This window comes from Lewinella cohaerens DSM 23179, assembly GCF_000379805.1.
GTDB lineage: Bacteria > Bacteroidota > Bacteroidia > Chitinophagales > Saprospiraceae > Lewinella > Lewinella cohaerens.
The window spans coordinates 1-230,686 of record NZ_KB903619.1; the positions used below are offsets into that span (position 1 = coordinate 1).

Below are 230,686 nucleotides of genomic sequence, written 5' to 3' on the forward strand. Positions count from 1 at the left end.
CTATCACAGAACTACTGTAACCTGGGTGCTTCTTACTCAGACGAGCCACGCATTGATGTATGTGAAGGCACTTACTCCTTCCGTCGCGAATGGAACATCATCGACTGGTGTTCACCAGCAGACAATGTGATCTGGGATCAGTTTGTGAAAGTTGGTGACTTCACCGGCCCAGTACTGACAGGTGTAGCAAACGAAATTACCATCTCTACCTCTCCATTGAGCTGTGTAGCGAATGTAGCGATCCCGACGCCGAGTATCACGGATGGCAATGGCTGTTCAGAAGTACAAACGACGATCTACACGATCCTAGCGAACGGAGAGACCTTCTTCGCCGGAGGTAATATCGCCGACAACGACATCGTACAGTTACCAATCGGAACGCACACGATGATTTTGTGTGCCGAAGATGACTGTGGCAATGAGACCTGTGAAGAATACACGGTCATCATTCGCGATGAGATCGAACCTACAGCAAGCTGTGATGATGATCTCAATGTATCGATCGGTGGTGGAGATGTCCTCAACGGCATTGAAGGTATCGCACGGATATTTGCGACCGCTGTTGACGAAGGTTCTTCAGACAACTGTGGCGCAGTAACCCTGGAAGTACGCCGTAACTACTGGCGCAACGAGACCTGTGACCCTAGCGCTAACCGCTGGAGCCCATGGGGTGAGTACATCGACTTCTACTGCTGTGATATCGCCAATGAAATTACAATTGAACTACGGGTAACGGACGAGTCTGGCAATGAGAACATCTGCTGGATGGTGATTACCCCTGAAGATAAACTGAACCCTTACTGCTACGCACCAGCTGATGTAGACCTGACGTGTAACGATCTTCCCCTGGCTTTCCCTGGAGATATCGAAACGGCTTATGACGAAGACTTTGAAGCTACCTCNATNATGATGAGCTCGATCTTCGGCGGAGCNACNGGNACNGANAACTGTGCGGTGGATACCATCGTAGAGCGTACACCAAACATNCAGGTGAACGATTGTGGCTGGGGANNNATNACCCGNCGCTTTGAAGCTTGGCAGTTACGNCCAGAAGGCGATGCTAACGGAAATGGCGCTATTGATATTAACGAAGTATTCCGTTCAACGAACAGCTGTAGCCAGCTGATCACGATCACGGAAGTCCACGACTTTGTTATCGACTTCCCTGAAGATGCTGATGCTGACTGTACTGACCCTGATGTACCCACGATTATTACGACCACCGATGGTTGTGATGTACTGAGTATCAACATCGGCGAGCCGGTGATCTACTCTGCTACTGGTGATGAGTGCTACAAGTACTCGATCACCTACGATGTAATCAACTGGTGTTTATGGGATGGTGAATACACCGGCTACGTTCTTCCTCGTATGACGGAAGATGACGGTGAGGCCCTGCCTATCGATCGTGCTGTTGAAGGCAACGAGCGTCCGGTAGTAAGCTACAGTGATGACAGCTTCTGTATCGATCGTCGTCACACTGACCGCGATGGAGACTCTAGCCTTGACAACTGTGCACAACCAGTACTACCTAACTACGGTCGCTACATTTACACGCAGTTTGTGAAAGTGTACGACTCAACCGCCCCTGTAGTAAGTGTTGGTGAGTACGGTGGCCCAACTGAAAATTGTCCAAATTTAGCACCAGGTCAATATGGAGATGATGATGGTGACTGTGAAGAAGTCGTAAGAATTCCATTCAGTGTAAGTGATGAGTGTGAACTATTCGACGGAGACGGTAACCTGGTGATTAGTATCGTATCTGCAGAACTTGACGCCTTTGCAGTAGACGCAAACGGCGACGGTGACATCAAGTCGAACGAGTTTGTAGCCGACGAAGATGCCCTTGCATACATTGATGACAATGAAGACGGCACCTACCTGTTCACGGGTAGCTTCCCGATAATCACGAGCGCCATGGGAGATAACATCTACCATGCCGTACGCATCTTGTTCGAAGACGGCTGTGGTAACCAGACCAGCGAGACCATCGTCTTCGATGTGATCGATTGTAAAGGACCAGCGCCTGTATGTATCAATGGACTGACGGTAACCCTGATGCCTGTAGATGAAGGTGTTGATGCAGATGGAGACGGCGACGAAGATCGTTGCGCAATGGCTATTTGGGCCAGTGACTTTGAAGGATCACCCATCAGTGATTGTACGGGTCAAGGACCAGAACTGTTCAACGGCTTACCTCGTGTTACGAAGTACGCTATTTACCGTGCTGCTGACGTAGAAGCTGACCCTGACTTTGCACCAAGCCCCGATGATACTGGATTGGTATTGACGCAGGATGATGACGAAAATACCGTAGTTTATGTATACGCCTTTGATGAAGAAGGTAACTACGATTACTGTGAAACCTACATTTTGGTAGCACTTAATGACAATTGTGGTATTATCGACGACGGAGGTATGGTAAACGGTGTCATTATGACGGAAGACGCGGAAACGGTAGAAGGGGTAGAAGTGAATATCAATGGAGATATGAACTTTATGATAATGACGAATANAGATGGAACATATAGTTTCGAAGGATTACCATTGGGTGGTGATTACACAATAACACCTTACTTGAATGCTAACCCGCTGAACGGTGTGACCACCTTTGACATCGTGAAGATTTCTAAGCATATTCTGAACGTGGACCCGCTGGATGGCCCCTACAAGCGTATTGCAGCGGATGCTAACCGTAGTGGAACGATTACGACGCTGGATTTAATCCAGATCCGCAAGTTGATCCTCAACGTGATCACTGAGTTCCCTAACAATACGAGCTGGCGCTTTGTCGCTGCGGACTATGACTTCCCCGAAAGCACGAACCCATGGTCAGAAACCTTCCCAGAGTTGATCAATGAGAACAACCTGGCAGGTGATATCCTGGATGCAGACTTTGTGGGTGTGAAGATCGGTGATGTGAACGGCAGCGCTCAAGCCAATGCAATGGCAGCAGACGATCGTACACTCAATGGTATCTTTAACCTTGAGGTAGAAAACATCGACATGAGAGCGGGCAATACTTACACGGTGGCTTTTGCTAGTGATCAAATTGCNGGTACAGAAGGTTATCAAGGAACTTTACAGTTGAATGGTGCAGAACTGATCGATATAGAATACGGTATTGCAACAGCTGAAAATTTTGGTCTACGTTATATTGCGGAGGGTCAGATCACTACTTCATGGAATGGTAAAGCTCGTGCTGAAGATATCCTCTTTAGCCTAGTGATCCGCCCAAGTACGGATGCTCAGATAAGTGATGTAATCAGTATCAATAGCCGCTATACGGCTGCAGAAGCATACGGAAATGGTATGACCATGGATATGGGGATTAATTTCCATAGCGGAGTAGTGCCATCGAGCTTTTTTGAGCTTTACCAGAACACGCCTAACCCATTTGCAGCAGCAACCCTGATCGGGTTTAACCTGCCAACGGACGCGGCGGTGATGGTCACGATCAATGATGCTAGCGGTCGAGTGCTCAGGGTAATCAAAGGTGATTACGCAGCAGGCTACAATACGATCAATGTAACGAAGCAGATGATCAAAGGCGCTACCGGTGTACTGAGCTACACGGTAGAAGCTGGCGAGCATCGCGCGACGAAGCAGATGATTGTGATAAAGTAGTTTGATGGTTTGATTGTTGGATCGTTAGATCATAAAGATAAAAAGCGGCAGTTCCTGGAAATGGGGACTGCCGTTTTTTGTTTGTATCGCCAGAGGTTTTGAGCTACATATGGAAGTACCGACGTAGATATAATCTACGCCGAACGGGTTTTTTTGAACCATGTAAGGGATTATAAGGACATATAAGAAGATGGTAAACCAAAAGATTGGTTAACTGGTCTTTATGTCTAAGGTGGGCTTTGGACTCAGAGTAGATACACGGACTGATTAGGTATTCGGACAAGGGGTAGTAGCGGTATGCGCACCATGGGAATACTCGCTTTGGAGGAAAGCAAAGGTGCGCATAAGAGTGGATGACCCGGTGGCCAGCCCGAAAGGTGATTGATTGCCATTAAGGATCAAAACAAGAGGGCTGGGCATGGCCCCAAATGAATCAGGTAAGGAACCTTAACCGACTGGCGGTTTTTAGATAAGCCAAGACCGCAAGGAGTCCCCAAAAGAGCGCAGCGACTTTGTCGTAGTGGAGGAAGTTATTAAAAAGCCCGTGGACAAAGTAGGTGAGGAGGCTAAAGAGTATACCGAAGCTCAGCGTATTTTGCCAGCTTGAAGGAGGAGAGGCATAGCTGATGTCGATCACTGTCCAGAGAACGGCGAAAATAAGCGTGACCCAAAGTAAAAGTGCAGGCAAGCCGGCTTCAGCGAGCAATTGGAAATATTCGGAATGTGCGCCGCCGCCCATCCCCGCCCGATGCTTGCCGGGGCTAGTAACACTGAGGCGAGTCATTTCTTCCGGGCGCTGATAATCGAGGTAGGCGAATTGGAAAGTACCAGTACCAAAGCCAGTAATGGGTCGATCAAGGAACATGCGCCAAGCACAACTGTAGCGATTGATGCGCTCTAAATTAGAGACGTCGGTAGTAAGGTTGGTGACGGAAGAAAGGTGCTCCAGTTGGTCATCTGTCCTGCCTGTGTTTTTGTTGTTGGACAGGTGTGAAATAAGACTTGGGGCAGTGAGGAGTATACCGACAAGTGAGACCGCAAAGGTGAAAAGTATGGCTTTGAAACTTGGCTTAAATAGTTTGATAATGGCAAAAATAACGATGCTCAGGAGGCTACTTAGCCAGGCAGCACGGGAAAAGGATAGGTAGACACCTGTAGCAAACAAGCTACTGAGGGCGAACCATAGCCAATGGTAAGGGAAGCCGCGTGTTTTGTGGTAGAAGGAAATGATAAAAAGACTAAAAATGGGGCCAAGTAGCAAGAGTAGACAACTACTGTACTGGCCATGGTCAAAATAGAAGGGGCGAGCAGTAAGGACGGATGCGTCGATTCGGAAATCGTATTGCGCGTGTACCGTCCAGGCAAAAAGAAGGATAAGCAAGAAACTGGCGGCGTACTGTTGGAGAAAGCGGGATAAGAATTGTGGCCGCCGATCAAATAGGATGGGTAAACCGTGATAAAAAACCCACCAGTGGAGAAAGGTGATCAAAAAATATTTGGAACTCACTAAGGGGAGTGTGGTAAAGATTGTACTAACAAACAGGCATAGTAGCATTAATACGCTTACGAATGTAAGCGGTTGACGATAAAAAGAGCGACCCCACCAGCCTTGGGTGAAGAACCACAGGCCGAGTAAGACACTAATAATAACAACAAGTGGCTCGCTGGGAATATTGATTTGGTGCTGGTGAAAATCAATGGGCAGGGAGAAGGGCAAGGACAAAAACAAAGCCAGATAAGCATAGCGAATAACCCGATAGAGCAGGGGGGCTAAAGGAGTTGTTTTGAAAAGATATGGAAGGTTGCTAGAGGTTAAAGGCAGCGTAGAGGAGTGATTGCAGTACTGAAGAAAAGGAGCGTCGGATGCCCGATCTCCGTAGCCATAGACTTCGGAGGTGGGGTGTTGTGATAAAACGGAAGATATTCGCTTAGCCTTTTCTTTGCCGTAGCAATTTTTGCCTTTGATTTTACCTGTGTAGTAGCCGTTTTGGGTAGCGAAACTTGTGGCAATGAGTTCGAATTGATGTGTGTCACACCAGGCTTTTAGCCAAATAGGAGAGGATGCTGTGAGGATAATAATCCGGTGACCTTGCTGCTGGTGCCACTGGAGTTGCTGCCATGCACCAGCGTAAATCATGGAAGGCAGCTTTTGCTGGCAGAATTGCTTCCCTTCTTGCGCTAGGTCTTGTTCCTTTTTTCCTGCATAGAAATAGGAGAATATTTTTTCTTTGAACTGGTCATTTGGATAGCGCCCAAGTAGGTACATGACCAAGTAGGGGAAATGAAGTAAGAAGCCCCAGTACAGCCTCCAGGAGCCATGTGTGTGGCGGATAAATGCCAAAAAGGAATCTCGATCGCTAATGGTGCCATCAAAATCAAAAACAGCTATGGCTGGTTGGGTCGCCTGACTCATAAAGAGAGACGTTGGAAGATAAACTCGGGAATATGGCGGATGATGAGCATGATTAGCCTCCAAGTTGAAAGGGTGTAAACAACCGATTTTTGTTGTTTATAAGCCTTGTAGATCGTATTTGCTACTATTTGAGGGGTAGCCGTAAGGAAACCGGGTGTGGGTAGGTCGCCGATCATTTTGGTACGAACAAAGCCAGGTATAATGGTGATTACCTTAACACCCTGTGGCCGCAGGTGTTGCCGAAGGCCACTGAGGTAAGCGGTAAACCCAGCCTTGGCAGCACCATAATGGTAGTTGCTGGCTCGCCCTCGTTCTCCGGCAACAGAAGAAATGCCAATGATGGTACCTGTCTTTCTTTGTGTCATATCGGCCGCAACAATATCTAGTATTGGGACGAGGCCAGCATAATTGGCATTGATAATCTGGGTGGCTTCTGCCTGGTTAGTGCGTGCTTTTTCTGGGTCACCGAGATAGCCTATGGCAGTGAGGACGACATCTGGCTTTTGAGGCAACTGCTCATAAAAAGCAGAATGATCCGCTTGATTCTCGGCATCGAAAGGGAGTGTATTCACTTGGATGTTGAAACGGATACGCAGGTCAGCAGCGAGGTGTTGCTGTTCTTCGTCGATGGTTCGAGTTGCCAGTAAGAGGTCGAAACCTTCGGCGGCAAAACGGTAGGCACAGGCTTTGCCGATGTCTGAATTGGAACCAAGAAGTAATAAAGTGGGCATATAGTTACAGGTCAAATAAACGCTCTGATTGCAAAGATCGGAATATCTGAGGAGAATGGAGAACTGCCGCTGGATACATCTTTCGGAAAGCAGCGGCCGGAAGCCTTGCATCTTTGGTGAGGTAGATGCGGCCGCTGTGTTGGATCACAATCTCGTCGAGGAGGTGAAACAAGTCGAGTACTTTGGGGCTGTATTTGAAATCAATCGCCAACGAATAGCCCGACATAGGAAAGTCGGTAGCGGCATAAGGGGCGTGCTCGCCCATTCTTTTGAGCACGACTAAGTAAGGGCAAAGGCGCGACGCTTTTACGGCCTCCAGTACAGCTGTGATACCTGCTAGGGAAGAAGAGAGCGGCAGTACGAATTGGTACTGCAGAAGCCCCTTTTTTCCATAAAGGTTGTTCCAATGCTTAATAGCGTCTAAAGGGAAGAAAAAGGAAGCGTAATGCTTGACGTGCTGGATAGACTTACGATTGCTCCAGCGGTAGTAGCCATTGTTTAAGCGCAACACAATAGGTTGAAGGAACCACGATGGAACAATACCAGGAATACTAAGCTTAGCAGGAGGGTGGATTTGTAGTGGATTGGGGGTGGCTTGTGACTCCAAATCTTCGCGGGTACACGATTTGCCGGTATGAAGTACTCCACGTCCAAGCTTATTACCCGAAGCGAGACCATCAATCCACGCCACTAAATAGGGCTGAGTGTGCTGCTGTTCGAAAAGCTCGAAAAGGTGGGAGAGGGAAGTGGCCGGGTAAGATTGTTGTTGATAATAAGAAGTCTCTATTCGGGACAACTGAAGTGTTGCTTCTAAAACAATACCGGTTGTACCCATTCCTCCGATGGTGTTTTTAAACAGTGTTTTGTTTTCTGTTCTGGAGCAAAGCAATACCTGTCCATCAGCAGTGAGTAACGAGAAGGATTGTACATAGTTGCCAAAAGCACCAGCGTGGTGATGATTCTTGCCGTGTACGTTGGCGGCTATAGCGCCACCTATGGTGATTAGCCTCGTACCAGGAATGACGGGAAGAAAAAGCCCTTTAGGGACGAGTACCGACAAGAGATCTTCTAGTAATACGCCAGCCTGGAGGCGGACGACCCCTGCTACTTCGTCGAGCTGTAAAAGTTTATTAAGCTTTAGAGTAGAACATACATTTTTCTGTAGCGCACTATCACCGTAGCAGCGGCCATTTCCACGAGGGATTACCGGTTGACCGCTAAGCTGGTTTAGCGTTGAATTCGTTGCTGAATAGGAATCAGCAAGATGGAGTCTGGCGTCGATAGATGGGGATTTCCCCCAGTTGTATAATTTCATTCAGATGTTAAAAGTAATTACTCAGATACAATTTTCTTTTAATTACCATTTTGATATTTTTATTAAACTCACATTTATAAAATGGCAAAAATTATACCTGCATTTGATGCGGATTTTAATTGAACAAAAACAATTGCAGCAAACAGAGTAGGGTAGCAGCTACCTCTTGGAGGCAAATGTTCTTCTGGAAAAGAGCTTGGGTAAACAGAATGCTACTGCACCTGTAATTCATTGTAAAACCGCTTCTCTGTAATGGCTGCGTAATTATATGCCTGTGACTGAAATTGCTTGAAGGAAGCATAAACCCGGGCAGAGAAGGGGTCTTCTTCCGTAAGCGTTTGCAAGACTTCTTCTGTGAGCGTCCTGAAACGTTCGATAACCTCTTTGGGAAATTGTCGGAGTTCTACACCTTTTTCTACCAAGCTACTTAGCGCCTCTGCGTTACGCTTCTCCATTTCCATCCAGCACCACAGGTGAGTATGATATGCAGCAGAGCGAATGATGGCCTGTAAATCAGCGGGCAGCTCGTCAAATTTTTCCTGGTTTGCGAAAAACTCGAGTGCTGTACCAGGTTCGTGCCAACCGGGCGTATAGTAATATTTAGCAATCTCATGAAAGCCCATCTGGGTATCGTGATAAGGCCCCAGCCACTCTGTAGCATCAATGACACCTCGTTCAAGGTTGGAATAAAGCTCACTTCCGGGCATCAGTACCTGAGCGCCGCCAGCGGCATCAAATACTCGGCCACCAAGCCCAGGGATACGCATCTTTAGTCCTTGGATATCCTGAAGGCTGTTGATCTCGCGGTTGAACCAACCTCCCATTTGTACACCTGTATTTCCACCCAAAAAGGGTACAACGCCAAACTGTGCGTAAAGCTCTTGCCACAGCTCCATACCACCGCCATTCATAATCCAGGCAGTGTGTTGTGCTGCGTTCATTCCAAAGGGAACGGAAGCAAAAAACTGTGCTGCCGGTGCAATACCTGCCCAATAATAGCCAGCTCCACAGCCCATTTCGGCTCCGCCAGAGCGTACGGTCTCAAATGCCTTCAAGGGCGGAGCGAGTTCACCACCACCATAAACAGTAATCTTCATCCGCCCAGCGGACATCGTTTCTATAAGGCCTGACAACATCTCACAAGCATCTCCCAAAACAGGGAAATTGGGCGGCCAAGTGGTGGTCATCTTCCATTCATACCTTTTTTGATCAGCCAAGGTGGGGGAGCCACCGCCCTTTTGAGCATTCATGTCTCCGGTAAGAGCACGAATGGCGAATGGCAAGGAAATGGTGCCCAGTGCCAGGGCTTTGAATATCTTTCTTCGGTTAGACATAGCTTGATTTTGAACCATATAAGGGCATAGAAGATAATATAAGGCTTTTTCTTTATGACATTGTTTCTTGCGCTATCTTCATAGAGGCTCCACATCGTGATTTCTGAACCGGAAAATAAAACTTCACTGCCTTAAGTGGTTCAAATACCTTCCCCAATGATAATAAAATGTTGGATAAAAACCCTAGTTTAGCACAAACGAAAACCCAGTATGTCAGAAACGATTTACGATGTAATTATAGTGGGCTCAGGGGCTGGAGGTGGTATGGCTACCAAAATGTTGTCGGAGGCAGGATTGAAGGTCGCGCTAGTGGAAGCTGGCCCTTACTTTGACCCCAAAGACCCTACGACAATGACCCAGATGAAATGGCCGTGGGAATCTCCCCGCAGAGGGGCCAGTACCAATCGGGCTTTTGGTGATTTTGATATGTCCTGGGGCGATTGGGAAGTGGAAGGTGAGCCTTATACCCAGCAAGAGGGCACCGACTTCATGTGGTGGCGCTCCCGTATGCTGGGCGGCCGTACTAATCACTGGGGGAGGATATCATTACGCTTCGGGCCAGATGATTTTCAACGAAAAGATATTGATGGACTGGGCGACAATTGGCCCATCACTTATGAGGAAATCAAGCCTTATTATGATCGGCTGGATAAGATGGTCGGCGTTTTTGGCTCTAAAGAAAATCGGCGCAACGACCCTGACGGTTTCTTTTTGCCAGCGCCTAAACCACGCTTGCACGAGCTTTATTACATCAAAGGTGCAAGAAAAGCAGGTGTGGATGTGATCCCTGCTCGGTTATCTATCTTGACCAAGAAGTTGAACAATGACCGAGGTGTATGTTTCTATTGCAGCCAGTGTAACCGCTCCTGTAATGTTTATGCCGACTTTTCGTCTAGCTCTGTGTTTATCATTCCTGCATTAAACGGTACTGGCCAGGTAGATTTGTTTGTGAATAGTATGGTGCGTTCTGTGACCACAGATACAGAAGGAAAAGCCACTGGCGTATCTTATATTAATAAAATCGACAGGAAAGAATACCAGTTGAAAGGCCGCTCCGTCGTTTTGGGCGCCTCGGCGTGTAGTTCTGCCCGTATTTTGCTGAACTCCAAGAGTCCACAACATCCCAACGGCCTCGGGAATAGTAGTGATGTTGTAGGGCGATACTTACATGATTCTACAGGTGGAGGAAGGACTGGTTTTATCCCTGCGCTGATGGATAGAAGAACAGATTATAATGAAGATGGGGTAGGAGGGATGCATGTCTATTCTCCCTGGTGGCTCGACAATAAGAAGTTAGATTTTCCCCGTGGTTATCACATTGAAGTTTGGGGGGGACTCGGGATGCCTGCCTACGGATTCGGTTTTGATGCCACCGCTTTCAATAAACACATCGGTTTGGAAGTGGGTGGTTATGGCGATAAACTGAGAGACGACGTGAAGCGGTTTTATGGTGCTGCTATCGGTTTTGGCGGCAGAGGAGAGTCTATCGCACGAAAAGAGAACCGTTGCGAGCTAGACCCTACTGTTGTAGACGAATACGGAATTCCTGTACTGAGGTTTGATTACCAATGGTCAGATTATGAACGTTATCAGGCGCGCCACATGCAGGATACTTTCGAGGAATTGATTCATGCAATGGGTGGACACCCCGTTGGTGACAAACCTACCAAGGAGCAAGATTGGGGCTTACTGAAGCCTGGGCAAATTATCCACGAAGTGGGCACTACCAGAATGGGTAATGACCCTAAGACATCTGTGACCAATAAATATTGCCAGTTACATGATGCAGACAATGTGTTTGTTGTAGATGCTGGACCTTTTGTGAGTCAGGCGGATAAAAACTGTACCTGGACCATTATGGCATTAGCCATGCGAACCTCGGAATATATTATAGAGCAGTACAAAAAGCGGAATATCTAAAGAACAGCACGAAAAAAAGACTATGAAAAGAAGAGAAACACTAAGGACCTTATTGGTCGGAACAATAGGAGGTGCCGCTTTAATTACAGCAAGTGGCTGTGATCCAGATACCTCTGATGCTGCTAGCATGGAATCTGGGAACAATGCCAACGGCTTATACGGTCGTACGCCAGCGGAAATAGAGCATGATGAAGAGGTAAATGCAGAGATTTATTTGAATGAACATGAGCTGGCTTCTATCGCCGTTTTGTGTGATATCATTTTGCCTGCTACCACCACGGCTGGGTCAGCAACCGATGCCAAGGTGCCTGACTTTATAGATTTTATCGTCAAAGATCTTCCTGTCCTACAATTGCCAATAAGGGGCGGATTGATGTGGCTCAACTATGAAGCCAATCGACGATTTGGCAAGGATTTTATTACTTGTTTGCCGGAGGAAGAGGTGCAAATCATTGAGGATATCGCTTACCCCGATCCGGAAGAACTTCGACCGGACATGGCTTATGGGATCACTTTTTTCAACCTTATGCGGAATCTTACTTTAACCGGGTACTATACCACAAAAATGGGCTTGGATGATCTCGGATACACAGGTAACTTTGCTAATGTATGGGATGGTGTACCTGCAGAAGTACTCGCCGATCACGACGTAGATTATGATGAAGAATGGCTGGCGAAATGTGTTGACCAAAATGAGCGCATGACCATCGCGGAGTGGGATGAAGATGGTAATTTGTTGACTTAAATTTTATCACATAGTCACATAGTTTTTTTTATCACATAGGCATATAGACTAGGTTTTTTGATTCGAACCAATTGTGTTATTTTTGTGTTTTCATGGACCATTTAAGGCACCTAAGAAAAAAACTTAAGTTCCTCAAGTGCCTTATGTGGTTCAAATTTCTCCCTAACCATATACCTTGTACCCCGTACAAAGTACCAAGTACCCCACAAAATTGGAAGCATATCTAGTAGCGGGCGTTCGTACCGCTTTTGGCAAGTTTACAGGAACCCTTTCTCCGATTCGTACCGATGATTTAGGCGCAATTCCTATCCGTGAATTGGTCAAGCGTTTTCCGCAAATTCCTCTAGCCTTGTATGATGATGTAATCCTTGGTTGTGCCAACCAGGCAGGAGAAGACAACCGAAATGTTGCCAGAATGTGCCTCTTGCTGGCGGGTTTGCCTTTTGATGTTCCAGGAGAGACGGTGAATAGGCTTTGTTCTTCTGGCTTATCTGCAATTTCACACGCGAATAGAGCCATCAAAGCAGGGGAGGGGGACCTCTTTATCGCCGGTGGTGTGGAACACATGACTCGTGGCCCGTGGGTGATTTCCAAAACCTCCAAGCCTTTTGGCCGTGATGCCCAAATGCACGATAGTAGCTTTGGCTGGCGGTTTGTCAATCTTAAGATGCAGGAGCTTTACGGCACCGACGGCATGGGCGTAACTGCTGAGAACTTGGCGGAGATGTACAATATCAGCCGAGAAGACCAGGATTTATTTGCTTACAATTCCCAACAGAAAGCTGCTATAGCGCAAGCTTCTGGGCGTTTAGCAGAAGAAATTGTGCCGGTAAATATTCCTCGCCGCAAGCAAGATGACCTCGTATTTGATCAGGATGAATTCATCCGTGCTGGTACGACGACCGAAATATTAGGAAAATTACGCCCAGCTTTCCGCAAAACGGGTGGTACGGTTACCGCTGGAAATGCTTCTGGTTTGAACGACGGTGCTGCAGCAGTATTGGTAGCTTCCGCTAAAGCCGTGAAGGAGTATGACTTAGAACCATTGGCTAAAATTATTACTTCTGCTGTAGTTGGTGTAGAACCTAGAATCATGGGTATTGGCCCTGTAAAGGCGAGTCAAAAAGCCCTCCAACGAGCTGGTTTAACGCTAGCAGATATGGATATCATCGAGCTTAATGAGGCTTTTGCTGCTCAAAGCCTGGCCTGCATTCGTGAACTTGGCTTACAGGATGATGACCCACGTATCAACCCCAATGGCGGTGCTATCGCTATTGGTCACCCACTAGGCGTTTCTGGTACAAGGATTGCACATACTGCTGCGTTGGAACTCCACAAGAGAAATGGAAAGTACGCCCTGGTGACCATGTGCATTGGGGTGGGGCAGGGGTACGCGATGATTTTGGAGAGGGCGTAATATGAGGTGTTGAACCACCAAAGGGCACCAAGTTTTTAAGAAGATACCAACAAGGTAAATTCACCCAATGTACAGGTGGTTACCTAAGCACCGATAGGTCAATAAAGTGTTCAAAACATTAAGATGAAGTATTACCTGACTTTACTAATCACTTTTGCCTTCTGGAGTCTACATGCGCAATGCCCCTCTGGCGATGTCATTCTCATCAACCAGGCTGAGGTAGATGCCTTTGTGGCCACTTATCCTGAATGCACCGAAATCAACGGGTATTTGCAAATTGGAAGTTATGAAGAAAGTACGGACATTGCCGACATTTCCGGCCTAAGCAGCCTAACGAGTATTGCCGAAGGCCTTGACATTCTTTTCAATAATGGTCTAGTAGATTTAAACGGCCTACAGCACCTGACAACGATTGGCGGCCGCCTCTTTATTGCTTTCAACCCCATTTTGACCAACCTGGACAGCTTAGCGAATCTGCTTTCTCTTGGGGGAGGACTCAGTATTGAATCAAACAATACCTTGGCCGACATTAGTAGTCTGAATAATTTGACTTTTATTCTCGGACCACTTAGTATTGCCTCTAATGATGCGCTCACAAGTCTGGAAGGATTGGACAATGTAATCCATGTGGACGGCTTACTGAGCATTATGGATAATGATGGTTTGATAAGTATTTCCAACCTAGGAAATCTCACCTCGATCAATGGAACGCTAACGATTAGGTTCAATGCGGTACTGGCGAGCCTGAATGGCCTGGAGAATATTGATGCGACCAGTATTTCCGGACAAGGACTAGTTATCAGGTCTAATCCCCAACTTTCCGTTTGCGACATCCAAAGTGTCTGTAACTACATTGGGGTGGAAATGAACCCAGCTGATATTTCGGGCAACGCCGACGGTTGTGCTACCCGTACGGAAGTAGAGATGGCCTGCCCGGCTATGTGTCCGGAAGGAGATGTTGTGCTTCCTACTCAAGCGGAAGTAGATGCTTTCGTAGCTACTTATCCCAACTGTACAACGATCAACGGTGACCTACAGATTGGCCCTAATTCTGGATCATCGGACGTTACCGACCTCAGCGGATTATCGGTCATCACTGCTGTACATGGAGACTTGCATATTTTCTTGACATTAGGCCTGGCGAATTTAGAAGGTTTAGCGGGCATCCAATTCGTAAGTGGTTGGATACGGATTGAAGGTAACGCTGTCTTAGCAAATGTAGATGCTTTATCCGGCATTAACACGCTGGCTGGAGACTTGAGGATTGGCTACAATGAGTCCTTAACAAATTTGGACGGGCTGTCCAACCTTACTACTGTCGGGGGGAATCTGTTTATTACCAGTAATGCCGCCCTCACGAATTTGGATGGACTAACAAATATCACGGTGGTTGGTGACAATCTGGGGATCAACTCGAACGCAGCCTTAACCAATGTGCACGGACTATCCGCTGTAGATTCGGTAGCTGGTAATCTGGATATTTCGACCAACGCTATGCTTACGGATATCAGTGGCATTGCTGGCGTAACGTATATCGGTGAAGATTTGAAGATTACGGAGAATGATCTCTTAACGGAAATTACGGGTCCGTTTGCTATTGATTTCGTACCAAGAGACTTACTAGTTTTTTCCAATCCATTACTAACGAGCTTAAGTGGATTATCATCTATTACTGGAGTGGGAGAGAACCTGCGCATTAATAACAACTCCTCTTTACCTGCTTTGAGTGGTCTGGAAGGCATCAGTTCAGTGGGCCAAAGTCTAAATATTAACTCCAACGACAATTTAACCGATTTAACAGGCCTGTCCGGTATCACTTCTGTAGGTTCAAACCTCTATATCGGGTTAAATAATGCCTTAACCGATTTAAGTGGTCTGGAGAATATTACCACGGTAGGTCTAAACCTGAAGCTCTTCAACAACGAGGTCCTGACCAACCTAAATGGGCTATCGGGCATCACAACGTTGGGCGGAGAATTAAGCCTGTTTAGCAACGAAACGCTCACGGACATAAGCGGGCTGGAAAATATTGCCGCCAATACCATTACTTCCTTGGAGATTGTCTTCAATGATGAGCTTTCGGACTGCGCCGTTCAAAGTATCTGTGATTACTTGGCGGTAGCGGAAAATGAGGCTTCCTTTCTTAGTAATGCCCCTGGTTGCCAGATCCGTGCCCAAGTAGAAACAGCTTGTATTGTGCCGACTACTGAAATCTCTGCAACAGACATTGAACTATTCCCTAACCCCACCACAGGCCCCCTACAACTGCGCAATATCAATACTGAACGAGTAGAGGTATTCAATGCGCAGGGGAAGCAGGTTGCCAGCTACCGTACATCTGGGCAGGAATTGGACTTGAGCGGACTACCTGCCGGCGTGTATTACTTACAGCTTATTGAGGCAGATGGTGCGTATGTAGCGCGGGTAGTGAAGCAGTAAAAGAATAGGACACCAGGTGGCGGTAGCATTGATCCACCTGGTGTTACCAATACCTGCTAGGTTTTTATAACCTTTTTGCGAATTTTTCCTTCCGGGTGCATTAATTCGATTACGTAAGCGCCGCTTGGCAGTTCACTAACATTGATCTTGGTTTGTTTACTCTCGATTAGGCCGGAGTATACTTTGCGGCCATCGCTGCTATAGATGCTGTAGTTCGTAGCTTCTAAACCACTTGGTGTCTCAAGGAGTAGTAAGTCGCTTACAGGATTGGGGAATAGCATAATTTCGGTGTCAATCTGTTCCTCTACATCTACTATGGTAATATTGACACAGGCTGAAGTTTCCACGCAGCTACCTTGGGTGACGATGACTGCATATTCTCCACTGCTAGTCGGTGTAAATAGGGGAGTGGTCGCTCCTTCAATGGGGGCGCCACTAGTGCAATCAATCCATTGGAAGGTAGAATAGAGGCCATCGGTTTGCGCTTGGAGCGTATTCTCCAGAACTAGAACATCGATATTGACGGTACAGAAGGTAGTACAACTTGAGGTCGCTGTACACTCACCTTGGCTAATGATTACGGCATATTCGCCACTTTCTAGCGGGCTGAAGGCTGGGCTGGTTTCACCTGTAATTGTAGCTCCGGTGCTACAGTCTATCCACTGAAAAGTAGAGAATTCTGAATCGGCTAAAGATGTTAGGTTAGTACCTGTAACAACTAGGCTAGTATCTACAGCACAATAAGTGAAGCAAGGAGAAGTTTCCGTACATTCACCACGACGGATAATTACACCATACTCCCCACTCATAGGAGGGGTGAAAGTCGGAGAGGTTGCTCCCGCAATCCAGGATCCATTTGTGCAAGTGTACCATTGAAAGGTAGTGTTCATGGTATCAGCTACCGATTGTAGGCTACCGGCTTCGTTTATGATGACGGTTTCATCAATACCTTCTACGCACATGAGCCGGCATAGCGAAGTCACAGAGCAGTTCCCATCGGTTACAACAACTGCGTAGGAGCCATCTGCGGTAGGTTCATAGATGGATTCGGTAGCGCCTTCAATTGGGGTTTGATCATTGCAGTTGATCCATTGAAAGGTAGCAGTGGGGGAGTCTTCATCCGCAATTAGCAAATCTCCGAACCGGTCTACCCAATTATTGACGGGGCAGATGCTGATACATTCTGAAGTGTCTATACAAGCTCCATTCTGGACAATTACAGCGTAGTCACCGCCGAATTCTGGAGAATAAATAGCACTCTGCTCACCTTCTATAAAGGAGCCGTCGCTACAATCGATCCATTGATAGGTGGAGCTTGCTGCTACTTCTAAAGAGTGCAGACTTTGATCCTCGATTTCGACCTCGGTATTGACGCCACATGGGCCCAGTTTCACGACCCAAAAGTCATAGTCGCCGTGCTGACCCGTTACATCTCCGTTGTCCGACGCCGTGCGCCCGGCAATAATATATCCGTCATCAGGGGTCTGTTTGACAGAAAAGGAACGATCATCCTCGGTACCACCATACTCTTTTTGCCAATCAAGCTCCCCATCTGGATAGAGCTTCATGGTCAAAAAACGCTTATCACCGGCCGGTCCTATACAACCCGTGATGATGTAGCCACCATCAGTAGTCTCCCGAATACCACCAGCAATATCATACGAATATCCGCCGTAGTTATTTTCCCAATTGATGGTTCCATCCGCGTTTAGCTTAACAACCCATAAGTCGGTGCCGAGTGGATTTCCCTCCACGTCACCATCCGAGGATCTTGCTAAACCAGCTACCACGTAGCCACCATCGCTGGTTTGCCGTACGGAGTAACCCTCATCGAAATCTGTACCTCCTAAGGCTCTTTCNCATTCCAGTACTCCTTGATCTGATAGCTTTACCACCCAAGAGTCAAAGGAAAAGCTGGCGCCCCCATGAAAGCCACTTACGTCACCATCACTAGATCGGGTTCTGCCTGCTACGATACAACCTCCATCGGTGGTTTTGTCCAAAGAAAACGCTAGGTCATCGCGAGATCCACCAAAGTGATTCTCCCAGACAATATCGCCCGTAGGGGATAGTCGTATAACCCAGTAATCAACACCACCATAATTACCACTAACATCGCCATTGTTGGATTGCGAACCACCAGCCACGTAGTAGCCGCCATCGGCCGTCTGCTCAATGGCATAACCAAACTCACTGCCACTGCCTCCTAAGGTTTTTTCCCACTCAATACTTCCGCTTGAGCTCAACTTCAGCACCCAATAATCACTGAAGCCCTCAAGTTCGCTCACTTGCCCATCCTCCGAACCAGTATCGCCCATTACGACATAGCCACCGTCCATGGTTGGTAATACATCGCGGGCTGTTTCATGCTGACTTCCTCCGTATGTGGATTCCCAATCCAACTCACCATTAGCTGTTAGTTTAACCACCCAAAAGTCTCGCCAGTTAAAGTTATCGGAGATATCGCCATCTTCAGAGCGGGAACTACCAACGACGATATAACCGCCATCGGGACACAGCTCTACATCGTAGGCTATTTCTTCGGCGCTGCCGCCGAGGGCTATTTGCCATTCGATATTGGGCTGGGCATGGAGCGTGAATAGTATTGGAAGCATACTAAAAAGTAGGGTAGAGGAACGGAAGTAGAACATGCTGATTGTTTTGATACGCGAAGTTAATTGCATAAGGGAGATAAAGGTGAGCTATCAGTGGAAAAATAGCTGGATTGACTATTGATTTAAGCGCGAGAGTAGGGGGGAGAGGAGCACAAAAAAAATGGGCAAAGTGTAGCAGTACACTTCGCCCATTTTTATTAAAACTTTTTGTTTTAATGCTTTCCCCAAAGTTCTACACGTCCACGGCGATTGGCGCGGTTCTTGGTGTCATACCAGAATACAACTTTAGTAATAACTCTTCGGTTTCCGGGTAGATCCAAGTTTCGAGTAACCTGACCGGCACGTAAGTCTCCGCCGCTAAATTGGAATGATTCAGTAGTGCCATTGGCAAAATGAACTACACAGCGGTGGACGTTTATTGGAGCAATTTCTGCTTTCAAGCGAATGGAAGTAAATCGGCCTTCACGGGCAGTCACGAGAATCTCGTCACGATCTAATCCATAATTAACGCGTCGTTGGCCGAGTTTTTCCCAGCGAGGAGGATTCTCCAGGATTAAGCCGCTGGACACGCTATGGGCGTTAATTGTAGTGTTGAAGAAGAAGACTGTACAAATGATCAGTAAGCTGTTAGAGAAATAGGATTTCATGTTCTGTTTTTTGATGAAAAATCTGTGGTTAGATCAATCGTTAAGGTAACACGTTTAAAGGCAAAGCGTTAAAAAAGTGCTAAAATAATTGCCTATAATTTATATTATGTTAACTAAAGCTTGAAAAACGCCCTATTTTACTACTTCTAGCACTTTCTGCCAGAAATGAGCAGCACACTGCTCCCAGGAAAACTTTTGACTGTGCTGCTGATTTTTCAAGCTCCTGTCCTCGTTGTTGTAGAAAATTTCTTCCATACACCCTACAAGTGACGCAGCGTCATCAGTATCGAAAAAAAATGCAGCTCCCTCCCCTATTTCCTTTAGGCTGGAATTTTTTGCAGTGATGACATCTGTACCACAAGCTAGTGCCTCTACGATCGGCAAACCAAAACCCTCGTAACGTGAGGGATAAATAAGCGCTGTAGCGTGCGTGTACAAAATCGGCAAATCTGAGAAAGCAACAAAGCCCAATAATTTGATCTTATCCCTGTACGGATGCTCAGACAGCGCTTGTTGAAAACCAGCAGATTTCCAGCCCATTTGCCCTGCTATTACGAGTTCTACCTCTTGATTATTGTCGAAACAAAAAGTTTCAAATGAACTAAGGAGCAGCTCTAGGTTTTTCCTGGGCTCTATGGTGCCCACGTAAATAAAATAAGGCTTAGTAATCCCCAGTTCATTGATACGATTGGTGTTTTTTGTTGGCTTAAAAGCGGAATGTTTCCCTAAATAAAGGTGCTGAATTTTCTTTTCTGTAAAAGGAAAAAATTGAATTACATCCTGACTCGTATGCTGGGAATTGGTAAACACCCAGTCTGTTTTACGCAGAATACTTTTAAGAAAAATTTTCTGCAACAATTGGCTGTGCCACCGATGGTATTGCGGAAAGATTAAAGGCGTGAGATCGTGGATCATCGTAAGTCTTTTTATCCTGTGAGGTAGGTTAAAAGGACCAAAATGGGCAGGTTCAAAAACGGCAGCCACTCCCCTATTTCTTAGCAAAAATGGGATGATAAAGAACAAGCGAAACGAGGCAAAACCAATGGGTAACCTAATATTCGGTACAATAATTTGTTTTACATCAAGACTCGGGTCGCGCTTTTCACGGATCAGTAGCAGTTGGTCACCTCTACCTTGGTCTACCAGTGCTTGTATTAATTCTCGCGTAAATACGTGCACTCCAGCTTGCTGATTATCAAGAGGATCAGCAAGGATAGCTATAATTGGTTGTTGAGTAGAGGTACTTGTTTTCAAGGTGTTGTTGTTCAGAAATGATAATCAAAACGCTCAATGTCAACGTGATATAAGTCGTAAACCGTGTCTTTCAGTGAAATTTCATGTAAACTAAGCATCACCTGCGATAATTTTTTCGTAATAAAGGAGGGTTTTAAAAGCTGATTTTAGGAGCGAAAAAGTATTCGCCTTTTTCCATGCAGCTTCTACTAATTGTGCATGTAGCAGATCATCGGTAATCAGTTGGTACATCGCTGCTATAAGTTGTTCCTGATCATGGCTATTCACCGCTATGCCTCCATCACCAGCCACTTCCGGCATTGAGCTATTGTCTCCATAAATAACAGGTACTCCAGACTGCATAGCCTCNAATATTGGCAAACCAAAACCTTCATAGTGGGAAACGTAACACAGCCCCCGAGCGTGCGCATAAAACAGCGGCAAATCATCGTCATCAACGAAGCCTGTGAAATAAATGTCTTGTTGTCGGTAGATGTCTTCTTGTTCAAAGAGTTCATCCGTTAGCCAACCTTTTTTACCACAAATGTAGAGGTGTGTAGTACACTCAGGATAACGGCTTTTCATGGTTGCAAAAGACTGAATAAGATGAGCTATATTTTTTCGAGGTTCCACTGTCGATAAGCTCAGCAGATAATCTCCATGAGCAGGGAGCTTATATTTGCTTCTCAGCAGGCTGAAGTCTTTTTCTCTTTCCGTACGATTAAATCGGCCGCTTACGCCTTCATAGATGGTTGTTGTTTGCTTTTTCGTACCAGGGTAATGAGCTGCCAGGTCATGAGCGGTAGCCTGGGATATAGCGATATAATGGGCATTTTCAGCAACGGCCTGTTGCATTCCTTGCTCGGCCAAGCGAATATTTTCTTTGGTATGAAACTCAGGTAGAATACAGTGGGTTAGGTCGTGTACGGTTACGACCTTAGCGATATTGAAGTTTTTAACTTTATAGAAGTGTTGGGGTAAGGGAATGTGCAATAAATCGTATTCACTGATGCGTCGATGGAAGTCAGCATCTTTACGAAGCATTGAAGCAGAAACAGCCTTGGTTCGAAATCCTGCCAATAACCTGCGGAATGGTCCTTTGCGATATGCTTCACTAAGCGGTTTGTAAATTGATCTTGGTAATATTTGTTTGATACCGGACTTTATCCCTAGCAATACCTTTTCGTAATTGCGTAAGGTCTCTATCTGAGCTACTTTTTCTGCGAAAGGAGCAAACAAATTATCTAACTTCAACGCTGCAAGCGATTTTATTTCGCCTTCAAACAATAGGTCGATTTTCCAGTCAGTTTGCACCTCTTGAAATACATACAAATGATGCAACAAGTCGAGTAAATAGCGCTTAACACCATCGTTATCCTGTGTGAAAACCTTACTTATTTCAATCAGCACTTTTTTGAGTGGGCGCTCAGTAGCGGGTGGCAGTTGATAATCGGTGTAGCCCGATTCCAGCATCGCATTGCGGTGCAAATCCCAAAATAAGCGGTGAATCTCCGCAGGCATCTCTTCTTGCCAACTTCCTTTTCTTCCTTTGCGGAAATTTTTGACTGCAAAATTATCAACGCTGCTCTTTCCTTGTCCTGATCCGTAGGCTGGTTGTCCAAATTTTAAATCCTGAAAACTAGGTAGTTTGTCCCTCTCTGGTGTAGATAACTCTATTACATCTCGAAGGCGTTCTGTCTCTTTTACAGGATCGACAATCAAGTCTTCGTATTTGATGACGACATCAGCTTTAGGTAGCCAAGCCTGCACATTGCCCGACCACCCCCCGAAGTTACTATTGCCGAGTGCCAAGGTGGCCTCCAAGAGATTGTTGTAAAAATCAGTCCCGGGTTCTACCAGGTCTTTACGATGATGCGCCAATGAAACGAGTGCATCACGCCCATCACGTACGATGTATACCACTTTGAGATCTTGCATCTCTAGTGGCAATTCCTCTGGTAAAAGATGGGTTTTTATCACCGGAAAATTCTGCCAATTATCCTCCAGCTCACGTAAAGCTTCGCGATGAAAGGTGCTGGACTCTAAACCATAGAGCTCAAAAAGCAAGTTGCGAAAATAGGTATTACCCGACCTTGGAAAAGAGACTAAAGCAATCATGCCACAAGATAATTTTTAAAACAGTAATTTTACCTTATGAATTTCTTTTTCAATAGTGATGGGCGAATTACGCATAAGGTGAAATTGGTTTCCGTACATATTCCCAAGACGGCAGGTACCTCTTTTCGGAATACCTTGAAGGAAGTCTACGGAGCAGATCAAGTCATACGCCTGGATATTAATTTGGAAGACGAGGTCATCCGCGTCAATGAGCAGTTATGGAATGAAAAGAAGCTTTCGAAGGAGGTTGAAGTAGTGCACGGCCATTTTTCGCCCCATTTATTTGAAAAATATTTTCGTACCTCCCCTGCCCTATTCATAACTTGGCTCCGTGACCCTGTAGAACGGGTTATCTCCAATTATTACTACTTGGAAAAACGTTTAAAGGAAGAGTTGCAAGAGGAAAAAAAAGGCTTGAATATCTTGAGTAAGATGCAACGCAGCCTCTCTGAGTACGTTACCGATCCCCTCAATCAAAACCGGATAGCAAAGTTTCTACAAGGCAGGTCGCTTGATGATTTTGCTTTTGTTGGTATTCAGGAATACTATGCAGATGACCTACAGCAGCTGGGGCGTATCCTCTCCTGGAGAGAGGTACCTTACTACCATCATAATGCAACGGGGAAAAGCCGAACAGTCGGTGATGCGCTCCGTGAGGAAATTATTCGCTGCAATCAGGAAGATGTAGCTTTGTACGAACATGCTTTGTCTTTACGAGAAAAACGCTGCTGATCTATGGTAGAGCCCTACCCTACTTTCGCTGATGTCCATACTTTTTTGCTCTTTGTGGGTTACCCTCGAAGCGGTCACTCACTGGTGGGCGCATTACTCAACGCTCATCCGCAAGCGATCGTTGCACACGAATTAGATGCGGTAGCAAGGATCAACGCTCAAGTCGAACGCGACCAACTTTTTAAAGATATTGTAGATAGAGATGCCGAATTTAAAGACGCGGGTAGTCAATGGATGGGATATTCTTATGAGGTAGCACCTACCCTACCAGGACAGCAAAATAAACTTACTCATATTGGTGATAAACGTGGTGGTACTACCTCCAAGCATCTCTCGGAAAGTTGGCAAGCCTTGGAAGCTATTACTAATTGGGGAATACAACTAAAAATCCTTCACGTAGTAAGAAATCCCTATGATTGTATTTCTACGGCAATTAAAAAAAGGGAAGCAAAACAAGGGCGGGTTTTTCAGTCGCGTGATGTTATTCGAAAGATGGATCATTTTATCGAAAAAGCTACGGTCATTGACCAATTGATCAAGTCGGAAAAATACGACATCTATACTTTGAGATTGGAGAACCTTATTACCAATACAGAAAATGAACTAAACCAGCTTTTACACTTCGTAGCATTACCGATAAATGACGAGTATCTAGCTAATTGTAAGCAATTGGTTTGGGACACGCCCAGTCAACCCCGTTTTGCAAGCCCCCACTGGTCTGCCGCACACAAAACCTACCTACGACAAAAAATGGGTGCTTTTTCTTTTTTTCAAGACTACTCCTTCTAACTATGACCTCACAAAAAAGACGTGTATTATTCCACCGTTCTTGGACCAAATACAATGGTGGCACCAGTGGAGGGCAACTGAAGGTAAGGGATGCTTACGAACACCTTTTGTCTTCTGAAAACTATGCTCCTGCGCTTTACTATGGAGAAGAAACGGTTTGGTTTGATAATCCTGGAAATTTCTGGCTTCGTTATCGAAATGAAGGGCTTGCTGACTGGGAAATTGACGAAAAAGATATTCTTTTTTTTGCTGGTAAGGATTGGAAGGTTCTTGATGAAAAAACGGCAAAAAATCCACCCGTTCCCATCGTAAATATCGCTCAACCCCGGCATACTCGGCCGGAAGACCCTCGCTACGATTATTTGCAATATCCCGCCATCCGGATAGCTAAAAGCTCTGTAGGAAAACAAATATTGGAAGATTTTGGTGTCAACGGCCCCGTATTTTTAATTCCGGACGCTATTGATTTTAAATTACTGCCCGATCCAAATCCTCAGCCTGAATATGATTTACTCATTGTAGGCTTGAAAAACGCTCCCCTCGCCGAGCAGTTGTACAAACGCTTGCAAAACCGCAACCGCTGGCGACGTAATAAATGGAAAATAAAAGTACAGCTTCCTCCCAAGTTACCTACCCGACAAGACTTTCTAAAGCTGGTGAACAGTGCTAAAGCGGTTGTTTTCTTGCCCTTGGATGCAGAACGTGGTGCGGAGGGCTTTTACCTACCTGCATTAGAGGCAATGGTGATGGAGAAGCTGGTGGTTTGTCCCTACGCAGTGGGCAATATCGACTTTTGTTTACCTAATAAAACCTGTTTACAACCTGCCTATGAACCAGATGCTTTATTCCAGGCAGCACTTACTGCTTTAAAGCTGAACGAAGGAGCCCGACAAGGTTTTATCCAAGCTGGTAAGGAAATCAGCAAACGACACGACCTCCCCCAGGAACGCGAGGCGATATTAGGGCTATTGGATCGTGTGGATGAGATTTGGGCGGACGACACCTTGTTCTCCTCTAAAAAACAATAACATGGTCATCAACCATCGGCACCGTTTTTGTTACTTCGCTATTCCCCGTACGGGTTCACAAGCTACTACGAAACTATTAGTAGAGGAATTTGGTAGCGAAGTTATCTTGAAGATGCACATGAGCTATGACGAGTTTCAGCAGCAGGCTACCGAGGAGGAAAAGGCTTATTTTACTTTTTGCGCAGTACGCAATCCACTTGATTCACTGGTAAGTAGCTACTTTAAGAAAAAGAACGATCATAATGGTCGGTTTTCCAGAGGGACATTCTTGCGTACGGGGAAATCAATAGCTGAGCGTGCTATGAATGAGTATCGATTTATTACTGAAAACGATGCTACATTTGCAGAATATTTCCAGCACTTTTATACTGAACCTTATCATATTCCTCGACACGAAAGCACGGTAAGTCAAGTAGACTTTGTGATGCATTTTGAACGGCTTCAGATTGATATTAATTTGGTTCTGGAAGAACTGAACCTCTCTCCTAGCCTACTTCCTACTCACAATACTACCCAAGAGCGTTCCTCTGTTTTTTTAGAATATTACACACCAGCAATCATACCTCAGGCAGTGGCCGTCACCAAGGATATCATGAAGGCTTGGGGCTATGATTTTCCAATATCATGGCGAGCGTATCTTTAAGCACTAATAAGCAAAAATATCATCGAGGGTATAGTGCCCTGCAAAAGCACTGCTTACTTTAGCCAGGTGGTTTTTGATATCTCGAATTAATTCCAAACTGTAGAGTGGATTTTTGTTTTTGCTACGCAAAGCATGTTCGTGATTTTCCGCAGCAGGAATGATGTTCTTCAGGGATTTTCCCTGAGAGGCAATCAGGTCTTCGTAATAAAGGAATTGGCTGTTTTCCAAGGAGTCGTAACAGTTGTACATTTCTACTAAAAGGGCTACCTGCCGTTCTATCAGGTCTGGCAAGCGTTCAAGAGAATGATATAGTTCAGGGTTCAGCGTCTTCAATACCCTGAGGTTTCCCTGCGCTACGGGAGCCTGGATGGTATTCCAGGAAGCGATGGTCGCTACTGGATGCCGCAAGAGAACAAAGACGGGAAAATGGTTGCTCAGCTCGGGAAGTAAAAACGTAAAATGCCCATTCTGCTTAATTACTAGTTTAAAATCAGGGCTAAACGACTTTTCAAAATGGAGGGTTCCTTTGCGGACAACGCTACTCCGTTCAGAAGTGCTGTCATCGGCAAAGGGATTGAGAGGAATGCTTCCTCCTTTTATCTTTGAGAGTGCAGTCCCGGTTTCCAAAATGCTGGTGCGCATACGGACGAAAAAACGTTGTGTTTCTTCCAGTGCAGTCACTGGATCAGGGAACATTTTCAAGTTCATTGGCTCGTGCAGTGCTGCGGTATTTGGTAATTCGTTCAACAAACTACAGGCTAGTGTTGTACCCGATCGTGGAGGGCCAGTCAGTATAATATCATTGTTCATAATCAGCCTGCATTTTTTGTGCCAAATCCTTCACAGATGATCGATCATAAAAAGCCCAGTAAGCACCCTCGGAATGGAGTAATCGCTCTGCTAGTCGGGATAAATCCGTTGCTTTATACAACTTGTTGGCATTGCGACTTTCGAGTGCTGGAAAAGAGAAATCACTATCATGATCGACGATTCGTCCGAGCGTTTTAGCAGGTGAAGCAATGAGTTCTTCATAGCGGACAATATGTCTTTCCGCTAACTGTTGGTATTGTTCAAAGTACCAGGAGAGTATAAATAACTGGCGGGTCAGCAAATCTTCCGAATGCTCATTGAGTTGAGCATGAAAGCTTGGATTTAGACGGGCTGATTTAGCAACTTTTCCTCGGGACACCGGTACATTAACGGAGTGCCAAGATGCTAATATGGCCAGCGGATTACGAATAACGGTATAGGTCAAGTAATGGTTCTGCAAAGCAGGTAGAATCAGTGTAAACTCCGCACAATGTTTCATCAGCAAGGTGAAATCAGGGGATAAGGATTTATTAAAGACCACCTTGCTTCTGGTCACAAGCCTTGAACGATCTTCAGGGTTGTCCTCTGCGAAAGCATTGTCTACGATCTTTCCATTACGGGTTCTGGCTAGTGCTGATTGCTCAAAATAAAGGCTGCGGCGAAATTGGCGAAAATGATCAGCAATAGCTGCCTGTGCTTTTTGGGGCGAAGGAAAAAACTGGCGATCAATGGGCTCATTTAACGCAACCATATTGGGCAGTTCGCACAAAAGCCGGCAGATAAGAGTAGTGCCGGAACGCGGAACGCCCGTAAGGATAATGTTGCTGCCTTGCTTGGCATTACGGGCGAAGGAAATAGCTTTTAGAAAGTTCACACGCAATTACTTGGTACTTGGCAAAGGTACAAACAATAGTAGTCGTCTAAAACGAATATAAAAAAGGCTCTATATTGCAACTCATAAAGATAATCTCCATGTCCTTGTTTCTTTTTTCTGCTGATAATAACCAAACGGCTAATAGCCAGGTCACCCGATTAGACTTCTTTAAAATATTGGGGGCATTACTGGGGCTTTGTACGTTTGTCTATCTTTTTAGGATTGAAGAGAACCTTGAACTCTTTACTATACTTTCTTTGGCGATAGCTGGATTTCTCTTGCACCAACTTGTACCACTAAAGGTTCGTTTATGGATTCCTCTGGGCGCTTTTTTTGGAGGCATATTCCTACTATTCAGCCCTTGGCAAGCGGGGATCATCTCCTCCTTAAGTTTGGTGCTGTTTTTAATTGTTGACTGGTCGATAAGTACTCGTACTAAGACCATTCTCTTGCTGATAATGGCTATGCTTTTGGCTGCTTGTCGCCTTAAATGGTTACCCCTCCTTCAAGATGATATTGTTCTTTCAGTGGTAGGGGCACTTTTTATGTTTCGGTCTATTCTTTACGTTCACGAAGAGCGGTTTCTTAAGCAGCGCCCTACCCTACTGCTTCGATTGAACTATTTCTTTCTGTTGCCGAATTTGATTTTTCTCATTTTTCCTGTTGTTGATTACAAAACCTTTGTTCAAAATTATTATACCAAACCAGCCTACGAGAACTACCGTAAAGGCGTAATTTGGATGATGAATGGTGTGCTTCATTTCTTTTTATACCGTATCATATACTATTATCTCGTACCTAACCCAATCGAAATAGAAGGGATCTTCGGTTGGTTACAGTTCTTAGTTGCTTCCTATGCACTAATTGTCAGGCTAGCAGGCATATTCCACTTTTCAGTAGGTGTCATTTGTCTATTTGGTTTTGACTTGCCTCCTCCTTTTCGTCATTACTTCTTCGCTGATAGCTTTAGTGATCTTTGGCGTAGGATCAATATCTACTGGCGGGACTTTGTGATGAAGGTATTTTACTACCCTATCTATTTCAAAGTCAAACATTTGGGGACGATGAAGGCCATTGGTATCAGTGTATTGCTAACTTTTGTTGTCAACTGGTTTTTGCATGCTTACCAATGGTTATGGGTTCAGGGGACGGTCTTATTTACCTTGCAGGACATTAGTTTTTGGGGTGTTTTCGGTATTGCTGTCGCTGCAAATTCACTCTATCTGGCTCGCTATCGCCGCAAGCGGGTATCGAATCAAAGCTTCTCTTGGCCAACAGCAATAAAGCACGTATTGCGTGTAATGGGTATCTTCAGCTTCATGGCTTTTCTTTGGTCATGGTGGACAGCTCCTTCTCCTGCACAGTGGTGGGGTTTCATGCAAGTGTGGAACACGGCGACAGTCATTGACCTTGGCTATTTAGTCTTATTGCTTACTGGTATTTTGGGATTGGGCTTAATGATTTACTACTGGGATTGGAAAAGTAAACAGTCTGCGATCCACTGGCGCTACAATTTAGAGGGGCAGCTATGGGGAGCAACGATCATGGCTTTTGCTTTAGCATTCCTTACTTGGACGCCATTAAAAAAACAGCTGGAGCAAAAACTGGCAGTTGATTTAGGCCCCATCCTTAGCACCCAACTCAATGCGATGGATCTGGATGCTCGATTTCAAGGATACTACGAAACTATGCTCGACCAGCAACAACTATTGGATACCCCACTTGATCAGGTGAATAAAGAAATCACGCGTACCTGGAAGCGTTTACATGAACTAAATGCATTCCATCGGCATGAAACCGTATTAGCAAAAACACTACTCCCTAATCTCAACTTGACCTATAAGGATTTACCCTTTGAGACCAATAGCTTTGGACTACGTGATTATCCTACCGATACTTTGGTCCCAGAAGGCACCTTGCGAGTAGCCTTACTGGGCGGGTCCATTGAGATGGGAAGTGGGGTATTACTTCAAGAGACTTTCGAGAACCAATTAACGACTTTGCTCAACAAAGAGCAACTCTTTGCGCCATTTGATAGTGTGGATATTCTTAACTTTGGAGTAGCAGCTACTCACCTTCCTCAGCATCTGGCTCGAACAGTGAAAATTGTTCCGCAATTTCATCCTGATGTGATTATCTATACTGCTCACCCTGATGAGTTACGGCGGATAATGGGAAATATTTATCAAATGTATGCTGCTTCTGTAGAGTGGGAGTATCCCTACTGGAAGAGGCTGTCTCAAGAATTGAACTTATCACGGAATATAGATCAGGCTACTTTTATCCGCAAACTTAAACCCCAGATGCCAGAACTCATCCGTTGGGGCTATAAGACCTTGAAAGACGAGATAGAGCAACAAGGTGCCACCCCCGTATGGCTTTTCTTACCCACGTTTGACGGTCGACAAACGCCAGTGCAAGACGATAAACTAGTTCACCTGGCAGAAGAGTTAGGGTTTGAAGTGATCGATCTTCGTAATTATTACAAGGGATATGAAACCGAAGAATTGGTCTTGGCGAGCTGGGATGCACATCCCAATAAATTGGCTCATGAGTTGATAGCAAAACAGCTCTTCAGAGAGCTGCAACAAGATCCGAATTTGCGGCAACGAATAATCGACCAAGCTCGAACCAAAAGCAACTAGCCATCTAATGAAGCGGTTTATTCTCAAATTGGTACTGTTTTGCCTCCTGGTCATTACGCCCTACTTTTACTTGCAATACACCTTGATGAAAGCGCACGACCCCTTCTATTGGAAAGCAACTGGAAAAGCGGATCACTTGGTACTGGGAGGTTCCCGCGCTTTGAAAGGAGTTTTCCCTCATGTTATTAGTAAAGAATTACAACTAGAGGGCGAAATGCTGAATTTTGCCTTCACCGGTGTGCTTTCTCCTTATGGTGATAAATACTTCAGCGCGATAAAGAGAAAGCTGAAGCCAGCTACTGAGAATGGCATCTTTATTCTATCAGTAAGCCCTGGTAGCATCATGGATTTCTCCGATGCGATAGATGCGCGGGAGAATAATTTTCGATTCTATAAATTGTGGGGAATGAACCAGCACCCAAATATTGAATACGTGCTTCGGCACCCTAGGTCAGGAAGCGCATTGCTGGTAGAATGGTTGTCTGAAGAAAGGGAAGCAAAAAATAATGTGAACCGGGTTTTTCAGAACGGAGCAAATGGAACCTATCTACCAGAAGATTTTAAACCCAAGTCACGAGCAGTGGTAATGCACTACGACATGGAGAAATCTCCGGTAAGGGAAGCGAGCCTAGCCGCTTTGATCCGTTTTTTAAGTGAACGGGGACACGTATTCTTAGTTCGAGTACCCGTTAGCCATCAAATACGAGAAGAGGAAAATTTAATTTATCCTTTTTTTGATGAAGCAATGAGTAGATTGTGTCATCAAAAAAAGGATATTTGGTACTTCGATTATACTGATAGCATACAACAGAACACTTACCGATTTTCTGATGGGTATCACCACCTAGAGGGCAACAGTTCTGATAAATTCAGCCGGGCACTGGCAAAGGATATTAAAAAAGCATTACAAAATGACTAAGAATAATTATTTTACGGGGATGGTTCTTATTGTGTTTTTATATGTTTTAAGTGCCTGCCAGCCGGAAAATCGCCCTTCTCCAGAACGTGCGAAGGATGCTCGTCCAAGTATCTTGTTTATTGTTGCCGATGATCTTGGTAAAGATGTTCTCCGTGCTTATAATCCTGCTGCCGCTGCTACACCACACCTTGATTTTTGGGCAAATCATGGGCGGAAATTCAACAATTTTTACGTTACCAGTCCTGTTTGTTCCCCCAGTCGTGCCAGTATGCTTACTGGCTATGCTTCGGACATGAATGATGTTGATAAAATACTTAAACCATCATTGGCCGGACAACAACCAGAACTGGCAAGCAATTTACCTACGATTGCTTCGACCCTCAAAACTAGTGGTTATGTCACTGCACTCATCGGAAAGTGGCACCTGGGCTATCGCCCGGAAAACCATCCACGCCAGCGAGGATTCGATCTCTTCAAAGGTTTTCTTGCCGGCCATATTGATTATATCAGTCATGTTGATAGCCAAGGTGAATTCGGACTCATGGATGGTGAGGAAGCATGGATACCTGAAGAGAGGAAGCATTTGACACAACTACTGACTGATGAGGCGATAACATTCATCCAGCAATCAGATAGAGCGGAACCTTATTTTTTAATGCTTTCTTACGCTACTCCCCATCGCCCCTACCTGCTTCCTGGCGAGGAAGCTATATTTCCTGGCAAATCAGAACGTGATAAGGATCAAGCGGAGCGCTATACAGCAATGGTGCAATTACTTGACGAGGAAATTGGCCGTTTACAAGCGGTGCTTGAAGCAAGGAACGAAAACACCTTAGTGGTTTTTATTTCGGATAATGGCGCAGCAATAAATGCACCAACGAAGGAGGAACGTTTTAAAGGCAAGTCCACCTTGTTTGAAGGCGGTATTAATGTTCCGGCTTTTCTTTACTGGCCAGGGAAAATTGCGGCCACCTCGTCCAGCGAGTTCTTCTCTGCGCTTGACCTCTACCCTACTTTTTCCGAAATTGCTGGTGCGCAGATGGATTCCTCTTTTGTTTATAAGAATTTCACGCTAACAGATAGTTGCAGTGGTCATGAAGCATTGATATGGTCGTTTCACGGCGTTCAAGCCGTTAGAAAAGGGTCGTGGAAGGCTATTTTTATTCCCAATAATGACTCCAAAATAACCCAACGGCACTTCAACTTTACTTCCTTTAGTAAACACGAGGAATTAGCAGCTTCGTTTGATGGGTACTATCCGCTATTGTTCAATCTGGCAGCCGACCCTGGAGAGTCCAACGATGTAGCCTTGGAGGAAAAGACAAAACTACAGGAACTACGGGAGATTTATCAAAACTCAAAGTAGATGAATTTGACATCCTCAGGTATTCTTAAAAACCAAATGGCCAAACCCATCAATAAATAGATCGCCCACCTCCCAACGGACGATTTAAGGTTTAACAGTTCCAGCGGTTCCACTCGCCGCCGAGCGTATTCAAACAATACACTGCATACCAAGACGATCCAGAGCAATTGAAAGTCCAGGGCTTTCAGGCCTGGGTTAAGGGAAGGGCTGGAAGTCTTGAAAATTTCGCCGAGAAGTACCCAGGCATCCTGTACAGATGATGATCTGAAGAAGATGTTTGCTAAGGTAAAAGCGTTAAAAAACAGGATAAAACCCAATGCTTTTTGAAAAATTTGCCCAAAGTGCTGACCTATTTTAATAGAAATTCCGCCCAGTTGTCGTTCTGCAATCATATAAAGACCGTGCAGACTTCCCCAAATAATGTAAGTCCAGTTGGCACCGTGCCATAGCCCCACTAGAAAGAATATGTAAAAGGGGCCTATTGCCAGGTTGGCCAGCTGTTTTTCATTTAAAGCCAGTGGGCGATATACATAATCTCTGATCCAGGTAGTAAGTGTAATGTGCCAACCCTGCCAAAAACGGCGAAAAGAAGAACTCAGCAAAATCAATGGATCGAAATTCTTGGATAGCTTAATACCAAGAATACGTGCAGTGCCAACGGCCATGTCCTGATAGGCTGTAAAGTCATAGTAGATTTGGAAAAAGAAAAGATAGCCTCCTATCAATACTACCCAGCCCTGGTACTCTCCAGGAGTACTAAAAACAGCCGCTACAAACAGTCCAATACGATCTGCGACGACCAGCTTCTTGAATAGCCCCCATAAAAAAAGGCGCAAGCCTTCCGTGATGCGTTGGATATCGAAAGAATAGTCGAAATGCAACTGTGGCAAAAGGTCAACCGCTCTCTCAATTGGGCCTGCAACCAACTGCGGAAAGAAGGCTACGTAAATCGCAAATTTCCCCAGATGCCGTACCGGTTTGGTGTGTTTTCTGTAAACATCGATGGTGTAGCCCAGGGTCTGAAAGGTATAGAAAGAAATTCCGATAGGTAACAGAAAGTCAAGTAAATAGGGGTCGAAATCTGGGTGTTGCCATCGCATAACCCAGGCAAATTGCTCCGCAAAGAAATTATAGTACTTGAAGGTAATGAGTAGGCCGAGATTAATGGCAATACTTACACCCAGCCAGATCTTCCGCCGAAATAAATCGACGGTTTGGTGAATCTTATGAGAGACTAGATAGTCCGTGAGGGTCGATACCCAAAGCAAAACAATGTACCAGGGGTTCCAGAACAAATAGAAACCGTAGCTACTCAACAGTACCCAAATCCACCGCCGGTCTTTAGGCAGCAAGAAGTAAATGCCTACGACTATCGGAAATAGTACCAGAAAGTCAAAAGACTGAAATAGCATAATTTAAAAATCATAATGGGTGACAGCAGCCAATTTGGCTGCTTTTTTTTCGGGGGTAAGTGTGCGGAGGCAATTCTCAATGTAAAACTGAAGTGCTTTTCTTATTTCTTGAGAATTATAGATTATTTCTCCTTCATCCATCACGATTACTCGTGTAGCTATTTTCAGTACCTTACGAACATTATTGGAAACAAAGAGCACCCCTTTACCGCCATCTTTTACATAATCTTTTAGATGGTCAAAACATTTGGCTTTAAAAACCGAATCCCCAACAGCCAGTGCTTCGTCAATGATAAAAACATCAGGTCTGGTAGCTACTGCGATAGCGTAAGCTAGGCGGGCAGCCATTCCAGAGGAGTAATTGCCGAATGGTCGATCCAGTCGATCTCCTAATTCACAAAAGTCTTCAATAAAAGACATCTGATTATCTATCTCCTCCTTGCTCATACCATACAAAGATCCCTTCAGGTAGATATTTTCTCGACCAGTATATAAAGGTTCCATGCCTGACTTGAGGGCAAAAATACTGGTTGTTTTTTGGCCCGGCCTAGCAAGAATCTCCCCAGAGTTGAGGTTGTAAATTCCCGAAATAATCCTCATAAGCGTCGTCTTACCTGATCCATTAGCACCCACGACACCTAATATCTCTCCCTCCCGGAGATCGAATGAAGCATCTTTGATTGCCCAGAATTCCTTTTCACGTAACTGCATATAATTACGGTGGTTGCTCAGGAGCATATCACGGATTCCGTAATACATGTTATAGCGAATATCCTTGGTGAACTTTTTATTCACATTACGGACAGACAGCAGTAGTGGTTGGTTGGTGAAATCTTTCATACGTTGATCAATCTTTCTACCAGTTGCTGTTCATGCTTGGTGAATGTGCGGAAGCCCAACAAAAACACGATTATACTTAATGTGCTGAATACCAAGTATAGGTTGAGGTTTGTAAAACCTCCATTAGTGAGTAAATCTCTACTGAAACCGATAAGGTAGGTAAGTGGGTTGAGGGCTACGATATCGCCCAGGAATTTTACCTCAACCTTAGGTGCGTAAATTATGGGAGTAAGGAACATCAGGAAATTCATCACTTTGTCGGCAATTTGAGCAAAGTCTACCGCAACTACTCGCATCAGTGCTACAAACAAGCCCAAACCTACCCCTAAGCAAAGTAATGGTAGCAAAGTTAATGGGAAAAGAATACTCCAGCTATGGAAAGAAACACCAAAGAACACTAGCACTACGAGGTTCAATACCAAAGGAATTACAAAATGAATGAGGTGAATAATGATTTTTTCAACGAGTAATACCTCATGAGGAAAATCTGTCGTCACCATCAATTGTTTTCCATTGATTAAAACATTACTACTCACTTGATAGGATTGCAGGAAAAAGCTCCAAATAGAAGTGCTAAGCAATACATAAGCAGGATAAGGGATGGAAGTTTCTCCCGGGTTCATGATCCCTGCCCCTTGAAGCAGCACCCAGGTTACTACGGCGAGCAGAGGAGTAATCAGCATCCACCACAACCCAATAAAGGAACGTTTGTAATCTCTGGTAATACTGGTCTTCACCATCTGGCGAATTAAGAAGCGAAAGGTATATACCTTTTTTACTCGTCCCAACATTTGCTGCCAGGTGGATAGATGTTTCCACGAATTAATAGGAACCAATTTCTCGGGAGTCTCTGAATGCATTTCTAATTTTGCTGGCTTCACAAAAGTAGCTGAATTATGTGATCTTATCCTATCTTTGTGATTGTTGAATTAATCTATCCTTTACCATGAATGCTATTAGTGAAAAAATCAGTACGTATATTCAGGAAACCTTCATTGGCAATACGGAAGAGCATCTTGATGCAGACGCTCCTCTCTTGAGTAGTGGAATAATAGATTCTATTTCTGCCCTTGAGCTAGTCGATTTTCTTGAACAAAGCTTTGGCCTTGAGTTTTTACCCCACGAAGTAGATCAAGAGAACCTGAATACCGTCAACCTGATAGAGGCTTTTGTTTTAGCAAAAAAAGCAGGTTGATCTTCTCTTCGATTAAACACTAAATCAGCATGAGTAAACATTTCGACGTTATTATCATTGGCGGCGGTCCGGCAGGGTCTACTGCAGCTACTTTTTTAGCTCGTAAAGGGTATCAGGTTTTAGTTTTGGAAAAAGAAAAATTTCCTCGTGAGCATGTAGGAGAATCTCTTCTTCCGTTTTGCCATCATGTATTGAAGGACCTTGGTGTTCTGCCCGAAATGGAACGCCGCTTCAGTCGTAAACCTGGGGTAACATTTGCTGATCATGAAGGGAAAAGTGCTTCTCATTGGTGTTTTCGGCACGAAATAAAAGACGAAAGCTACCTTTCTTTTCATGTTCAGCGCGCAGAATTCGATGACCTTCTCTTGCGGAATAGCGAGGAGAATGGCGCTATGGTTCGGGAGGAGATGAAAGTAACTTATGTGAATCTTGAAAACCCGCAACGTGCTGTTGTTCAGGCGGAAAGCAACGCTGGAGAGCAGCATACTTACGAGGCTAAGATGGTGATAGATGCCAGTGGGNAACAAACCCTTTTAGCGCGGCAGATGGGAACCAGAAAGCCATTTACTTCAATTCAGCCTCGTGCCGCTTATTCAAAACACTGGCGCCACGCACAACTTACTCCTGATTTACAGGCTGGGCATATTAAAATTATCCACCTGGGAGGTAAAGAAAAAGCCGGTTGGATTTGGATGATTCCCTTGGCTGAAGATCGCCTCAGCGTTGGTGTCGCCATTAATATGGAATACGCTAATCAGCAGCGGCGACTTCTTGCTTCGCAAACGGAAGATTGGCAAGAGGAACTCTATCTTCAGGAACTCATGAACGCACCCGCTGCGCGAGCAATTATCGAAAAAGCTTCTCCTTGGGGTAAAGTAAATGCCAATGGTGATTTTTCTTACTATGCTTCTACCAAATGGGGGTCGAACTTCGCGATCATCGGTGATGCATCGGCTTTTTTAGACCCTATCTTCTCTAGCGGCATCTACTTGGCGATCAAAGGTGCACAGTTGGTCTGTGAAGGTGTCGATCAGATGCTCACCAAGCAGGATAGCTCAATAATGGTAAAAAGTTACGAAGATATCGCAGGAGCTTACCAACTTGTAGAAAAACTGGTGGCTACCTATTACGACCCTAGTTATATTCGTTGGGATTTGACTGGCCAGGTCGATCTTCCAATGTACGAACAGACAGAATCTGCTTTTTCTCTTGTACATCTGGTTTTGGCTGGGGATTTCTTTTCCAATTATAAGCGCTACCTTGAGGCATTGGAAATGTTTAAGAACCCTAATCGTCTCCAACAATTTCAACACCTTGCCCACAGCAATTCCGTTGAGCAACTAAATGTTATTTGTACCGATTTCTGATAAAAAATGATTACTACCATGTATAGATTAATTTTCTTTGTACTATTATTGAGCGCTTGCTCCAATAACAATCTTTCCGACCAAAATACGGAGAAGACTGACGCCGCAGAAAAAACAGAGACAAGAGAATTAAGGAAGCCTGATTCCATGAACCAAGCTGCCGAGATTGTTATCGCAAATATTTCTAACGCAGTTACACTTACTCCTGAGCAAANAGCTCAAATAAATTCACTGGTTGCTGAATATGATCTAGCCTCTTTCAATACAGATAGAGGGATACGAGCAAAAATACGCCAAAGAGTTATGGACGAGGTGCTTACGCCCGATCAGGTAAGTACATGGAAAGCATTTATGCAAAAAAATAGAAGCTCCGTAACCATCGAATAACCTAATTCTGCCTTTTTATAATGCAGGCCTTAGCTCATCTTTTGCATCAGTGTTTTGCTAATTATCCCGATAGGAAGGCACTTTCGAGGACTGATCAGCAGTGGACTTATTCGGAGCTAGAAGAATATGCCAATAAGACAGCAACAGCATACAGAAGTGCGGAACTTGATTATGGAGCTTGCCTAGGACTCCTTTTGCCCAAGTCTATGCCCTTGGTGGGCTTTGTCGCTGCTGCAATCACTAGCGAAATAACGTATGTGCCTCTAGCTCCAGACAATCCACCTGAACGGATTGCTTATATTGTCAAGGATGCAGGGTGTGATGCTATTATTACCACTCCTTCTTTTGTAAGTGTTTTGCAAAAGCAGCTGCCGCATTATCATTTTGAGGCTTTCATGGGAAAGTTTATAATTGGTAAACCTAGTATTAAACCAAAACGAGCTTACCCCCAGAATTTAGCTTACATCCTTTACACTTCAGGCTCTACTGGCCAACCCAAGGGAGTCTTGATTTCACATGACAATGCATCTTGCTTTATAGATTGGGCTGCAAATCAGTTTTCCGTAACTGCCGAAGATAAGATTGCATCCCTTGCCCCTTTTCATTTTGATCTTTCGGTATTCGACCTTTTTGTGAGCTTGAAAACAGGTGCACAACTTTGTCTGTTTACAGCTGCTGATGCGAAAAACCCCAGATTATTAGCACAACAATTGGATGTACAAGCTATCAGTGTGCTATATACTACACCTAGCCTGTTGCAGCTACTCAACCGTTATGGCAAACTGAACTCCTACACTTATAAAACACTTCGACTGGTGCTCTTTGCCGGAGAGGTCTTTCCGGTGGCTCCTTTAAGAGCCTTGAAAAAACATTGGAGACATACTACGTTTTACAACCTCTATGGGCCTACGGAAACCAATGTAGTGACTTGGCACCAGATTCCTGTAGCCGTAAAAGAGGATCGTGTTGATCCTTACCCTATTGGTAAATTATGCCCCTATGCGCAAGCTAAACTACGTAATGGAGACCAGTATTTGCAATGCACCCCAGGGCAGGAAGGCGAATTGATGGTGTTTGGCGCTTCCGTTAGTTCGGGTTATGTAGCTCAGAACAAAGGGTCACGTAGCCATCTAGTGTCTATTGATAATAACTGTTGGTATCCAACCGGAGATTGGGTACGCATCAATGACCAACAGGAAATTGTTTATCAAGGGCGGACGGATAGAATGGTAAAAAGGCGAGGTTATCGTATTGAATTGGCCGAAATCGAGAACAAAGCGTTGCTCCACGAGGAAATTCTGGCAGCAACTGCCGTGACTGTAACAGAAAATGATACAACCAAAATTTATCTTTGGTTGGTGACCACCACAGGCCAGCCCCTACCCTATGCCGCCTTGAAAGATTACCTTGCTGAACATCTCCCCTTGTATATGTCACCTGATCGATTTCTATTCACAGCAGAGATACCGCTTACAAGCAGTCAGAAGGTTGATTTTCAGTTATTAAAAAAATGGGCAGAAGATGATATATGAGTATAGTGAAAATACAAATAACTTTCGAAAAGAAATCATTGCTTTCGCCCAGGAATACATCAATCCAGAGGCTGCCCTCAGAGATCAAGAAGCCCGCTTTGATCAATCTCTCTGGAAAAAGTGTGCTGAAATAGGACTGACGAGCTTGTCATTACCTGCTGATTTCGGCGGTAGAGGACTTAGTGCTTACGATACTGTTTTAGCCTTGGAAGCTTTGGGCTATGGTAGTGAAGACCCTGGTCTGAATTTTGCCCTAGCAGCTCAGTTATTAGCTGTAGCTACTCCTATAGCGGAATTTGCCAGCCCTACCCAACAAGAAAACTGGCTACCCAAGCTGATCAGCGGAGACGCCATTGGAGGTAACGCAATGACGGAAGAAAGCGCCGGTTCTGATGTTTTTTTCATGAAGACGACGGCCAAATTAGACAAAGAAGCCTACCTCTTGAATGGTACTAAAACATTTTGCACCAACGGTCAGGCTGCCAATCTGGTACTAACTTATGCACTCACTGCACCTGAAAAGGGCTTTTTTGGCGGAATCTCAGCATTCGTCATCGACACAGATGAGCAAAAAACAACATGGTCTGAGCCTAGTCAAAAGTTGGGCCTGCGAAGTTGTCCACTTGCCAGTATTAATTTTTCTGAGACATCAGTTCCCGCCAATCAACTTATTGGTAAAGAAGGAGCTGGTGCTCATATTTTTAATCATTCCATGCGCTGGGAACGCACCTGCTTAGGAGCTATTCACCTGGGAGCGATGGATCGATTACTGGAGCAAGCTGTTCAATTTGCTAACCAACGTTTTTCTGGTAAAGGAAACCTGAGTAGCCACCAAGCAGTAACTCATCCCCTGACCAATCTAAAGGTTGAACTGGAAGGTGCTCGCTTACTTACGTATCACGCTGCTCGAATGTTGGATGCCGGTGAACACAAGAGTCATTACGCTGCTATGGCAAAATTGAGCGTAAGCGAATGCTACCGTAAACTTTGCTTGCAACTTATGCAACTTTTCGCTGGCCAAGCTTATCGTACTCCTCATCCGGTGGAACTTCAACTCAGGGCAGCCCTTGGTGCCACAATTTATTCAGGTACTTCAGAGATTCAACGTGAACTTATTGCTCGTCAGATTGGCTTCCGCCCTCGTGATGCCAAGTAAGCTGTTGATAAAACTTTAGATAGTTGTCTGTTGTAGCAGTAAGCGTGTGTATTATTGAAGATGAGCATTGCCAATCTCCCTTTTTCGCAGCCGCCAACGCCTTCTCTAAATCAACAACCCCAAGTTGAGGTAAATGCAAATGCTGCCCGCTCACCACTTCGGGTAAGGCTCCCCTACCCGAGCTGATAATCGGCATGTCCAAAGCCACGGCTTCTGCTGCCACAAAGCAAAATCCCTCACTATAGGAAGGAATAACGACAGCATGGCTGGATTTTACAGTCGTAAAAAGCTCCTCCGTAGTGAGTTCGTGGAAAACAACAACGCTCTCAGGAGGGCAGTGTGTTGCGATCAGCTTTTTAATGATAGCTAATAAAGAAGGGGGATAGGTAGGAAGTACCAAACGCAATACCAGTTGCTTAGAGGAATGCTTGCGAGCAAAAGCTCCCCAAGCAGGAATGAGTAAATCTAAACCTTTTGATACTCCCAGCCGGCCATAATAAATGATTGAAAAATAGGGTGTTTTATTTGCCTCAATCGCTTGAAAACGGTCATAATCAATACCGTTGTAGATGCGGTGAATTTTTCCGGGAGCAATCCCCGCAACAATCAAGCTGGACTTGGTCGCTTCGGATACGGCAATGTAATGATCAAAAGACAAGCGACTGATCATTTTTTCGAATAAAAAGTACAGCCAACGTTGCCAAATTGCTAGGAAAGGCAGCTGGAACCATAGCTCGCCCCAGTGTTCATGATAAGTAATAACGCTGGGCTTACGCCAAAATTTGGCCACCAGCCAAGCAGGAAAAGCTGCGTTGTAGGTAGTGGTATGAATAATATCTGCTCGTTTGGCTGCCCGAAACAAGACAGGTAGGCTAAGCAAAGTGAACAAAAACCGATTGTGACATTTTACGCGTCGTACCTGAACACCTTCTATAATTTCGGTGGCGGGCAAATCAGCCCGAAATAAGGTAGTGACGACTTCAACTTCGTGGCCTTCTTGCACCAGCATAGACGTTACCTGGTGGAACAGCTTTTCCGCACCGCCGAGATAAGGGCTGAAATGTTCTAGTACGAAGAGGAATTTCATTTTTTTTTTAGAGGGGCTGATTATTTTATATTTTCATTTTCCCATGCTTGGATTTGCTCGCTCAAACTATTCAACTTCTCAGGGTATTGCTTGCTTAAATTAATCTGCTCAGTTGGATCTGTTTCCAGATTGTATAAGTAATGTTCCTTTTTATTGATTTCTGTAAATTTCCATGAACCTTCCAGAATCGTCGTGGAGGGGCTAGAAATAGCTGTTTTCCAAAAAAGAGGCTCTTTTCTTGCGCTGGGTGCTCCAAGCCAGACGGAAGATCTATCTATTCCTGAAATCTGCCCTTCGTCAAAGTTGATACCTGCTAATTTACATAGTGTAGGAAGATAGTCTACCCCTGAAAAAACAGACGTACTGTCTAGGCGCCCAATAGGAATTCTTTCAGGCCACCGGACAATAAATGGAATTCGTATTCCCCCTTCCAATGTACCTTTTTTACCACCCCGAAGGGTACCAGATGAGCCTAAGGAGGAGTACCTTTCCTCCTTGTCCTGGGAGTCTAGATCGATCTCAGCGGGCCCTTGGTCGCTAGCAAAGATAATAATCGTATTTTCTTGAAGTCCTGCGTCATCTAGTGCTTTCATAATTCTTCCAACTTGATAATCGAGGGCGTAAACCTCAGCCAGGTAGCGTCGCATCAAGCTGTCTATTGAGAGCCCTGCTGCTTTTACCTTTTGTATTTTCTCACGCCTGAAACTGGAAGAAAAGTAATTTTCATCTACTGCTACACTATCAAAAAGAGATGAAAATGCAGGTATATCTGTTATTGGAAAATGGGTGGCGCGTGTCCAGATGTTTAAATAAAAAGGCTGATCATCTACAGCACTATTAATAAAAGTGATGGCTTCACTAAATATCTCTACATCTTTTCCTTCTGGTCCTTGCCTTTTTCCTCGTTCTTTTCCAATCACTTTTATTCCGTAGGGAGGATCTGACAACAACCCCTTTTTGCCCATGTGCCATTTCCCAAAATGCCCAGTAAGATATCCTTTCGCACTGAGCAAATCAGTAATGGTTGTTTCGTCATCAAACCCGCTTTCGTCAGCATTATTTTGATGGGTAACCGGGTATTTTCCAGTCATAAAAGCCTGTCGGCTAGGTGCACATACGATCCCTGCCGAATAAGCTCTCGTCAACATTATCCCTTCGTCGGCTAATTGATCTAAATGGGGTGTTTTAGCGTAAGGATGACCATAACAAGCAAGATCACCAAACCCAAGATCATCGGCAAGAATAAAAATGATATTGGGCGAATCAGATGATTTTTTGACGGGACTAGAATTGGAACACCCCATATTCCCAAGCGAAAAAGCTCCCACAAAAAATAGGTAGTAGATCTGTTTCATATTAACTTTTCTCCTTTTCTAAAAACTCCTGTAGCGCCAAAGCCCGTGTGAGTTGAGTAAGCTGACGCCGTTGTCGTACCTGAATATGATATAACCGATATTGGAAATAAAAAAGTAAACTAACAGCAAGAAACAGGATAGCATTTGTATTGCTTTTGAATCCCAGAACCTGGGCAAAGGCATTCGATATCGCGTCAGGAAAAATGGCAAGTGCAGAGACTCCAAGCCAAAGTAAAATACCACTTACGGTTTCCCGTAAGTCGATTCGGCCACGGTAATAACGAAGCAAATGACTCATAAGAAATGATAAGGCCAAAGCGGGTACCAACCATTGAAAGATGCGTATTTCCATAAGATTATCTATTTAAAGATCAGTTTCCATAAGAAGTGGAAGGCAGTCATGACACCCACTTGAAAATCCTGGCCTTTGCTCATTGAATATTCCGTGTAACGCACGAAAATCGGGCATTCTGAAATTTTCAAATCGGCCTGTTCTGCCTGAATAATCATTTCACTGCAGTAGCTAAAGTCGTCCTGATAGAGATCGATAGCTTCAATAGCGCGACGATTTAATAAACGGAAACCTGATTGGGTATCGGAGTAGTGATGTTTACAAAAAGTATTGGTTAATATATTAGCCATCGCATTGAAGATGCGGCGTATCCGTGGGATCCTATTTTCAGCATGCATAAAACGACTACCTATGACGAGGTCTGCTTCTGTTTCTTTCATGCAAGCCTGTAATACTAATAAATCCGTAGCTACGTGCTGTCCGTCAGCATCAAGAAAAGCTACCTGTTGCCAGTTGTTTTCTCTAGCAAGGCTTATCCCTGTCATGCAAGACGCACCTGCTCCTCGGTTTAACAGATGACGAATAACCATTACACCTTTTTCACGAACATATTCGATAGTGTTATCACTACTCCCATCATCCACAACGACAATACGGCAAGGAAGGGTTGATTGAATCTCATCGATAACCCCCCCGATGACTTTCGCTTCGTTATAAGCAGGTAAAATGACCGTAAGGAGCAACTCATCTGACATTTTACCATTTATTTGATTCGGAATAAAGCGACTTGCCCAGGTAGAACAATTTGACCTTGCAGTCCTGGCTGGGCTACAGCTGTTTGGCCATTAGGCAACCGGATAGGGTTACTTCCTGCCGGGGCTGCGACATAATTATCCGTTATTACTAGTTCTACCTCAGGGCTAGTGAGTAGTATCTGGAGAAGATTCCGACATTTGGCTTGCAAACTAAGTTCTGGTGTTTGATCTAGCGAAGGTGTATTGAGGTCATAAAGGACGTATTCAAAATCATTTTCTTTGAGGATACGAATGAAATCATTAGGATTGCTAATGAGGCTAGTTATCTGATCAAACTTTTGTAACTGATTATCTTCTAAAACCCGAGTGTCGTTGTTGTCAATATGGAATTGTAAATAGGTGTTTACTCGGTAAATTCTTGATGATCGCCCTTGGTTCACTTGCTTCGCGATCTGTGAATAGGTCGAATTAAAGAGGTTCAATGTTTTAACCTGGTCAAGATCTCCACTACACAAGTATTGAACCATTGGCCAATTGTACATTTGTGCTGCTGCTTGCCGGGGCTGGGTACTGGTCATTAGCAAGCCTGTATTAAAAACTAGCTGAAGAATAATGGTGCTTCCAATCACGGTACCAAATACCGCTGATCTTTCTGGCGTATTTTTTTTGGAAGATCGTTCTAAAACGTAAATAAACCAGGAAGGAAGGATTACAATCGGTAATAGCGCATACCAGCTAATGCTATTGGCTAGCAGAAACCATAAAAACAAGAAGGGTAGCAAAATAATCCCAGTCTCTTTCATGGCCACTGGCCAATCTTTGACTTGTTTTTTCAAGGCTAAAACAAGTAGAAAAACCAAGCCTAACAATAAGGGGATAAATAGATAAGCAGGTAATGTAGAGAGCTCCGTAAACGCGCCCGTCATTTTACTCCCAAGCTCGATGAAAGGTTGTGGTAGTTTTTGCCAGAACCCCATCATTCCACTATTGTTTCCAGCAGGTACCTGTTGAATGTACTGGTTGAGGAAATTATTTGCTGCGGTAATGTGCCCTTCAGAGGTGCCTGCCTCCGTTAATGACCAGTACGAAGCTGCAAGATAGATGGCTCCACCTATTGTTAACAGTATTCCACGAAATAGCCAGCGTTTGGCATTAAAAAGAAAAAGTATCGGAAACAATGCCAACCAGAAAAAACTGACTTCCTGATGCCTCAACCCTGGTACATTAAGATTAAAGGAAAGGTCAAAAGGAATGGTCAAATAACGCAAAATACCCTTTTCGTAACCTAGATAGCGCTGGAGTTCTTCTCTTTTGGCATTGCCAATCATGCCCTTGTCTTCTTCTGCCTCTGTCAACCCGGTCGATATTTCGTCCGATTTTGGTGAAGTCTGATCATTTGTGAGTAATCTGGTTTCTTTAAGTGTCCCGGTCTCAAAAGGAGACGTATTTACCTTTTGGGATAAATATCTTCCACTTACTTCAATCGCTATCCGGTCGGGTTTCCCGTAGAGGAAGCTTGAAAGTTCAAACTTATAATTACGCTCGGCAAAGTGCTTTCCCGCCCAGGGCGAGAAAACCAATAAAAAAGTCACTCCTAATAACAGTACGCCTTGTAATAATTGCCGTACCGAAAGCGGATTAGCATAAAGTCGAAAGATCATCAATCCAACACCTATTAAGCTCATCGCTATGCCCAATACCTGAGCTTCTCCCGTACTCAAGGGTAGATTTCCCCAGGTGTAGAAACCACTGAGGAAGATAAAACCAGAGAAAAACAATAGCCAGCCCCAAAACATCGCCATTTTCCCTAAACGATAGAACAGCAAAGCCAAGATTCCTCCCAAAAGAAAGACTGATGTATATTTTATGGAGAATGCGAACCCTAGCAGACCACCTAAAAGAAGGAAGGGATAGTACGCTTTGTCTTGAAATAATGATTTCACATTTAGGTTCTCCGGTAAACTGGAAAAATTAATCTGTAAGACAAGATAGATGGCCGCCAAGCTAATTAACAACAAGCCTAGGTCTATTTTCTCATCCACCATCACCATGAAGCTAAACATAGGCAACGAAAGGACCAAGACGATACTCAGCAAAGCATACGGTGCCTTTAGCCATTTTCGTAATAGCTGATAACCCAAGGCCAGTGCTGGCAGGTAGATGAAATGTGACAAAAGAATGTTCATAGAAAGGCTACCGAATAATAATTCCCCCCAACTCATCACCACTGACCACCCGAATGCCTGATAAGCACCTGGTAGCGAATTCTTTTGCGCAACTAATTGAGCCAAGTTAGCATAGAGAGCAGCTCCATCAAAACCAGAAGCAAAGGCTTTCACGCTCCCCACCCAATAAGCTGATACGTAAAACAAGCCTAATATTACAACAGGGAGTTGCCACCAATGTAATATGCGCCAGCGGTGTTTTGTCCACAACCACTCTTTTAAGGTAGTTAAAGCCAATTGCCTTTTTAGTACCACGGCTCCTATAATAACAGCCCATAACAAAATACCGTACAACATGTGAACTAGTCCAAGGAAAGCACTGAATACGCCTAAGAGCATTATGCCAATGGCCATACTGAACAAAGAATGTTGCTGAAAATTTTGCAACTTTTCAGTAACTATACTACCTAAAGCTATCATGCTTATTCCCAAAAAAAGAAGTAATAACAGGTACCACAAACTATTGGCGAAAAAATAAAAGCCCGCCAAACCTTTATTCAGGTTAGTGAAGTCAATAGCTTCCCAAAAGCTGAATACAGCGACTAAGCCTAATACCAAGGTGGCTAAAATCAAATATCCACCACGAAAAGAAAAGTACCATTTTTTTTTCTGTCTTAAACGGCGCCAGCTGTAGGCACCTGATAATAAAGCCACCAAGCCTATAACTGATAACAATCCAAGGTAAGGATGGTCACTTAGCGTAGCTAACTGGGAAGGATGAAAACCGATGTAGGTGATAAAAACCCATAATAGCCAGAGGAATAATGTAATTCCTGTAGACCATTTGACTAATTGTGTAGACATGAATAGTTAGGTAGTGTTATTCCGAGCAAGATAGCCAAAAATGCTCCTCCTCCTTAGTTTTTAGCTTAAATGGTAACTAAAAACCTGTTAGAGAAGGAATAATTCTCTATTATTGTACAAACGGATAATCACCTGATATCTTTTTCGATATTCTCTTACCTATCTTCAATAGATTTTGATTCTCTTTCAAAGAAAAAAGGCTCAAACGGTCGCTAGTTAATCATGGATATTATTTCCATACATATTCCCAAAACTGGAGGAACGACTTTATATGCTATTCTAAAGCAAGTTTATGGTGATAAACTTAGTAAGTCTTATCGGCGAAGGGACCTTATTGCTGAAACTAGTTTAGCTGGCGTATTTGCACCATATACCTCTGATAGGGTGACTGTTCTTCACGGACACTTTCATTATCTAGAAATAAAACACTTGCACCAAACAACAGGTACTAAATTAATAACTTGGTTACGCGATCCGGTAAAACGAATTTTATCCAACTACCACTTTTTTAAAGCATTGTTTGATCACCCTGAGAGGAACCCACTGGATTATGAACGAAACAAGCACCGAAGCCATCAAACACTAATGGAATACGCTGCGCTTCCAGAATGCCAAAATAGAATGGACCTTTTTCTTAACGGAGCTGTACTTCAAGATTTTTTCTTCATTGGTATTCAGGATAACTTTGAAAGTGACTTGAAACTACTAGCCAATAAATTAGACTGGCCGAATGTTTCAATTCCATTCAAAAACGTTACCTCCAGGCCTTCGGGATTACCAAACAAAGAAGAATTAGAACAATTAATATCCTGGAATATAAAAGACGTAGCGCTTTATGTGCAGGTCATGAAAGAGAGAGAACTCCCCTACCCCGTTATTTATGATGATTTTCTTTGAATACATAAGCGGCGGCTATTTACGTTCTATCTGCAAATCCCCAACACATGCATTTTTGGTTTGGCCGTTTTGACTCCTCGTTTCCTTCTATTTTCTTCGGAATATTATTCATTTGTCTAAGCTTTCCCCTGCTCGCGCAATTCCCCCAGGATACCTCACGGAGCGATTATGCCTTGCTTTGGGAAATCAGTGGAAATGAGCTTGAAGCACCTTCTTATGTGTTTGGTTCGATGCATGTGCGGTATAAATCCGTCTTTGAATTTCCTGATTCCTTATTGATTTGCCTGCAAGCTTGTGATGCTGTTGCCAATGAAGTCCATTTGGATTCTGCGATGCTGCGTATTTTGGAGTTATATGCTGGCAATGAAGAGGTGGTTGCCGATTCGGCTTATATCCAATTCATTCAGGAAAAGATTCTCTTGCCAGATACCAATAAAGTAAGCTCAGCATCTGATTCTACCACGCTGGACTTCCGTAGGCTACTCAAAGGGTTGAGTGATGGAGAAGACCTTCGTAATAGTGGCTTTATGCCTACCATGCTGGATGCTTACCTTATGGAGGTTGGCCGAAGGTTTGGGAAAACACACTATGGCCTGGAAGAAATCGATAATCACCTTTATGAAAATGAAGAATCTACGCTCTCTGGGAAGCAAATGAACTTTTCCTGGTTTGGCCGTAACCCGGATGAGTTACTGCGACTGTATTACGCTGGCGATTTAGGTCCCATTGCGACATTTATTGAGAGAGACCCCAGAGAGTTTAATCAATTGGCGCTTATTGCTCGTAATTACATCATGGTGGAGCGAATGCAAGAAATTATGCCCAATGAACGCCTCTTTAGCATTGTCGGTGCCGCTCATTTACCTGGAGAAGAAGGTGTTATTGAGCTATTGAAAAAGGCTGGCTATACATTGCGGCGAGTTACCCCCACATTTACTGGCCTTGCTGACAGCACTTTGATTCCTGAAATAGAGCGTCCTTGGCCCGTTAAAAATGACGCCAATGGTTTATTCTCTTTTGGGATGCCTATTGACTTTCTTTTTCAAAGTAACGAAGGTGCTAATACCTCTTACATTTCTTTCGACATTGGTAGAGGTGCTTCTTACTTGATTTTAACCTCGAATTTACTCCCGCTGGATTATGATGACTTTGATGATGCCTTTTTTGTACAAGATGGTTATGAGATAGAAGAGAAGACACCTATCAACCACAATGGTTTAGAAGGGTTTCGCTATGACATGATTAAGCCGAATGATGAATTGGAATTTTACCGGGGTTATACTTTCAACTATGATCAAACACTCTACTACCTTCAGGTAGGCACCTATCAACAAGAGACACTGGAGACGTTGACAGATATAGATACCTTTTTGAGTAAGTTTCAACTCTTAAAAAAGAGTAATAATAAATGGGTGACCGTAAAGGATACTTTGGGAGGTTTTCAGCTCCGGCTTCCAGGTCATTATGCTTACTCTTCTTCAGAGGTAAATGAAAGGTACCCCTACGAAAAAGAGAACGATTATCCACTGCACTTATACCGTGCAGGCTTTGAAGAACCAGCCGCGTCCGTTTGGTGTCAATATTATGATTACTTGCCTGGGCAGCAGCAAGAGAATGAGGCTACCCAGTTTCAAGAAGGGCTGGAATACCTTGAAGGATTATATGGAATAGATATCCAGGTGACCAGTCGGGATTCATTGCAAGGGGTTCCACGCTGGAAACTTGAGGGAGAGTTCGCCGACAAGGGGTTACTATTTTCTGGCCAATTGATAACCCGTGCCAACCGCATTTACTTACTGAGTCAGGTAGATTTAGCGAAAAGTAAAACGACCAAGAAATTTCAATCCTCATTTAAGTTACTTCCGCTGGTGGGCGTGCCATCGAATTCGGTTGAACTTGTAAAAGATGTCTTATCTGTTTCTTTACCCACGGAAGCTACAGCCAAAGTTGTCGACTTACGGAGCGATGATACACAAATGGCAAAAATTCAATACCAAGTAGGAGGAGTGGATCCCGGAACCAGCGCTACTTATCTTGTAGATGTGTTCCTTTACCCCTCATCGATCAGTATAAAAGACAGTATAAGCTTTATTGAGCAAGGCATTGCTCCTTTGATTCACGCCAATGATGAATTTACCAAGGACACCGAAACTTATTTAGCATCTGGACATATCGCTTATGAAAAACACTATAGCACTGGCCATGCACAACTCCAAAAGAGAATTCAACACTACCATCATGGGCGCTATTGGGTAAGGAAGCAAATGGTAGCTCCGCAGGCAGAATTGAACGGAGAAAATGCTTCTCTCTTCTTTCAAGATGACAACTGGCAACGTTCGTTTTCCTCCTTTAATTTGTTTTCTCCTCGGACAGAAGTCCTTTGCGAAGCCTTGCAAACGCAAGATAGTATACGTTTAAAAGAAGTATTAAAAGTCCTTGACGCTGAGTTGGCATTGGATCAGGATGACTTGCCGCTTTTGAGAAATGTTTTTTTAGACAATAGCTGGGAGCAATCTGAGCTGGCGCAGCAAATAACGGACAAGCTTATCCCTGCGTTTTTAAGCGAAGGAGAATATGGCCAACAGGTTCTTCAACAGATTTGCCAGGATGACCGACTTGGTGAGACACTACGTTTGGCCATTGTCTCGGCATTGGCTACTGCTGATCAACCAGAGGGGTACCAACTGTTGTTCCGGCTTTTGGAGCAGAAGGGGCAACCCTCTCCTACCCTGGCGGAGACTGCCTTGGCTCCTTTTGATCAAAACCCAGCGCTAGTAAAGACTTATTGGCCCAGTTTTGTCAAGTTGCTTACCAATGAACAAGAGCCACTTTTGTTGTGGGAACTTGCACGGCAAGTGCTTGTGCAGGATTCAGTAGACAAAGCCCTAGTGCTGGGTAACCAGCAATTATTTATCAACCGTGGGTTTCAGCGACTAGCCTCCTGGACAGCTGCTCAGGGAGATGAAGTTCCGAAAGCGGTATTTGGCCTTTACCGTATGCTCCCTTTCAAGGATGAGGTGCTTAATATGGCTATCTCCTATTATGAGCGTTCAGCAGTTGATTGGGCTAGCTTGGAAGCTGCTGCTTATCTATTTGAAAACGGGGAAGTAACTTCTAAAAGAAAATGGAAAAAAATGCTCAAAGACGAGCGTTTAAAGGTTCCTTTTCTGAGATTGTTGAACGAATTCGACTTGTTACAAGATATTAGCGGCAAATACTATGAAGAGGAAACCATTGCCCGTTATCTGTTTATGGAAAAAGTATCTCCTACTGGAGAAGTGTCGAGACTGGAATTACTAGATATTGTCGAGACCTTATTTAGAGGAGAACCGCGCAGGGCTTATGTTTTTTCCTTCGATATTGATGGTGACGAAAACCACTTGGCGGTTGTTGGTTTCTTCGCTCGTGACCCTAAGGATCGAGCATTTCTGGATGATGGATTGGTCAACTACACCCTTTATACGATAAGCCCTCGCCGGCGTGCCAAGAAAGCAGAGCAACTGATCAAGGAACTCGAAGATATTTCAATAGCAAACGGTGTGTACGAGGAAGATGATCCAACGCACACACCGTTTAAGTAGAAAGCTCAATGTACCAGGTACTTAGAGATTTTGAGGCCTAAAGAACAGCACGAAAAAAAAATCGCGTTTTCTTTTCTGCGCAATACTAATGCTATTTGAACAAGTTGTCGTAGCCTTCTGAAGCGCCATCGGTTCGTTCTTGCCCTTGGGCAGTGCGCTTTGGAGCAGAGCCAAGGTCAAGCGTATTCGTACGCTCTCCTTCTCCTAGCAACATCAAGGTACTTTGCTGTTCCCATTGCTCAAGCATCCGGAGGCCGTCTTCTTCAAAAACACCGTTTTGCAAGTCAACAGAATCCATAAAGTTGGCCGACATTTCCATGAAGCGCTCCATTTCCCCTACTTTGCTGGCTACGTCTTCTGCTACAGCTTCCATTGCCATGTCAAACATTGCACGCTTATCAGGGTCACCAGAAATAACGCTCATCGCAGACTGCATAGCAGAATGAGAAGCACGAATAGCCTTGCGCTCCTGTTCCTTGAGTTTAACCTGATCTTTAGTGTCTTCCAGCAGGATTTCAGAGTTGTCATGCATCTTATTTAAAATGCGAGACATCACTTCCATTCGCGAGTGTAGCGCTTGATATTTTGCGTTACTTTCTTTCAGGCGAGCTGCTTTACGAGAAGCAAGTACCATTTGCTGGTCCATGTTTTTCGCCTTAGCGGCACTGGCCAGTTTCATTTGCTTATTGATTTCGGCTTCGTTGCCCTCAATAAGGCCCAGCATGTGGCGCATCTGGCCGCGAAGCTTCCCTATTTGAGTGCGCATTTTTCCAAGGTTGCTTTCCAGATCTTCAATGTAGGATTTTAAAATCCCAATAGGATCAATGTTGACAAAAATCCCTGTAAGCCCGCGCATGAAGCTTTTGTAAGCATAGCCAATTAATCCTCTCATTTTAGGATCAAGCACCATATAGGCGACAACACCTACAACGGCAAGGGTACCTGCCAAATAAAGCGTATTCGCAAATATTGCTCCCCAATTAACTGTGGTCAGTAGATAACCTGCGCCAGCTACCAGTGCAGCAAGAAAAAATAAACCGGTAATCCCTTCTGGTCGTTTCCAGAAAGATTTTTCTTTACCCATGTTAGGCATTTCCGTAGACATATTCGTTGATTTTAAGCTAGTGGGTAGTTAATTAAGTATTGCGCAGAAAATAAAACGCGATTTTTTATTTTCGTGCTGTTCTTAAAGGAAACGATCAATATCGGTGACGTCTTGATCAATCTGGTTGTGTAGCGCTTTTAGTGTTGCTTCAAAACGCTGATGAACATCGTTGATACTATCTTGTGCCGATTCTATGGTTGCATCAGCTTCCGAGATGGTTTTCTCAGCGGCTGCTTTGAGTTTTTGTAACTCTTGAATCTTTGCTTCGTACTCCGTTAAACGTTTACGTAGGATTTCTACTTCTTTACGTTTACCGTCAATTTTGGCTTTGATCTGCTTCTTTAGTGCTGCATCAAAGCTTACTTTCTCTTTGTCCAGTACGTTCTTATAATGAGCAGCTGTTTTTAGTAGTTTCTCCTTTGTTAGCCCCATGGTAGAAGCTGTTGCAAAAGCAGATTTAAAAGCTACCTCTTCCTCTATATCCAAGGCCTGCAAGCGTTCCAGGGATTGCTTGAATTCCAAATAATCAAAGCCTGGCAGGTTCTCCCGCTCTAAAGCACCTACCAGCGATTCCATGCTGCGTTCATCAAGGCCGTGGTGGGCACCAAAAAAGTCTTTCATCTAAACTATGTTTTATACAAATACAACTTCACAATAATAATTGTTACTATCGAAGAAACCTAAACCAAGGCGAAAAGATGCTAAAATTAGACCAGTAAAGGTTGTTTTTCGACAGGTATTAATATCTAGCCTCTTATTTCCAAGTGACTAAACCCATTGCTCTGTTTCTGTAATTGAATCTGAACACCAATCCGTTCCTTCAATGCTTTTACGTGAGAGATGATACCAATCGTTTTTCCACTTGATTGTAAATTCTCCAAAGTGCTAATGGCCAAGTCGAGACTGTGCTCGTCAAGGGTACCAAAACCTTCATCAATAAACAAGGATTGAATCTGTGCGTGCCGCCCTGCCAGGTCCGATAAGCCCAAAGCCAGCGCAAGACTTATCAGGAAGGATTCTCCTCCGCTGAGGGTGAACATACTACGGTGGTTATCCGCCTGGAAAGTATCAATAATCTCCAGTTCTAATTCGGCCTGTGGTTTCTTGCTGATGAGGTAGCGACCATTGAGTCGCTCCAAATGCTGATTGGCTAAAACAACCAGACGCTGAAGGGTTAGCCCTTGTGCAAAACTGCGAAACTTCTTGCCGTCTTTCTGCCCTATCACTTCATTGAGCTGTGCCCAACGGTTGAAATTCTGCCTTTGGGTTTCAATTTTTTCTAAGAGTTCCTTGAATTGAGCTTCTCTGGCCAATTGCTGGCGGTGTTGCTGCTCCATTTGGCCCAAGGCAACCAAAGCTTGTTCTTGCTGTTCTTTGGCCGCACTTAGCTGTTGGCGATTCTCTTCTTGGTTGTTTAACTCCTCTTCTTTTGGGCGGAACTTTTGTTCTTCAGTGGTGGCTTCTTTCAGCGCTCTATTACTTTCCGCGATTTTTTGCTGAAGCGCTTGCTGGCGATTTTGCAAAGCTTGTTCCTCCTTCGCGAGTAGCAAGTCTTTTTGAGCAGCGGCTATATCTGCATAACCTAACTTTTTACTAGCTAGTAGCAGTTGGTCGCTTAGCTGCTTAATCGCTAATTCTCCTTCGCTGATTTGGATTTGGGTATCCTTAATGGACTGTCGGGTGGCAACATTAATTTCCTTTTGTTCTTGTGTTTGCTGTTGCAGTTTTTCCCAGCTGTTTTCGGCGTTGCTCAGTTTTTCTTCCAATTCTTTGCGAGCCTCCTCTACACTTTGTCCATCCAGTAACTTTGTTCTCCCTTTCTGTAATTTTGCGCTTTGGCTTTCCAAAAGAGATAGAGCTTCTCTGCTTTTAATCAAGCTTTTAAGATGCTTGTCCAGTGCTGTTTGTGCTCCTTCTTTCTGAGATAAGGCTACCGATAGTTCATTCACCAATTGTTGGCTTCGTTCCGTATGCGTTCGGTAACCTTCTGCTAATGTGGTCAATTGGTCAAAAGTATCTCTTGCAGTCGAAAGGTCAAAGGTGAAACCCAGCGGCGTAAGGTAGGCTTGAAGCTCCTGTTGGGCATTTGTGAATTTTTCTTGTTCTTGCTTCAGATCATTTTCTGCCCGCTGCAACTGCACCTCAATTGTTTCGAGCTTTGCTTTATTATTCAGATAGTTGCGTTCTGTCACCTGAAGCTCTTCTGTGGTCGTTCTTAGTTTTTTGCCTAAATCCTCTAAAGCAGCTTGTACCTTCCGCCACTGGCTAAGCTGCTGTTCGATTGTTTCGATTTGTGAAGAAAGTGCTTGCCCCCGAGCAGTAAACACACCATCTTGACCAGGATGCACCAAGCCCGCTATCTGTTCTTCGTACTTCAAAAGTTTGTTGCGTTGCTCGTTGATGCGACCACTGAGCGGCTTCAAATCGTCGCCATAAAGCAAATCTATCTCTTGGCTGAGCTCTGTTTCTTCTTGTAAGACCTTCCTTTCCTTTTCTTTTAGTTGCTGATATTGGTTTTCTATCTTGGTTAGATCGTCTTTTGCCTGGTCTACAAACGGTTTTACCGGATGCTCATGGAAAGGATGATCAGTTGACAAACACAGTGGGCAAGGGTCACCAGCTTTTAAGGTCTCCCGGTCCTTCTCGTAATTCGCAATCAATTGCTGTTGCTGGTAAATATTTCGGCGGAAGTCTAGCGCTTCCTGAACCTGTTCTCGCTCTTCCACCAGATTCAAAAGAAGCTTGTTGTTAGACTGTTGTCTGGCACTCAATCCAGAAAGTCGTTCTTCGTACTGCTCTTGCTCCTTCAACAGCTCCTGATAAGCTTCATCAAGCGTTTTTAATTGCAAGAGCAATTGTTTCTTTTCTTGCAGTTCAATGATGGCATTATTAAACCGCTGGGTGCTGTCTTGTTCTTCGGGATTAAAGTTTTGAGGGAGTAATTCATCAAAAGCTCGTTGTTCCTGGAGTTGCCTTTTTTCTAATGATACGTAGGCTTTCTCTAGTTCTTCCGTCAGTGCTACTTGCTCTTTTTGTTGGCCAAGAAGTTGCAGTTGCTGCTTTTGGTATTTATCCAACTCAAGGTACACTGCCCGTAAACTTTCTCTTTCGCGTTCAATGAGCGGTAGCCGAGCAGGAAGGGAGTTGTACCTTTCATGTTTTTCCAGCCATGTCTGTACTTTTTCCTTTTCCTGACCAAGGCCCAGTTGCTTTTCAGTGCAGGTTTTTAGCGCAGCTTTGAGGGTTTCTTCTTCCTGAATACCATGCTGTAATGCAGACTTCGAAGCACTGATCTGTCTATGGAGACCTTTGATCTGCTCTTCCAGGATTTCTGCCTGTCGGAAAATAAGTTCTTTCTTCTTTGCGGATGACTTTAGCAAGCTATGCTGCTGCTTGGCTGCTTTTACTTGCTCCGCTAGTCTTTTTATATTATTGGTTTGTGCTTCTTCTTTTTCTTGAAGGCTGATGACTTGCTTAGATAAGCCTTCGTTTTTTTCTTGGCGGAAAGTTAGTTCCTGAAAAGCTTCTCGCTGGGGCTGTAGTTTTAAAGATTGTGCTAGCCGCAATGCTTCGGGAGCAAAGGCATCTTTTTCTTGCTGAAGCTGCGCCTGTTCAGCTTCAATGGCTTGAATTTTTCCAGAAGCTTCCTGCCATCGCTCAAATTGCTGTACAACGGCCTGGATTTTCTCTAATTTTTTGCTTTGTTCTTCTACCTGTTTTCTTGCATCAGCTAACATTTCATTGGTGATGGCCTCGCCTTCCAGTAAGCCCAATTGAGCCTGTTGCTCTTGCAAGTTCTTCAGTTGCTGCTCCTCCAGGCGATAGCGCTCAAATGCAGCCGTTGAAATTTGAGAATAAATCGCTGTGCCGGTGATTCGCTCCAGCAAGTCGCTCTGCTCTTTATCACTGGCCTTCAGGAAAGCCGCAAAATCTCCTTGCGATAGTAGAACGGAGCGGGTAAAGCGCTCGAAATCAAGTTTTGTAATTTCTTTTATCGCTTCATCGATTTCCCTGATTTTCTCGGCGATGGGCAGGAAGTTCTGCTTTTCTGCTGACCATTTTGCCAACTCTCTTTCTGGTGCCAGCAGGTTGCCGTCTACCTTGTTGCGAGCCCGGTGCATGCCCCATCTAGCGAGGTATCGTTCGTCGTCAGCAATAAACTCTACTTCCGCTAAGCATTCGGTGGTGCCGTAGCTGAGTACTTCCTTGTGGGCATCTTTATCACGGGCTACTTTCCCGTAAAGGGCCAATGTTATGGCATCCAGGATAGTCGTCTTCCCTGCCCCGGTATTTCCCGTAATGGCAAAAATATCGGCATGCGCCAGTGGCGGCTGCTCAAAATCGATGGTCGTTTGCAGCCGGAGGGAGTTCAGGTTTTTGATATGTATACGTAGTATCCTCATGCTTCTTGTTCCGCCATCCAGTTTTGTAACTCCCGAAAAGTTGTCACTAATTCTTCCAGCTTTTCTTCGGGGAGCTCGCCTTGGCTAAGGCATTTTTGTCGAAAGACTTCTTCTACGTCTAGGTCCTCTAAGTCGGGGACTTCTGCGAGGGTATGCGCCAACTCACGGTAAGGCCGGTTAATTCTGATTTTTACCAACTCCAGTGGCATCTCCTGGCAATAGTCCCGCAGAATTTGGTCGAGTTGAGGAACGTAATCTTCGGTGTCGATAATTACCTCTACCCAGGAAGGTAAGGGGCGGTCCATTTTTGCGGCAAACCGATCCAGCTTTTGCTGAACGTCTTCTAAATCGCCTTGGATGGTTTTTAAACGACGGAAATTTTCTACAGATTTCGCTTCAATCTGTGTCAATGCTTTGCCGGAGAAGTGGAGGATAAATACTTGCTTATCATCTTTGGTTTCGCTAAAACTTAAAGGCACAAGAGAACCCGAATAACGAACGTGATCGACGTCCTCTACCTTTTGTGCCCGGTGAATATGGCCCAAGGCGACGTAATCAAAAGCAGCTGGAAACTGCCCAGCTTCCATGTTTTCTCGATTACCAACGTAGATATTGTCTTGTTTGTCGGAAGCTACCGACCCTTTCGCGTAAAGATGCCCCATCGCGATGACTGGTAACCCTTTGTCAGCATAAGGTTGGGCCAATTCTGCCAGGCTTTGGTAATGCTGCTGGAGACCTTCTTGAAGTCGAGCTTGGCGGCTTTGTTGCTCCTCTCCTACTTTGGTGATGCGGAGGTCCCGGTCTCTCAAAAAGGGAACCGCCGCTACAATTAATTCTTCCTCCCCTTTGTCGTTTTTTAAAACCAGCAACTCTTCTTCAATATTATCCGTAGCGGCACCAATAACGTGAATATTGAAGCTTTCCAAAAGTTCTCGTGGAGCATTGAGCATTGCCGGAGAGTCATGATTGCCCCCAGTAATTACAATGTGCCGACAGGTAGAATTTAGTAAACGGCGAAGAAAGCGGTAATAAAGCTGCCTCGCCTGGTTGGGAGGGTTGCCAATGTCAAAAATATCACCAGCTACCAAGAGCACCTCAATCTTTTCTTTCTCAATGACAGAATGTAGCCAATCGAGGGCCATCCGAAACTCTTCGTGACGGTCCATTTGCAGGAGTCGCTGCCCAAGATGCCAATCAGAGGTATGCAGAATTTTCATCCTGCCAAGATAGGAAAAGATTATCCATTAGGACAGCGGCCACAACGCTTTCCTTTTTTGTGTTTTTTACAACATTTCTTTTTGAGCTTCTTACCCTGTACGGTGGCAATCGGACAAGGGAATCGTACTTCTGAGGGAAGTGTACCTTCCTGGTTGCTTTTTTTAATAGCCATGACCTAAGAATTACGGTTGAGAGGTATAAAAGTCCGTGTTCGACTTGTTGATCAGACAGTGCAAACGATAATAGTTAGCCGTTATGAGTGCCATCTTTTTAGTTGGACAGTCTTTGGCAACGTAAACAAGTTCTCCCGTCCTACTATCCGATGGAGGGGTGACCCAAAGTGCCGATAACCACTTATTTTCTGCTTGTTGCAAGGCAATTGGACTCGCACTGGAAATATACTCCTGGAGTTCACCCTTTTGCAAGCCCATCCCTAGTACTAAAGGATCTGACTGTTCCTGTGAACTAAGATCATCCAGGCAGATGGTGGCAAGCTGTTTACTAAGATTATTCATCGTCTGTAATTAGAATTGCAAATATAGTAAACGATTTATTATTTTGATTTAGTCTAAATAAGATTTGACATTAAAAACACAAAACCAACTGGCCAGTTTGCTACAATCAGGTTTCGCGGGCTTCAGTCCGCACTTTGAATGCAGTAAAAATCCATGCGGACTGAAGCCCGCGAAACCTAATTTTAAGACTAAGGGTTCGGCGAAGTCTACAACTTCATAAAACGTTGCACATTCCACTGTTCACCATTTGTAAACCGCAGCGAATACTGACCACTAGAAAGTGTTTTGATATCAATCTTGTTCACCCCAGTAGACAAATGAACTGATTTAACCAATTGCCCATTTGTATTAAAAATGTTTGCGGTACCAGTAGTAGCCACTGGCCATTCTAGTTGGAGGTAATCGTGTGCCGGGTTTGGATATAGCGCTACATTCCAATCCAGTTGCTGGTTCCGTACATTCAAAGGCATATCGCTGGTTGTAATATCATCTACACAAATATAGGCAGGCGTATTCATGCCAAATTCCTGGCTATTGTCGGAAGAAGTCAACCCTAAGATCAAGTGATCCACATTTCCCAAAGGAGTTAGGTCTATCTGCGTCCAGTCGGTTACGATATAATCTTCACTGTTGTCTGCAAAGCGATAGTCAGCAAGGTAAAATTCAATGACTTCGTCTTTGATTTCGCCCCCAAGCTCCCCTTGGATGGTGAGAAGGAAAAAGTCTGGATCATCGCCCGTTTCTCCACCGAAGCGTTTGGCAGGGTTACCGCCATTTAGCATGCTCAAGTAGGCGTAAGTGTTGTTGTTGACGTAAATACTGTTTACGGGCGCGCCTGCTGCATCACCAGTTAATTGTATACGCTCTGGAAAAAACGCGTAAGTAAGCGCATAAGTAGTGCTGCCATTTGCGCCCTCCCCTGCTGCCGAGGAATACTGGTTGGTGTATCCGGGAGTAGAGGTGTCGGTAGTTGCAGAAATGGCCCAACCTCCCCAGTAGTCGTAAACTTCATCATAGAAATTACCCAAGCTTACACTTCCGCTTGTGAAAGTGCCATCAGGAGCTTGGTTGTTGAATTCTCCCTGACTTAACCCCATGTCTTCGAAATCAGTGGTCGTTTGAGCAGACAGTACGCCGGCAAAAAGCAGCACGAAAAATAGTAGATTGTTTTTCATAAAATGGTTTTGTTGTTATGTTTTAAGCAAAAAATCTGTTTGGATACCCACCCGCAGATGCCTACCCGGCATGGCTCTTCTTTCTATGACCCGATACGTCGTATTCCAAAGGTTGTTGACTTCCAGAAAGCAGCGAAAGCCGGTCTCTTTTTCAAGCTTTTGCCAAATGAGATGAAAATCGCCTAATTGATAAGCCGCCAAGTCTGCATTCACACCTTCTGTTTCACTTACGTAGCGATGGGTATACCGGAAAAGGAAATGGCCGACTTCCCAACTCAGCTGTAGGTTGGCCAAATGAATGGGGGTATACCATAGCTGCGTTCCTTTCTCAATCGCTGGATTAACAACAGCTTCTTCGTAAGTAGATTTGGTGTAATTGTACCTGGCATCAACATCTAACCTGCCTCTGCCTGTCGGGAATGAAAGTATTCCGGTAAACTCAAGTCCACGGCTCCAAACGCGGGTCACATTGCCGGCAGACCAGAAAACATTGCCGTCCTGTTGTGCCCATTGTATCCAGTTATCTACCATGCGATTGTAGACGGTAGCCCCAAAAAAGTATCTGCCCTCATCATCGTATTTATTGATTTCTAGTTCCTGGGCCCAGGATAGCTCCGTCTTTAGGTCAGGGTTGCCGCCGGGAATCCAGTAAAGATCATTTAGGGTGGGAACCCGAAAATCACGGCTAACGGCTCCACTCACGCGCCAGTACTGTGGAAATTCTTTGCTCATCTCCACACGCAATGCCCAAAGCGGGTCATGGTCATCTATTTGATGAATCCGCGCCAGGAGTGTATGCTTAAAGGTGGGCGTAAAATGGTAGGTAAATCGTTGGTACAGCCCTTTTTGTTCTTGCAATCGTATTTGGCGATATTCTTTAGCTTCGGCACTTGCGCGAATATACTGAAGGCCGCTTTCCAAGTCCAAATTACCGATAGTCTGGTAGCGTTTGCTTTGCCAAGTCAGTTGATTAAAAGTACTCGGCGCATCTATCCCAGCAATTGGATCTTGATAATAAATATCTTCCTTGTTATAGGCCAGTTGGTTTTCCCAAACAGCTTTGCGCCCTCTCGCTTGCCAAATTAGCTGCTGTCGCCAGAATTGATCCTCCTGGGTCGCCAAACTTAGGTTTTCTACTGTTGTTGGAGGTAGGTTTCGGTTGGTAGTTTGTTGCCATGCGTGAGCTGTGAGTCTGTGCTTAGGATGAAAATCCCAAAATACCGATTGCTGCCAGGCTTGCTGCTGAAACTCTGCGTGACTCAATCGTTGTTCGGGGAGGTCGTCGCGTAAGCGAAATGGGAAGTCGTTGGTGGCTTTGTCAAACTGCGCACTTAGCTTAAAGCGTAATTTCTCGGTACCACCACTAAGTCGATGAGCACTATGAAACAGCCCAAAACTGCCCGTCGTGAAATGGTGAGCCATCCGAAAAGCAGTATCTGGTCGATCTGTTTTAAAAGAAATGCTTCCAGCTACGGCACCGCTGCCCATTGCGGCACTCTGCCCTCCTCCATCAACCTGAGCTTGATCGATATGGATGGTTGGGATAAGCGAAAGATCCACCAGACCTAGCATAGGACTTTGCAGCGCGATGCCGTTCCAGGTGATGGCTGTTTGCCCAGCCGCTCCTCCACGTAGAGAAGCCGTAGCCAGGCTGCCAAGCCCATAAGTTTTGATAAACAACATCCCGCTTTCTTCCAATGCATCCACCAAGCTTTGGCCTACATATTTTTGAATATAAGGCGTTGGTGTACTAACTGGCCCTGTCGTATTCTCCGACTTCACCGTAACCAATGGAAGCTCGGCATGACGCACACTATCTCTTTCCTCTTCCTGCGCAGAAAGCACAAATGGGATAAACAACACCAATATAATTACAAAACGAATCAAATTAATTACATTTCCCTTTCAGATAGGATACAAGGAAAATGCACACTGGGTAGTTACCCACGCAATAGCCGGGGCACACCAGTAAAGGTTAGCATTTCCTCCTTCTTTTCCTCCGAAAGATTTGAAGAATTATGATGCATTACTGGCAGGTCTTCTGGCTCACTTCTCTGTATTGTTGCCTTCCCGCGTTTAGCAGTGGCACAAAAAACAATACATTCAACGAAGCTTACAGCAGCGGGGACTGCTCCGGATTCTCACCGGATTCCCTTTTAAAGTTGATGTTAATTACTAACATCAACTACCGTAAAGCGGGACAAAGATAGGAAAGATATTGGGTGTTTTGGAAGCAAACTTCAAGCACCCATTGAATATCTTAGTTGGCGCATTCGCCCGGACAAACATAGGTTACAGTTTTCCCATTAACCATTACCGCGTATTTAACAGTAGTATCTAAGTTCCACTCCGTTGATTTACTGAAGGCTGGGGAATCATCCAGAACCTGAGAGAAAGCAACTTCATATTCAGTAGGTGTTGAAGACTGATTACTCAACTGAACCTCCAACTCTTTCTTCTCATTTTGAAGGACTATTATTCTCCTATTCAATGTTTTAATATTAGCACTGCACGTTGCATTTTCTGAAGACTGATTTCTTAACTGAACTTCTAGCTCCCTCTTCTCATTTTGAAGGACTGTTATATTCGTATTCAATGTTTTAATATCAGCGGCGCATTCAGAAGCTTGAGCTGTCAATTCTTGGGCTTCTGCTTCGCACAAGTTGGCTCTATCTCTCATTTTGTTTCGCGCTTCTTTGACCGTAGTCAATTCCTCTTCCAGGTTTTTATTACGACGCCTCTCTTGATCGCGTTCATTACGATACCTTTGTGCTTCTTCAGCAAGTTCACCATTTCCTTGTAGAATGATAAGTCGTTGACTATCGATTACTGCAATTTCTAGTTTAATAAGTTCTCGTTCTCGTTCAAGTTCTAAGATTTCTTCGGTTAGGTTTTCTTTTGCAATTCTAGATTCGGTTTTAGAATCATTGTATTTTCCCGTAATGAGGTTGACTTCTTCTTGAGAAGCATCATATTTACCCGTAATAAGGTCAATTTCTTTTTGAAGCTCTGTGTTGTAATGGTCAATTTCTTCACACTCCGTAATGATACGATCACTGGTAAAGGAGTTGGCCAGAATGACAAGTGGCAATAACAAGTACAAAAGATTGATAGCGATACGCTTACTTTTGCGGCGTTTATTGTCGATTTCTTTGAAAAAGGAAAGAAAATTCATGGCTTAGCGTTTTAGGGTTTTCTTGGAGAAATTCAGGAATACTTGGTTGAATAAGCTGCCCTTAATGATGAGTGAAAGGGCAAATAGTGCCAATATTCCAATACCGATGTACAGGGCGATAGTCGTCGCCAACATCCCTACTACCTTGATATCTTCCTTTAGAAAATCATAATGGCGCAAAAGAACAATAGCGGAAAAAATAACCGCAACGAGAAAAAGGAGACCTACCGCAGTCCTAAATACCTTGTTTTCTCGGACGGCGTTTTTATTAAACTCCAATTGATTATCAAGCACTTCGTCCAATACACTGTTGGCCTCATCGCCTATGGCCAGATGACTGGCTGCCAAGCTGTTGTCGCCTTTGCTTAGATCGTCTAAAAAGGCAATAAGCGCCATATTGATGCGATTCGTCTCTACCCGAGAATTCTCTTGGGTTATGGTAGCTCTTGTAGCTTGACGTTTAATTTCATCATAATGTGCTTGAAGTGCTTCCAGGTTAGGAGCAAACTCGGGGAGTTGTTGCCGCAATTGTTTAATCACCTCATCTGTTTTGCCGCTGATGATTAATTGCGTATAGTAGGAACGAAAGTTCAGCGAATTGACAGCTGGACTTTGTGCATTGTTTGAAGGCATTGAATTTTGGATTAGAATAGGTGCAAAAAAGGTTTCAACAGAAAATCAAAAATAGCTAACTAATAAATGAGTAATTACTCCCTAGTAGAGTAATTACTCATTTTATGGTCTCTCAAGTTAAGTTATTTTTAATTAAGCTGTCGAAAGGCTACCCTTGGAAGCACCTACCACTCCAAATCTTCGCAGATAAACCTACTGCTCAAACGCAAACTGTATAATGTTCGCTCCCATCCGTAATGCGGACTGGCGAAGCTCTTCAGGGTCTTTGTGTACAGCGGGATCTTCCCATCCGTCACCTAGGTCACATTCGGCGGTGTAGAAGCAAACCAAACGGTCTTCGAAGATCAGCCCGAAGCCACGGGCTGCACCACCGTCGTGCTCATGCACTTTAGGCAAGCCGTTGTTGAAATCAAATCGCTGATGATAGATGGCGTGTTCAAAAGGCAGTTCTATGAAATCTAACTCAGGGAACACTTTCTTCATCGCAGTGCGTACGAAAGGGTCCATGCCGTAGTTGTCATCAATATGCAGGAAACCTCCGGCGAGTAGGTAGTTACGCAGATTGTCTGCTTCAGTATCGGAAAAGACGACGTTTCCGTGCCCCGTCATGTGAATCCAGGGGTAGTTGAACAACTCGGCACTGCCTACTTCGACGACCGCATATTCACTTTCGTTGAAATTGGTATTGAGTAGCGTATTGCAAAACGAAGCCAGATTAGGCAGAGCAGTCGGGTTGGCATACCAATCTCCCCCGCCTCTGTATTTTAGTAAGCCCAATTTCATTGGGGCCGTTGCAGGTGGCACCGGGGCCCAAGACCAACTACTGCCCGCAAGCAGTACAATCATTACAAAAAGTAGAGGCTGTGTAATCTTCACGATTTTTTCTTTAGTTTGAAATTCTTTGAGCACAAAAAAATGTCAGAGAAGTTGATTTAATAAAGCAATGCTTTGAGTGGCCACCAAGGCGGCGGTTTCCGTACGTAGGCGGGTTGGCCCCAAAGTGATTGGTTGGCTGCCGTTTGCTTGTGCCAACAACACTTCCTCTTCCGTAAAATCGCCTTCCGGACCAATCAGGATAAGAACGTTGGTCGGTGCCTGGTAGTTGTCAATGAGCGGGCTTTTTACATCCTCATTACACCAACCGATATAAGTAGCCTGATCTTCCTGGAATTGAGCTACAACGTCTGCAAAAGGGGTAAACTCCTTCAGTTCCGGCAGCCATGCTTGCAGACTCTGCTTCATGGCCGATACCAATACTTTCTCATAGCGATCAATTCTGATCCTGGGGCGTTCCGTGCGACTGCATTTTAGGGGAATGATAGTATCCACACCAATTTCTGTAGCCTTTTCCAGAAACCATTCAAAGCGGTCATTGCTTTTGGTGGGAGAAACGGCCATTGTTAAATGGTAGTTTGCTCGCTGGGTTTCTTGTCGTGTTTGCGTAAGCTGAACGGTGCAGGAGCGTTTTGATGTTTCGGTGATGAGGCCTTTGTACCAGCCCCCTTTTCCGTCAACAATATCCAACTCATCGCCGACCCGCTTGCGCAAAACTTGCACGGCGTGGCGAGCCTCCTCAGCGGGGAGGTCGATGAATTCCTGGTCAATCTGTGGTATAAAAAACAATTGCATAGACCGCAAAACTAAAGAATTAATCAAAATCGAATACCTTTGCCAACTTTCTGGGCAACATTTCTTTCTTGAGCAATGTTGTACTTCCCGATTGTAACTAACAAAAATGGGTTTTCAACGTAAACCTACCCGCTAACATATGGATATTTTGATCATGGCTGGCCAACTGATGTTGAGCCTTTCTATTTTGATTGTTTTGCACGAAGGAGGCCACTTCTTTCCCGCCCGATTATTTGGCACCCGTGTAGAGAAATTCTACCTCTTTTTCGATCCAGGCTTTGCTTTGTTTAAAAAGAAAATTGGTGAAACCGAATACGGTATTGGCTGGTTACCGCTGGGCGGCTACGTCAAGATCAGTGGTATGATCGACGAGAGTTTTGATAAAGAGCAAATGGCGGGCGAGCCTCAGGAATGGGAATTTCGTTCCAAGCCAGCGTGGCAACGTTTGATCATTATGTTGGGGGGGGTAACCGTCAACTTTATCCTTGGACTCCTCATTTTTGGTTGTGTACTCTGGTATTATGGCCAGGAATACCTGCCTAATGAACGAATCGAATATGGTATTGCCGTTGATTCTCTAGGCCGTGAAATTGGCTTACAGGATGGCGATCATGTACTTTCTATCAATGGCCAGGATTTTGAGAAATTCAATAGCCGTACCCTCTTACGGGAGATTGTGATCAATAATGCTCAGGCTATGCAAGTACGCCGTAATGGCGAGGTTGTCAATATTGAGATTGATGAGCGGTTTGTAGGTGAACTGTCTAGCTACGAAAATAAAGGAGCATTGCTTTTTGTACCTCGTGTACCTTTCATAGCTGCTGATTTTTCGAAAGAATCTCCTGCTAAGGTGGCTGGGATTCTAGAGAAGGACAGTATCATTTCTTTGAATGGTACTCCTACCCCATTCTTTTCCGATTTTGTCAATGAGATCAAGCCTTTTGTTGCGCAAGAGGTTACGGTTGGCGTCATTCGGGATGGTAAGCCAAAAGATATTAAAGTCACTACTACGGACGATGGTAAAATTGGTGTGAGGCCAGCTGCTCCTAACTACTTTTTCGGCACAGAGCGCCAAGAGTATACTTTTGCTGAGGCCATGCCGGCAGGTGCAGCACTCGGGATGGCGACCTTGAATGACCAATTGAAAGCCTTCGGGCAAATGTTCCGCGGGCGCATCAAGGCTTCCGAAAGCCTGGGTGGATTTGCTTCCATTGGTTCAATGTTTGGTGCTGTTTGGGATTGGGAGCGATTCTGGACCATGACGGCTGTGTTGTCATTGATTCTTGCCTTTATGAATTTATTACCTATTCCGGCACTCGATGGTGGACACGTGATGTTCTTGCTTTACGAGGCGGCATCTGGTCGTAAGCCCAGCGATAAATTCATGGAATACGCCACTATTGTAGGCTTCGTGATCGTGATTGGTTTGGTGATCTTCGCGAATGGGTTGGATATCAAGCGTATCTTCTTTGGTGGGTAGGTTTTTTTTGAACCTCCAAAGGCTTTTTTGAACCATATGAGGGATTATAAGGTCATTTAAGATTTTGAACCACCAAAGGCACTTAAGATTTTTTAAAAGCCCCGAGGAACGTCGTTCCTCGGGGCTTTTGACTTGAAATTAGTGCGGAAGGCAGGGCCTGAAGCTCGGCGGACGGAGGAGCAGGACAAGGGATGGGCCGCCGCTCCGGAGCGGCAGACAGCCCGGTGCCGATCCCGACTGCATCAGTCGGGAGAAGGCATGGCCCCAAAAGCTAACATGCACAGAAAACCTTTACCTCATTGGCAATTTCAGGAAAGAAGGCTGTGAATTCTTGTGTCAAAGCGGTTTCTTCTTCCTCAATGGTTAGGAGTATATTCTGCAGGAACTCGGGGCGCGAAACACGTTTTTGGATGCGGCTGAAGGTGTAAGCTATGCCGTCGAGGGTGCCATATCTGACCAGCCAATCATCGGCAATCATTCTAGGGACGATGGAGTGCAGGCGCTCTGGCATTATTGAGAGGTGTTTTTCGAGCGTACGGTAAGCACCTTGGCTGAACTCTTTAAGGCTCCCTGGCCCGAAACTTGTCCAATGATTGGCGAGCACATAATCGTAAAGGACATCAATGACGACCCCCGCATATTTGCCATGCCGATGATGGATGCGCTTGGTGCCTTGCCGGACGAGCGGGTGAGCATCCGTGAACGTATCGATCAAGCGATGCAACTTTATGCCTTGCTGAACAGCCTCCGAAAACTGAGGCAATTCCCTGTTTTTGACAAAGTCCCCGAGGAAATTACCGATCATGAGTTCCTCCTGTTCACAGGAAAGAAGGAGATGTGCTAGAAAGTTCATGAAGGAAAGGTAAGGAATAATAAGCCAAACAACAGAATTACTTGTATCTTCGCGCCCGATAAAAAAGAAACGATCGAATGGGACTTCAGTGTGGTATTGTGGGCTTGCCCAATGTAGGTAAATCTACCCTCTTCAACGCCTTGACCTCCGCGAAAGCGCTGGCGGCCAACTATCCTTTTGCAACCAAGGAACCCAATGTGGGGGTAATTACCGTACCCGACCCGCGTTTGGATAAATTGGCAGAATTTGTCAATCCGCAGCGGATTCTTCCTACCAACGTTGATATCGTTGATATTGCCGGCCTGATTAAAGGAGCCAGTAAGGGAGAGGGTTTGGGTAATCAATTCTTGGGGAATATCCGGGAAGTGGATGCTATTCTTCATGTTGTCCGCTGCTTTGATGATGACAACATTGTACACGTCGATGGCAATGTAGATCCGGTTCGTGATAAAGAAATCATCGATACCGAGTTGATTTTTAAAGATTTGGAAACCGTTGAGAAGCGTGTAGATAAATTGCGTAAAGCTGCCAAAAGTGGCGAAAAAGAAGCCAAGCGCATTGTTGAGATCGGGAAAATCATTCAGGAGCACCTCGAAAATGGTAAGCCTGCCCGTAGCGTGTCTTTGCCAGAAGATGGTTATGCACTGCTCAAAGAGATGATGTTGCTGACTGCCAAGCCTATTCTCTATGTTTGTAATGTAGATATGGATTCGGTGGAAAGTGGCAATGAATACACCGAGCGTTTCAAAGCAGCAGTCGCTGATGAAAAGGCCGAAGTACTCTTGATTTCAGCGGCCATTGAGGCAGATATTGCTGAATTGGACACGAAAGAAGAGCGCGACGAATTCATCGCAGAAATGGGCCTTCCGGAGCCTGGTGTAAACCGTGTTATCCGTAGTGCTTATTCTTTACTGAAGCTTATCACCTACTTTACTGCGGGTGAAAAGGAAGTACGTGCCTGGACGATCATTGAAGGCACTAAAGCTCCTGGCGCTGCCGGAGTGATTCATACCGACTTTGAAAAAGGCTTTATTCGTGCCGAAGTTATTGGTTACGACGATTATGTCGAGTACGGTTCAGAACAAGCCGTGAAAGAAGCCGGTAAGCTGAGTGTAGAAGGCAAAGAATATGTAGTTAATGACGGTGACGTCATGCACTTCCGTTTCAACGTATAATGTTCTATTACTACGTCATCTACAAGCCTTATGGAGTGCTTTCGCAATTTACGCGAGAGGCTCCTCACCACCGTACGCTGGCCGACCTGCACGATTTCCCTAAAGATGTATATCCGGTAGGTCGCCTTGATCAGGACAGTGAAGGTTTNCTCCTTCTTACGAATGACAAACGCTTGAACAGCAAGCTACTGGATCCACGATGGGCGCATGAACGCAACTACTGGGTACAGGTAGAGGGTGTGCCTGCAGAAGAGGCGTTTACGCGACTGAATAACGGTGTGAATATCCGTATTAAGAAGCGTGATTACCGCACGCGTCCTGCCAAATCCAAAATGTTAATCCCCTCCCCTACGCTACCGGATCGCGACCCACCGATTCGGGTTCGCAAAAGTGTGCCTGATAGTTGGATAGAATTACGTCTCACAGAAGGCAAAAACCGTCAGGTTCGCAGAATGTGTGCCACCGTAGGTTTTCCTGTTTTACGATTGGTACGCGCCTCGATTGAAGATTTGACGCTAGGCGACATGAAGCCCGGTGATGTACGAGAATGGCAAGCACCTGAATTGCTTCGAGCTTTAAAGTTACGGGGATGATTATTTGTATTGATGTGCATTACCGCGAAGATTTCGCGCAGGTAGCGGGTGTGTTGTTCAAGGACTGGACTGACAAGGCGGCCCATAAAACGTATACTATCCAAACGCCCCTGGCTGGGGAATACGAGCCGGGAAAGTTTTTCAAGCGCGAGCTTCCTGCACTGCTGGCCCTTCTCGAAAAGGTGAGCGAATCCCTCGATTTTATTCTTGTAGACAGTTATGTTTATTTAGGTAAAGATAAACCTGGTCTAGGCGTCTACCTCTATGATGCCTTGGAGGTAAAAGTGCCTGTCATAGGACTGGCAAAGAACCATTTTCGGGCCGCTGAAGAAGTAGAAATGCGCTTGTTACGGGGAGAAAGTAGCAAGGCCTTGTTTGTCACGGCGATTGGCTGTAAAGTAGCTTGGGCTACGGACAGAATCAAAGAAATGGCGGGTGATTATCGCTTGCCTAACTTGGTGAAGTTGGCGGATCAGTTGAGTAAGGCGTGAGTAATACAAAAGAATAGATTTTGCATACCACCCTCGATTCTGTGAATCAGTCCCGCCAGCGGGACACATTTTGTTGAGACAGGTAGCTGATATGTCGATGCATTGTCATGATCCCTCCAAGGCTACTCCCCTTCATAGAATACCGCCATCTCGTCCAATCCTTTTCTATCTAAGTCGGGTACGTAAACGGGTTGCTTGGGGTAGCCTACGGGCAGTAGCAAGTAGGCGCGCTCGTTCTTGGGCCTTTCAAGAATATTGGTCAGAAAATTCATGGGGCTAGGCGTGTGCGTAAGTGTCACCAGGCCCGCATTGTGGATAGCGGTGATCAGCATCCCACAAGCAATGCCTACCGATTCGTTGACATAATAATTGTTGTGCTTTTTCCCATCAACATCTAGTTCGAAAGCCCTTTTACAGACGATGATCAGCCAGGGGGCTTCCTCTAGAAAGGGCTTGTACATATTGGTGGCCATGGGCTTGAGATCGTCTTTCCAACGCTCACTCATACGGCTTTCGTAACTCTCCTTTTCTTCGGCCTCTGCTGCGATACGAATTTGTTTCTTGAGTACCGGATCGCTGATAGCGCAGAAGGTCCAAGGCTGCTTGTGTGCCCCAGAGGGCGCTGTGGAAGCCGATTTTATGATATTCTCAATGACCGATTTGGCTACGGGCTCGCTGGTGAATTCACGTACGGAACGGCGCGTATCCAGCCACTGGTAAAAGGCATCACTTTTTGCGGCCATTTCTGCAGGTTCCAGGCGGTCGAGGTGAAAAGAGACGTGGCGGTGTCCTTCTATTTCTATGGTGTGATCGTTGGTCATGGTTGGTTGGGCTGTTGGTTCTGTAATTATGGGGAGGTAAAGGTAAGAGATTTCGGTCTAAGAGTTGTTTTGCCTAAGGATACTGAAGGTTTTTGAACCATAATGAGGGATTATAAGGGCATATAAGAGGGAGGTAAACCAAAAGATTGGTTAACTGGTCTTTATGTTTTTTAGTTGATGGAATATCAAACTCACTTTATACGCTAAAAACCTACTGCAATTTCTTAATCCTAACCATCGGCCCGGGACATAGCGCTTTGTGACAAGTCATACAATTATTGACCATACCATCATAAACATCTATTATCTGGGCTTGGCTTGCGGTTTCGAGGCTTTTAATCGTTTGCAGGTAGGCTGCCGCAAATGCCTTGTATTCTTCAGAAGCTGCCTTTTCGGGTTCGGTAGCGTGGGCGGTGAGTATTTTGTCGTGATCCAGGGTTAGCGTAACCGGCTCGTTGTTTGCTATTTGTTTTTTAATTCTCTGAGCCTCATCAAACATGGCTCGCATTAAAAGCGCCAGTTCACTATCACCATTGGGGTTCAAGGGCTTTTGGATTTGCTCCTCTGTACTGGAGCAATCCTTGCTGTCTTCGCTGCAAGAAACACCCATTGCAAAAAGAGATAACAGGCAAATTGTTATTATTAAAGTAGTGCGCATTAGGTAAATATTAATGTTGTCTAATATCCCTCAAATTAGCAAATAACCATCAATTGATTCCAACAAGCTCCCGTTGATTTTCTTAATATTTATCTGTGCTTTATTCTTCAGTATGTAGCTTACGTAATACAGTCATCAAGGTGATATTTGTCACCCTTGCGGCACCTATTTTGCGCTTAACTTGAGAGCTCTGTAAAACAAGATCTTAGCCAAACACGATCTAGCATGGAGTTATTCTTCAGAAAGAGTATCATTGCCGCCACTGGCTTGTTTCTCTGCATTTTTCTTATTGTTCACCTTTCTGCCAATTGTATTTTATTGTTGCCAGAGGATATCGCCAGAGAGTTGTACAACTCCTACTCTACTACCCTACGGGAAAACCCGCTGATAAAATTGGTAGCCTATGCCCTGTATCTTTCCATTATACTGCATGTTGTCTATGCGCTCTTGGTGACGCTCCGTAATCGGAAAGCAAAACCAACGAAGTACGCTCTCAATCATAGTAATGAGAACAGTAGCTGGGCCTCACAGAATATGGGATTGATTGGCATTTTTATCCTCCTCTTTATCGTCGTTCATTTAGCTAATTTCTGGGCCAGAATAAAACTGGGAATGGGAGAAGCTGTAGGTACTGATGCCTTTGGTTATGTAGATGTTTATGAAGTAACCAGCAGTTTATTCCACAACATTTACTACGTTATTTTTTATTCTTTGCTGATGATTCCTTTGGGGCTTCATCTTCATCATGGACTAAAAAGTGCGTTCAAGACGCTTGGTTTTTATCATAAATCGGGGCTTGATTTACTAGCGGAAGTCGCAGTCGTTTATGCTGCGATTATGTCTATTGGTTTTGGTGTTATCCCTTTTATCGTTTACTTCAAATAGCTATTGTCTTATGAGATTGGATGCAAAAATCCCGGAAGGAAAACTCGAAGAGAAGTGGCGTAATTATCAGATAAAAAGTAAACTGATAAATCCCGCTAATAAGAAAAAACTCAACGTCATTGTTGTGGGTTCTGGCTTGTCTGGAGCTGGGGCAGCCGCTACGCTTGCAGAGTTGGGTTACGATGTGCAATGCTTTTGTTACCAGGACTCTGCTCGTCGTGCGCACTCTGTTGCGGCGCAAGGTGGTATCAATGCGGCCAAGAATTACCAGCACGATGGTGATAGTGTTTGGCGTATGTTTCACGATACGCTTAAAGGTGGAGATTTTCGCTCTAGAGAGGCCAATACTTACCGCCTTGCAGAATTATCAGCACCCTTGATTGATCATTTTACGCAACAGGGGGTGCCTTTTGCCAGAGAATATGGTGGTGTATTGGTCAACCGAAGCTTTGGCGGTGTGCAAGTACAAAGAACCTTTTACGCACGGGGGCAAACAGGCCAGCAACTATTATTGGCAGCCTATTCCCAGCTTTATAAAATGATCCGTGCTAAAAAAGTGACCATGCTGCCGCGAACAGAAATGTTGGACTTAGTAGTGGTCGATGGTAAAGCAAAGGGAATTATCGCCCGCGACCTGGTCAGCGGAGAGATTAAACGCTACGCGGCGGATGCAGTGGTCTTGGCCACCGGTGGTTATTCCCGCGTATTCCGATTGTCAACGCTAGCTATCGGCTGCAATGGCTCTGCGATTTGGAAAGCACATAAGAAAGGTGCTCTTTTTGCGGCTCCCAGCTTTACGCAAATACACCCCACGGCCCTACCCCAGTCTAGTGAGGCACAGTCGAAGCTTACCCTGATGTCGGAGTCGTTACGTAATGATGGCAGAATATGGGTGCCCACGGCGAAAGGAGATTCCCGCAAAGCGGAAGACATCCCGGAAGAAGAAAGAGACTATTACCTGGAAAGGCGCTACCCTAGCTTTGGCAACCTTGCCCCGCGTGACATTGCCTCCAGGGCAGCCAAAGAACGCATTGATGCAGGGCATGGTGTAGGTCGCTTAAAAAATGCAGTTTACCTCGATTTTAAACATTCGATAGAGCGCCTGGGGCTCGAAACGATCAAGGATCGCTACGGGAACCTCTTCAAAATGTATAGAAAAATCACGGGGGTAGATGCCTATAAGGAACCCATGCAGATATCACCAGCCGCTCACTTTTCGATGGGCGGCCTCTGGGTAGATTATGAACTAATGACCACTATCCCTGGGTTATACGCCATTGGCGAATGTAATTTCTCGGATCATGGCGCTAATCGTCTTGGTGCAAACTCACTGCTTCAAGCCAGCGTAGATGGTTATTTTATTCTACCCAATACGATCAACAATTACCTGGCCTCGGAAATCAAGCAAGCATCTGTATCAGCCGATCATCCGGCTTTTGCCGAGGCAGAAAAGGATGTCAAGGAGCACATCGCGCGTATACTCTCTATCGAGGGCTCTAAAACCGTTGATCATTTTCACAGGGAGCTTGGGAAAGTAATGTGGCAAGAATGTGCCATGAGCCGCAGCAAGGTCGGCCTAGAGAAGGCTATCCATCAACTCAATGAGATAAAGGAAGATTTCTGGCAAACAGTAAAAGTTACTGGCCACGACCAGGAATTGAATACAGAGTTAGAAAAAGCACTCCGCTTGGCCGATTTTATCGAATTGGGCCTCTTGATGTGTACGGACGCCTTGCAAAGAGAAGAATCTTGTGGCGCTCACTTCCGGGAAGAGTATCAGACAGAAGATGGAGAAGCTGTTCGGGTGGATGATAACTATGCCTACGTATCGGCCTGGGAATACACAGATAGTGGTTTCCAATTGCACAAAGAGAAACTGGAATTCGAATTTGTTAAACCCACTGTTAGAAGTTATAAATAAGCCCCCTTATGAAAGCTACGTTTCGAATTTGGCGACAAGACACTCCTAATGGCCAAGGAGGTTTCAAAGATTATGAGGTTGATGGCCTTAATGCTGATATGTCCTTTCTGGAAGCCTTAGATCATTTGAATGAAATACTGGTGCTCCGCAATGAGAAAGTCGTTGCATTTGAGTACGACTGCCGCGAAGGCATCTGCGGACAATGCGGTGTATACATTAATGGCCGGGCCCACGGCCCGCATGAAAACATCACCACTTGCCAATTGCACATGCGTAGCTTTGAAGATGGAGCAACGATTGTCATTGAACCTTGGCGGGCGGATGCTTTTCCCATTATTAAGGACTTAATCGTTGATCGTTCTGCCTTTGACCGGATCATTGAGCAAGGTGGTTACATTAGCGCAAAAACAGGAACGGCCCCCGAGGCAAATGCTATCCCTATTGGCAAAGAAATCTCTGACCGTGCTATGGATGCCGCCGCTTGTATTGGATGTGGCGCTTGTGTAGCGACCTGCAAAAATGCTTCTGCAGCCTTGTTTACTTCCGCAAAAATAAATCACTTAAACTCCTTGCCGCAAGGGCAACCAGAAGCCCATAAACGGGTGCTTGAGATGACTGCCCAAATGGAGAAAGAAGGGTTTGGCCACTGTACCTTTACCGGGGCTTGTGAAGTGGAATGCCCGGAAGGAATTTCTATTGTCAATATCGCAGAAATGAATGCCAGGTATTTAAAAGCGAAGTTATTCAGCTAGGGCAATGATTGTTCACCACCCAGTTTCAAGCTACCTTACAAATGGGTGTCGCCTGGAACTGGGTGGTGTTATCACTTGTTAATTCCCCGAGCACTCTTGTGGTCGCATTCCTACCCCATATTCCTGCATCAATACTTCCAACCTTGCTTCGTAATCATCTGGGGCTTCTATTTGTGCTAATTTTAGCAATGCCTGATGGCGGCACTCCCATACCTTGATGCGTAACCGCTGAACCCGGCATTCCAAGTCTGGAAGGAAATTGAACTCAAATGTTCGTTGAAACGATTCAATCTGCTCCAGGTATTGGGTACTTTCTTCGCAGGTGCCTGAAAGCCCCTTCATAGTCCAGTCTTTAACCTGGTGAATATTGTCACAGTAAAAATCTGCCGATTGATAATTTTCTAAAAGAACATCGCCTTGTGCGACAAACTTGCGCCAGATCATCTCAATTTTTCCGCCATTTTCTTTGTACTCATCGCTTAAGGCTGCCAGCTCATTGATCTTGATCATGGTAATCTCTTCAAGGGGCGTTCTGTCCAATCTTTGGAGCTCATCAATTCTTTGGAGCATGTCTTCCCCCATTTCGCAGAGATAAGCGAAACCATCCATGATGTAAGCCCGGATCAATGGCTCTTTTTCGCAATACTCATAGCCATACATGCCCATGTGTTTTACCTTGTTATCGGGGATAAAGGCTTCCCATGCTTCGTTCAAGGTAGCAACATCGCTTTCTTTTAGGGCAATGGCTTCTTCTAGCTCTTTTATCTTACCCCTCAACTCTCCGTTGGGGTTTACCCCGCTGTCGGTTTGTAATTGATAAACTTCATCCAGCATTAATGGCGCTAAATTACAGATGTCCAGTGCTCCTTTTAAAACCAGTGCCTTCATATTTGGTGTGGGGTTACAGGGGAGCAAAGGCAACTCAATATCAAAGCCAGGTGATACGCCAGTATCCATATAAGTCTTCCACGCAGCATCCAATTTGGAGATGTCTATAAAGAAAGACTTCATTCGAGCAACCTCGCTTGCTAGGCCATGTACATCTTCTACTCGCAAGGTGGTTTTTTCTGTTAATCGGAGGGTGCGGTTTTCAAAAATATCCTTTGAACCCGCCACATCTCCCCGGCAGAATTGGGCGTAAGCCGTCATATAGGAGTATTTGGCCAACGTCTTCTTTTCACAGATCGTTTTCGTCTCCTTAATAGCCTCCAATTCTTCCAGTTTCACTTCCTTGGTGGCCAAAAAATCTCTCCAAATCTCATCAACGCTATAGTAGGCTTTGATTTTTGAATCTAGCTCGTTCATTTTTCCTGTAAATCCCGGAATCGACTTACGCACTGCTGCGTCTAGCCCCTGGACTTCTGTCATCAACCTTTCCGCGTCCTCTAGCTGGCTTTGGCAAAGACAGGAGTTGGTGTTCATCAATAAATATTTGGCATATTTTGGTTTTTCATAAGCCATGTTAGGCTTAATTAATTCGCTCATATTGGAAATCTTGTCGTTGTCCAAGAATTCCTTCCAGGTTTCCTCAAAGTTGCCCCCTTGAGCAAAGGCAGTACTGGAAAGAAATAAAGCACCGATAACTAGGAGAAAATAATAACAGTTGTTTCGCATTGCTGTTTGAAGTTTAAAGTAGGTTTATTCTGAGTCCTATCTGGATTGGGATCACAAACGGTGAAGTAACGTTTTATCACCCATAATTATTCCATTCCAATACTCAAAAAGAACAGGATGAAAGGAAACGGGGGCACTTTGATTTACGATACATCAACAAGTTTTCCAAAACAAATATCAGTGAAACAGAAAATAAGGCCAGCCCTATGCCATAATAAGCTACTTTTTGATCTTGCCAATGGTGTACACTCAGGTAGTCCATGATCATCCCCTTGTGGATGCCAGAGGGGAAGGCATCAGCAGCGCAACAAGTTGTTATTCTGACATTTATCATCTTTTTGATTAATTTATATCAATAAAACCACAAGGTTTTCGATTTACCTTTCTTTCGTAAACTAAAAACCTTGCACTTATGGGAGATTTCCATGTACGAAAGATCGCGGACGAACATGATCGCAGAAGAATGTACCAGCATGCTTTAAATGATATTGAAGCATTTGAGTTTATGCTCAAAGAAAAGATGTTTGAAGATGGTGATCTCTGGATAGGTGCAGAACAGGAGTTGTGTATTGTAGACAAACATTACGATCCCACTACATCAGCCCTTGATCTGTTGGACGAGATTGACGATGAGNATTACACCAATGAATTGGCATTGTTTAATATGGAGATCAACCTCGATCCCCTACCCCTTCGTGGAACCTGCTTTTCCAAGATGGAATCATCGCTGATTAACCTGATGCAAAAAGGCTACAACGTAGCTAAAGCGCACAATGAACATCTTTTGATGACGGGTATTCTCCCGACCTTAAATTACCATCACCTTCATGCGGATTATATGACGCCAATTGAGCGTTATGAGACCTTGAGTCAGGCATTGTCAGCGATTCGAGGCAGCAAGTTCGAGGTTTATATGCAAGGGGTAGATGACCTCATTATGTCCTTAGGCTCTGTTTTGTTTGAAGCTTGTAACACCAGTTTTCAGTTGCACCTCCAAATCAAGCCGGATGAATTTGTCGATCAGCACAACTGGTCACAAATGATAGCAGGGCCGGTGCTCTCTGCTTGTGTAAACTCTCCTTTGTTGTTTGGAAATGAATTGTGGGCTGAAACACGGATTGCTTTGTTTAAGCAAAGCCTTGACACCCGTAGCTCTCAGAAGTTTTTGCGGATGAAATTGCCTCGGGTATATTTTGGCAGAGGCTGGCTTAAAGAGTCTCCTGCCGAACTTTGGAAAAATGATGTTATGCGCTTTCCTCTGGTGGTGACTTCAGATGATTTATCAGATTCAAAAGAAGCATTGAGAAAAGGAGAAATTCCTGACCTGAGAGGTATCCGACTACACAATGGTACGACCTATACGTGGAATAGAATGTGTTATGGTTTTTCAAAAAAGAAGCCACACCTCCGTATTGAGTGCCGCTATCTTCCAGCAGGCCCTACTGCTATTGATGAGATCGCCAATTTTGCATTTTGGATCGGTTTGATGAAAAGCGAACCGGAAGGAGGTGTCGAGTTTTGGAAAAACCAAAGCTTCAAATCCGCCAAGAACAACTTTTTGCGAGCCGCTCGTTATGGTTTGAATACGGTGTTTGATTGGTATGGCAAAAACGTACCGGCCAAACAGCTAATACTGGAGCAATTACTGCCCATGGCACGTCAGGGATTGGAAAAATCCGGTGTTCTTCCTGCTGATATTGACAAATATTTATCCGTTATTGAAAAAAGAGTAGCTACTGAAACGACCGGATCAGATTGGACGATCCGAAACTTTAGGTCACTGTCAAAACATTATGGGGAGGCGATTGCAGAGAAAGAGCTAGTGAGCCAAAGTCTTGATTATCAGAAATCAAACACGCCTTTGCATGCCTGGGAAGATGTTGCGATCAAAGAGTATTCACTCGCAGAAAAAAAACCTACGGTAGAGCAACTGATGAGCACCGACATCTATTCTGTCCGCGAAAGTGACAGCGTAGAATTAGTGAAAAGTATCCTCAACTGGAATAAGATTCACCACCTTCCTGTAGAAGATTTGGACGGAGACCTTGTGGGCCTAATCACCGACGGCACCGTAGAGCGACTGGAGAAAGAAGGAACTAAACTGTGCTGTTTTGCAAAAGACATCATGTTGACAGACCTCGTTACCGTCCAGCCGCAAGACTCAATGGAAAAAGTCAAATCCGTATTTGAAGAATTCAAGCTAAGTGGATTACCCGTGACGTATGATAAGAAACTGGTGGGTATGCTTACTTTGACAGACTTGGCGAAGGTTGATCCGGCCACGCGTGTTGGGTATTCAGATTGAAGGTGATTCTTTGCGATATGCCAGTCAGCTTACTGCCAGGTATTTACTGGCAATCGGCATTGTATCGGGTATCCGTTCTGCTACTGCTATCAATAATTGATTGGTAGGCATCGGCTAAAGTAAGGCCTGCATCCGTATTCTTTTTCAATAAATATTCAAAAGTAGGACCATTGGGGTTGCCGTATTTTTCCATATCGCGCGCCTGCAATACGCTTACCTCTTCTTTGTTTTGCATCATAAAACGCGCATTGACACGAGCTTCATGTCGCATCTCATAGGCCTTGTGCGCGCGCGTTTCCAGATCAATCCCGTCTTGTTCCCACTTTTTATTGATAATTCCGACTGCTACTATTTGGAAATTGTACCAGAGGCGGATCTCACAATTCGTTTGCGGAATACCGGTTAAATTATTAGCAGACGGCAGCGCAGGTATCCAGATTTTTTGGCCGACCTGGATATCATTGGCGCTTCCTATATTATCGAAACTATCATCGGAGGCCGCTTTCTTATTAGTTCCTTCAATAATGCGATAATACAAATGTGGATTGTCGTATGCTTTTTTGGCAATCTTACTCAACCAATCACCTTGTTGAATGGTGTAGCTGCTGTTCAGTGTTTGAGCGAAAGCTGGTACGGTAAATATCCAGCTAAAAAGAAATACAGCTATCAGGTTCGTTTTTGCTTTCATGTCTCTAGTTTTTCGAATAGAATTTTATCAGTACGTCTGTCTTCATTGCAAATGGGATGTCTTTTCCTTTGTGGCTACAATAGATTGTCTAATGTGCCTTCCGGTAACTTAGCGAATGCCTCATTCGTTGGTGCAAATACCGTTAAAGGGCCAGCGTTGGTTATCACATCTTGTAAACCTGCCGCTTTGACTCCGGCAACTAAGGTCGTATGGTCTGGAGAACCCATTGCGACGTGAAGTGGGCTGTAAACCTAATTAGAAAAAGTATCACAAGGCAGATATATGTGTGCAAATTTTGGATGTAATTACTGGTTTTGATATAAAATTTGCCAAAGATGAGCTATTAAAAGTTTTAAAAAGATTGAATTATTGAAAAAAGAGCATATATTTGGGATACCAAACTGGTTCACCAGACGAGTAAACCAGTTTGGTTGACCAGGTCTAATGGCCTGTAATCACCAAAATAATAAGTTTGTATGCTCTATACCTTTGAATAAGAGATAAGGCATCAAACTATACAACTCACTATTTAATGAAATACATCTACAGATGAATTTAAAAATCAAACTGTTATTAGTTGGAGTATTGTTTCTCAATATTTCATTAATGGCGCAAGATGCACGCTTATTGACAGGTACGATAACGGATACGGATGATATCCCACTTATTGGTGTCAATATACTTGTAGCAGGTACCTCAACGGGTACGGTTACTGATTTTGATGGATATTATGAATTGCAAGTTAGTAAAGGTGACGTACTCGAATTTTCTTATACGGGGTATGCACCTCAGACAATTCAAGTAGGAGATCAAACAGTATTAGACATCACTATGGCAGGTGATGCCACCTTATTAGATGAGGTTGTTGTTGTTGGGTACGGTACGCGTAAAAAGTCGCACAATACTGGTGCTATTGCACAGGTAGGAGGTGCTGATGTTGCAGCTATTCAGGCTAATCGTGTAGATGATGCCTTGGCAGGTAAGTTGGCAGGTGTCTTAATTCAAAATCAAGATGGAGCACCTGGTGCAGATCCAAAGATTCAAATTAGAGCAGCTTCCTCTATTTCAGGTGACTCAAACCCACTAATTGTTGTAGATGGATACCCTATTTCAGGAAACTTGGCTACTGTTAACCCAAACGATATTGAAAGCTTAGAGGTATTGAAAGATGCTGCTTCAGCTGCTATCTATGGTTCTAGGGGGGCGAATGGTGTTATTTTGGTTACCACTAAAAAAGGGAAATCAGGTAAAGCAAGCTTTAGTTACAATGCTTATGTAAGTACTTCTAGCAGGTACGTCAAAGACGTTGAACAACTTAAGACAGCCGGAGAATGGGCTGATGAGTTAGAGGCAGGTATTGCCAATGGTACTTATGACGTTTCTGAAGTAGACCAGGATTTATTGAACTATCGGTTAGATGCCTATAGAAATGCTCCTGATGTAGTAGCTGCAGAAGATTGGCTTTTCCGAAACGGAAATGCCATGAGTCATGACTTTAGCATGAGTGGAGGCACAGATGATGTCAACTACTTTGCTTCAGTTGGTTACCTAAATGCTGACGGTGTTGTAATTACACAAGGTTTTGAGCGGTATAATGCACGTTTGAATGTTGATGCTAAATTGGGCGAGAGATTCAAAACAGGAATTAATTTCAATGGCTTTATGTCTGACAGAGATATCGTAGGTCATGACATGAGAGACCTATTGAGATCCTATAGTATTCACCCTATTTACCATACAGAAGCGTCTATTGCATTCGTTCAGGATTTGGATCAGCAAGCACAAGCTTTGGGACTTGATGGATTTGACGCTGGTTATAGAGGTGGTGATGCACCTTTTAATAACAGCATCTATACCTTGGAGCCTGGCATGACAGCACAAGACTGGCATTATGGAAGAAGCGGTAATGGTATTGGAGGGTCAGGTGATGCAGGCCCTGCAACGAAGCTTGATAACACTGATCGTTGGCAGAAGACGTTTTTCGCTAACGTTAGTTCCTATTTAGAATACAGTCTCCTAGAAGGATTGAACATTAAAACTGTTCTAGGTGGAGACCTCAGAGATACCCGTGATTTCTTCTCTAGAACACTAGAGTTCGATTCCAGAGCACGTACTAATCAGACTGCAATGGACCAAACAGATATTAAGAGATCTTCTGTATTAAGTGAAACAACTTTGAATTATACGAAAGTATTGGGTAACCATGATATCTCTGCAATAGCTGGGGTAGAGTTCCAAAACTTCTATATCAATGGTCTCGCTTTAGACGCTTCAAATATACCATATGGCCAGCCTCTAAACTATGCACTTTTAGATCCTGCAGATATCGCTGTTACAGAACGGAATGAGACGGTTGCAAGAAGAAGCGTTTTTGGACGAATCAACTATGCCTATGATAATCGTTATTTAGCATCAGTTTCAGTCAGAAGAGATGGTGATTCTCGTTTCGGATCTAATAATAGATACGAAGTATTCCCAGCAGTTTCTGTTGGTTGGAATGTACACAATGAAGCCTTTTACAACTCAGACTTTTTGACTGATTTGAAACTCCGCTTCAGTACGGGCTCTTTAGGAACTACTTCTTTCTTGGGCTCATACAGTTCATTGAGTCTTTTAAATCCTCAAGCAACAGTATTTGGAACTGGATTCCTAATCCCGTCAGATATCGAGAACAAGGATTTAACTTGGCAGACCAACACAGAGACCAACTATGGTCTTAACTTAGGTTTCCTAGGTAATCGTTTCACACTGGGTGTTGATTATTACACGTCTGATATTGAGGACATTTTAATTAATCAAAGTGTTTCTGAAGTATTAGGTACTACATCTATCGTACTTAACTCTGGTGATGTTACAAGTTCTGGACTAGAGCTTGAACTGGGGGCAACAGTGATCAATAGCGGAAAGATCCGTTGGAATGTTAGTGCTAACTTATCCACAGTTACCACCGAAATTACTGATTTAGGTGGCTTGGATGAATTACCACGATCTGATTATGGCCAATCTGGTAGAAATCCTGTTTGGAGAAACTACGTAGGTGGAGAAATTGGCGAAATGTGGGGAATCGAAACCGTAGGACAGGTTGAAACTCAATTCATGGAAGATCCATCTCGTGCAATTGGCATCAATAGTTCTGCATATTACCTCGTTGATCAAAATGGTGATGGCGTAATTGATAGAACAAGAACAGTTGAAGAAGGTGGAGATTTAGTCAAAATAGGACAAAACACACCAGATTTCTACTGGGGATTGAATAGCCAGTTGACTTACAAGAACTTAGATATAGCCATCCAAATTCAAGGAGCTCAAGGTGGAGAAGTTTGGAATGTTGACCCAATTTACTGGCAATCACAGTTTGGTGGAAGAGTACGCGATAGCTTTGACGCTGATGGCGATGGCATTGCTGATCATAATGGACTACACTATGACCAACCACGAAATCAGTTGGATGCGCAAATTCAAGATGCGTCTTATATCGCATTGAGAAACCTAACTGTTGGTTATACACTTGATCCAGATTGGACGAGCAAAGCAAGCTTTAGTTCTGTTAGAATTTATGCTGCAGCTACTAATTTGCTCTACTTAATGGGAGATGATTACACTTCTCTTAACCCAGAAGGTGTAGAAACTACGAACCCTGGTTACTTAGGACCAACCACATACGGTCTGCAAGTAGGTGCTAGTCCGGTTGTAAGAAGTCTCACACTGGGTTTAAATGTTAATTTCTAAATAACCAAACGTTAGTTTTTTTGAATAACTAAACGTTTGTTTTCAAACATGAAACAATGAAAATATTATATATAATGTTGGGAGCATTGCTGTTTATGACAGCATGTGAGGATTTGGATCAAGTTCCACCAAATATTGCGAGTTCAGGTTCTTTGACAGATTATGACGGAGTACTGAATGCAGCGTATTTCTATCAGCACGGGTCTGTTACTCCAATGGCAGTGATGGGCGATTTCAGAGCTGACAATGCTCTAATGTTAGAACCACCATATACTGAGTTTGATAAGTACGGTCCTGCTTTAACCGATATGGAAGAGCAGTTTTTCGGTCCTTTCTATACGGCTTTATATAAGTCTATATTAAGCGCGAATAATGTAATTGAAAATTCTAAATCTACTAGTGAGGTAGGTGAAGCTAAGTTTCTAAGAGCATTATCTTACTTCAAGCTTGTACGTGTATTTGGTGATGTTACAGTAAACTTATCTGCTGCCCCAAGTACAACCGATGGATCTATTTTGGTGAGACAATCTGCTTCTAGTGTTTATACTGATGTAATTATTCCTGATTTGGAAGATGCAATAGCAGCTTTAGACACTGAAATAGTGGATGGTAGAGCATCGAAATATGCAGCTCAAGGATTACTAGGTAAAGTATTGGTTCAAATGGGCGATTTTGGCCAAGCTGAATCACATCTGGCAGCCGTTGTAAGTGGAGCTGATGCCGCAGGGATTAGCTTACAAGCTAACTATGCTGATATCTTTGGTGTGGATAATGATTTGAATTCAGAAATCATTTATGCCACTCAAATATCAAGTTCTATTACTGATGAATATGGTTTTTCTGAATTTTGGTCATGGTCTGCTGGCCTTGATACAAAATCTTTGGAGCCATTAGACACAGATTTAATTGCTGCTTTTGATGCAAGCCCTGGAGATTTAAGAAGAGCGGTAAACATTGACGAGACACTATTGATGTCTCCAAAGTTCCCTCAAACCGGAGGCCCTGATCATGACTGGATCGAACTGAGATTAGCAGATGTTATCCTGCTGTATGCAGAAACATTGAATGAAAATGGAAGTACTCCAGCAGCATTGGTAGAATTAAATAAGATTAGAACTAGAGCTGGTTTGGCTAATTCAACTGCCACTACACAAAGTGAAGTTAGAACTGCTGTTGCTGACGAAAGAAGACTGGAGCTTGCTTTTGAAGGCCAGCGATGGTTTGATTTGGTTAGAACTGGTACTGTTGATGCTGAAATGGGTGAAACGATTGATAGTAAGTATCACTTGTTCCCAATTCCAGATTCAGAAGTACTAGCAAGCTTTGGTGTAATTACACAAAATGCTGGATACTAGTCATTTAAAAGGATGTAGAGAAAAGCTCTAGCTTAACTCACAATCCTAGTTCTAGCATGAAGTCTAGTAACTAATTGCAAAGGACAATTTAATATGGAAGCGTTTTATTGGCTGGTTTAGTCGATAAAACGCTTCTATACTCATACGAAATGAAAGCGTGAGCAAATTTGTCCAACTAACGCTACTGGTGGTAGACCTTCTAAAACTTTATAAACCTCAGAAGCCTGAAGGGGTTACGATCCTGGTTAAGCACGATAAGTGTTCAGGAAGCCAATTTATTTCAGTAAAACTGGTGAACCAATTTTGCTAACTCATTTATATAGGTTATTTTCCCCGCATGAAACTAGATATACCTGCAAAAAGCGATAATGGCAAAGTACAGAATCTGATTATATCAAAAATCAGAGATTTGGTCAATTATAAGAACCTGGAACCAGGAGACAAGCTGCCCTCAGAAAGGGTATTGGCTGAAAGATTTGGAGTTAGCAGGAGAAATGTAAGAGAGGCAATCGAAAAACTTGAGTTCTATGAGTTGCTGAAATCAATTCCCCAATCGGGAACATTTGTGGCCAACATTGGACAAGTTGCTTTGAACGGTATGATTAATGACATACTAAGGTTAAAAAAACATGATTTTAATTCTTTGGTAGAGACGAGAGTGCTACTAGAATTAAAAACAACTGAATTGGCCGCGAAAAGAAGAACGGCTGAGGATTTGGAGCTGATTGAAGAGGCGCTTAACAGTTACAAAGTAAAAAAGCTAAACGGAGAGAATGCCCTGGAGGAAGATCTATTGTTTCATTTAGCTATAGCAAGAGCGAGTGGTAATAGCACTATGAACGCATTAATGTTGCAGATCACGCCCAAGATAGTTTCAGTATTTGAAAATAATCGCGTTTGTGATGAAGACGAGTTTGTTTTAGAACTCCAACGACATGAAGCTATTTTTGAGGCCATAAAAAATAAAAATGTAGCAAAAGCAATTGAAAGCATGCAGTTGCATTTTGAAAAGCTAATTGAATTTTGCAACAATTTTGAAGAAAATTTGAACGACTAATGTCTTCATCTTTTTACGAAAGAAGACATTTTGATCAAAGTTGGATAAGCTCCGTCTTTTGATTGTATCAGAACAATAATTAATTAAAACAAGACAAATTTCACGTGATGAGTAACTTAAATGGAAAAGTAGCCATAATAACTGGTGCCACTGGCGGCATTGGTTTTGCAGTAGCTAAACGATTAGGCAAAGACGGATATACTGTAATATTAAACGGTATTGAAGATGAGTCAGGAGCTAAAAGAGTTGAAGAGCTTGTAGCAGAAGGGATTAAGGCTGAATATTACGGATTCGATGTTACAAAAGAAGAAGCCGTAACTGAGAATATCACCAAAATTGGTGAAAAGTATGGAAAAATTGATGTGCTTGTAAATAATGCAGGTGGCCTAGGTGGAAGGTCTAGGTTTGAAGAAATGACAACGGAATTTTACAGATTTGTGATGGCATTAAATCTGGATTCTGTGTTTTTCGCATCAAGAGCGGCAATCCCTTTCCTGAAGAAAGGAGAGAATCCTACCATAATTAACTACACCTCAAATGCGGCATGGAACGCAGGAGGGCCCGGAGCTGGGATTTATGGAACATCAAAAGCTGGTGTTCAGACAATTACCCGAGCATTAGCAAAGGATTTGGCGGAATACGGCATTAGAGTAAATGCAGTATCTCCAGGTACTATTGACACCCCATTCCACCAGCAAATAAAATCAACGAAACCAGAAGTTTTTGCTTCTTGGGCAAATAATATCATGTTGGGAAGACTAGGTCAACCAGATGATGTTGCTGGTGTTGTCTCTTTCTTAGCGAGTAAAGATGCAGCCTTCTTAACCGCAGAAACAATTCAAGTTGGCGGTGGCCAGGCATTGGGAATATAATTTTAATATCTAAGCTTGACTTTAGCCTTTTGGCTAATAGTCAAGCTTGGATTTGTTTAGCGTCAAGAGAAATCTCAAGAAATAATTTGATACTGATGGAGGATTAGCTTTTAGTTAATAGCCATAAAGAGAGAGCTTATTGGATTCTTAACTTATGGAATAAAACGAAAAACCGCAATCTACTTTGCGCACTACTATGGCATTAACTAAAGACAAAATTTTAAAAGGTCTTGCCCTTTTTCTCCCCGGAATTTTCCTTTTGGGATTTAATATAGGAACAGGCAGTGTTACAGCTATGGCAAAAGCGGGGGCATCCTATGGCATGTCCCTTCTTTGGACTATTGTTGCTTCCTGTCTGACTACCTATTTTATGATCAACTTATACAGTCGTTATACCCTGGTAACGGGAGAGACTGCACTTAATGCTTTTCGAAAACACATTCACCCAGCGGTTGGAATCTTTTTTATAGTCGCACTGACCGCCGGAGTAATGGGAAGCGTGATGGGTGTGATGGGCATTGTAGCTGATATATGTTTTGTCTGGTCAAAGAGTTATGTAGAGGGAGGAATTTCTCCTGTTGTTTTTGCATCGGTTTTTATTACACTGGTCTATTTCATTTTCTGGAATGGAAAAACACAGTTTTTCGAGCGAGCGTTGGCGGTAGTAGTAGCCATCATGGCGGCCTGTTTTGTAGCCAACTTTTTCCTATTGATGCCTCCCCCAATAGATATCATTAAAGGTATGATACCAAATATGCCTGAAGTTTCCGCCGATCAGGGGAAAGGGCCATTTTTGGTAATTGCCTCCCTTGTGGGGACCACCGTTTTTTCAGGCTTATTCATTATTAGAACCACGTTGATAAAGGAAGCTGGCTGGACGATAAAGGACCTGAGAGTCCAGCGAAAAGATGCAATAGTTGCTGTTACATTAATGTTCATCATCAGTATGGCTATCATGGCCGCTGCTGCTGGAACACTTCACTCAGCTAATATTGGACTGACCAGAGCTTCTCAAATGATAGAATTATTAGAACCTCTGGCAGGGCCTCTGGCAACAGCAATATTCGCGTTCGGGATTATTGCAGCTGGCGTTTCATCGCAAATCCCCAATGTGCTCATGCTACCATGGTTGCTTTGTGACTACAATCAGTCGGAACGGGAAATGACGCTCCCAAAGTATCGTATCATGGTTTTCCTTATTTCATTACTTGGCCTTGTGGTACCCATTTTCAACGCACCACCAGTTTTTGTGATGATCGCTTCCCAAGCATTTAATGCTGTAATATTACCGGCAACCGTCTTATGTATTTTTTATTTGGGAAACAGAACAGATCTCATGGGAGCTTACCGGAACAGCAAGGCTACCAATGTTATTTTATTCTTGATACTCCTGTTCTCAATCTTTACTTCTGTTGTAGGAATAAAAGGGGTGTGGCAAATCATTAGTGTGTAGGGTGCAAGGCCTGAGAATAGCGCCTCCGTCTTCTATTGCATTCCCTGCAACCACGAAGGATTCATCAGTAGTTAACAAAAGGTCTTGCCCATTAATATAACCTTCGAAAGTGATAAACGAGCTACTGGAAAAGGATTCGACATCTCTTTGCAAATTTGTTTTTGAACAGGAAGTAATAGCCAGAAAAAGTACCAGAGAGAAAGCTGTAAATTTCATGTTAGCTTTTTTATTGTTACAATAATAAGTTTTTTAAATATTCCACCCCTTACACTTTTACACCTACCCAACCCTTACCCCCCTAATACTGCCAGACATCAATATACTTCTGAAAAATCTTCGCCAGGTTTTGGGCATCATCAAAAGCGCGGTGATGCTCACCATCCCAGTCGAAGCCTTCCACTCTGACACTTTTTTTGAGACCACGAGGCTGGTTGAGGCGCTTGATTTCAAAGTACTGCCTGCGGATGTTGAGATAATTGTCTGTCCAGTCGTCTTCTAGGTTGTGGAGGGCACAGTCGCGTTGGAAAATTTTCTGATCAAAATTCCCCCAAGAGCAAAGGAGGTATTCTTCGTCCCAAATATCTATCCAGTCAATGAAGCTATCAATGACAGAAGGGAAAGTGTTGGCTCTGTTGATATCAACTTGGTCGATATTAGTGAGTTCCCTGCAAAAATGGGAAAGCTGAGGATGAAGTGTAGGCTTGACAAAGCGTTGAAAAGTACTTAATACGTCCCCGTAACGATCCATCTTTAGTGCACCGATTTCGATGGTCTCTTGCGTCAAAGACGGAGGCCTTCCTTCCCAGCAGGTTGCTTCAATATCGTAAATGATAAAGTTCAAAGAGTTCTTTTTAGGGATGATGGATACAGAAAAAATTGTAGTACGGTGTGTAGATTATTTTTTGTGGACCCCTTATTTTTTTAGCAGCGCTTTCAGCTCTTGAATTTCAACGTGCAACTGATCGATTTTAGCTTCCAACTCATCGTTGTTATCCATTGTCATCTCGTCTACAAAAACGGCATTTGCCAGCGACATTCCAAATATTCCTCCCAGCAATACAATCAATACAAAGTAAAAACGAGTGATACCAACTAAAAACGGGCTATCGGTCCGTTCAGCAACTGATTGGGCAATGTCATTCCAGCCCTCAACAGTAAACAATTGGAAGATCGCATAGGAGGATGACAAAGGATTACCGAAATACTCGGGAGCGATGTCTCCATAAAACTGGCAGGTCATCATAGCTAGCAGGATATTTAAAAATATCAAAGCCAAGACCACAAAAACAGAAGCTTTCATTGCTCGACCTAAACCACGAATAATTTTGGCCATATCTGGCACAAATCGCAGGAAACGTACTAAACGCAGTAAGCGGAAAAGCCGGAATACAATAAGTAATGAGGTGTCCGGAACGGGCAGAAAACCAGTAAGCAACGTTGGAATACTACCGGCTACAATGATAAAGTCAAACCTGTTCCAAGAACCTTCCCAGTATTTTTTCCACCCGTAGTGACGGATTTTTACAATAGCTTCAATGGTGAAGACCGTAATGAAAAAATGATCAATATATTCCAGCCATTTCTCATTCTCAAGGGAAGGAAAATAAAGTGCAAAAATTACGATCGAGTTGAGGATGATCGCTGTCAGCATATTCTCCTCTCGTAGAAAAAAGCGTTTAAACATGGGTTACTGTCTGTTTCGTAAGTTTTTCTTGCAAGGCTGTGTCTTTTTACCCCCTTATACTGTTACCGTCATCTTCCAGGTTCTCTTCTGGAGTGTTATTAGGCACAGGGCGAAATTCTACCTTTAGTTCGTAGCGGTTATTCATGCTTTTTATCAACGGGCCAAACATCGTATTCATTAGCTGTACCGCTTGTTGTTCAGAACGTTTCGTCAGGTTACTCTCAACCGCTTCCCTGCGAAATTCTTTACGTAGGGCATTGAAACTTTCATTGAAATTCACGGTTTCTACTTCTCGCAACCAGCCAATGTCCAGTTTTTCAATTTTAGGATAAACTTCATGGCTCAGAATAACAGGTTCGGGTAAGGTGACCGTTACAAGGTTGGCTTTGGGGTTGAGTTGAATATCAAAATAATCATTTAGGCGAAAGCCTACTTTGAGGATAGAGATTGCGGTAATCTCCAAATCCGAACTGGAAACATTCACTCCCCAGATTTTGGTCTGCATCTGCTTGTTGATCCCCTTTTTGTCTCGCACCTCCATCGTTGCCAATTCCGCTATGACTGTTTCGACCTTTTCTTGCAGTAGCCCCCTGGATTTACTAAAATCATCAATGGCTGCACGCTCTTCCATTCTGGCAATCATTGGCCCTAATGCCTCGGTGAGCGCGATGCCGCAAGGGGTTTCCAAGCCACTTCCTTTGGCATATATCCTCCCTCCATCGGTAGGAATCACCGTCGCCAAAATTTGGTTGATCAAATAACAGGTATACTTTGAGGTGATTTCTTCAAAAACCTTAGTTGCACTGCCGCTTTCGTTATCGTACCAGGTTTCATAAATATTGGCCGTTGTATCCTTCAAACGGACAAAATCATTGTAGTAGAGCTTTTCCAAGTATCCGTGATGATTGTCTTCATATTCCTTAAGGACAGCCCGTTGCAGGCTGTCGGATAGCCCCATACGGGTGCTCACATGGCGCAAGACACTGGTATTGATATCGTAGACCATCTGATTGAACTCTTTCCGGTAACGTTGCGGATTATTCGCAATAGCCAAAGCATCCTCCGGATCAATGGTCATCTCATAATCCGAGGGCATATAATTGAGTTCGTACTCTTTGGGTGCTCCCAGGAAACTACCGGGTTTGCTCTTGTAATAACGGCTAATAACAATCACTGCTATGCCGATTAGACAGATCAAAATGAGTACTCTTCCGATCTTGTTTGCTTTGTTTAAATTAACAGCCATATTGTTTTTACGAAGTCTTGTGCAGCAAATTTAATAACTTTAGCGCGCACCAAACGGTGGGATATGATTTTTCCACAAGAAACACTTAATTGTGACGGTACATTGCTGGATTTGGGTACACCCAAAATAATGGGAGTGATCAACGTCACACCAGACTCTTTCTATGCTGATAGCCGTCAGGAAGGTTTGGACGATATTTTGCGTGCAGCAGAAAAAATGTTAGCCGATGGTGCCGACTTGCTTGACATAGGAGGCATGTCTTCTCGCCCTGGCGCCGAAGTTATTAGTGCCGACCAAGAGTTACACCGGGTAATAGCTCCTATAAAAGCAATAATGCAACGCTTCCCGGAAGCAATTGTTTCCATCGACACCGTGCATGCCAAAGTTGCCAAAGAAGCGGTAGCCACAGGTGCTTCTCTTGTTAATGACATTTCAGCTGGTCGCATTGACCCTGAAATGTATGATGCCATTGCTGAGTTGGGCGTCCCCTATGTCTTAATGCACATGAGAGGAACGCCTGAAACGATGCAAAAACAGGTGGATTACGAAAATATTGTTCAGGAAATTCTTGACTTTTTCATCACTGAAGTAACCCTCCTCCGCCAAAAAGGAGTCAAAGACATTGTAATAGACCCTGGCTTTGGCTTTGGCAAGACCATCCGCCAAAATTATGAACTTCTGAATGACCTAAATCTCTTTCAGATACTGGAAGTCCCTGTCTTGATAGGAGTATCCCGTAAATCAATGATCTATAAACTCTTAAATTGCAGCCCCTTGGAAGCCCTTAATGGAAGTTCCGTCGTACATCTCTTGGCCTTGCAGAATGATGCCAAAATCCTTAGAGTACACGACGTGAAAGAAGCCGCTGAGGTAATAAAAATTTGGAAAATGATGGAGGATGTAAAAACAACAGGCGTATAGATGTCTTCTCTTTCAGAAAATACCATCAAACAAATAGCCTTGGGTTACCTCAAGAGCTTCTACCGGTTACGTCCACGCGCATTTAATACCGCTACGCTTACAGGAACCGATATGCGTGGCTCCAACAATATTATTGCTGATGGTTTTCTGCACTTCACAGAAGAGGATGGAAATGTTTTTACCGCCACTTTTGAAGCCAGCTCACAAGCTACAAAGGATGAAATTTGTTATCGACCACGCCTTAGTCATGTTTTATGGGACAGTATGGCCTTTGCCTGTCTATTTCTGCCTACTTTTTTAGCAATTGCGCATATTGCAAATTGGTATCCACTGGCTGCCGAAGACTTTTACCTGCGCCTGCTTTATTTATTGCTCAGTTTACCGCTTTGGATGTCTATCTATTTTGTGGCATTCCGAAGATTGCCTCGCTACAGATATATTTTTGCTATTGAGCAATTCAAACAATACAAGGCCAATGATCAGTGGATTGCTTTTGGCTACGATGCCTTTAGTGGGATGAAAGGGAAGTACCGACGTGAACTCATCCGGCAGTGTTCCCGCTTTGGTTTTGGCTTGGTGGAGATTAACGCGCAGCGGTTGCCCAAATTAATTATGGCTCCTAGCCGCGCTGAGATTTTTGTACCCGCTCGTTCGGTATTTGATTTTTTACCTCATGGAGAATGGCAGAAGAGATTACAATCTATGACCTTGGGTCCGTGGGCGAAAGTCAAGAAAGCATTACGTGAACGGTTACTGCCTGTTCAAAACCGCTATTTTCGGTGGTTTCCCCGAATGTACTACAACCAATGGGCGTTGGTACTTTTGGGTTTGTTGATCACCAGCATATTGATTAAAATTGAACACCAAAAATTGCCCACTTTTTTCCCTAACGAAAAACGATACCGAAAAGAGGTCATTGCTGAAAACAAAGGGGAAAGACGGGAACCAGAATACTTTGTTGTAGATGCTCCCATTGCAGGTTTTTATGATAGTACATTTACGCCTTACGAGATGCGTTTTAATGAAGAACAATTTTCGGGAATGATTCAGGCAGAGGAAACAGATGATTCGCGAGATGTTGCTGCTCCTCCATTAAGAATACTGTCAGCTAATCCAGGAGAAGAGGTTGCACTTTATTACAGTTGTGATCGCTATAATAACCTTCATACTACTTTTTACCTCTTGGCGGATTCTGTATATAGCCAACTTGCAGGTGCTCGTAATCGTTTATCTGAACTAAATGATTTAGGTCTTTCTGCTACTGCNGTTTGGCCTCCTTGTTTGGGCGGTACAGGTAAGGGATTCCTTGTTTACGTAGATGAGTTACTTATTGACAGTACTGGTGCCACGCAGTTGCTTGATAGTTTGCAACAACAATTGGATAGTACAGATAGGCAGTTAAGGCTCCTTAAGTTTCACCCCATTACTAATCAATAATTTATGCCGCTCCTATCTGGGTCCTCCTATCAAGCCAGCTGGCCCTTTACAAATGCTCATGTAAATACCATCTATCCGGCGCTCTTTCGGAAAGTCCCTTCTATTGCTTACGAAAGAGAAACGATAAACACACCTGATGGAGATTTCCTTGACCTGGATTGGCAAAAGAATTCATCCAAAAAATTACTCATTGGATTGCATGGCCTGGAAGGTAATGCCGACCGGCACTATCTGCGAGGACTCTTTTCTTTTTTTGGTAAAAACGATTGGGATACATTAGGGATGAATTTTCGCTCCTGTAGTGGAAAACTGAATAACCGCCTGAGAATGTACAACATGGGCGAGACCAATGATTTGTCATTAATAATAAATCATGTTTTGCAGTTAGGGTATTACGAAGAAATAGTATTGACAGGATTCAGCTTGGGAGGTAATGTCGTTCTTAAATATCTTGGTGAAAGTGGTAATCACTTACCCAGCCAGATTAAAGGTGGCGTAGTCTTTTCTGTGCCCTGTGATATTCCAGCCGCTAATATTGAAATCGCCCATTGGCGTAACCGGATTTACCTTAAGCGATTTTTAAAAACCCTCAACGCCAAGCTGGTAGAAAAGACTAGCCTCTACCCTACTCACCTTGATCTTTCCGGGCCATTGCCACGCAGCTTTTACGAATTTGATGAGCAGTTTACCGGCCCTATTCATGGCTATAGCGGCGCCCAGGATTATTGGAAATCTTGCTCCAGTATTCACTTTATGCCCAATATTATCAGGCCAGTGCTGCTGATTAATGCCCTGGATGACACCTTTCTGGCGCCTACTTGTTATCCGGAAAAATTGGCAGCCAACCATCCTTCTGTTTATCTTGAAACTCCTTCTTTTGGGGGCCATTGTGGGTTCTATTCGACTAACAGAGACGGTAGTTGGTGGACGGAGCGGCGGGCACTGTCATTTATTCAAGAAAAGGTACTTAACCGATAGCGTTAAAATGATGTTATATTAATGACGAGATAACACTTATTTCTTGCACTTAAGGTTCTATCTTTGTGAGCTGAATATTAATGAGCGATACAACTACTCCAATTACTGATCCTGTAACTGAACCTGATGGCCCTCCGCCTCGGAAAAAGCGCTGGTGGGTAAAAGTCTTAAGGTGGATTGCGCTGTCCTTTTTAGCCATATTCATAGCTTTACAGTTACCTTTTGTTCAGCAAAAAATAGCCCAGTACGTTGTAAAGCGGATGGAACAGACCTTAGGCACCCCGGTTTCACTGGAAAGTGTAAAAATTGCCTGGTTCGATGAGTTAACCCTGCAAAGTCTCTATATTGAAGATTCCTATGGAGATACGTTATTGGCCAGTGGGCATCTTATAGCTGACTTCAATCTTAGTCCTTTAGCTATTTATCGTCGGGGAATAGAAATAGAAGCCCTTGATTTACAAGGCGCTCGTTTCAATATTCAGAGAGCTTTAGGGGATTCCTTATCCAATCTTCAGGTTACCCTCCTTAAATTGTTTCCTCCGAAGGCCCAGGTTGATACAGCAAGCAAGCGCCCCTTGCCATTTAATTTGAAAGAACTCTACTTGAAAGATGTTCAGTTTACCCAAAATGATAGCCTCAAAGGCAGCTACCTGGGCGTATATCTGACAGAAAGCCAAATTTATGTCAATAATATGGACTTGGCTGCTCAAAAAATAGATGTTAACTCTATAAATATTCGCCGCCCTGTTGTCACCCTTAATTCGTGGAATGGGCCCCCTATTCCTGAACCGCTGGAAATATTAGACTCTTTAGTCCAGGCAAGCACCGATGATTCACTATTTGAATTGAGCATCGGGGAATTTCAGCTTAGCCGAGGACAATTTAGGCACCACAACTACCGCAAAGCACCGGTAAAATTGACGGCAGCGGATCAACTTGATCTAAAACACCTGGATCTTTATGACCTCCAGGTTGAAATAGATAGCTTTCATCTACTCGGTGACGAATACCAGGGGCGAGTCAATTGGATCGCAGCAAAAGACCGTAGTGGCTTTCAGCTAGAGCGTTTGTCTGCCAAAGAGGCGATCGTTTCTCCTCGGGAAATGACGCTCAATGGCCTTTCGATTATCACGCCAACCAGCAGTTTGGGGGATACCCTTCGTTTTCAGTATAAATCATTTGCCGATTGGGCCTACTTCGAGGATGAAGTGAGAATGGATGCCCGCTTCAATGATGCAGATGTGACCTTGAAAGACATTATGGCCTTTGTCCCTAAACTTAACGATAATATTTTCTTCTCCACCAATCAAAACACAAACCTCCAGATCGATGGCCGCATCCGGGGAACAGTTAATAACTTAAGAGGGAGTAATTTAGAACTGAATCTGGCTGATGGCACAACGTTGGAAGGGAAATTCTCTTCTCGAAACCTAGCGGTCAAAAATGAAGAGTTTCTGACCTTGGACTTAAAACAGTTTACGACCCAGGTTAGAACCCTGCGGCAACTCATTCCCAATTTTAACCCTCCTCCTAATTTTGACAAACTTGGGCGTTTGTCCTTTGACGGTAGTTTTATTGGCTTCTTTGTAGATTTTGTAGCCGACGGTAATCTGCGTACAGACCTGGGGAAAGCTAGTCTGGATATGCAAATGGTCCTTACGGAAGGAGCCCAGCGCGCGCGCTACAGTGGAAACCTTAATTTGGTAGATTTCGACCTTGGTGGCTGGACAAGTAACTCGGCCTTTGGATTAGTAAATTTCAATTCTAAAGTCGAAGATGGTTTTGGGCTTACCGGTGATTTGGCCTCCGCAAAACTTACTGCAGCTATTGAAAGCATTACCATCAAAGATTATACCTACGAGAATGCTTCGATTACAGGGCAGCTAAACAAAAATTTCTTTAACGGAGACCTAAGTATTAAAGATGAAAACATAGATTTTGCCTTTACCGGAGAGATTGATTTCACGGATACCGTTCCTACCTTTGACTTTAATGCAGCTTTGAACCGCCTGGCTTTACAGCCGCTAAACCTTTCACCCGCTGATTTAGTCCTTCAGGGAGATATTGACCTGAAGCTCAGAAATACACAGTTCTCGAAAATGGAAGGGGATGTTAACCTATCTAACATCAAACTTACCAAGAATCAAGAGGAAGAATACGATATAGAGTACATCAGGGCTTTTACTTTCTTTGCTCAGGATGGTGAAAAGGTATTTCGGCTTGACTCCGATATTGCCCGCGGCGAAATTCGCGGCGCTTATGACTTAAATGAACTGCCGGCCTCCCTTCAGTTGTTTTTATTGCGGAATTACCCCGGTTTTGCTGGCCGCCTTGGTTTCAAAGAACCTCGCCGAATTCCTGATGTTAATCAATTTTCTTTTGATTTTCATCTTGCAGATTCCAAAGGCTTGAATTATTTGGTCGATCCCAAGTTGGGAATGCTACAGGACATTGATCTTAATGGCCGTTACAATGGCAACAACGACTCGCTGATTTTTTACCTGGAAGTCCCACAGATCACTTATGATAAAATAAGGCTTGCAGACGTCTACGTACACATGGATGCCCTAAAAAGTGAAGGCGACTTGGATATTGTCATTGACTCTACCATTATCAATGGAAAACCTCGCCTCAATACCTTTACTTTTTTGAGTATTCTTCAGTCTGATACGATTGATTTTGCGATAAATATTAGTACAGACACTCCTAATTTATTCGATCAAGTCAACCTCAATGGCCTATTCTACTTGCCGGATTCGGTTGATTATGCTTTACAGTTAAGGCGATCAAACCTGAGTTTACTACAAACGCCATGGGCAATTGATGAAGACAACCTTATTCGCTTTGGGCAAGGACAGATTTCTGCCGAAAATTTTTCACTGAGTAACCAGGATCGGAAAATTCATATTAGAAACAACGGTAACAAAGGCTTACGCGTCCAATTGGCCAATTTTCACTTTAGTTTCCTCGACGACTTATGGGATTATGACCCTTTGAATTTCTCCGGTAATTTTGACATGCTCGTTCAGGTGGACGATGTTTTCAAAATGGAAGGCCTTAATGCGGTGATGACAGGTGAAGACTTCTATATCAACAAGGACAATTTTGGTCGATTTAGTTTGGAGGCTACTGCACCGAATATCAAGAGTCGGTTGAATGCTTTGGTTACGCTACGCAAAGATTCCACCTGGATGGAAGTACAGGCAAAATACAACCTCGCTGATCTTGGTGATAAATCCGTCATTCGCCGCCAAATCCCACTGCCTCGTCAAAAAAACTACCTGGACCTTAACGCCAAGTTTGGGGGCTTCCCGCTCTCCATTGCCGAATACTGGCTGGGAGGAGGAATGTCTGAAACCCACGGCATCTTTAGCGCAGATTTACAAATCAAAGGGCTGACCAATGAACTCGGTGCGACAGGTGCCATCGTCGCCCGTAACGGTGGTTTTACACTCAATGCATTAAAGACCCATTACACCTTTCGGGAGGGTATTATAAAAATGACCCCTGATCTGTTTGATGCCACAGGGACAGTGATTTATGACAAATACGGAAACAGCGCAGTTGTCGAAGGAGGAATTACGCACGAGAACCTTCGCCACATGGGACTGGCTGCGCGGATGCAAACCCGCCGCTTTTTAGGCATTGATCTGGCAAAAGGCGATAACGACCTTTTTTACGGGCGAGCCATTGGGTCGGGGGAAGTCGTTTTTTCAGGAGATTTCCAAAGACCTAATATTTATATAAATGGTACTGTCGGAGATAGTACCTATATCGTAATCCCCGTCACCGATCAGGCAGAACGCAACGATCTGGATTTTGTGAAATTCATCAATAAACACCAGGGAACCCAACAGACCTCTACCGGCACTAACACCAAAATTAAAGGACTTAACCTGGAAATGGACCTCCAGGTTACAGAAGTTGCGGAATTGGAGTTGATTTTTGATGAAAAAGCAGGGGATATACTGAAGGGGCGTGGCCGCGGCAACTTGCGTATACTACTACCCCGAGCAGAGGAATTCCAAATGTATGGTGACATAACCGTCTCTAGCGGAAATTATCTATTCACCCTCTATGATGTAATCAACAAGGATTTTCGAATCAGTCCCGGAGGAAAGATCAATTGGAATGGAGACCCCCTCAATGCTCAAATTGACATCTCCGCAGAGTACAAGGATTTAAAGACTTCTTTGACAACCTTCATCCAGGAATACCTGGTAAATGCGCCACCTGCTGAACAATTACAGGCCAAACAAGCTACGGATGTCAATCTGATCCTTGGCTTGAAAGGTGACCTCTTCTCTCCTGCAATTTCTTTTGATATTGGATTTCCTAACCTTCAGGGAATTATGGCCAACTTGGCAGAAAATAAGTTGAATGTTTTGCGTCAAGAGCAAAACGAGATGAATAAACAAGTCTTCGGATTAATTGTATTGGGGCAGTTTTTGCCTTCTGATTTATCCTTTAACAGCACAGAGTTATTCGCAAATACGCTTAGTGAATACTTTAGCAATCAGTTGAGTCTACTACTTACCGACTTGTTTAGCGAGGTTGTAGGGAATGGAAAAACCATCTCCAGCCTGGATTTCGAATTTGATTACAACCGGGTAACCAGTGAGGATTTAACCAACAGCCAGAGTACTACCTTTGGGGATGCCGTCGAAATAAACTTGCGCTCAGGATTACTCAATGAGCGACTCTCTCTTGATATTGGTGGTAACTTTGAATTTGGGCAAACTACCACCAATGGCACCTTTTTTGGCGAAAATATTGTACTCGAATATGCGATCAGCGAAAACCGAGACCTCAAGATTCGCCTTTATGAACGCCGTGATCAAGATATCGGCGGTGACCGTCGCATACAGGTGGGCACGGGGCTCAGCTGGCGAAAAGAGTTCAACTCTTTCAGTGAATTCTGGAAAAGTGTTAAAGGTAAAAAATAGCTCAACTGAACTTTCGGTAGAATGCCAAAAGTTCAGTTGAGGCATTTGTTGGACGCTATTCCTCTACTTTTCGTACTACATCTAGATAAACGGGCAAGTGGTCACTATATCCACCATAGTAATTAGGGCCACCATAAGTACGATTAGGGCTTTTTCCTTCATACAATAACCAGTCCTTTTTGAAAATTCCGAATTGAGCAACCTCCCATTTATTTGGGGTTTGTAACCCTGCATAGATGATTTGGTCAAGAACATTCCAATCACCCTTGTAATTGTAAGAACCTTCTTCTTCGTTATTGATGGCTAAGAAGGGATTGTAGAGAAGCCCAGGTAGCTGTGGCCCAGAACCTACTTTTACCGTGCCCAAACCAGATGTTACACTGGTATTTACTGGTTCGTCATTAAAGTCACCCATAATGATAATTTTCTCCATTGGGTTGGCTGCAAGAATAACGTCAACCTCGCGACGGAGATGAGAGGCGACCCAAAGACGGCGGTGTTCGCTTGCTTCGGCTCCTCCACGGCGAGATGGCCAATGATTGACAAAAAAATGAAAAATGTCCTCCCCTTCTTTACGCTTCAACTGGACATAAAGAATATCCCTGCTGGTGTATCCCTCAGGTTCTAGCCAAAGAGGGAATTCTATCAGTATAGGCCGAGAGGAGATCAACTCAAAATCATTTTCATCGTAAAGTAAGCCTACATCAATTCCTCTGACATCAGGACTATCGTAGCTAACAGCTTGGTACGTGTGCTCTTTTAAACGATTTTCGGCCGCTATTGCTTTTAGGACAGTAGTGTTTTCAATTTCGCAAAATCCCATAACAGAAGGAAACGCCAAACCTTCTATAACCTGTGCTATTTGGCTTGTTTTCTTGTCGTATCGCTCTTGTGTCCACTGTTTTTTTCCAGTTGGTGTAAAGTCATCGTCCAGTTTAACAGGGTCATCTTCTAGGTCGAAGAGGTTTTCTACATTATAGAAACCAACACGAAATTGATCTGTTTGTGCAGCAATCGTAAGGGTACTAAAAGCGAAGAGTAAACCCAGGAAAAAAGAGAAATTATTCATTAATTGGATGTTGTTGTTCTCAAGGCGTTTTTGTGTTCAAGCTCAAGTAAAAATGATTAAGAACAGTTAAGGCGTCTTATTTTGCTTGAGCTTGACCTACGAACACAGAAATTGGCAGAGAATCAATTTTATCATAAGTTTAACCAAAATCAACACACAAATATAGAGCTAACTTTGAGGTAATGCACTATCTATGCTATCTTTGCCCTCGCAAAATTTCAACTCATGCCAACTACGCAACCTGCTGTCAATCTGGAAGTCGCCAAAAACTTGGGACTTAATGCCGAAGAATTTGAAAAAATTCATAAAATCATGGGCCGTGAGCCCAATTTTACTGAACTGAGTATCTTCTCGGTCATGTGGTCAGAACACTGTTCTTACAAAAATTCTATCACCTGGTTAAAGACCCTTCCTCGCGATGGATCAAGGTTATTGGTCGAAGCAGGAGAAGAGAATGCAGGACTAGTAGATATCGGCGATGGCCTTGGTTGTGCCTTTAAGATTGAATCTCATAACCACCCTTCTGCCATTGAGCCTTACCAAGGTGCTGCTACTGGTGTTGGAGGAATTCATAGAGATATCTTCACGATGGGGGCTCGGCCTATTGCCGCTTTAAACTCTCTGCGTTTCGGTGATATCAAAGAACCTCATACGCGTCGCCTTGTCAAAGGAGTTGTGAGTGGTATTGGTGATTATGGTAACTGTTTTGGTGTCCCAACCGTAGGTGGTGAAGTCTACTTCAACAGCTGTTACAACCAAAATATATTGGTTAATGCCATGTCTGTGGGGATCGTTAAAGCAGGTGAAACTGTTTCGGCGAGTGCTGATGGGCCTGGTAACCCTGTCTTTATCGTTGGTTCCGCTACCGGCAAAGATGGTATCCACGGTGCTACTTTCGCATCTGCAGACCTTACCGAGGACTCGGCGGACGATCTACCAGCGGTTCAAGTAGGTGACCCTTTCCAGGAAAAGCTGTTATTAGAAGCAAGTCTGGAGGTTATTACGACCGGAGCTGTAGTAGGAATGCAAGATATGGGAGCTGCGGGAATTACCTGTTCTACCAGTGAAATGAGTGCTAAAAGTGGCACTGGTATGCAGATTGATTTGAGTAAAGTTCCTACTCGCCAAAGCAATATGGTGCCTTTTGAAATTCTTCTTAGCGAAAGTCAGGAAAGAATGCTGATTGTTGCTAAAAAAGGCGAAGAACAAAAGCTTCTTGATGTTTTTGATAAGTGGGATTTAGAATGTGAAGAAATTGGTGTTGTTACAGATACCGGTCGCCTAGAGTTTTTCTATGAGGGCAAGAAAGTTGCCGATGTTCCTGCTGAGCCATTGGTACTTGGCGGCGGTGCTCCTGTTTACGAAAGAGAGTATACTCGTCCGGCATACTTTGATAAGATTGCCGCTTTTGATCAGGAATCTATTACTACGCCTGATGATACCCTGGCGACAGCAAAGCAGCTTTTTGCTTCTCCAAATATCGTTTCTAAGCGTTGGATTTACGAGCAGTACGATAGCATGGTTCGTACCAATTCCATGGGAACAAACGCCCCTAGCGATGCCGCCTTGGTAAGAGTTAAAGGCTCAACCAAAGCACTGGCTGTAACGACAGATTGTAATTCTGCCTACGTATATGCCGATCCTTACAAGGGAACAATGATTGCAGTGGCAGAAGCAGCAAGGAATATTGTTTGCTCTGGTGGCCTTCCTGTAGCAATTACTAATTGCCTGAATTTTGGAAACCCTTACAACCCTGAAGTTTATTTTCAGTTTGTAAATGCCATCAAAGGAATGGGGGAAGCTTGTCGCAAGTTTGACACCCCTGTTACAGGAGGTAATGTAAGCTTCTACAACCAGTCTGTTCATAAAAATGGAACGGAACCAGTATACCCTACCCCTACCATTGGAATGCTGGGGCTTTTAGATCATTACGATCAGGCAATGACGCTTTACTTTAAAGAAGCAGGCCAGTCTATTTACTTGCTAGGCCAAAGCCGGGAAGACCTGGGAAGTTCAGAATACCTGCGGCTTATTCACGGTGTTGAACAATCTCCGGTTCCTCACTTTGACCTAGAGGAAGAGTATGCACTGCAGCAGGAAGTTTCTAAGATCATCAAAGCTGGATTAATTGACGCTTGTCATGATGTTTCAGAAGGTGGCCTATTTGTTACACTGATGGAAGCAGCAATGCCAAAAGGTATTGGTTTTGAAGTGAATACAGATGCGAGTATCCGCAAAGATGCGTTCCTCTTTGGAGAGAGCCAAAGTCGGGTGATGGTTGCGGTTAAGCCTGAGCAAGAAGAGGCTTTACTCAACCATTTGAAAGCCCAAAACATTATTAATACGAAGCTTGGCCAAACGGTAGCAGGCAACGTTGCTATTGATGGACAGGACTTTGGAGCTGTTAGAGAATGGAAGTCTACTTACGACCATACCCTCGGTGAGCTTATTGAGCAATAATATTATTAATTCTGATCAACCAAATAGATTATGAAATCGATACTACGTTTCAGCGGATTCCTGCTGATTATGTTAATAACCCAAGCTTGTCAAGAACAAGGCCTAACCATAGAAGGGAATATTGAAAACGCTACAAATCTACAGGTGTTTGTAGATGAGGTACGCCTGGGCAAAGCAAGTACACCGCTACAAAGTACAGATTTAGGAGCAAATGGTAGTTTTAGCCTTGCTTTTCCTGATGGCTTACCTGCTGGTATCTATAACCTTAGAATCGGTGCTAAGAAAGTAAACTTCGTCCTTGATGGCACTGAATCTCATGTGGTGCTAGATGGCAATTTGGAAAATTTACAAACGTATAATTTTGAAATCACAGGTTCAAGCGACTCAAAAACGCTAACGCAAACAATGCAAGGCTTGTTTCGCCGGGAATATAAGCCGGAAGACATTGCAGCTTTTGTAGACAGTGTAAGCAACCCTCATCTTGCTGCATACATTGCTTTCACTTCATTGGGGAACAATGGTCAGTTTATACCTACTCAAAAGAAAGCATTAGAACGCCTGACAATGGCTTATCCTGATGCTGAAGGTACAGCTGCCTATGCTGCACATATTACTAATATTGAACAACAGGCATTATCACAGCAGCAACGTAGTGCAGGCCCTATTCAAGTAGGTATGCAAGCGCCAGATATTCGCATGTCGAGCCCGGATGGTAAAGAATATGCGCTTTCTGATCTTCGTGGCAAAGTAGTCCTTCTTGATTTTTGGGCAAGCTGGTGTGGCCCTTGCCGCCGAGAGAACCCACATGTTGTAGAGGTATACAACCGTTATAAAGCTCAGGGATTTACTGTTTACAGTGTTTCTCTTGATGGTTTAGATACACGTAGCAAGGCCCGCTACAAGCCAGAAGACATGGATCGGGTAATGGAAGGCCAGAAGCAACGCTGGGTGAATGCCATTGAGCAAGACGGACTTGCTTGGGAGTATCATGTAAGCGACCTTAAAAAATGGGAAAGTGCTGCCGGCCGTTCTTATGGCGTGTCTAGTATCCCCCGTACCTTCCTTATTGATCGTGAAGGAAAGATTGCGGCTGTGAATTTACGTGGCGCTGCTGCGATTGAAGCTGCTTTACAGCAAGCTTTGTAATTTAGCTTTCAACAGGCTGAATAAAAAAAATCCCGCTGCTTAAGAAATTAGGCAGCGGGATTTTTATGTGGGCGGGAAAATTTATTCTATATACAAATCAAATTCAACCCTGCGGTTTTGTTCACGTCCTGGAGCATAACGATTGTCGCCAATAGGCTGAGTTTCGCCATAGCCCTCGTGCGACATTCTTGTAACATTAATTCCTTTGTTCAAGAGGTAATCGTAACAAGCTTTAGCTCGGCGTTTTGAAAGACTTAGATTGTCACCAGCAGATCCAATAGAATCCGTGTGTCCCCCTATGCGAACCTTATAGCCAGCGTATCGCTGTAGTATATCCACAACCTTGTCCAAAATAGCGTAAGACTCACTTCGCAAGGTTGCACTACCCGTTTCAAAGGCGATGGATTGTACTGCTTCAGCGAGTACCTCACGGTCTGTTTGAGCAATTTCAGGGCAACCTTTATTACCAGCTGGTCCAGCAAGATTAGGACATGAATCTAAGCGATCTACAATTCCGTCCCCATCGGAATCTGGGCAACCATTATTAGCTGTTGTTCCAGGCTGGTTAGGGCAGTCATCATCCTTGTCTGCAATACCGTCTCCATCCCGATCAGGACAACCCATTGTAGCTGCGCTTCCCGCTATATCCGGACAAAGGTCATCGACATCAGCAACACCATCACTGTCGCGATCGGTCACCGGACAGCCTTTGTTGCTAATAGGGCCAACCTCATTAGGACACGCATCATCTTTATCTGCAATGCCGTCGCTATCAGTATCTGGACAGCCTTTTAGCTTGAGTACTCCTGCTAAATCCGGGCAGCTATCGCTACCGTCAGCAACACCATCGCCATCACGGTCGGGGCAGCCGTTTAGGGCAAGCGTACCCGCTTGGTCGGGGCAAAGATCTTCAGCATCAGGAATGCCATCATTGTCACGGTCGGCGACTTCAGGAACTTGGTTAGGGTCTTCGCCGATCATTATGCGTAAACCAAGGCCAGCTTGAAGATGATCCCTTAAATCATTGTTGTTGAGGTGATAGCCAGCAGTTGTACTAAGGTAAGTCGACTTAGATAAGAGAATATCCAACCCTATACCTAAAGGAATGTCAAGCGTCAGTTTCTCGGAGTTTTCCACCAAGCCTCCTACGCCAGCAAATACTCTCGGACGGAAAACTTTTCCTTTGTAGATATTCAGATTCAGCAAAGCATCCAATCCAATGTTAAGCGCCTGGCGAGTAGGATCACCCGTTGCGTTTTGGGGAAGTTGAGCACTCGCAATCCTTAGGGGGAAACTGATATCCAAAAGGTTGCCAAGTGCATGGAAATATTCCACTTCAAAACCGGAATTAAAGTCATCCAAATTCAAGGCGGAAATATCTTCCAATGGCCATTGATAATTACTGCCAATATAGCGAATAGCAAAACTGTTTCTATTGTCAACGTTTTGGGCATTTAGCCCATTACTTATTAACAACAATAAGAAAGGAAATAGCAAAAGGACTTTTTTCATGACTAGTGGTTTGACTAAGTAACAAATATCTCTCTTTAGACTTAAAAAAGGGAAGCAGTGTCACTTTTTAAAGTACCACTTTTTTTCTTTCCACCAGAATAATAAAGCAAGTGGTACAAGGAAGTGTACCGTGCGAATAGTTGCCTCGGGGAGCCAAAAAGTAAACAAATTGCTCAACGAACTTAATTCCATATGGCTCCATACCCTAGCTAAGGCTGTCAGGAAGCCCCAAATGATAATGTAATACAAACCAGTATGTGCCCATTTTTTGAAAGGGACAAAAAGAAGAAACGCTGCCAGGAAATCTAAAAATCCAGCGATTTTTAGTAAAAAAAGAGCTTGTACGTTTGTCACGCCAAAGCCACTGATCATCATTTGTTGAAAATGACCAGGTACGGGATAATAACCCCAGGCGTAAAGTCCATGTCCAATAAAAGTGAGCGCAATGGCTAGTCTAACCCAGTAATGAAACCTCTTATCTGTGTAAAGTTTTGACAATAAGAATGCCAATAAAAAGGGGCTCATCCACTGCAAACTTAGTTCTGCGAAATGGCCTAGTCTTCCAAAGTGATCTTTAGTGTCCAACAAGGCATGAAACAAACAAAGTAAGCCGCCTAAAATTAGCAGAGAATAACTGACAGAAGGAAATTTGTTAAAAGACAATGCTCCTAATGCTGCGATAAGAAAACCTATCCCAAGCATAAAAGTCATCTGGTCGATGTAAAGGCTCGCTTGAGGTGAGCTCACCCATTCGCTCCAAGTCCAGCCTAGGCGCATGACATATGAAGATACCAAGTCCTCATCCCAAAGCAGTGTACGTAAAGGGCTATCCCAATACAAATACTGCCAGGCTCGACTTAAAAGCAGGGTAAAAACACTGACTTGTAAGAGGCGCTGACTTAGCTCAATAGATTTTGTAGTGCTTTCCATACACGTTCAACGGGTAAGCCCATTACATTAGCATAAGTACCTTCAATTTTCTCTACTTTACAGAGTCCAATCCACTCTTGAATCGCATAAGATCCCGCTTTGTCAAACGGCTGATAGTTACTTACATAATAGTGAATATCTTCTTTGCTTAATGGGGCAAATTTGACCTTGGTTAAGTCACCAAAGGCGATCTCTTCCTTATTGGTGAGTAAACAAACACCAGTGATAACTTGATGCTCCTGACCAGATAATTCAGCCAACATTGCATGAGCCTCCTCTTCATTTTGTGGTTTCTCAAAAATGCTACCATTTAGAATCACTACACTGTCGGCAGCAAGGATGATATCATTATCGGATTCTAGAAAGACCTTAGATGCTCGAGCTTTCTTCTTTGCTAAATAAACGGGCACCTCTTCTACGGGCATACTATCAGGGTAGGATTCTTCTACCTCTAGTGTTTTGACTTCAAATGGTAAGCCTGCCTCTTTCAATAATTGACTGCGGCGAGGTGACTTTGAAGCCAGTATGATTCGGCGATTTTCTTTAAGTAGCAAGATTTATATTTTATAAAGGAACAACAAAAGAAGACCTCCTAAAAGAAAGAATTTCCATTGTTGGCTAAGGTTATAATAATGTTCTGGTTGACGAGCCTGGTGCATTTTTTTCAATAGAATAAGAACCCCTATCATCAAGCAACCACTTACTACTGCAGTTATCGGTTGAAAAAGAGAATAGCTCCAAGGAATTAACCCGACACAAAGGGTAATGATAAGAACAAGGCTCAAGGCAGATACAAAACGTTTAGCCTGGGCTATTCCCAAGTATGCTGGCAGAGTATTTCTACCTAACCGAATATCGCCATATAAGTCTTCAAAATCTTTAATGATTTCCCGAATCCAGGTCGCCAGAAAAGCATAGCCCATGAATAGAAGGATAATAAAACTGATCTGATCCATTTTGGACTGACTGAGTAAGCGCCAAGTGCTGCGTTCGGCCAACCAGATAAGGCCTGCAGTTCCTGCGCAACAAAAAGCAATAAAGATATTGCCAGCAAAAGGCCTCGTCTTTAAGGCGCGAGGGTAAATGCCCAATAATACTGCAAAGCATGGAAATAACCATAGCCAAGCAAGTTCTTGTTTGAGAAAAGCCAATAAAAGGCTAGAAAAGAAGCCTGTAAAAACAAGGCTGGCGACCAACCACCTAACGGTACCCTCTCCTATTTTTTGCCCAACCAATACCCGTTCAGGACGGTTGATCATATCAATAGGGTAATCCAAAAGATCATTGATTACATAACCTGCTGCTGTAAGGCAAACTGTTGCAAAAATAATTAGCAACAACTCTTCAGTATTCAATACTGCAACTAGACCTTCCTGCTCATAAGCTTTACCTAGGATTTGTTGGGCGACTAACCATTGTGTTAGGGCGACTACCACCAAATTAGGAAAGCGCAGCAGGCGAAGAACAATCATGACATTACTTACTTCTTCTTTTTCTTAGCCTCCATTGCTGCTTGCTTACGTTTTTGCTCCTCCATTGCCGTCTGGAGGCGCTCCTGGAAGCCCGATTTTTTCTTTGGTTTACGTTTATTGGCTTCTAGCTCTTCAATGATTTTATCATTGTCAATGATGAAGTTTTTAGTCACTACCGTTTGGGTAATATTGATGATATTACTAAACAACAAGTAACACGTAAGTCCCGAAGCGAAGCTATTAAAGAAACCAAGGAACATGACAGGCATGATATACTGGAAGTACTTCATCATTGGGTTTGCCCCAAAGTCCATGTGCTTGGTGTTGTAATAGGTGTAAATCAGGGTGGTTATTGCCCAAAGTACTGCAAAAAGGCTGATGTGTGCACCAAATCCGAGGGGGATTTCAAAAGGTAGGCGCATAAGTACATCGTAACTAGAAAGGTCTGTCGCCCATAAGAAGCCTTCTTGTCGGAAGGTTATTGCGGCCGGAAAGAATCGATAGAGGGCAAACCATATAGGTAGCTGTAACACCATGGGCAGGCATCCTCCAAGAGGGTTTACACCATACTCTCGATACATCTTCATTGTTTCCATTTGCTGCGCTTGGGCGTCATCCTTGTGTTTAGCTTTAGCTTTCTCAAGGTAGGGCTTCATTGCCGCCATCTTAGACTGCGAATACAGCATTTTATAAGTCAATGGAAAAACAATGAGCTTTACTAAAAGAGTAAGAAGTAGGATTGCGATCCCTTTATTTCCGGTAATTCCATCAAAGAAATTAAACAAAGGACGGATGATCCACCGGTTAATGGCTCCGAAGATGCTGCGACCGTAAGGGATAATATCTGTCAAGTCATTTCCTAGTGCCTGTAGGCGATCAAAATTATTAGGCCCAATGTACAACTGCATGTTGATTGTTTCATCGGGGCTATGGGCATAAGGGAGGAGGATGTCGGCACTTACTTTTTTCAAGTCGTCCGAATCTTCTTCAAGTACTTCTGTTTGTAGCGTAACACCTTTAAACTGCTCGCCTGCAATAATACTGGTATTGAAAAACTGGTTAGTAGCAGCAACCCACTTTACCTTTTGATTTTCCGAAGTTACTTCGTCGGAAGAGGTACAAGAGCAACGATCAGCATCGTCATCAGTAGGCTTGTAGTAGATGGAGGTATAATTNCGTTCGTAGGCCTCGTTGATTTCTAGCTTGTCTAGGTAATTAACCCAGGATAACTGAATCTGCTGGGCATCATTGCTCAGAATCTGCTGGAGACCACTAAACTTAACTTGGTAATCTACAAGGTAATTACCGTCAGCAAGGGTGTAAATTTGCTCTACAAACTGCCCCGCAGCGATTTCAGCTTTCATACTTAAGGTATTTCCCTTAAGTTCAGGCTTGAAGAACAAATCACTGGTGCGGACGATTCCATTAGGAGTATTACTTACCGGAAGCAAGTATTCAAAACGATTTTTATCGTCTTCTAGTAACGCTAGTGGTATTTTTGTTTCTACACCGGCAGAATCAAGAAGCACCTTGAAATGCTTTTTTAATACAACTTTATCGATATTTCCCCCTTTGGTAGAAACCGATACGGTCATAAGGTCATTCTCAAGGGTAATCATTTCTTCTTCCCCCATTGTTGCTGCGGCAAATGCACCGTAGGTACCACTACGCTGCAATAACAAAACCGAATCTGGTACTGCTACTGGTGCCTCAGTGGTATTTGGGGAGTTAAGTTCAACAGCATCAGCAGTATCTGCTAATTGCTGCTCTATATTAGCGATCGAATCCTGACGGCGTTGATCAGCTTCTAGTGCTTCTGGTGAGGGCGCAAAAAATTGTTGCCAAGCCATTAGCAATGCAAAAATAAGTACAATCCCTACTACCTGATTCTTATCCATGAATGGAAACTTGTGTAAATTAGTCGCGCAAAGGTATCACTTTCGAACTGCTAATTAAAAAAAGTGCCAAGGAATAAATCACAAGGTTTCGACGAGCAGCTCAAAACTGCCTACCAACAAGCTATTTACAGAATTTTCATGCCTCCAATTAGCTGGAAAATAGGAACCGTAGAACCTGGCATTGATAAGCTCCTGCAAGCTAATGGCGCAAAAAAGGCCATTTTTCTAACCGCATCTAACCCTTATTCTAATATATGTAGTGTTCAAAAAAACAAGGAGGCTAATGAGGCTTTACTTGCCTGGATCAAAGAAAACAACTACACGTTTTTTGAGGGCCAAGGGGAAGATCCTTTGGGGGTTTGGCCCCCAGAGCAAAGTTTTCTAATTCTAGGAATCAATGCCAAAGAAGCCTTAGTCCTTGGACAGGACTGGCAGCAGAATGCAGTAGTTTTCGTCGAGGCAAATAAGCCTCCTACCTTACTATGGTGCAACGGATTTAGTAACTAATAAGACGCACGCTGTAGATCGGTATTGGATGCTTCTTTGCGACCTGGATAAACAGATAAAGCTACTTCCAGGCAATCCATTGCAGCATGTAAATCATCTTCATTGAGAACATAGGCTATTCGCACTTCATCTTTTCCAAACCCAGGAGTGGCATAAAAGCCTTGGCCAGGGGAAAGCATTACTGTTGCACCTTTATGCTCAAAATCCTCTAAAAGCCAACGGCAAAAATCTTCCGCATCATCTACGGGCATTCGTGCAAAACAGTAGAATGCACCTCCTGGCAGATAAGAATCAACACCAGGCATGGCCTGTAACCGTTGAAAGACCGTATTTCGACGACGTTCGTACTCTTCTTTTACACCATTAAGATAAGCTTGATCATCCTGTAGCATATACAACGAGAGCATCTGCCCTAATCCTGGAGGGCTCAAGCGAAGTTTCGCATAACGGGAAATAGCAGATGTAATCTCTTGATTACGGGTAACAAGTGCTCCTACCCTAGCGCCACAGGCACTGTATCGTTTAGAGACCGAATCAATAACTACTGTATGATCGTCAATTCCTGGCAAGCTCAGCGCAGATAGAAAAGTATTCTCTCCGTAACAAAACTCGCGGTAAACTTCATCAACACAGAGAAAAATATCTTTCTCTTTCACCAATTTACCTAGTTGCTCTAACGTAGCGGGAGCGTAACAGCAACCAGTAGGATTATTGGGGTTGGTAATAAAAATAGCCTTTGTACGGGGAGTTATTTTAGCTGCAAACTCCTCAATAGGGGGTAGCGCAAAACCATCTTTAATATTACAAGTAATAGGTGTTACTCGGATATCAGCGATGTGGCCAAAACCATTGTAATTTGCGTAAAATGGCTCAGGAACGATTATTTCATCTCCAGGGTCAAGGCAAGCCAATAGAAAAAACAGAATAGCCTCAGAGCCTCCCGTGGTAACGATGATGTCTTCGTATCCTAGACCAATATCATACCGGGCATAGTAGTCGACCAAGGCTTCTCGGTAGTTCTGATGGCCTTCCGCAGGACTATAAGCAAGAATCTTTAATGGCTCAGCTTGGAAGCGCTCAATCGCCTTAGGTGGAGTAAGTATATCTGGCTGACCAATATTCAGATGATATACGTGACGCCCCTTCTTCTTAGCTTCGTCAGCTATTGGAATCAATTTCCGGAAAGGAGAAAGTGGAACGGTTGTACTACGATGAGATATACTTGGCATACACACATTTTTTGCAAGAAGCAAAGATACAGCTAAGCCTTTAATAGTTCTGCATTCCGTTTATAAATTGCACCAGATTATGGCTTTAATCTCTTGCATAGCGCAAAAGGAGCAATATCCACCGACTTATCATTGGGTGAACTCAGGATAAAAGTGCACCTTTGGCAACTACAAGTATGCTAATAAATGGAAGATAAAAAGGCGCTAATTCTTAATCGTGATTTCGTTTACGCACTGGAGCGTATGGAAAAAAGTAACGATTTACTTTTCGTTACCGGGCGTGCAGGTACTGGCAAATCGACCTTACTTCAATTGTTCCGCCAGACTACCAACAAAAAAATAGTGGTCTTGGCTCCTACTGGTGTTGCAGCACTGAATGTAAAAGGGCAAACGATACATTCCTTCTTCGGTTTTCCTCCCAGGCTCATTGATCCTCGCCGGGATATTAAGAAACGCCGCTACCGGCAACTGTATCAAAAATTAGACACCGTTGTTATCGATGAAATCAGTATGGTCAGAGCAGATATGCTCGACAATATTGATTACTTTCTGCGGCTACATCGTGATGACCCTCGGCCTTTTGGTGGCGTGCAGATGGTCTTTTTTGGCGACCTCTTTCAACTTCCACCAGTGGTCGCTTCAGAAGTGGAAAAACAACTGTTTCGTACTACCTACGAATCTCCCTACTTTTTCTCCGCAAAGGTCATTCAGCCTCCGGTGAGCATGGAAATGATTGAGCTTAATACCGTTTACCGGCAAGAGAATCGCCATTTTTTACGACTTTTAGAAGGAATAAGACTCAATCGACTGGATTACGATGATCTTGAGGATTTAAATGCTCGCCACTTGCCTGAAGAACCTAATCCTGAATTTGCAATTACCTTATCAGCACGTAATGCCCGGGTTGATGCTATTAATAAAGAAGGATTAGAGGCGATTCCTTTTCCTGCAAAAACCTTCTTGGCAAAGGTGAACGGAAATTTCCCTGACCGACTTTTTCCAACAGATGCCCTCTTGCACCTGAAATTGAATGCACAGGTTATGTTTTTGCGCAATGACCCCGATAAAAAGTACGTCAACGGGACAATAGGGAAAGTCATAAAGATGGAAGACGATGCCATTACCGTTTTAGTGGAAGACGATAATAAGAGTGAGGAGGTAAAGGTGGAGCGACACGAGTGGGAGATTTTACGATACAAGTTGGATGAACAAAAGCCCAATGAAATAGGAACAGAAAGCCTTGGGTCATTTAAACAGTTCCCTTTGCGCTTGGCCTGGTCTGTTACGATTCATAAGGCTCAAGGAAAAACTTTTGATAAGGTAATTATTGACTTAGGACGGGGGGCTTTTGAGCATGGACAGACCTATGTTGCGTTAAGTCGATGTCGGACCTTGGATGGGGTCATTCTCCGTCAGGCACTTCGTCCTCGGGATGTGATAACAGACGAGCGTATTGTCACTTTTTATGAAGGGCAGCAATAGGGAGTCAAAAACAGAGAATCAATTAATTGAGGCCTTTTTATAAAATTCCAAAGGAAAATTTGGGATATTCTCAATCGGCCATATAAATTTGGGCAAACAAGTTATCTTCACGGGCAATTTTTTTTGAATTGGCTAAAGTGAAAATCATAAACGACTGTGTCTTAGTACCCTTTAAAGACAAGGAACTGGATTTTAGTTTTGGTTTACTTTGATCACGAAAAAATATACCCATCACAAGCTAAAAATATATTATGTCAACAAGAAAACGGAAATCCAGAAAACAACAGCGTATTGAAGCCAAAGATGAAAAGGCAAATTATAAGTTCTTTTTAATCTTGGCTGGGGTAACAGTGCTTTTACTTATTCTCATGTATTTCATCTATACAGGGTTCTAAACAAGCACTTGACGATATCCTAGCGGGCACAATTGACACAAAAAGGACTTTGTGGCATAAGTGCCACCCTCATGACGGGTATAGCCTTACCGCATCGCTTACAAAGGCCAAAATCGTCTTCATCTACCCGGTGTAAAGCGTGACGTAGTTTGCTAAGTTTATCTTTTGATTGACGTAAAGCAGCCTCCGTCACGCTTTTGTTATTAATGGCATCCATTCTAGACACTCGCCCAATAGCATCATCCGGGCTTACGGGAGAGGACATCTCTTCGTATTCTTCTATTTTCTTTTCTGTCTTGACAATCTCTTGATCAAGTAGATTACGTATCGCTGTCTTATCCATTTTTTCTATTGAAAAGGTTATCTCTGCGGACGGACGCAGCATTATTAGCTATTATCTGCCACGCAGCCCTAATTCAATGACTTCCATATCATGAATCCGACCAGAAGTTAGCGAAAAACGGACAACTGTACGCATCTTATGAAAACCGTGTTGTCCACAAGCACCTGGGTTGACATGTAGTAACTCTCTCTTCTTATCTGGCATTACCTTTAGTATGTGGGAATGACCACAGATGTATAGCTTTGGCTTAAATTCATCCAATAGCTTACGTACCCTGGTGTTGTATCTACCTGGGTAGCCACCAATATGTGTCATAAAAACTTTTACCCCGTCAATAGTAAACAAGATATCCTCGGGATAACGATGCCTCAGTTCGGGCTCGTCGATATTTCCAAAAACAGCTCTTACAGGTTTAAATGCCTCTAGCTGGTCCATTATTTCAGGTGCACCGATGTCACCGCCATGCCATATTTCATCTACTTCTGCAAAGTGGGTGAATATCTTGGGGTCAAGAAAACTATGGGTGTCACTTAAAAGGCCTATTCTCATTAATCTAGTAAGTATTAGGAATCATAACGTAACCGTTGGTTGCCCGATTGGCAAGATCATTGTAATTGATCGAAAGATAACCATTGTTAGCCCAAGTGCTACCCCAGCTACTCATCACCTCAAAAGCCTGTTGATTTTCATCAAAACCTACTACTAATAAGGTGTAAGCTATTTTGGTATTACTGTGATCTGGTTCCCAGCTACGTGTTGGCCCCAACTGTGGGAAATTTGCACTAGCCTGAAATTCAATCAAAACGGGATTTCCTCGAATCAATGCCTTACGGAGTTCAAAAATCTTTTCCCTGGGAGAGGCAAATGGTTGGAAAAGATGTAGATAGTTATTGATTTGATACTTTGTAGTCGCATATACGGTAGAGGATACTTGGGCCGCATCGTAAGGAACGATAGCAGCACTGACAGTGCCGTTTTGTACCAAAAATTTTAACCCCTGATCCAACGAAGATCGCTGGCCTTGAGATTGCAAACTGAGAGATATATAGTCGGGGCTAAGATTATCCTTAAAGTTCCTACTAAGATTCACATAATATTCTAGACAACTGGCAAGCATGTAACTCCAATCCGACCCTCTGAATCCCATCTTTCGTACAGGCATTAGATAAGGCTTCAAACTCTGCTGTTCTTGTGTAAGCCGTGAATTACTACCTACGCCTTCTACTGTTACCATCAGCTGGTCAAAAAGGGTTGTATTGGTAACACCAAGCGTGATCACTTGGTTAGCGTCCCGTGTAGAAAGGTCGTTTCCTGGCGGTTGCGCGAAAAGTAAACTACTAAGCAAAAGGCTTGCGCCTAAGGCAAACGTACGAATAGTGAACATAGCTAGTTTTTAGAGGCAGCAATTTGCTGCAAGATTTACGAAGTGTGTAGTTTTCGCAGAGTAGTTATTAATAGTCTAGACGCAATAAGCATTTATAGCTTCATCGTCAATTCTTCTAACGATTAAGGGAAATCAAATGTTATTGCTTAGATACAAAAAGAGCTTACTTTTCTGTATTTGATCAAAGCTATTCTCTTTCGCTTTCCCTATGCCCCTAATCCTTGTTTTAAGAGGGCGCATAATAAAAAAGCCACACCTCCCGGTGTGGCTTTGCAATGATAATAATTCCACGAATTCATCTGACTATCCCTAGCCAGACATAAAATAAAAAGCAATGATTCTTATTTATCGCAAGATTTCAATCTTACGGTTGATTACTCCTTTTTCACTGGTTACGCTAAGGATGTAAATACCGGGTGTTAAGCGGCTTACATTTAGCGTAGCGTGATTGATACCAGACGATTCTTGGTGATGAACAACCTGTCCGGTCATTGTACGGAGGGTTAATTGCTCAAACTCCTGCTGACCATTTAGGTGAATATTCAGGTATTCACTGGTAGGGTTAGGATAGGTTTTTAATAAATCCTCTCTTAATTCATCTACCAGGGTATCTTCATTATCATTCAGTCTTACTCGTACTTGGAACGGACGAACATAAACCGAATTGTATTCGCCAAACTGATCGAGACTGCTACCTGTTTCACCACCAAACTCAAGAATAATCTCTTCTTCGTCGGTGCGGAAACCTTGAATATCATCAATAACGATCCCCAGCGTACCCAGCTCTCCGTGTCCACTAGCTACTAGGCCACTGGTACGTGTATAACCTGCTTCAAAGCGACCACTAAAGTTATTGTGATCCATGAAAAGTACAGGCGAGTCGTAAGCCATAAAGTTGTTGTCGTGCCAGTTAACACTAACACTAGAGGGGCGAACGGCATCAGGATTGTAAGCAAAAGGAAAGACGAAGCCATAAAGGTCTTCCGCAGGAGCCTCTGAAGTACCTACTGAGATAGAAAACTCTACATAATCACCAGCAGTAATAAAGAGAGGGCCATCAAGGATAAACTCGTAAGGTGCATAAGGCATTACTGAGGGTACCATGTTGTGGGTTCGCCCATAAAAAGAGCGAATAGCCGTGGTGTCAGCCGCAGTAACGATACTATTTCCGTCTGCATCAATATGCTTGATGTCAATTACCTCACTTCCTCCAAACAAACTACCCCAATCTTCTGCGTACTGTCCGTACCAAAGATCAAAAGTAGCACCAGCGCGTTCTTCGCCGATTTCACCCATACTGCGACCAATCGGCAGTAGGTCATTCATATTCACNATGCCATCCGCATTGGTGTCTCCTGCCCATACACAATCACCTACGCAGACCGGTTCTCCGTTGTCGCCTACATCAAGGATCGTCATCCAGATTTTAACCTGCTTACTGACAAGACAATCATTGTTATTAGGGTTAGGGTCTTCAAGGCAGTACGTAATTTCTACTTCATCTAACCCCTCAGATACATCCGCATGAGGGATATAAAGAAGGATGTTGTTACCCTGTATAGGTAGACCATTGATAACAGTATTTACTTCGCCTTCCAGAAAAACGGTTTCGCCTAGTTCGCCTTGGGAAGTGACTTCAAAAGAGAAGGTAGAAACCGGAACATTGTACCCAATAATCATGGGAACCGTCTTTGGCGTAGCCATGTGGAAGGTCGTCCGGTCAGGAGCAAAATTGCTTACGAAGATTGTTACCGTTGCGATTTCATTGGCTGCACCGGAACCACAGATATTAGAACTGTACGTAAACTGGTCTACACCAATAAATCCATTGTCAGGTGTGTAAGTAAATTCGTTACCATTTTGCTGTAACGTACCATGTTGTGGACTAGTAACATTATTAAGGCTACAGCCTGTTAGTGCGAGGTCATTAGCAAGCACTGCGATGTCTATACCGGTATTCGTTGTAGTAAATGCCCGATCATCAAACGCAAAGCTGTTTGTTTCTAAATCGAGCACTTCGATGTCGAAGGTCAAATTATGGTTGCCATCCGTTAGGATGATCTCGTCGCTACCAGAATAATCTTGGGAGGGAGTATATTCTGGCACGTCTGCACCCTGGTCAAAGACACCATTGGTAGGAGCCTGAACAACAACATAGTTGCTTGGGACAAGGATAAATTGGGTTTCGTTTTTCTTAACAAAAACCTTTGTTACCTCATCCTCTGTTGTTGGTGTTTGTTCCATTACGGTAATGCTGACCGTGCCATCATCACAGTCCCCTACTCCATTGCAGAGGGCATAGTTGAAGTGAGCAGTACCTCTAAACCCTGGGGCAGGAGTAAAGGAAATAAGACCAGTAGTTGCATTGAAAGTTGCATCACCGTGATTGATAGCAGGGACTGCTTGTAGAACCTTGACACCATTGCTGCTAATGTCATTGGCTAAAACGTCTACGACAACAGGCTGATCGGTGTAGGTGACTGCATAGTCGTGATAAGCTTTAATGAGCGCCGGAGCAACGGTGACGTTTACGTCAACTGTGCGGAAAGCCGGAATAGGGTCAATGACCCAACGAACAATGCGAAAATTGTCCGTGCCAGTAAAGCCTTCATTGGGAGTGTAAACGACGGTGTATTCCCAGTTGCCGTTGTTGATAAGTTCAACGGTGCCATTGTCTGGCTGGAACGCTCCCGGCAAAGAAGGCGAGTTTGGCCGAGAGGTAAAGTCATAGTTGACCTCACTGTTTTGGTACGTCAGCAGGTCAACCGACTGCCCCCACCCCCAGAAGGGTAAAGACACCAGCCCCAGCAGGACGAAAAGTTTTTGTAAAGCTACATTCATGGATTGTGGATTATAATATCATTGCTTGGGTGCAATATACGACAAAATTCAATGTTTGCACAATAAAATTACAAGACAGTAATACGCGAAAAAGACAGCCTCAGCTTCAAATAAAATCTAGCATTAAAAAAAGCGTAGATTAGAACCTGTATTTTTGATAAAAAGTTGCTTATATTTGTGAACAAATAAAGCGTGTTTTTTTACCTAAAAACGCTGACAATGTAATGGTTATAAAATACTTTCGTGAACAATACTATTGACAATACTAAACTGGCTGGAGTACTGAAAACCTTCGATAAAGCAGGGCGTTTATCCGCGAAGCGTTTTCTGGAGTCTCCTTATTTCAACAGCAGTAAAGAGCTCGTACTCTTATTCAAAGAAATCCTTCGGCTACAGGAGAAAAACAAGCCTTTGGATAAAGAATATTTGTGGGGAAAAGTGGTCAAGAAAAAACCTTACAGTGATCTTCGTTTTCGAAAATATTGCTCAGATTTATCAAAATTGATGGAGCGATTCTTGGCCCAGCAAGCTTTTGAAGAGGATGAGGTACAACAAAAAGTTTTTCTACTCAAAAAACTGAGTCAGCAGGAACAACGAGCTGATAAATTAGCGAGTAGTGTGGTTACCTATTCTGACAAGATGATGGAAGAATATCCCTACCGAGATACCTCCTACTATTTATACCAATACCTACTGCAGAAGAGTTATTATGAGTTGGAAAACTTCTCCACTAAACGGGGTGTGAAATCCAATATTGAAGAAATATCCAACTACCTGGATTGGTTCTATATGGGAGAAAAATTACGTCTAATAACAGAGGCAGAAAGTCGTAAAAAACTAAAATCACACGAATACAAACTATCCTTTACCAACGAGGTCTCCTATCTCACCAAGAAGCACTTTACCAACCTGGAGAAACTGCCACATATTGAGATATACTATCAGATCATCCAAATTTTATCCGAAACTAAAGCCGATGATAACTATTATAAACTAAAGGAGTTGATTGCTAAAAATGCACATTTTTTTCCAAGGGATGTTGCTGTAGATGAGCTGTATGGTGCGGCACAAAATTATTGTGTAAAGAAGATAAACCTGGGAGAAAGGAAGTTTCTTAATGAATTGTTCGAATTGTTTAAGTTGCAGATTCAGCAAAATATTCTCCTTTCAGAAGGAAAGCTAAGTCCTTGGTATTTTAGAAATATTATTGTAGTTGCCTTGCGCTTAGGGGAATATGAGTGGACCGAAGAGTTTATCAACGAATACAAACCGTATCTTCCTGATGAACACCGCGAAAATGCTGTCACCTACAATCTCGCACAACTATACTTCTACCAAAAGAAGTACAATAAGGTGATTCAACAACTACAGTTTGTTGAATATGATGATATTTCGTACAACTTGAACTCCAAGACGATTTTAATGGCCACTTACTATGAGTTAGATGAAATTGAACCTCTCTATTCGCTTACTGATACTTTTCGCACTTACCTCAGCAGACAGCGTAAACTTAAGCGATTACCACAATCTAAAATTGAGGATTATCTACACTTAATCCGGTTTATACGACGATTGATAAAAATACTTCCAAGTGACAAGGATGGATTAATCAAGCTGCGAGAAGATGTTAAATCTACTAAAGGTGTTGTAAACGCTAACTGGCTTCTGGAAAAAATAGCAGAACTGGAGAAATAACCCTCCGAAAATACTGGGATTAGATAGAATGCCCCAGTAATGAAGGTGCACGAAATCCTACCCATCCAATAAATCCTAGCCTGTGCCTAAAGGTTATTGTCTAAAACCGCCTCCACCGCTGCTGCCGGCTGAATCAGTCGACCAGTATTCGCTGTATCTCTTGTATTCTTGCCTGTTTGCTGGAGGATTTTAAAAGCTTCTTTGTTCGTTAATTCCGGCCGAATACTCTTCATGATTCCCAAGAGGCCACTTACGAAGGGAGCTGCCATAGAAGTGCCATTGTGGGCGGCATAATTGTTATTCGGCTTGGTGCTGTAAATACCTACTCCAGGAGCTGCAACCGCCATCCCTATTCGATTGACTTTGTTGGAGAAACTGGCTCTTTGCAATTGATTATCAATGGCAGAAACACCGATGACACCGTTGGCATTTACGGGGCTGAATCCGGCTGCATCACGGTTGCTGTTACCAGCAGATGCAACGACGATGACATTGCGATCAGTGGCATAACGTACCGCTTCACTATAGGCTCGCTGCCGTGATTGAGTGCTAAAACCACCTAAAGACATAGAAAGTACGTCAGCTCCTTTGTCTACAGCAGTGATGATTCCATTGATAATATCTTGCTGGCTACCACTGCCGCCTGCTTTTAAAACTTTGACACTGGTTATTTGGAAATAATCTCCCGTGCGTGCAAAAGAGGCTACCCCTACCCCATTGTCTGTTACAGCGCCAGCAATTCCCGCACAATGGGTACCGTGGCCCTGGGGGTCATCATTGTATTTTTTTGCAATCGAATAAAAATTATCCTTCAGGTCTTCATGCCCGGCATCTACCCCGGTGTCTAATATTGCAACAATCGCCTTCTTGCGTGTTTTGACCTTATCGCTATTTAGTAAGTCATACAATTTGTTCATTTCCAGCACCTGCAAGGCCCACTGCTGTTCTACCGCAGGGTCATTCACACCGAGTATTTTGTTGAGTTTGGGCAAGATTCGTGCAGGACTAAGCTCGATTTGAATGGTTTCATTTGGTTCCACCCAGTCGGTCCAACCTGTCGATTCAATACGAGTAATAATCTCCTCTAAATTGCTCAACTCGTTTGCTGGAATATTCACCGTGAAGTAATCATCTAAATCAGTACGTGCGCCCTCTTCCGGAGCGAAGGCACGCTCGGTAGTCCAGCCTTGTGCGCCAATCCATCGCTTCCATCGCTCCAAGTTATCTTCATCGCTCAATTCTACCAATAACTCTCCCTCTGCCGCTAAACCGTATTGCGTTGTAGCAGGCATATCCTCGGCTTGAGGCCGAATGTTTTGATGAAAAAAGGCCATCATAAGCAGGGCTACAATACTAGCAGGAATAGCGAGGTGTTTAGACTGACTCAAACCTCGAAATAACATCGCTGCACCTCCATAAAACAACAAATCAGTGAAGCTATAGCTAAAGAAGTCACCTAAGGTAGAAACCTGGGTCACCAAGCCAAATAGCCACAAGCCTAGCCCTGGCACTACAGCATAGCTTAAAGCCTCTAATCCTTTTCGATCCAGCATGACTCCCATTAAACCCAGTAAGGTGAGAACAAATCCTAAGGTATACATAAGCAAATCAGTTTTGAGCAAATCATTACAATGTCACCCATTAAAGTAAATGAATTCTGCTTGTTCAGACAGTTTTTTCGACGAATGGAGGGTAATTAGTGATGTCCGCCAGATGAGCACCATCGTGAGTCCCGATCCTCGGGACGAACACTCCGTCGCTCAGCGGACAATCTGCTACTCAACCTCTCTTAGGCAAAGGTGTTCTTATAAATGAATATATCAACCTATTTGGCTGAAAGAAGTAAAGACTAGTACTCACAACGTAAAGCTTATTGCAAATAAGCAGGTGACAAACCCTTAGAATTGCTCCTAGTTTTATAATTTTGCGGCCACATAAACAAATTGAAGGAAGATGAGTAACAACGGGGTAGCACACGAAAAGTGTATTATTATCGGATCGGGGCCTGCCGGATACACCGCAGCAGTTTACGCTTCACGCGCAAACCTAGAGCCATTACTTTTTACCGGACAAGAGCCCGGTGGACAGCTAATGATTACTACCGATGTAGAAAACTATCCTGGTTATCCTGATGGCGTCATGGGGCCGCAGATGATGGAGGACTTCAAAAAGCAAGCAGAACGCTTCGGCACTCGCGTGCGTTTGGAGATGATTACTAAAGTAGACTTTTCAGGCCCTGTTCACAAGATATGGACAGAAGCAGGAGAAGAACTGCACGCTGACACCATCATCATTTCTACCGGAGCCAGTGCCCGGTGGTTAGGACTTCCTTCTGAGCAGACCTTTATGAACAAAGGAGTTTCTGCTTGTGCGGTATGTGATGGCTTCTTTTTCCGTGGGCAAGAACTTGCTATTGTAGGTGCAGGTGATACTGCTGCCGAAGAAGCTCTTTATCTTTCAAAATTGAGCCCGCAGGTGCATATGTTGGTGCGTAGAGACGAAATGCGTGCTTCTAAGATCATGCAGGATCGTGTTAAAAAGGCCGAAAACATTAAAATCTATTGGAACACAGAAACCAAGGAAATACTTGGTGGTGATGAAGTAGAAGGAGTACGGGTTTACAACAATAAAACCAATGAAGAGAGTACCATTCCTGTCAAAGGTTTCTTTGTAGCTATTGGCCACAAGCCCAATACAGGAATTTTCAAGGATTGGCTTGATATGGACGAGGCCGGCTACCTAGTAACCAAGTCTAAAAGCACCAAGACCAACATCGAAGGCGTCTTTGCCAGCGGTGATGCTCAGGACAATATTTATCGTCAGGCAGTAACAGCAGCAGGAACAGGCTGTATGGCTGCGCTTGATGCTGAACGCTATTTGACCGAAAAGGAGATTATCTAACTCTTTTTTGGCGCAATACAATATGGTATCCATTGCATAGGGGAAATACTGGTTAAGTATTTCCCCTATTTCATTTCTATCCCTTGCGCTGCTCTTCCTAGAGGAAATCGGGATGCGCCATCCTTCGCTATTCGCTACGGCCTTTTCATTGCGATTTACACTGCTTTCAGCATAAACTTATTATCTTTGGGGCACCCTGACCATTCATATATTTAGACAATTTTTAGTTTAAAGCAACCTATAGTTTATGGCTAATGCTCCCAAGACCCGTTTTCGGGCCGGTGTTCTTCACGGTGATGAAGTAACCGCTCTTTTCAACTATGCCAACGAAAACAATTTCGCCATCCCTGCGGTCAACGTAGTGGGTACCAATACCGTTAATGCCGTTCTGGAAACTGCACGTGAGCTAAACTCTCCCGTTATTATCCAGTTCTCTAATGGCGGTGCGGGTTTCTTTGCGGGCAAGGGTATGCCTGGCGAAGGGCAAAAATCGGCTATCCTGGGTGGTATCTCGGGTGCTATGCACGTTCATACCATGGCTGAGGCTTATGGTGTAACCGTTGTGCTTCATACCGACCACTGTGCCAAGAAGATTCTTCCTTGGGTAGATGGACTACTTGATGCTGGTGAGCGTTTCTATGCTAGCCGTGGTTATCCTTTGTACAGCTCCCACATGCTCGACTTGTCGGAAGAGCCAATCGAAGAGAACATCGAAGTTTGCGTTGAGTACTTCAAGCGGATGGCTAAAATCGGCATGACCCTCGAAATCGAACTTGGGGTTACTGGCGGAGAAGAAGATGGCGTTGACAATACTGATATTGACAACTCCCTACTCTACACGCAGCCAGAAGAAGTAGCCTACGCCTACGAAAAGCTTTTGGAGGTTAGCGACCAATTTACCATTGCTGCGGCTTTCGGTAACGTACACGGTGTATATAAGCCTGGTAACGTAACGCTAACGCCAAAGATTTTGAAGAATTCTCAGGTACACATTCAGGAAAAATTCAAGACTGGCGAGAATCCGGTCAACTTCGTTTTCCACGGTGGTTCTGGTTCTTCACGGGAAGAAATTCGTGAAGCTATCGAGTATGGTGCTGTTAAGATGAATATCGACACCGATATGCAGTGGGCCTTTTGGGATGGTATCCGCAATTACTATGAAGGTAAGCGTGACTACATGCAGACCCAAATCGGTAGCCCCGATGGTGCAGACAGCCCCAACAAGAAGTACTACGATCCCCGCAAGTGGCTACGTGCTGCTGAGGAGTCTTTCGTAATTCGCCTTAAAGAGGCTTTCGAAGACCTCAATTGTATCAATCGTAACGCGTAAATCTGAAGAGGGTGGTTTTTATACAAAACCACCCTCTTTTCTTTTCTATAGCACTACTGTGCCCAATTCATTTGCCAGACCATTCCTAAGCGTCTGCAACCGCTGTTGCAGCTTCATGTAGAGTACCAATTCCTCTATCTCATTACTGGCAGTCAGCTCTTTGAGTTTATCTACATTCTCTTGGCAGAGTCGAGTAAGTTTCCGTAACCGGAAGCGTTTCAATCCGTGGGCACTATCAATAATGAAGTTCTCGTCGGGTGCTTTTTGGTTAAGAACCACTTCCCATTTCTTTTCCCAGTTTTCACTAAACTCGTAAGGTGTGCTTACCATATCAATGGCCAACTTTCGCAGTTCTTCGGTTTCGTGCTGCATGAAGTAGCTCGCCGATGGGAGCTCTCCTTTTTCTACTAAGACTTGATATTCCTTGGCAACTCTTTGATAAAGCTCATTGTCAAAATTATCAATAACATCATCAATGTTGGTCATGATGAATTGAGCAACAGACTGTTCTTGTTCGTCTAGGGACTTATCACCATATAAGATTAAAATCCGAACCAAATCCCTTTCTTGATATTCATCTCCCGTTACAGTAGGTTTCGCAGCAACAGGTGGTGGCATCATACCTTGTTCCTCCCAGCCTGGCGGTGGCATTCCTTGCTCTTCCCAGCCTGGTGGTGGTCCGGAAGGGAATGGTGTTTTTTCATTTTTATTACTCCCTCCGCGCGCGCGCTCTTTTTGCTGATGTTTACGCAGCCGTTGAGCAATAATTTTGTTGGTTTCTGCTACGAGTAGTTGTTCGTCAACGCCAAAAAGTCGCGCACATTCTTTAATGTAAAGTGATCGCTTAAGTGGGTCTGGAATTAGGCTAATAGAACCAACAATGTCTTTGATCAGTGCGGTACGCTTTACCGGATCATTACCGGCCTCTGCGAGTAGTAAATTGGCTTTGAAAAAGATAAAATCCTCAGCCTTGTTCTCCAGGAAAGTTTTAAAAGCGTTAAGCCCCACTTGTTGTAAATAGGAGTCTGGATCTTCCCCATCAGGAAGGAGTACAATCTTTACATTAAGGTCTTGCTCAAGGAGTAAATCAATGCCTCTGAGGGCTGCGCGAATACCAGCTTTATCACCATCAAAAAGAACCTTTGCATTCGGGGTATAGCGTTTTATTACACCAATCTGATCAACCGTCAGTGAAGTACCCGAGCTGGCGACTACATTTTCAATGCCTGCCTGGTGCAAGGAAATAACATCTGTGTAGCCTTCTGTAATGATACATTCATCTTCTCTACGGATGGCTTGCTTCGCATGGAACGCCCCATAAAGAATGCGACTTTTATTGTAAACCTCCGTCTCGGGCGTATTGATGTATTTAGGAGCTTTCACATCTTTTTGCAAGATGCGGCCACCAAACCCTACTACCTTCCCCGAAAGGTTGCGAATCGTAAACATTACCCGATCCCGAAAGAAGTCACGCTTGTTTTTAATTAACCCGGCTTTTTCGAGTGTGCTGTTTTTATGCCCAGCTAGCTGGGCAGCATTTAGGAAAACATCTCGCCCCAAGGGTGCATATCCAAGACCAAATTTGCGAAGGGTTTCTTCCCTGAAGCCGCGTTTCTTGAAATAGCTCAAGCCCACACTTCGTCCTCGATCACTATCGAAAAGTTGTTCTTGATAATAGTCGCAGGCAAACTGATTGGCGATAAATAAGCTATCAGCCATCTGCTGCTCAGCACGTTGCTCCTCCGAAAGTTCTACTTCCTCTATTTCTATCCCATATTTCCCTGCAATCCACCGTAGTGCCTCCGGAAAACTGAGTTGCTCATGCTCCATCAAAAAATTAACAGGATCCCCTCCCCTGCCACAGCCAAAACATTTATAAATATTCCTGCTTGGATTGACATTAAAAGACGGTGTTTTCTCATTGTGGAATGGGCATAACCCAATGAGGTTGGTACCTCGCCTCTTTAAATTAACGAAGTCACCTACAACATCTTCGGCTCGTGCCGTTTCTATGATTTCTCGTACTGTATTTGGCTTAATCAATGGCTGAAGATTCTTTTTCTGTCAGATAAGTGTTAAAAAAATGATTTTAATACAAATGCTTAAAATATAACGAGCTATCTATCAGTCGCTTATAGCAAATGTTAAGGACTATAACATTTAAGGATGCATACAAATCACATCTGAAAGCGTCTATAATAGTGAAAGTTAGGAAATAAATACAGGATCGTAATCAGAAACGATCATCAAAATATAATGGGTGTTCTCATAGTGTGTGGTCTGCCCCGGCTCCGAAAGGATGTCCGGGGCAGTTTTCGTTTAGGTTACCCAGCTGTATCAGTGTACTCGTAAATTAAACCACCAAAGGACACCTAAGAAAAAAGATTCTCTGACAATTTTTGTGTCTAGAGTCAATCGAAAACAAAAATCACGTTCCTTACCAGTCACTTACGATTTCTGCTTTAGCTTGACCACAAAAATTATCAGAGAAGGAGAAAAAATAACTTAGGTGTCCTTTGGTGGTTCAAAAAAGAAGACTGTATTAAGACTCTCTCCTCAGTACTTCCAAGGGGCTTTTTCGCAATACTTCTCTGTTGTTGAGTAGACCAATAATCACAATCAAAGCAACAACCAAGACGAATATCACGCCGATTGCTGACCAAGGAGCATAATAAGTAAGCTCCAACTGGTAAGTAGCCAGTAACCAGCTACTTACGAGAGCTATGATGATTCCGGTAGCTGCTGCTAAGCTTCCCAAAAGAGCATATTCTGTTGCTGTTATTTTTAAAAGTTGCTTACTGCTAGCGCCGAGTGTGCGTAGCAAGACACTTTCTTTGATACGCTGTAGTTTGCTTAGAAGCAGTGAACTGATTAATACCAAAAAGCCCGTTAGTATGCTGAAAACAGCCATGAATTGGATGACGTAAGAAACCTTTTTCAATATATCACTGAGGGCATCAAGTATCGAACTGAGATCTACAACGGAGACATTTGCAAATTTTCGCACCACTGCTGTGCGATATTTGGCGGTTGTTTCCGGGTTAGGCGATTTGCTAACCAATACTTGAAACTGAGGGGCATTTTCCAATACTTTTTCAGGGAAAATGATAAAAAACCGGGTACGCATTTTGGTGAAATCCACTTTTCGGATACTTCCTACATAGGTCGTTACTGGCATTCCCTGGACGTTGAAATTCAGTTCGTCGCCAATAGAGACAGCCATAGACTCTGCAAAGCCCTCTTCGAGGGAAACATAGATAGAATCACCATTGGTCGCCCTAGGTCGAGGGAAAACCCCCTCCAAAACCTCTTCAAAACCATCTAGCGAGTCACGAAAAGTAACCCTGATTTCTCGGTTATAAGCCCATCGTCTTGCCTCTCGCGTAGTATCTGCCAGCCATTCTGCCTTGGTTTTGCCTTGCCAGCCAGTCATTCGCATTGTAACGATGGGCACTTGCTGTACAATAGGCATATCAAATTCGGTGGTCAACTCAGCCAATTCGGCCATTTGCTCTTTTTCTATGCCATAGAGGATGACGTTAGGCTGGTTGCCTGCATCCATTTCTTGTACATTGGACAGTAACAACCCCTGTACGATAAAAAGTGTCGTTAAAATTGCTGTTCCTAAACCGATGGACACAAGCAGGGTTACTGTTTGGTTATTGGGTCTGAACAAATTGGACAAACCTTGCCGAAAGACAAAGCTCCATTGTCGGGGGAAGAAACGCTTTACACCCCAGATGATTACTTGTGCAACACCAAATAAAAGCAGGAAAGAGAATACCAATCCTGCGGTAAACATAAGCCCACTCATAAAGTCTCCGGTCAAATACCAGAGGAACGCCAATAAAGACAAGCCAATGGCCCCAAATACGCCCCACTGGAGCCAATCGCGGGCTTGAACATCGTCTTCAAAAGAAGCACGCAAAATCCGCAATGGGCTGATCCTGCGGATTGGCAAAAGCGGAACCAGTGCAAACAGCATGGTAATGACTATACCAATTACAGCTCCTTCAGCGATGGCTTTCCATGAGATTTCAGTAGTTACTTCTAGTGGGAGAAAATCCTGAAACAATTGTGGTAATGCCAGCTGTACAGCTGTTCCCATAATAGTCCCTAAGATGACGCCTAGGCCACCAATGGTGCAAATCTGCAAGAGGTATACCCAGAAGATATCACTTCCTTTCATACCCAAGCACCGAAGCACGGCAATAGAAGGTATTTTGGTTTTCACATAGATCAGTACACTACTCGCTACGCCGATACACCCCAATAAAAGAGATACTAAAGCAACCAGGTTTAGAAAAGAGTTCAGGCCAGAAAACGCATCGCTAAGGTTTTCTTTCTGCCCTTGGACGGTTTGCAAACGAAGGCTTTCATTTCTGAAATCTTCTTTTTGAGTATCCACCCATTCCTCAACAGCATAATCTGCTGGAAGTTTGTAATAGTAGTTGTAGTTGACCAAGCTACCCGCCTGAACAAGACCCGTAGCTTCCAGATTTTGTTGAGAAATGTATACAGGAGGAGCAAAACCCGCGGCTACATTAGCACTAGCAAAGTCATTCAGTAGCTCTCCAGCAATAAGAAAAGACATTGAACCCAAGCGAATACTATCGCCCGTTTTAACCTCAAACTGTTCCATGAAGCCACGGTCGACTAAGGCGTAATTGCCGTTTGTTAGTTGACTGCGAGCATCAGCAGGTGCTGTTTTTAGCTGTCCGTAGAAAGGAAAGTCTCCTGCTAATCCTTGCAGGCGAATAAATTGGCTATGGTCGATACGGGGAAGGTAGGCCATTGAAAAGAGCTCCTGTTTGGAAGCCTCCTCTCCGGGCAGCGTCGCTAATACCGCTTTTAAGTCTTCACTAACGGGGCGATTGCCGCTCACAACCAAATCAGCTCCTAATAGAGAAGCTGCTTGCTCGTCGATATCTCTTTGAAGATTATAATTAAAAGAGTTAATAGCCACCAATGCGGCTATTCCAAGAATAATAGAAGACATGAAAAGGACTAGGCGACCACGATTTTTACGAGAATCTCGCCACGCTAGCCGACGAATAAAGGACCAATCTCTCATTGTTTAGGTGTTTTGGGCAGTGGTAGTATCAGCAACCACATGGCCACCTTTGAGTTGAATGATCCGCTGTGTTTTTGCAGCTAGTTCTGGGTCATGAGTAACGATTACAAGTGTTGTCCCCATTTCCTTGTTAAGCTCGAACAAGAGATTTTCCACCATTTGCCCAGTGCTGTCATCGAGGTTTCCAGTAGGTTCATCAGCGAAGAGAATTTTTGGCTCATTGCAAAAAGCTCGAGCAAGGGCTACGCGCTGTTGTTCACCACCAGACAACTGAGTAGGGTAATGATCCATGCGATCCCCTAGCCCGACCTTAGCTAAAAGCTCTTTGGCTTTTTGTTGGGCATTTTTCTTGCCGTTCAATTCTGCCGGAATCATCACGTTTTCCAGCGCGGTGAGGGTAGGAATAAGTTGGAAGTTTTGAAAAATAAACCCAACATACTGGTTACGTACAGCTGCGCGAGCATCTTCATCCAGCTCATTGAGCGTCGCATCACATAAGATCACTTTACCTTCTCCTGCTCTATCTAAGCCAGCGCAAAGGCCAAGTAAAGTTGTTTTTCCACTCCCTGATGGACCGATAATAGCTAGGCTTTCACCTGGAGCTATAGCAAAGGAAACATTATCCAAAACAGTTAAGGATCTATCACCAGATCGGTAGGTCTGGCTGAGTTGCTCGACAGCAAGAATTGTAGACATAGAAGAATAAACTTTATTGGGTGCAGGCTCGTTCAGTAATAATTGATTCAACCTTGACCATTAATAACAGTACCAATTCAAATTGGATGAACAAGAACACTGTTAATCGATAAAAAAGAACAATTTAGTGGACTAAAATCAGGCCTAAGCCGACTAAGGCCATCGAAAACACGCTAATTATAAAATTACTATCAATGACGATTACAATGCGTAACATCTTTTTAGCCTTGTTGGTTACGGGATTTTTTGTTTTAAACGGCTGTGGCGATGCCCCTCAAGAGGCTTCTGCTGCGGAACACGGAATGACCGAAGATACAATTGATGAAGAAGTGACCAGTAGTTCCGAAAAAAAAGATCGACCACGTATTGTCTTTTTTGGGAACAGCCTTACTGCCGGGTATGGTCTTGACGAACAATATTCTTTTCCCTCACAGATTCAACACAAAATAGACTCGCTTGGGTATAACTATGAAGTTGTCAATGCAGGCCTGAGTGGAGAAACCACCGCCGGTGGGCGCAACCGCATAGATTGGGTGATGGAACAACCCATGGAGGTCTTTGTCCTTGAATTAGGTGGTAATGATGTCCTTCGTGGATTTGAATTAACTGCTACGCGCGAAAACTTGGCTGCTATTCTTGATGCCGTACGCAACAAATATCCCGAAGTAAAATTGGTGCTGGCAGGAATGGAAGCTCCCCCTAATATGGGCGAAGCTTACACACAAGAGTTTCGCGAGATTTATCAAGAACTTGCAGTTGAAAAAAAGACTGCGCTTATTCCCTTCTTATTAGCCGATGTAGGAGGTATTAAAGAATTGAATCTTCCTGATCGAATTCATCCCAACAAGGATGGTCAAGTAATTGTAGCCAACAATGTATGGCAGGTACTAGCGCCACTGCTTGAGAAGAGATAGTACTAAACCTCCTAGCTAGTTGAAATTTTCACCAATTTGCTCCATGATTCGAACAAAGTGTTCGTAATCTTCTTCGGATAAATGCGCCCAACCTTGTGTTCGGAGCGCTAAGACAGATGGTAGAACCTTGTTGTGTAATGCTCTACCTTTCTCAGATAGAAAAATGAGTGATTGGCGACGGTCAGCCGAAGATTGTTTCTTTAGGATTAACTGCTTTTTTGCCAGTAAAGTAATAATCCTGGAAACGGTAGGTGCATTTTTGAAACTATCGTTGGCCAGGTCGGTCTGCGAAACACCGTCTCCTTCTGCTAAACGGTCTAAAAGTACCCACTGCTCCGTTGTGATATCTGCCTCTTGATCACGAAAGGCCTGAAGATAATTCTGACGAATTATCTTCAGGGTTCGATCCATGATTGCACCGAAGTTTTTGGTCGGTTTGATCTCCATTGTAAAATATTCAGTGATAGGGTTTAGAAGCCTGGTAATAAGAATGCTGCATTTTGCATCATTCTGCTTGTTCCTCTCCAAAACATTCGATAGTGAGGGTTGTCCAATAGGTATACAATCTTACCATCACCAACCTTTTGCACTCCGGCAAAAGTTTTACCAGCCAAGCGTTTCAAATTATCCATAGAAGCGTACCCTGCGGTAAGAAGCTCTCCCGGTTCCTGATGATAGGTACCTACTGATTCTAAGATAGTTGCAGGCTCTAAGGCATTTGTATTGAGTTTTAGTCCAAAAACTTCGGGTTTCACACCAAAAGCTAGAGGGTGTGTGGTATCAATATTGGTTCTTAATGCAGAGCCGGGGATACGTTTTAGCCCTCGGTATGTTTCTTGCTCAGCATAAGTTAGGTATTTGGCTGCTTCACTCGTGTCAGGAATACTTTTAACCAATTCTACTTTTCCAAATTTCCCTTCGGTCGTAAAAAAACGAGCGGCTTCCTCGAGTGCTATGAGTGTTCCTCCTCGTTGCAACCATTGGTTAATCTCAAGCCGTTGTTCTTGCCAGAAAATACGATTAAGGTCGCGGCCACCAGGTAGGATAAGAACATCATAATCGTTGATATCTACATAGCCATAACGCTGTCCTAATTTAGGCATACTGGTTTGAGCAAAAGCAGAGGTACGGATACGGTCGATAGGGAAAGCGGTTTCCTGGTCAAAAAGAAAGTAGACCTGACCACTCGTATAGGTATTAAAAGGAGGTTCTACCAGCATGGCAACCCGCGGTTGTTCAACCGGCCGATTGCGGCTTGATGCCAAATCAAAACCGTCGCTCATTCGGCCTGTCGGAAGTGCAGTGATATTCACACCAGTACTGGCAGAGATGTTTTCCATATCCTCGGCCATACTTGATGTCCTTTCCAGGTTTCGCCCTCTAAGAACAATAAGCGTGCCGGCAGAGTAGGTTTCTTCCCCATTAGAAAATGGTGCAACAGCAGACCTTACACGGTATCCTTTTTGCCAAAGCTCACCAAGGGCTTTTGGGGCCCATCTTTGCTGCCAATCAATAAGGTAGGCGTAAGCCATTTGTCCTTTTAGTGTTGCATTATTCAAACTACCGGTCCATTCTTTTTCTCCTACGGGTGTTGTAGCCACTTTGGGGGTGATGGTACTGGCATAAGCTTCCAGGTTATATGCAAGTGGGGCCGACCAGGTTGCCATATCGTACATTACAGAATCTTCAATGGCCAGATTTCGATCCATAATACTGTGAATAAATAGATGGCGGGGCTGTTGTGCGGATATGATATAATCACCAGCAGAAAAGGTGGTCGTGCTGCTTTTCCCAGTTCTATAATCAAGGCTGCTTGCTAATGTAAAATCTTCATTGGCCTGTTCGACAACGACACCTTGGCGATCCATTACTTTCAAAAAGTCTTCAAGAAAGCCTCCTTTTTCGTTTCGGATAACGAAACTTTGGTGGGGAGATTTGGTAGTTGCCGGATTCCAGGCGGCTACACTATAAGCAAGAAGTTGTTGTCGCTGAACAGCAGCCTTTTGAATAGTCGCCAATGAGGTCGTATAATGATCAAATATTCGCTGACGCAAGGTCAAAATATATCCATCATCAGTGGTGATGGCTCGGCCAGCTCCAATCCCTCCCTGTTCGGTCAGCATTCCTATCGCTCCCATTACACTTGGGTAAGACGAACCATAGCCAGGATAGAAAAAGTCAAACCGATCTCGGGTGAAATACATGAGGCCCTCACGATCAAATGCGGCAATATTCGCACGCCCAAAAGTGTCACTCCAGGCTTCATAAGAATCTGGTAGCAGGAGGTTTCGTGGTGTTGCGCCAGGAGCCGTGAAATAATTTGAATTATAACCTTGTTCGTGATAATCGACATGAACTTGTGGCATCCATCGCTGATATTCGGCCGTATGTCCACGTGACTCAGGGTGAACACCCCAAATCCAATCGCGATTCAAATCAAACCAATAATGATTGGTACGTCCGTTGGGCCAAGGAGCGTAATGCTCGAAGTCACTGGGATTAATTCCAGGCTGCTGGCGTCCAGCACCGTTGATCCAATAAACGTAGCGATCGCGACCATCAGGGTTGATACAAACAAATAGGATCACGACACTTTCGGCTAGTGTTTTAGCGGTTTCTTCATCCTGGGCCGCCGCCAGACGGTAAGCAATCTGCATGGCTGCTTCGGTAGAGGAGGCTTCATTTCCGTGGATATTATAGCTAAAAGAGGTAAATACAGGATCGTTGGCAATGATCTTTTTTCCTTCCTCACTCACAGCAAAATCAGCATCCATTAATTGTAGGTGACGCTCACGTAGCGTTTCCATTTGTGCATGATTTTCAGGGCTGCTTATGACTAGATTTATAAGAGGACGTTGTTCATAGGTTTCTCCATAAGTATTTAGGGTAATGCGATTTGACAAATTCGCCAAGTACTCAAAATAAGCTACTGAGCGATGGTACTCTGTAAATCGTTCTCCTAGTTCATATCCAAGAAACGCTGCGGGAGATTGTATCTTGTCATTGTATTCCAATGCTTCGTCAAAAGGAAAACGTTCCGGCGTCAGATCGACTTGTTGGCCGTAATTAAGGATTGGAATTAGGGAAAAGAGGAAGAAGAAGAACCGTATCATACCTTTATGACTTTAGCTTTGGGGTTTGAAAAGAAAAAAACACGCTACTTAGCGCCGTCGTGGAATCAGTGTTCTGGGATAAGCAACAAGACTTTGATCCCCGTTTTCACCAATACTAGCTACGCCGAAGAGATAATTATCAATGACGATCCCTGTAAGTTCAACGGCATTGGTATTTGCTGGAAAATACCGAGCATGCTGCCATTTCGGAGCTGTAGTATCTCTCCAATAGACCACGTATCCAGCGATATCAGGATCTTCACTAGCTTCCCATTCCAATTGGGTAGAAGGTTGAACAGCACCGCCAATCATCAACCCGCTTGGGGCAGGAGGAGCGCTTGCTAAAGAGGCCAGTGTCACCATATTGACGCCAGTGAGCTTGGCTGTATAATCAAAATTAACACCTTCTATTACATCCCCGTAAGCAATTCCGTCTTCTGTCCGTAAATCTTGATGTTGACGGTTGTAGTTTTCGTGGGTCTCCATAATTCGAACACCAGGAAAGCCGAGGTCATTAAATGGTCGATGATGCCCTCCCCTACCAAATCGGTCAAGACGGTAAATCAAAATTGCATCCAGATTCGTGAAGAACTGTTCGGTCATTTTATCAATATAGCGCGCTAACTGACGGCTGGGGCCATCTACTTCACCGCCGTAAAAGCGTCGCCAAATGCGTTGCTGCTCTGTTTCGTTCGGTGGTGTTGGTTCACTAAAAACTCGAAAGGTGGTATTGTCAATTACGCCATCAATACCTTCGATGTTGCCAATCATATCATTGTTGATCACCCCCAGGATGTCCCATTCTTCATCCAGGGCTTTCTGAGCGAGATGCTGACCACCAAAAAGGCCTTGCTCTTCGCCGGATAGGCCAACATAAATAATGGAAACAGGAAATTGATATTTAGAGAGTACTCTTGCGGCTTCTATTACACCAGCCATACCAGAAGCATTGTCATTTGCTCCAGGAGAATCATCGGTACCATTGAGAGGGTCGCTAATACGGGAATCTATATCTCCACTCATGATGACATATCGATCAGGATAACGCGTACCTCTTTGAATAGCCATTACATTGACCACCCAGGTGTCTTCTGGAATACGACGATTCCCTTCAGCGGTCACCAATGTCCGTTGGTATTCTACTTCCAGGCAATTATTACAATCACTGCTTATTTTGTCAAAAGAAGATTTGATCCACCGGCGTGCGGCACCAATACCCCGGGTCTCAGAAAGGGTATCACTTAGCGTGTGGCGAGTGCCGAAATTGACCAACGCTCGAATATCTGCTTCTAAGCGTTCGGCAGAAGCCCCCTCAGCTATCTCATACATTAAAGGATTCAAAACGGGAGGCGTCGTTTGTTGCGCGTTTATGAGTTGAGCAACGAAAACGATAAATAGTGTAAGTGAAATTTTATCCATCTTTCTGTAGTATTCAAATTACTTGGCTAAGAGAACAACATGATAGGGTTATTCGCCAAAAAAACAGCAGAATTAAGAGTAAAAATACTCTTGATCCCGAATACAATCAGACAGGTGGTAGTTTACAGGCTTATTTTTCAAAAAGCTGCAACAGATCAGAAATCCGATCTTTAAGGTCTTTACGGTCCACAATGAAATCCAAAAAGCCGTTCTCCAGAACGAATTCTGAAGTTTGAAATCCTTCTGGTAAATCTTTCTTTATCGTTTCCTTGATGACTCGGGGGCCAGCAAAACCAATGAGTGCCTCTGGTTCAGCAAAGTTTATATCCCCTAACATGGCAAAAGAAGCAGTAACTCCTCCTGTTGTAGGATCTGTCATAAAGGAAAAGTAAGGTACTCCAGCCTTAGCTAAAGTACTCAGCTTGGCTGATGTTTTGGCCATCTGCATCAAGCTGAAAGCGGATTCCATCATACGAGCTCCTCCCGTTTTAGAGATAATCATAAAGGGAGTTCTGGTTTCACGGCAGTGATCAATGGCTCTGGCTATTCTCTCTCCAACGACAGACCCCATCGAGCCTCCGATGAACTGAAAATCCATGGCAGCAATCACCAATGGTCGGCGATTAACTTTGCCTTGCGCAACCGTAATTGCATCCGTGAGCCCTGTTTTCTTGTAGGCACTAGCCAACCGTTCCGGGTAGGATTTTAAATCGACGAAATTAAGGTGATCTTTTGAACGAAACTCTTCGAACATCAAATCGAAGTTGCCGTCAAAAATAAGATCGAAGTAATCGTAAGAACCAATGCGGACATGATAATTACAGTGAGGACACTTGTAGGAGTTCTCACGCAATTCTTTCATTGTAGACGTTTCTTTACAACGTTTACACTTATACCACAGGCCCTCCGGAGCTTCTTTCTTGTTCCTCGTTGCTGTCTGAATTCCGTCTTTAAGTCGCTTGAACCAACCCATAAAATCAGTTTATATGGAAGCGGGAATGTTTAGGTGTCGCGCAAGTCTTTTTGTACACCAAATTAATTGATGCTTATGCTTGCAGCGTGGCAAAAGTAATAAAGCTAATGGGATAATAAAAGCCTGTATGATTTAATTAAATTTCTCTATCCTCCTTTTCGCTAGGAATGAAGGGTAAAGCTGTAGAGATTAACTGGCTTAACATCCCATTTTCAGGGAAGGTTAATACCTATGAGCCTGTACGGTCTGAATGAACGCACGTACGCCTTCGAGTGGTGTGTCAGGATAAACTCCGTGACCAAGGTTAGCGATGTGTCTTTTACCAAAAGTAGTTAACATCTTTTTCGTTGCTTCCGCAACCTTTTCTCCCGGAGCATAGAGTTGACAGGGATCGAGATTACCTTGAAAGGCTTTATCCGTCTTTAGTGATTTGCGTAAATCGGCAGGATTCTGAGTCCAATCTAAGCCTATTACCTGGCAGGGTAAGGCGTCTAATTTACTGAGTGCAAACCAAGCATCTTTAGCAAAAACAGTCACTGGGGTCTCTTCTTCTCGTAGTGCTTCTGTAATCTGGCGCAGGTAAGGGATAGCGAACTCTTTATACAAGGCTGGAGATAAAATCCCTGCCCAAGAGTCAAATAATTGAATCAAATCTGCACCGTGTTTTACTTTCTGCTTCAGATAGGCAATGGTGGTGCTGGTGATTTTTCCTAGCAAGGCATGAGCTAACTCCGGCTCCCGGAAAAGCATTTTTCTTGCTTTAGAAAAAGTTTTGCTTCCTCCACCTTCTACCATATAAGCGAAAATGGTCCAGGGAGCGCCAGCGAAACCAATTAAAGGAACCCTACCGGCAAGTTCTTTTTTCGTCAATGCCAAAGCATCGTACACGTAAGTTAATTCAGATGCAGCATCAACACCCTCAATTAAGTCCTCTATATCTTTTTGTGACTGAATCGTCTTAGGGAAAGACGGCCCTTTCTTTTCGATCATTTCATAGGTGAGTCCCATTGCTTCTGGGATGACCAATATATCGGAGAAGATGATTGCAGCATCAACACCTAGTATATCTACAGGTTGTAGGGTAACCTCTGCAGCCAATGCAGGGGTTTCTACCAATTCTTTAAATCCGCTCAACTTGGCCCTTAGGGCGCGGTATTCAGGTAAAATTCTTCCAGCTTGGCGCATCAGCCATACTGGGGGGNGTTCTACTTCGGCTCCTTGAGCAACGCGTAATAATAGGTCGTTTTCCAATCTCATGCGGCAAACTTAAGAGAATTATATGAACTGATGAAACCTCTGCTATTTTGTGATAATCAATTGACAAAAAAGAACCGAATCAGAAATTTCATTAATTTGGGGGCTATTTCTAACTATCCTCCTAACTTCATGAAGAATCTGCCATTACATTGGAAAATCATTATCGGCCTATTTCTAGGTATTATCTATGCTTTCTTTTCCGTAAAGTGGGGATGGAGCAAGTTTACAATAGACTGGATTGATCCTTTCGGTACGATCTTTATTCGTTTGTTGAAATTTATTGCGGTGCCGCTGGTCTTACTCTCTATCATCTCAGGAATCAGCACCTTGCCCGATTTGTCCAAACTTGGACGAATGGGGGTCAAAACGATGTTGGCTTATATGGTAACTACTGTTGCTGCAGTTGCTGTAGGGCTTGTATTGGTAAATATAGCTCAACCAGGTGCAACAATTGACCAAGATCAACGTATCAAAAATCGCATGAAATACGAGCTTTGGGTACAGCAAACGGATGGTGTCGAAATATTGGATGGCAAAAACTATCTTTCTGACCCTACCTACGCTAATTTTCGAGATGCTGCTGCTACGGCACTGGTAGATGAATTGAGTATGGCTGAGGAAGATCCTTCCCTTTCCAAGAAATTAGCTGATGCTTCTCAAATGAAGGAAGCGGGGCCTTTGAAATTTTTTGTTGACTTCGTTCCTGAAAATATTTTCATGTCGTTATCGGATGGCAAATTGATGCTGCAAGTCATTTTCTTCGCCATTTTCTTCGGTATTGTCTTATTGATGATTCCAAGAGAAAAAGCGGAGCCTGTTATGGCTTTCATGGATGGTACCAACGAGGTTTTCCTAAAAATGGTAGAAGTAGTGATGAATGCTGCGCCATTTTTTGTTTTTGCGCTGATGGCTGGAGTTATTGCAAAGATGGCAAGCACAACGGCTGAAGTCATTGAAATATTTAAAGGGTTAGCTGCTTATTCTTTGGTCTTAGTCGCAGGGTTAGGGTTTATGATTTTTGTTTTTTATCCCTTAATGATGAAGATTTTTGTGAGAGATCTGCCTTATGCAGCATTCTTTCGTAAAATCAGCCCTGCTCAGTTTTTGGCTTTCTCCACAAGTTCTAGCGCCGCTACGCTGCCAGTGACCTTGGAGTGTGTACGCGACAACCTTGGTGTATCAAAGAATGTGTCCAACTTCGTTTTGCCCATTGGCGCAACCGTTAATATGGATGGTACGAGCCTTTACCAAGCTGTAGCGGTAGTATTTATGGCTCAGATGCACTTTGTAGACTTGTCTATCGCTCAACAAGCCACCATCGTCCTTACCGCTACCCTGGCCTCTATTGGTTCGGCTGCGGTGCCTTCTGCTGGTTTGGTGATGATGATTGTTGTATTGCAGTCGGTAGGTTTAAACCCTGCTTGGATCGCTATCATTTTTCCGGTAGATCGTATCCTGGATATGTGCAGAACAGTTGTTAATGTAACCGGTGATGCCACTGTTTCAACATTAATTGCTAAATCAGAGGGTGACTTGGACATGGAAATATTAAAATCCTGATTATAAAACCGAAAGGATCGTTGAAATTATGGAAGGAGTACTAGGAGTAGGTTCACGGGTAAAACACCCAGCCTACGGTGATGGAGTTGTCATTCGACTCCATGCAGCAGCTTATGAGTTGGCTTTCACGCTTTATGGTCTAAAATTAGTAGGCCGCGATTATGATAAATGGGAGATTGTCGAAGCCATCCCTGCGGAAGAGGAAGTAAGTTTCACGGAAGCCGAAAAAGCACTGGTCAAGATACTAAAGGCGTACAATGGCCTCGAAGAAGTGGTAGATCTCGCGGATAAGTGGATTGACGGGAAACTCATTCTGCAGCCAGCAGACCCTGACATGAAGGGGAAGGAAATGGAAATTGATACTTTTTTCCATAAAATCGTGATGGTCAGGGATCGCTTACGCGTGATGGAACAGCGGATCAATAGCAGTGCTTTGATTGACGAAGAGAAGATCAACCTTCAGCAATATATTACGCGGATTTACGGAAGTCTGACTTCTTTCAATGTCCTTTTCAAATACAAAGATGATCACTTTAAAGGGAGCAAATCATAACCCTTTGCCATCTTATTCGTTATTGTTCTTAAACTACGCTTGTGAAATTTGCTCCTATATTGTTAGCAGCCATGATATTGCTGACCCTTACTACTTGCTTACGCATGGAAAATGCCTACACCAAGATTCCTCCTGGTGTTTGGCGGGCTGTTCTTCAACTTGATCCTAGTGCCGTCAGTCCGAATCCCAAAGGGGAATACAGAGAAGATAAGCTTGGCCTCACTTTTGATGAAGTAACGAATGGAGAACTTCCCTTTAATTTCGAGGTTGAATATACAGACGATACCACCTTCCAGGTTGTCTTCCTGAATGGAGAAGAAAGAATTGTGGTCAAAGATATTAGCTTCGGCCGTAGTAAGTCGAGGGCGAAAGACTCTATACGGATCAATTTTCCGATCTATGATACCTATATCGTTGGGCTTTATGAAGAAGGCCTGATTGAAGGCGAGTATGTGGTCAACTACCGCGAAAACTACAGCATTCCGTTTATTGCTCATTTTGGAGAAAACCATCGCTTTACCAAGATTCCAAAGGCACCGGCATTGAATCTTTCTGGTATTTGGGAAGTCACCTTTGGACCGGGCGGGGATGAGTCTGCTGCTTTTGCTGGTATTGGCGAATTTGTCCAAAAAGACAACCAGTTGAGCGGTACTTTTCGAACGGAAACTGGTGATTACCGCTACTTGGAAGGAGAAGTATCAGGAACCAAAGCCTATCTATCTGTTTTTGACGGTGCACATGCCTTTTTATTTGAAGCTCAGATAGACGCTGATGCCGAAACCATGATAGGATCATTCCGTTCAGGAAAGCACTATCGTACCATTTGGCAAGCCCGTCGAAATTCCGAGGTGACCTTAAAAAGCCCTTACGAACTAACTAAAGTAATAGACGCTGGAGACCCAATCGATTTCACTTTTCCCAACACCAATGGAGAAGCAGTAAGTTTATCGGATGAAGCTTTTGCCGGCAAGGCCAAGCTGATCCAGATAATGGGTACCTGGTGTCCAAACTGCAAAGATGAAACTCAGTTTTTATTAGATTATTTTGCCAAAAATACTCATCCTGATCTTCAGGTAATAAGCATTGGCTTTGAGCGTTATCGTGAAGAAGAAAGGGCATTAGCTGCCTTGAGGCGCTACCAGGAACGCAATGAAATTCCTTACCCTGTACTTTGGGGAGGCTATTATGATAAAGAAGAAGCTTCAAGAGCATTACCGATGCTTAATAAGATCATCTCCTACCCTACCCTTTTATTTATCGACAAAGAAAATCGGGTAAGGAAAATTCACACTGGTTTTGATGGTCCAGCTACTTCCAGATTCAAGGCTTTTCAGGAAGAATTCGAACAAAGTATTCAACAATTACTTTCTGAGTCCTAAACTTCTTGCTTTAAGCAATATCCAACTATGCAAACATTAAATATTCCCGTATCGCTAGCCTACTGTGTTGAAAACGAGGAAATCGCGAACAAAATAGCTGCTGATTTAGCATCCATTATTTCTTTACAGAAGGTAGCTATTCAAAGAGATCAAGAACAAAGTCTGGCCAGTGTTCTCAAAGGTTTTGAAGGAGCCATCATTTTATTGGTTAGCGATAATTTCCTTCGCTCTACCAAATGTATGGAGCAAGGTTTGAGTATGCTCAATGAGCATGGTCATGACTTACTGCCTGTTGTTATTCCTGGTTACAGACTGCAGGAAAATGGCGAAAAAGAAGAGGTAGCAACTAGTTTTGAAAGGGTTACGGATATCATTCAATACATTAATTTTTGGCAAGATCGCTATCTTGATTTACGCCGTCAAAAGCGAGAAGATAACAGCTTAAATAGCGAAAGCTTTGCCACACATTTAAAGACCGTTCGGGATATATCTGGCGAAGCAGGTGAATTCATTCGTTTACTAAGGAGCAATCTGCACTTGGAACTCTACCAGTTTCAGCACAATGCCTATGAGCAACTGTTCATTTTTCTGGACGAAACCGATGCCGGTGATGTTTTTCGGGCAACCTTTGCTGGTGAACCCAAAGCCATCACACCAGAAGAAATTCCAGCAGTTGAAGAACCTACAGAGGAGGTAGATGAGGCTCCTCCTATTGATTTGACAGGTATACCGGGAATAAACTTACTCCCTCCCACCCCAGCTGATGATGAGGAGGAACCAGAAGAAGTGCCGGATTCTCAGGAAGACCATGTTGTTGTAGATAAAGTGGAAGATTTTGGGATCGAAGTACTGGAAGGAGAGCCAGAAGAGCATCCAAAAGAAGAAGAGGAACCTGATCTCGAAGCACTAGAAGGAGAACCAGAAGAAAGCACTGATGACATTGAAGATGAAGTAGGAATTTTGATAGAAAAAGCTTGGCGCCTGGCAGATAGCAGCAGCCTCACTGATGGTATTACATTGCTGGAAGCAGGACTAGAGTCTTTTCCGAACAACGAAGAATTACTGTACAATTACGCCTTGTTGTTGGCACAGGATGATCAGCCCAAAGAAGCTATTGAGCAGGTGAATTTTTTGTTGACCAAAAACCCACAACACGAAAATGGCTTGTTTTTAGCAGGTGAACTAGCCGATCTAGCGGGCAAACCAGCCCTTGCACGAAAGTATTTTGCAAGGCTTGTTAGAATAAATGAGCAGGGCGCTGATGTTTGGTTCCGTCTAGGGGAATTAAGCTTACAAGCCGAACCAGATGCCACAGAAAAGGCTGTCAAGTACTTTAAAGAAGCTGCGAAAAGAGAAGGCACGCCCGAGGATGCCTATTATCAATTAGGATTGCTTTACGCTGGCGCGCTTGACCATCCTAAAAAGGCTCTCAAGGCTTTTAAGAAAACCATTGGAATCAACCCAGAACACGCTTTCGTTCACTATGACCTGGCTCTTTTATACCATCGACAAAAGGAGCACGAGCAGGCTTTTCATGCTTACCAACAAGCAATTTCTATCAACCCGGAGTTGAAAACTCCTGAAAACGACACCGTCTTTAAGCTTATGGCTCATAAATCTGATCTTCAGCAAGAACAAAATACGCTACAGGCACTCAAAGACAACGTTCAACGCCTGGAAGCACTCATTCAACAACGAGAGGCTTCTGCCCTACTTGAAAGCGAAGTCGGAAAAGGAAAATGTATCCTGATTACAGGTGCTACCTCAGGAATTGGTCGTGCAACAGCAACAAAATTTGCAGCTAATGGCTATCGATTAATCATCACCGGAAGACGGAAGGAACGCCTGGAAGCACTGCAACAAGAGTGGGAAGAACGCTATGGAACGGAATCTTATCTGCTTGTTTTTGATGTACGTTCAGCCGAAGCGGTTCAGAACGCTATTGACAGTCTACCTTCTGAGTGGTCAGACATTGATATTTTGATGAACAATGCCGGTAAGGCCAAAGGTTTTGACCCCATCCACGAAGGTCACCTTGAGCATTGGGACGAAATGATAGATACCAATATCAAAGGACTTCTCTACCTAACCAGGGCTGTTACGCCAGGTATGGTTGCTCGCAGGCAGGGACACGTCATCAATGTGGCTTCTACGGCAGGTAAAGAAGTTTATCCAAAGGGGAACGTTTATTGTGCCACGAAATTTGCGGTAGACGCACTCACCAAAAGTATGCGTCTGGACTTGCACCGGCATGATATTCGGGTCAGCCAAGTGGCTCCTGCTCATGTAGAAGAAACAGAGTTTGCCCTGGTCCGCTTTGATGGAGACCAAGAAAAGGCGAATATCTATGAAGGTTTCCAGCCACTCACCAGTCGTGATGTTGCAGAAACGGTCTTTTTTATTGCTCAGCAACCTGCTCACGTTAATATCCTCGATGTCGTTTTGCAAGGCACACAGCAAGCAAGTAGCACGGTAATTGATCGCTCAGGAAGGGATAAATATCAGGAGGAGGAATGAAGAAGGTGTAAGGGTTGGGTGCGTGTAAAGGTGTAAGGGTTCTCAACCTTTCAGGCTGGTGCGTTGTGCTGTTTGTGAGTAGTCTTGATAAAAAATCATGACGTGCCCAATAGGAAGCTGTCTATCTTTGATCGTTAACAGCTTTCGCTGGAAAAGCGGAAACCTGACCATCAACTTTCAACCATCAACCATCAACAGAATTTTACATTTTTGCAACATATCAATTGCTCTGCGCCGCTTTAAAGAAGCCGCTGCCATCCAATTCTGAGAATTCTACCGGAAGTACACCACTCCCCTGCTGTTCATTGGTAAACACGCCATAAATGGTGTCTACGGCCTCCATCGTAAGCTTGTTGTGGGTCACGATGATGAACTGACTTTCCTTACTGAACTTCTTGATGATACGATTAAATTTGGTGATATTGGCATCATCAAGAGGAGCATCTACTTCGTCAAAAATACAGAACGGTGCTGGCTTGAGCAGATAGAGGGCAAAAAGCAATGCGGTAGCGGTAAGTGTTTTCTCTCCACCTGATAACTGACTGATAGATTGTGGCCGTTTCCCTTTAGGTTTTGCTACAATTTCAATCTTGGATTCCAGCGGATTTTCTGGTTCCAGTAGAATCAGATCACAATTGTCATCTTCGGTAAAGAGACTTCTGAATACATCAATGAAGTAAATGCGGGCTTTATCAAAGGCATCAAGAAACTGAATAGTTGCGGTTTCTTCAATCTCTTTGATGGTCTTAATCAAAGACTCCTTGGCGGCGATGATATCTTCTCTTTGGTTAGTGATCGTATCAAAGCGCTCCTTCATTTCGTCGTACGCTTCAACCGCCATAGGGTTTATTTCGCCGTAATTGTCAATGCGGCTTTTCATTCGTTCTACCTTCAATTCAAGTTCGGTAGGGTCCATTTTTTCAATCTTCGCATCAATTTCTGTCTCCTGATTGATGAATTCATTGACATCAATGGAAAATTCAATTCGTAGGCGTTGAGCTACGGTACTGATATCGAATTTTACGCTACTGAATTTGTCTTTAAGTTGGTTGATCAATATTTGAGCATCTTGGCGAAGGCGGCCCACTTTGCGGAGCTTGTCTTCTAGCTCATTAATTCCACCACGCGCTTCAAAGTAAGCCTGCTCTGCTTCGGTAAGACCGGCTTCTCGTTTGGTCTTTTCTTCGTAAAGTCCCTGTAACTCAATCTCTAGATCATCGACTTTTGTCTGCGCATTTTGAATTTCTTGGTCGCTGCTTAGCAATGACTCCTCATTTCGTTTACGAACAGTCGTGATTTCAGTGAGTTGCTTCTCGCGAAAAGAGAGTTCTTGTTGTAGGGCCGTTACCCGGTTTTGCTGGCGAATGAAAGAAATATTCTTTTCATTAAAAGCAGCCGATGCAGCGCTTAATTCTTCCGCGATTTCTCTGTAGCTGCCGTCGGTATTGGCAATTTGTTCTTTAATTTCTGCCACCCTTCGCTGGCCTCCTGCCAGCTGGGCATCTATCTCTTTATTTTCCTCCTCCATGCGCTTAGTGTCCGCCTGCAGCTGCTCATTCTTTTGCTGCATGTCACTCATGAAGGACTGAAAATTCTCAAGGCGAGTCACAAGAGAGACTTTCTGTTGTGATATCTGATTCACCGCCTGCCGCGCCTGCTGGATACCCTGCTTACTGCGTTGCTGCTTTAGGCGCTCTAGGTCATTCTTCTCCTGAAAATACTCTGTAGATAGTTTTTGTTCTTCCCTTTCTGCTTTTGCAATGGCTTTTTCTAGAATCTCCAGGTTCTTCTTTCGACCAATTTTCTTGCCCTCAAATAATCCAACTGACCCTCCCGAGATGCTAAACCGGCGGCGTATAAACCGACCACTACGCCCAAGGACAATCCATTCACCACCAGCATTGGCACTTTTAACGTCTTCACTATCAACAACAAGAACCTTCTCAAGAAGATAAGCGACCAAGCGGCGGTACTTATCGTCTGCCTCAATGAGGTCGGCAGCTAACAACATACCTGAAGGCAGCAATTCCGCTGGAGGAAGGTATTCCTTAAAAGCATCGAGAATGAAGAAGTTTGCTTTCCCTTTCTGGCTACGTCCCAATAACTGAATCGCCTCATAAGCCTCTTCAAGGTTCTCAACGACGTAATAATTCAGGTAAGGCTCCAGGTAGTTCTCAATCGCCACGCGGTAATCTTCTTTTACATAAAGAAGATCCGACAATAGCGGCGCATCTTGTTTCCAGTTTTTATTTTGACTCAAAAAGCGGATCGATTCTGGAAAACCTTCCAGGCTTTCGATCATGCTTTTTGTCAGTTTGTATTCATTCCGTTTAGCATCCAGCGTACGATTGACTTTGGTTCGCCTTTGGTTCAAGTCCTCAAGTCTGGTTTCAGACTCTGTGACTTTCTGTTGCCGCTGTTCTTCTGCTAGCTCAAGTGCATCTACTTGCTTTTGAGCATCGCTTTCTTTGGCTTCCAAAGCAGCTAGACGGTCATTGAGCTCTTTCATATCCTCCTCACGGGTGGTCATGTCGGAGGTGTTTCGAGCTTTCTGTTGCTCGAAATTTTCCATTCGGCTCTGATTAATTGCCCTGCGCTTTTCCTGCTCGAAAACCTCGCGTTCTACGGCTTGTTGTTCTCCAACAATAGTATCTAAATTGGCCTTTACGGAACCGTGGCTGGAACGTATCTGTGCAAGCTTGTCTTCGGCAGTGCTTAATTCTAGTTCCAGGCGAGCCTCTACCCTCTTTTCGGCATTAAGTTCTCCTCGATAGTCATCAAGTTGCCCTTCGAGTTGTGTAAGTCGTTGTTTTGCCTGGGCAATATCCTGGGTAAGCTTTTCCTGATTTTGAGTAATAAACTGCAAACGCTGTTTCAGCATCTGTCGGTCACTTTCCTTGTTCCTCAACTGGCTGATGAGGTTGTTAAGGTCTCGCTGTCGATCAGAAAGTGCTTTCTCTTTATCTACATGCGCTTTACGCTCTGACTCTATTCCCGCTTCAAGTTGAGCAACATCTATTTCATACTGCCGGTACTTGTCTTCCTCTTCTGTAAGTTGCTTTTGGAGCGTTTTATGCCTATCTCTTAGGTCGTCAATTTTTATGCGGGCCAGTTGTAGGCTAAGGTCTTTGTAGTTGTTTTTTAATTCGAAATACTTCTTAGCACGTTTCGCCTGCTTTTCAAGCGAACTCAGGTTTCCGTTGATTTCGTACAAAAGATCCTCTATCCGGTCGAGGTCCTCAGTTGTGCTTTTAAGCTTGTTGAGGGTTTGTTTTTTACGGATTTTATACTTGGAAATGCCCGCCGCCTGCTCAAACATTTTACGGCGAGAGTTGTCCTTGTCGGCCAGGATATCATCTACCATTCCCAATGCAATAATTGCATAAGAGTTGGAACCAATACCAGTGTCTAGAAAAAGGCTAGTGATGTCTTTTAGTCGACAGGTAACCCCGTTTAAGCGGTACTCGCTTTCTCCGGTTCGGTACAACATACGGGTGATCGTCACCGTATTATATTCTGTAGGAAGTAAATTCTTGGTATTCTCAAAAGTAAGGGAGACCGAGGCCATGCCCGAAGCTTTCTTTTTCTTAGTACCATTAAAAATCACACTCGACATTTGATCGAGGCGTAACTCTTTACTCTTTTGCTCCCCTAATACCCAGCGAATGGCATCAACGATATTTGATTTACCACTACCGTTAGGCCCTACGATCCCAATGACATCTTCAGAGAAGTTGACTTGCGTTTCGTTGGCGAAACTTTTAAAACCCTTTATTTCTAGTTGTTTCAACCGCATAGCCGGCAAAAATAATAATCGTCTGCTAAAGAACAGCTAAAATTAGAATTTTACATTCCAAAATCTGACAAGCCATCTACAATTACGCCCAAATCGCCCTTCAAGGACATCACTACTTTGATACCGTTGGTGGTCAGGTAAGCATTATAAATATTCAATTCTTCTAATGCCCCCTGCAGTTTTATCCCTGGACTTATTTCGTAATCCTGCAACTGCTCCGCCATTTGCTTTTGCGCATCTGAAAGGTTGTAATCCAGAAGGTAGTCCATGTTTTCCTGTAATTTCTTCTTCAGGGTACCTTTAGCTAGCCAAGCCGCTGAGCGGAGAAGGAAGTTTTTACTATCCAATGTGTATTCCAAGTCTTCTACTTCTATTCTATTTCGCCGAGGATTAAAGACAGGTTCGCCCGTCATATAGATATGACCATTGTAACTACCTGATAGCGAAAGGTTAACCACGATATTATTGCCTTGACCAAATAGTTCTATATCTTCTACGACGACATGACGACTCCCCTGCTCAAAGCGTTCTCCTTGTAAGCTTTGTTTGGTAAGGCGTTCTGCTTCTTCGTAAGGCAGTGTAGCATCAAGGAAAATCTGAAACCCCTCTTCCGCACTTTCATTGAGCATTCGGTATTCAAAATCAGGTAAGGAGATAGTGGGATTTGCTGTTGGCTTAGGTCCAAAGCGGAGTTCAGGTTTTGATTGAACAATGATGGTTGCTTCCATATTGCCATTCTCTGTTTTAATCGGCGTCATCCCCAAGTCGGTAGGATTAACAAGTAGCCAAGTCTGATATTCTGACGATATTTCATAAGGCTCGAACATTAGCTGCCATGCTTCTGCTACAGTTTCCTCTAGTTTGAACGAACTAGCGACTAAGGTATCAATGCTATTACTGATGGTGCTCGTGCTTCGACCGAGTATCAGATTGGCAATAGATTGTACTGGGATGCTTACTCCTCCAACTTTTAGGCGCGGCCGCTCTTTCCATTCATGCCCCTGCAAACTTGTTTGCGTAGCGAATTTCCAATCACTACCAATAGCGTATACCGTAGAGAAGTCTAAATTTAAGCGACCGGTAGCCTCTACCTTCCCCAAGCCCAGGTCGTATTGTATCCAAAGGTCAAGGGGAACTTGGTAACTGACAGCACTTCCTTCTGTCGTAATCTTAATGGTACCATCCTTGCGGGCCGTAACTTTCATTTTGTCTCCGTCACTAAAGCTATCATCTTGATAAAGCATCTCGCCTAGTTGCTGATTAAGTGAATTTTCCAGTTCTTGGATATTTAATCGAACAGGAATTCGAATAGTAGAGGATTGATTTTCAAAACGGTCGTCATTCGTATAGTTTTCCAAAGGCCGGGTCGGTTGAGTGGTTTTGCACCCCATCAAAGAGAGGATTACCACGGTAACAGATAAAGCGAGTAAGCTCCGCATGGAGTAGTTTTGTTTAGTTAAGAACTTGTTGGGAAATTTCATTTGATGAAAAACGAATACCCCAAATTTAAGAAAAGAAACAGGTTGATGCTTCCTGGTTTTTAAGGATTGATGAACCTGACGTCGAAATGAACCCCTTACTTAGCCCGCTAAGCTCCGGCTTAATTTCTTAGCCAGAACCATAAATCGTTAAAAACCAGTTCGCAAAATCTCCCAACAAGCTCTAAGGCAAAAATATCAAGAAGATTGATAAAAAAGTGCCTTACTGTGCAACGGTAGCGCAAATATTGTGTCTTTTGACCATGTAAATTTCCTTCTTTGATAATTTTGTAGCCCAAAAAAAGTAAAAGCATAAGCGACTAAAAAGATCGTCTTTCTGCTTTCGATTGTCTACAAAACGCAAAACCTTTCAGAGAATCAAAAAAAAATCGCAATGAGACACCTGTTGTTACTACTACTTCTTACTACTAGTCTATTTTCACTACACGCTCAGCACAGCAGCAATCGCGCTTTTCTGGGAGTTAGCTCTACTGAAATTGATGATGACAAAGCAGATTTGCTTAACCTTCCTACAGACGATGGAGACATGGTCAAATATGTTTACAAAGGCACCGCAGCGGCAGCAGCGGGATTAAAACCGTTTGATTATATCATAGGGATGAACAATGAGATGGTTGACCGTAANACTGGTTTGACAGAACTGTTGGCAGCGCATCGTCCTGGCGATAAAGTAGATTTGAAAATTGTTCGTCAAGGAAAAAAAATGAGTTTACCGGTCACCTTAGGTAGGCCTAATGATTCTGATGGAGAGCATTATGGTGGTTCTGCTTTTTTAGGAGTGCGGGAACATGAGAATAACGATGATGATGAAATTGGGGTACGTATCACTACCGTACGCAATTCTACAGCGATGAAACTAGGGCTAGACGATGGTGATGTAATTACCAGTATCAATGGCCAACCGATGATTGACTGGAGTGATATCAGCGTTATGCTGAATAATATGGAAGATGGCGATCCGATAGAAATTGCTTACTCTCGCAACAATACTCCTCAGCGTGCTAATGGTACCATAGGAAGAGAAGACGATCCCAGCCTCAAGATGGGTCGCGGTTATCTCGGCATCTATTCAGGCCACATGGATCGCACTAAGGCTGGCAAGCTAGGCTTGACAAACCCTTATGGAAGTTATGTTAAACGTATTATTCGGGGTTCTGCCGCAGAAGCTGCTGGTCTGGAGCCATTGGATTATGTAGTTGCTATCAATGATTATCAAATGAGTGATGATCGTTCTTTGACCAGCGCACTGCGCAAATTCAGCCCTGGAGATGAAGTGGTTGTTACCTATATCCGCAATGGAGAAACGATGCGCGCCAATGCTGTTTTAGGCGAATCTTCCGATGATAATCTTTCACAGCCATGTTCAGAAGAACCTTTCTTTGGGGTTAGCAACAACCATAATAAAACGGATCGCAAAGGAGTACCTGTCAATATAGTACGGAACTCAGCTGCCAAAGAAGCAGGTTTGCAAAGTGGAGATGTTATTACCAGTTTAGCAGGCAAACCGATTATCGACTGGGGTGATCTTAGTGCAGTTATCAATGGTACCAATGTAGGTAAGGAAATAGCTGTCGGGTATATCCGTGATGGGGAATCACAAACCGCTATTGCCGTGATGGGGGCTGAATGTGGTGAAAATGGTGAGAGCCGTAACGAAAACAACTGGTACGACTACAACTACGACGAAAGCTTCAGTAATAATCCGGATCGGGAGATGGATGATGAGTCTCCAGCTGTAGACATGGATCGTATCAAGGTAGATATGGCGGATATGGATCAAGAGGATGCTGCAGCGATGGCTAGCCGTGGTGTAGACATGCCACTGATCAATAATCTTTCCATTGAAAATATCCAGTTATTCCCTAATCCCAATCGTGGGATGTTTCGCCTTGAATTCGAGCTTCCTCAAAGCGGCGAAACCAGTATCCGGGTGTTTAATGGCGAAGCCCGCCTGATTTATTCTTTCGATTTAGGGGAATATCAAGGGACTTTCAGTGATGATATTGATATTTCTCAGAATGGTCCAGGAGCTTACTTTTTAGAGGTTCGCCAAGGGGCAACAAGCATGGTCAAGAAGATCATTCTTCAATATTAAAAAACATAAGTCATCCCGAATTTTGGCTAAGGCCAAAATCCAGCCTGACTCTAACTTAGAAAGAGTCCGTAAATAGCTAAAAAGAGTGATTTATCCGACTTTTTGTAGAAAACTCCATGATTTCACTAGTGAAATCATGGAGTTTTGTCTTTAACGATAGGTTTTGAAGTTGGTCAGCACGGGTTTTGATGACAATCAAAATTCGGGATGACTCATGTTCTCAAAATACGCTAAGCCTTTTCATATACCAAAACCACGATCCCACAATCAAAAGACTGGGTTTTGACATGTTTTAGTTGAGTGCGCTGTTCGAAAATTTTCATTCCTGTACCAAGGGCGGCAGGATTAACGAATAAGTGGTATTCATCAATCAGGCTCTCTGAAATAAGATTGGATACAAATTCTCCGCCGCCATAGGCTATCAGGTCTTCTCCTTCCATACTTTTCAGGGCATTTACTTCCTCTACTAGATCCCGCCCCGCTAACTCTGTATTCGGCCACTCTACAGCCTTGAGCGTTTTGGTGAAAACCACTTTTGGTGTATTTGTGAATTTCTTACCCGCTTCTACTTCCGGATTAGAAGCATCAGCCGCCACGCCTGCCCAGTGAGGGATAAACCCTTGAGCCAGTTTTCGTCCTAATAGAATTGTATCTACTGGTGCAGTGATACTCTTCACGTATTCACCAATATCGTCCGTCCAGGGGAAGGTCATCCAATCCATTTCACCATTTAAGCCCGCGATATAACCATCGATGGTTATTTGGACTTGGAGCTTTAGCTTTCTCATTTTATAATTAATTAAAAATTAACTCAAAGTAGACTAGCCAAATCTACTCCTTTTTCCAGCGATCACCTACCTTCGCGCTATGAAAATTCCTACCCCCATCTCTGCTGTTATTTTTGATCTTGATGGCACCTTGGTCCAAACCGAAAGTGTTCATTGTGAAGCTTGGTTAACGGTACTTGCCAAGCGCGGCTTTCATTATGATGAACAATGGTTTGAACAATGGATCGGCACGGCAGATCGCTTTCTTGCTCAAGGAGTGATTGATGAGCATCAACTTACGATTAATCGTCGAGTACTACAACTGGAAAAGGAAGCCTTATTTTACGAATTAGTTGTAAAAGAAAATCAAGCTTTCTCGGGAATAGAGCCTATACTCAAGGAATTATCCAGCAGGTTACCAATAGCTATAGCAACCAACAGCTCAAGGCAGGATACAGATTATGTTTTCCAATCTACACCGATCAATCGCTTTATGAAAGTCATCGTGACTTCTTCTGATGTTAAACAATTAAAGCCCGATCCTGAAATGTATCTCTTGGCAGCTGCACAGCTAGGCGTCTCTCCTAATGAATGCCTTGTTTTAGAAGACTCCCCTGCTGGATCAGAAGCAGGAACCGCAGCAGGCATGTATGTGTTAGGCCTCTGTAGTTCTCAGCCCAAAGAAAAAATGACAGCAGCACAGGAATGGTTTGCGACACCGCTGGAAGGAATGAAAAGGATACAGGAACTTACCGAAGGAGAAATAAAGTAATACCCAAATCTATGTCATCAATTATTCATAGTGCCATTATAGGACTTGCGGTTGCAGATGCCTTGGGCGTCCCCGTAGAATTTGAGGATCGTAGCAAGCTAGCTGCCGATCCTGTCACTGATGTCCGTGGTTATGGTACATACAACCAACCTCCGGGAACGTGGTCAGATGATTCGTCGCTCACGTTTTGCCTCGCTGATAGTTTAGTAGATGGATACAATTTGGTGGACATGGCCCGTAAATTTGTGGCTTGGCGTAATGCAGAAATCTGGACACCACATGGCAGTGTTTTTGATATTGGCATGACCACCCACCGCGCCATCGGAATATTGTCAGAAATCCTGGTTAGCGGCGATTTGGAGTCGCTGGAAGAGTTGCACTGGGAGGCAGACGAATATACCAATGGAAATGGAGCCTTGATGAGAATCCTTCCCCTCTATTTTGCAATTCACGAGCTTTCGCTAGAAGAGCAGTTTGATCGTATATGGAAGGTATCAGCGCTCACACATGGCCATATTCGGTCAGCCCTGTGCTGTTTCTATTATTTGCGTTTCTTTCACCAAATTGTGAGTAAAAAGACAAAGGAAGAGGCCTACACTATTACTAACTACGAGTTTACAGCGTTCCTGAAGCAGAAAGAAGTTGCTTATGGAGAGCAGCAGCTTTTTAGCCGTATCCTTAGTGGAGCAATTGCTGAATTACCAGAAGAAGCTATTGCTTCGGATGGCTATGTTCTGCACAGCCTGGAGGCAAGTCTTTGGTCATTGCTACGGAATAAAGATTATCCTGCTACGATTTTGGCCGCCATCAATTTGGGAGAAGATACCGATACAACGGCTGCCATTGTGGGGGCTTTGGCAGGGGCCTTGTATGGATTTTCAGATATACCTTCTCATTGGAAGAAAACTTTGGTAAAGTATAAGGAAATATCAGCATTATGTGATCAGTTAGCAGCTGAGTATCTAGACTATACTTCGGCAAGCCTAGACTTGTGAAAATTTGACAACGCTATTTTTTTAGCCAGCAAGGCAAAAAACGTAGCCATAGCCTGAGCTAAGGCGAGGCTTTTTAACGCCGCCGGATGAAAAAAGAGCAAGACAAAAATCACAAATCTAGGGTTGGCGAAGTATAAATTAAAATCTCAAGCGTAAGATATTATTCCATGTGTAATTCGTAGCTGGAATACCAGGTAATAGCTGAGTTAATAGCCCATCGTAGGTGATGCTAAAGCTACTTCCAAAGGCAATGTGTTCATTGAGATCAATAGATAGTGTATTTACAGAAGATAAGCGGCTCTCTCCGAGTTGAGATACCAGCGGTTGGTAGTAAGAAGTGCTGGCTAGATTAGCATGTTCTCCAATTTTAACTCTAGCACTTAAATAGCTACTCAGGCGACTATCCTCTCTTGTAATCGCTCCTTCTTCCAGTTCATTGTACTCGTACATATACAACAAACCTATAGCCAATTCCCATTGCTCATTTTCTCGAATCTGCAATCGCGGCCCTGTACCTACAAGTCCACGTAAATCAATTAAAAGACGACGATTGTACTGTAGTTGGCCAAATGTCTCCCAACTCCACCGCTGGTCTATATCCTGCCCAAAACGAAGGTGGCCAAATCCATCATTTACGAACCGATCTTCATTGGCTTTTACCAAGTTATAATTGGCCAGAAAAAGCCATTGTGATTTTTTTTTAACCTGATCTATTCTTATGGCTCCATTCAGGGCAAGTACCGATTTGGTATTCTCTGTAAGCTTGCCCCCGAAGTCTAGCTGCCAAAACCAACCCACAGTGTCCAGGTGAGCTCGTTTATCTTCTATATTAACGATTTGTCCGCTTGCATTAAGGTAAGAGAACAGTGAATATCCAAGTAGCAATAATTTTAGTACTGTTAATCTCATAATAAAACAACAAATTGAGGATAGTGGTGTTTCAATGCAGCATCAAAGATAATCAAGAAAGATGTTTGGATTATTCAAAAAAGACCCCGTAAAAAAACTCGAAAAAGAGTATCAACAACTCATGGAAGAAGCCATGCATGTACAACGATCAGGCGATCTAAAAGCGTACGCTCGCAAGATCGAAGAGTCCGAAAAAATATTGGCTCAGATACAGCAACTGAAAAGTAAATAAGCGGGAATTAGTAGCCTATGTAAGCGAAATTATTATGCCTTGCTTTGGACTAGCCAAAGCAAGGTATAATGCAGCATAGTAGCTATTAGAGTTTTGTAAACCATTGCCCTTGAGGAGCATTGTTTTGATTCTCTATATTCAAGTAATAAACCCCTGAGGGCAAACTCGACAAGTCTAAGCTAGCCTGAAAAGCGGATACACCCGGATAGATGACTATTTCCTGAACTTGGCCCAGGCTATTGGTGATTAGGACTTTACTCTCCTGTGATAACTCAAAATTCAAACGGATATTAAGAGTATGATTCACAGGATTGGGGAACAATTGCAAGGACTCATCTCCCTCCCAGTTTAGTGCCACAGTTTTGGAATAAGTGAACCGCCCATCATAATCCTGCTGCTTTAAGCGATAATAATTTGCACCTGCTAAAGGGCTCCGGTCTAACCAACTGTAAGATTTTTCTATAAAAGAAGTACCTGCACCAGCTACTTCACCTAAACTCACAAATTGATTTTTCTTTTCATCGAGTCGCTCAATGACAAACCCACTGTTGTTATGCTCCGTAGCAGTTGTCCAATTTAGTGCTATATGTTTTTCTTTAGCACTTCCTGTAAAATCGATAAATTCTACAGGAAGAGGTGCTGCAACAACGTTTAGCGTATAATCCTCACTTTCTCCGTATGAATCGGTACCGCAAGATGTCGCGCTTGTATTCCAGGTGATCCGCACGCGCAATCGAGTATCTCCTAATACTGCCCCCGCGGGTGGAGTAACCGTAGCAGTGTATGGTCCTCCTCCGGGGTTTCCTGTAACTGCTATGGTTTCGTCACTATCATCAAAATCGCCATCTTGGTTCCAATCAGCGAAAATCCCACATTCATCAGCTGTATAACCCATACCATTTGTGACTGTGATAGGATAGTCGGTCCCTTTTTCCACTATCGTAGAAGATGCGGTATAGTTATGGTAACCATCGGCAGTACAAGCTGAAGAGTTATCTATAGTACCGATTTCTACTCTTGATATGAATTCATCACAATCATCAGACCCTATCCCACAGTAGATTAGATCAACTTCAACTTCTAGTACGCTGCTATAAGTGTCCTTATCGCCATTTGTTGGTTTTATTCGATACCAATAAGTGGTAAAAGCCTCAATATTAGGATCAGACCAACTGACAGCATTGGGACCTAGGCCCATATTCTCAAGCGCTACAAACCCACTATTTGAAGAAGTAGTGGACCGTTCTATAACGTAGCCCATTTCATTACCAGCAGCATCCGTCCAACTTATGTCTATTTCATTGTTTACTTCATCTATAACACCCATTAATCCAGTCGGTACATTTACGCTCTGAGGGCTTGCTGTTAAAGAATAGGCCGAGTGCCCTTGCCGGGTAGAGAGCCCCTGAGCGATGCGTGTATATTGATCAGGCGTAAATATCCCGCCGCAGGCATCGGGGTAATAAGACATGACATTGTCAATTGGAGGGGTATAAACGTCTCCATTTTCATCCATCTCATCTGTTGGAATTGAGCAATTGCTGAAATTTCCGCTATCATATCGGGGGTCTGCATCTGTATCGCAGAGCAAATCACCGTTGGTGTCACAGTTGGCATTTGCGCCTGATCTAGGTACATTCTCTGCATCTGGGTCACCAGGGCCATATTCTGTATCCTGGTGCGTGTGATATAGATTAAAGTAGTGTCCAAATTCATGTACAAAAGTACCATTTGCACCATTCAAAAGGCAATCCGTATCCATCACTGAACGATTGGAACAAGCAGCATTCCAGGGGAAATAGGCATATCCACAGGCATCAAAACCACCGGAAAGTCGTAGGCTATTTACGAAATAGACATTAACAGCATCTGTAGCAGTCGTAAATAGAGCAATAAGGTCTGCCTCTGTATCATTGGCTCCCATGTCATCGTCTTCTCCGTTGAAGTTGTATAAATCTGTATCGTTAACGTAATTTGGAAAGTCCTTGTAGAAAAACTCAATACCAGCACTGGCATAAAACAAATTCAGGTTGCTCAATGCCATGGATAGTTCCTCTAAACTAGGCCCTCCACTTCCTCCATCTTGGACAATATGAATCTGAATAGGAATACCTGTGGTGCCTGAATTCCTGTTTGGTGGAATATTTGCAACATAATTGAGCGTGTATTCTATTTGCTCTTGGGTAGGAGTAGCGGTACCACATCCCTCTTCTTGGGCCGTAAGAGATTGTGCAGAAAACACAAAAAGAGTAAAAAGCAAAAACTTAAATACGGAATGGAAATGTTTAAACATAAAACTGTGTATTAATTTAACAAGGGAGATAATTGCTATACAGGTGCCTTGCCCATGGTGAATTACCAAAGGAGGTCAAATAGATACTTGCCCAGTGTAGATCACAGGGAAAGTAGTTTAAGCATGTTGTTAACTGGAGAAAAGCTTCATCAACACCCGCAGTGCTGGAATGAATTTTGTGTTGTCAGAAGCCCATCACAGAAGTATGAAAATACTTTATTCGGAATGGCCTCTTATAGTGTTTGACTGGGAGAGGTATGAAAACATAAAGATTCACTAATGTAGTATATAATTACATAAATTTGACCATTACCTAATTGAAAATTAAACAGCTATCAAAAATATGCATACGCTTGTCTTAGGCGCGACCACCAATCCTGGGCGAATTGCCTTTCAAGCCATCCATCGCCTCGTAGCGAAAGAATATCCAGTAAGTGCGGTTGGAATTCGAGAAGGTGAAGTGGCAGGTATCCCACTTCAGCAAGGTACTCCTCCTCTTGAGGAAGTACATACGGTAACCCTTTATTTAAACCCGAAGCGGCAGGAGCCCTATTATGATTACATTTTAGGGTTAAAACCCCAGCGAATTATTTTTAATCCGGGAACGGAAAATATTGAATTAATGGAAATGGCGAAAACAAAAGGTATAGAGGTAGAAATAGCCTGCACTTTGGTTATGCTAGCGACAGAAGAATATACTAAATAGCCTATTTAGTCTCTGCGTTGATTTACTAATTGCGTGATGGTCGCATTAAGGTTTTCTATCAACCTTGATTGCTGTTGCATCGTTTTACGAAGTTCGAAGACCTCCTCTCTGACCAAGTTTTTAATATTTTGAGGAGAAGGAAGAAACGGACTAATCCGAGCTCTTACATACCATATTTCGCGGATGTCATTGAGCTTGATCGTCGTCCTCTCGTAGTATAAATTATCGGAGATCAGTTCCAATTGGCGGGACTCTTTCACGAGGTTGCTCACCCTCTGTACGAGCACATCAGCCCTGGTGATAATGACATAAACATAGTTGCTTTTGACACCGGTTTCCCACAAAGTAGGCTCTAAATAACTACATACCACCTTGTCTCCCTCAAAGAGAGTTGGCTCCATACTGTCTCCAGCTACATCAAAAGAACGATGTGTTCCTACTTTGTATTTGTAGTCGGGTAATACATAGCTCGGTAGGTCCTGTATGAAGTTAGGGTCGGTGTGCTCAGCAGCATAACCAGCCTGAGCAGGAATAGGAACATGGACAATACGTTCATCTTCGTTGACTGTAGTAACGATCGTCAGGGTTCTAAAGTCCTGATTTTCTTCCTCTGTCATAAACATTGGCCCATCTCCGGTAAAGAGATAAACAGGGTTGACTTTGTATTTGCTGATGGTTTTTTCCATAAGCGATACAGTGGCATCTCGTCGACCTTTCAATATTTCGCTTAAACTTTGAGGAAGATAATCCACAGAAAGTGCAAATTGCCTACTTGAACGCACCGTACCATCCGACTTCAGCTTGTCATGGCATTTGATGAAACGTTGTGTAACAATGTTGCTCATTCGAGAATTTGTAGCCCGCCTGAAGAATCAGTACGAAGAGTAGGACCATTGGCCCAGTGTCATATATAAAACAAATATAGCAAGTTCTGTCAAAGCACCTGCAACAAAAAAGGTAATAATTAGCGAATTGCCATTTTTTTGCTTACATCGCATCCATTATCGCTAGAAAGTCGGCTGCATTCAAAGATGCCCCTCCTACTAAGCCTCCATCAACATCAGGCTGAGAGAACAATTCTTTGGCATTACCTGGCTTTACACTACCACCATAAAGGATAGATGTGGCATCAGCGACTTCCTCCCCGTATTGGTCTACAACCAAAGAACGGATGAAGGCGTGCATTTCCTGAGCTTGATCAGGAGAAGCCGTTACGCCAGTACCAATGGCCCATACCGGTTCGTAAGCAATTACCACTTTAGAAAAGTCTGTTGCACTAAGGTCAAAAAGGCCTTCTTTTACTTGCTGGGCTACTAACTTTTCGTGATCACCAGCTTCCCGAACAGGCAGTTTTTCACCGCAACAGAAAATAGGTAGCATACCATCTGCTAAAGTTTTTTTGACTTTGGCGTTGATTAGCTGGTTGCTTTCCTCAAAATAATCTCTACGCTCACTATGACCAAGGATTACATAATCACAGCCTACAGAGCGCAGCATACCTGTTGAAATCTCACCCGTATATGCCCCACCCTCTTCTTGGTGACAATTTTGCGCGGCTAGATGGAGGTTATTGATATCACTAATAATGTGAGACACTCCTTTTAAGTGGATATAAGGGGCTCCTAAAATGGCAAGGGTTTCAGAAGGCTTGAGTTTCGCCACGATCTCACGGGCAAGCGTGCGCCCTTCTTCGTAGTTCTTGTTCATTTTCCAATTGCCAGCAACTATATTTTTACGGTGACTCATTTGTTTCTTGTTTTTAATGTTAGTGACAAAAATACACTAAGTAGAGCGATTATCCCTTCTTCCTTACAAATTCTTTGCGGTACCTGCCATTTGCCGTTTTTTATCCGCCCTGGATTCAATCCAGAAAGCAAAGCCAATTCCTCCGGCCACAAACAGGAGATTCCAATACCAGGCAAGGGGCTCGCGCCCTACTTCGATATAGTTTACTGTTTCAGATAATTCGTATTTATTAGCCGCCAACATGTGCGCTTTGTTTTTCTGGCGCTGCATTTCTCTAACTACTCCTAGTACATTGCCATGTAAACGTGGCGCACAAGTGTTCTCAATGTCGCAATCAAGAGAGAATTCTTTGGTCCACCCAATAAACTGGGGTTGCACCTTTTCTCCTGCATCGGCGGCTGCCATTTGTTTCTCACTAAGCAAAGGAAATATAAGTATTGCCTTATCTGCTCCTGTGCGTGGAGGAACCACTATATAGTCGCCACTTTTCCAAGCTCCCGTCAACTCTACAAAATCTGCGTCTCCTATACCTTTTTCCAGGGCTTCATCCATGGTAAAGGTTCTCAGTTTATGCGTTCCGAAAAACTGAGAAATAAGACTATTACAGCCGTTGATAAAAAACACAATGCAAAAGAGCATCGCGATTAATCTAAACCACATAAGCTTAATGTATTTCTAAACAATAATGTCTTCATCACTTACCACTCGTTGCTGAAAACAACGCACGATACGGGCTGGGAAATTCTCCAGAATCCGATAATCATGGGTAGCAAACAATACAGCGGTGTTGTGTTTGTTGGCTAGTTGTCGTAAGAGCAACAATATTTCGTCACTGGTTTCAGGGTCCAGATTACCTGTAGGCTCATCTGCCAGAATCACTTCAGGGTCGTTTAGTAAAGCCCTTGCAATCGCAACCCTTTGTTGTTCTCCTCCTGAAAGATGGAAAGGCATTTTATCCTCCATCCCATAGAGGCCAACCTGTTCAAGCATCAGCTGGATACGACTGCTTCGTTCGTCTGCTTTCAACCAGCCTGTTGCCCGTAGCACAAAGTCGAGATTGTCTCTGATACTTCTATCGGTTAAAAGATTGAAGTCTTGAAAAACAATTCCCAACTTCCGGCGTAAAATCGGAATGGAATGCCGGTCAAGCGTTGCCAGGGAAATGTCGGTTACTTTGGCATGTCCATCTTGCAGTGGCAGTGCCCCATAAAGTGTTTTTAACAGGCTGGATTTGCCGCTTCCGGTTTTACCAATCAGGTAAACAAATTCTCCTTTGGAAATCCGCAGATTGACTCCTTCCAATACCAGTTGTGTACCCTGCTGGATATTAATTTGCCGTAAATCTACTACCAAATTTGTGGTGGACATGATAACAACTTAAAGTAAAGGGGATCAAATTACTCACAATGGTATAAAAAAAATCGGGAACGATAAAACCTTCGTTTCATCCTTCCCGATTTTTAATGCTTATTCTAGACTTCGCCAACCCTAAATTTTCACAAATCTAGTATTGCCGAAGTCTATATCAGCAGGGCTGACATTTATACTTCAGTAACCTGCTTTACAGGTACTATCCAATTGTGAGTGTCAGCAATACGGCCAGAACGAAGTCCGTCAATGTAATCTTTCAGCATTACGCCGATTTTACGATCCTCTACCGGTGGTAAAGTCATACGAAAATCGCCATAAGCAATCTCTGCAACATGAGAAACGACAGCAGCAGTACCAGCGCCAAAGGCTTCCTGCAAAGTACCAGCTTTGTAAGCTTCAACCACTTCGTCAATGGTTAATGGACGCTCTTCGAAAGGAATGTTTTTCTCAGCGAGAATCTTCAAGAAACTATCGCGGGTGATACCTTTTAGAATAGCACCGTCAGTGGCAGGCGTGACAACCTTTCCGTCAATAACGAAGAAGATATTCATGGTACCTACTTCCTGGATGTGCTTCATCTCTGGGCCACCCATCCAAACAACTTGGTCGAAACCTTGCTCTTGTGCAAGGTGTGCTGGCAACAAACTACCAGCGTAGTTACCGGCAGCTTTTGCTTCCCCCGTACCACCTGGTACCGCACGTACATAATGTTGTTCTACTTTCAAACTTACGGGCTTAGCGTAGTAAGGACCTACGGGGCCTGTGAAGATCACAAATTTGTATGTAGTTGATGGTTTAACACCAATAAACTCATCGGTTGCAAACATGTAAGGACGCACATAAAGGGCACTGCCCTCTTGTGGTGGAATCCATGCAGCATCCACATCGATCAGGCGGTGGAGTGCTTCAACGAATACATCTTCAGGAAAATCGGGCATCATCATGCGTTGCGCAGAACGATTAATGCGCTGTGCATGCATTTCAGGGCGAAGCAATAACGGTTCACCATTTTTTCCTTTTGAGGCTTTCATCCCTTCAAAAATAGCTTGTCCGTAATGGAGTGCCATCGAAGCCGGATGCATTGAAAAGTTTCCAAAAGGAATAATACGGTAATCATGCCATTCGCCGTCGCGGTAATCCGCAACAAACATATGATCAGAAAAAACCCGTCCAAAAGGAATATTAGCAAAATCTACTTCTGCTACCTTGCTTTCCTGTACCTTAGTGACTTGGATGTTATGCTTCATTAGACAAATTATTTTTTACAAAAATACTGGATTATTCTAAATTACACAAGCAAAACAATCTCGTTTAAAATATTGTTCTAAAATAAAACCAAAAACATATTTTTAATTTTGAGTAGTAATTATTTTGATTTTCGATTGTTTCGTTTTTCAGAGCCCGAAAAGGCCGCCTTGGTATGGCAGGGCACTGGAAAGAGTGGGATATTAATTATTTACAACCATTCTGAACTGGCAGCTGAAGATCGAACCTTTCTCGAAAACATCCTTAAAGCTGTTAAACTTAGTCCTGTAGCGGATCATGTTTTCCTATTGGGATGCCCGCCTGGAGAGCATTGGCCTTTGAGTTCTATATGTAGGGATCACGCTATTACCACTGTGTATATTTTCGGCACCCCTCCTGCTCAGCTAGGTATTCGGGCAGAGCTACCACTTTATTCTTTTACTCGCCTTGGTGACTTATCTTTGCTGCGCGCTCATGCATTGAACACGATCCGTGAAGAGCGGGAACAAAATAAAAACGAAAAAGCCGGTTTACTCTGGCAGGCTCTCAAAGCTAAATATCTGTAAGCATTCATGGAAACTATTGTCTTTGCCACTAACAATCCAAACAAGATTAGAGAAGTTCAGCAATTGCTGGGCAGTAATTATCAATTCCTAAGTCTGGAAGAAGTAGGCTGCCAGGAAGAATTGCCAGAGACGAGCCCTACGCTCGAAGGTAATGCACTGGAAAAAGCACGCTACCTTTTGCAAAATTATCATCAGGATTGTTTCTCGGAAGATACAGGCCTGGAAGTAGAAGCACTCGATGGTGCACCTGGCGTTATTACGGCAAGGTATGCTGGTGCTGAACGTGACCCTGATTTAAATATGCAAAAATTACTCCGAGAATTGGCGCCATTCCCTAATCGGAAGGCACGTTTTCGTACGGTTATAGCGCTTTTGCTAAAAGGGGAAGAATATCTTTTCGAGGGAATCGTAGAAGGAGAAATAAGTACAGAATTACAGGGAGAAGATGGTTTTGGCTATGACCCTGTATTTATGCCGGAAGGCCAAAGTCGAACGTTTGCCCAAATGAGTAAAGCAGAGAAGAACGCGATCAGCCACCGTGGGCGGGCGATTGCCAAATTGCAGGCTTTTTTGGAAAAACAAGCGGACCATGGCTAAAAATCGACTATGGGTTCTTCTTTTCGGGTTAGCTGTTGTCGCGTACGGTGGAAGTCAGTACTTTCAGCAACAACGCAGTAATCGTTTTCATTCTGTATTGATGGATTTCCTGCCTAAGGACGTTGTGAAAATTGATATCCACAAAGAAGAAAGCCCTCCATTTAGTATCATTCGCTACGAAAACCGATGGTTGCTAAGCCAACAGAATGTGAATGAAGCAGCATCAACAGAAGCCGTAGAAGACTTACTGAGACGATTGCGCGACATCAGAACATCTGCCCTTGTAAGCCAGCAGCAAAGCGATTGGGAAGACTTTGGTCTAGGCCCTAAGCAAGGCATACTGTTGTGCTTACATTTTGAAGAAGAAGCAAAAAGTTGTGTAAGGATCGGTCGCTATGCGTACTCCAAAGAAGACAAAGAAGTACAAGCGTATACGCGCTTAGAAAAGCAAAAAGAGGTTTTTACAATTAATGGTTTGGCTTTGAGTATGTTTAGTGGAGAATTATCAGCCTTTCGGCACAATCAGTTACTTAGCGGTGAAGGAAGGGCAGACAGCCTATATTTTGTCTCTGCTGCGAATGCCTTAAAAGCGATCCACACGGATCAAAACCAGATACTTGTGAATGGTCAAGTGGCAGGTGATAGCTTATTGTGGGTGAATTACCTCCAAGAATTAAATGACCTAAAGGGCGATGAATTTGCCGATGACATTAATGAGTTGAGTATTGATTCACTCAGGTTTTGGCAACTTACGGTTTATCAGGGCAATGATTCATTGGTTTTAAATTGTTATAGAGACACGACCAGAGAGCTACCCTATCTGCTCCACTCTCCGCAATTTCGGAGTACCTGGATCAGTAGTGATAGCACAGGCCTGCATGCTCAACTTATTCAACCCTGGCAAAAATGGATCAACAATCATGACTGAAATACTTTATAAATACACTCCTACTTCAGATGACCAATTCTATTTATGGTTGGGTATTGTCCTAGCCTTTGTTGGATTTGGTACTGCCTATTTTTTACTAAAAAAACCAGCCGTAGGTCGCGCATATACAGGAAATAGTATCATTGCGATGTTGGCCTTTTTTGTTGGAATGATGGCGGTAGGCACTGCTTTTTTTAGTGGTTGGAGCCTCCGGAAACAGGGAAAGGTCGAGATTTATCAAGAAGGAATACAATTTGGAGCTACTGAAATTCCCTATGCTGAAATCAGGAAGATTTATGTTAAACAGGACAAAAGTGCTTCTGTTTTCCAGGCACAAGGTGCTACCACGACCATCAACTACCTGGTCATAGAGCAAGAGGGAGGTAAAGTTCATGCCATCTCAGAGGAGTATTTTCCTATCGGAGAGATCATGACCAGAATCAAAGAGATAACCAAAAAAGAATAAGCTGGATAAATGAACTTACTGCAAAGCATTTTAGAGTCGAAGTGGCTGGAGCGCAGCAAACGACAATTAGGGAAATTGACCGGCTTGCATATTAAGGTTAAACGATTTACTGCTTCGGCAAGTGAGCCGAAACGGGTTGCAATGTTGTTAAAGGATCAAGGAATTGATCTGGTTATAGACATTGGTGCCAATACAGGGCAGTTTGCCGAGTCTCTGTACGATTTTGGTTACCGTGGACGTACCATCTCCTTCGAGCCCGTGCCCGATGCTCATAGGGAAATTAGCGCAAGGTCTGCAGCCTACCCACAGTGGACAGTCGCCGAAAGGATGGCCATTGGTGAAAAGGACGGCGAAATAGAATTTCATATAACGGACGATACTAAATTCAGTTCCGTACTCCCTATTGAGGACAGCTATTCTGCGCACAACACTAAATCTGCGATTGTCAAAAAGGAGTTATTGCCCATTCATCAATTGGATAGCGTAATTGACAAGTATGCTCCGGATTGGGAACAAACGACTATTCTTTTGAAGATCGACACCCAGGGTTATGAACAGCAGGTAATTAGTGGTGCTGCTAAAGTAATGGCTAAAGCAAAGGGATTGAAAATAGAAATTCCTGTTTATAAAATTTACCAACATGCTCAATTAGGATTTTATGAAACCCTCAGGTTTGTTGAGCAAGAAGGTTTCCAGCCTTTTAGTTTCCATGTAGAAGGCGTCGATTTGCCTACTGGCCGCGTTAATACAATGGATGGCCTATTTTTTAGAACAAAATAACACCGAAGTTACCTGATGAGAAATCTGGTTTGTACAAATTTGCGCACCTGGGGCTTGATATTCATTATCAGTAGTGCTTTTTCTGCCACCAGTTTCGGTCAGCCACTTTATGAAGAGCAGGGCGCTGACCAGGTAATTCGTTTCTCCCTTGGACATCTATTTGACCCTCTAACCCCTGGGCCACACTTGAGTTATGAGCATCGTACCCGGGGGAATATCTATTTACGACACGAAGTGGGCGTTTTCTTTGATTACGACTATCCTGATCAGGAATCACTTCAAAATCTTAGTGGATTTAGGTTGCGTACAGCCCGCCGGAAATATCACAACAATCCAGGGGTTATTCGACAGCGGCACTATCATGAATTTGCCTTTGACTATCGATTATTGAATGCTCGTGTAGAAGGGGATTTTATACGTGGTGGCTTCAGTGGTTTTACACAAAGAATCCCTTATGGCATTGTACAGCACAGTTTTTCCTTAAATTACATTCGTGGCTTTTGCGCTATCTTTGGAGAGCACTGGCAGTTGGATTTGGGCTTAGGTTTGGGCTTACGCCTAAATAATCGCAACTATGAAGAAGTTCCAGAAGGAGCGATATTCGACACCAATGGCTCTCTTTTCTGGCGATATGGCGCTAGAGAGCCGTGGCATCTTACTTTATCTGTACCGATGATTTTAGCGCTTGGTTATCAATTTTAATTTTTGAAAGATCCGCTCAAAATATTGCAGCAGTACTGGGGGTACCCAGGATTCCGGCCACTACAGGCCGAGATCATTGATGCTATTTTGAAAGGTAAAGATACCTTGGCCCTTTTACCTACCGGCGGCGGAAAATCCATTTGCTTTCAGGTGCCAGCTTTGGCAAGCGAAGGTGTATGCCTGGTTGTTTCCCCATTGATTGCACTGATGAAAGACCAGGTGCAGCAACTCCAGCAAAGAGGAATCAAGGCCGAGGCCATATATTCAGGACTTACTCATGCTGATATTGATCGAATTGTCGATAATGCGGTTTACGGCCACCTGCAACTTTTATACCTTTCTCCTGAACGGTTGCAGTCGGATATTATTAAAGAACGGTTGCCCAAGATGCCGTTGCGGATGATTGCCGTTGATGAAGCTCACTGTATCAGTCAATGGGGCTATGATTTTCGTCCTGCCTATCTGGAAATAGCGGCAGTTAGAGAACTAGTGCCCGATGTGCCCATTATTGCACTTACCGCTACCGCAACACCTGAAGTTGCTACTGATATTCAAGAAAAGTTGCTTTTCAGGAAAGACAAAGAAGTCTTTCAGAAGAGCTTTGTAAGAGACAATCTAGCCTATGTTGTACGACAGGCAGAAGGCAAGATTGCACAACTCGTGAACATCTTAGAAAATGTGAAAGGCAGCTCCGTTGTATATGTCCGAAGTAGAAGGCGTTGCAAAGAGATCGCTGTAGAGTTGGTACGAAGAAAAATTGCGGCGAGCTATTATCATGCTGGCCTGGAAATGGAAGAGCGTTCTACGCGGCAGGAAGCCTGGATTGATGGGCGGATTCGGGTAATGGTATCCACCAATGCTTTTGGGATGGGAATTGATAAAGCTGATGTGCGCTCTGTTGTTCATATTGACATCCCCGATAGTCTTGAAGCTTATTTCCAAGAGGCTGGCCGTGGTGGCCGCGACGGTGAAAAGGCATACGCCGTTCTCCTTTACAGCCGCGATGATAAAGACCGGCTTCTACGGAATTATGAGCTTTCCTTCCCTCCCCTTGAAGAAATTCGCAGGGTTTATCGGGCCCTGGGGAGTTATCTTCAGCTAGCTACGGGTTCCGGAATTGGCAGGAGTTATGATTTTGACCTTGCGCAATTCGCACAAACTTATCAGCTTGATGCAGTCGTCGTCCATCATTGTCTAAAGGTATTGGAACAAAACAGCTGGCTGATGGTAAGTGATGCGGTGTATGTGCCCGCTTATTTACAAGTCATTGTTAACAAAGATGTTTTATATGATTACCAGTTGAAACACAAGAAGCTGGATCGTATTTTGAAAATCATTTTACGCACCTACCAAGGGGCTTTCAATCATCCGGTAAAGCTCAAAGAACCACAGCTTGCCAAGTTTCTAAAAATCAGCACTAGTCAATTGCGCCAAGGTTTACAAAGAATGCATACTGCTGGCATCGTGCGTTATCGCCCAGCAAAGGATAGTCCCCAAATCACATTGTTACGCGACCGCGTGGCTGCTGAACACCTTTCGATAGATTTACCCGTCTATCGCATTCGCAAAGAACGGCACCTCACAAGAGTTAAAGCTGCTATTCGCTATGTGGAAAGAGATATCTGCAGGTCGCAGCAATTGGTTCGCTACTTTGGCGAAAAAGGCAGTCAGCCATGTGGGCAGTGTGATGTTTGCTTGTCGCGAAAAAAAGAAGGACTCTCTGTCAGTGAACATCAACAACTAGCTAAGCGTATTGAAGATTTACTCGCTCAAGAGAGTATACCCTTGGATGAACTGGTTGATCGCTTCGCGAATGTACGTGAAGAGGATGTACTCACCAGCTTGAGCTACCTTATGGACGAAGGATTTATTGAGAAAGACAAGGAAGGAAAGCTTATTTGGCGAAGTCGCTAAGAGAATACTGCATTCCTAAACAGGCTGCTTCTTTTCAGGGCGTAGCATTCTGAATAATTTACTGACACTTGCCGTCAATCCACTCAGGTCAAAAAGTTTACTATCAGCCATGGCTTTGATGGTCAACCAAACACCTATAGGCGACAAAATAATGCAAGGCAACCATGCCGCCAGAGAGGCTGGCACCAGTAATGTCTCGGCTATTTTCCGGCAAAAAATGGTAAGAACGATAAACACGATAAAAGCCACGACACTTACCAAGAGCGGGTAGCCGAACCCACCTTTCCTGACAATGGCTCCCAACGGTGCACCTATGAAAACAAAGATAATACAGACCACTGCCATACTGTACTTTGTATGCATTTCATAAATGTGCTTAACCTTGTCTTCTTTAGTCCTACTGAGAGATACTTCCGCTTGTTCAGCTTGGTTAATGATCGCCCGGGCGCTTGATTTTGCTTTCGTCATGAATCTTCGCCGCTCGGCAGGGGTAAGGATTTCCAGCCAGGCAGTGACAGAGGTAATCGTATCATCAAAACGCTCTAAAGGTACTTGGGGCTGAACTTTTGAAGAGTCGACTTTTGTCTCCATGCCTGCAGCCTTCTTAATGGCCGCGGCTTTTGCCATTCTCTCTTTTTGATCGGTAGTTTTTTCTAAAGCGATTAGTTTTTCGCGTTCATCAGTTCGATTTCGGCCTGCGTTTGACATACGCTGAGAGTAACTTTCTAGACGTTGTATACTGTCGGTTCCCATTTTTTCTAATAGCCGCAAGCTATCAGCCAGGAGGGAGTCTTGCATAGTATCTTCATTGGCTAAGCTATCCTGCTCTGCATCTATTTCAGACAGTTCATCCTCCTCTGGCTCTAGTTGTGCTTGTGGGTAAAGGCTATCGACAGGAAGAACACTAAAGTGCGTTCCAACTTGCTTGGCGAGATTCAAATAGCGCTGATCTATACGTTTTTGGATGGTATCAATCTGGCTAGCCAGTTGACTGATACTCATCATTGACCTATTTTGGCTAAATAGATCAGGATTGGTGATATCCATGTTGAATTCACTCAAATCGAAAACTTTATTCCAGGATTTAAAGGCCGTACGTATAAAAGGAGCTCCTTTACCTGTGTTTCGCCCGGTGGGTCTTGATTCGATGTACTGGTGCCCGTTGTACAATTGCATCACAAAATAGCTACCGTCCTTGGTGGAGAACATTTCGCCTGATTCTGCAACCACCTGCGTAAGCTTGCCGCTATTGGCTTCTGAATGGTCGTAGATCAGGATATCACTAATCGTTCGACCGTCGCTGCCCTTCTCCCCTATTCTGATCGCGTAATTACCGAAATCGTCGTTGAACACCCCCGTTTCCATACTCATGGTGGGCTTCTTTTCCCGAATATCGTACATCCGAGATCCAAACTGGAGATTTGCTACAGGAATAATATAGTCGTTACACAAGTAGGAAACAAAAGTCGCAATACTGCCAAAGACGATAATGGGGCGCATGACTCGTAAGAGAGAGATTCCCGCAGATTTCAGGCTGGAGAGTTCGTACCGTTCCGCCAAACCTCCCATGACCATTACTGCCGAAATGAGGATAGCCAAAGGCAACGCCATAGGAACGAGGCCGACACACTTGTAAGCCAACAATTCCATGATAACAAAGACACTTAAGCCTTTGCCGGCAATGTCATCAATATACACCCAAAGAATTTGCATCAGGAGCACAAAGGTTGCAATACCGAATGTCACCAAAAAGGGACCAATGAAACTTACCAGTAAAAGGCGGTCAATTTTTTTCAAAAGCTAAAATTAATTAAGAACAGCACAAGAATAAACTAGCACCTGATTTGCTACCTCAAAGGTAACGCTCCAATGGCCAAAAGAGATGCGTTGCTGCTATATTTTAGGAAAAAGATGGTTTTAGTCGAAAAAAATATCAACCAGCTGTAACAAACGTCAATTTCGCCTCGTCGAGGAATTGAAAACGGATAAATCCACAAATGGACTGGATGGAATTCAGAGAACAAATATGGCCCATTAAAGACCGACTCTATCGCCTAGCGTTGCGGTTGGTCAATGATAGGGCGGAAGCTGAAGATGTTGTACAAGAGGTAATGGTCAAACTGTGGCAGCAGGGGAAAGACCTGCTGCTTATTAAAAACATGGAGGCTTGGTGCCTCCGGATGACTCGCAACCAGGCGTTGGATAAACTGAAAGGTGGTTACCGAAAAAGAAGGACAGAAATCACAGATAATCTTCCTCAGTTCACCATAGCAAATGGCCCCGATCAGCAATTGGAATGGAAAGACACCTACCAGCAAATTCGGACGATAATACAAAACTTGCCAGAGAATCATCGTTCGGTAGTACAACTGAGGGATATCGAAGGAATGAGTTATCAGGAAATTGCGGATGCTTTAGAAATGACGATGCCGCAGGTGAAGACCAATTTATTCCGGGCTAGAAAAGCCCTTCGTGAAGCACTATTAAAACAATCTTCCTATGGACTATAATACAGCCAAAACACTACTCAATCGGTATTTCGAAGGCAATACTTCTTTAACGGAAGAAGAAGCATTGCGCAGCTACTTTAAGCAAGAGGTTTTACCAGAGGATATGGAACCTTACCGCTCCCTGTTTCAGTTTTTCGCGATAGCTGGAGAACAGAAAGTAAGTGAAGAATTTTCGGCTCGGCTCGACTCGATACAGAAAAGGAAAGCCAGCCAATTGGTACAATTCAGAAAACCGATGTCTCGCTGGTTGGCCATTGCGGCCATGATTACACTAGCACTTGCGGTTTGGATACTGACCCCGGAGGGCGAATCAAATAAGCAACAGGCTACGATAGACTGGTCACAATTTGAGCCTAAAAGTGAGGAAGAAGCCATACGTGTAACAACGACTGCTTTTCAGAAAACAAGTGCGTCTTTGCGTCGCGGCATGAATGTCGCTACCAGTGAACTGCAAAGTGTCAAGAAATTGGTACAGCCTTGGTGATTATTAGGTACTTGGTACAAAGTACAGGGGGGGTAAGCCCCCAAGAGGCTAATGCCCAAGAAGTAAATTCAATTTAAACAAAATCGAAATCAAAAAACACAGCAATATGAAACAGTTCTTTGCATTAGCCCTGCTTTGCCTGGGCACAACGAGCCTTTTGGGGCAGGCCAATGCCATTGATGATTATTTCCAGGATTATGTGGAAGATGAGCAGTTTTCGGTCGTCTATATTAGTCCTCGCCTGTTCCAGATGTTTGAAAAGATAGGCGGCGAAAAGCTGGAACTAGACGATGCCGAAGCAGCCGCATTCATGGATTTGGCTACCGACCTTCGTGGCCTCCGTATTCTTAGCACAGACGTTACACCGGAGAAATATTTCAATGAAGCAAAATCGAAGATTAATACAAAAACCTACGAAACACTGATCACGATTAGGGAACGTAATGGTGGAAATACAGAGTTCCTGCTGCGGGAAGACGACAAGGGGAATCTTCAGGAACTGCTATTCCTCTCTTACGGCGAAAGTGAGTTCACCCTTATGAGCTTTGTTGGCCCTTTGAATCTTGATAAGATCATCAAGCTGGCCAACGAAATGGACGAGGATAATTAACGTGAGATTTACTTGACTGTATTCCTAAAAACCTAGGAGTCACGAAGTAAACCTCACTGTACTAGGTACGTGGTACAGGGTATAAGGATTTTTTGAAATCTAAACGGATGCTATACCAAGTACCTAATACCTTTTACGGAAGACTGGCCGATCATATCAATACATTTTCAGGTTCTTTCTCGCAAACCTGGCTTAAGAAATCACCCGGCGCTTTTTGTGCGCCAAAAAACTATAAGCATGAAACCATTAATGATGCTAATCGCTCTTTCCTTGAGCACTTTGACCCTATCAGCACAAAACAATGTTATCAACTCTTTTATTGATAAATACAAGGGGTTGGAAGATGTCACCCACGTAAATATCAGCGGTGGACTGCTCGATTTCATCAGCAAAGCCACTGACGAAGATGGCGAGCGGACTTTTTTGTCAAAACTAGAAAACCTCCGAGTACTCTCCGTGCCTAATCGCGCAGATATTGCAGCTTCTGACCTCACTGCATTGCGGCAAAGTATTCAGGCAAATAACTACGAAGAACTTATTAGAATTCGTGATGGAAAGGATCTAGTTTACATTTATCTCCATGAAAACAAAGATGAAGTGATTGAAGAACTCATCGTTCTGGTAGAAGACCCCGAAGAAGTCACCTTGGTAAGCCTGAGCGGATTGATGTACTATCAAGACTTGCATAAATTAGAACTTGACGGAGAGGCTGGGGAAGCATTAAATAGATTACCTAGTAAGGAAGAACCGCGTCCTTAAGGGTCACTAGACGATCAGAATAAACCTGCCAATTTCTACTTGAAGTTGGCAGGTTTATTGTTTTTACCTAACGTTTAGGTAGAAACAATACCTAACGCTTAGGTAGCAAGCATCACTAAAATTAGGTATTATTTAGATTTAGTCTAAATAAGCATAAGTTGTTTTCTATGTTTGTGCCAACACAGAAAATAACACAAGCATGAATCAACAATATATTTTCCTATTAGTATTACTCTTTACGGGGTATTGCCTTGAAGCACAAGTGGAGGAAGTTAGTATCGGCACCAACTATTCCAACCAGGTATTTTACCAGATTCAGGATGGGAGTACGACAAGTATCGCTCATGAAGAGTGGGATATTGCTTTTGGGGTAGCTCCGCAAAGCGCAGGCATTTTTGTAAATGAAGGAGTGTCCGCTAGTTTTGGAACTCAGGCACCAGAAGTATCCGTTTTCTTCAGTATCGACGAGGATTTTTCAACTGCTGACACGCTGAATATCATTGAGCAGGTTTTCAACCCAGAGATCAGTTGGGAGTCAGGTGCATTTAACAGCATAGCTAGTGCAGACAACCCGTTTGATTTGGGCTGGGGAACGTACAACCCAAGCAATCATACGATAAATAGCAATTACATTTTCTTTATACATCTGCGTAGTGGAATTTGGCGTAAACTAGAGATTCAGTCTTTGGCCAACAATATCTATTCCTTCCGCCACGCTAATCTCGATGGTACGGATGAAGTCAATGTACAGATTACGAAGGGGGATTTCACCGGCAAGACACTCGCCTATTATTCTTTTGCGAGCAATGAAGTAAAAGACCTGGAACCAGTTCATTGGGATTTGCTTTTCACCCGTTACTATTCTCCGCTTGATGATGGTGGAGGTGGTATCATCGAATATCAGGTGGCTGGCGTTTTATCAAATCAGAATGTTGCAGTAGCACAAGCTGACGAGGTAAATCCTTTGACCGTTTCCTTTCAGGATTACCTAACGGAATTTCAGGACACGTTGAATACCATTGGTCACGATTGGAAATTCTTTGATTTTACTACAGGCTGGAGTATTCAGGAAAATCAAGTATTCTTCGTTAAAACAGCAGCTGGTAGCATCTGGCAAGTTCAGTTTTTGGATTTCTCCGGCTCTTCTTCAGGCATCACAACCCTAATGAAAAGCTACGAGGGCTTATTGGTTAATAGTGATGACTTATCTGATACTTCAGACGACCTTTCTGTTTTTCCGAACCCAAGCAACGGAGTGATTAACCTCCACTGGACGGTTAATTCAGCTTATTCTCAGCATCAAAAGCTGGAAATCGTTGATGCTTTAGGCAAGGTTGTTTATCATGAAACGATCCCCACGCAAATAGGCATGAATACCTACCAATTGTCAACGGCACTCCCATCGGGGCACTACTACCTAAGGATTCAAGATGGCCAAGCGCAAATTGTTCGGCCATTAATCATAACGCAATAGTCCTTTCTCTCTTTAATAGCTGCTTGTAGTTGCGAGGCAACTACAAGCAGCTATTCTTAAAATAAAAATAATGAAGCATTTTCCAGCTAGAATTTTCTTCTTGCTAATGGCTATAGGAGTGGTGGCTTTTTCCACGACTTCCTGCTTTCACGACACTACCTCGGATGTCTCCGGTTCAAATGCCGGAGACACTTTAAAGCGGATTGTGTCTCTTGATGGAATGGTAACAGAATTGCTCTACCAATTAGAATTAGGAGAGCAAATTGTTGGTATTGATGTAACGAGTACTTATCCCGAAGAGGAACTAAAGGGTAAACCTCAACTTGGGCATGTCAGTCAGCTAAATGCTGAAGCGATTTTAGCCTTGCGTCCTGATTTAATCATTTGCAAAAAACAGGATTTAAACAACCCCGTCTTGGCGCAGCTTATTTCTGCTGGTGTGAACGTATTTGGGATTACGACGACTACGCACTTTAATAATGCTATTGAGGTAGCTCGACAGCTGCAAACGAAACTGTCAATTTCGGAAGCGGGTATAGGAGAGCTAACTCAAAACATTGCCGCAGACAGTCTGCGTTTGGCTAATCTCCTGGAAGAAACAACTCATCAGCCCAATATTTTATTCCTATATGCTCGTGGAACAGGTCGACTCTTTGTGAGTGGGAGCGGTACGCCCGTAGCTGCTATGCTGGAAAAGGCTGGTGGAAGAAATGCTGTCACAAACTTCTCTGATTATAAAGAATTGAGCCCAGAAGCATTGCTAGCTGCTAATCCGGAAGTGCTGTTGTTATTTGAAAGCGGCCTGAATAGCTTAGAAGGAATGGATGGCCTTGGAGAAATACCTGGAATGGCACAAACCACTGCTTATCAGCACAAGCGAGTCATCACGATGGACGGTCACTACTTGAGTTCTTTTGGTCCACGGGCTGCCCAAGCAGCCTACGATTTGGCGCTTCAGTTACAGGTATTTAGTCAAACGGAGCTTTAGATGAAAGTAGGCAATAAAATTTACTGGTTGCTTTGGGCAGGATTGATTCTCAGTATTTTGGGAAGCCTGATGTTTGGTGCTTACGCAATGAATAGCACGGAATTATTCCAGGGGCTCTTTTCATTTTCAGGGCCTGAAGGAAAAATAGGAGAAGGTTTCCTTATTTATCATATTCGCCTTCCCAGGGTATTACTCGCAGCATTGGTTGGGGCCGGACTGGCAAGTGTAGGTGCAGCTATTCAGGGGCTTTTCCGCAACCCGCTGGCAGACCCTACCCTGATAGGCGTCTCAAGTGGAGCTGTATTGTTTGCCGTCTTGGCGATTGTTCTTACGAAAAGCTACTGGTCTACCCTACCCGATTGGATACAGCAAACCTCCGTAAGTCTATCTGCCTTTATTGGGGGCGTCATCACTACTTTTGTCGTTTATGCGATCTCGAAAAAAGACCAGTATGTTTCTGTTATGACCATGCTACTGGCAGGAATTGCCATCTCAGCTTTAGCAAGTGCAATTGTAGGTGTATGCATCTACCTTTCAGATGACCAGCAATTAAGAGATATTACTTTTTGGACTTTAGGAAGCTTAAGTGGAACAAATTGGCTTCAGGTAGGTATTCTTTCTCCTCTGGTGGTCGGAGGGCTTTGGCTATTGAATAAGCAAGCAGCGACAATCAATGCTTTGTTACTAGGAGAAAAGGAAGCAGCCTACCTCGGCGTGAAAGTGGAAAGTGTGAAAACACTGATCATTTTAATAGCAGCTTTAATCACAGGTGTTTGTATCTCCTTTACGGGGATTATAGGTTTTGTAGGACTCATCATTCCACATTTTCTTCGCCTTCTTTTGGGAAGTAATTACACCCAGCTCCTTCCGAGTTCTGCCATACTGGGAGCTCTCTTTTTGGTCATCACCGATACTTTTGCGCGGACCATTGTTGCTCCTGCAGAACTGCCATTGGGTATTATAACGGCATTAATTGGGGCACCTTTCTTCCTTTGGCTGATTTACAGGACCAATAACAACCAAGTAATGCTATGATTAACCTTAGGAACATAAGCCTTCAAAGGAATGGGAAGCAAATTCTGGAGAGCATTGACCTTGATTTGCCGCCTGGGGCGCTTACAATGATATTAGGCCCCAATGGAGCAGGAAAGACCAGCTTGTTTGAAATACTAACAGGTCAACTTACACCACAAGGTGGGGTAATCACCTGGGAAAATGCGTTGTTTGGCAACTGGTCTGCAAAAGAAATGGCCATCCGGAGGACGGTACTTTCTCAGCAAATGCACGTCAATTTCCCCATCCAGGTAGAAGACCTTGTTGGTATGGGGAATTATGCAGTACGCAATCTTATAAAAGACGAAGAGCATCGCAGTATTGTCCGCTATGCTTTACGCAAAGTTGGTATGACTGCTTTCAGAAACAGAAGCTTTCCTAGCCTATCTGGTGGTGAACAACAACGCGTCTTGCTGGCAAAATGTATTGTTCAGCTCGAAAGCAATTACTGGCGCCCACATACACAATATTTATTCCTGGATGAGGCGACTGCTAACCTTGATATTAAACAAAAACACGAGGTGATGCAATTGGTGAAAAACATTATCCAACGAAGAGAAATAGGTGTAGTTGCCATCGTTCACGACCTGGGGCTTGCTGCTACTTATGCAGACCGAATCATATTACTAAAACAAGGTAAGGTATTGGCACAAGGCGACTGTAAAGTCACTTTAACTCCTGCCAATATCTCTAAAACATTTGAACTTAAAAGTCACCAGATCCCTACGCTATTCTTGGACAACCTTACACATTTAGCTTAGGAACAGCACGAAAATAAAAAGCGATTTTATTTTCTGCGCAATACTTAGACACAAAACTGATAATTACAATGACTTCAATTGAAACACTTTTGCACAATAAGCAGGCCATTATTGCTGAAACCCCACGTATTCGCCAGCGAAATTTGGCTGCGCAACTTGGTATCAGCGAAGCTGAATTACTTACGCTTTCACCAGATAATACGGTTATTCGACTTTCTGGCGATTGGAAATTGCTCCTGCCGGAAATCAAGCGCATGGGCTATGTGATGGCCCTTACCCGTAACGAAGCTTGTGTACATGAGCGAAAAGGTGTTTACGATAACATCAATTTTTACGGAGGCCCAGCCAATATGGGCGTAGCAGTCAATCCAGATATTGACCTTCGTTTTTTCATGAATGAGTGGGTACATGCGCTTGCTGTAACCATGGATCGGGGTAAAATGGGGATGCTCTATTCTTTCCAATTTTTTAACGGGGAGGGAGAAGCTGTTCACAAAATATTCTCTACGGAGAAGTCAGATATTGATGTTTACCACCAGTTGGTTGCTGAATACCGGGCAGAAGACCAGTCTCCATTATTTCCATTGCCAAAGAAGCAAGAAGAAGCAAGCACTCAGGAAATAAAAGAAGACGTTGATGTGGAAGCATTCCAGCAAGAGTGGCTCAACCTCAAGGATACGCACGACTTCTTTGGTTTGTTGAGAAAGTACGGTCTTGGCAGAACCCGTGCGATTGAATTAGCTCCTACAGATCATAGCCAGGCCGTGCCTGTAGATTTCATAAAGGAGGTTCTCCAATACTGTGCAGCGCAAGCAATTCCTATCATGTGTTTTGTCCACAGTAAAGGCTGCGTTCAGATTCATACCGGTGAAGTAAGCCAACTTAAGGAATTGGGAGAGTGGTACAACATTCTGGACCCCGCTTTTAACCTTCACCTAAATATGGAAATGGTAAAGAAAGCCTGGATTGTTAAAAAACCAACAGTAGACGGTATCGTCACCAGTTTGGAGCTTTTTGATGAAAATGGTGAACTTATCGTTTACTTTTTTGGTGCACGCAAGCCAGGAAAGCCAGAGTTAGAAACTTGGCGAGAAGCTATTAACCAATATTCTCTGAGCAGCTAATCAGAAACTGATGAATAAAATACCCAAGCTACTACCTTTTGCTCTCCTCTTCTTGCATTGCAGTACCTTACTCGCACAAGTAGAAGATGATTCAATAACTTGGTCTCTAGCTATCGAAGACATTGTCGTGACTGCTCAATTTGCACCTACTGCTAAGGAAAATGCGGTGCATGAGGTTAAAGTAATCGAAATCGAGGACATTACGCGGCAAGGCATGAACAACCTGGCGGAGGTACTTACACAGCAGTTGAATTTTCGTGTAAGCAACGACCCTATTCTCGGTAGCGGCGCACAAATTCAAGGCGTTGGAGGAGAGAATGTACAGGTAGCTATTGACGGTATTCCAGTTATAGGGAGGGTCAACGGCAATGTTGACCTTTCCCAAATAAAACTTTCGGATGTAGATCACATTGAGATCGTTGAAGGAGCACTCTCTGCCCAGTATGGCAACAATGCTGCTGGCGGTGTCATCAATATTATCACCAAAAAAACGCAGTTAAACAAATACAATGTTTCGCTTGCAAGCCAATTTGAGGACATTGGTATCATGAATTATGACGCTTTATTTTCTGCCCGTTTTAATCGTTTTTTTTTCAGCGCCAGCGGAAGTCATTATCAGAGTCAATTTGAACCCAATGATAGTCTCCGGCTTATTGAAACAACAACCTTAGCCGACGGCTCAACGCTTCAGCAACGGAAATTTCCATGGAATCCAAAGGTGCAGAACAGCCTCAATGGCAAATTGACTTATCGGCCCAATGACTCGTTTGACATTACCTACCAGCAACGTTACTTTACGGAATCTGTTTTTCTTTACGGCCCTGTAAAGCGCCCTTCGTTCAATCCTTATGCTTTTGATGAAACCTATCTCACCAATCGCCATGATCATACGGTGTCTCTAAATACCTGGTTGTCTTCCTCCTTGTATTTGCAATCACAAACGGCACTGAACAGCTTTACGCGAACCAAACAATATGAACGGCTGGAATTGGAAAGCCGTGAATCTACTCCCGTTTCAGCAGAACAAGACACCTCGCGGTTTACCTCAGTACTGCATCGTACAAGTATCAATACAGCAGGCCAGCAAAAAATCAATGGACAGTTTGGCGTAGAATACCTTCGAGAAATGGCTTTTGGCCGCCGACTAGTGGATACTTCGGCTGTTGATCTAAATGAACCTAGCCAACAAAATATTGCGTTCTGGCTTGGGGCTCGCTGGACGCCAATTACAAAATTAATCCTTCAAGCGAGCGTTCGATATGGCCATAACAGCCAGTTTGACCACCCAGTGTTGCCAGCTTTAAACCTGCGCTGGAACATCACTGAGGATTGGACGCTAAAGTCCAGTTATGCATTAGGGTTTCGCGCACCTTCTATCAAAGAATTGCACTTCAATTTTATTGATATCAATCATTTCATTGTCGGTAATAATGAATTGCAGGCAGAGTATTCCAACAATGCGAGATTGAGCCTTGATTATCGTAACAATTTAGGGAATAACCAATTGCTTCGTCTTGGCGTAAAAGGCTTTTACAACACGATCAGGAATAAAATAACGTTAGCAGAATTTGCGCCACTGCAATACAACTACCAGAATCTGGAAACATACGCTACGCATGGGCTAAACTTCACCATTAATTATGAATCAAAAATTATCTCTTGTGAGAGTGGCTTTTCAATAACCAATATTGCCAATGATTTTGCAGAAGAGCCCCAATACGAACCTACTTTTGTTCCTGTAGCCGAGGTGCAATCCCGGCTATCCGTTTGGATTCCTAAAGTAGACATTGACTTCTTGGTTACGCATCGTTATATTGCACGGCAGCAGCGATACCATCTTTATGAAGACGAGATTTTACTCGGGTTCATTGGCCAAAATCATCAGTTAAATGCCACTTTAAACCGTCACTTTTGGCAAGAAAGAATACATCTCAGTATTGGTGCAAAAAACCTGCTCAATCAATCGAGTCGATCACTAAGCGGAGCGAGTAATTCTGGCGATGTCCATGGTGGCAGCGGACAATCTGTACTCACGGGCTTCGACCGCAGCTATTTTGTCCGATTACAATTTTCATGCGGAAAGTAAGCTGCTCCAATTCGTTTTAGCTCGAAATACCAGGGGGTTACTTTCCGCTATGGTCCCTCCCCTTGCTTTCTCCCTGCTGGAATTCCTGTTCCAGTTCCTTTTGTTTCTCTAATTCTTCCTCGGTAGCTTGGGTATCGAGTAGTGCGTTCAAATCTGGCTGCCCGGCATCGACCCATGCGGTAAACCAGGAGCTGCCAATGGCCAGGATCGCATCTTGCATCCGTGTTTCCACCATGCCATCCATGGCTTGCTCGTAGACTTTTGCGTAGTCTTCGCACTGGGTACGGATCGAACGGCCCAGTCTTTCTTCAAAGCAGAACTGTTGATCGGGCGGAATCGTTTGGCTCAGTCTTTTTTCGATAAGAAGAACGCTGTCTAATAGCTTATGGCTGTCTAAGACAGCGGTCCAGAAATAGTCGTTTTTATCGCGGATGTATTCTGCTTTTCCTACAAAGTAATCGTAGCCTTTATCGGCAAAAAGCTCAGGTAGACGACTTTCCCAAAAAGCATGAATGCCTACTTGGTTGGTCATTTCGCCATTGTAGTTTTCAGTGGTATGAAGAGGTACATGTGCATCGCCGATATAGTGGCCGATTTCTGAACATATTCGCAGAATAGAACGGGCATCTCCTCGTTCAAAAGCTTTTGTAAGCTGTCGTTGAGTAGCCTCCAAGTGATAAGGGACGATGCCGTATTCTGAAAAATGATCAATGGCCTCTACCCTACTGAAAGTCTCTGCGGGCCAGCCAAAAAGGGCGGCTGTTGCGGCAGGTGATGGCAACCATTCATCTTCGTAGTATTGGGGCTGAATTTCCTCTTGCCAATAGGTTTTGTAGTCTTTCAGCGACAAATAGAGTGGCAGCTCAGGGTGATTGACTTTCAAAAGGGCGGTATCTCTACCGTTATTTGCTCTTAGTATTGATGCTACTTCTACAACCAGCGTATCAGCAGAACCTGCCTTGATCATTCTTAACTCGCCATAGCGCAACAATGCTTCAGTCCAGTTGCGGGGCACCTCCGGAAAGGGGTGGACGCCCCAGTGGTCGATGTCAATATAATGCCGTACGGCCTCATGCTTGGTGGCATAGCGGCGCTTGTCTGGGTCTACGGCATGATCGGTAACGTACTCGATATGGTGGCGAAAGAAAGGCATCATCTCCGGTGGTAGGGTAAATACCGCCATTCTGTTAATTCGGCGATGCCCGAAAAAGCCCCATTCCTCCATTGCAGTGTCTCTTAAAGTAAATGCACTTAATAGTGTGAATACCAGCAATAAGAATAGGATACCTGGCTTTAAAAAAGAAGATGTCGATTTGGCCACAGCATTGAATTTAAAGGACTGATGTCAAAAAATTACTTGAACCATATAAGTTATATAAGGAAATATAAGTTTCCTTAATTTACTCAAATGACGATGGTTGAGAATTTCTATTCTGTAATCTCAAACAAAGTTCCTGTTCTTCCCGGAGGAACAAGGCCAAGGTGGCGATAGGTTTTTTCAGTAGCCTCTCGCCCTCGTGGTGTTCGCTGGATATAACCTTCCATGATTAGGAAAGGTTCGTGGACCTCCTCGATCGTACCAGACTCCTCTCCTACTGCGGTAGCAATGGTCGTGATTCCAACCGGGCCGCCTTTAAATTTGTGGACGATTGCACTCAATATCTTGTTATCCATCTCATCGAGGCCACCTTCATCAACATTAAGGGCTTCCAGGCCATATTTTGCAATTGGCACATCAATGTTTCCGTCGCCTTTCACTTGGGCAAAATCTCTGATTCGACGCAGTAGTGCGTTTGCAATCCTTGGGGTACCTCTGCTACGGCGGGCGATCTCCATTGAGCCTGGGCCATTGATGGGAACCTGCAAAATTCCAGCAGAACGAATAATGATTTTACTCAGGGTAGCAGCATCGTAATAATCCAGTAGGCAGGTGATGCCAAAACGCTCGCGCATAGGGGCTGTTAACAGTCCTAAGCGGGTGGTCGCACCGATTAGCGTAAACGGACTCAGACTGATTTGTACGGTACGTGCATTGGGACCACTATCAATCATGATATCAATCCGATAATCTTCCATTGCCGAATAAAGGTACTCTTCGACAACGGTATTCAATCGGTGGATTTCATCAATGAAGAGCACATCGCCTTCCCCTAAATTGGTTAGTAAACCAGCTAGGTCTCCTGGTTTTTCCAAGACAGGGCCACTGGTCATCTTCAACTCGGCGCCCATTTCGTTGGAAACAATATGTGACAAGGTCGTTTTCCCTAATCCCGGAGGGCCGTGTAGCAAAACATGGTCCAGTGCTTCCCCACGTTGTTTAGCGGCCTGGATGAATATTTTTAGATTTTCAACAATTTTAGGCTGACCACTGAAGTCATCCAATGCCTTGGGACGTAGTGCTCTTTCGTATTGCTGATCATCTGCCGGTAGCTGATCTTTATCAGGATCCAAGTGAGGATTTCGCATATTTTGAATTCGTCAGAAAAAAATATCCTAAAAAACAAACTAGATGTTTTTTGATCATGTTTGCAAGTTAGTAAGAAGCGGAGAAATTCTTACTTTTGTGCGGTTATAAAAATAACGATTTCAAACGGGATAATAAATATGAGTACACAGAAGATTATTTATACAAAGACTGATGAGGCACCGTTCTTGGCAACTCATTCTTTTTTACCTATTGTTCAAGCTTTCACCAAGTCAGCCGGTGTAGAAGTAGAAACAAGAGACATTTCTCTTGCAGCCAGGATTTTGTCTGCATTCCCAGACTTCCTTTCTGACGACCAAAAAGTATCTGATGATTTATTAGAACTGGGAACGCTTGCAAAACAACCAGAAGCTAATATCATTAAGTTACCTAATATTAGTGCTTCTGTACCACAGTTGATTGCTGCAATTGAAGAACTACAAGCAAAAGGGTTTGCTATTCCTGACTATCCGGAAGAAGCAAATTCTGAAGAAGAAAAGGCCATTAGAAATCGCTACAACAAGATTAAAGGAAGTGCTGTAAATCCAGTATTACGGGAAGGAAACTCAGACAGACGCGCTCCGAAGCCTGTCAAGGCTTATGCTAGAAAGCACCCACACAGAATGGGTAAATGGACAGCTGATTCAAAATCGCATGTAGCTACCATGTCGTCAGGAGATTTCAAAGCAAACGAAAAATCCATTACTGTCCCAGTTGATACTACAGTAACTATTCAGCATGTAGATCAAGCTGGAACAAAAACCATCCTCAAGGATAACTTAGCTTTATTGGCGGGTGAAATTATTGATGGAACATTCATGAGCAAAAAAGCTTTGCTAAGCTTCTTGGATGAAAATATTCGTGATGCAAAAGAAAAAGATATACTCTTTTCACTGCACATGAAGGCTACTATGATGAAAGTTTCGGATCCTATTATATTTGGTCACGCTGTCAGAAGGTTCTTTGCACCTGTCTTTTCAAAGCATGCCAGTACATTTGAAAAAATCGGAGTAGATGTAACCAACGGTTTTGGCGACTTGATTGCAAAACTAGATGAATTGGATGTGTCAGAAAAAGCAGAAATTCTTGCTGACATAAATGCCTGTTATGCAGATCGTCCAGATCTAGCGATGGTTAATAGTGATAAAGGAATTACAAACTTACACGTACCAAGTGATGTAATCATTGATGCATCAATGCCTGCTATGATCCGTACTTCTGGACAAATGTGGGACAAAAATGGCGAGCAAAAAGATACCAAAGCAGTTATTCCTGATAGTAGCTATGCTGGGATTTACCAAGAAACTATTGATTTCTGTAAGGAACACGGAGCTTTTGATCCCACCACAATGGGTAGTGTACCAAACGTAGGTTTGATGGCACAAAAAGCAGAAGAATACGGTTCTCATGACAAGACATTTGAGATAGCAGCAGATGGGAAAGTAGAGATTGTTGATAGCGACGGAAATGTTCTAATGTCACACAACGTAGAAGCCGGCGATATCTGGAGAGCATGTCAGGTTAAAGACTTACCTATCCAGGATTGGGTTAAATTGGCGGTCAATAGATCAAGGTCAAGTGACACTCCTATCGTTTTTTGGCTAGACGAAGAACGTGCCCACGATAGAGAGTTAATCAAGAAGGTTAATAAATACCTAGGGGATCACAATACGGATGGATTGGAGATTCACACCATGTCACCTTCAGCAGCAACTAGATTTTCGCTAAACAGGATTAAAGAAGGTAAGGATACGATTTCTGTCACAGGTAATGTTCTTCGAGATTACAATACCGACTTATTTCCAATTTTGGAAGTAGGAACAAGTGCTAAAATGCTTTCTATTGTTCCATTGATGAATGGAGGAGGCTTATTTGAAACAGGAGCTGGTGGATCTGCACCTAAGCATGTGCAACAGTTTGTTGAAGAAGGACACCTAAGGTGGGATTCTCTTGGTGAGTTTTTAGCATTAGCCGTGTCATTGGAACACCTCGGATCCACATTTGATAATTCAGGTGCGGTCATCTTGGGCAACAGTTTGGATAAAGCTACTTCGGAGTTCTTGCAAAATGACAAATCACCTTCTCGGAAAGTGAATGAACTCGACAATAGAGGCAGCCACTTTTTCCTAGCTAAATATTGGGCCGAAGCACTTTCGGAGCAAAACGAAAACAAGGAATTGAAGGAAAAATTTGCGACTGTAGCTACAGAATTAGCTGCTAAAGAAGCTGTAATCCTTCAAGAACTACTGGATGCTCAAGGATCTGCTGTTGATATTGATGGCTATTACTACCCACAAGTCTCCTTGGTAAATAAAGCAATGAGGCCTAGTGAAACACTAAATGGTATTTTAGCTAGCATTTAGGCTGGTACAAATCACGAAGTGATTTAACTTTTAGAACGGGCTTTTGACTTGCGTCAAAAGCCCGTTCTATTTAATGCTGAACCACAATACTTCTGCTCGTGCCTCCTTTCTCCGTGACTATTTGCAGGGTGTAAATACCATTTGGTAGGCTTTGGCAGTTTTCTGCAATCGTTTCTTTATACATCTTTTGAGAAGGATAAGTCTTGACTAAGCGGCCTTCTTGGTTGAATAAGGCGATTTGGGTTGCTGCCTGCTCTGGAAAATCAAATACCAGCGTAAAGTACTCATCAGCAGGGTTTGGAGCAATTGTAATTTGATAATTAGGAGGCAGTGAATTACCCTGAGTATTTCCAATTGGAACGAAAGGTTTCAACCGGATAAGTGGAGTAACATTCGCCCCAAGGCCGTTTATTTCAAAGTTTGGTCGATCCCCTCCGAGGCTATCGGAATAGATAACGTGGGCGTATTGGGGCAAGTCTATTTGATTAGAAATAATGCCATTCGCAGTGTAGTCATAGTCATCGCTTACGGAAATTACCATCGTGTCCTCTTCATCCTCACTAATGTATTCAAGTACCAATAGATAATATCTGCCTCCGAGTAATTCTAGTCGATCATAGGGGCCTTCCGCTTCTATGTGAATAGGTAATCGTACCAATGTTTGGTTCTCAGAACCATCAAAGAGGTACTCGTTGAAATAGACTGGGGAATATCCATATTCCATCGTATCAATAATCCCATCCTGATTTTGGTCACCAAAAGTCTCGTAAAGCAGGATGGTGACGATTCCGTGTCCCTGCGCAACCTCGTCTGCATTATCAATCATAAATTCCAAATCCCTTACTTCAAAAGTATAACCTTCGGGAACGTAAAAACAAGTACCCACGTAGTAATTCGATCCTTCCAGCCTAATACCTCCTGTCCGCCCGGATTCTTTTGCCAGGCTTTCGTAGCTAGAAGAAAAATTGAAATGAATGGTATCATTTTGAGTGTTAATATCATTGCTGGTGGTCGTAACAATGTAGGTACCCCGGTAATCTCTTTCTACGAAAAAATTAGTTAATGGTAAGTTGAAAGGCTCCTCATTGAGTACATCATTTTCGATGCTTGCCCCGGATAACAGCTCACCATAGTTTTTTTCAACATTATAGATTACTTCTCCGGTTGTAAGGTTGGTAATCTGGCAGTTTACAATTACATCGTTGGCGGCCTCATCTCCTGTATTTAGGACATTAACCGCAAAGTACTGGGGACTAAAAAGCGCTGTCAGCGCTTGTGCGTTTTCCGGAATGACATAAAAGGTAGTGTCCAGTTCTAAATCTGGTCCATTTTGAGCATTGAGAGGAATCGAAAAAAGAAAAATAGCGCAAAGGCTAGGAAGTAAATGTGTAGAGAGAAGTCGCATAATCATTTATTTAATATTCTATCAAAAATAAAGCGGGCTGACTCAGTATTCAACTGAATCAGCCCGCTATTTTTGTCAAAAGACTTGCTAAAACACAGGTTATAGCATAAAAAGTCTACTACTAGTGCTGTACAACGATCTTCTCGATACGTGTACCAGCATCGGTATCTAACTGTAGGAAGTACAAACCGCTAGCAAGCGAACGTACATCATAGTTGAAAGTACCGTTCTGTAGCTTATCAAACTCTTGGGTAAGAATGATACGTCCAGTTTGGTCGTACAAACGAACAAGTACATCCACCTGCTTAGGAAAATCAACTTTCATGTTGAAGTTGTCTTTTGCAGGAACAGGGTATACATTCACACCAAACTCCGTAGGAAGTACCGTTTCGATAGCTGTAATTGCGGGCTGATCCAGGAATGGGTTATCACCAATAGATAGGCGCACTACAGGCACAGATGTACCACCAAAGCCACCAGAGAAGAAGTTTGGTTCTTCAGCCACCAAATCTACAACATCAGAGTACTGCTCAATGCCAATAGAATCAGTAATGAAGTTATTGGCAGCGTAGTTATAATCTTCACTTGCAGAAATAGCTACCTGGTCATCTGCATTTGCAGCAACATACTGTACAACTGCAAAGTAATATTTGCCACTGGTCATTTCAATGCCCTCTCCTTCCAAATCTACAGGAATGGTAATCAGTACTTCATCTTCTGTACCATCAAACATGTATTCATTGAAGGCAATAGGTACATTACCATACTCATCAGGTCCGATACGGCCATCGCCATCTACATCTCCGTCAGATTCATATAGGAAAGTCGTAACACCACTAGACTGAGCATCAGAAACATTACTAATCATGAAAGATATGAAGCGAGCATACCAGTTTTCGCCATTAGGTACGTAGTAGCTGTTACCAATGAACCAATCGCGGTCGTTGGTAAGGAAGATAGCACGGGTAGGGCCTGTTTCTTTAGCAAATAAAGAATCAGTAACAGAGAAACTGAAGAACAGAGAATCATTTCCAGGATTGACATCGGCAGAATCCTGGCTCAGGATATAAGTACCTTCATAAAAACCAAGAGATGACGCATCAGGAGCAAGATCCAACGGCATAGTAATGTCGATGAAATCATTCTCTGCGATAGAATCTACAGCAATGTCGCCATAGCTCTTCGTTTGGTCATAAACCACAGTACCACCATCAGTAACGTTTACAATCTGAAGGTTCAGTTCTACGTTTTCAGCCACCAAACCACCATTGTTCTGGATGTCAGACATGAAGTACTGAGGCTGAAGCTGAGAGTACGGTGTATTTACGTTATCAGGAATAGCAAAGAAGTTGGCATTCGCCTGAATGTCATAACCGATACGCTCCTGGATAGAGATATCATCAATACCCCAGAAGTAGTAATCTGTTGCAAAGGTGATCTTAATACGAATCTCATCAGCACCAGCAATATAAGCATCAAGAATAGGAACCGTTTGGCGGTTGCTACGGATTACATTGTTTGCTAAGTTCGGGTTCAAATCCGTTGCTGGGCTCCAAGTTGCGCCATCATCCGTACTAACAGCGAAAGAGGTCTTCAAACCATCAGGAGCATCTGTTGGCGTATTCAAATAACGCAAAGTTTGCGAAATTGAAATCGACAAAGCACGATCTGCAGAGGAGATATCAATGGCAGGAGAAATCAACTCTGCTACGTACTGAGGGTACGGAGGAGGGTTAGATGCAGGTACGTTAGCAGCGTCGCCACGGAACATCTGGAACATGTTGTTCATGGTCATCGTACCATTGGTACGGGTAGGTGAATCAACAAAGATAGCGCCAGGTGCTTCGAAACCGAAGATACCGTTGCCCAGGTTACCGTTAGGGCTCCAGGTCCAAATCATACCGCACTCGGAGCGCTTAGTGTAGGTGAATACAAACTCATCCCCACTATCGGTGATCTGAGTGTAAGTTAGCGTATTCCCACCATCGGAGTACACGACGGTAGGCTCACCTCTTCCTGTATAAGCATCAACGAATGCAGGGAAATTGAGTTGTGCAATAGTTGCCCATTCTACCACCCCACCAGCTGTAGTTTCTGCAAAGGCTAAACCATTAGCAAGTTCCGGGGAAGCATTTAAAGAGGAAACTAAAGTATCGCCAGAAAGGCTATAAGTACCATATACGGTAAGGTATTCAGAACCATCATCGGTATCAAAGGTAAATTGATACTCTGTATCATTTAAAAAAGACCACTCAAAGGTAAGGCCATCATAATTAAGGGAGGTGCCATTTTCTGTCCCTTCAGTTAGGGTCCAAATACCATAATCAGTACCAGAGTTGTTACCATAGGTATTCACGTTCCCACCACAAAGAATAGGGTTAACGCTCCAACCGGCTAGGCCTTTGGAGAAATCTTCTTCCCAGATAACGTCTTGCGCGGTCAAAGCACCGGCAGCCAATACTAGAAAGGCGAGTGTAAGTAAACGTTGCATCATGAATTGCATGTTTTAAATTTAAGTGTAGGATATAAAAGACAAATATAGGTCACTACTTTTAGAAAAAAGTCGAAATAATTAGCTCGCATCTGACAATAGATGGCAATAATTATTTTCTCCTCATTCGTATAGAAGTTCTTTTCCTAGACAATAGTATAATCAGGAATGTTCGCTAAGGTGTTTATTTTCCACTCCGTGGTGTATATCGCCAAGAAGAATGGAGGCTTTTTAAGCAGAAAAGGAAGTTCCACAGCCACAAGATTCTTTGGCATTAGGGTTATTGAAGGTGAAGCCACGGTTATTTAGGCCGTCTAGCCAGTCAACTTCCATGCCCAGCAAATAGATCGCGTGGGCTTTCTGCACCATCACTTTCATACCTTCGATTTCATAAACATCGTCTTGTTCTTTGATCAGGTCAAAGCCAAGAATGTAGGAAAAACCAGAGCACCCTCCTCCTTTTACGCCTACCCGTAAGCCGTGGTCTGAAGGAACGGATTGTTCTTTCTGTATCCGCTTAAGCTGTTCTATTGCGCCGGGCGTAAGGGTAATGGGTTGCATGCTTGTTTTCACAGTACTCATACGAATGTATGTCTTATTAAGATGAATTCTAAAGTAAAGATACAAATCCAAAACATACTCAGTGGATACTTAGTTGGCATTTATGAAAAAATATCTCTGAAAAGCAGAGATTCATGACACAGCAGTTACTTTTGTGGCATTGGTGCATTATACCAATAAGTAGAGCGCAAAAAGGAGGACCCCCTTGTTTATGTGCATTAGTTCAATCAAATAATCACGGATAAAACCATGATGGTATTCCTAGAAATTATTAAAATCGCCATTCCTGCGATTGTTGTAGCACTAACCAGCTATTTTATTATCAGAGAAATGTTGCGCAAACAACTCCAGATGCAAGAACAACGCATTCGGCAGGAGCGCCAAAGTGCAGTTACGCCACTGCGCATGCAGGCTTACGAAAGACTTTCACTGCTTATTGAACGTCTTTCTTTACCTGGTTTGCTTATGCGCACAGACAGTAGTGGTATGCAAGCCAACACGCTGAAGATTGCACTTATGATGACCGTTCAGCAAGAGTTTGAGCACAATATTTCACAACAGATTTATGTGTCCGAAAAACTATGGGAAATCATCAAAGCAACAAGAGATGATTTGATTCAGTTTTTGGACTTGGTAAGTGAGAAGCTGCCTAAAGATGCTCCCGCCAAGGCTTACCGGGATGCACTGTTTGCTTACCAGCAACAACGCGACTACGACCCTGTGGCTACGGCGCAGATGGCTATTCGTAAAGAGGCAACGAGTTTGTTTTAGGCAATTTCATTTACTAGAGATTCTTTTCCTGTTTTTCTAAAATTCCTGTTCTATGTTTACTCCTTCTATCTATCGGGACCGTCGGGATGCACTGGCTCAACAAATGACTGATAACGGACTCCTTCTTATCTTCGGTAACGAAGAGAGCCCGATGAATTATACGGACAATACTTATCCGTTCCGTCAGGATTCCAACTTCCTTTATTTTGCCGGATTAGAAGATACAGGGCATTTTTTGATCATGGACTTGTCGACGGGTAAGACCACACTTTATGGCAATGATCTCAGCCTCGATCACATCGTCTGGATGGGCAACCAGCCTAGTATGGACGAAAAGACGGCTCTTATTGGAGCTGATCAACATGCTCCTTACAAAGCAGGGCTGGATGTTATCAGCAAGGCTAAAGAGCAAAAACAGCCGGTTCACTATCTCCCACCCTACCGGGCAGAAAGAATAGAGTTACTAGCTGATTGTTTGGGGCAATCCTTGCAAGCGACCAGAGAAGGATTTTCAGCACCATTGTGCCATGCAGTTATCAAATTGCGTTCTCACAAAACAGCAGAGGAAGCTGCTGAAATGGATAAAGCTGTTGACATAACCCGCGCTATGCACCTTGCAGCAATGCGTACGGTAGCGGAAGGACAACGAGAATCCACCGTAGCAGGAATTGTAGAGGGTATTGCTATTGGCGGCGGCGGTCGCTTGGCTTATCCTTGTATTGGAACCATCAACGGGCATATTTTACACAATCACCATCATGGCAATGTTGTCAAAGACGGGCATCTTTATTTGTTGGATGCTGGTGCTTCCTCTATCAGTCAATATGCCGGTGATATTACCCGTACTTTTCCTGTAGCCAAAACCTTTACGTCTCAACAAAAAGACATTTACGCTATTGTTCTGAAAGCTTTAGACGACTGTTCTGCTGCACTGCGGCCGGGGCTTGCTTATAAAGATGCGCATTTGCAAGCAGCCAGAGTTATCGTTGAAGGTCTGANAGACCTGGGCCTGATGAAAGGTGATACGGAAGCAGCTGTTGCAGAAGGTGCTCATGCTTTGTTTTTCCCGCATGGGCTAGGCCACATGATCGGGCTTGACGTCCACGACATGGAGGATCTCAACGAAAATTGGGTAGGCTACGATGAAGACACACAGCGTTCTACTCAGTTTGGTCTAAAATCCTTACGCTTGGCCAAAAAACTAGAAGCAGGTTTTGCATTGACCGTAGAGCCAGGCATCTATTTCATTCCTACACTTATTGAACGCTGGCAAGCAGAGGGGAAATTCAAAGATTTCGTCAACTATGATGCTTTAAAACCTTACTTCAACTTTGGGGGCATCAGAATTGAAGATAACCTATTGATTACAGAAAATGGTTCTCGCTTGCTTGGCAAGGCTATCCCTAAAAGCATTGCGGATATTGAGGGGGCTCGGCAGTCGTAGACGGCGGCGAATAATAAGTTCCCTATTTCAGGCTAGCGATTTTTGGTGCAGAGCACCGTTCTATATTTCCCAACCTTCAATAAACTCATTGGAGGCAGACAATCCTGCTGAATAGAGTACGGTGAGCTGCACCTTTCATGCTTAGGGCTTTGCGAAATCATGATAAAATAAGCCGTCTTCCTGATTTCACCATGTCACGCTAGGCGATAGTAGATAAACTTAGCCTCTACCCGGCGTAGCCAAGTGAGGACTCAATTTGTTTTTGTACGTCTCTTAGTGTTACAGCTATACCTTTGTTTGTAACCATTCCTCGGCGCGGGCAATAATCTTCTGGCGCAATGGCGTATCGTGAAACATCCAACGGGCAGCATCTAAATGCGTCCCTTCCGTCATGGTGATCAATTCGCAAGTAGCGGAGGGAATTTCCTGAAGGCGCTTTTGAAAATTTGTTGCTGCCTGGTAGGGTGCCATTCCATCTTTTGTGCCATGAATCAATAAAAACGGGGGAATATGTGCTGTAGAAGTAGCTAGCTGCGCTGAAGGGTTAGCTTTTGAGAAAGTAGCTCCTTGGGGAGAACCCGCCAACAAACGAATGATTGGATTATTTTTCATCATAGACAAGTCGAGTACCGCTCCACAGGCGACAACACCCTTTATTTGGGTGCTTTGCCAACCTGCTTGTTGCCAAATACCAGTATCTAGCCCTGTAATAGCAGCCAGGTGACCTCCTGCTGACATGCCCAATAACACAACCGGCGGAGAAGGATCGCCATTGTTTTCCTCCCAATAGCGGCGGCAAGCAACGAGTGCATTAATTGTATCCTGGTGGATAGCACGAAAATCATACCAAGGCAAACGACGGTAGCTTGGGATAATTACCCCATAGCCGGCTTCCAGCCATGCGTTTGCAGTCTTTTTGAATTGTTCTGGGCTACCAAATTGCCAACCACCACCATGCCAGTAAATAACCCAGGCTTTTGGCGTGGTATCTGGTTCAATAACTAAGCAATATTGGCGAAAATGTTCACCGAAAGGTATTTTCTTGATGGGGAAGGTTACGCCGGGTGAACCTTTCACATCTAGCAAATAGAAAGGCAAATTGAGTAGTTCGTGAAAGACCGTACCCCGGATCATAATAGTTAATGTTACTTATCCCAACGACTCAACTGATTAAGCGTCGCACGAAAATCCTTGGGGAGGTCAGCTTCAAAGGAAACTTCTTCACCAGAGATGGGGTGCTCCAATTGTAACTGGTAGGCTTGCAAAGCCGTACGGCCCATGAGTGGACGCTCCTGTTTGCCCTTGGCTTTTCTGTATTTCTTTCCTTTTATTGAAGACAAAAATAGTTCGTGCCTACGCCCATAAAAGGGGTCACCTACTACTGGGTGGCCAATAGATTGTAGATGCACCCTGATCTGGTGTGTTCGCCCGGTTTTGATGCCCACTTCCAGTAAACTGAAATTAGCGTATTTCTCTACGACTTTGTAAGTGGTGTGAGCGCTCAACCCTTTCGCGGCGGTCGTCATGCGGCCTGGTTTGCGAGGATCTTCTATTAGTGGTGTCTCTATCACTCCTTCATCTTCCAAGGGGATTCCCTCCACGAGGGCCAGGTAAACTTTCCGGGGGCTATGTGCTGCAAATTGTTGAGAAAGGTTCCGGTGAGCGTCTGCTGTGCGAGCAAAACTAAGCAGCCCACTTGTATCTTTATCAATACGATGAACGGTAAGGATATCGCCGTAAATTCCCTGTAATAGATGTTTAGCATTCGGAAGGTCCTGATCATAACGATCTGGCACACTCAGTACTCCGCTGGGTTTGTTGATTACAAGAAATGATTCTTCTTCGTGTAAAACCTCTAGTCTCTGTTTAGCCATTCAAACGTTGCTTTGGTAATGCCCCGAAGGACCTGATACGACGGCCATAATAAGCCCAAACGATGCTGCCCCGGTATACCCCCTTTCTATTCTCAGGTCCTATGGCTAATATTGTTATTCGCTGATTATAGCTTCTGCGGCGTTTTAGCCAATACCCCAGGCGAGGAAAAAAGTGCCAGTGAGCCTTTACTATTGCACCGATATGTTGCCATTTGCCCTGAAGTAAAAACAAACATCCTGCTAGCCCATCCATCAATAACCGGAGAGGTAGCCACCAGAGCAATTTCCCCTTGCTTTCATTCTTGAAACTGGTGACCAGCGTATTATGAAAATTGAGGTAAGTTTTTCGCACCGATTGATAGGCAAGTGTTCCTCCTCCCAAGTGATAAACGATTGAGGAAGGGATGGCCATTACCCGATAACCGGCACGCTTAAAGCGCCAGCAGAGGTCTATTTCCTCTGCGTGCGCAAAATAATCGGCGTCAAAACCTCCGAAGGATTTGAAAAGGTCAGCTCTGACAAACATCGCTGCACCCGAAGCCCAAAATATTTCTTGTTTTTCTTGGTACTGTTCTTCGTCTTGTTCGAGGGTGGCAAATATCCGCCCACGACAAAAGGGGTAACCCAAAGTATCTATCCACCCTCCTGCCCCACCAGCGTATTCAAAATATTCAGGATCTGAATATGCTTTGATCTTGGGTTGGCAAGCGGCAAGACCAGGATCGGCTTCAAGCTGTTCGATACAGGGATGAAGCCAATCTTTTGTCACTTTGACATCAGAGTTGAGTAATACAAAGTAGTCGGCTTCAACTTGGGCTAAGGCTTCATTATAGCCTCCCGCAAAGCCGTGGTTCTTATCCAGGCGTAAGCAATCTACTTCCGGAAATTCTGTACTGAGCACCTCCAGGGAATTATCCGTAGAAGCATTGTCCGCTACAATTAGACGATAGTTCGTATTTTCTACGGAGTCGATTACTGAAGGAAGAAATTGTTTCAGGTATTCTGCTCCATTGTAGTTGAGGATAACGATAGCTACCTGAGGGTTATATGTGCTATTGACGCTACTTGGTTCTTCTTCTGAAAGAATTTGTAAACTGGCTTCCTTGTCTGCGGCCAGCTGCTTTTTCAAGCCTTCCATATCGGAAAAATGCTGGTCGCCGCGGATGTATTCTACTAAAGAAAGTGTCAGTTCTTGTCCATATATCTTTTGATCGAAATCAAAAATATTAACTTCAATTACCCGCTCATCTACCCCTTCAATACTTGGCCGGCGGCCAATGTAAAGCATTCCATTGTACTCTTCCCCCTCGTGGAGTACTTGTACAGCATAGATGCCATCGGCAGGAATCAATTTGTACTTATTTGCAGGTTGGATGTTTGCAGTAGGAAAGCCTAACTGAGTACCCAATTGTTGGCCATGTACCACCTTTCCGGTAAGGGTATATTGGTGATTGAGCCAACGGCCTGCTTCTTTTACTTTTCCAGCCAGGAGTGCATTCCTTATCTTAGTAGAACTCACCGCGATGTCATCAACCTCCTTTTGCTCAATTTCCACCACATTGAAGCCCGCGTTTTTACTATGCCACTTGAGGTAGTCGATATCCCCTTGTCTGTTTAGACCAAATTTGTGGTCGTAACCAATGACAATAGTCGATGGGTGAAATTTATCTACCAAGAACCGTTGGATGTACTCATCTGCGCTAAGCTGTGAAAAAGCTACCGTAAATGGAACCACAACCACATTATCTACCTCGTAGCGTTCAAATAGAGCTACCTTTTCTTCAATGGTTGATAACAGTTGGAGTGAATTATCCTTTGGGTAAATAACCTGACGAGGATGGGGATGGAAAGTGATGACAATGCTCTCGCCACCACTCTGGCGTGCCAGGCGGTTGATACGGGCCAGCAGCTGTTGATGTCCGCTGTGTACTCCGTCGAAAGAGCCGATGGTGAGTACCGCCCTCTTAAATTGAGGAAGGTCTTCGAGCTGGTAGAATACTCTCATTACGCTGCAAAAGTAAAAGAATTATTTTAACCGTAAACGCTAGGGGGGATAACAAATTATCCCCTCTGTCAGTAATGGTATTATTCCTGCTAGCTTGGCTATTGAGCAGCAATTAGATATACTTACTAATCGGTATTAAAAATACCTACTTGAAAAGATTTTTGGTCTGCTGCAATCAAAAAAACTTGATTGTCCACAAAGACAGAACGTCGAGCGAGTACCTCCTTCTTCTTTTCTGTGTTAATTGCGACAATTCTTTCTACAGACCACTCTGCTTGAGCATTCAATCTACGAGAAATGGTAAATATGGCGTTTCTCTTTGCGTTTGCGGGGATTGGCAAGGTCGTAGTGGCTTCCGTGTTGTACAAAAAATGGAGTTGATCTCCCTTGGCTCCTACTGCAAAAGAGCTGACCAAGGGGTTGGAGGTGTATAGTTTTTTCTCCAATGTGGCAATACGCTCCAGGTTTCCCTGCTTATTAAACCAGGGAATAATCAACTGATGAGTTGCAAAGCTTACCTGCTGTGCATTTGCAACACGCTGAGGAGTACTGATGTAAGCGACCTCTGCGATAAAACCAAAATCTCCGTTATCTAACAAGAAGAAGTCTCTCAGTATTAACTTGTCTTGCCAATCACTATAGTTACTATTGCTATTCAAAACATTGGAAAATGGGTGGGTATTCGACGTGAATGTTTGCTCATCAATGTTCATGGTATTAATAAAGACACCATTGTTTCCACCTTCTAGGGCCAGATTGTTGTAGAGCCCACAAACGGTAACAACATCACTGGTGCCGCCAGGAAGAAACAATCTACTTTCTAATGGGGCCTCCCCTTCCTCTAGATAGATGTCTATATCTTGTATTGTAGCTTCATCAATGCTAAAAACCTGGCATCTATAGCCGGCTATATGAGGCGTTCCTACAGAAGCTGCGAATGCTTTTGAAGCATGGAGTTGAGTCAAAAGGATCACCTTGCCATCATTACTTATTGTTGCATCCAGGACTGTTATATATTCCGCCACTTTTTCCAATTCTAGCTTTCGCTGCCAGAGCAATTCACCAAATTCATTCATAACAGCAAATACAAATCGCGCTTGTGTATTGACTGTTCTTTTTGAGATACACTGAATGTAAGCCAGCTTTGTTCCATCCGGGCTACGGTAAATTGGAGAAACAACTCCTAGGTTATTGTATTTATCGGTACTTATTGGATTTTCGCTTTGAGCAGTTGGTATCTCGTAAGAAAAAAGGGTACTTAAACGACCTAATGTGCCATCTTGGAAAGGGGCCAGCATAATAGTCTGAGTGGACTCTTTGCGCGAAAATTGAGAAAAGCATATAAAACTATTACTCCTGCTACTTATCGCTCCTTGAAAAACGAGGGGTGATAAGTTGAATTTTTGTTCAAACTGTTCGTTATTTAGTAGCGTATGCTGATTACTGAATTTCAGTATCGCTTTTGGCACCTTGTTAGCATCAAGGAATAGGTGATAAGCATTTTCAGTGGGAGAAAATAGTTGAAAATTTACCTTTCCTTTGATTCTTGGAAAATCTGCCCCCCAGGTTGTATTAGCCTGTATGGAGGAAGTAGAAAAAAGTAGATCAGTACTTTTTTGTGCGAAAACCAATTGAGAAAGTAAACAAAGAGAAAGTAGCGCTAGATGTTTCATACTTATAGGGTTTTGTACAAGTAAGCATGAAAGCAGCAAGATCGTTGATGATTAAGGCCGGATTTAAGTTTTCTTTAAAACTAGCAGCCTTAAAGAAGGCTTTTTAACATATCATTTCTGCATTCTAAATCCGTTGCAGTAACCAACTGATTAGTCGCTTTTCTTCGATGATAATCGTCATATTACCGGCCATGTCTTGTCCTACCTCCAAGCTTCGTCCTGTATTGGTAACCAGGCCCTTGGGGAAGCGTATTTCTATTGGAAGGGTATCATCCTTTGTTGGAATTTTGCTCTTAAAGGTTACGATCCCTTCTACGGCACCATACTGTTGGGCGGGAAAACTAAAGAAATCAACAATTACTTTCTGGCCTTCCGCAACTTGCCCTGATTCATTGAGCTTAAGTTCTGTTTTTCCAATCAAACTAGAGGGCGATGCAGGGATAACTACCGCCAAGCGGTCTTCTGATTCTACATAATTGGTTTCTTGAATGTCATCAAGAATAACAACCCCGTCAATGGAAGAAACAACCATGTTGCGTCGGCGCCAGTCGTCAACAGCTCTACGTAAATTATCGAATTCTACCCTTAATCCATCCATTGCTTTACGCTTACTTTCCTCTGAAATGGTAGCAGTAGTAGCTAATTGCCTACGCAGGAGTTTGATATTGCCTAATCTTGCATTGATACTAGATTCTGTCTCCAGCACATTGCGTTCTGCTTGTAGTTTTTGGCTTTCTTTTTCACGTACGCGGTTATAGTCCCCAATTTTTCCTTGCTGAAATAAGTTGTACTCCCGATCGTATGCGGCTATACTAGATAATCGTTGATCGTCTAAAATGCCGATCAGCGATCGCTCTTGGCTTATTTTTCGTTCTTCTTGTCGAATCTCCTGCTTAATATCATCGATAGACATTTGACTAAGCCTTCCCTCTTGCAGGTTTCTTACTTCGTCTTGTTTCTCTTGAAAGGTATACAACTGCTCTTTGACCCTTCCTAGAATAAGGTCTTTAGGTAAATCTAAGTTGATCAGCACCGAATCCTGATCCATATTTACGCGCGCTAATTTGTCATCCAAATAATGGATATCAGAAGGTTCTCCTGTTGATTTAAGTACGATGAGTGTTTCACCAGCAACTACAGTATCTTCAGATTCAACAAAAATCTCACTGATATGCCCCGAACGGGGAGTGATCAGTTCGATCTCAGGGTCTTCTCGCTTGATACGAATAACAGCATTGACCGTTTCAGGAAAAGTTATCCAGTATAGCAACCAAACGGTCACGATAAGGAGTATCAATGCAAACAACAATCCCCAGCGAACGAGCCAGTGTGGTGGAGTACCTAACAGCTCCTGTACTTCTTCACTCCTGATATCTATATCGTCGGTCATAGATTAAAGTAATTGTAGTTCATTATGGTGAAGGGGGCAGGTATCTTCGATATGGCAAGTGAATTGCAAATTGTTGGAAATATCGTGGTTTGCGTTATGCTCCGAGTTCAATTTGATTACGGACAAGTTGGTAGTAAGCACCACGAGAATAGTAAAGATCTTCGTGCGTCCCCTGTTCTACCAGTTCACCAGATTCCATAACGATAATGCGGTCTGCTAAACGTACCGTATTGAGGCGGTGTGCTACGATAATCATGGTTCTATCAGGAAAAGCTTCCGCGAAATTCTCCATGATGAGCATTTCGTGAAAAGCATCCAGCGCAGAAGTAGCCTCATCAAAAAAGAAATAATCCGGATCTTTGTATACCGCCCGGGCAATGAGTAGGCGTTGTTGCTCGCCAAGGCTCAGGCCAAGCCCCTCCTTCCCTACCTTCGTACTATACCCAAGAGGTAAGCCTTCGATGTAAGTTTGGATGTTAGCTACTTTAACGGCTCTCAGGAGTCTACGTTTATCAATGATTTCATCGCCCAGAGCGATGTTCTTCGCTATGGTGTCATTGAAAATGTAGGCATCCTGCAAAACAGCGCCACATTTATCACGCCAGAAGCGGTGTTGTAGATTATCGAGTTTTACTTCGCCAAGCCGAACGGCACCACTTACGGGTTGATAGACATTAAGTAGCAGCTTGAGCAAAGTGCTTTTCCCACTGCCGCTAGTACCTACAATGACGGTAGTTTCTCCTTTTCGAATATCAAGACTGATATTATTCAACACCATAGGAGAATTTGGGCCATTGTACTGAAAATCAACATTTTCAAAGCTTAAATCACCAGTTTCGGGTAGCATGCTGATCTTGCCCCGGGCATCCTCCTCATTGGCCTTGGTGTGAATTTCGTTCATTCGTTCCAAGCTGATCTTTGCTTCTTCAAAGGAACGGATGAATTCGACAAACTGCCGGATAGGAGAATTCAACTGGGCTACCACATACATGATCGCCACCAGCATCCCCAGGGTCATGGTGCCTTCTAAAACGGCATTGGCAACAAAGAAAAGAATGATCAAATTCTTGCCTTCATTTATAAAATCACCACCCGTACGCTGAATTTGGTTGTAAACAGCACCACCCATTTCTGTACGAATGAGAGCAGCCTGGGTACGTTCCCAAGACCAACGTTTCGATTTTTCGGCATTATGAAGTTTGATGTCCTGCATGCCTTCGACCAATTCGATTAGCTTCCCTTGGTTATCTGCATACTGATCGAAGCTTTTATAGTCTATTTCTCGCTGATTCTGCTGAAAGAGGTAAACCCAGGCCAAATTCAAGAGGGTGCCTAAGAAAAACACGGTTAATACCCATCCACTCCAAAAATACAGGAGCAGTGAAAAAGCGATAAAATTGAATAGCGACAAAACAGAAACCAGCGTAGTAGAAGTCAGAAAACGTTGAATACGTTCATGATCTGCAATTCTTTGCAGTAAATCTCCGGTAAGTCGATTGTCAAAGTAGCGTAACGGCAGTCTGGTCAACTTCTGTAAGAAATCAGAAAGAATTTTGACATTAACCCTCACGCCTACATGGATAAGAATCCAGCGTCGAAATACTTCTACTACGGTTTGGGCAATGAACAACAAAATCAAGCCCACTATCATCATAGTAATGAAACTGGGCTCAAGGTGTCCGATCCCAATATCTACTAATGATTTCAGTAGGAAAGGCATGGCGATCTGTAGCAAGCCTGCTACAATTACACCAACGCCAAGCTGAATGAGTAAACTCGATTCCTGGCGAAAATAAGCCCATACGTAACTCCAACGAGAGTGATCTACGCCTTCATTATCACGGTCATAAAACTCAGGCGTAGGTTCCAAGACGAGGATAACACCTTCGTCTTCTTCCTGTACCCAACTTTCTTCGAATTCTTCTTTTGTTATTTTGAACTTGCCTTCGGCAGGGTCGGCAATCCAGACATGAGTGGCATTGATCTTGTGTACAACAACAAAATGCTCATCTTCTAAGTGTGCGACACACGGGAGAGGAACGTCATCTTGGAGGCGTTCGTAATTTACTCTTACGGCCAGTGTTTGCATGCCTATAGCTTCAGCAGCATCACTGATTTCAAGTAAGGAAACCCCTTGCTTGCCCATATAAGTTAGCTCACGCAAGTACTCCAGCGAATAATAGCGGTTATGGTAACGAGCAATCATCCGCAAGCAGGTTGCTCCGCAGTCCATGCGTTCCAGCTGTTGAAAAAAAGGAAATTGTTTGGCCATACCCTGCTGTCCGTGAGGAAAATGCAAAACGCTGATTTCAACAAAATTAACCTTTTTGGTGATATTTCACAACAACTTATGTTTATTCGCAGAAAACCTATTTACTTTGCAATGCTATGCATAATACCTTCATTTCCGTTATTGGGGTCATTCATCAGAAATATGACCTGGACAAGCTCTCCATTTATTTAGAGGGACTTTTTCCTATTCTGGAAGCAAATTTCAGTGATTACGAAATCATTTTGGTCAACAATGTACCAGAGTGGCGGATAGATGATGCCATAGCCCCTCTCCTACCTGCACTCAAGAAGCAGATCTATTTGATACAGCTTTCTTCTCGTACGAATAAGAATCATGCAATTCTGGCAGGTCTTGATCGTGCAAACGGTGATTACACGGTCATTTTTGAAACGATCTTTGCGGATCAGCCTGAGGTTATTCTTGAGTTGTTTACAAAAAGTCAAGAGCAGTACGATGTCGTCTATTTAAGGGCTCGTGAGAGGGAAAGTTCTCAGGGAATGAAGTGGTTGTACCGCATTTTCTACTTCATCCTCAAGCGATACTCTCAGCTTAAAGTCGATGAAAAAGCCCATAATACACGCTTAATCTCTCGGCGGGCATTGAATTCCCTGTTGCGCTTGCGGGAAAACCTGCGGTACATGAAAGCTATTTATTCGATCATTGGCTTTCGTACTACCAGTATCAATACCGAGCAGGCGCTACCTAATGATGAAGATTTTCGCGAACGTTTTCGCACTTCGCTGGTAGCTATTACCTCTTATACGACCTTTCTGCGATCGAGTATGCTACTTATTTTTCTGGGGTCATTTTTGTTTTTAATGGGGGTTATCGCCAATGCTCTCAAAGTGAAATTTACTGAAACGGATCTCTTAGGTAATCCAGCTATTGCAGATTCGGGCTGGACTTTTTTGGTCATCCTTATTGCAATTTTCTTTGCAGTAACGACGCTAAATCTCTACATTATGTCTATCTATCTTTCCAATATTTACACGGAAATGAAACAACGCCCTCCTTATATTATTGAATCAGTACAACGGTTTTAATAAAAACCACTAATTTTGGGGTACGCAACTAAAGAAGCTGGTTAAAGCTTCATCATAATCTACTTTCATTGCTGGTTAATCCCATCTTGTTTGATAACAAAACAAGGATAGGAAACGTTTGTGAGCGGGAAACACCGAATATTTTTGTGCTGTTCTCAAACACTGAACTATTCAAGAAGTCTGAATTCAAAGCGACGAAAAGCCACAACTTCAACTTTTGAATATTAGTGCTGACTCGTTATAGATAAAAATCTATTCCAAGCAGGCACTGACCAAAAACTTAACTTAATGAAATTAACCCTACTTACCTTTTGCGTATGCCTTGGCATTTTTGCTCAGGCACAGAGCTTTCGCTGGAATGATGAAGCTGACACCACTGAAAAAGGAGCTTCAGCAGAAGTAGATTATTCAGGTACTGCACAGATTTATCCTGATTATCACGAAGGCAATCCTACTGCCTTAGGTGAGATTTTTAGTCAGCAACAAATGACAGCGGCTCACAAAAAATTACCATTAGGCACTATTGTAAAAGTAACCCGTCTGGACAATGGCCTTTCTACAACGGTTAGGATTAATGACCGCGGAGCGTATTGCGATGACTGTGTCATAGACCTTAGCAAAGCAGCTGCTCAGCAATTGGATATCTTGTCTATTGGTCAAACCAGGGTTAAACTTAGTGTCATAGGCTCTAGCAGCACCAATCCTACTTCTTATGCTTCGGCGGCAAGTTTAACGTCTGAGCCTGAGCTAACTAGCCGGGGAGTACCTCCTCCAACCTCGCCAACAGCCTATCAAACCACACTTCCTCGCCCCAATGCTTATCAGGTAGACGAACCTCGGTTGACAGCGCGCACGCCTGTTGTCAACAACACACCAAATACGCAAATAAGTGCCGTTAACCGGGAGCCCTCTCCTGCAACGCCAACCAAAGGGATCACAACCAATGTTGGAGAAGTGAATGTTATCGATGTCCCCATCTCTCCTTACGCTGTTCAGTTAGGTGCATACAGCAAATATGCTAATGCCGAACGCCATGTTTTAAAACTTCAAGGGCAGGGTTTCAATAATGTTTTCCTGTTAAAAGAACCCAACCAAGAGGGTGCTCCCCTGCATCGAGTTATTGTTTCTCCTTTTCTTTCCTTAGATGATGCCCGCGAGTATGTGGAAGATCTTGCCGATTACCATGATATTAAAGGCCTTGTCTTTCAAACCAAACTCATAGAAGTAGACGAGAATTAAGGTGCTAGATTTTTAAAATCTTCGTACCTTGTGATCAGTAGTAAGATCAAGTGTTTTTTGTCTCGTTGCCCAGCGAATGTCAAAAGGAACTACCCCTTTTTGATGGCAGAAAACATCTCTTTTAAGCAACTTGTCCCTTACTCATAATCTCTAGTACACTATCTTTTACAGTCTTGCACTGTGGTTTCTGCCTGTTGAAATAACAAGCTCAGCAACCTTTTGGGAAATTGTTCCGAAGACCTAATTTACCAGTGCTAATCGCTGGGTAATTTGACTATGTATTGCGCAGAAAATAAAACGCGATTTTTTTTTAAATTTTCCAAATAGTTAAAACACTTAAAATGAAGCGTTTATTCAACTATTGTGAAAAATAAAATCAGTTTTCATTTTCGTGCTGTTCCTTAAACCATCAAAGTGTGCTCAAGTTCTTAAGCGTCTTTTATTTGTCTGTGATACAGTTGTTTTCTTTCTCGCGAATGAGTAGCATTTGTGGACTAATACTCTTCGGGTTACTGCCTTGCGTAGTGAATGCCCAAGACGAATGCTTTGATCCTAGTGGTGATTGTACACTGGCCAACCCTGTAGAGTTTCAAAATACTATTTTCGTTAGCTGTGGGGATACTGTTCGCCTTGATCCTACCCAAGAATTATGCAACACTTGGACGATTGATGAGAATGTCAACTTTAACTATGGCCTAGGAGATGACTCTTTGGTTGTTTTTGTTGTTGTCGACCAATGTTATCCAGAAGCATTATTCGTAGATGGGATCACTAATACGCCTAGTGGCACAGGCATTGCATCCTGCGATACGCGCCAAGTATACCATTTGGTCCCAGCTATAGATACTATTCAGCAAGGACTAGATTGTGCAAATTTTGCTTCGCTAGACTCTCTCCAAGCCAGCCTGCCAAGCAGCTGTGGCTGTGATAGTTTATTGGTGAACTATTTTCTGGATGAAATTATTGACACCACCTATCTCTATACCCAAAGTTGTATTCCATCCGAAATAGGTATCAGTATTGACACCCTTACTGCTGGTAGTGGCTGTGATAGTATATTGATTACTTTCACAGAACTCAATGATGCCCCAGCGCTTTTCCTTGAGGATGTCTATGCTTGTGTAGGCGAAGTGGCAGTATTGCAAGCTTATGCGCTAGAAGAAGGAACCTATTTGTGGAATACCGGCAGCAATGACTTTTCTCTGGAAGTAAGTGAACCCGGCACCTACTCCGTGACTTTTACAGGTGAAAATGGCTGTATGGCTACTCAGAGTGCGACAGTGGGCTTTACAGATATATCCGTAGAACTCACACCTACCGTGGCTGAGCACTTGTTGCTATCAACTAATCCGCTGGAGGTCTGGCAGGGATCAGCCATTGAAATGGAAGTCTTCGTCAGTAATACTCCTTTTCCTTACGAAATCATTTGGGATGGTGGCCCCGAAATTGGGGACACTACCTTCAATTACATCGCAAGCAGTAGTGGCAGTTTTCAAGTAGCAGCGATTGATTCTATCGGATGTGCAGGTGTCGCTGAAGTCGAGATTCTCGTACGGCCGATTGGCGTTTATGTGCCCACCGCTTTTAGCCCCAATGGCGATAATAACAATGATTTCTTCAGTGTCTACTCCTCCCCGAATGTAGAAGAGGTGCGGTTGCAGATATTCTCTCGAACAGGGGGTACCGTTTTTGACGAGCAATTGGAACCAACAGAACAGTTATCTCAGGGGATTATATGGCAGGGTTGGGATGGTACTTATCGGGGTAAACGGCTCAATCCTCAGCTGTTTGCCTATCAACTATGGTACCGGGCTATCCAGGGAGAATGGAAAAACATATCTGGAGAGGTGAGTTTAGTAAAGTAAAAAACAGCTTAAAAAACAACGAATGAAGCATATTTACTGGTTGGCTTTTGTTTTTTTGGGGATGTTTACAACTGCTACCGTATTGGCCCAGGAAGTAGACGGAACAGGTTTTCAGTTACTCGATATTACAAAACAACGAGCATTAACGGTTGCAAGCTATGACATGGGGAGCAAAGGTAAACCCAGCGCATTTAAATGGCCATGGCGAGCGCAACGGATGGATTACTTCAGCTGGTGGTCCAAGAAGGTGACACTCCGGATCATGGAAAGCTTTCAAGTAAAGCCCGGTGTGCGTTATATGTACCAAAAAAGCAGCTTGAGTTATATAGCTGACGAAACAATCCTAGGAGGAAATATTACCATTGACGATGACTTGCTTAATGCGGTAAATTTACCAAGTATTGTAGAAAGACCACTAGAAGACCTCTTGATTGAGCTACCGACCGGCCAAGTTGGCCGAGAGATTAAAAACTGGACCTCACTGGCAAGATGTGAAATAAACGTCATTGGCGTCACAATGCGAGCCAACTACTGGTCTGGGGCATTGTCTCCGGGGCAGTTCCCACAGCCCTTGGATATCAACAAGCTATTTGATGTCAATGAATTTGTGGGCGTCGCAGCCAGAGAACTTGCCGCTACATCTGCTCTTAACAATGCTGTTTCTCTAGAATTACTGGTTCATCCAATAATGTTACTTACTGGGTTTCGGCAGCTGGAGTGGAACAGTGGCAGCGGTATTTACCTCAATGGTGATTTTGCTTTTGGTTGGGTGAAAGCCACCGATCTTACTTTCAAACAAGGCCGTGAACTGCTGGGAGAAGTGGATATGGGGCAAGAAATACGGAATGCCCTCCCTGACCCATTAGAAAACCTTATTGATACCGATGAAGCCGGACAGATTATCCTGGACGCTGCCGAGAGCCGCCTGCCCCTTTATGGATTTGGCTTACCTGTGGCTACAGGTAAAACAATGGAATTTAGCGGTGTTGTAGGCTACCGCTGGGCAAATAGCACCTGGACAGGAGATGCTAATATTGGACTCTTTTACCAGACCCAACAGTTGAGCAATGATCACCCGTCTAACCCTGAACTAAAAATACAGCGAATCACTCCTACCGTTAACGTGAAGTGGATTTTTAATAAAAGAAGCACAGAATCATCGCTGTTCGAGGGTTAATACAAGTAACTGCCAGCTATCTTTTCAACGACTACTCAGAATTTTAAGCTTATGAAGAATTTTACATTTTGGTGCTTTCTGGTTTTGATTCCTTGTGCGATGAGTGCACAAATCGACTTTTTTGGCCGCTCTATTAATGGTGGCCAGAGCCCCAACAGTGCCAGTGTGTTTTTGACCGTAGGTCTGGCAAATGAAACGAGTATAGTGAGTGATGCGGCCAATCTTAAAGATTTTGATCATGCTGCACGACAGATTAATCTCTTTAACCTGGGAATTGGATACGCTACGCAAATCCTGGAAATAGACAGTCTGGAAGAAATTGAAATTGATCTCGATACAGTTATTGGCGGACCTGTAACCCAAAATGCTTTCCGCTTTTATATGGGTATGCAATATGAAACCTTTGATCGTGATACACGCACGACCGCTAGCGTTGGCGGCTCCCGTTTTCGTGATGGAGGACTTTCTTTTTCGTTACGGCACGAAATGAGCCTCTTAACAGAGAATAACATGTGGGAGATTGTTCCCGCTACTGCCAGTGCCCAATCGCTGATGGCTTCTGTCTATACAGGCCTTGAAGCAGGATTTGACAGTGGCTTTGGGATTTCCCTTGAAGAATCAGGTATACTGCAATTGATAACAGACCACCTCGTGCGGGATGTTGCCGAAGGCGACCTTACCTTTGATGAATATAAATCCCTTGAAGCCACTTTGCATGAAAGTATCCGTTATCAGGCACCTAAAAACACAGGAGGTTCAGAGTGGTACCTTTTGGCAACGGTGAAAGGGCAAATGTTCATCTCGCCATTCCAACGCGTGCCTTTGCGTTTTACACTTGGGGCAGATTTAGGATTGGATATTACCAGGGTAAGAAAACGCAACCAGAACAGAATTGGAATCTTCTTTAAGACGGAATACCTTTTTTACTAAAAGAGGGGAATTGAGAAAAATCAACTATCTTATCGCATCAAAGGGCTACTTTTGCCACATACTAGTGATCTACACATGCCATTTCCTATAAAAAATGGCAGTCTTTTTTTAATCAACGCCCCACTCCCACTCATTCCCATTGTATTTTTTTGGTAGCTGTTAGTCAGCTCCCTTACTTGTAATTATTTACCAGAGCGCCTTATTTTGCCTTTGTGAGCTAATGAACTATCTACAACAAATAATCAATTCCTTTATGGATGGGTTCTTACCTGTCTTTGGCTTCTTGGTGCTGGCAGGTGGTGGGTATCTCATTTACGAACAAGGGTTTAGTGAATTCAGGAAACTACCGCTCATTCAGGAAATCACAGATGCCTATCTGGTCGGTTGGGAACAAACTTCAAATTTTGGAGAGCAATTAGCTACGCATATCATCATGATTGATAAGCGTTTCCCTGCATATAGCACATCATTATCCGTTGATATCGATACGGAGGAATCATTACAAGTTCGTCATAATTGGAACGCTGATGTAATCGCCAATAAATTAGCTAAAGAAGGCTGGTCATCAGGAAAATTAAATGCAGCCAATGCTTACCTGGCTTATATCGAATCCTACCTGGATGAAGCCTTATACGATATGTATAACACCAATGTTTCAGCGAGTATTACCATCGCTCAGGGGATATTGGAAAGTGATGCTGGCAGGTCTCGTTTAGCCAGGACAACCAATAACCATTTTGGTATAAAAGCCCTTCCTAATGCCAATGGTCGAAAAAAGATAAAAAGCAGAAATTATGGTCAGCTGTATGATCACGATTTTACGTTCAAAAAACCTGCAATTGGGGTGTCTCAACATCATGACGACCATAAATACGACCGGTTTGAAACCTACCTCAGTGTACAGGACAGCTATCGGCGACACAGCAATTTGTTGAAAAACAAATGTACTACAGCCCGCAAAGGGTGCTATGCCTGGATTTGGGAAGCATTTCCTGTGCAAAAAGAGCGAATTGACATTACGGAGATGGCTTCTATTTTTCAAAACACCTCTGGAATTCCCCCCGAAGATTTTTTTGGATACACTACCCTACCCTATTACGCTGCACAAGCCGCCGGCCTAAAAATGGCGGGGTATGCGACCTCAAAAAGCTACCATAAAAAACTGGTTTACTTGATTGAAACCTATGAATTATGGCGACTGGATGCCGCCTTATCAAACGCCCTTAACTCATGAAAAATTTATACTTAATAACATACCAAAAATCGTGTAATTATGAATTTCATTCTACAAATTTTTAAATACTTTGGCGCTTTTGCGGCCATTGTACTTTGTGTTGGCTTTATTTCAAAATCTGATTTATCCTCCTTTCTGGCAACACAGACGACCCAGGGTTTCACAGAAGATGAACTTGGGCCAACCCAGGAATATGCGACCCTTAACTTGAATAAGGCACGCGAAGACCTCAGGGGAGAAAGCAGCGCTATCAGAAGAAGCTCTTCAGATCGTGCAGCACTCCCTACGCTTCGGGAAGCTCCACGTAGCAGCAACATCCGAACCGTTGCTAACCCAGACGTAAACCCAGTCAGCGATCGTAATAGCCGAAACATGATTCGGAGCAGCGATATCAACAGCTGGATAGAAATGAGTGCTGCGCAAACCTTTTTAGAGGCTGAAAAAGAAACCATGTCGCCAGGAGTAATCCTTGCTACAGGTGTCTATTTTCTTCAGCAAGGGCAAGGCGATCTCAGTATGAGTGCAGCCGACGTTGCTGCTTACCTGGCAGAAGTAAGGGACAATGCCAGCGGAGAAGCTAAGTCACACATGAAATACATCGCTAACAGTGAAGAATGGTTTAAGGGGCTAAGTCTTGCTGGTTTCGATGGTGTTCAAATAGCAAATATCTTTGATCGTCAAGGTCTTGCTGCTTACGATAAAGCCATGTATAGCCGTCACGTAGAAAGAAAAATTGAACAAGCAGATTATGCTGGAGAGGCCTCTGCTTTGGGTGCGAATGAAGAAGCTCGAAACAAGAATTTGGCCGAAGCTTATAACGACTATGCTGACCGACCAGAGGTTAGAAAAAAATATGGTCTGCCTAGCAGTGTAAATGCCCCTGCGACCATCACTGAGGCCGAGGTGTCAGAAGGTCGTGAAGAAGCCATGTCATTCCGCAAAGGAGAAACCAAAAGTTATGATAATCCTCGTCTTTTTTGGTCCGTCCTTCAGGAAATGATTGCCCTTGAGCATGGCTACGAAAGTTGGGATGCTTACAAGGACGACCACTCGCGGTCCGCTGATAAAGAGTTCCAACAACGTTCAGATATCATTGCATTGGGCGGAGATATGAAAGTGACGCGCAAGCAATAAAGATTGATCTACTAATATGATTACAGAACCGCAAAGAATTTTATTTCTTTGCGGTTCTGTACTTAAAGACATGTTATGAAAAAATGGTTTCTTTTTTTGTTGGTGGGGTTAAATGCGGGTTTGTTAATTGCTCAAACAGAAGATATTCGCATGTTTATTTTTGGGCATAGTCTAATTGATCATCGGCCTCCCGCTATCCCTACACCAAGCAATGAGACAACTGTACCACACTGGATTTACCTTCTTGCCGAAGCAGGAGGTAAGTCGTATGCTGCTGGTGGACAATATGGCTTTTTACCCCAGCATGCCAATTTGCCTCCTATTTCTCAATGGGGATATGATCTTGTACCACCGGTTTGGGAATCAGATACCGAACCCTTTTCTGCTGCTGATATTTCGACCGTATTAATTACGGCTGGTAACTTCATGCAATGGCAAGCACCAGATGCAGAATATCCGACAGATCCTGGCGTAAGCCCTGTCTCTGCTACGGAAGCTATTGTAAACTGGATAAACCTACAGGAAGAAGGAGTCGTTTTCTACATTTATGAAAACTGGCCCGACATGGCACCTTTTCTTGGTAATGGTTTTCCTCCTTCTGAAAATGAGCTAGCACAATATCATCTTTCAACACAGGCAAGTTTCCATGACTGGTGGATTGAATACCAGGATTTACTCCTGCAATCATTGCCCGAGGAAAAAGTGAGAATGATTCCTGTTGGACCAATTATCAGTGGTCTTTTGACAGAATTTCTTGCAGGGCAGCTATCTCCTACAGAACTTTATGAAGACGACGCTCCACACGGTAGGCCTACCTTGTATTTTTTGGCAGGATTGATCACCTATATGGCTATCTACGGAGAAGAAGCTCCTAGTAGCTTCATACCGCCAGAAACGGTGTCCAATGTTGTTCGGGAACAGTTTGAGGAAATAACTACCTATTGCTGGAATGCCTTATTAGACTTTAATACCGTAGAAGGCGCAAGTAGGGTATTTTGTGAACTGCCCTCAGCCCTTGATGAAGGAAAAACCAGCATTCCTGTAATAGCAGTTTTTCCTAATCCAGCAAATGAACAAGTTACCATTCAAACGACCACTGAGACTTACGAACTTATTTTATTCAATCTAATGGGAGAAGCACTTATAACTTACACTGGGAATACACCTGCTTTCAATCTTCCCATTTCGATATTACCCAAGGGAGTTTATATCCTACAATTAAGAGATATAGAAGATGGGGCTATCGTTTCTAAAAGGATTATTAAGCAATAAATTCACCCACGTTATCGGTTATCACTCTACCCTTTTCCCCTGCGTGGAGAAGGATAAACCTTGCTGCCCGGAGGTAGAGATCATTACGGCTTCAAAGATGGGTTCATGTGCCTTGTAACGGATATGCCAGTCGAAGATGAAGTTAGCCCCGGTACCTCCGTCCTTGTCGATTTCGTCGATGACAATTTCTACGGTTTCCATGGGAGCAATGAAGATGGTTCCGTCAAAATAACTCCGAAGAAATGTGCCCTGGGTATCATAATAAGCGGCCTGGCTAAGATAAACAGTATCCTTTAGGCTCGTATTCCTCATGCTTACCGTAGCAGTCAAATTGTGGGTAGTATGCTCCGTTTGGCTATAAATTTGGGAATACACAGAGAGGTAAGTCATACCATGTTCTAGTGAATCAAGAATTACAGCGCCTGCTTTTCTCGTCTCCCAATTGACAGGAGAAATGGAGCTGATAGCTTGCTCGTCTATGCAAGAAGAGCATAGGGTGGCGAGGAGTAATAGTTGGAGTATTTTATTCATTATAAATTCTAGTTTTTCAGTTGAGCAATTTATCCGAGTTTTTAGGTCTTCAATTAAAAACACCACTTTCACTTTGTCGTGTTGAGAAGAAGACTTTTTCACCAATTAGTGTTTTTGAACTATCAAAATTCTTCCAATTCTCACCACAGTTGAATGAATAATATCGCTCTGTTGTTTTTATCCTTAGAGAATTTTCAAAATAATAACTTCGTTGAATTAATGGCGTATTCTTGGTATTATCGACGCAATTTATCGTTTCGATGGTCGTACTTAGGGCTTCAATCAATTCAAACGTATCTTCTTGAACTTCAAAGATAGTTTCAAAAATCTCAATAACAGGAACAGATGAAGTTGGGTATACTAAGCGACTGACAATCTCCTTTTGGCCATCTTTGTCAACATCACTCCATGTTATTTCGGGGGCATGGTACTTCCCGCCCTCAATCATTGTCTTGTTGACAACAATATAACTATTGATGTCAATAAATACGACTTGCCCACATAGGCCAAATGGTCCAAAAAGACTTCGATATTCTATAAGAACTAGAAACAAGGCGTCATCTATACGATGAACACTAAGTAATTTATCTTCATAAGTTGAATCCGGATAAGTTCCAACATCTTCAGAGAAATAGTCATGGATAAGCACAGAATCGAGAATCAGTTTTTCCACCTTGCCTCTCTCCTGTTTATTGATTGAATCATGAATAATAGAAATGTATCTTAGCTCCCTTACTCCAAGTAAGTTGGAGTCTGCCAAACCAAGAATTGAAGTACTCTTTTCTTGCTCTAAAGTACGTGTTGTATTTGTATCAGGTTCTTTAGAGTGGCATCCAAAGCAGCAGGAAATACCAATAGAAATCATTAGTGTCAGAATGCTTTTCATGATCCTCAAGTTTTGACATCACAAATAACTACTCTAACTCGAGTACTACCACCTCGTAGGCTCCTAGTAAAATACTAGCCACATTCTCGACTTTCTGCCCCGTAACGACGTTTGTTCCTGCCGTTGCTCCTGCTATCCGTTGCGCAAAGCGGTCGGTTGCGAGTGTCGTTTCCGCAGGATTGGAATTATAGGCGATCATCACAGTTTTTTCCTCATTGTAACGAAAGAAAACATACACGCCATCTTCTGGAATGTACTGTGTAAGTTGACCAGTTTGTAACACAGGGTTTTCTTTGCGGTAATTCGCTAGTGCCTTGATAACATTGAACGCCTCCTGCTCTTCGGTAGTTCTGTCCCTTTCTTTGAATTTGTTTTCCTTGTCTCGGGGGAAACCACCGGGGAAATCTCGTCGGCCACCTTCTCCAAAGGCACCACCGCTGCCAGTCATCAAAATTTCGGTGCCATAATAAAGCATCGGAATACCTCTTAGCGTTAGCAACAAACTTACAGCAGATTTGAATTTATCTAAATCCTCTCCTAGTTCGCCGTAAATACGCCCCAAGTCATGGTTGTCTAAAAACAGGACATTGCGGTAAGCGTCTTCGTAAAGATAATCCTGTGCTAAAGTATAGTAAACTTTAGCAACACCACTCGTCCATCCCTGGGCTTCGGTGAGGGCCTCTTGGAGTGCATAATACAGCTGAAAATCTGTAACTCCCGGCAGATGACTGTTATGATCATTCGCCCGTACACCTTCAGCAAACCAGGACTGAATACCGGTGCCATGCACCCATGTTTCTGCAAATATTCCCAATTCAGGGTATTCCTGTAGCATCCGACGATTCCATTCACTCATGAAATCTTGGTCACAATAAGCATATGTATCAATACGAAAACCATCTTGGCCGCTGTATTCCGTCCACCAGATGCTGTTCTGAATGAGATAGTTGGCCAATTGTGGATGTTGCTGATTAAGGTCTGGCATGTGTTTATCAAACCAGCTTTCGGTAACTTGAGTGAAGTCGCTTTCTGCTGCGTAAGGATCGAGATGTACAGGTGCCCGATAGCAAATATCTTGGTAACCATCTTCCCATTGATGAATCCAGTCGGTAGCAGGCAAGTCTCTAATAAACCAATGCTGGTCCCCGGTATGGTTGAAGATGACATCCATGATCACCTTTTGTCCGCGTGCGTGAGCCAATTGCACCAGCTGGCGGTATTGTTGGTTGGTACCTAAACGAGGGTCAATTTCGTAATGATCTGTTACGGCATAACCGTGGTAGCTTTCATAAGGTTGGTCGTTTTCAAGAACGGGGTTGAGCCAAAGTGCCGTTGCCCCTAATTCTTCGATATAATCGAGGTGTTCCATGATGCCAATGAGGTCTCCACCGTGCCGGAAAAACACTTTATCGCGGTTGGTTCCTTTCTGGAGCATATTTCGCCCTTTGTCGTTGCCTTTATCGCCATTGGCAAATCGATCCGGCATGATCAGATAGATAAAGTCAGCTGCTGTAATACCTTGTGCTTTAGGGGTCTCGTCGCGGGCTTTTAATTCGTAAGGATAAGCTTTATTTTCTCTGCCGTCTGGATACTTTAGTTCAATGAAAAAGCTACCAGCCTTGGTCTCAGGAGCTATATCCAGTAAAAGGAATATGTAGTTGGGATTCTCCAATCTGGTCGTTTCCAACAAGGTTACTCCCGGATAATCTATGAAGGGTTCCAGGCTGCTTGCGTTGTGGTCATAGATCAGGATTTCCAGTTGGCGTTCGGCCATTCCTGTCCACCAATTTGGGGGCTCAATACGCGTATTGGAGAAGGATTCTCCAGTGGCTTCGCGGTAATGATACTCACTCTCCTCTGTGCCTAAAGGCATTTTTTGCATCGGGTCATCATTGTAGATACCATGCTGGGCAATCAAAGGCAGGGTGAACAAGAAGCCCAGTAGGCCACAAAGTGCGGGACGCTTAATATTGGCTAAAACCATTTTTGGGTGAATCATCATTTTTTACTTAAAACTATAGCAGGTTTCGCGGGACAACATCCACGAAACCTGCTAAATCATAGGGAATATTTTTGACCAGAACTAGTGACCTGTCACTACTCTGCAACGTTGAATTGCAGCTTGGTAGGCATACTCAATAAGCTGACTGCCTTGACTGCAATTCGACTCATGTCATAGGTTCTTGTACCAGACCAGGACATATAATCTTGTAACTGGGAAACGGCCTGCATCTCGAACTCCATATCCAGCGCGTTATTCGCTGCATCGAAATGAATAAGCTCCTTAGGACCATCATTATAGATCACCCAGCTGCCATTGGAATAGGTTTCCTGCCATTGCCCGGTTGTGAAAGTCCCATCGGCATTAAGCGCCCACCAGCGACCCTTGNTGGGGAGATTCTGGGTATTGTCTTCGTGATTTACCCAGTGCTCTGCTACCCAGTAAGGAGAGCGTAGCAAAAGCTGAACTTTAGGGCTATTGGCATTCGGGAGCACAGGGGTAGCAAAACTTCCCTGCTCGGTTGCTTCACCGGGGGCAGCATCTACCGTTGCACCGTTATCGCCAGGAGCGTCGGGTTTACAGCTTGTCATCAATGTAACAGCCAACAAAAGGCTAAAAAAGTACTTCAAATATTGCATGGTAATTATGATTGTTTTTATTTATTTTTCATTAACACCTGGCTGACGAATTTCTACACCTTCGGAAGATTTTGCATCCTGCACCATTGCTTTCACGTCTTCTAAAAGCTGCTGTGCATCGTAAACGACACCGTCTTTAACGGTATATTTCACCCCTTCGGTACGGATGACTTCATTGTTATCATCAAGGCGTATCGCACCTGTGCCGTACAGAACTTTAAAGTCAGCTAGTGGATTTTCGTTTACGATAACAAAGTCGGCTTTCTTACCCACTTCTACCGTTCCTATTTCCTGCTCCATTCCTAGTGCTTCCGCTCCGTTGAGGGTAGCTGACCGAATGACCTCCAGCGGATGGAAACCAGCTTCGCGAAGTAGTTCCAACTCGCGAATGTAGGCAAAACCGTACAATTGGAAAATAAACCCGGAATCAGAGCCCGTGGTTACTCTCCCTCCCCGGTTTTTGTATTCATTAACAAAAGTCATCCATAGACGGTAGTTCTCCCGCCATGCAACCTCTTGTTCGGTGCCCCAGGCATGCCAGTAAGAACCATGACTAATTCGGCTAGGCTGGTAAAACTGCCACAAGCTGGGCAAGGTATATTCTTCATGCCATTCGGCGCGGCGAGCCCTCATGAGGTCACGGTTGGCTTCGTAAATATTGAAGGTCGGATCAATGGTAAAGTCCAGTGCGATCAGGTCATCCATGACTTTATTCCAATGATCGCTAAATGGTGCTGCAGCTTGTTTCCAAAGGCGGCCAGCTTCCTGAAAGCGATCCTGCTCGTTTTGGTAATTGTAGTCTACAGGGTAGTTCTGTACCGTACGATCCGTAAAAAGGGCTTCGGGGAGCCCGTACCAATGTTCCATCGAGGTCAATCCTGCCTCAGCGCTATTGACGACATTCCAGCGACCAACATCCATCTGAGCGTGATGACAAGCCGAACGCAAGCCCAATTTCTTGTTCTCGGCCAATGCTGCACCCATAATATCGGGGTTGGCTCCAAAAAATTTGATACCGTCGGCTCCTTTGGCAGCGTTCTCGCGTACCCAAGCGCGAGCACCTTCTGGTGTGTTGATTTGATCATAATTTCCCTGACCAAAGACCGTATACGCTTCAATACGAGGCGCGGCAATCTCATTGCGATCACTGCGTACTTTATGATCCAACACCCAGTCTAGTCCGTTTCCGCATGATGGGTCGCGAATAGTCGTAATACCGTGGCCTAGCCATAATTTAAAAACATACTCTGCATCAGCACCTTGTGCCCGGCCACCGATATGCCCGTGCATATCCACAAAACCCGGCATCAGGTACATGCCCTCGGCATCGAGTTCGTAGCCCCCTTCCTTCAACTCCGGACGTCTATCGGCATTAATCGGCACATTCGGGTTACCCACTACCTGAATTTTGACGATTCGGTCATTTTCCACCACAATATCAATCGGCCCGCGCGGAGGAGCACCGTTGCCATTGATGAGGGTAACGCCTCTGATGATTAGTTGGTTATGAGGCCCATCTCCTTCTCCAGAAGTGCGGTCAGGAGCGGGGTCAACCTGGGCGGTGAGCAAGGTAGTGATGCCTAAGAACAAGAAAAAAAGGTAAATATGACGCATAGGTTGGTAAGTTTTATCCTTAGTGTAACGCAAAGTAACTGAACCTTCACAAGGTAATAAATTTAGGGATTTGTAGATTATTGTTTAGAGCGGGTTTACCTACAAAATCTGCATTCCTAGTCTGTCAGATATTACTATCTTGTAAAACCTATTAAACCTCTTTCTGTAAAATCCTTAGTTTTTACCTTATGTTGATCACTGAAAAATTTGAACGCGTCTTTTATCGCTTATGCGCCATCTCTGTGGGATTGAGCCTTTTTTATTTAATTCTTTTTTGGAGTAATGGTACACCTCGTTACGGTTCGGAAACGCTCAATTACGGGCCTCTTTTCTTGAATACTATTTATTATACGGCTATACCCATTTGTTTGTGGTGGGGAATTGGCCAGCTTACTGGCGAAAGGCAAGGGAGTTTTATCGCATGGGGTATTCAATCTTTGGTGGCTGGATATCTCTACTATAGTACTTTCACAGACCCCAACAGTTCCTATGAGAATTCTTTGAGCGCTTACTGGTTTAACGCCGTAGGCTTATTGATAGCAGTGAGTGTTTTTGCGTTCTTTCATTTCAAAGAAAGAAGAAAAGCCGTTTCCTTTTTACTAATAGCCTTTTTGGTCTTGCTTGGGTTTAATATGCCCACTTTTGACTATAGTGAATTTGTCGAAAAATTCTACCGCCTTTTTGGAGCAAAAAACTTTTTGTCGCTCAGCATTTCTTCGGGCACCAATTCTACTCGGAGGCTAAACATATTTGCCCTGTTACTTTCTAATTTGCAGCTCCCTGCTTTCTTACTTATTGTTTGGTTCTTAATCAACAAAATAAAGAGTACTCGTTTCCTTGATTTCAAGCAAGTCAGTATTCCTGAAGCATCGCCGATGAGTGTGCTCACTTTTTCTCTGGTTCATTGGGTAACGCGACTAACGCTTTTCGTTTTAATTTTTGGGGCTACACGGCAGTTGCAAAAGGTAGCAAATTTAGATTTTGCTCTCGGGCCATTGGTGTTGTTAACGGCCATTCTAGCAGCATTGTATGCTGTCTCTGTTATCTACCGTAATTTTTTGGTTAGCTATTTTGTATCCAGGGCCAAGTATCCTTCCTGGTGTTACCTTTTTCTAAACCTGCCTTTTGTTCATGTGATAGCTTGGTTGGTAGCAGTGACCATGCCGGCCAGCAAATCTGTAGATTATGGCAATGAGCAAATGATAAAGGAAGATGTTTCAACCACTTTTAGTGCACTTAAAATGCAGTTTACTCAAAACAAGAATGCGGGTATACTGACCTTTATGTTGATCATCATTATCCTCTATACAATTGTTACAAGTCTCAACATTCGGTCGGGTATTGGGTCGCAAAAAACAATTATCGTTGCTATGGGAATCGTAAGTATTCTCTTGCTTTTATGGTACAAGAGCAATAACCGAGCTGTTTATTATATTCTTCTAATTGAGGCCATTTGCCTCTTTATTGCTATGCTACTTGGGCATATTAAATTAATGACTCCACTTATCTTTTGGGGTTTAAGCAATTATATCATCTACTATTCCCTCTTTCACTTTGACCATTTTACCCTAACAAGCAAAGAGGAAGAAACACACCCTACGGCTATTCCTTCCTCTTAGCGATGTTAACTTAAACCATACGAGGGATTATAAGAAAATATAAGTGCCTTTTTTATAGCTAATTAAATGCCCTTATAATCCCTTCTATGGTTCAATAAAATCACCGCTGACAAGCACACTGCGTAGGCATAAATGTACCCGTTTCCGTCATCAGTGGCCAAGCGTTGCCGCTGCCGGGAAGTTCAAAATAGAACTGGCTGCGAAGGACATCGTAATTCCCAATTTCGTTCATCGTGGCGGAATCGTAGAGGCGGCCATTCACCATGGTCATTTCTACGTTTTCAGATTCCTGGATGTTTTCTAATGGGTTTCCGTCAATAACGATGAGGTCAGCGAGTTTGCCCACTTTCAAGCTGCCAATTTCCTGATCCATGCCCAGGTAACGCGCGCCATTGATGGTAGCACAAGCCAGGGCTTCGTGGTTGGTCATGCCGCCTTGCTGCAGCATCCAAAGTTCCCAATGGGCACCAAGGCCTTGTAGCTGTCCGTGTGCGCCAAGGTTGATGTTTACACCAGCGTCGGTCAGTTTCTTCAGCGATTGGCTGGTGAGGATGTGGCCATTCTGGTATTCTTCGTCTGGAACCATCGTACGATGACGGGCTCTGCTGTCAATGACAGGACGAGGGGTAAAACTCAATAGGCGGTCTTTTTCCCACACGTTAGTATTTTGGTACCAATAGTATTCACCGTTCACGCCACCGTAGTTGACGATCAAGGTAGGCGTATTGTGCGCATCCGTTTCTGACCAAAAGCTGGTCACATCTTTAAAGAGTGGCGCTACTGGGATGTTGTGTTCTACGCCGGTATGGCCATCTGCCAACATGCTCATATTGTGGTAAAAGAACGAACCTCCTTCTGGAACAACTAAAAGTCCTAGCTCGCTGGCCGCTTTCATCACCATTTGGCGTTGCTCGCGGCGAGGCTGGTTGTAACTCTTGACACTGAAAGCACCGTAGGCTTTCGTCCGACGCAAGGCAGAACGAGCATCCTCCAGGCTATTGATCACGGCCTTGAAGTCACCATCAGCGCCGTAGATAATCGTACCTGTACTGTAAAGACGAGGTCCTACCATGTGCCCGGCTTTGATCATTTCGCTGTGGCTAAAAATCATCTCCGAGTTGGAGCTGGGATCATGGGCAGTCGTGACACCGTAAGCGAGGTTGGCATAATAGTACCAGCTTTTTTGCGGACTGAGTCCATAGCGGAAATCCCCCAAGTGGCCATGTACATCCACCATACCCGGCATAATGGTTTTGCCCGTACAGTCGATCACTTTGGCATCTCTAGGAATACGTACTTTACCCGCTTCGCCCATGCTGACGATCTTGTTGCCTTCGATCACCAGGTTACCATGTTCAATCACCCGATCACCCTCCATGGTGATAAGGCGCGCATTGGCCAAGACCACTACCCCACTGGGCTTGTCTGAGTTCAGCTCCAACGGCAGTTTCATCCCGGTGCTATCCATCGGCGGCAAGCTATCCGCTGCGCCTTCCAGGAAAGAGAAACGTTCCGTCAGTTCGTCCGAGAAGTATTCGTTACCTAAAGTCCAGAATAAACGCTCGCTATCGGCTGACCAATGGATGTTGATCCCCGCATCGCGTGCGACTTGTGCTACTGGAACCGCCTTGGTGCTGGCGCTGATCCCAACGGTTTTGCCCGTTTTAGGGAACGGTGCAACGTATACTTTGAACAGCTCCGACCAGGCAATCCACTGATTGTCTGGACTGATGCTAAAGCGCTGGGCGTATTTGCCATCAAAGTGCTTCTTTTCGTCGGTACCATTGGTTTTGATACTGTTGAAACTCTTGGTCAAACTACCAAAGAGAAAACCGCCGGTTTGGAAAAATATCCGCTCACCATCGGCGCTGTAGACAGGATACTCGCCACGCGGAGTGACGATGGTAGGCTCGCCGCCAGTAGTGGCGATTGTGTAAAGGCCTGGTTCTGTACAATGGGTGTAGCCTTGGTGGCCGTTGCCGTCATCCTTGCGAAAAACGATCGTGCTTCCGTCTGGAGAAAACGCTGGCGTCCGATAGATACCTGGCTGGGGTGTAAGCACCTTGTCGCTTCCAGTAGCTAGGTTACGCAGATGCAGTTGGCCCATTTTCTCGTCGTTCCAGCTTACGTAGGCGATCTGTTTGCCATCCGCAGAAAAAGCAGGTTCGAATTCAAAGTCGGTGGCTTTGGTCATGCGGGTCGCTTTTTTATCCGTCAGCGACATGCTCCAGAGGTAGCCAGCGGCGCTAAAAACAACTGTTTTCTCGTCGGGAGAAGTGACGAGGTGGCGAATCACATTCACCTCAAACTTATCGTCATGCACTTGGTTTTGCTGCGTACGGGTAGCCGCTACCTGGGTATTGACTTCTACTGTAAAAGGTATCGTACGAGGCAGTGCCTTGGCTTGCGGGTCGGAAGGTACCTGCTGAATTTTACCACCCGCCCAGATGATGATCTGCTGATCGTCGGGCGTCCAATCAAAGCCGGGATAGGTGCCAAAAACGGCCCAGGCTTCCTGCTGGTCTTTGCTTAGTTCGTCGTAAAGGGGGAAGGTTTCACCCGTTTCCAGGTAGTGCACCATCAAGACCGTTTTGGTACGCACGCGACGGACAAAAGCCAGTTTCTTACCATCATTAGACAGCTGCGGGCGGCAAGCACCACCGGGGCCGCTGACTACCGTCTCCACTTTATCTTCCTGCCGATCATAGCGCTTGATCACGTAAATCTGACTGTTAGGATCTTTGTTGTACTGAAAGTAACCACCGGGGTACATGTCTTCGCTGAAGTACACATAGCGCCCATCAGGAGAAACCACCGGCTCATTCACATCCTGCTGATCGTTCTTGCGCTCCGTAAGTTGGATGCCGCTGCCACCTGTAATATGGTAGAACCACATCTCCCCTGCTCCAAGCGAGCGCTGAGAAGTAAAGTGCTTACGAGCCACAATGTACTGCCCATCGGGCGTCCAGGCTGCATTATTGAGGAGTCGGAAGTCTTCTTTGGTAATCTGTTGGGCATCGCTACCATCTGCGTTCATTACCCAGATATTGTCTCCGCCACCAGCATCGCTGGTAAAGAGAATTTGCTGGCCATCGGGGCTAAAGCGGGGTTGTACTTCCCAGGCGAGGCCGGTACGCAAGGCTTTAGCCGTGCCGCCTGTAATAGGCATCTTGTACAAATCGCCCAGCATATCAAAGATGATGGTCTTGCCGTCGGGGCTCACATCGAGGTTCATCCAGGTCCCCTCGTCGGTAGTGAATTTGACGTCTTTCCAGTCCCACTCACCGGGCGGGTTATTGACGTCCCATTTGTCGGCGCTGCCCGATTGGGCGATGAGGGCAAAAGTGGCCAGGGCCAAAAAGAGGGTGCTCCAAAACTTCAGCATAGTCATAAATATTGCGCAAAAAACAAGTCGAACCTTCTCTAAGTTTTTCAAATAATTAACACGCTTGAAATGAATCGCTTAGTCATTTATTTGAAAAACGAATGCTCAATTTATTTTTGTGCTGTTTCTAATCATTGATTTGCTGGGTAAGGTAAGGAAAGATGGAGGGATTAGGTAGCGTGTGTTTTCTAAATACGCAAGAATGCATCAAAATGAGCAAAGCCAATAAGGATAGGATAGAACACGGATTACCTACGGTATCGTCGCAAGCTCCTCAGAGTTTAACGGATTAGACGACCCCGAAGGAGCTGCGAAGCTAATTTTCACTGCTCACACTCCTAATTTAATCTCACCTATGGTTCATCCGTCAGAACCCAATCGAGTTGAAAGGCATCTGCAAGATTCCTTCCAACAGGGATAGGTGTTGCTTGGAACCTCCAAGGTGCCTAGCAACTTGATGGGTACGCTCCTTTTTACTGCGGAAGATTATAGCTGACATTTTGACCTTTTTGCTTTGTGTTTGAATAGGAAGTTGCCCCTCATCACCATTATTTTTACAATCTTGCTAATGCTAACTATTGCCGCCGCAAGAAAATCAACCTCATGTTGAGGCTCTTTTTCGCTACTCCACCACCAACCTCTTCGTCACCTGCCCCGCTTCATTGCTCAATTCGATCCAGTACACCCCCGCAGGCCAAGTGCTCACATCAATGATCTCTCGCTGTATTTGCGCGGTACCATTTAGTTCTTTTTGGAGCATAAATTGGCCATGAGCGTTGATAGCTTTTAGGTAAATTTGGCCGTTTAGACCGCCGTATTTCAGGGTGGTGGTTGTGGTGGCGGGGTTGGGGTAGATACTTAATATCTTATCTATTTCGATTTCTGGCACTGTTGTAACGAGGCTGGCCGAATCAACAATAATCATGAATGCTTTGGTGATAGTGGATAACATCGTCCACTGCTGATTATAGAAAGGATTTGTCGTCCACCTCACCTCTCTTAATTTTACGGCTACGGCGTACTTGCCCGGCAAGAGTGGACGATCCCAGTACATGACATTACTATACATAAAAAGCTCTTCGTTATTAGCAGGAAACGAATATCCGTCGGCGGGGAAATCCGTCAACGAATAACTCAGTGAATCCATATCAAAAGGAGCCTGAGCCATAATAAAACTCTCGTACCATCCTTCGGCTTCGTAATAACTTGGCGACAGAATTTCCATATACGGTCCTTCATTATAAGCATAACCGACGAGCGGGCTAAGGTCTTCACTGAAAATAAGTACAGAGTCTCTAAGAACAAAAGCATTATTCTCTTCTGTATTTACGTTTACGAAATCGTCTGTCAGTTCACCTGCCCTTAATACCAATTCCACGTATTCATTTGTACCGGCAGCATAGATATGGTTTCCACGATAGTAATCAATCACGTACCCATTACCTGCATTGTAAGAGCCAATCAGAGCAAAGTCCTCCACTTCTCCATCTCCCCAATCAAAAGATACAGTACCAACTGAGTTCCCTTCCCGACATACCTGAACCTCGACGACGAGTTTCTGTTGGTTTGCAAAGTAATATTCCTTTTCAATTTCTGCACCACAGACGTTTTGGGCATGGAGAATACTCAAATTCATCAGCAAGAAAAACAGTATTATACCAGCATTCTTGTACGCATCAAATCGGCCCATCTTATTCGGTGTTTATTGTTATCAAAAATACGTAAATAAGACCTCACACACTAGGCACATCGAAAAAATAGGTTGATCACTCTACTATCAGCTTCCGTACCACGCTCCCTTTCGAACTTTCCAATTTCACGAAATAGATGCCCGCAGGCCAGGTGCTGACGTCGAGTTCCGTGGTACTGCTGTTGACGAGAAGTACTGCTTTATGAATGGTTTGTCCTTCTAGGTTGATGACCGAAAGGCTTCCATTACCGTTCAAAGATGCGTAAGTGACCTGAATGCTGTGCGTGGCGGGATTGGGAAAGATCACTAGCTCGGGAGTCACAAGGTCATTTGTATGGGTATCAGTAATAAAATCTTCCTCTGTTAATTCAATGACCAAATAGCGGGTAAACATATTATTGAGAACGGTGCTATTTGGAAACAAACCATGCAAATCAAAACCCAGCAGATATTTGCCCGGTCCGGGAGGATTACGCCAACGAAAAGCTCCTGTCTCGGTATTTAACTGCAAATCTTCCAGAGGCGCTGGGTATTCGTACCAGCCTTGATCACGCCAAAAGAGGAGTTCAACAGAAAAGCCAAAAGCAACACCACCGTCACCATCAGGATCGGTGCCGGAAAGCTGGAAAACTAAATCCCCAGCTTCATCGATAGCGTAGTCAAAAAGAAAATCGTCCCAAGTAGCAAAAGTAGTATCGAATGGGGGGATGCTTGATATACTATTACTGTAGTAAGTCAAAAGGGGAATGGCAAGACTATCTTCAATAAGTGCCAGATGATCAACCTCTACTGGTGGTGTCGGCAACACATTGATGTTTTGCCCTCCGAGGGAAATGTAAAGCACGTCTTGATTATAGCGGTAAATACTTATGCCTCGGTTAACGGGAATTATTTCATCCACAGTCATTACGTAATTTCCCCCTGCCGTTCTCATAACGATAGTGTCCAAACCAAGCTCTTCCTCCGTATGGAAATAAAGATTAACATTAATATTCACCTCAAGGGGACTCACTATATAGGTACATCTAATGTCACCACCACGGAAGTCTTGGGCGGATAATAGGAGTCCGCAGAAAAAGAAAACGCTGATGGAGAAAATGTTTATCAGGGACTTTTTCATCGGGTCAATATGATTTTTTTAGTAATCAATTGGTTGTTGCTTTCCCAGGATAAGAAATAGGCACCCGCTGGATAAGCAGACAAGTTTATTTCGTAGGTGTTCATTTGGCCAGAAACTGGACTCAACGCAACCTTGCTGAGGTAACGACCTGTGGCGTCAAAAACTGATACGGTAGACGTTATAGGAATAGATGCAGAGATATAAACTATTGCCGAGGTAGGATTAGGGAAAACAGAAACTGTTTCAGCAACAACTCCAACTTCTTCTACATCGGTAATTACATCCAAGTCAAAGAAGCCCAGAAATATGGAAAATAAGAAGGGATTATCCTTAATGATTCTATTCGCAAAAAAGCTCTCTGCATTAGGTGCGTACATGACAGTAGGAAAATCTGCTAAATTAGTATTTGATGCGGCATCAGCCACTCTACCACCGAAATACATACGACGATTTTCAGTAACATCTATTTCCTCCAAAAAGTCTTGCGTTCCTCCCAAATACGTCGCCCAACTCGGATTGCGGTCTTCGTCCATCACGAGTATATAACCTGCGGATGGAGTTGTGATTTGCAGTGTGCCCATAGGGCCTGTAACCAGTAAAGGCCCTACGCCGCCAGCAGGAGTGACGGCTAAACTGGTTTCGCCATCATCTTCAATGTCTAAATCATTGATCTGCGCTCCCATAAGGCCAGAGTAAAGCAACGCGCCAGTATTGGAAAATTCGGTATAGAAGCCGTTATCGTTAGCCGTAGACATGGTAAAAAAGGGAGACGATACATTGTCCGTTACTGGAAAGTCATCACTGCGGGTCCAACCAACAATAACTGGTTCATTATCAGGAGTTAATTTCAAATCATAGAGTTGCTCAAAATTTTCATCCCCACCAAAATAGGTCGACCAAGAAAGATCATGAGGAGAAGGACTAAACTTTGCGATAAAAACAGCTGGATTATCACTCGTAGGCAGCGTTCCGGGATAAGTATCAACGTTTTCTGCTACGATGGGCGTTGCGTCACTACGCTGGGATACGCCGGCAATGAAGATATTATTATTCTGATCTGCTTCGACCTCCCTAATATCCCCAGCGGGAAACTGCGTTCCCCATATCATACTCCCAAAACCTGCGCTAAACTTGTTGATAAATGACCTGCCGATTGAGGTAGAATAGGAACCAGACTCAATGACCAAAGTTGCATCCGCCCCAAGTCCAACTACCAGGTAACCACCATCAACATATTTTACAATATCACGAATTCTCTCCACGGAAGAACCATCTTCCCCTAAGAAAGTAATATGATCTGCCTGGCCATCAAAAAGGAAACGAGCTATAAAGCCATCAGCGCAAGTAACCATATTGTTAGAACACCGGTTTTCATTATCAAAGAAAGATTCTCCATTATCTAATAGTGGGAAATTAGTGCCATTAGCCGCTAAGCCACTAGTAGGAGCAGTACCTCCAATCGTGATTATCTCTTCTTCTACCAGCACCGTAAATGCTTCTTCGTTAGCAGTACCTCCCAGATAGGTAGACCATACTAAATTGATGTCATCATCGAAGCGAGTCAAAAACGCATCTTTACTGCCTACCATGTCTCCAGGAAATGGTTGCGCACCATTGTCGTTAGGAAAGTTATTACTTCTGGTATATCCAGTTACGAGCAGATCGTCACCATTAGGTGTACTTCTGGTTCCGATATCCTGAGTCACATCTTCTCTATTTCCTCCTATAAAAGAACACCATTCCAAATTAGTCGATCCTCCGGTCGGTGCTGTCGGGATACCCCCTCTCACCCCAATCACCAAATACCGATTACTCACACTATTCACCCCCGTGATCTCTACCTTATTACTCCCTACCAGACTATAAGCTGGCGTATCCGTATTGGAATAGCTGGTCCCCGCCGCATCATAGCTCGACAGCGTCGGCTCCGGCCAGACGATGGTGCCCAGCGCGGTGGTGATTTCGAGTTCACCACTCCCGTTTACCGCCAGACTAGTGTGCCCGGTGAAGGTAAAGACGATCGCATCGGGGTCTACGCCGGGTTCGATGATGATGTCATAGGTATGCCCGGCTCCGTTGCTGCCGTGAAGGAGGTCGATGCCCGTCCAGGCATCGGTATGTAGTACTTGGTCGGTCAGTGGTACTTTTGTGCGGCCTTCGTTGATGTGGCCCAGGTAGTAGTTGTGGTAGCTGCTGCGCTTATCGAGTGCGAATACCCGCTGGCTTTTATCATCGCTGAAAGTTACGTCTACCCGGCAGAGGGTGTCTGGCGTAGTGGGAACGGTATCTATCCGAGCCTGTACTATGCTCAACTGAGCGTTTTCCAGATAATGGTTGCCTGCGTAGTACTTGATGTCTTCGGCGACGGTGCCGTTGGTTTTGGTCAGTTGGTCGTACTGGTGGATGTAAGGTAAGGCGGCGTTTGACGTTTCGCTATTAGGTGGCAAGAAGTAATCTTTCTTGGCAAAACGTACCGCCGTAGGGAATTGGCCGTTGGCTCCGGCAGCGGTCTTGCCGCTCATGATGATGCCGCCATCTTCGTCTTCCAGCAGGGTTTCGGCCCGGTCGTTTCCACCCACCCAGCCTGCAAAGGTGAGTTCGTGAAGCAGGCTACCAGTACTGGAACTGCGGCGCTGTAACAGGTAATCTTCGTCGGCTACTTCGTGGATTTGGCCACAGAGGTAGATTTCGCTACTGCCTGTAGCTAGGAGTACATCGGTGATCTCGTCTTCGCCGCTAGCCGCTCCGCTGATGGTTTGCTGCCATTGGAGGGTGCCGCTGCTGTTGTATTTAAGGAGGAGACCATCGCGGTCGCTACTACTGGTGGTTATGAAGCCACCTACGATCACGTCGCCGTTGGTAGCTACAGCAATGGCATTGGCCTGATCGTCTGCGTCTGCGGTACCATTAAAGGTTTTCTCCCACTGGATAGTCGCACCGTCGTCCAATTTCACGACCACTATATCCCGACCCTGGGTCGTGGTCGGCTTCCAGCCCGTAATGTAAATGTTGTCGTTGGCATCGAGGGTCACGTCTCCTACTTCTGCCAGCGTTACTTCGTCACTACTCGCACCAGCGATTAAGCTGCCATTGGTGGAGTTGTATTTACGATCCAGCACGTGCCACTTTTCACTCACCGTAGATTCACTGAGGGCTACGATATGCACGGTACTCGTGGAAATAGCAGCCACGTAGCTTCCGGCATCAAAAGCACCATAACCATCGTGCGTAACTGACCAACTCAGTGTACCGTTGCTTTGGTAAGCAAGTACCAGTAGGTCCATATTGCTAATAGTACTACTGGTGCCGCCCGTCACGAAGACATTGTCGTTAGCATCTACGGCAATCCGCAGCCCGCCGTCGTAAAAGGAAGCAGTGCCATCGTACAGTTCGTACCAGGATAAGCTGCCCGCACTGGTGTATTTCAGCGTAAGGGCATCATAATTGTTGCTGCCATTGTACACTGCACCGGTGATTAGAATATCGTCGTTGCCGTCCAGGATCATATCACCCAGCAGGATATTTGCCGTAGTCGCCGCCAGATTAAAGGTATCGATCCACACCTGCACTCCCTTGAGGGTGGACTTGGACAAGACCAGATCGTGCTGCCCGTCGTCGTTGAGCTGGTGTACCGCTTCGTAAACGTGATCGCCCGCGGTGATACTGAGATTGCGCCCAGCCAGCGTATTACTGATGCCTTGGTTGTTGACCCAATCGCGCAGCCAGATGTCATTGTATTCCTGGGCGGAAATATTGAAGGATAAAATTAAAATGAGAAAAAAACTAGAGAGGTAGAGAGGTAGCGTTCCGCATAAGTTATAGTTTTTAGGTTGAGATTGCTATTGCTTTTTAAAGCTAAGTGTTATTTTATTGTATTCCTAATTTAAAATTAAAAAAGATACATCCTCCTAAATATTTAATATTGGGTTTACGAACGTTCTTCCATCCTGCGGATCGGTCCCTCCAGCGGGACACATTTTGGGGTGGCTAGTGGTATACTTGCCATTATGTGATCCTGACTACAGTAGCTTTGGGCGAATAGGAACGGGCTTAAGGCCTGAGTTTTTTAGGTTGCGCGGGCTTCAGTCCGCATGGTTGTGTCTTTTAAATGCGGACTAAAGCCCGCGCAACCTAGTGCGTAGGCCAGGGGCCGAAGCTCGGCGGATCCCGATTTTCCATCGGGAGAGCAGGCCGAAGGATGGGCAGCGGTTCTGCTCCTTAGGGTCGGGTTTGAAACCCGACCCTAAGGAGCAGAAAGAGCAGACAGCCTGGTGCCGATCCCGTCCCGACTTTTCCAGTCGGGACGGGAGACGGCACGGCCCCAAATACTCCTTCCCCCATTTTCACTTCCTAATACCATTGATTCGCTGAACTAGTGGAGACAGCATCCAGGGAATTGTGTATTTTTAGGGAAACCAAATAAAAAAATATGCTTATTCGCATCCTTAGCTGTTCTTGTCTGTTATTTTTGCTGGCTTGTAACAACAATACAGAACAAGAAGTGACTACAACAGCTTACGAAAAAATGACTGTCAAATACCCTGCAACGGCGACCGTTGACCACACAGATGATTACCACGGAACGGCGATTGCCGACCCTTACCGCTGGTTGGAAGTAGATACGGCGCAAGATGTGGAAGCCTGGGTGAAGGAGCAAAATGCAGTGACCTTTGGCTACCTGGAAAACATTCCTTTCAGGAAAAAAATTGAGGAGCGCCTCACGGAGTTGCTCAACTATCCGCGCTTGAGTTCTCCTTTTCGGGCGGGCGATTACTACTTTTTTTATAAGAATGATGGTCTGCAAAACCAGGCCGTGATTTATTACCAGAAAGGATTGGATGGTGAACCGGAAGTGTTTATTGACCCCAATACCTGGTCGGAAGCGGGTACTACGGCAATTAGCCTGGTAGGTTTCTCGGAAGATGATCGCTACGTTGCTTTTACGGTAGCCGATGCTGGTAGTGACTGGCGGAAGATCAAAGTGATGGAAGTGGCCACCAAGAAAGAGCTGGACGATGAGCTGGAGTGGGTGAAATTTAGTGGTGCTGGCTGGTCGGGAGACGGCTTCTTTTATAGCCGCTATCCTGCGCCTGAAGCGGGACAGGAATTGTCGGGTAACAATCAATACCACAGTGTGTATTTTCATAAGCTGGGGACACCGCAGTCGGAAGACGAGCTCGTGTTTCGGGATGATGATAACCCGAACAACTACCACTACGGCGGCGTGACGGAAGATGGTGACTACTTTGTGATGTACGACGCACCGGGAACGGATGGTTTTGCGGCTTACTACAAAGACCTGAAGAACGACGGTGATTTTGTGGCCTTGTTTCCTGGCTACAAAAACAAGAGCAGCATTGTACACAACATCGGCACACGAATGCTGGTGTTGACCGACATTGATGCGCCAAAATACCGCCTGGTAGAAGTAGACATCAATAACCCAGGAAAAGAAAACTGGAAAGAGATCATTCCGGAATCAGAAAATCTGCTACAGAGTGTTTCTAGTGGCGGCGGCTACCTTTTTGCCAATTACCTGGAGAATGCGACCGACCGCTACTACCAGATGGCCTACGACGGCAGCAACAAGAAAGCGATTGAGCTGCCTGGAACGGGTAGTGCTGGTGGCTTGGGTGGCGAAGAAGAAGATAAGGTGTTGTTTTACACTTTTACTTCGTTTACTTACCCACCAACGATCTTCAAGTACGATGTAAAAACGGGTACTTCGGAGCCTTTTTATCGGGCAGAGCTGAAATTTAACCCAGAGGATTATGTAGAAACGCAGGTTTTCTACCCTAGCAAGGACGGCACCAAGGTGAGCATGTTTTTGGTACACAAAAAAGGCCTCAAAATGGATGGTAGCAACCCTACCTATCTGTATGGCTACGGTGGGTTTAATGTAAGTCTGACGCCGAGCTTCAGTGCTTCACGGCTGGTGCTGCTAGAGAATGGTGGTGTATTTGCGATGGCCAACCTGCGGGGGGGCGGCGAATACGGTGAAGAATGGCACAAAGGCGGAATGCTGGACAAGAAGCAAAATGTTTTTGACGACTTCATTGCTGGTGCAGAATACCTGATTTCGGAAGGATATACTAGCAAAGAGAAGCTGGCGATAGCTGGCGGTAGTAATGGTGGCTTGCTGGTAGGCGCTTGTATGGCGCAGCGGCCCGACTTGTTTGCGGTGGCGTTTCCTGCCGTAGGTGTGATGGACATGCTGCGTTACCACAAGTTCACCGTAGGCAAGGGCTGGATTCCTGAATATGGTTCAAGTGATGATCCTGAACAATTCAAGAACCTGCTCAGCTATAGCCCGATACACAACCTCAAAGAAGGTGTAGCTTACCCTGCCACGATGGTAACTACTGCTGATCACGATGATCGGGTGGTGCCTGCCCACAGCTTCAAGTTTGCGGCACAGCTACAGAAAAGCCATCAGGGCGACAACCCAGTACTGATTCGCATTGCTACCGATGCCGGGCACGGTGCCGGTAAGCCGATCAGTAAAATTATAGAAGAACAAGCCGATCAATGGTCGTTTTTCTTCTATAATACGGATGCTCCGGTGATTTATATAGAAGGTTAGGGGTCGTGAATACAAGCCAAATAAACCAGCCAGATTAGGAACTTAAGTGTAAGGGTTGGGTGGGCTTAATAGGCTTGCGACTCACTCGCTTAATAATTCTCATTTCACCCAAAGATTCTAAGGGTGTAAGGGTGTAAAAGTGGAAGGGTGTAAGGGTTGGTTTTCGTGTGGGCTAAAGCGAACTTTTACACCAATAAAACCCTTACACTTTTACACCTAAATTAAACCTTTTACACCCTTACACTTTTCCAGCTATAATTTTTTTTACACCCTTACATCTACAAAACCCTTCCACCTTCCTTACCTTTGTGTTAGAACAAGCACGAAAAAATGCCCGACGACCAACTTTCAAAAGGGGCTGAAAAAGATCTATTGATCGCGGAATTACAGCAGCAAATCAAAGACCTTCAACAAAGTAACCAGGATTTAGAACATTTTGCTTACGTTGCCAGCCATGATTTACAAGCACCTCTTCGTACTGTCGAGGGATACCTTGGTATTATTCGCCAAGAGCTTGAAAAAGAGAATATCCCTGTTGATATCGAAGAATATTTTCAGCACGTCACCTTCGGTGTTAAACGGTTGCAACAACTTATTAAGGATTTATTGGAGTATTCCCGAGCGGGCCGCATGGTAGAACGCCAACGGGTGAAGACGCTCCCTATGCTGGAAATTGTGAAGTATAATTTGCGGCACAACAT

169 protein-coding genes, 1 pseudogene and 1 riboswitch (1 of these 171 cut by a window edge) are annotated in these 230,686 nt (G+C 44.0%); of the genes and pseudogenes, 81 read left to right on the plus strand and 89 right to left on the minus strand.

What is annotated here, in order from left to right:
* Positions 1-4,060: 4,060 nt before the first annotated feature.
* The 4 genes from A3EU_RS33405 to A3EU_RS0127960 form a co-directional block, all read right to left on the minus strand.
* Entirely contained in the window at positions 4,061-6,040 is a 1,980-nt protein-coding gene (locus tag A3EU_RS33405) for an HAD-IB family hydrolase (RefSeq protein ID WP_020539487.1), read from the minus strand.
* Positions 6,037-6,771, minus strand: a complete 735-nt coding sequence (locus A3EU_RS0127945; protein ID WP_020539488.1) for an SDR family oxidoreductase — start codon at positions 6,769-6,771, stop codon at positions 6,037-6,039. The genes A3EU_RS33405 and A3EU_RS0127945 overlap by 4 nt, the downstream gene beginning before the upstream one ends.
* Positions 6,772-6,775: 4 nt before the next feature.
* On the minus strand, positions 6,776-8,086 hold the full coding sequence (locus A3EU_RS0127950) for an FAD-binding oxidoreductase (RefSeq protein ID WP_020539489.1): 1,311 nt from the start codon (positions 8,084-8,086) through the stop codon (positions 6,776-6,778).
* Between the two features lie 212 nt (positions 8,087-8,298).
* A complete protein-coding gene (locus A3EU_RS0127960; RefSeq protein WP_156825934.1) occupies positions 8,299-9,420 on the minus strand; it encodes a TRAP transporter substrate-binding protein in 1,122 nt (373 codons plus the stop codon).
* A 210-nt stretch (positions 9,421-9,630) separates the two neighbouring features.
* Between A3EU_RS0127960 and A3EU_RS0127965 the strand changes: the two genes are divergently transcribed.
* The 4 genes from A3EU_RS0127965 (at position 9,631) to A3EU_RS0127980 (ending at position 15,941) form a co-directional block, all read left to right on the plus strand.
* A complete protein-coding gene (locus tag A3EU_RS0127965) occupies positions 9,631-11,340 on the plus strand; it encodes a GMC family oxidoreductase (RefSeq protein WP_020539492.1) in 1,710 nt (569 codons plus the stop codon).
* 22 nt (positions 11,341-11,362) lie between these two features.
* On the plus strand, positions 11,363-12,085 hold the full coding sequence (locus A3EU_RS0127970) for a gluconate 2-dehydrogenase subunit 3 family protein (RefSeq protein ID WP_020539493.1): 723 nt from the start codon (positions 11,363-11,365) through the stop codon (positions 12,083-12,085).
* A 211-nt stretch (positions 12,086-12,296) separates the two neighbouring features.
* Positions 12,297-13,502, plus strand: coding sequence for a 3-oxoadipyl-CoA thiolase (gene pcaF, locus A3EU_RS0127975; RefSeq protein ID WP_026211624.1), 1,206 nt, complete (start codon positions 12,297-12,299; stop codon positions 13,500-13,502).
* 123 nt (positions 13,503-13,625) lie between these two features.
* The gene (locus tag A3EU_RS0127980; RefSeq protein WP_020539495.1) at positions 13,626-15,941 is read left to right on the plus strand and encodes a T9SS type A sorting domain-containing protein; all 2,316 of its coding nucleotides are present in this window, start codon (positions 13,626-13,628) and stop codon (positions 15,939-15,941) included.
* 56 nt (positions 15,942-15,997) lie between these two features.
* On the opposite strand, the gene A3EU_RS33410 is transcribed toward A3EU_RS0127980, so the two are convergent.
* The 4 genes from A3EU_RS33410 to A3EU_RS0128000 all read right to left on the minus strand — a co-directional run bounded on the left by A3EU_RS33410 (position 15,998) and on the right by A3EU_RS0128000 (position 22,554).
* A complete protein-coding gene (locus A3EU_RS33410; RefSeq protein WP_083937612.1) occupies positions 15,998-18,625 on the minus strand; it encodes a T9SS type A sorting domain-containing protein in 2,628 nt (875 codons plus the stop codon).
* 143 nt (positions 18,626-18,768) lie between these two features.
* Positions 18,769-19,203: a DUF2541 family protein gene (locus A3EU_RS0127990; RefSeq protein WP_020539497.1), complete on the minus strand. Its 435-nt coding sequence runs from the start codon at positions 19,201-19,203 to the stop codon at positions 18,769-18,771.
* Positions 19,204-19,335: 132 nt separating this feature from the next.
* Positions 19,336-20,457: a glycosyltransferase family 4 protein gene (locus A3EU_RS0127995; RefSeq protein WP_020539498.1), complete on the minus strand. Its 1,122-nt coding sequence runs from the start codon at positions 20,455-20,457 to the stop codon at positions 19,336-19,338.
* Between the two features lie 90 nt (positions 20,458-20,547).
* Positions 20,548-22,554, minus strand: a complete 2,007-nt coding sequence (locus A3EU_RS0128000) for a glycosyltransferase (RefSeq protein WP_020539499.1) — start codon at positions 22,552-22,554, stop codon at positions 20,548-20,550.
* 36 nt (positions 22,555-22,590) lie between these two features.
* Here A3EU_RS0128000 and A3EU_RS0128005 point away from each other — a divergent pair, with 36 nt between their 5' ends.
* Genes A3EU_RS0128005 through A3EU_RS0128020 form a run of 4 tightly spaced genes read left to right on the plus strand, consistent with a single transcriptional unit; the run spans position 22,591 to position 25,746 of the window.
* The gene (locus A3EU_RS0128005) at positions 22,591-23,286 is read left to right on the plus strand and encodes a sulfotransferase family 2 domain-containing protein (protein ID WP_020539500.1); all 696 of its coding nucleotides are present in this window, start codon (positions 22,591-22,593) and stop codon (positions 23,284-23,286) included.
* 3 nt (positions 23,287-23,289) lie between these two features.
* A complete protein-coding gene (locus tag A3EU_RS33415; RefSeq protein ID WP_020539501.1) occupies positions 23,290-24,075 on the plus strand; it encodes a sulfotransferase in 786 nt (261 codons plus the stop codon).
* A 2-nt stretch (positions 24,076-24,077) separates the two neighbouring features.
* Entirely contained in the window at positions 24,078-25,103 is a 1,026-nt protein-coding gene (locus A3EU_RS0128015; protein ID WP_020539502.1) for a glycosyltransferase family protein, read from the plus strand.
* A gap of 1 nt (position 25,104) precedes the next feature.
* The gene (locus A3EU_RS0128020) at positions 25,105-25,746 is read left to right on the plus strand and encodes a sulfotransferase family 2 domain-containing protein (protein ID WP_020539503.1); all 642 of its coding nucleotides are present in this window, start codon (positions 25,105-25,107) and stop codon (positions 25,744-25,746) included.
* A gap of 3 nt (positions 25,747-25,749) precedes the next feature.
* Here the strand turns inward: A3EU_RS0128020 and A3EU_RS0128025 are convergent, their stop codons facing one another.
* Positions 25,750-26,556 carry a sulfotransferase gene (locus A3EU_RS0128025; protein ID WP_020539504.1) on the minus strand — a complete coding sequence of 269 codons (807 nt, stop codon included), beginning with the start codon at positions 26,554-26,556 and terminating at the stop codon, positions 25,750-25,752.
* Positions 26,546-27,430 (minus strand): sulfotransferase, encoded by an 885-nt coding sequence (locus A3EU_RS0128030; RefSeq protein ID WP_044087355.1) that lies wholly within the window; start codon positions 27,428-27,430, stop codon positions 26,546-26,548. Before A3EU_RS0128030 ends, A3EU_RS0128025 begins: the two co-directional genes overlap by 11 nt.
* Before the next feature lie 98 nt (positions 27,431-27,528).
* On the opposite strand from A3EU_RS0128030, the gene A3EU_RS0128035 reads away from it, so the two are divergent.
* Genes A3EU_RS0128035 through A3EU_RS0128045 form a run of 3 tightly spaced genes read left to right on the plus strand, consistent with a single transcriptional unit; the run spans position 27,529 to position 32,360 of the window.
* Entirely contained in the window at positions 27,529-30,075 is a 2,547-nt protein-coding gene (locus tag A3EU_RS0128035) for an SGNH/GDSL hydrolase family protein (protein WP_020539506.1), read from the plus strand.
* Positions 30,076-30,082: 7 nt separating this feature from the next.
* On the plus strand, positions 30,083-30,994 hold the full coding sequence (locus tag A3EU_RS0128040) for a hypothetical protein (protein ID WP_020539507.1): 912 nt from the start codon (positions 30,083-30,085) through the stop codon (positions 30,992-30,994).
* Positions 30,987-32,360 (plus strand): sulfatase-like hydrolase/transferase, encoded by a 1,374-nt coding sequence (locus A3EU_RS0128045; RefSeq protein WP_020539508.1) that lies wholly within the window; start codon positions 30,987-30,989, stop codon positions 32,358-32,360. Before A3EU_RS0128040 ends, A3EU_RS0128045 begins: the two co-directional genes overlap by 8 nt.
* Here the strand turns inward: A3EU_RS0128045 and A3EU_RS0128050 are convergent.
* Genes A3EU_RS0128050 through A3EU_RS0128060 form a run of 3 tightly spaced genes read right to left on the minus strand, consistent with a single transcriptional unit; the run spans position 32,345 to position 35,472 of the window.
* Positions 32,345-33,772 (minus strand): MBOAT family O-acyltransferase, encoded by a 1,428-nt coding sequence (locus A3EU_RS0128050; RefSeq protein WP_020539509.1) that lies wholly within the window; start codon positions 33,770-33,772, stop codon positions 32,345-32,347. The genes A3EU_RS0128045 and A3EU_RS0128050 overlap by 16 nt on opposite strands.
* A 3-nt stretch (positions 33,773-33,775) precedes the next feature.
* Complete coding sequence (locus A3EU_RS32225; protein WP_020539510.1) at positions 33,776-34,612, minus strand: ABC transporter ATP-binding protein; 837 nt, start codon at positions 34,610-34,612, stop codon at positions 33,776-33,778.
* Positions 34,609-35,472, minus strand: coding sequence for an ABC transporter permease (locus A3EU_RS0128060; protein WP_044087357.1), 864 nt, complete (start codon positions 35,470-35,472; stop codon positions 34,609-34,611). The genes A3EU_RS32225 and A3EU_RS0128060 overlap by 4 nt, the downstream gene beginning before the upstream one ends.
* 86 nt (positions 35,473-35,558) lie before the next feature.
* Here A3EU_RS0128060 and A3EU_RS0128065 point away from each other — a divergent pair, with 86 nt between their 5' ends.
* The 4 genes from A3EU_RS0128065 to A3EU_RS0128085 all read left to right on the plus strand — a co-directional run bounded on the left by A3EU_RS0128065 (position 35,559) and on the right by A3EU_RS0128085 (position 40,249).
* Positions 35,559-35,807, plus strand: coding sequence for an acyl carrier protein (locus A3EU_RS0128065; protein WP_020539512.1), 249 nt, complete (start codon positions 35,559-35,561; stop codon positions 35,805-35,807).
* Between the two features lie 29 nt (positions 35,808-35,836).
* A complete protein-coding gene (locus tag A3EU_RS32230) occupies positions 35,837-37,174 on the plus strand; it encodes an NAD(P)/FAD-dependent oxidoreductase (RefSeq protein ID WP_020539513.1) in 1,338 nt (445 codons plus the stop codon).
* A 407-nt stretch (positions 37,175-37,581) separates the two neighbouring features.
* Positions 37,582-39,093 (plus strand): AMP-binding protein, encoded by a 1,512-nt coding sequence (locus A3EU_RS32235; protein WP_020539515.1) that lies wholly within the window; start codon positions 37,582-37,584, stop codon positions 39,091-39,093.
* On the plus strand, positions 39,083-40,249 hold the full coding sequence (locus tag A3EU_RS0128085; protein ID WP_020539516.1) for an acyl-CoA dehydrogenase family protein: 1,167 nt from the start codon (positions 39,083-39,085) through the stop codon (positions 40,247-40,249). The genes A3EU_RS32235 and A3EU_RS0128085 overlap by 11 nt, the downstream gene beginning before the upstream one ends.
* Here A3EU_RS0128085 and A3EU_RS0128090 read toward each other — a convergent pair.
* The 5 genes from A3EU_RS0128090 to A3EU_RS0128110 are packed head-to-tail and all read right to left on the minus strand — an operon-like array spanning position 40,206 to position 46,767.
* Complete coding sequence (locus A3EU_RS0128090; protein ID WP_020539517.1) at positions 40,206-41,336, minus strand: glycosyltransferase family 4 protein; 1,131 nt, start codon at positions 41,334-41,336, stop codon at positions 40,206-40,208. The two genes, A3EU_RS0128085 and A3EU_RS0128090, sit on opposite strands and share 44 nt — an antisense overlap.
* Before the next feature lie 20 nt (positions 41,337-41,356).
* Positions 41,357-42,691, minus strand: coding sequence for a sulfatase family protein (locus A3EU_RS0128095; RefSeq protein ID WP_020539518.1), 1,335 nt, complete (start codon positions 42,689-42,691; stop codon positions 41,357-41,359).
* 1 nt (position 42,692) lies between these two features.
* Complete coding sequence (locus A3EU_RS0128100; protein WP_020539519.1) at positions 42,693-43,043, minus strand: DUF2304 domain-containing protein; 351 nt, start codon at positions 43,041-43,043, stop codon at positions 42,693-42,695.
* An 8-nt stretch (positions 43,044-43,051) separates the two neighbouring features.
* Positions 43,052-43,738, minus strand: a complete 687-nt coding sequence (locus A3EU_RS32240; RefSeq protein ID WP_020539520.1) for a glycosyltransferase family 2 protein — start codon at positions 43,736-43,738, stop codon at positions 43,052-43,054.
* A gap of 8 nt (positions 43,739-43,746) precedes the next feature.
* Positions 43,747-46,767: a hypothetical protein gene (locus tag A3EU_RS0128110; protein WP_020539521.1), complete on the minus strand. Its 3,021-nt coding sequence runs from the start codon at positions 46,765-46,767 to the stop codon at positions 43,747-43,749.
* Positions 46,768-46,989: 222 nt separating this feature from the next.
* Between A3EU_RS0128110 and A3EU_RS0128115 the strand changes: the two genes are divergently transcribed.
* Positions 46,990-47,664 carry a sulfotransferase domain-containing protein gene (locus tag A3EU_RS0128115; RefSeq protein WP_020539522.1) on the plus strand — a complete coding sequence of 225 codons (675 nt, stop codon included), beginning with the start codon at positions 46,990-46,992 and terminating at the stop codon, positions 47,662-47,664.
* Between the two features lie 47 nt (positions 47,665-47,711).
* Positions 47,712-51,245 (plus strand): TraB/GumN family protein, encoded by a 3,534-nt coding sequence (locus A3EU_RS0128120; protein ID WP_020539523.1) that lies wholly within the window; start codon positions 47,712-47,714, stop codon positions 51,243-51,245.
* Positions 51,246-51,336: 91 nt separating this feature from the next.
* Here A3EU_RS0128120 and A3EU_RS0128125 read toward each other — a convergent pair whose 3' ends face one another.
* The 11 genes from A3EU_RS0128125 to A3EU_RS0128180 all read right to left on the minus strand — a co-directional run bounded on the left by A3EU_RS0128125 (position 51,337) and on the right by A3EU_RS0128180 (position 65,098).
* Positions 51,337-52,350, minus strand: coding sequence for a PspA/IM30 family protein (locus tag A3EU_RS0128125; protein ID WP_020539524.1), 1,014 nt, complete (start codon positions 52,348-52,350; stop codon positions 51,337-51,339).
* Between the two features lie 81 nt (positions 52,351-52,431).
* Positions 52,432-52,971 carry a hypothetical protein gene (locus A3EU_RS0128130; protein WP_020539525.1) on the minus strand — a complete coding sequence of 180 codons (540 nt, stop codon included), beginning with the start codon at positions 52,969-52,971 and terminating at the stop codon, positions 52,432-52,434.
* Between the two features lie 125 nt (positions 52,972-53,096).
* Positions 53,097-56,753: an AAA family ATPase gene (locus A3EU_RS0128135; RefSeq protein WP_020539526.1), complete on the minus strand. Its 3,657-nt coding sequence runs from the start codon at positions 56,751-56,753 to the stop codon at positions 53,097-53,099.
* Positions 56,750-57,970 carry an exonuclease SbcCD subunit D C-terminal domain-containing protein gene (locus A3EU_RS0128140; protein WP_020539527.1) on the minus strand — a complete coding sequence of 407 codons (1,221 nt, stop codon included), beginning with the start codon at positions 57,968-57,970 and terminating at the stop codon, positions 56,750-56,752. Before A3EU_RS0128140 ends, A3EU_RS0128135 begins: the two co-directional genes overlap by 4 nt.
* Positions 57,971-58,153: 183 nt before the next feature.
* Entirely contained in the window at positions 58,154-58,486 is a 333-nt protein-coding gene (locus A3EU_RS0128150) for a hypothetical protein (RefSeq protein ID WP_020539529.1), read from the minus strand.
* A 206-nt stretch (positions 58,487-58,692) separates the two neighbouring features.
* Positions 58,693-59,661 carry a T9SS type A sorting domain-containing protein gene (locus A3EU_RS32245; protein ID WP_020539530.1) on the minus strand — a complete coding sequence of 323 codons (969 nt, stop codon included), beginning with the start codon at positions 59,659-59,661 and terminating at the stop codon, positions 58,693-58,695.
* A 15-nt stretch (positions 59,662-59,676) separates the two neighbouring features.
* A complete protein-coding gene (locus A3EU_RS0128160; protein WP_026211625.1) occupies positions 59,677-61,548 on the minus strand; it encodes a TonB-dependent receptor plug domain-containing protein in 1,872 nt (623 codons plus the stop codon).
* Positions 61,549-61,675: 127 nt separating this feature from the next.
* Positions 61,676-61,868, minus strand: a riboswitch (cobalamin riboswitch).
* 53 nt (positions 61,869-61,921) lie between these two features.
* Positions 61,922-62,836: a hypothetical protein gene (locus A3EU_RS0128165; RefSeq protein WP_020539532.1), complete on the minus strand. Its 915-nt coding sequence runs from the start codon at positions 62,834-62,836 to the stop codon at positions 61,922-61,924.
* A 3-nt stretch (positions 62,837-62,839) separates the two neighbouring features.
* On the minus strand, positions 62,840-63,469 hold the full coding sequence (locus A3EU_RS0128170) for a hypothetical protein (protein WP_020539533.1): 630 nt from the start codon (positions 63,467-63,469) through the stop codon (positions 62,840-62,842).
* A 192-nt stretch (positions 63,470-63,661) separates the two neighbouring features.
* Positions 63,662-64,339 carry a DUF4159 domain-containing protein gene (locus A3EU_RS0128175; RefSeq protein WP_026211626.1) on the minus strand — a complete coding sequence of 226 codons (678 nt, stop codon included), beginning with the start codon at positions 64,337-64,339 and terminating at the stop codon, positions 63,662-63,664.
* A 48-nt stretch (positions 64,340-64,387) separates the two neighbouring features.
* Complete coding sequence (locus A3EU_RS0128180) at positions 64,388-65,098, minus strand: 16S rRNA (uracil(1498)-N(3))-methyltransferase (RefSeq protein ID WP_020539535.1); 711 nt, start codon at positions 65,096-65,098, stop codon at positions 64,388-64,390.
* Between the two features lie 139 nt (positions 65,099-65,237).
* Here A3EU_RS0128180 and rseP point away from each other — a divergent pair, with 139 nt between their 5' ends.
* On the plus strand, positions 65,238-66,578 hold the full coding sequence (gene rseP / locus A3EU_RS0128185) for an RIP metalloprotease RseP (RefSeq protein ID WP_020539536.1): 1,341 nt from the start codon (positions 65,238-65,240) through the stop codon (positions 66,576-66,578).
* Positions 66,579-66,849: 271 nt separating this feature from the next.
* Here rseP and A3EU_RS33525 read toward each other — a convergent pair whose 3' ends face one another.
* Positions 66,850-67,431, minus strand: coding sequence for an acyl carrier protein phosphodiesterase (locus A3EU_RS33525; RefSeq protein ID WP_026211627.1), 582 nt, complete (start codon positions 67,429-67,431; stop codon positions 66,850-66,852).
* 77 nt (positions 67,432-67,508) lie between these two features.
* On the opposite strand from A3EU_RS33525, the gene ychF reads away from it, so the two are divergent.
* The 3 genes from ychF (at position 67,509) to A3EU_RS0128205 (ending at position 69,690) form a co-directional block, all read left to right on the plus strand.
* Positions 67,509-68,606, plus strand: coding sequence for a redox-regulated ATPase YchF (gene ychF, locus A3EU_RS0128195; RefSeq protein WP_020539539.1), 1,098 nt, complete (start codon positions 67,509-67,511; stop codon positions 68,604-68,606).
* Complete coding sequence (locus A3EU_RS0128200; protein WP_020539540.1) at positions 68,606-69,199, plus strand: pseudouridine synthase; 594 nt, start codon at positions 68,606-68,608, stop codon at positions 69,197-69,199. Before ychF ends, A3EU_RS0128200 begins: the two co-directional genes overlap by 1 nt.
* On the plus strand, positions 69,196-69,690 hold the full coding sequence (locus tag A3EU_RS0128205; protein ID WP_020539541.1) for an endonuclease V: 495 nt from the start codon (positions 69,196-69,198) through the stop codon (positions 69,688-69,690). Before A3EU_RS0128200 ends, A3EU_RS0128205 begins: the two co-directional genes overlap by 4 nt.
* 122 nt (positions 69,691-69,812) lie before the next feature.
* Here the strand turns inward: A3EU_RS0128205 and A3EU_RS0128210 are convergent, their stop codons facing one another.
* Entirely contained in the window at positions 69,813-70,511 is a 699-nt protein-coding gene (locus tag A3EU_RS0128210) for a nitroreductase family protein (protein ID WP_020539542.1), read from the minus strand.
* A gap of 211 nt (positions 70,512-70,722) precedes the next feature.
* On the minus strand, positions 70,723-71,169 hold the full coding sequence (locus A3EU_RS0128215; protein WP_156825935.1) for a hypothetical protein: 447 nt from the start codon (positions 71,167-71,169) through the stop codon (positions 70,723-70,725).
* Positions 71,170-71,394: 225 nt separating this feature from the next.
* Here A3EU_RS0128215 and A3EU_RS0128220 point away from each other — a divergent pair, with 225 nt between their 5' ends.
* Genes A3EU_RS0128220 through A3EU_RS0128230 form a run of 3 tightly spaced genes read left to right on the plus strand, consistent with a single transcriptional unit; the run spans position 71,395 to position 74,727 of the window.
* Positions 71,395-72,054, plus strand: a complete 660-nt coding sequence (locus A3EU_RS0128220; protein WP_020539544.1) for a succinate dehydrogenase cytochrome b subunit — start codon at positions 71,395-71,397, stop codon at positions 72,052-72,054.
* 10 nt (positions 72,055-72,064) lie between these two features.
* Entirely contained in the window at positions 72,065-73,975 is a 1,911-nt protein-coding gene (locus A3EU_RS0128225) for a fumarate reductase/succinate dehydrogenase flavoprotein subunit (RefSeq protein ID WP_020539545.1), read from the plus strand.
* 8 nt (positions 73,976-73,983) lie between these two features.
* Positions 73,984-74,727: a succinate dehydrogenase/fumarate reductase iron-sulfur subunit gene (locus tag A3EU_RS0128230; RefSeq protein ID WP_020539546.1), complete on the plus strand. Its 744-nt coding sequence runs from the start codon at positions 73,984-73,986 to the stop codon at positions 74,725-74,727.
* 78 nt (positions 74,728-74,805) lie between these two features.
* On the opposite strand, the gene A3EU_RS0128235 is transcribed toward A3EU_RS0128230, so the two are convergent.
* Complete coding sequence (locus A3EU_RS0128235; RefSeq protein WP_020539547.1) at positions 74,806-76,341, minus strand: hypothetical protein; 1,536 nt, start codon at positions 76,339-76,341, stop codon at positions 74,806-74,808.
* 103 nt (positions 76,342-76,444) lie between these two features.
* Positions 76,445-76,675, minus strand: a complete 231-nt coding sequence (locus A3EU_RS34455; RefSeq protein ID WP_156825936.1) for a hypothetical protein — start codon at positions 76,673-76,675, stop codon at positions 76,445-76,447.
* A gap of 186 nt (positions 76,676-76,861) precedes the next feature.
* Between A3EU_RS34455 and A3EU_RS35645 the strand changes: the two genes are divergently transcribed.
* Positions 76,862-78,646 carry a glutamate-cysteine ligase family protein gene (locus A3EU_RS35645; protein WP_483805934.1) on the plus strand — a complete coding sequence of 595 codons (1,785 nt, stop codon included), beginning with the start codon at positions 76,862-76,864 and terminating at the stop codon, positions 78,644-78,646.
* Positions 78,647-78,689: 43 nt separating this feature from the next.
* Here A3EU_RS35645 and A3EU_RS34090 read toward each other — a convergent pair whose 3' ends face one another.
* Both A3EU_RS34090 and A3EU_RS33765 read right to left on the minus strand, forming a co-directional pair.
* Complete coding sequence (locus tag A3EU_RS34090; protein WP_020539550.1) at positions 78,690-79,334, minus strand: LysM peptidoglycan-binding domain-containing protein; 645 nt, start codon at positions 79,332-79,334, stop codon at positions 78,690-78,692.
* Between the two features lie 77 nt (positions 79,335-79,411).
* A pseudogene (locus A3EU_RS33765) lies at positions 79,412-79,573 on the minus strand (fasciclin domain-containing protein); the annotation flags it as partial.
* A 310-nt stretch (positions 79,574-79,883) separates the two neighbouring features.
* On the opposite strand from A3EU_RS33765, the gene A3EU_RS0128260 reads away from it, so the two are divergent.
* The 5 genes from A3EU_RS0128260 (at position 79,884) to A3EU_RS0128280 (ending at position 87,800) form a co-directional block, all read left to right on the plus strand.
* Positions 79,884-83,063 carry a SusC/RagA family TonB-linked outer membrane protein gene (locus A3EU_RS0128260; protein ID WP_020539552.1) on the plus strand — a complete coding sequence of 1,060 codons (3,180 nt, stop codon included), beginning with the start codon at positions 79,884-79,886 and terminating at the stop codon, positions 83,061-83,063.
* 56 nt (positions 83,064-83,119) lie between these two features.
* Positions 83,120-84,418 carry a RagB/SusD family nutrient uptake outer membrane protein gene (locus A3EU_RS0128265; RefSeq protein ID WP_026211628.1) on the plus strand — a complete coding sequence of 433 codons (1,299 nt, stop codon included), beginning with the start codon at positions 83,120-83,122 and terminating at the stop codon, positions 84,416-84,418.
* Positions 84,419-84,755: 337 nt separating this feature from the next.
* Positions 84,756-85,475 carry a FadR/GntR family transcriptional regulator gene (locus tag A3EU_RS0128270; RefSeq protein WP_020539554.1) on the plus strand — a complete coding sequence of 240 codons (720 nt, stop codon included), beginning with the start codon at positions 84,756-84,758 and terminating at the stop codon, positions 85,473-85,475.
* Positions 85,476-85,582: 107 nt separating this feature from the next.
* Positions 85,583-86,347, plus strand: coding sequence for an SDR family NAD(P)-dependent oxidoreductase (locus A3EU_RS0128275; RefSeq protein WP_020539555.1), 765 nt, complete (start codon positions 85,583-85,585; stop codon positions 86,345-86,347).
* A 196-nt stretch (positions 86,348-86,543) separates the two neighbouring features.
* Positions 86,544-87,800: an Nramp family divalent metal transporter gene (locus A3EU_RS0128280; RefSeq protein WP_020539556.1), complete on the plus strand. Its 1,257-nt coding sequence runs from the start codon at positions 86,544-86,546 to the stop codon at positions 87,798-87,800.
* A 298-nt stretch (positions 87,801-88,098) separates the two neighbouring features.
* Here A3EU_RS0128280 and A3EU_RS0128285 read toward each other — a convergent pair whose 3' ends face one another.
* The 3 genes from A3EU_RS0128285 to A3EU_RS0128295 all read right to left on the minus strand — a co-directional run bounded on the left by A3EU_RS0128285 (position 88,099) and on the right by A3EU_RS0128295 (position 90,730).
* Positions 88,099-88,641 (minus strand): 3'-5' exonuclease, encoded by a 543-nt coding sequence (locus A3EU_RS0128285; protein ID WP_020539557.1) that lies wholly within the window; start codon positions 88,639-88,641, stop codon positions 88,099-88,101.
* A 72-nt stretch (positions 88,642-88,713) separates the two neighbouring features.
* Positions 88,714-89,484: an ion transporter gene (locus tag A3EU_RS0128290; protein WP_020539558.1), complete on the minus strand. Its 771-nt coding sequence runs from the start codon at positions 89,482-89,484 to the stop codon at positions 88,714-88,716.
* A gap of 46 nt (positions 89,485-89,530) precedes the next feature.
* Positions 89,531-90,730 (minus strand): DUF4230 domain-containing protein, encoded by a 1,200-nt coding sequence (locus tag A3EU_RS0128295; RefSeq protein WP_020539559.1) that lies wholly within the window; start codon positions 90,728-90,730, stop codon positions 89,531-89,533.
* Between the two features lie 63 nt (positions 90,731-90,793).
* On the opposite strand from A3EU_RS0128295, the gene folP reads away from it, so the two are divergent.
* The 3 genes from folP (at position 90,794) to A3EU_RS0128315 (ending at position 99,012) form a co-directional block, all read left to right on the plus strand.
* Positions 90,794-91,651, plus strand: a complete 858-nt coding sequence (gene folP, locus A3EU_RS0128300) for a dihydropteroate synthase (protein ID WP_020539560.1) — start codon at positions 90,794-90,796, stop codon at positions 91,649-91,651.
* A gap of 1,440 nt (positions 91,652-93,091) precedes the next feature.
* Positions 93,092-94,066, plus strand: coding sequence for a YheT family hydrolase (locus A3EU_RS0128310; RefSeq protein WP_020539562.1), 975 nt, complete (start codon positions 93,092-93,094; stop codon positions 94,064-94,066).
* A gap of 80 nt (positions 94,067-94,146) precedes the next feature.
* Positions 94,147-99,012, plus strand: coding sequence for a translocation/assembly module TamB domain-containing protein (locus A3EU_RS0128315; RefSeq protein WP_020539563.1), 4,866 nt, complete (start codon positions 94,147-94,149; stop codon positions 99,010-99,012).
* 55 nt (positions 99,013-99,067) lie between these two features.
* On the opposite strand, the gene A3EU_RS0128320 is transcribed toward A3EU_RS0128315, so the two are convergent.
* Complete coding sequence (locus tag A3EU_RS0128320) at positions 99,068-100,081, minus strand: endonuclease/exonuclease/phosphatase family protein (protein WP_020539564.1); 1,014 nt, start codon at positions 100,079-100,081, stop codon at positions 99,068-99,070.
* A gap of 225 nt (positions 100,082-100,306) precedes the next feature.
* On the opposite strand from A3EU_RS0128320, the gene purL reads away from it, so the two are divergent.
* Together purL and A3EU_RS0128330 are read left to right on the plus strand one after the other, a co-directional pair.
* Complete coding sequence (gene purL / locus A3EU_RS0128325; protein WP_020539565.1) at positions 100,307-102,541, plus strand: phosphoribosylformylglycinamidine synthase subunit PurL; 2,235 nt, start codon at positions 100,307-100,309, stop codon at positions 102,539-102,541.
* 30 nt (positions 102,542-102,571) lie between these two features.
* Positions 102,572-103,687: a peroxiredoxin family protein gene (locus tag A3EU_RS0128330; RefSeq protein ID WP_020539566.1), complete on the plus strand. Its 1,116-nt coding sequence runs from the start codon at positions 102,572-102,574 to the stop codon at positions 103,685-103,687.
* Between the two features lie 81 nt (positions 103,688-103,768).
* Here the strand turns inward: A3EU_RS0128330 and A3EU_RS33430 are convergent, their stop codons facing one another.
* Genes A3EU_RS33430 through yidC form a run of 5 tightly spaced genes read right to left on the minus strand, consistent with a single transcriptional unit; the run spans position 103,769 to position 109,499 of the window.
* Positions 103,769-105,199, minus strand: a complete 1,431-nt coding sequence (locus A3EU_RS33430) for an OmpA family protein (RefSeq protein WP_020539567.1) — start codon at positions 105,197-105,199, stop codon at positions 103,769-103,771.
* Between the two features lie 60 nt (positions 105,200-105,259).
* Complete coding sequence (locus A3EU_RS0128340; RefSeq protein ID WP_020539568.1) at positions 105,260-106,129, minus strand: hypothetical protein; 870 nt, start codon at positions 106,127-106,129, stop codon at positions 105,260-105,262.
* On the minus strand, positions 106,099-106,683 hold the full coding sequence (locus A3EU_RS0128345; protein WP_020539569.1) for a Maf family nucleotide pyrophosphatase: 585 nt from the start codon (positions 106,681-106,683) through the stop codon (positions 106,099-106,101). The genes A3EU_RS0128340 and A3EU_RS0128345 overlap by 31 nt, the downstream gene beginning before the upstream one ends.
* A gap of 3 nt (positions 106,684-106,686) precedes the next feature.
* A complete protein-coding gene (locus A3EU_RS0128350) occupies positions 106,687-107,601 on the minus strand; it encodes a geranylgeranylglycerol-phosphate geranylgeranyltransferase (RefSeq protein WP_020539570.1) in 915 nt (304 codons plus the stop codon).
* A gap of 8 nt (positions 107,602-107,609) precedes the next feature.
* Positions 107,610-109,499 carry a membrane protein insertase YidC gene (yidC, locus tag A3EU_RS0128355; RefSeq protein WP_020539571.1) on the minus strand — a complete coding sequence of 630 codons (1,890 nt, stop codon included), beginning with the start codon at positions 109,497-109,499 and terminating at the stop codon, positions 107,610-107,612.
* A 63-nt stretch (positions 109,500-109,562) separates the two neighbouring features.
* Between yidC and A3EU_RS33435 the strand changes: the two genes are divergently transcribed.
* Positions 109,563-110,006: a DUF3293 domain-containing protein gene (locus tag A3EU_RS33435; RefSeq protein WP_020539572.1), complete on the plus strand. Its 444-nt coding sequence runs from the start codon at positions 109,563-109,565 to the stop codon at positions 110,004-110,006.
* Here the strand turns inward: A3EU_RS33435 and A3EU_RS0128365 are convergent.
* Positions 110,003-111,235: a pyridoxal phosphate-dependent aminotransferase gene (locus A3EU_RS0128365; RefSeq protein WP_020539573.1), complete on the minus strand. Its 1,233-nt coding sequence runs from the start codon at positions 111,233-111,235 to the stop codon at positions 110,003-110,005. The genes A3EU_RS33435 and A3EU_RS0128365 overlap by 4 nt on opposite strands.
* Before the next feature lie 186 nt (positions 111,236-111,421).
* Between A3EU_RS0128365 and A3EU_RS0128370 the strand changes: the two genes are divergently transcribed.
* The gene (locus tag A3EU_RS0128370) at positions 111,422-112,717 is read left to right on the plus strand and encodes an ATP-dependent DNA helicase (RefSeq protein ID WP_020539574.1); all 1,296 of its coding nucleotides are present in this window, start codon (positions 111,422-111,424) and stop codon (positions 112,715-112,717) included.
* Positions 112,718-113,131: 414 nt separating this feature from the next.
* Here A3EU_RS0128370 and A3EU_RS0128385 read toward each other — a convergent pair whose 3' ends face one another.
* From A3EU_RS0128385 to A3EU_RS0128400, 4 genes are all read right to left on the minus strand, one after another.
* Positions 113,132-113,455, minus strand: coding sequence for a TraR/DksA family transcriptional regulator (locus A3EU_RS0128385; protein ID WP_020539577.1), 324 nt, complete (start codon positions 113,453-113,455; stop codon positions 113,132-113,134).
* A 51-nt stretch (positions 113,456-113,506) separates the two neighbouring features.
* A complete protein-coding gene (locus A3EU_RS0128390) occupies positions 113,507-114,004 on the minus strand; it encodes a metallophosphoesterase family protein (protein ID WP_020539578.1) in 498 nt (165 codons plus the stop codon).
* Positions 114,005-114,008: 4 nt separating this feature from the next.
* On the minus strand, positions 114,009-114,839 hold the full coding sequence (locus A3EU_RS0128395; protein ID WP_020539579.1) for a C1 family peptidase: 831 nt from the start codon (positions 114,837-114,839) through the stop codon (positions 114,009-114,011).
* Between the two features lie 345 nt (positions 114,840-115,184).
* On the minus strand, positions 115,185-117,680 hold the full coding sequence (locus A3EU_RS0128400; protein ID WP_020539580.1) for an Ig-like domain-containing protein: 2,496 nt from the start codon (positions 117,678-117,680) through the stop codon (positions 115,185-115,187).
* Between the two features lie 243 nt (positions 117,681-117,923).
* On the opposite strand from A3EU_RS0128400, the gene A3EU_RS0128405 reads away from it, so the two are divergent.
* Positions 117,924-119,375, plus strand: coding sequence for a hypothetical protein (locus A3EU_RS0128405; RefSeq protein WP_020539581.1), 1,452 nt, complete (start codon positions 117,924-117,926; stop codon positions 119,373-119,375).
* A gap of 86 nt (positions 119,376-119,461) precedes the next feature.
* On the opposite strand, the gene A3EU_RS0128410 is transcribed toward A3EU_RS0128405, so the two are convergent.
* Positions 119,462-120,976, minus strand: coding sequence for a S8 family peptidase (locus tag A3EU_RS0128410; RefSeq protein ID WP_020539582.1), 1,515 nt, complete (start codon positions 120,974-120,976; stop codon positions 119,462-119,464).
* 352 nt (positions 120,977-121,328) lie between these two features.
* Between A3EU_RS0128410 and trxB the strand changes: the two genes are divergently transcribed.
* A complete protein-coding gene (gene trxB / locus A3EU_RS0128415) occupies positions 121,329-122,276 on the plus strand; it encodes a thioredoxin-disulfide reductase (protein WP_020539583.1) in 948 nt (315 codons plus the stop codon).
* 247 nt (positions 122,277-122,523) lie between these two features.
* Complete coding sequence (fbaA, locus tag A3EU_RS0128420; protein ID WP_020539584.1) at positions 122,524-123,606, plus strand: class II fructose-bisphosphate aldolase; 1,083 nt, start codon at positions 122,524-122,526, stop codon at positions 123,604-123,606.
* Positions 123,607-123,651: 45 nt separating this feature from the next.
* Here the strand turns inward: fbaA and dnaG are convergent, their stop codons facing one another.
* The 3 genes from dnaG to A3EU_RS0128435 all read right to left on the minus strand — a co-directional run bounded on the left by dnaG (position 123,652) and on the right by A3EU_RS0128435 (position 129,376).
* On the minus strand, positions 123,652-125,649 hold the full coding sequence (dnaG, locus tag A3EU_RS0128425) for a DNA primase (protein WP_020539585.1): 1,998 nt from the start codon (positions 125,647-125,649) through the stop codon (positions 123,652-123,654).
* 499 nt (positions 125,650-126,148) lie between these two features.
* A complete protein-coding gene (locus A3EU_RS0128430) occupies positions 126,149-128,680 on the minus strand; it encodes an ABC transporter permease (protein ID WP_026211632.1) in 2,532 nt (843 codons plus the stop codon).
* Positions 128,681-128,683: 3 nt separating this feature from the next.
* Entirely contained in the window at positions 128,684-129,376 is a 693-nt protein-coding gene (locus tag A3EU_RS0128435) for an ABC transporter ATP-binding protein (protein ID WP_020539587.1), read from the minus strand.
* Between the two features lie 194 nt (positions 129,377-129,570).
* Here A3EU_RS0128435 and A3EU_RS0128440 point away from each other — a divergent pair, with 194 nt between their 5' ends.
* Entirely contained in the window at positions 129,571-130,290 is a 720-nt protein-coding gene (locus A3EU_RS0128440) for an arylesterase (protein WP_020539588.1), read from the plus strand.
* Positions 130,291-130,305: 15 nt separating this feature from the next.
* Here the strand turns inward: A3EU_RS0128440 and A3EU_RS0128445 are convergent, their stop codons facing one another.
* The 5 genes from A3EU_RS0128445 to hemE all read right to left on the minus strand — a co-directional run bounded on the left by A3EU_RS0128445 (position 130,306) and on the right by hemE (position 137,052).
* Positions 130,306-130,701: a MarR family winged helix-turn-helix transcriptional regulator gene (locus A3EU_RS0128445; protein WP_169433407.1), complete on the minus strand. Its 396-nt coding sequence runs from the start codon at positions 130,699-130,701 to the stop codon at positions 130,306-130,308.
* Positions 130,702-130,760: 59 nt separating this feature from the next.
* Complete coding sequence (locus A3EU_RS0128450; RefSeq protein WP_020539590.1) at positions 130,761-133,403, minus strand: M14 family zinc carboxypeptidase; 2,643 nt, start codon at positions 133,401-133,403, stop codon at positions 130,761-130,763.
* Positions 133,404-133,451: 48 nt separating this feature from the next.
* Positions 133,452-134,822, minus strand: coding sequence for a M28 family peptidase (locus tag A3EU_RS0128455; RefSeq protein ID WP_020539591.1), 1,371 nt, complete (start codon positions 134,820-134,822; stop codon positions 133,452-133,454).
* Positions 134,823-134,952: 130 nt separating this feature from the next.
* Positions 134,953-135,795: an acetyl-CoA carboxylase, carboxyltransferase subunit beta gene (gene accD, locus A3EU_RS0128460; RefSeq protein WP_026211634.1), complete on the minus strand. Its 843-nt coding sequence runs from the start codon at positions 135,793-135,795 to the stop codon at positions 134,953-134,955.
* Positions 135,796-136,017: 222 nt separating this feature from the next.
* A complete protein-coding gene (gene hemE / locus A3EU_RS0128465; RefSeq protein WP_020539593.1) occupies positions 136,018-137,052 on the minus strand; it encodes a uroporphyrinogen decarboxylase in 1,035 nt (344 codons plus the stop codon).
* Positions 137,053-137,181: 129 nt separating this feature from the next.
* Between hemE and A3EU_RS0128470 the strand changes: the two genes are divergently transcribed.
* Genes A3EU_RS0128470 through A3EU_RS34095 form a run of 4 tightly spaced genes read left to right on the plus strand, consistent with a single transcriptional unit; the run spans position 137,182 to position 143,061 of the window.
* Complete coding sequence (locus tag A3EU_RS0128470) at positions 137,182-138,612, plus strand: dicarboxylate/amino acid:cation symporter (RefSeq protein WP_026211635.1); 1,431 nt, start codon at positions 137,182-137,184, stop codon at positions 138,610-138,612.
* A gap of 28 nt (positions 138,613-138,640) precedes the next feature.
* Positions 138,641-139,165 (plus strand): hypothetical protein, encoded by a 525-nt coding sequence (locus tag A3EU_RS0128475; protein ID WP_020539595.1) that lies wholly within the window; start codon positions 138,641-138,643, stop codon positions 139,163-139,165.
* 41 nt (positions 139,166-139,206) lie between these two features.
* On the plus strand, positions 139,207-140,544 hold the full coding sequence (locus tag A3EU_RS0128480; RefSeq protein ID WP_020539596.1) for a TlpA family protein disulfide reductase: 1,338 nt from the start codon (positions 139,207-139,209) through the stop codon (positions 140,542-140,544).
* Between the two features lie 27 nt (positions 140,545-140,571).
* Positions 140,572-143,061: an SDR family oxidoreductase gene (locus tag A3EU_RS34095; protein WP_020539597.1), complete on the plus strand. Its 2,490-nt coding sequence runs from the start codon at positions 140,572-140,574 to the stop codon at positions 143,059-143,061.
* 220 nt (positions 143,062-143,281) lie between these two features.
* Here A3EU_RS34095 and smc read toward each other — a convergent pair whose 3' ends face one another.
* Together smc and A3EU_RS0128500 are read right to left on the minus strand one after the other, a co-directional pair.
* On the minus strand, positions 143,282-146,857 hold the full coding sequence (gene smc / locus A3EU_RS0128495) for a chromosome segregation protein SMC (RefSeq protein WP_044087362.1): 3,576 nt from the start codon (positions 146,855-146,857) through the stop codon (positions 143,282-143,284).
* Positions 146,858-146,907: 50 nt separating this feature from the next.
* Positions 146,908-148,296, minus strand: a complete 1,389-nt coding sequence (locus A3EU_RS0128500; protein WP_020539600.1) for a DUF4403 family protein — start codon at positions 148,294-148,296, stop codon at positions 146,908-146,910.
* 433 nt (positions 148,297-148,729) lie between these two features.
* Between A3EU_RS0128500 and A3EU_RS0128510 the strand changes: the two genes are divergently transcribed.
* Positions 148,730-150,451, plus strand: a complete 1,722-nt coding sequence (locus A3EU_RS0128510) for a PDZ domain-containing protein (RefSeq protein WP_020539602.1) — start codon at positions 148,730-148,732, stop codon at positions 150,449-150,451.
* A 230-nt stretch (positions 150,452-150,681) separates the two neighbouring features.
* Here the strand turns inward: A3EU_RS0128510 and A3EU_RS0128515 are convergent, their stop codons facing one another.
* Positions 150,682-151,239 (minus strand): dihydrofolate reductase family protein, encoded by a 558-nt coding sequence (locus A3EU_RS0128515; protein ID WP_020539603.1) that lies wholly within the window; start codon positions 151,237-151,239, stop codon positions 150,682-150,684.
* 79 nt (positions 151,240-151,318) lie between these two features.
* Here A3EU_RS0128515 and A3EU_RS0128520 point away from each other — a divergent pair, with 79 nt between their 5' ends.
* Positions 151,319-151,990 (plus strand): HAD family hydrolase, encoded by a 672-nt coding sequence (locus A3EU_RS0128520; protein ID WP_020539604.1) that lies wholly within the window; start codon positions 151,319-151,321, stop codon positions 151,988-151,990.
* A gap of 11 nt (positions 151,991-152,001) precedes the next feature.
* Complete coding sequence (locus A3EU_RS32270; RefSeq protein WP_020539605.1) at positions 152,002-152,985, plus strand: ADP-ribosylglycohydrolase family protein; 984 nt, start codon at positions 152,002-152,004, stop codon at positions 152,983-152,985.
* Between the two features lie 138 nt (positions 152,986-153,123).
* On the opposite strand, the gene A3EU_RS0128530 is transcribed toward A3EU_RS32270, so the two are convergent.
* On the minus strand, positions 153,124-153,894 hold the full coding sequence (locus A3EU_RS0128530) for a DUF481 domain-containing protein (protein ID WP_020539606.1): 771 nt from the start codon (positions 153,892-153,894) through the stop codon (positions 153,124-153,126).
* A 61-nt stretch (positions 153,895-153,955) separates the two neighbouring features.
* On the opposite strand from A3EU_RS0128530, the gene A3EU_RS34460 reads away from it, so the two are divergent.
* On the plus strand, positions 153,956-154,126 hold the full coding sequence (locus A3EU_RS34460) for a DUF6435 family protein (RefSeq protein WP_020539607.1): 171 nt from the start codon (positions 153,956-153,958) through the stop codon (positions 154,124-154,126).
* An 85-nt stretch (positions 154,127-154,211) separates the two neighbouring features.
* Here A3EU_RS34460 and A3EU_RS0128540 read toward each other — a convergent pair whose 3' ends face one another.
* Complete coding sequence (locus A3EU_RS0128540; protein ID WP_020539608.1) at positions 154,212-156,419, minus strand: zinc-dependent metalloprotease; 2,208 nt, start codon at positions 156,417-156,419, stop codon at positions 154,212-154,214.
* A gap of 343 nt (positions 156,420-156,762) precedes the next feature.
* Between A3EU_RS0128540 and A3EU_RS0128545 the strand changes: the two genes are divergently transcribed.
* Entirely contained in the window at positions 156,763-157,125 is a 363-nt protein-coding gene (locus tag A3EU_RS0128545) for a CoA-binding protein (RefSeq protein ID WP_020539609.1), read from the plus strand.
* Between the two features lie 5 nt (positions 157,126-157,130).
* Here A3EU_RS0128545 and A3EU_RS0128550 read toward each other — a convergent pair whose 3' ends face one another.
* The 5 genes from A3EU_RS0128550 to A3EU_RS0128570 form a co-directional block, all read right to left on the minus strand.
* A complete protein-coding gene (locus tag A3EU_RS0128550; RefSeq protein ID WP_020539610.1) occupies positions 157,131-157,970 on the minus strand; it encodes a S24 family peptidase in 840 nt (279 codons plus the stop codon).
* 142 nt (positions 157,971-158,112) lie between these two features.
* A complete protein-coding gene (tpiA, locus tag A3EU_RS0128555) occupies positions 158,113-158,871 on the minus strand; it encodes a triose-phosphate isomerase (protein ID WP_020539611.1) in 759 nt (252 codons plus the stop codon).
* A gap of 63 nt (positions 158,872-158,934) precedes the next feature.
* On the minus strand, positions 158,935-159,531 hold the full coding sequence (locus tag A3EU_RS0128560) for a hypothetical protein (RefSeq protein ID WP_156825937.1): 597 nt from the start codon (positions 159,529-159,531) through the stop codon (positions 158,935-158,937).
* Between the two features lie 15 nt (positions 159,532-159,546).
* Positions 159,547-160,239, minus strand: a complete 693-nt coding sequence (locus tag A3EU_RS0128565) for a cell division ATP-binding protein FtsE (RefSeq protein ID WP_020539613.1) — start codon at positions 160,237-160,239, stop codon at positions 159,547-159,549.
* Between the two features lie 173 nt (positions 160,240-160,412).
* On the minus strand, positions 160,413-161,489 hold the full coding sequence (locus A3EU_RS0128570; protein WP_020539614.1) for a branched-chain amino acid aminotransferase: 1,077 nt from the start codon (positions 161,487-161,489) through the stop codon (positions 160,413-160,415).
* 108 nt (positions 161,490-161,597) lie between these two features.
* Here A3EU_RS0128570 and A3EU_RS0128575 point away from each other — a divergent pair, with 108 nt between their 5' ends.
* Genes A3EU_RS0128575 through A3EU_RS0128605 form a run of 7 tightly spaced genes read left to right on the plus strand, consistent with a single transcriptional unit; the run spans position 161,598 to position 167,440 of the window.
* The gene (locus tag A3EU_RS0128575; RefSeq protein WP_020539615.1) at positions 161,598-162,053 is read left to right on the plus strand and encodes a hypothetical protein; all 456 of its coding nucleotides are present in this window, start codon (positions 161,598-161,600) and stop codon (positions 162,051-162,053) included.
* Positions 162,054-162,059: 6 nt separating this feature from the next.
* The gene (gene rdgB, locus A3EU_RS0128580; RefSeq protein ID WP_020539616.1) at positions 162,060-162,650 is read left to right on the plus strand and encodes an RdgB/HAM1 family non-canonical purine NTP pyrophosphatase; all 591 of its coding nucleotides are present in this window, start codon (positions 162,060-162,062) and stop codon (positions 162,648-162,650) included.
* Entirely contained in the window at positions 162,643-163,578 is a 936-nt protein-coding gene (locus A3EU_RS0128585; protein ID WP_020539617.1) for a DUF4340 domain-containing protein, read from the plus strand. Before rdgB ends, A3EU_RS0128585 begins: the two co-directional genes overlap by 8 nt.
* Positions 163,571-164,044 (plus strand): hypothetical protein, encoded by a 474-nt coding sequence (locus A3EU_RS0128590; protein WP_020539618.1) that lies wholly within the window; start codon positions 163,571-163,573, stop codon positions 164,042-164,044. The genes A3EU_RS0128585 and A3EU_RS0128590 overlap by 8 nt, the downstream gene beginning before the upstream one ends.
* 9 nt (positions 164,045-164,053) lie before the next feature.
* Positions 164,054-164,824 (plus strand): FkbM family methyltransferase, encoded by a 771-nt coding sequence (locus A3EU_RS0128595; protein ID WP_020539619.1) that lies wholly within the window; start codon positions 164,054-164,056, stop codon positions 164,822-164,824.
* Positions 164,825-164,839: 15 nt separating this feature from the next.
* Positions 164,840-165,526: a hypothetical protein gene (locus tag A3EU_RS0128600; RefSeq protein ID WP_020539620.1), complete on the plus strand. Its 687-nt coding sequence runs from the start codon at positions 164,840-164,842 to the stop codon at positions 165,524-165,526.
* 3 nt (positions 165,527-165,529) lie between these two features.
* Complete coding sequence (locus A3EU_RS0128605) at positions 165,530-167,440, plus strand: RecQ family ATP-dependent DNA helicase (protein ID WP_026211638.1); 1,911 nt, start codon at positions 165,530-165,532, stop codon at positions 167,438-167,440.
* 15 nt (positions 167,441-167,455) lie between these two features.
* Here the strand turns inward: A3EU_RS0128605 and A3EU_RS35170 are convergent, their stop codons facing one another.
* The gene (locus A3EU_RS35170) at positions 167,456-169,237 is read right to left on the minus strand and encodes an LptF/LptG family permease (RefSeq protein ID WP_020539622.1); all 1,782 of its coding nucleotides are present in this window, start codon (positions 169,235-169,237) and stop codon (positions 167,456-167,458) included.
* A 200-nt stretch (positions 169,238-169,437) separates the two neighbouring features.
* On the opposite strand from A3EU_RS35170, the gene A3EU_RS0128615 reads away from it, so the two are divergent.
* From A3EU_RS0128615 to A3EU_RS0128660, 10 genes are all read left to right on the plus strand, one after another.
* The gene (locus A3EU_RS0128615) at positions 169,438-169,950 is read left to right on the plus strand and encodes an RNA polymerase sigma factor (protein ID WP_020539623.1); all 513 of its coding nucleotides are present in this window, start codon (positions 169,438-169,440) and stop codon (positions 169,948-169,950) included.
* A complete protein-coding gene (locus A3EU_RS0128620; RefSeq protein ID WP_020539624.1) occupies positions 169,940-170,434 on the plus strand; it encodes a hypothetical protein in 495 nt (164 codons plus the stop codon). Before A3EU_RS0128615 ends, A3EU_RS0128620 begins: the two co-directional genes overlap by 11 nt.
* Before the next feature lie 106 nt (positions 170,435-170,540).
* Complete coding sequence (locus tag A3EU_RS0128625) at positions 170,541-171,044, plus strand: DUF4252 domain-containing protein (protein WP_020539625.1); 504 nt, start codon at positions 170,541-170,543, stop codon at positions 171,042-171,044.
* Between the two features lie 237 nt (positions 171,045-171,281).
* The gene (locus A3EU_RS0128630; RefSeq protein ID WP_020539626.1) at positions 171,282-171,803 is read left to right on the plus strand and encodes a DUF4252 domain-containing protein; all 522 of its coding nucleotides are present in this window, start codon (positions 171,282-171,284) and stop codon (positions 171,801-171,803) included.
* Between the two features lie 199 nt (positions 171,804-172,002).
* The gene (locus A3EU_RS0128635; RefSeq protein ID WP_020539627.1) at positions 172,003-173,277 is read left to right on the plus strand and encodes a T9SS type A sorting domain-containing protein; all 1,275 of its coding nucleotides are present in this window, start codon (positions 172,003-172,005) and stop codon (positions 173,275-173,277) included.
* A gap of 70 nt (positions 173,278-173,347) precedes the next feature.
* Entirely contained in the window at positions 173,348-174,265 is a 918-nt protein-coding gene (locus A3EU_RS32275) for a heme/hemin ABC transporter substrate-binding protein (RefSeq protein ID WP_020539628.1), read from the plus strand.
* Positions 174,266-175,300: a FecCD family ABC transporter permease gene (locus tag A3EU_RS0128645; protein ID WP_020539629.1), complete on the plus strand. Its 1,035-nt coding sequence runs from the start codon at positions 174,266-174,268 to the stop codon at positions 175,298-175,300. It abuts the gene before it with no gap.
* Positions 175,297-176,079, plus strand: coding sequence for an ATP-binding cassette domain-containing protein (locus tag A3EU_RS0128650; RefSeq protein ID WP_020539630.1), 783 nt, complete (start codon positions 175,297-175,299; stop codon positions 176,077-176,079). The genes A3EU_RS0128645 and A3EU_RS0128650 overlap by 4 nt, the downstream gene beginning before the upstream one ends.
* A gap of 68 nt (positions 176,080-176,147) precedes the next feature.
* A complete protein-coding gene (locus A3EU_RS0128655; RefSeq protein ID WP_020539631.1) occupies positions 176,148-177,203 on the plus strand; it encodes a hemin-degrading factor in 1,056 nt (351 codons plus the stop codon).
* A gap of 10 nt (positions 177,204-177,213) precedes the next feature.
* A complete protein-coding gene (locus tag A3EU_RS0128660) occupies positions 177,214-179,289 on the plus strand; it encodes a TonB-dependent receptor plug domain-containing protein (RefSeq protein WP_020539632.1) in 2,076 nt (691 codons plus the stop codon).
* 37 nt (positions 179,290-179,326) lie between these two features.
* Here A3EU_RS0128660 and A3EU_RS0128665 read toward each other — a convergent pair whose 3' ends face one another.
* Entirely contained in the window at positions 179,327-180,610 is a 1,284-nt protein-coding gene (locus tag A3EU_RS0128665; protein ID WP_044087368.1) for a zinc dependent phospholipase C family protein, read from the minus strand.
* A gap of 107 nt (positions 180,611-180,717) precedes the next feature.
* Positions 180,718-181,755: a Holliday junction branch migration DNA helicase RuvB gene (gene ruvB, locus A3EU_RS0128670; protein WP_020539634.1), complete on the minus strand. Its 1,038-nt coding sequence runs from the start codon at positions 181,753-181,755 to the stop codon at positions 180,718-180,720.
* A gap of 138 nt (positions 181,756-181,893) precedes the next feature.
* Here ruvB and A3EU_RS0128675 point away from each other — a divergent pair, with 138 nt between their 5' ends.
* Positions 181,894-184,116 (plus strand): NADP-dependent isocitrate dehydrogenase, encoded by a 2,223-nt coding sequence (locus A3EU_RS0128675; RefSeq protein ID WP_020539635.1) that lies wholly within the window; start codon positions 181,894-181,896, stop codon positions 184,114-184,116.
* A gap of 70 nt (positions 184,117-184,186) precedes the next feature.
* On the opposite strand, the gene A3EU_RS0128680 is transcribed toward A3EU_RS0128675, so the two are convergent.
* From A3EU_RS0128680 to A3EU_RS0128690, 3 genes are all read right to left on the minus strand, one after another.
* Positions 184,187-185,521, minus strand: coding sequence for a T9SS type A sorting domain-containing protein (locus A3EU_RS0128680; protein WP_020539636.1), 1,335 nt, complete (start codon positions 185,519-185,521; stop codon positions 184,187-184,189).
* A 121-nt stretch (positions 185,522-185,642) separates the two neighbouring features.
* The gene (locus A3EU_RS0128685) at positions 185,643-188,015 is read right to left on the minus strand and encodes a T9SS type A sorting domain-containing protein (RefSeq protein WP_020539637.1); all 2,373 of its coding nucleotides are present in this window, start codon (positions 188,013-188,015) and stop codon (positions 185,643-185,645) included.
* Positions 188,016-188,243: 228 nt separating this feature from the next.
* The gene (locus tag A3EU_RS0128690; RefSeq protein ID WP_020539638.1) at positions 188,244-188,594 is read right to left on the minus strand and encodes a HesB/IscA family protein; all 351 of its coding nucleotides are present in this window, start codon (positions 188,592-188,594) and stop codon (positions 188,244-188,246) included.
* A 228-nt stretch (positions 188,595-188,822) separates the two neighbouring features.
* Here A3EU_RS0128690 and A3EU_RS0128695 point away from each other — a divergent pair, with 228 nt between their 5' ends.
* Positions 188,823-189,344, plus strand: coding sequence for a DUF7935 family protein (locus tag A3EU_RS0128695; RefSeq protein WP_020539639.1), 522 nt, complete (start codon positions 188,823-188,825; stop codon positions 189,342-189,344).
* Between the two features lie 52 nt (positions 189,345-189,396).
* The gene (locus tag A3EU_RS0128700) at positions 189,397-190,788 is read left to right on the plus strand and encodes an aminopeptidase P family protein (protein WP_020539640.1); all 1,392 of its coding nucleotides are present in this window, start codon (positions 189,397-189,399) and stop codon (positions 190,786-190,788) included.
* Between the two features lie 285 nt (positions 190,789-191,073).
* On the opposite strand, the gene A3EU_RS0128705 is transcribed toward A3EU_RS0128700, so the two are convergent.
* The 6 genes from A3EU_RS0128705 to A3EU_RS0128730 all read right to left on the minus strand — a co-directional run bounded on the left by A3EU_RS0128705 (position 191,074) and on the right by A3EU_RS0128730 (position 200,002).
* Positions 191,074-191,922, minus strand: a complete 849-nt coding sequence (locus A3EU_RS0128705; protein WP_020539641.1) for an alpha/beta hydrolase — start codon at positions 191,920-191,922, stop codon at positions 191,074-191,076.
* A gap of 11 nt (positions 191,923-191,933) precedes the next feature.
* Positions 191,934-192,662, minus strand: coding sequence for an RluA family pseudouridine synthase (locus A3EU_RS0128710; protein ID WP_020539642.1), 729 nt, complete (start codon positions 192,660-192,662; stop codon positions 191,934-191,936).
* Entirely contained in the window at positions 192,655-194,667 is a 2,013-nt protein-coding gene (locus tag A3EU_RS33785) for a bifunctional riboflavin kinase/FAD synthetase (RefSeq protein ID WP_020539643.1), read from the minus strand. Before A3EU_RS33785 ends, A3EU_RS0128710 begins: the two co-directional genes overlap by 8 nt.
* A gap of 125 nt (positions 194,668-194,792) precedes the next feature.
* Positions 194,793-196,340: a hypothetical protein gene (locus tag A3EU_RS0128720; RefSeq protein ID WP_020539644.1), complete on the minus strand. Its 1,548-nt coding sequence runs from the start codon at positions 196,338-196,340 to the stop codon at positions 194,793-194,795.
* Positions 196,341-196,464: 124 nt separating this feature from the next.
* Positions 196,465-197,730, minus strand: a complete 1,266-nt coding sequence (locus tag A3EU_RS0128725; RefSeq protein ID WP_020539645.1) for an HlyD family secretion protein — start codon at positions 197,728-197,730, stop codon at positions 196,465-196,467.
* A 94-nt stretch (positions 197,731-197,824) separates the two neighbouring features.
* Positions 197,825-200,002, minus strand: coding sequence for a peptidase domain-containing ABC transporter (locus tag A3EU_RS0128730; RefSeq protein WP_026211639.1), 2,178 nt, complete (start codon positions 200,000-200,002; stop codon positions 197,825-197,827).
* Between the two features lie 116 nt (positions 200,003-200,118).
* Here A3EU_RS0128730 and A3EU_RS0128735 point away from each other — a divergent pair, with 116 nt between their 5' ends.
* The 8 genes from A3EU_RS0128735 (at position 200,119) to A3EU_RS0128770 (ending at position 209,917) form a co-directional block, all read left to right on the plus strand.
* A complete protein-coding gene (locus tag A3EU_RS0128735; RefSeq protein ID WP_020539647.1) occupies positions 200,119-201,066 on the plus strand; it encodes a glycosyltransferase in 948 nt (315 codons plus the stop codon).
* Between the two features lie 288 nt (positions 201,067-201,354).
* On the plus strand, positions 201,355-202,305 hold the full coding sequence (locus A3EU_RS33440; protein ID WP_020539648.1) for a septal ring lytic transglycosylase RlpA family protein: 951 nt from the start codon (positions 201,355-201,357) through the stop codon (positions 202,303-202,305).
* A 416-nt stretch (positions 202,306-202,721) separates the two neighbouring features.
* On the plus strand, positions 202,722-204,170 hold the full coding sequence (locus tag A3EU_RS0128745) for a T9SS type B sorting domain-containing protein (RefSeq protein WP_156825938.1): 1,449 nt from the start codon (positions 202,722-202,724) through the stop codon (positions 204,168-204,170).
* A gap of 22 nt (positions 204,171-204,192) precedes the next feature.
* Positions 204,193-205,347: a hypothetical protein gene (locus A3EU_RS0128750; protein ID WP_020539650.1), complete on the plus strand. Its 1,155-nt coding sequence runs from the start codon at positions 204,193-204,195 to the stop codon at positions 205,345-205,347.
* Positions 205,348-205,398: 51 nt separating this feature from the next.
* Positions 205,399-206,277: a hypothetical protein gene (locus A3EU_RS0128755; RefSeq protein ID WP_020539651.1), complete on the plus strand. Its 879-nt coding sequence runs from the start codon at positions 205,399-205,401 to the stop codon at positions 206,275-206,277.
* Positions 206,278-206,530: 253 nt separating this feature from the next.
* On the plus strand, positions 206,531-207,511 hold the full coding sequence (locus A3EU_RS35175; protein WP_020539652.1) for a glucosaminidase domain-containing protein: 981 nt from the start codon (positions 206,531-206,533) through the stop codon (positions 207,509-207,511).
* 39 nt (positions 207,512-207,550) lie between these two features.
* Positions 207,551-208,645 (plus strand): hypothetical protein, encoded by a 1,095-nt coding sequence (locus A3EU_RS0128765; RefSeq protein ID WP_020539653.1) that lies wholly within the window; start codon positions 207,551-207,553, stop codon positions 208,643-208,645.
* A 75-nt stretch (positions 208,646-208,720) separates the two neighbouring features.
* On the plus strand, positions 208,721-209,917 hold the full coding sequence (locus tag A3EU_RS0128770; RefSeq protein WP_020539654.1) for a T9SS type A sorting domain-containing protein: 1,197 nt from the start codon (positions 208,721-208,723) through the stop codon (positions 209,915-209,917).
* Positions 209,918-209,938: 21 nt separating this feature from the next.
* Here A3EU_RS0128770 and A3EU_RS0128775 read toward each other — a convergent pair whose 3' ends face one another.
* The 4 genes from A3EU_RS0128775 to A3EU_RS0128795 form a co-directional block, all read right to left on the minus strand.
* On the minus strand, positions 209,939-210,448 hold the full coding sequence (locus A3EU_RS0128775) for a DUF3124 domain-containing protein (protein WP_020539655.1): 510 nt from the start codon (positions 210,446-210,448) through the stop codon (positions 209,939-209,941).
* 49 nt (positions 210,449-210,497) lie between these two features.
* Positions 210,498-211,334 (minus strand): hypothetical protein, encoded by an 837-nt coding sequence (locus A3EU_RS0128780; protein WP_020539656.1) that lies wholly within the window; start codon positions 211,332-211,334, stop codon positions 210,498-210,500.
* Positions 211,335-211,362: 28 nt separating this feature from the next.
* The gene (locus A3EU_RS0128785) at positions 211,363-213,336 is read right to left on the minus strand and encodes a glycoside hydrolase family 13 protein (protein ID WP_020539657.1); all 1,974 of its coding nucleotides are present in this window, start codon (positions 213,334-213,336) and stop codon (positions 211,363-211,365) included.
* A 659-nt stretch (positions 213,337-213,995) separates the two neighbouring features.
* Positions 213,996-215,588, minus strand: coding sequence for an amidohydrolase family protein (locus A3EU_RS0128795; protein ID WP_020539659.1), 1,593 nt, complete (start codon positions 215,586-215,588; stop codon positions 213,996-213,998).
* A 188-nt stretch (positions 215,589-215,776) separates the two neighbouring features.
* On the opposite strand from A3EU_RS0128795, the gene A3EU_RS0128800 reads away from it, so the two are divergent.
* The gene (locus A3EU_RS0128800; protein ID WP_020539660.1) at positions 215,777-217,207 is read left to right on the plus strand and encodes a hypothetical protein; all 1,431 of its coding nucleotides are present in this window, start codon (positions 215,777-215,779) and stop codon (positions 217,205-217,207) included.
* Positions 217,208-217,307: 100 nt separating this feature from the next.
* On the opposite strand, the gene A3EU_RS0128805 is transcribed toward A3EU_RS0128800, so the two are convergent.
* From A3EU_RS0128805 to A3EU_RS0128825, 4 genes are all read right to left on the minus strand, one after another.
* On the minus strand, positions 217,308-220,592 hold the full coding sequence (locus A3EU_RS0128805) for an amidohydrolase family protein (protein WP_020539661.1): 3,285 nt from the start codon (positions 220,590-220,592) through the stop codon (positions 217,308-217,310).
* A gap of 622 nt (positions 220,593-221,214) precedes the next feature.
* The gene (locus A3EU_RS0128815) at positions 221,215-222,282 is read right to left on the minus strand and encodes a T9SS type A sorting domain-containing protein (protein ID WP_020539663.1); all 1,068 of its coding nucleotides are present in this window, start codon (positions 222,280-222,282) and stop codon (positions 221,215-221,217) included.
* Between the two features lie 76 nt (positions 222,283-222,358).
* Positions 222,359-223,402 (minus strand): T9SS type A sorting domain-containing protein, encoded by a 1,044-nt coding sequence (locus tag A3EU_RS0128820; protein WP_020539664.1) that lies wholly within the window; start codon positions 223,400-223,402, stop codon positions 222,359-222,361.
* The gene (locus A3EU_RS0128825; RefSeq protein WP_020539665.1) at positions 223,399-226,995 is read right to left on the minus strand and encodes a T9SS type A sorting domain-containing protein; all 3,597 of its coding nucleotides are present in this window, start codon (positions 226,993-226,995) and stop codon (positions 223,399-223,401) included. Before A3EU_RS0128825 ends, A3EU_RS0128820 begins: the two co-directional genes overlap by 4 nt.
* Before the next feature lie 836 nt (positions 226,996-227,831).
* On the opposite strand from A3EU_RS0128825, the gene A3EU_RS0128835 reads away from it, so the two are divergent.
* Entirely contained in the window at positions 227,832-229,985 is a 2,154-nt protein-coding gene (locus A3EU_RS0128835; RefSeq protein ID WP_020539667.1) for a prolyl oligopeptidase family serine peptidase, read from the plus strand.
* Between the two features lie 330 nt (positions 229,986-230,315).
* Positions 230,316-230,686: the 5' end (the start) of a sensor histidine kinase gene (locus tag A3EU_RS32285; RefSeq protein ID WP_020539668.1), read on the plus strand. The gene runs 391 nt beyond the window's last position; the window shows 371 of its 762 coding nt (coding positions 1-371); it begins with the start codon at positions 230,316-230,318; its stop codon lies off the right edge, out of view.

Coding starts and splice junctions, on each gene's coding strand:
- A3EU_RS33405 (WP_020539487.1), bottom strand. CDS start 6,040: ATGAGTCAGGCGACCCAACCAGCCATAGCTGTTTTTGATTTTGATGGC.
- A3EU_RS0127945 (WP_020539488.1), bottom strand. CDS start 6,771: ATGCCCACTTTATTACTTCTTGGTTCCAATTCAGACATCGGCAAAGCC.
- A3EU_RS0127950 (WP_020539489.1), bottom strand. CDS start 8,086: ATGAAATTATACAACTGGGGGAAATCCCCATCTATCGACGCCAGACTC.
- A3EU_RS0127960 (WP_156825934.1), bottom strand. CDS start 9,420: ATGTCTAACCGAAGAAAGATATTCAAAGCCCTGGCACTGGGCACCATT.
- A3EU_RS0127965 (WP_020539492.1), top strand. CDS start 9,631: ATGTCAGAAACGATTTACGATGTAATTATAGTGGGCTCAGGGGCTGGA.
- A3EU_RS0127970 (WP_020539493.1), top strand. CDS start 11,363: ATGAAAAGAAGAGAAACACTAAGGACCTTATTGGTCGGAACAATAGGA.
- A3EU_RS0127980 (WP_020539495.1), top strand. CDS start 13,626: ATGAAGTATTACCTGACTTTACTAATCACTTTTGCCTTCTGGAGTCTA.
- A3EU_RS0127990 (WP_020539497.1), bottom strand. CDS start 19,203: ATGAAATCCTATTTCTCTAACAGCTTACTGATCATTTGTACAGTCTTC.
- A3EU_RS0128005 (WP_020539500.1), top strand. CDS start 22,591: ATGAATTTCTTTTTCAATAGTGATGGGCGAATTACGCATAAGGTGAAA.
- A3EU_RS33415 (WP_020539501.1), top strand. CDS start 23,290: ATGGTAGAGCCCTACCCTACTTTCGCTGATGTCCATACTTTTTTGCTC.
- A3EU_RS0128015 (WP_020539502.1), top strand. CDS start 24,078: ATGACCTCACAAAAAAGACGTGTATTATTCCACCGTTCTTGGACCAAA.
- A3EU_RS0128020 (WP_020539503.1), top strand. CDS start 25,105: ATGGTCATCAACCATCGGCACCGTTTTTGTTACTTCGCTATTCCCCGT.
- A3EU_RS0128025 (WP_020539504.1), bottom strand. CDS start 26,556: ATGAACAATGATATTATACTGACTGGCCCTCCACGATCGGGTACAACA.
- A3EU_RS0128035 (WP_020539506.1), top strand. CDS start 27,529: ATGTCCTTGTTTCTTTTTTCTGCTGATAATAACCAAACGGCTAATAGC.
- A3EU_RS0128040 (WP_020539507.1), top strand. CDS start 30,083: ATGAAGCGGTTTATTCTCAAATTGGTACTGTTTTGCCTCCTGGTCATT.
- A3EU_RS0128045 (WP_020539508.1), top strand. CDS start 30,987: ATGACTAAGAATAATTATTTTACGGGGATGGTTCTTATTGTGTTTTTA.
- A3EU_RS0128050 (WP_020539509.1), bottom strand. CDS start 33,772: ATGCTATTTCAGTCTTTTGACTTTCTGGTACTATTTCCGATAGTCGTA.
- A3EU_RS32225 (WP_020539510.1), bottom strand. CDS start 34,612: ATGAAAGATTTCACCAACCAACCACTACTGCTGTCTGTCCGTAATGTG.
- A3EU_RS0128060 (WP_044087357.1), bottom strand. CDS start 35,472: ATGCATTCAGAGACTCCCGAGAAATTGGTTCCTATTAATTCGTGGAAA.
- A3EU_RS0128065 (WP_020539512.1), top strand. CDS start 35,559: ATGAATGCTATTAGTGAAAAAATCAGTACGTATATTCAGGAAACCTTC.
- A3EU_RS32235 (WP_020539515.1), top strand. CDS start 37,582: ATGCAGGCCTTAGCTCATCTTTTGCATCAGTGTTTTGCTAATTATCCC.
- A3EU_RS0128085 (WP_020539516.1), top strand. CDS start 39,083: ATGATATATGAGTATAGTGAAAATACAAATAACTTTCGAAAAGAAATC.
- A3EU_RS0128090 (WP_020539517.1), bottom strand. CDS start 41,336: ATGAAATTCCTCTTCGTACTAGAACATTTCAGCCCTTATCTCGGCGGT.
- A3EU_RS0128095 (WP_020539518.1), bottom strand. CDS start 42,691: ATGAAACAGATCTACTACCTATTTTTTGTGGGAGCTTTTTCGCTTGGG.
- A3EU_RS0128100 (WP_020539519.1), bottom strand. CDS start 43,043: ATGGAAATACGCATCTTTCAATGGTTGGTACCCGCTTTGGCCTTATCA.
- A3EU_RS32240 (WP_020539520.1), bottom strand. CDS start 43,738: ATGTCAGATGAGTTGCTCCTTACGGTCATTTTACCTGCTTATAACGAA.
- A3EU_RS0128110 (WP_020539521.1), bottom strand. CDS start 46,767: ATGTCTACACAATTAGTCAAATGGTCTACAGGAATTACATTATTCCTC.
- A3EU_RS0128115 (WP_020539522.1), top strand. CDS start 46,990: ATGGATATTATTTCCATACATATTCCCAAAACTGGAGGAACGACTTTA.
- A3EU_RS0128120 (WP_020539523.1), top strand. CDS start 47,712: ATGCATTTTTGGTTTGGCCGTTTTGACTCCTCGTTTCCTTCTATTTTC.
- A3EU_RS0128125 (WP_020539524.1), bottom strand. CDS start 52,350: ATGTCTACGGAAATGCCTAACATGGGTAAAGAAAAATCTTTCTGGAAA.
- A3EU_RS0128130 (WP_020539525.1), bottom strand. CDS start 52,971: ATGAAAGACTTTTTTGGTGCCCACCACGGCCTTGATGAACGCAGCATG.
- A3EU_RS0128135 (WP_020539526.1), bottom strand. CDS start 56,753: ATGAGGATACTACGTATACATATCAAAAACCTGAACTCCCTCCGGCTG.
- A3EU_RS0128140 (WP_020539527.1), bottom strand. CDS start 57,970: ATGAAAATTCTGCATACCTCTGATTGGCATCTTGGGCAGCGACTCCTG.
- A3EU_RS0128150 (WP_020539529.1), bottom strand. CDS start 58,486: ATGAATAATCTTAGTAAACAGCTTGCCACCATCTGCCTGGATGATCTT.
- A3EU_RS32245 (WP_020539530.1), bottom strand. CDS start 59,661: ATGAAAAACAATCTACTATTTTTCGTGCTGCTTTTTGCCGGCGTACTG.
- A3EU_RS0128165 (WP_020539532.1), bottom strand. CDS start 62,836: ATGAATTTTCTTTCCTTTTTCAAAGAAATCGACAATAAACGCCGCAAA.
- A3EU_RS0128170 (WP_020539533.1), bottom strand. CDS start 63,469: ATGCCTTCAAACAATGCACAAAGTCCAGCTGTCAATTCGCTGAACTTT.
- A3EU_RS0128180 (WP_020539535.1), bottom strand. CDS start 65,098: ATGCAATTGTTTTTTATACCACAGATTGACCAGGAATTCATCGACCTC.
- rseP (WP_020539536.1), top strand. CDS start 65,238: ATGGATATTTTGATCATGGCTGGCCAACTGATGTTGAGCCTTTCTATT.
- A3EU_RS33525 (WP_026211627.1), bottom strand. CDS start 67,431: ATGAACTTTCTAGCACATCTCCTTCTTTCCTGTGAACAGGAGGAACTC.
- ychF (WP_020539539.1), top strand. CDS start 67,509: ATGGGACTTCAGTGTGGTATTGTGGGCTTGCCCAATGTAGGTAAATCT.
- A3EU_RS0128205 (WP_020539541.1), top strand. CDS start 69,196: ATGATTATTTGTATTGATGTGCATTACCGCGAAGATTTCGCGCAGGTA.
- A3EU_RS0128210 (WP_020539542.1), bottom strand. CDS start 70,511: ATGACCAACGATCACACCATAGAAATAGAAGGACACCGCCACGTCTCT.
- A3EU_RS0128215 (WP_156825935.1), bottom strand. CDS start 71,169: ATGCGCACTACTTTAATAATAACAATTTGCCTGTTATCTCTTTTTGCA.
- A3EU_RS0128220 (WP_020539544.1), top strand. CDS start 71,395: ATGGAGTTATTCTTCAGAAAGAGTATCATTGCCGCCACTGGCTTGTTT.
- A3EU_RS0128225 (WP_020539545.1), top strand. CDS start 72,065: ATGAGATTGGATGCAAAAATCCCGGAAGGAAAACTCGAAGAGAAGTGG.
- A3EU_RS0128230 (WP_020539546.1), top strand. CDS start 73,984: ATGAAAGCTACGTTTCGAATTTGGCGACAAGACACTCCTAATGGCCAA.
- A3EU_RS0128235 (WP_020539547.1), bottom strand. CDS start 76,341: ATGCGAAACAACTGTTATTATTTTCTCCTAGTTATCGGTGCTTTATTT.
- A3EU_RS34455 (WP_156825936.1), bottom strand. CDS start 76,675: ATGATAAATGTCAGAATAACAACTTGTTGCGCTGCTGATGCCTTCCCC.
- A3EU_RS34090 (WP_020539550.1), bottom strand. CDS start 79,334: ATGAAAGCAAAAACGAACCTGATAGCTGTATTTCTTTTTAGCTGGATA.
- A3EU_RS0128260 (WP_020539552.1), top strand. CDS start 79,884: ATGAATTTAAAAATCAAACTGTTATTAGTTGGAGTATTGTTTCTCAAT.
- A3EU_RS0128265 (WP_026211628.1), top strand. CDS start 83,120: ATGAAAATATTATATATAATGTTGGGAGCATTGCTGTTTATGACAGCA.
- A3EU_RS0128270 (WP_020539554.1), top strand. CDS start 84,756: ATGAAACTAGATATACCTGCAAAAAGCGATAATGGCAAAGTACAGAAT.
- A3EU_RS0128275 (WP_020539555.1), top strand. CDS start 85,583: ATGAGTAACTTAAATGGAAAAGTAGCCATAATAACTGGTGCCACTGGC.
- A3EU_RS0128280 (WP_020539556.1), top strand. CDS start 86,544: ATGGCATTAACTAAAGACAAAATTTTAAAAGGTCTTGCCCTTTTTCTC.
- A3EU_RS0128290 (WP_020539558.1), bottom strand. CDS start 89,484: ATGTTTAAACGCTTTTTTCTACGAGAGGAGAATATGCTGACAGCGATC.
- A3EU_RS0128295 (WP_020539559.1), bottom strand. CDS start 90,730: ATGGCTGTTAATTTAAACAAAGCAAACAAGATCGGAAGAGTACTCATT.
- folP (WP_020539560.1), top strand. CDS start 90,794: ATGATTTTTCCACAAGAAACACTTAATTGTGACGGTACATTGCTGGAT.
- A3EU_RS0128310 (WP_020539562.1), top strand. CDS start 93,092: ATGCCGCTCCTATCTGGGTCCTCCTATCAAGCCAGCTGGCCCTTTACA.
- A3EU_RS0128315 (WP_020539563.1), top strand. CDS start 94,147: ATGAGCGATACAACTACTCCAATTACTGATCCTGTAACTGAACCTGAT.
- A3EU_RS0128320 (WP_020539564.1), bottom strand. CDS start 100,081: ATGAATAATTTCTCTTTTTTCCTGGGTTTACTCTTCGCTTTTAGTACC.
- purL (WP_020539565.1), top strand. CDS start 100,307: ATGCCAACTACGCAACCTGCTGTCAATCTGGAAGTCGCCAAAAACTTG.
- A3EU_RS0128330 (WP_020539566.1), top strand. CDS start 102,572: ATGAAATCGATACTACGTTTCAGCGGATTCCTGCTGATTATGTTAATA.
- A3EU_RS33430 (WP_020539567.1), bottom strand. CDS start 105,199: ATGAAAAAAGTCCTTTTGCTATTTCCTTTCTTATTGTTGTTAATAAGT.
- A3EU_RS0128340 (WP_020539568.1), bottom strand. CDS start 106,129: ATGGAAAGCACTACAAAATCTATTGAGCTAAGTCAGCGCCTCTTACAA.
- A3EU_RS0128350 (WP_020539570.1), bottom strand. CDS start 107,601: ATGATTGTTCTTCGCCTGCTGCGCTTTCCTAATTTGGTGGTAGTCGCC.
- A3EU_RS0128365 (WP_020539573.1), bottom strand. CDS start 111,235: ATGCCAAGTATATCTCATCGTAGTACAACCGTTCCACTTTCTCCTTTC.
- A3EU_RS0128370 (WP_020539574.1), top strand. CDS start 111,422: ATGGAAGATAAAAAGGCGCTAATTCTTAATCGTGATTTCGTTTACGCA.
- A3EU_RS0128385 (WP_020539577.1), bottom strand. CDS start 113,455: ATGGATAAGACAGCGATACGTAATCTACTTGATCAAGAGATTGTCAAG.
- A3EU_RS0128390 (WP_020539578.1), bottom strand. CDS start 114,004: ATGAGAATAGGCCTTTTAAGTGACACCCATAGTTTTCTTGACCCCAAG.
- A3EU_RS0128395 (WP_020539579.1), bottom strand. CDS start 114,839: ATGTTCACTATTCGTACGTTTGCCTTAGGCGCAAGCCTTTTGCTTAGT.
- A3EU_RS0128410 (WP_020539582.1), bottom strand. CDS start 120,976: ATGTATACCTTAGGATTTGTTCTCACCTTACTGGGTTTAATGGGAGTC.
- trxB (WP_020539583.1), top strand. CDS start 121,329: ATGAGTAACAACGGGGTAGCACACGAAAAGTGTATTATTATCGGATCG.
- fbaA (WP_020539584.1), top strand. CDS start 122,524: ATGGCTAATGCTCCCAAGACCCGTTTTCGGGCCGGTGTTCTTCACGGT.
- A3EU_RS0128430 (WP_026211632.1), bottom strand. CDS start 128,680: ATGAGAGATTGGTCCTTTATTCGTCGGCTAGCGTGGCGAGATTCTCGT.
- A3EU_RS0128435 (WP_020539587.1), bottom strand. CDS start 129,376: ATGTCTACAATTCTTGCTGTCGAGCAACTCAGCCAGACCTACCGATCT.
- A3EU_RS0128440 (WP_020539588.1), top strand. CDS start 129,571: ATGACGATTACAATGCGTAACATCTTTTTAGCCTTGTTGGTTACGGGA.
- A3EU_RS0128445 (WP_169433407.1), bottom strand. CDS start 130,701: ATGGATCGAACCCTGAAGATAATTCGTCAGAATTATCTTCAGGCCTTT.
- A3EU_RS0128450 (WP_020539590.1), bottom strand. CDS start 133,403: ATGATACGGTTCTTCTTCTTCCTCTTTTCCCTAATTCCAATCCTTAAT.
- A3EU_RS0128455 (WP_020539591.1), bottom strand. CDS start 134,822: ATGGATAAAATTTCACTTACACTATTTATCGTTTTCGTTGCTCAACTC.
- accD (WP_026211634.1), bottom strand. CDS start 135,795: ATGGGTTGGTTCAAGCGACTTAAAGACGGAATTCAGACAGCAACGAGG.
- A3EU_RS0128470 (WP_026211635.1), top strand. CDS start 137,182: ATGAAGAATCTGCCATTACATTGGAAAATCATTATCGGCCTATTTCTA.
- A3EU_RS0128475 (WP_020539595.1), top strand. CDS start 138,641: ATGGAAGGAGTACTAGGAGTAGGTTCACGGGTAAAACACCCAGCCTAC.
- A3EU_RS34095 (WP_020539597.1), top strand. CDS start 140,572: ATGCAAACATTAAATATTCCCGTATCGCTAGCCTACTGTGTTGAAAAC.
- smc (WP_044087362.1), bottom strand. CDS start 146,857: ATGCGGTTGAAACAACTAGAAATAAAGGGTTTTAAAAGTTTCGCCAAC.
- A3EU_RS0128500 (WP_020539600.1), bottom strand. CDS start 148,296: ATGCGGAGCTTACTCGCTTTATCTGTTACCGTGGTAATCCTCTCTTTG.
- A3EU_RS0128515 (WP_020539603.1), bottom strand. CDS start 151,239: ATGAGAAAGCTAAAGCTCCAAGTCCAAATAACCATCGATGGTTATATC.
- A3EU_RS0128520 (WP_020539604.1), top strand. CDS start 151,319: ATGAAAATTCCTACCCCCATCTCTGCTGTTATTTTTGATCTTGATGGC.
- A3EU_RS32270 (WP_020539605.1), top strand. CDS start 152,002: ATGTCATCAATTATTCATAGTGCCATTATAGGACTTGCGGTTGCAGAT.
- A3EU_RS0128530 (WP_020539606.1), bottom strand. CDS start 153,894: ATGAGATTAACAGTACTAAAATTATTGCTACTTGGATATTCACTGTTC.
- A3EU_RS34460 (WP_020539607.1), top strand. CDS start 153,956: ATGTTTGGATTATTCAAAAAAGACCCCGTAAAAAAACTCGAAAAAGAG.
- A3EU_RS0128540 (WP_020539608.1), bottom strand. CDS start 156,419: ATGTTTAAACATTTCCATTCCGTATTTAAGTTTTTGCTTTTTACTCTT.
- A3EU_RS0128545 (WP_020539609.1), top strand. CDS start 156,763: ATGCATACGCTTGTCTTAGGCGCGACCACCAATCCTGGGCGAATTGCC.
- A3EU_RS0128550 (WP_020539610.1), bottom strand. CDS start 157,970: ATGAGCAACATTGTTACACAACGTTTCATCAAATGCCATGACAAGCTG.
- tpiA (WP_020539611.1), bottom strand. CDS start 158,871: ATGAGTCACCGTAAAAATATAGTTGCTGGCAATTGGAAAATGAACAAG.
- A3EU_RS0128560 (WP_156825937.1), bottom strand. CDS start 159,531: ATGTGGTTTAGATTAATCGCGATGCTCTTTTGCATTGTGTTTTTTATC.
- A3EU_RS0128565 (WP_020539613.1), bottom strand. CDS start 160,239: ATGTCCACCACAAATTTGGTAGTAGATTTACGGCAAATTAATATCCAG.
- A3EU_RS0128570 (WP_020539614.1), bottom strand. CDS start 161,489: ATGAAGCATAACATCCAAGTCACTAAGGTACAGGAAAGCAAGGTAGCA.
- rdgB (WP_020539616.1), top strand. CDS start 162,060: ATGGAAACTATTGTCTTTGCCACTAACAATCCAAACAAGATTAGAGAA.
- A3EU_RS0128585 (WP_020539617.1), top strand. CDS start 162,643: ATGGCTAAAAATCGACTATGGGTTCTTCTTTTCGGGTTAGCTGTTGTC.
- A3EU_RS0128590 (WP_020539618.1), top strand. CDS start 163,571: ATGACTGAAATACTTTATAAATACACTCCTACTTCAGATGACCAATTC.
- A3EU_RS0128595 (WP_020539619.1), top strand. CDS start 164,054: ATGAACTTACTGCAAAGCATTTTAGAGTCGAAGTGGCTGGAGCGCAGC.
- A3EU_RS0128600 (WP_020539620.1), top strand. CDS start 164,840: ATGAGAAATCTGGTTTGTACAAATTTGCGCACCTGGGGCTTGATATTC.
- A3EU_RS0128615 (WP_020539623.1), top strand. CDS start 169,438: ATGGACTGGATGGAATTCAGAGAACAAATATGGCCCATTAAAGACCGA.
- A3EU_RS0128620 (WP_020539624.1), top strand. CDS start 169,940: ATGGACTATAATACAGCCAAAACACTACTCAATCGGTATTTCGAAGGC.
- A3EU_RS0128625 (WP_020539625.1), top strand. CDS start 170,541: ATGAAACAGTTCTTTGCATTAGCCCTGCTTTGCCTGGGCACAACGAGC.
- A3EU_RS0128630 (WP_020539626.1), top strand. CDS start 171,282: ATGAAACCATTAATGATGCTAATCGCTCTTTCCTTGAGCACTTTGACC.
- A3EU_RS0128635 (WP_020539627.1), top strand. CDS start 172,003: ATGAATCAACAATATATTTTCCTATTAGTATTACTCTTTACGGGGTAT.
- A3EU_RS32275 (WP_020539628.1), top strand. CDS start 173,348: ATGAAGCATTTTCCAGCTAGAATTTTCTTCTTGCTAATGGCTATAGGA.
- A3EU_RS0128645 (WP_020539629.1), top strand. CDS start 174,266: ATGAAAGTAGGCAATAAAATTTACTGGTTGCTTTGGGCAGGATTGATT.
- A3EU_RS0128650 (WP_020539630.1), top strand. CDS start 175,297: ATGATTAACCTTAGGAACATAAGCCTTCAAAGGAATGGGAAGCAAATT.
- A3EU_RS0128655 (WP_020539631.1), top strand. CDS start 176,148: ATGACTTCAATTGAAACACTTTTGCACAATAAGCAGGCCATTATTGCT.
- A3EU_RS0128660 (WP_020539632.1), top strand. CDS start 177,214: ATGAATAAAATACCCAAGCTACTACCTTTTGCTCTCCTCTTCTTGCAT.
- ruvB (WP_020539634.1), bottom strand. CDS start 181,755: ATGCGAAATCCTCACTTGGATCCTGATAAAGATCAGCTACCGGCAGAT.
- A3EU_RS0128675 (WP_020539635.1), top strand. CDS start 181,894: ATGAGTACACAGAAGATTATTTATACAAAGACTGATGAGGCACCGTTC.
- A3EU_RS0128680 (WP_020539636.1), bottom strand. CDS start 185,521: ATGCGACTTCTCTCTACACATTTACTTCCTAGCCTTTGCGCTATTTTT.
- A3EU_RS0128685 (WP_020539637.1), bottom strand. CDS start 188,015: ATGATGCAACGTTTACTTACACTCGCCTTTCTAGTATTGGCTGCCGGT.
- A3EU_RS0128690 (WP_020539638.1), bottom strand. CDS start 188,594: ATGAGTACTGTGAAAACAAGCATGCAACCCATTACCCTTACGCCCGGC.
- A3EU_RS0128695 (WP_020539639.1), top strand. CDS start 188,823: ATGATGGTATTCCTAGAAATTATTAAAATCGCCATTCCTGCGATTGTT.
- A3EU_RS0128705 (WP_020539641.1), bottom strand. CDS start 191,922: ATGATCCGGGGTACGGTCTTTCACGAACTACTCAATTTGCCTTTCTAT.
- A3EU_RS0128710 (WP_020539642.1), bottom strand. CDS start 192,662: ATGGCTAAACAGAGACTAGAGGTTTTACACGAAGAAGAATCATTTCTT.
- A3EU_RS33785 (WP_020539643.1), bottom strand. CDS start 194,667: ATGAGAGTATTCTACCAGCTCGAAGACCTTCCTCAATTTAAGAGGGCG.
- A3EU_RS0128720 (WP_020539644.1), bottom strand. CDS start 196,340: ATGAAACATCTAGCGCTACTTTCTCTTTGTTTACTTTCTCAATTGGTT.
- A3EU_RS0128725 (WP_020539645.1), bottom strand. CDS start 197,730: ATGACCGACGATATAGATATCAGGAGTGAAGAAGTACAGGAGCTGTTA.
- A3EU_RS0128730 (WP_026211639.1), bottom strand. CDS start 200,002: ATGGCCAAACAATTTCCTTTTTTTCAACAGCTGGAACGCATGGACTGC.
- A3EU_RS0128735 (WP_020539647.1), top strand. CDS start 200,119: ATGCATAATACCTTCATTTCCGTTATTGGGGTCATTCATCAGAAATAT.
- A3EU_RS33440 (WP_020539648.1), top strand. CDS start 201,355: ATGAAATTAACCCTACTTACCTTTTGCGTATGCCTTGGCATTTTTGCT.
- A3EU_RS0128750 (WP_020539650.1), top strand. CDS start 204,193: ATGAAGCATATTTACTGGTTGGCTTTTGTTTTTTTGGGGATGTTTACA.
- A3EU_RS0128755 (WP_020539651.1), top strand. CDS start 205,399: ATGAAGAATTTTACATTTTGGTGCTTTCTGGTTTTGATTCCTTGTGCG.
- A3EU_RS35175 (WP_020539652.1), top strand. CDS start 206,531: ATGGATGGGTTCTTACCTGTCTTTGGCTTCTTGGTGCTGGCAGGTGGT.
- A3EU_RS0128765 (WP_020539653.1), top strand. CDS start 207,551: ATGAATTTCATTCTACAAATTTTTAAATACTTTGGCGCTTTTGCGGCC.
- A3EU_RS0128770 (WP_020539654.1), top strand. CDS start 208,721: ATGAAAAAATGGTTTCTTTTTTTGTTGGTGGGGTTAAATGCGGGTTTG.
- A3EU_RS0128775 (WP_020539655.1), bottom strand. CDS start 210,448: ATGAATAAAATACTCCAACTATTACTCCTCGCCACCCTATGCTCTTCT.
- A3EU_RS0128780 (WP_020539656.1), bottom strand. CDS start 211,334: ATGAAAAGCATTCTGACACTAATGATTTCTATTGGTATTTCCTGCTGC.
- A3EU_RS0128785 (WP_020539657.1), bottom strand. CDS start 213,336: ATGATGATTCACCCAAAAATGGTTTTAGCCAATATTAAGCGTCCCGCA.
- A3EU_RS0128795 (WP_020539659.1), bottom strand. CDS start 215,588: ATGCGTCATATTTACCTTTTTTTCTTGTTCTTAGGCATCACTACCTTG.
- A3EU_RS0128800 (WP_020539660.1), top strand. CDS start 215,777: ATGTTGATCACTGAAAAATTTGAACGCGTCTTTTATCGCTTATGCGCC.
- A3EU_RS0128805 (WP_020539661.1), bottom strand. CDS start 220,592: ATGCTGAAGTTTTGGAGCACCCTCTTTTTGGCCCTGGCCACTTTTGCC.
- A3EU_RS0128815 (WP_020539663.1), bottom strand. CDS start 222,282: ATGGGCCGATTTGATGCGTACAAGAATGCTGGTATAATACTGTTTTTC.
- A3EU_RS0128820 (WP_020539664.1), bottom strand. CDS start 223,402: ATGAAAAAGTCCCTGATAAACATTTTCTCCATCAGCGTTTTCTTTTTC.
- A3EU_RS0128835 (WP_020539667.1), top strand. CDS start 227,832: ATGCTTATTCGCATCCTTAGCTGTTCTTGTCTGTTATTTTTGCTGGCT.